Consider the following 223681-nt stretch of genomic DNA (forward strand, 5'->3'; position numbering starts at 1 on the left):
GCAAGATCAAAGAATCGACCTCGACCTCGTTCGGCTTCAACGCTCAGACCGAAGAATATGGCGACATGTTCACCTTCGGCGTGATCGACCCGGCTAAAGTCACCCGCACCGCGCTGGAAAACGCGGCTTCGGTTGCCTCGCTGCTGATCACCACCGAAGCGATGATCGCCGACAAGCCCGAGCCCAAAGGCGCACCCGCCGGCGGCGGCATGCCCGACATGGGCGGCATGGGCGGCATGATGTAAGGACGGCTCTGCCGCCTTTACGACACCACCTAGGGAAGGGGCCGGCATGCGCTGGCCCCTTTTCTTTTGGCCCTTCTGCATTCACTCGACAGTTTGCGGGCGGCATGCTTTCATAGCCGCATGAAACGGGTGATGTGCGCGTTCTTTCTTTTCTCGACAGGGGCTGCCATGGCAGAGGATCGTGTGTTTTCCCTTGCAGGGCCCGACACGGGCGAATGTGTCGTGCTGCTGCATGGTCTGGCGCGCAGCGAAATGTCGCTGGCCCCGATGGGCGAGGCGTTGAAGCTGGCGGGCTATACCGTGGTGAACAGCGGCTACCCCTCGACCGACGAGACGATCGAACAGATCGTCGCGACGCATTTGCCGCGCGACATCGCCGCCTGCGGTGCGCGCAAGGTGAACTTCGTGACCCATTCGATGGGCGGCATTTTGGTGCGGGCCTATCTGGCGCAGACGACGCCCGGAGATCTGGGCCGGATAGTTATGCTGGCGCCACCGAACCAAGGGTCCGAGCTTGTGGATATTTTCGGCGACTTCGCCCCGTTCCAGTGGATGAACGGCCCCGCAGGCTTGCAGCTGGGCACAGACGCCGACAGCCTGCCGAACCGGCTGGGGCATGCGCCCGCCGCTGAAATCGGCATTATTGCTGGCAACAGCCCGCTTAACCCGCTGATGTCACTGGCATTTTCCGGACCGAACGATGGAAAGGTGTCGGTCGAATCGACCAAGCTGGACGGGATGACAGACCATCTGACACTGCCCGTCAGCCATACGTTTTTGATGAACAATCCGCTGGTGGTTGCCCAGACCGTGACCTTCCTGCGCGAAGGGCATTTCAATCACGATCTGAAAATGGGCGACGTCCTGTCGGGCGCGGTCGAACAGGCGCTGGACGCTATTGGCGTGAGGTGACGCGGTTGATGTGACCCATCTTGCGGCCGGGGCGGGGGGCGCCCTTGCCGTAAAGGTGCAGGGCGACACCGCTGCGCGCCAGTTCGGGCACACGCAGCACATCATCACCAATCAGGTTTTCCATCACCACATCCGCGTAGCGGCTGCCATCGCCCAGCGGCCAGCCTGCCACCGCACGGATGTGCTGCTCGAATTGGTCAACAAGGCAGCCGTTCTGCGTCCAGTGCCCCGAATTATGAACGCGCGGGGCGATCTCGTTCACAATCAACCCGCCCGGCGTTACGAACAGCTCGACCCCAAGGACGCCGACATAATCCAGCGCATTCAAAATGCGTGCGGCAATCAGCACCGCGTCCGACCGCAGGCTGGGGCCGATTTTGGCTGGCACGGTGGTGGTGTGCAAAATGCCGTCGCGGTGCACGTTTTCGCCGGGGTCAAAGCAGGCAATCGCGCCGTCTATGCCGCGCGCCCCGATAATCGAAATTTCGGCTGAAAAATCGATGAATCCCTCGAGGACCGCAGGTGCGCCATTCATGCTAGCCAGCGCGGCGGCTGCGTCGTCGGGCGACTTCAGGCGGGCTTGGCCCTTGCCGTCATAGCCCATGCGGCAGGTTTTCAGGATGGCGGGGGTGCCGACTGCCGCGATCGCTGCGTTCAGGCTGGCTATGTCTGTCACGGGGGCGAAGGGCGCAGTGTGCAGCCCGATGCTGTTCAAAAAGGTCTTCTCGACCAGCCGGTCTTGCGATGTGGCCAGCGCGCGGCGGCCCGGGCGGATCGGGCAGATCGATTCGATCAGATCCAATGCCGCTGTCGGGATGTTTTCAAACTCGTAGGTCACGACGTCGACGCTTTGGGCAAAGGCGCGCAGCGCATCGGCGTCGTCATAGCTGGCATGGGTTACCCGCGCGGCGGTTTCGGCGGCGGGGGCGCTGGCGGGTTCAAAGATATGCACATGCAGCCCCAGCCGCGCGGCGGCGACGGCCAGCATGCGGCCCAGTTGCCCGCCGCCCAAAATGCCGATGGTGGCCCCCGGTTGCAGCATATCAGTCATCGCGCGGCTCCTCGGGGATGGATGCGGACAGGGCTTCGCGCCACGCGTCCAGCCGGGCGGCAATCGCGGGGTCGCTGATGGCCAAGATGCCTGCGGCCATCAGGCCTGCATTGGCCGCGCCCGCCGCGCCAATCGCCATGGTGGCGACGGGGAACCCCTTGGGCATCTGCAAAATGGAATAGAGCGAATCGACGCCGGACAGGGCTTTGGTCTGCACCGGCACCCCGATGACGGGAACGCGGGTTTTAGATGCCATCATCCCCGGCAAATGCGCTGCGCCGCCTGCGCCCGCAATAATCACATGCAGGCCGCGCCCGACGGCGGCCTTCCCATAGTCCCACAAGCGGTCGGGCGTGCGGTGGGCCGAGACGATCTTGGCCTCGTAGGGGATCTGCAGCTCGTCCAGAATGGCGGCTGCCTCGCGCATCGTGGCCCAGTCCGACTGGCTGCCCATAATGATGCCAACCCGAATACCGTCCATAGCGCGCCCCCGTTTGATGTTGCCTTGCCCTTATACGCGCAGGGCTGATCAGGCAATAATGTCGGGCAGGATCCGATCCTCGATCGCCGAAATGCGGTCTTTCAGCAGCAGCTTTTGCTTTTTCAGGCGGCGGATCATCAGCATGTCGGCAGTTCCGCGTTCGTCCAGCGCCTTGATCGCCTCGTCAAGGTCGCGGTGCTCGCTCCGCAGCATCTCCAGCTTGACGCGCAAAACCTCGGTTTCGTCCATACGCGGCGGAAAACTCATCGGATGTACCTGCTAGCGACCTTTTGCCCTTTATATCGCGCGGCCCCCAATGGTGCCAGCAGACTTTGCGCGTTGCTGCGCCCTTGCAACGCAAAAGCACAGCGCCCATATTCATTCCATGTGCAGCCGCCGCTATTGGGACTGCCTGTCACCGTCGCTTGTTGAAGGACGTGCCGATGTCAAAACTGACCCTTGGGGCTCACCCGTTTTTGTTGGGGTTCGATCAGCTGGAACGCTTGGTCGAGCGCACTGCAAAGTCGTCGAGTGAGGGCTATCCCCCCTATAATATTGAACAAACATCCGAGAGATCCTATCGGATCACGCTGGCGGTCGCCGGTTTTTCCGAGGCCGACTTGGCCATTACCGTCGAAGACCGCCAGCTGGTCGTGCGCGGTCGCCAGACCGACACCGAGGAGCGCGTCTACCTGCACCGCGGCATTGCGACGCGGCAGTTCCAGCGTAGCTTCGTGTTGGCCGAGGGGATGGAAATCGGCGAGGCCGTGATTGAAAATGGTTTGCTGCACATCGACCTCAATCGCCAAGTTCCCGAAACGGTCGTTCAAACGATCCGCATCAAGAGGAGTGGGAAATGAACGTAACTGTAGATCTGGGTAAAATCGGCATGGGCGAAGTCGTCTATGTGAAACCCGTTGACGTATCGACGCTGCCTGCCGATGTGCAAGAACGCATTGGCGAAGATATGGCCACCGTCTTTTCGATCCACGATGCAATGGGCGAGCAGCTGGCCTTGGTCGCCAACCGCGATCTGGCATTCCGTATTGCACGGCAATACGAACGCACGCCCGTTGGCGTCAACTGATGCAGAAAGGGCCGCAACCGCGGCCCTTTTCCTTTAGGCTTTCTTGGGTGCCGCTTCCTGCGGGGTAGGGATGCGCATCTTGCGGCGCGCAATCGCGATCGTTTCGCGGATTTTATCTTCTATACCCGCCAACTGCCCATCGATCGACTTCATCTCGGCCTGACATCCATTGATGACCGCCTTCAGGTCGACGGTGCCGAATTGGTCCTTCAGCCGGTCTTCCAGGGTATTGCGCAAGGTCTCGTCATTTTGGGTGCGCAGGTTAGCGACGGCCACCGTCGCGCGGTCCAGCCGCTCGTTCAGGGGGCGTAGCTTTTCTGACAAGGTGTCGAACTCGCGCAGGGCCTCGGCAGCCATGGTCTTGACGGTGTCATACAGGGCACGCAGCCCCACCGCTTGGTCGCGCGCGGCCGTTTCGGTCTTTTCCTGATCGCCTAGCAGCTTGGTGTGCTTGCGCAAGTCAAAGGCCTTGAAACGGGCAAGGCTGTCGTCGCAGTCCTTTTTCTCGGCGACAAGGCGGCTTTCCAGCTGGCGCTGGTCGCGCAGCTTGGTGCGGATCTCGTCGCGCTGCTCACGTTGGTCGCGGGCGACGGCGCGGCTTTCCTTCTTGTCTTTGTTAAACCAGTTCAGCGGGTTCAGAACGCTTCCGGCCTCGCTGCGCAGTTCGCGGTAGCGGTTTTGCTCGTGGGCTTCCTCGGTCGCGAGGCCAGCAATCGTTCCGGCCAAAACGCTGATGTCGCCAACCAGTCCATCGATATGGGTGCGTACGTGGCCTTCGTCAAAGCTTTCAAACCATGCGATCTCGTCGCGGGTGGCAGCGGCTTCAGTTTCGGCTTTTTTCAGCGCGTCTTCGGCGCCGGTGACTTCGGCCAACAGTTCGGCCAGCACATTACTCATGATCTACTCCGTAAAGGGGCGGGCGTGCCGCTGGGCAAGGTTAGCCCAGCATTTGCCGCCCGCATAACGAAATCAATCCTGTTCGTGCAGCCAGCGTTCCACATCCAGCGCGGCTTGGCATCCCATGCCGGCCGATGTGATGGCTTGGCGGTATTTGTCGTCGGTCAAATCGCCAGCCGCGAACACCCCCGGTATCGAGGTTTCGGTCGAGCCGGGCTTCACCTTCACATAGCCGCCGTTGTGCAGCTCTAGCTGGTCTTTCACCAATTCGCTGGCCGGCGCATGGCCGATAGCGACGAAAAAGCCCTTGGCGGCCACATCGCGGGTCTCACCGGTGTTCACGTCGCGCAGGCGTACGCCTTCTACCCCGCGCGGGGTGTCGGCGCCCAGCACTTCGTCGATTTCGTGGTTCCAGATCACCTCGACCTTGGGGTGCTTGAACAAGCGATCCTGAAGGATCTTTTCCGCACGCAGGCTATCGCGGCGGTGCACCAGCGTGACTTTGTTGGCAAAGTTGGTCAGGAACAGCGCTTCCTCGACCGCAGTGTTGCCGCCGCCGACCACGACGATGTCTTGCCCGCGATAGAAGAACCCGTCGCAGGTCGCGCAGGCCGACACGCCAAAGCCTTTGAAATGTTCCTCGCTGGGCAGGCCCAGCCATTTGGCGCGCGCGCCGGTGGCCAGAATAACGGCATCAGCCGTGTAGGTCGTGCCGCTATCACCCACCGCCGTGAAGGGGCGCTTTTGCAGGTCAAGCGACGTGATCAGATCCATCACGATCTCGGCGCCCATTTCGCGGGCGTGCTCCTCCATCTTGATCATCAGGTCAGGCCCTTGGATCGACTTTTCGCCCGGCCAGTTCTCAACATCGGTGGTGGTGGTCAGTTGGCCACCCGGTTCCATGCCTTGCACCAAAATCGGTTGCAGCATGGCGCGGCTAGCGTAAACGGCAGCCGTATAACCGGCCGGCCCCGAGCCGATGATCAGCACGCGCGTGTGGCGGGTGTCGGACATGAGGAAGCTCCTTCGAAAAGCGTTTAGCAGCATATAAGCATGCAACGCCCTGTGCAAAAGGCGGGAATTTCAGCGGTGCGGGCGAATTCCCGCGACGTCTTATCCTTGCGGGGTGATTGGGCTGTTGCGAAATATTGTTGCGTAATATATGCCTCGGGCAGCACTGAAATCTAAATCTACGGGGTGAAACGTGCCCGGGGCTAAACTAGACGACATTGACCGCAATATTCTTGCGCAGCTTCAAGCCGACGGCCGCATGACAAACGTCGAGCTGGCGAAACGCGTCGGGATCTCGGCCCCGCCTTGTTTGCGCCGCGTTCGGGCCTTGGAAGAACAAGGCTACATCCGTGGCTACCATGCCGACATCGACCCGCGCGAGTTGGGGTTCGAGGTGCAGGTTTTTGCCATGGTGCGCCTGATCAATCAAGCCGAGGTTGACCTGACCGCATTCGAGACCTTGGCCCGTTCTTGGCCATTGGTGCGCGAATGTCATATGCTGAACGGCGAGGTTGACTTCATTTTGAAGTGTATTTCGCCCGATTTGCGCACGTTCCAGTCGTTTTTAACGGAAAAACTGACATCTGCCCCAAACGTCGCCAGTGTCAAAACCAGCTTGGTGATCCGCTGCGCCAAAGACGAGCCGGGCGTCCCCTTCGAAGTGCTGGAGGAGCGCATCGCCCGTCGCGGCTGATGCTTACAGTCTGATAACCGAGATGAGGCGGCCGTAGTCCGCCTCTTTTTCATGCGTGGTGCGGCGATAGCTGTAGAATCGCTTGGGGTCGCAATAAGTGCAGTGCCGCGTCCATTCGGCGTGTTTGATGCCCGCGCGACGCAGGCGCGACAGGCCGAATCCCGGCAGATCGAACAGGTATTTCCCCGCATCGCCCGCCACGAAAAAGCGCGCCGATTCGGGGTCATCGGCCAGAAAATTATCCCGAAAATCGGCGCCGACCTCGTAGACCCGCTGGCTGATGGTGGGGCCGATGACTGCGGTAATGTTGCCCCGCTGCGCGCCCAGATCGACCATCGCGTCGATGGTTGCCTCCAACACACCGGCGCGGGTGCCTTTCCAGCCGGCGTGCGCAGCGCCGATCACGCCTGCGGCGGCGTCGGCGAATAACACGGGTTGGCAATCTGCCGTCAAAATGGCCAGCGCGATGCCGGGCTGGCGGGTGACCAGCGCATCGGCGGCGGGGCGTGGGGCGGTGCTGTCGGTCACGTTGACGACAATGGCCGAATGGATCTGCGACAGGCCGACCAACGCGTCGGCGGGAACGCCCATCGCCTGCGCGACGCGGCTGCGGTTCAGGGCGACAACCTCGGTTTGGTCCGAGCTGCCGAGGCCGCAATTCAGCCCCGCGAACACCCCAGACGAGGCCCCCCCCGCACGACCGAAGAACCCGTGGCGCACCGGCGCGAGTGCGTCAGACGTGATGATATCGAGCGTCATGCCTGCGGCCCTTTTGTCAACTTCATGTGACACTATGCACCTGCAGCGGCAGGCCCGCAATGGCTGGCGCTGCGGTAGGGGTGACCCCCATAACCTTGAACAGGCTGCCCATCGCCGCCGGGTCGATTAGCCGCTGCATGGCGGCTTTATGCTGCGCGGCGGCGGGCGGGGCCATGCGTGCGATCAGCGCATCGCTGCGTGCTTGCAGCCCCAGCGCCAGCAGGAATTCCCCTTGCGCAACCAGCGCCGATGGTGCCGCCCCGGCCGCTGTTGCTGCGCGCGCCAGCGGGCCGAAGGCCACATGCGCGGTCAGGTCCGCTGCCCCGGGCGACCGCAGCGGGTCGCTGTAGCTGTGGCGGATCATGGCCTGAAAGGTATCACCGCCGCTTTCTGCAGCACCATAATCGATAAAAATCGCGGCACCGCCGTGGGCCGCAATTTGGCCTGCGAGGGCGCTGACGATCCCCTCGGCCGCGGGGCGGATCTCGGCGATAGCGCCATCTGGGGCAGGCGGGTCTTGCGCGATGGGTGCGCCGAGGGCGAAAGCCAGCCCGCCATCATCGCTGGCGATCAGGCGTTCGTGCCAACCCGCCGCGCTGCGCTGGAATTGGCGGATCGGCAGAGCGTCCAGAAACTCGTTCGCCACCAGAAAGGTCGGCATCTGCGGCAAGGTGTCGATCGTGTCGTGCCACTGCGGGGGCGCGTAGCCATGCAGACGCGCCGCTTGCAGTTTGCGCAGGTGCGGGGATGCCTCAACCAAGTGCAGCTGCAGGGCGGCGTTAAAGCCGCTGACAACCCGCGTTGCGCGCAAAATATCCTCGATCAGCGCGCCGCGCCCGGGCCCGAGTTCGAGCAGCGCGAAGGGGGCGGGGCACCCCTGATCCAGCCACGCTTGCGCCAGCGCCAGCCCGATCAATTCGCCAAAGACCTGACTAATCTCGGGCGCGGTGATGAAATCACCTGCCGCGCCGATGGCATCTTGTGTGGTGTAATACCCCTCGGTCGGGTCTAGCAGGCATAGGGCCATGTAATCAGCAATGCTGATCGGCCCGCTTTGTGCAATGATCCGATGGATGCGGTCCAGCAGGCTCATCTGTGCCCCTAACGTCTGGTCCGCGCCAGCAGCCATAGCCCCACCAGAATCATAGGCAGGGTCAGCAATTGGCCCATCGTCAGCCCCCAGCCGTTCACCTGCATGGCTAGCCCCAGCGGGTTGCCAACGGTCACAAATTGCGCATCGGGTTGGCGGAAGAATTCGACAAAGAAGCGCGCGGCCCCATAGCCCAGCAGGAATATAGCGGTGATGCGCCAAGGCTTCCGCAGTGCGCCCGCGCGGAACGCCAATACCAGCAGAAGGGTGCCCAGCAGCGCCCCCTCCAGCAGCCCTTCGTACAGCTGCGAGGGGTGGCGCGCGCAAAGGCCGACCAGATTGCCGCAGTCCTGCGCGGCAGCGCCGGGGAAGATCACGCCCCACGGCATATCGGTCGGGCGGCCCCACAGTTCGGCGTTGACGAAATTGGCCAGCCGCCCCAGCAACAACCCCACGGGCGCAACCAGCGCCGCGCCGTCGGCCAGCGACGCCAGCGCCACACCATGTCGGCGCGCAAAAATCAGCGTTGCGACCACGACCCCCATGAAGCCGCCGTGAAACGACATTCCGCCCGTCCAAAGTGCCAGAATATCCCATGGGCGGGTCAGGTAATGGCCGGGTTCGTAAAACAGCACATAGCCTAACCTACCGCCGATGATGATGCCCAGCACCACCCATGTCACGTAGCTTTCCAGCTGCTGCGCCGTCAGCGGGCTTTGCCCCGCAGGCCATAGCGCAGGCCGCTTGATGGCTGCGCGCAGGATGCACCAGCCGATGACCACCCCCGCGATATAGGCCAGCGCGTACCACCGCAGCGCAAGGTGAAAGCCGAACAGATTCAGGCTGAAGACGTCGGGCGACAGCGGGGGGAAGGGGATACCGGTTTCCATATGCTTTCCTTGCGGGATTGCGGCCCAAAGTCAACGAAGCCCGCGTTCTTGTGATCGCCCCAAACTCTACCATATTGTGAGGCAGTAGCAGCAGGGGGCATCATGGCCGGCAACAACCGTATTTTCGACGACATCTCGCAGCTTTTCACCAATGCGATGGGCGTGGCCCAAGGCGCCAAAGGCGAGGCTGACAACGCCCTGAAAGGGTGGCTCGATCGCTGGCTGGCCGAGCGCGACTTTGTTACACGCGAAGAATTCGACGCCGTTCGTGCAATGGCGGCCAAAGCACGCGAGGAAAACACCGCCCTTGCCGCACGCGTCGCCGCACTCGAGGCGAAGCTGGGCGAATGAGCCCGCATTAAGCGCTTGCGCCCCGCGTTGCTATCCTTTATGTTATACTGTAACGTTTAGGACGGTGACGATGACAGGATTCGAAAACCACGATCACGCTCATTGCGTCGGCGCGATGATTTCCAACGTGGAAGACCGTTGCGCCGCCGAGGGATTGCGTCTGACCCCCGTGCGGCGACGGGTGCTCGAGATCTTGGGCGAGCAGCACCGCGCGCTTGGCGCCTATGCGGTGCTTGACCGCCTGTCGTCCGAGGGGCACGGATCGCAGCCGCCCGTTGTCTATCGCGCGCTGGATTTTTTGGTCGAGCATGGCTTTGTCCACAAGATCGAAAAGCTGAATGCCTATGTTGCCTGCAGCTATATGGGTAGCCATATGCACAGCGACCATGCGCCAGTGTTTATGGTTTGCCGTCTGTGCAGCGCCGTGGCCGAGCTGGAAGCGGGCCATGACATGGTGGGCCTGTCGGATTTGGCATCCGCGACCGGCTTTACCCCCGAACGCGCCGTCATCGAGGTGACTGGCCTGTGTCCCGCGTGCCGCCAAGGGCAGGTGGGACGCGCCTGATGGACATTCTGACGTTTGACAATGTGACGCTGGGCTATGGCAGCCACGCGGCGGTGCACCACCTGTCGGGCAGCATCGCACGCGGCGAAAAGCTGGCCGTGATCGGCGGCAACGGATCGGGCAAATCGACCCTGCTGAAAGGGATAGTCGGGCTTTTGCGTCCGATGGGCGGGCGGATCACCCGCGATGGGGCTACACGTCTGGCCTATCTGCCCCAAGCGGCAGAGGTCGACCGCAGTTTTCCCGCCCGCGTCATTGATTTGGTGGCATTGGGCCTGTGGACCAAGCGGGGCTTGTGGGGGCGCCATAGTGCCGATGACATCGCCCGTCTGCACGCCGCTTTGGCCCGCGTAGGGTTGGCAGGGTTTGCCGAACGCCCGCTGGATGCCCTGTCGGGCGGCCAGTTCCAGCGCGCCTTGTTTGCCCGTGTGATCGTGCAACAAGCCGACCTGATCTTGTTGGACGAGTCCTTTAACGGCGTTGACCAACCGACCGAGGCTGACCTACTGCGTCTTATTGCCGATTGGAGCACCGAGGGCCGCACCGTCCTAACCGTGTTGCACGACCTTGATACCGTTCGCCAGCACTTCCCGCGCAGTCTGTTGTTGGCGCGCGACCTTATTGGATGGGGCGCGACGGCGGACGTCCTGACCTCCGCCAATTTGGCCCGCGCCCGCGGTTATACCGAGGCGTGGGATGATGATGCGCCCCTGTGCGAGGCCCCTCCCCACGAGCATCTGGGCGGGCATTCACATGAACACACGACGCGGACACCAGCATGATGGCGCTTTATGATTTCGTGTTGGCCCCGTTTGTCGACTTCGGTTTCATGCGGCGGGCGCTGCTGGGCGCGTGCCTGCTGACGCTGGCCGCAAGCCCGCTGGGTGTATTCCTGATGCTGCGCCGGATGAGCCTGACCGGCGATGCCATGGCCCATGCGATTTTACCGGGGGCAGCGCTGGGCTTCATGTTTTTCGGCCTGAACCTGCTGCCGATGACGATCGGCGGCCTTGTGGCGGGATTGCTTGTTGCCTTTGGTGCGGGCGCGGTGGCGCGGCTGACGGTTCAACGCGAAGATGCCTCGCTTGCCGCTTTCTACCTGATTTCATTGGCTTTTGGCGTGGTGCTGATCTCGGTCCGCGGCTCCAGCGTTGATCTGATGCATGTGCTGTTCGGCTCGGTCTTGGCGCTTGATAGCGGCGCGATGGGGCTGATTGGCGGAGTGTCGCTGGTCACGGTGGTGGCGATGGCACTGCTGTGGAGGGCACTAGTGGCCGAATGCATGGACCCGCTGTTTTTCCGCACGGTGTCGCGTCTGGGCGGCTTTGTCCACTTCGCGTTCTTGGGGCTGGTGGTGCTGAACCTTGTGGCGGGTTTTCAGGCGCTGGGGTCGCTGATGGTGGTGGGGCTGATGATGTTGCCTGCCGCTGCCGCGCGGTTCTGGTCGGCCCGCGTGGGGGTAATCACGCTGCTGGCGCTGGGCTTTGGCCTGCTGTCGTCGGCGCTGGGGTTGCTGGCATCCTATCACTGGGCACTGCCTGCGGGGCCTTCGATTATTCTGGCGGCGGGGGTCATTTATCTTGTTTCCATGGTCGCGGGGCGACGCGGGCTGTTGTCGACACGCCCGCAGGCCCGCCATCGCACAGCGTAGCACTACGAAACAACAACGCGGAGATCTTCGGATGAAACTGCATTTTTCGCTCGCTTTGGGCGCGGTTCTCGTTGCCGGAACGGCAGCGGCTGCCCCGCTTCGGGTGGTCGTAACTTTTCCCGTTTTGGGCGACTTCGTGCAGCGAGTCGGGGGAGAGGACGTCACAGTGACCTCGCTGGTCGGCGCGGGCGGCGATGCGCATATGTACGAGCCGACGCCTGCTGACGCTGCGCTGTTGGTTGGGGCCGATCTGATCGTCGTGAACGGTTTGGGGTTCGAGGGATTCATCGACCGCCTCATCACCGCCAGTGATGCTACAGCACCTGTCGTCGTCGCCAGCACGGGGGTAGCGGTTCTGCAGGGCACCCCGCACGTGCATGGGGACGACCATGGCGATCAAGACGCGCATCATGACCACGATCATAATCACGCGGATGATGAGGAAAGCGGCGAAGCCCCCGATCCGCACGCATTTCAAGCTATCCCGAACGCGCTGATCTATATCGATAATATTGCCGAAGCACTCTGCGGACTTGATGCTGAAAACTGCGCCGCTTACCAAGCGCGTCAGGCGCAGACGCATGCCGATTGGTCGGCGCTGGATGCTGAATTGCGGGCCGATTTGCAGGCGGTTGCCGCCGATGGCCGCACGCTGATCGTGCCCCACAACGCCTTTGCCTACCTTGGCGCGGCCTATGGCCTGACCTTCGAAGGGCTGCAGGGCGTGTCGACCGAGAGCGAACCGTCGGCCGCTAGCCTCGCTGCGGTTTTGCGCGATTTGCGCGACGACGGGGCGGCCGCAGCGTTCCCCGTCAATGGGGCCGACAGCCGCCTGATCACCCAGATCGCGTCCGAGCTCTCGATCCCGCTGGGTGCGCCGCTGTTCGCCGAGAACTTCTCGGACGCTAGCGGCCCCGCTGCCGATTACGAGGCGATGCAGCGCCATAATATCGGCGCGATCGTTGGTGCGCTGGCGAATGATGCCGCAGATTAGCATTATCATGCCGGCCTTCAACGAAGGGGCCGGCATTCGCGCCGCGATCGACGAAGTGCGTAAGGCCCTGTTGAATAAAACCAGTGGGGCTGAATTGATTGTGGTCGATGACGGCTCGACCGACGATACTGCCGCGCTGGTGCGGGCCGAGGTGATGTCCGACAGTCGCATTCGCCTCATCAGCCAGCACAACCAAGGCCACGGGGCGGCGCTGAACGCAGGCGTTGCGGCATCAAGTGCTGGCGTGATCATGGTGGTGGATGCCGACCAGCCGATCGCGCTGGGCCAGATGCAGCCGTGGCTGGAGCGGGTCGTCAGCGGGGATGTGGGCGCTGTCATGGCACATCGGCAGCGCCGCAATGATGGTGCGGGGCGGGCCGTGCTATCGTTTGGACTGTCTTGTGCGCTTTTTATGCGCTTTGGCCGGTGGGTCGGGGATGCGAATGTGCCGTGCAAAATTCTGCCGCGCGGCGCGTGGGTGCCTAGCGCCGCTGTCCCGTCTGCCATCACCGCGATCAGGTTACAGGCCGTGCGCGTGCCCGTAAAGATGCGCGATACGGGGGCAGGGGCCAGCGGGCGCGTGCTGTGGCGCACCGCGCTGGGGGCGCTGCGCGCGATTTATTCGTAGAAAAGACAGATCCGGTTGCCCGCAAATTCGTGGACGGCGATCTCCATATCATAGATCTCGTGCAGCACTTCGGGGCGGATCATTTCGGGCACGGTGCCGCTGCGAACCAAGCGGCCATCGCGCATGGCCACGACCGTATCGGCGTACCACGCGGCAAAGTTGATGTCGTGCAGCACCAACACGACGGTCTTGCCCAACTCGCGCGTGGCGCGGCGTAGCAGTTGCATCATGCTGCGCGCGTGCTTCATATCAAGGTTGTTCAGCGGCTCGTCTAGCAGCACGTAATCGGTGTCTTGGCACAGCACCATCGCCACAAACGCGCGCTGGCGCTGCCCGCCCGACAGCTCGTCCAAATAGCGCCCCGCCAGTTCGTCCAACCCCAGATAGCTGATGGCGCGGTCGACATGTTCTTTATCGTCCAGCGTCGGGCGCCCCTTGGAATAGGGGTAGCGCCCGAACGTCACCAGATCACGCACAGTCAGGCGCGAGGACAGGTGGTTATCCTGCCGCAAAATCGCCAGATGCCGCGCAAGCGTGTCGGACGGCGTCGTCGTCACATCCATCCCGTCGACGGTTACCGTGCCCTTGTCGGCGGCCAGCAGGCGCGCGGCAATCGACAGAAGGGTCGATTTACCCGCCCCGTTCGGGCCGATGATGGCTGTAATCCCCTGCGCGGGGATCGTCAGCGTCACATCATCGACGACAAGCGTATCGCCATAAGCTTTGGAAACTTCGGTCGCGACGATCATCGGGTTTGGCTCCGGCGCATGACAAGGTAGATGAAGGTGATCCCGCCGAGGAATTCGACGATGATGCTTAGGGCGGTGTTGAACGCGAAGACACGTTCCAGGATCGTCTGGCCACCGACCAGCGTGATGATGCCCAGCAAGATGGCGGTGGGTAGCAGGTAGCGGTGCTTATCCATGCCCAACAGCCGGTGGGCAAGGCTGGCCACCAGCAGGCCAAAGAATGTCACAGGCCCCACCAGCGCGGTCGAGACCGAGACCATGATCGCGCAGATTATAAGGGCCTGCATCACCGTTGACCGGTAGTTCAGCCCCAAGCTAACAGCCGTTGCGCGGCCCAGCCCCACAACATCCAGACGGCGCACCAGCAGCAGGGTCCATAGCATCGCAGCGCCCAAAATAAGGGCGGAAAAGCCCAGCAGCGACCGGTCGATCATATTGAAGCTGCCGAAGAACATGTCTTGCAGCACCTGAAATTCATTCGGGTCCAGAATGCGCTGCACGAAGCCCGACAGGCTGCGGAAGAACGTGCCGAAGATAATGCCGACCAGCACCAACAGGTGGATTGATCGCTCGTGCCCGACGAACAGCCATCGGAACAGCAGTCCCGAGAAGACCAGCATCGCGAGCACCTCGACCGCGTAAAGCAGGTCTCCGTTCACTTGCGATAGCCGCACGGTGCCCAATGTGGCGACCAGCAGCGTCTGGATCAGAATGTAAAGCGCGTCGAACCCCATGATCGACGGGGTCAGGATGCGGTTGTTCGTCACCGTCTGGAACAGCACCGTCGAAGTGGCGATTGCGGTTGCGACCAGCACAAGGCCAGCCAGCTTTGTCCCGCGCAGTTTCAGCACGAACGCCCACGAGCCCCGGGCCCCCAGCGTCATGAAGCAGGCGATGGCGATGACCGCGATGATCGCCAGAACGATCAGCACGATGCGCGCGCGGCGGGTGGCGGGATCAAGCGGCACGTGTCTGTTTCCTCAGCAGCAGATAGAGGAAAATCGCAGCGCCGATGACGCCGACGACCGTTCCGATCGGAATTTCATAAGGATAGCGTACGACGCGGCCCAAAATATCGCAGGCCATGACAAAGCATGCCCCCAGCACAGCCACCCAAGGCACCGCGCGGCGCATATTGTCGCCAATCATCAGGCTGACGATATTGGGCACGATCAGCCCCAGAAACGGGATCATCCCGACAGACACCAGAACCGTGGCCGAAATCAGTGATACGATCACCAGCCCCAGTGTCACCACGCGGCGGTAGTTCAGGCCCAAATTGACGGTGAAGTCGCGGCCCATGCCCGCCACGGTAAAGCGGTCGGCGGCGATCAGTGCGATGACGCCGAAAACCATTCCCAGCCACAGCAGCTCATATCGGCCGCGCAGCACACCGGAAAAGTCGCCCGTTTGCCACGCCAGCACCGTCGGCATCAGGTTCCAGCGATAGGCGATGAAGGTGGTGATCGCCCCGATCACCCCGCTCAGCATGATGCCTACCAGCGGCACCATCAGCACATCGCGCAGCGGCACTTTGCGCAGGATTTGCAGAAACAGCGTGGTGCCCAGCAACGCTGCCAGCGCGCCCAGCAGCATTTTCACAATCATCGGCGCGCCGGGCACGAAAATCGTCGCCAGCAGCAGTCCAAGCGCGGCGGATTCTACCGTGCCCACGGTCGATGGTTCGACAAAGCGGTTGCGGATCATCATTTGCATCAGCAGCCCCGAGATCGCCATCGACGACCCCGCAAGGATCAGGGCTAGCGTGCGCGGGATGCGGCTAACGAACAAAACCTGCATCGCGCGGCCATCCATTCCCCCCTCTAGCAAAGTGCGGAGGTTGACGTGGCTGACGCCGATAAACAAGCTAGTGCAGGCCAGAACGGCCAGCAAGACCAAAGCAAGGATGAAACGCATGAGTATTAAAAGCCGCGTGCCGCCCCGAAGGGCGGCACGCTAGCAACCTTATTGAATACCGGCCATAATTTGGTCGGTCAGCGTGACAAGCGCGTTGTAACCGCCAAAGGTGATATAGGCCGAGTAGGGATCCAGATAGATCACGTGGCCGTTTTGGGCTGCAGTGGTCTGGTTGAACAGATCATTGTCGAGCAGGGCTGCGGCGGCACCGGTGTTGTCGGCATTGCCAACGCCCGCATCACGGTCGAGGACAAAAACGTAATCGGGGTTGCGCTCAAGCACGTATTCGAAGCTGATCGCGTCACCACCATGGAAGCGGTCGTCGATGTTTTCTTCCAGCGGGGTAAAGCCCAGATCGGTAAAGATCCAGCCCAGACGGCTGACCGGGCCATAGGTGCCCAGATTGCCGGCGTTGGTCACCAGCACAACGGCGGTGCCTTTTCCTTCGGCGGCGGCCTTCACAGCCTCGCGGCGGGCTTGCAGGTCGGCGACCAATTCGGCGGCGCGGTCTTCAACGCCGAACAGGTTGCCCAGCGTGGTCAGATTCTTTTCAACGTCGTCGAACAGGTTGCCGTTGTCGAACGACATGTCGATGGTCGGCACAATTTCCGACACGGCGGGGTAGGCGCGCGCCGAACGGCCGCCGACAATCATCAGATCAGCTTCGGCGGCGTTGATGGCTTCCAGATCAGGCTCGAACAGGGTGCCGACGTTGATGAATTCATCGGTGTCGAACACGGCTGCGGGGCCATGCAGGTTGCCTTTGGGCACGCCAGCGGGCGTCAGCCCCAGCGCGGCGAAGTTGTCCAGTGTATTGATATCCATCACCAGCACCTTTTCGGGCGTGGCGTCCAGCGTCAGCTCGCCTTGGGCGTGCTGGATGGTGACGGGGTCGGCGAATGCGGGCATGGCCACAAAGGCGAGGCTGGCGGCGGTCAGCGTCGAACGCAGAAGCATGGCAGGTTCCTTCCGTAGTCGGTGTGCCAGTTGGTCGCCGCGACGAGGGCGGCTTTACAAGGGCGGCTTCAAGTCTCGGCAAAGACGTAGATGTTTGATCGGCTGCGGTCAAAGGGAAATTGTCAGGAAATCGTGACAGGCGATAGTTTTTGTCAGGATTGACAGCAGAGCCCCAAGCCGTCATCCAGTACGGGCTGCCGCAACGTCGCGGCGACCAACGCGGGCAACCCATGATCGTCTGTTCTTGTTTGGGAATCACCGATAAAGACATCCACGCCGCAGTCGATTGGATGCGCGCGTCCGACGCCTTTACGCTGATTACGCCCGGAAAAGTCTATCGCGCCTTGGGAAAATCTGCCGATTGTGGCAGTTGCCTGCCACTTTTCCTTTCAACCATGCGCCAGAACGCTAATCTTCAAGTACCAATGCAACTGCGCGGCTTGCGCCGCGTCCAGACACAGGACTTGGAAGATGAAGGGCGACGCGAAAGTTATCGAATACCTTAACCGCGGCATTCGCAGCGAATTGACAGCCGTGAACCAGTATTGGCTACACTACCGCCTGCAGGAAGACTGGGGCCTTGGTGCCATGGCCGCCAAATCCCGCGCAGAAAGCATCGAGGAGATGCAGCACGCAGATAAGCTGATCCAGCGTGTGATCTTTCTGGAAGGCCACCCCAATCTGCAAAAGCTTGACCCGCTGCGTATTGGCCAGACCCCACGCGAATCCGTCGAATGCGATCTGGCGGCCGAGGTCGAGGCCCGTGCCCTTTACAAAGAAGCCCGCGAATACTGCGCCGAGGTCGGTGACCATGTATCCAAACAGCTGTTTGACGAGCTGCTAGCCGACGAGGAGGGGCATATCGACTTCCTTGAAACGCAGCTGGATCTGCTGGACCGCTTGGGCGATCAAAACTACGCGTTGCTGAACGCATCGAAGTCGAACGAGGCTGAATAGGCGCGATAGGCGCGCGGGGGTTTAGCCCCGCGCGGCCCTGCGGCGGCTGATGGCCGACAGGCTGACCGCCAGCAAGATAATGACGCCGACCATGACTTTCGACACATAGCTATCGACGCGCATTTGCGTCAGGCCGTTTTCCATCACCGCCAATGTCAGCACGCCAGCGATCGTGGCCAGAACGCGCGGCTGACCGTTTTGTGTCAGCGTCATTCCCAAAAATACGGCTGCAATCGCATTCAGCATCAGCCCGTCGCCCTGCACGGGGTTGGCCGATGCCAGGCGGCTGGCATACATCAGCCCCGCCGCCGCCGCGCCAACGCCAGTAAACGCAAAAGCGCTGGCCCGCAGCCATGCCACCCGTACACCCGCCAAGCGCGCAGCCGTCGCATTGCCGCCGATGGCATAAAGGCGGCGGCCATAGCTGGTTTGTTCCAGAACCAGCCACAGCGCGACGGCCACCAGCAACGCTACAACAGTCAGCGCAGGCAGGCGCGTTACGCGGCCCGCGTCTTCCCATAGCGGGATGCCGCCGCGTGCGAATTCGGCGAAGGCCGTCGGGATTGCGGCCCCGAAAATCGTCTTGCCGCCCGAGACCAGCATGGCGAGGCCAGAAAAGATGGTCATGGTCGCCAGCGTTGCGATGAACGGCAAAATGCCGACCCCCGCAATCAGCACGCCGTTCAGCAAGCCGCCCAGCAAGCCAATCGCCAGCGCCGCCGCGATGGTCGGCCCGATATCCCAGCCTTGGGTGAACAAAACTCCCGCCACCACACCCGCAAGCGATGCCATCGCCCCGACCGACAGGTCGAAGTCGTTCATCGCCATCACCACCGTCATCGCCACAGCGACAACCAGCAACATGCTGACTTGTTGGCTGATATTCAGCCAGTTGCGCGCGGTCATGAACGTGTCGGGCAGGTTGATCCAGAAGAACACGACAATGGCAGCCATACCGATCAGGCTGGCGAAACGGCGCAGATATGATGTCATGCGGCCTCTCCTTTGCTGGCGTAGCACCGGGTCAGCAACAGACCTTCGGTCAGCTTTTCGTTGGGAATGATCTCGCGAATCTCGCCGCCGACCAGCACTGCGATGCGGTCGGCTAGTCCGATCAGCTCCGGCAGGTCGGACGAGGCGACGATGACGCTGACGCCGCTGTCGGCCAGCTGGCGGATGATTTGGTAAATATCGAACTTCGCCGCCACATCGACGCCGCGCGTCGGCTCGTTCAGCAGCAGCAGGCGCGGATTCCCGGCCAAGGCACGGGCAAACAGCACCTTTTGCTGGTTCCCGCCCGAGAGGGACAGCACCGGATGCTGGATCGAGGCAGCTTTGAGGCGCACGGCTTGGCCCTGCGCGCTGGCTAAAGCGCGCTCGGCCCATTGGTTGCGCAGCCCCGCGCGGGACAGGGACGCCAGATGGGGCAGGACGATATTGTCGGTAATGCTTTGGTCCAGCATCAACCCTTCGGCGCGCCGTTCGGGGGGGACATGGGCGATGCCGTGCGCCCATGCTGCGGTTGGCCCGTGTGCAATCGGCGTGCCGTCCAGCGTGGCTTGCCCACTGCGCAGGGGAATCGCGCCAGCCAGGGCCGACAGGATAGAACTGCGCCCAGCGCCCGCCAGCCCGGCCAGCGCCAATATCTCGCCCTTACCGACGGTGAAACTGGCGTCTTTCACGCGGCCTGCGGTCAAGCCCTTAACGACCAAGCGCGGCGCAAATTCGGCCGTGGCGGGGCGCGGGGGGTAAAGGTCGATCATCGCGCGGCCGGTCATGGCGGTGATGATGCGCGACTGGTCGGTTTCGGCGCGCGCACGGGTTTCAACCAGCTGGCCGTCGCGCAGCACGGTGATCCGGTCGGATAGCGCCATGACCTCGCCCATACGGTGCGAGACATAGAGGATGCCGGCCCCTCGCGCGACCAACTGGCGGATGACGATAAACAGGCGCGCGGCCTCGTCACCGGTCAGGGCGGCGGTGGGCTCGTCCATCACATAAAGCCATGGCGCGTCGCCGTCGCCGATTAGCGTTGCCGCGATGCGCACCAGCATCTGATCGCCCGGGCCCAGCTGGGCCATGGGCTGGCGGGGCGAAATGTGATCCAGCCCCAGCCGCGCCAGCGCCGCGCCCGCTGCAGCGTGCAGCGCGCGCCAGTCTACCAGACCAAAGCGGCGCGGGTAGGGGTGCGCAAGGTGCATGTTTTCCGCGACGGACAGGGTCGGGACGACCTGCAGTTCCTGATGGATAAAGCGGATGCGGCGAACGGCTGCATCGGGGCGAATGGGGGTGCCATCCAGCGCGAAAGTGCCGCTATCGGGGCGCTCCAGCGCGGCCAGCACGCGGATCAGCGTGGATTTTCCCGCGCCGTTTTCACCCATCAAGGCATGAATTTCGCCTGATTGCAGGGTGAGGTCGACGCCTTGCAGCGCCTGTACCGCGCCATAGCGGCGGCTGATGTCGGAAAGGATCAGGGTCGTCATGGGAAAAGGGGCGGTCATCCCGCCCCGCCTTTGTTATTCGGCCGCATTCGCGCTGGTGATCAGCACGGTCGGGACATAGACGTTCTTGCTACGCAGCTCCTCGCCGCCCAGCAGGCGGGCGACGGTGTCGGCGGTGGTGCGGCCGATGCCGGCGAAATCCTGCGCAACGGTGGCCTCGAAGTTGCCGCCAGCGGCGACGGCGTCACGGGCCTGCGGGTTCGCGTCGATGCCGGTGATCACGATGCCTTCATCTGCGCGGCCCGCCGCCTCGATCGCCTGCAGCGCCCCAAGGGCGGGCTGGTCCCATGCCGCCCAGACGGCCGAAATCGAGCCCGGTTCGGGGTTGGCGGTCAGGATCGCCTCCATCTTGGCGCGGCTGTCGGCGATGCCGCCGTCGGACACGTCAGGGGTGATGCGGTCCAGCACCTTGATGTCGGGGAAGTTGGCGAAAACGGCATCGGCGATCACACCGCGCACCTGCACCGGCGGGAAGGGGTCAAAGGTGATCATCACGATGTTACCTGCGCCGTGCAGGCGGTCGGCGACGTAGACAGCCGTTTCGGCAGCCATCGCGTAGCCGTTCGACGTGACGTTTGCGGCCAGCTGCGGGTCGCTGCCCGCATCCATCCCGACAACCGGAATGCCGGCATCGGCCGCAGCCGCAAGACCGGCCCCGACCTGAACGGGATCGACGTTGATGACGATAGCATCGACGTTCTGGATCACGGCATCCTCGATCCGGCTGATAACGGCGGCGACATCGCCTGCGGTATCAACGACGTTCACGTCCCAGCCCAGTTCGGCGGCGCGGGCCTGAAACGCCTCGACATAAAACTGTGTGCCGGGTTGGGCGAGATAGGGGGTAATGACCGAGACCGTTTCGGCCCAAGCGGCGCTGCCGCCCAGTGCGGCGAAAACGGCGGCGGTGGCAATGGCTTGTCCCTTACGGATCATGACAGGTCTTCCTCAGCCTGAAGGATTATGATTGATCTGGCCATGAATGGCAGCGGCGCACCCCACTGTCCAGCGTCCGCGCAAGCGGCAGCCCAAAATAGCGGAGGGAAAATGTCCAAGGCAGTTCTGGTTGGCGTCGATATTGGCACAACGGCGGTCAAGGCCGTGATGTTCGACGAAAGTGGCCAGCGCCTTGCCAGCTATGGTGCGCCCTATGCGACCGCGCGCCCTGCGCCGGGGTTGGTTGAACAGGACCCTGCGGATTGGTTGCACCATGTGATGCGCGCGCTGGACGAATTTGCTGCGCACCCGCAGGCGGGGCGCGTCGCGGCGGTCGGGGTGACGTCGCAGGTGAACACCCATGTGTTTGTTGATGCCGATTTGCAGCCTTTGTTGCCTGCGATCAATTGGGCTGACGGGCGCGCGGCTGTGGCGGCCTCGCGGTTGGATGGAGCGCTGACGGTCGATCAAAAGATCGCGGCGCTGGGCACGCCGATGCAGATAGACGCCAGCCACGCGCTGTCCCGTATGGCGTGGCTGGCCGAGGCGCACCCCGACCTTTGGGCGCGCACCGCCTATGTACTGGCCCCGAAAGACTACATCATCGCGCGGCTGACGGGGCAGCTTGCCGCTGACCCGATTGCCTCGGTCGGGCTGGTGGGGACCGATATGGCCTATGCCCGCGCGGTGCTGGATTTGCTGCCCGATGCGGCGCGGCGGCTGGCGCCGCTGCGCGACCCGTTGGATGTCATCGGGCAGATGCAAGGTGTGTTCCAAGGCGTGCCGGTGGTTGCGGGCACGATGGACGCGTGGGCGTCGATGTTCGGGGTTGGCGTTGCGGCCGAGGGCGAGGGCATGAACCTGTCCGGCACGTCCGAGGTGCTGGCGCTGATTTCGGCCACACGCAACCCTGTGGCGGGTGTCATTACCTTCCCCGCATGGCGCGGCATCACGCTGCACGCAGGCCCGACGCAAGCGGGCGGCGCCTCGCTGGATTGGCTGGCGCGGCTGCTGAATGTGACGCCCGCGGCCGCCGCGCAGATGGCCGAGGGCGAGGTGATCTACCCCCGCAGTCCACTGTTTTTGCCGCATCTAGAAGGCGAGCGTGCCCCGCTGTGGGACGCCGTGGCGCGCGGTGTTTTTGCAGGATTGGATAGCTCGACCGAGGCGCCACGGATGGTCGCCGCTGTGATGGAGGGGGTCGCCTTTTCGGCGCGCCTCGCCCTCGAGGCACTTGAAAAGGCGGGGGGCATGCGCCCCGCGGTGGTGCGCGTGGGTGGCGGCGGGACGGCATCGGACGCATGGTGCCAAATCCGCGCCGATGTGATGCAGCGTCCCGTGGTGCGCATGCAGGCGCGCGACGCGGGGGCGATGGGGGCAGGTGTGATGGCGGCGGCAGGGATAGGCCTGACCGACGACCTGGCCGCCGCCGCGCAGGCGTTGGTGCCCGTCGATCGTGTGTTCACCCCCGCGCCTGCCGCTGCGGCCTTGGCCGAGCAGCGCTTTGCCATTTGGCAGCAGCTTTATGCGGGGGTGCGCGGGGTTAACGCAGCTCTGGCGGCACTGTGACGGTGATGGGGGCGGGCAGGATGACTTCCTCAAGGTTGTCGCCCGCGCCGATGTAATCGACCACTGCGAATAGGCCGGGGCTGTGCAGCGGGGTCAGCACCCCGTGCCACGTGCCCCGATGGAAGTTAATCGCTTGGCCGGGGGTGGTGACGAACGCTTCGATCTGGCCGGGCTGGCCGTTTGCATCTTGCGCCACGATCACCAGAAACGGGTGCTGGGTCATCGGCACAAAGGCCTGCGCCCCCAGCGGGTGGCGCTCCAGCAGATCCAGCGCGTAGGGCAGCGTGCGCGGGGTCGCGTTAAAGATGCTGAGGCCCGCGCGCCCGCCGTCGGCAAAGTCCAGCCGTGCGCGGTCGTGGTAGCGACCGCACATGCCGGCATTGATGATGCGGTCGGGGTCACCGCTGGCGTCCAGCACATCGCCATAGGGTGCGAAGTCCGCCGCGGTCAGGGGGCGCGCGGTGATCATTTCGCGGCCCATCCGCCCAGTGTCAGGCTGGGGTGGCGGTTCACGTCTTTATACAGCAGATAGCGAAAGGGGCCGTCGCCTGTCGCGATGCAGGCCTGCGGGCACCACGCGCGCAGCCACATGAAATCTCCGGCCTTGACCGAGACCCAATCGCGGTTCAGCAGATATTCCGCCGTACCTTCCAGCACATAAAGGCCGTGTTCCATGATATGGGTTTCGGCAAAGGGGATGCGGCCTTCTGGTTTGAAGGTCACGATGTTAACGTGCATGTCGTGGCGCAGGTCGTTGGGGTCGGCAAAGCGCGTCGTGCCCCATTTGTCAGTGCCGGGCATCCAGTTGATCGGGTTTTCCGCGTCGGATGTGACGAAGGCCGCAGGCACGGGCAGGCCCGGTGCGGGTTCATAGCGCTTGCGGACCCAGTGGAATTTCAACAGGCTATCACCCGTATTCAGCACCGTCCAAATGGTGCCGGGGGGCAGGAAGGCGTATCCGCCCGCCACCAGCGTGTGGGCAGCCCCGTCGAGGGTCAGGCGCATTTCGCCCTCAGCCACGAACAGCACGCCTTCGGCACCCGCGTCAGGTTCGGGCATGGTCGATCCGCCGCCGGGCGCGACCTCGACCGCGTATTGGGCAAAGGTTTCGGCAAAGCCGGTCAACGGGCGGGCGATGATCCATGCGCGGGTTTTGTCCCAGCCGGGCAGCAGGCTGGCGACAATGTCACGCATGACCGAGGCGGGGATAAAGGCATAGGCCTCGGTAAAAATGGCACCGGCGTCGGCGGGGTCGTCGGTCAGAGGCGGCATGCCGCCGGGGGGGAAGGCGTAGGTCATGGCAGCATCGCTTTCAGGCGCAGTAGGGCGATGCGTTCGACTTGGCGCAGCCCCTCGGTAAATTCGGTGTCGGTATCGTTTGCAAGGCGGCGCTCGAACGCGGCCATGATGCTGGCTTTGGTGTTGTCACGCACCGCGATAATGAACGGGAAGCCGAACTTTTCCACATAGGCGGTGTTCAGGCGGGTGAAGGTCGCGCGTTCCTCATCCGTCAGCGCATCCAGCCCTGCGCTGGCTTGTTCTGCGGTGGACTCGGCCGTCAGGCGCTTGGCCGCAGCCAGTTTACCAGCCAGATCAGGGTGTGCGTTCAGCACGCCCAGCTTTTCCGCGCGCGAGGCCGAGCGCAGTATGCGCACCAGCGCATTTTGCAGGCCGACGGCGCTGTCATGCGCGGGGCCTAGTTCCAGATCAAAGGCGCGTTCGGCGACCCACGGGCTGTGTTCGATAATGCCGCCGAAGCGCGCCACGAATGTGTCGCGGTCCATCTTGCTTGGGCGTTCGATCCGCTGGTGGGGGTGGTGTTCGGCCCAGTGCGCGGCGATTTGGCCGCGCGTGGCAAACCAGACGCCGTCGTGCGACAGCGCGTAATCTAGGAACCGCTTCAGCCCCGCGACCTTGCCGGGGCGACCGATCAGGCGGTTGTGCAACCCGACCGAGAACATCTTGGCCTGACCCGCCAGCCCCTCGGCATAAAGCGTGTCGAAGCTGTCTTTCAGATACTGGAAGAACTGCTCGCCCTCGATATAGCCCGGCGCGGTGGCAAAGCGCATGTCGTTTGCCTCCAGCGTGTAGGGGATGACCAGCTGGTCGCGATCGCCGACCTCTAGCCAATAGGGCAGGTCGTCGTCGTAGGTGTCCGAGATCCAGTCGAACTCACCGGTTTCGGCGGTCAGGGCGACGGTGTTGGCGGAACAGCGGCCGGTGTACCAGCCCTTGGGCGGCTCGCCCACAACCTCGGTGTGCAGGCGGATGGCCTCGGCGATCTGGGTGCGTTCGACCTCGGCGGGCATGTCTTTATGCTCGACCCACTTCCAGCCGTGGCTGGCGATTTCCCAGCCCGCATCCTTCATGGCGGCGACCTGTTCGGGGTTGCGCGCCAGCGCGGTGGCGACGCCGTAAATCGTGACAGGAACTTTCAGCCCCGTGAACAGGCGGTGCAGGCGCCAAAAGCCCGCGCGCGCGCCGTATTCATAGATCGATTCCATATTCCAGTGGCGCATCCCCGGCCACATGGCGGCACCTGCGATGTCCGACAGGAACGCCTCGGACGCGGCGTCGCCGTGCAAGACGTTGTTTTCGCCGCCTTCTTCATAGTTCAGTACCATGGATATGGCGACTTTGGCCCCGCTGGGCCACGCTGCGTCTGGGGCGTTCGGGCCGTAGCCCCTGAAATCACGCGGATAGCGGTTTGTCATTTTCTTCTCCGATCCTTCCAATCAGGCGTAGCGCGCGCGGCGGGAAAGTTGCAAGCTGGCCGCTGCAAAATTCCACCGGAGGACCAAGAAATGAGCACTGGCTACCTGACGACCCACGTTTTGGACACAGCGCGCGGCTGCCCTGCCGTAGGCCTGACGATCGAGCTGTTCCGCCTGGATGGTAGCTTGGATGGCGGCCGCCTGCTGATCGCGACCAAAGTGACCAACAGCGACGGGCGCACCGATGGCCCGATTTTGCCCGAGGCCGCTTTCGCGCTGGGCGCCTACGAATTGGTCTTCCATGCGGGGGATTATCTGGTCGCCCACGGCATGACGCGTGATTTTCTGGATATCGTCCCGATCCGGTTCGGGATGGCTGCAGATGACCATTACCACGTCCCGTTGCTGCTGTCGCCTTTCAGCTATTCGACCTATCGCGGCAGCTGAGGCGCGCTTGACCTTACCATTTGGGAAGGCCCTATCTAGGTGCGAATCAGGAAAGGGGGCCCAAATGGAACTGTCCTTTGATATTCAGGGTATGACCTGTGCCTCGTGTGCGGCGCGTGCGCAAAAAGTGCTGTCGAAGGTCGATGGCGTGGCGCAGGCCGATGTGAATTTGGCAACGCATGTGGGGCGCGTCAGCTTGGCTGCGGGCGCGACTGCTGCCGAAGTTACCCAGAACGTGGCTGCAGCGTTGGACAAGGCGGGCTACCCCGCCCAAGCGCAGCACCGCGTTTTGGAAATCGAGGGGATGACCTGTGCATCCTGCGTCGCGCGCGTAGAAAAGGCGCTGGCTGCGGTGCCGGGCGTGTCGAATGCTCACGTGAACTTGGCGACGCGCACCGCGCAGCTGGATGATCTGTCGCGCGACGCCGACCGTCTGGTCGCTGCGGTGACACGCGCTGGCTATGACGCCCGCTTGCGGCAAGACGAGGCTGCCCGCGAAGATCGCGACGCCGCCGAGGCTGCTGTTTTGCAGCGCAATCTGCTGGTCGCCGCCGCACTAACTGCGCCGGTCTTCGTGCTGGAAATGGGCAGCCACCTGATCCCCGGCCTTGGCCATGCGCTGCACGGCGCGTTTGGTGCGCTGCCGCTGACGCTATGGCTGTTCGAATTTCTGCTGATTACGGCGGTGCTGGCGTGGCCCGGGCAGGTCTTCTTTCGGCGCGGTATCCCGGCGCTGCTGCACAGCGCGCCCGATATGAACGCGCTGGTGGCGGTGGGCGCAGGGGCCGCGTGGCTGTATTCCAGCTTTGTGCTGTTCCTGCCGGGGCTTGTGCCCGACGCGGGGCGCGTCGTCTACTTCGAGGCGGCGGGCGTCATCGTGACGCTGATCCTCGCGGGGCGCTGGCTAGAGGCGCGGGCCCGCGGGCGCGCTGGTGCGGCCATTCGTCGCCTAATGGATTTGCGCCCTGCGACCGCGTGGGTGGAGCGCGAGGGCGGGCCGGTTGAAGTGCCAGTCGCCGCGCTGCAGGTTGGCGATGTGCTGCAATTGCGGCCGGGCGCGCGCATCGCCACGGACGCGCGCGTGCTGTCGGGCCAGTCTTATGTGGACGAAAGCATGATCACCGGCGAGCCGATGCCCGCGACGAAAGCCGAAGGCGATGCGCTGGTCGGCGGCACGCTGAACGGTGTCGGTATGATGCGGGCTGAAGTGACCGCCGTGGGCGGTGAAACCGTGCTAGCGCGCATTCTGACCATGGTCGAGGAAGCGCAGGGCGCGCGCCTGCCTGTGCAGGATCTGGTTAACCGCATCACCCTCTGGTTCGTGCCCGTGGTGATGGCGCTGGCCGCGCTGACGGTGGCCGTTTGGCTGGTCTTTGGGCCCGATCCGCGCCTAAGCCATGCGCTGGTGGCGGGAGTGTCGGTGCTGATCATCGCGTGCCCCTGTGCGATGGGGCTGGCGGTGCCGGTTTCGATCATTGTGGGGGCGGGGCGCGCGGCAGAACTGGGCGTGCTGTTCCGCAAGGGCGACGCGTTGCAGCGGCTGTCCGATGTCACGACTTTTGCCTTTGATAAAACCGGCACGCTGACCGAAGGCAAGCCGCGCTTGCAAACATTTGAAAGCCGCGTTGACGGCGACCTGCTGGCCGAGGTTGCGGCGGTCGAGGCGCTGTCCGAACATCCCACCGCGCAGGCGATTGTCGCGGGTGCGGCGGGGCGCGCATTGCCGCTGGCACAGGATGTTGTGGCCGTGCCCGGCATGGGCGTTACGGGGGCGGTTGGAGGGCACCGTTTGGCGATAGGCAACCAGCGTCTGATGGCGCGCGAGCAGATCGATCTGGCTCCTGTTTCCGCACAGCTGGCCGCATTGGCCGTCGACGGGCAGGCGCCGGTGCTGATTGCGCGCGACGGGCAAATCGCGGGGTGGCTGACGGTCGCGGATCAGGTCAAGCCCGACGCGAGTCAGACGGTTGCCGCGCTGCGCGCATCGGGCGCGCGCGTGGTGATGATCTCGGGCGATGCCAAGGCCAATGCGCAGCGTATTGCCGCGCAACTGGGGGTGGACGAGGTGCTGGCTGAAGTGCTGCCCGAAGGCAAGCGCGACGCGATACTGGCGCTTCAAGCCAGCGGCCCCGTGGCCTTTACGGGTGACGGCATCAACGACGCCGCCGCCTTGGCGACCGCCAACGTGGGGCTGGCCGTAGGTAATGGCACCGACATTGCGATAGAGAGCGCCGATGTGGTGTTGATGAGCGGTGATATCGCGGGCGTGCTGCGCGCGCGGCAGGTGGCGCGGGCGACAATGGTTAACATCCGCCAGAATTTGTTCTGGGCCTTCGCCTACAATGTCCTGCTGATACCCGTGGCTGCGGGGGTGCTTTACCCTGCGTTCGGTTGGATGCTTTCGCCTGCGTTGGCGGCCGGCGCGATGGCGCTGTCGTCGGTAGTCGTGGTGGGGAATGCGCTGCGCCTGCGGCGTGCGGGGGGCAGCGCTGGCGGGGGCGTCGGCAGCCTCGCAGACCGCGATGCGAAATTACCTGCAATTTGAGGCCCAAAATGTTGATTTTCGCGCCTTTAGCCCTCGACAAGCGATCGGGCGTGCCCTAGCTTTTAAGCGCCCTTGCAAGGGCCTGCGGTGCATAGGCTGCGGGCTATTGTCCTGCGGCGGGGCGTCCTTGCGATGTCTTGTCCAGATGCCGCGGCGTGACGATGATCGCCGCGTTTTTGCCCGCACCGTGCGGGCAGGCCAAACGAAGTGGGGGCTAACACGCGGGAAGGGGCCAAATGATCGAACAAAACCTGTTGCTGGTTCTGACCGCGTTACCTTTTGCCGGTGCCCTTTTGGCCCTGACCATCGGCACCCATGCCCGCAATGCCGAGGCGTGGTTGGCGGCCTTGGTGATGGCGGCAGGTCTGGGGATCACCCTTTCGCTCTATCCGATGATTGCCGATGGCGGCGCGCTGCGCAGCCAGATTGCGTGGGTGCCCAGCATTGGCCTCAACCTTGTGTTCCGGATTGATGGGTTCAGCTGGATGTTCCTGCTGCTGGTATTCGGTATCGGGCTGCTGGTGGTCATCTACGCGCGCTTCTATCTGTCGCCAAAAGACCCCTCGGCGCGGTTTTTCGGCAGCCTGCTGGCCTTTACCGGCGCGATGACGGGCGTTTTGCTGTCGGGCAACGTGATTATGCTGGTCGTGTTCTGGGAACTAACCTCAATCACCTCGTTTTTACTGATTTCGTATTGGCACCATTTGCAAGGCGCGCGTGATGGGGCGCGGATGTCGCTGATCGTGACGGGCGCGGGCGGGCTTTGCCTGCTGGTCGCCATGCTGATCATGGGCCATGTCGTGGGCAGCTACGATGTCGACCGAATTCTGGCCGCTGGCGCGCAGATCAAGGATCACGCGCTTTACCCCGTGATCATCATCCTGTTCCTGCTGGGCACATTCACCAAATCGGCGCAGTTCCCGTTCCACTTCTGGCTGCCCAACGCGATGGCCGCACCCACGCCGGTGTCGTCCTATCTGCACTCGGCTACTATGGTGAAAGCAGGGGTCTACCTGATGGTGCGCTTTGCGCCCAGTATTGGTGGCACGGATCTGTGGTTCTATATTGTTGGTGGCATCGGCATGTTCACCATGCTGTTTGGTGCCTTTGTCGCGGTCTTCCGCCACGACCTGAAGGGGCTGCTGGCCTATTCGACCATTAGCCATCTGGGGTTGATTACGGCGCTTGCTGGGTTCGGCACGCCCGCCGCGATTGTGGCGGCCATCTTCCACATCGCCAACCACGCGATTTTCAAAGCCAGCCTGTTCATGGCCGCAGGGATCATCGACCACGAGGCAGGGACACGCGATATGCGCCGTCTTTCAGGCCTGCGCCGCCTGATGCCGGTGACCTTTGCGCTAACCGCACTAGCCGCCGCGGCCATGGCCGGTGTGCCGCTGTTGTCGGGCTTCCTGTCGAAAGAGATGTTCTTGGCGGAAACGCTGGAAAGCTATACGGGCGACAGCTTCAATGCGGCGCTGCCTTGGGTTGCGACGATTGGGTCGCTGTTCTCGGCCGCCTATGCGCTGCGCCTGATCGTGACCGTGTTCTTCGGCCCCGAAGCGACCAGCCTGCCCAAGCACCCGCACGAGCCGCCGCACCTGATGCGTCTGCCGGTCGAGGTGTTGGTGGCCCTGGCCGTCGCGGTTGGCTGTTTCCCCTATTATACCATTGCGCCGATACTGAAAGTTGCGGTGCTGTCCGTTCTGGGCGATGCAACCCCGCATTATTCGCTTTCGCTGTTCCACGGGTTTAACACCCCCCTGATGATGAGCGCGATTGCCCTGATCGGCGGCGCGCTGTTTTACCTGTTGCTGCGCCGCCCGATCGAGGAAGGGCCCGATGGCCCGCCCGTCATGTACAAGCTGCGCGCGCAACGCGTTTTCGATCGCCTTTTGCTGGTTCTGTCCTGGCGCGTGCCGCGTAAGCTGCTAGCCATCTTTGCGACCGAGCGTTTGCAGTCGCAGCTGCTGATCATCATCATGGTGGCGTTCCTTGGGGCGGGCTGGTCGCTGTGGGGCGTGCCGCGCCTGATGCCGGACGCCCGTGTGGGCGTTGGGTTCGACCCAGCGTTCGCATTGCTTTGGGCTGTGGGGATTTGCTGTGCGGTCGCTGCTGCGTGGCAGGCCAAGTACCACCGCTTTGCTGCGCTGGCGCTGCTGGGCGGGGCGGGACTTTGTACGGTGATGACGTTCGCCTTGCTGTCGGCGCCTGATCTGGCGGTGACGCAGTTGCTGGTCGAAATTGTGACGACTGTTCTGTTGCTGCTGGGCCTGCGCTGGCTGCCTAAACGGCGCGAGCCCATCAAGGGCGACCAGTCGCTGCAGTCGCGCAGCCGCCGCGTCCGCGACCTGATCATTGCCGTCGCTTGCGGGGTCGGCGTTGCGCTGGTCGCGCTGTCGGTGATGACATCCAATCCGGTGAACACCATCGGCGACTGGTTCTTGGAAAACGCTTATTCGGAAGGTGGCGGCACCAACGTGGTCAACGTCATCCTTGTCGACTTCCGCGCCTTCGACACATTCGGCGAGATTACTGTGCTGGCTATCGTGGGGCTGACCGTGTTCGCGCTGCTGCGCCGCTTCCGCCCCGCACAGGAAGCTGCGGGCCGCCCCGACGAGCAGATCGGCGTCGATCCGAAGGTGTTGGACGATTACATGTACGTCCCCGCCATTATCATGCAGTGGCTGTTCGCCCCTATTATCGCGCTGTCTGCCTATCTGTTCTTCCGCGGGCATGACCTGCCGGGTGGCGGCTTTGCGGCGGGCGTGACCTTGGCGATCGGGTTCTTGCTGCAATATATCGCGTCGAACGTGCGCTGGATTGAATCGCGGCTGACGGTTCTGCCGATCCGGTGGATAGGGCTGGGGCTGCTGGTCGCCGCGGCAACGGGCATGGGGGCGTGGCTGTTCGGCTACCCCTTCCTGACCGCGTATTCGCAATACATCGACGTGCCGATGATCGGTAAAGTGCCCGCAGCGACTGCGCTGCTGTTCGACCTTGGCGTCTTCCTGCTGGTCGTCGGGGCGACTGTGCTGATGCTGATCGCTATCGCTCACCAATCGCTGCGGTCCTCGCGTGCCCGCGAGCAAGACGAAGCCCGCACCAAAGACGAGGAGACCGCCTGATGGAGCATGTTCTGGCAGCGGCCATCGGCGTTCTGGTCGCATCGGGGGTGTGGCTTGTGCTGCGGCCCCGCACATTTCAGGTGATTATCGGCCTGTGCCTGCTGTCATACGGGGTGAACCTGTTCATCTTTGCGATGGGGCGGCTGTGGGTCGACAAGGCCCCGATCATGGAAAAAAACGGTGTGATTGACCCGTCACAATTTGCCGACCCCGTGCCGCAGGCGCTGGTTCTGACGGCAATCGTCATCAGCTTTGCCACAACGGCGCTGTTTCTGGTGGTGATGATGGTCTCGCGCGGGTTGACCGGCACCGATCACGTAGACGGCAAGGAGAGCAATTGATGGCTGGCGCTTCACCTGAACATCTGATGATCGCGCCGATCGTCATCCCGATGGTCGTCGGGGCATTGATGCTGCTATATGATGACCGCCAGCGCCGTGCCAAAATGATCATGAGCCTTGGGTCGGCCGTCGCGATGTTGATTGTCGCGATCGAACTCCTCAGCCGTGCCAAGGGGTCGGAACTGACGGGCGGAAACTCGATCGGGTTCTACCTGCTGGGCGACTGGGCGTCCCCCTTCGGGATTGTGCTGGTGGTCGACCGATTGTCGGCGATGATGCTGTTGCTGACGTCGATCGTCGCGATACCTGCGCTGATCTATGCTTCGGCGGGGTGGCAGGGGCAGGGGCAGCACTTCCATTCGATCTTCCAGTTCATGATTATGGGGGTGAACGGCGCTTTCCTGACGGGCGATTTGTTCAACCTGTTCGTTTTCTTTGAGATTTTGCTCGCGGCCTCGTACGGTTTGATGCTGCATGGGTCGGGGCAACTGCGGGTGCGGGCAGGGCTGCACTACATTGCCATCAACCTGATTGGCGCGCTGCTGTTCCTGATTGGTGTGTCGCTGATTTATGGTGTGACAGGTACGCTGAACATGGCCGACCTTGCCACCCGAATCGTCAACATCAGCGAGGCTGACCGCCCGATGCTGCACGCCGCTGCGGGTGTCTTGGGGATCGCGTTCTTGATTAAGGCGGGCGCATGGCCGCTGGCCTTCTGGCTGCCGCCGACCTATCAGGCCGCGCCTGCGCCGGTGGGGGCGATGTTCGCGATCCTGACCAAGGTCGGCATTTACGTCATTTTGCGAATGACGATGCTGTTGTTTGGTGAAAGCGGTGGCCTATCCGCCGGTTTCGGGTCCGAGGTGTTGATCGCTGTCGGTTTGTTGTCGCTGATCTACGCGACCGCGGGCGTGATGACGTCGCAAAGTCTGGGGCGGATGGCAGGGTATTCGGTGCAGGTCACATCGGCCACATTGATCGCGGTGATCGGCTTTGCCATTGGCGGCGGCGGCATGGCGATGCTGGGCGGCGCGATGTACTATATGATCGCATCGACGCTGGCGACCGCCGCGCTATTCCTGCTGGACGAGGTTTTGCAGCGCCGTCAGGGCGGTATCGCGGCCATTTTGGCCCTGACCGCCGATGCCTACGGCGTTGAAACCCCCGAAGACGACACCGAGGCGGGCGAGGTCGGTATTACCATTCCGGGCGTGCTGACCGTTCTTGCGATTTCGTTCTTCGCGGTGGCAATCGTCTTGTCGGGCATGCCGCCACTGCCGGGGTTTATCGGTAAATTCGCGATGCTGTCATCGGGGCTGAACCCGTCGGGCCTTGGGCGAGGCGAGCCTGCGCCGATTATGTGGTTGTTCGTCTTCCTTGTCGTACTGTCCGGCTTTGCCACCATGATTGCGCTGGTGCGGATCGGAATGCAGACATTTTGGGGCGATGACGAACCCATGGCCAAGGTGCGCCTGCAAGAGGTGATCCCGATTGTCGGCTTGGTCGTGCTGCTGGTGCTGATGGCCGTGCGCGCCCACCCGCTGATGCGCTACACCGAAATTACCGCAAGGGCTTTGGCGCGTCCGACGATCTACATCGACGGCGTGATCACCGCCCCCCGTGTCGAGGATAAGCAGGTGCCCGCAGCGGCAGCCCCCATGCCAGAGGGAGAAAACGGTGCGTAAAATCATCCCTCACCCCATGGTCAGCGCGTCGTTGACACTTGTCTGGATGGCGCTGACGGAATTTTCGCTGGGTCACTTGCTGCTGGGCCTGATGATTGCGCTGTCGGCTGGCCGCGCGCTGGCGCTGATCCACCCCGCTGCGCGCCGCATCAAACGCTGGGACTTGCTGATCAAGCTGTTCTTTGTGATCGGCGGCGATATTATTAAATCGAACGCCGAAGTGTTCTGGATGATCGTCACCAAAGGCCATCGCGGTGCACGTCATTCGGGTTTTGTCGCGGTTGACTTGAAGCTGCGCGACCACTTTGGCCTGATGGTTATGGCGCTGGCCGTGACCGCAACGCCGGGGTCGGCCTGGATCAAGCACGACCCCGAAACTGGGCGCTTGCTGGTGCATGTCTTCGATCTGAACGACGAAGACATCTGGCGTCGTACGCTGCAAGATCGCTATGAACGCGTTTTGATGGAGATCTACGAATGAGCGGAACCATCCTTTTCTGGGCGGTAACCTATGCGCAGATCATGCTGGCCCTTGCGCTTTGTCTGGCCGGCTGGCGCGCGCTAAAGGGGCCACGCGCCCAAGACCGCGTGTTGGGGCTAGATACGATGTATATCGTGGCCATGTTGTTGCTGCTGGTCACGGGGATTCGTACTGGCGGCCACTATTATTTTGAGGCCGCGCTGATTATTGCGGTGCTTGGATTCATCACGACTGTCGCCTTTGCTAAATTCCTGTTGCGCGGCGAGGTGATCGAATGAGCGGCGATTTGTCCCTATGGGTGGCAATTCCGGTTGCGCTGCTGGTGGTGATCGGGGCCACGCTGACGTTCGTCGGCGCGCTGGGGCTGGTGCGCCTGCGTAACTTTTATGACCGCATCCACGCGCCCTCGTTGGGCACCAGCTGGGGCACGGCAGGGGTCGCGCTGGCGTCGTTGATCTTTTTCTCGGCGTCCGCTGGGGAGTTGCTGCTGCACGAGTTGATCATCGGCATCTTCATCATGATCACGACGCCCATCGGCATGATCATGTTGGCAGGGGCGGCCTATGTCCGCGACCAACGCGAAACCGCGCGCGAGGCGGATGACCCCGAGGTCGCCCCCGCGCTTGCAGCCGCCGCCGCGGCTGCGGCAACCGAGGTCGCGCCGGTCGTGGATCAGGTGCTGGAAAAACCCGAATGATCGTAGATTTGTCGGCGCTGGATGTAGCCCACGCCGCAATGCAGCGCGATCCCGCTGACGATGCGCGGCGGCTGCAATTTTACGCCGTGCTGGCGGATAGCCCCCTGTTTCTGATGCTGGAAGGCGAACCCGAGGGCGAGTCTGTTACCCCCGCAGTTTTCAACGTAGCGGGTGTCGATTACATTCTGGTCTTTGACGCCGAAGACCGTTTGGCGCAATTCGCTGGCGGCGCCGTGCCCTATGCCAGCTTGGCTGGCCGTGGTCTGGTCGAGATGATCGCGGGGCAGGGCATCGGGCTCGGCCTGAATCTGGATGTGGCGCCATCGGCGATGATGCTGGGGCCGGATGCAGTCGATTGGTTGGCGGCGACGTTGGGCGAGGCGCCAGCCGAGGCGACGGCGCGCCCCCGCGCGATCCACGCCCCGCAAGCGATTCCGCAGGCGCTGCGCGATGCGCTGGCCGCGCGCCTGTCCCATGCTGGCATGCTCGCGGCATCGGCGTCGCTAGTCGCCGTCGAATATGATGACGGCAGCCGTGGGCACATGTTGGCCTTCGTCGACGCAGACCCTGCCGCCGCGCCGCAATTGGCCGCTGCCGTGCGCGAGGCGCTGGTGTTTTCGGGGATCGAGGCCGGGGCTGTTGATGTGGCGTTCGTGCGCCAGCCCGACGACGCGGCGTTCATCGCGCATTTGGCCAAGGGGTCGGGTATTCCCTTGGGCCGGCCCGACGTCTCGCGATCTGCCCCAGCCAAAAGCAAGACGGCCGGCCCGGGTATGAACCCCGACCGGCCGCCCATCTTGCGGTAGTTCTGGTAACATTCGATCAGACTGCAACCGTTACAGTCTCTTGCCAAGTCGGCCCCCAAAGTGGGGCCCCAAGTCTGGCCTGACTGGGCTACCGCGCCGCTGAAAATAAATGGGCGGGCATCCCGATAAGGTCAGAAATGAATGTCGAACTCTTTCCCCACTTAATAGGGACGGTTCAGGCCTTGTTGCGGGCCATGGTTGATCTGAGCGGCTGCGGATACACAAAATGCAGCGCCGATCACCCCCAGAACAGCACCGAACGAGTTCAGGCTGCGCTTCAGGGCAGACATTTCACACTCTCTTCTTTCTGTCTCGAGTGACCAGCATGATATGCGCCTGTTTGGTCAAAAAAGCAAGGGGGGCGTTGTTTTATTGGAATTTTCTGGAATTCGCCTGCGCATTCAGGGACTTCCGCCTGACCAAGGGGAAACGAATCAAGTCTTTCACCTGTGGCCGATGCACGGTTAGAATGAACCCGTTCAAGGAGTTTCGAACAGTGCCCGATGCCTCCAGCTTTGCGCCCGTCACGCTGATCACCGAAACCGCCGCCATGCGCCCCGATGTTTTCGGCGGGCGTGCCAAATGCCTGCAGCGGCTGATCCGTTTGCAGATGCCGGTGCCGACGACGGTGGCTCTCAGTTTCGATGCGGTAAGGGGCATCGCGCGGGGTCAGATGCCTGATATCGGCGCGCTGATGGCGCCGTTTGGCGCAGCGCCGCTGCTGTCGGTTCGACCGTCCAGCCTCGACCCGGACTGGGGCGGGCCGGGGGCGATCTTGAATATCGGCCTGTGCGATGCCAGCCATGCGAGTCTTTCGGCATCGCTGGGGGCCGATGTCGCCACCAAGCTTTACCTGCAATTCATTCAAATCTATGCCACCCAAGTCGCCCGCCTGAACCCCGATGCGTTCCATTTCGACGTGCGCGGCGGGATTTCAGCCGTGCGCAGCGCCCTGTCGGCCTACGAGGCCGAGATGGACGAGCCGTTCCCGCAAGACCCGGCCGAACAACTGAGCGAAGTGCTGCGCTCCATGGCGCGCACGTGGGAGGGGACGTCTGCGCGCCTTTTGCGGCAAGCCAAAGGCGCGCCCAGCGATGCGGGGCTGGGGTTGGTCGTGCAGACCATGGCTTTTGGCGTCGGCCCGGGTGAATCAGGCGCGGGCGTCATTCAGTTTGCCGACAGCAACACCGGCGCGCCGCGGATCACGGGGCGCTACCTGAGCCAAAGCCAAGGGCGCGAAGCCTTGGCTGCGGCGACCGGCGCGATCTATCTGACCCACGACACGCGCGGATCGTCGCTGGAGGACGAGAACCCCGCCGTTTTCGCGCGCCTCAAGGCGTTCGGGCAAATCGCCCGCACCCGCCTGCGCGAGGAAATGCAGATCGAGTTTACCCTGTCGGACGGGGTCCTGCATATTATCGATGCGGTCCGCGTGCCGCGCACCGTGCGCGCCGCCGTGCGGATCGCCGTCGATCTGGCCGAAAGTGGCATCATCCCGCGTGACGAGGCGGTGCATCGCATTGATGTTCAAGCGATTTCCGCGATGTTGCACCGTCAGGTGAACCCCGATGCGGCGCGCGATCTGATTTTGCGCGCCATCGGCGCCAGCCCCGGCGCGGCCCACGGCAAGGTGGTCTTGACCGCCGAGGACGCACAAGCCGCCGCCGCGCGCGGCGAGGCTGCCATTTTGGTGCGCCGCGAAACAACGCCCGAAGATATCCGTGGCATGCATGCGGCGGCAGGGGTTTTGACCCAGCGCGGCGGTGTCACAAGCCACGCGGCGGTGGTGGGGCGCGGGCTCGGCGTGCCCTGTGTCGTCGGCGCGTCGGGTTTGGTCATCGACCGGCGCGGTGGCCGCGTTATCGCCCCAGATGGCCGTGTGATTCTGGCGGGCGATACGATTACAGTCGACGGCTTCAACGGCGAAGTTCTGGCCGGCGAGGCCCCCCTGCGCGAGGCGCAGTTGGACGACGCGTTCCAGACCCTGCTTGCATGGGCGGATGCCAGCCGCGACATCGGTATCCGCGCGAACGCCGACACCCCGCGCGACGCGCGCATCGCCAGCACCTTTGCCGCCGAGGGCATCGGCCTGTGCCGCACCGAACACATGTTTTTCGAAGGTGACCGCATCGGCATGATGCGCGAGATGATCTTTGCCGCCAATTCGCAAGAACGCCGCGAAGTGCTGGGCCGTTTGCTGCCGACCCAGCGACAGGATTTCATTCGCTTGTTCGAGATTATGAATGGAAAGCCGGTCTGCATCCGGCTGTTCGATCCGCCGTTGCATGAATTCCTGCCCTCCGACAGGGCCGGTATGCGTGATCTGGCCGACGGCCTGTCGCTGCCCTTGGCCGACGTGATGGCCCGTGTCGAGGCGATGAGCGAATATAACCCCATGCTGGGCCTTCGCGGTGTGCGCCTAGGCATCACAGTTCCCGAGATTTACGAAATGCAGGCCCGCGCGATTTTCGAGGCGACCGTTGCCGTCAGCCGCGATGGGCTGAGCGTCACGCCCGAGATCATGATCCCGCTGGTGTCGGCCCGGCGCGAGGTGCAGCTTGTACGCGGGCAGATCGATGCGGTTGCAAGTGCGGTACGTGCACAATCTGGGGTTGAATTCACTTATCGCCTGGGCGTCATGGTCGAAACGCCCCGCGCCGCACTGCGGGCCGGTGACATCGCGCAGGATGTCGCCTTCTTATCGTTCGGCACAAATGATCTGACGCAGATGACTTACGGCCTATCGCGCGACGACGCTGGTCGCTTCATGCCGGCCTATCTGGCCAACCAAGTCTTTCCGGACGATCCGTTCCACACCCTCGATCTGGAGGGGGTGGGCGAGTTGCTGCAGATCGGTGCGGCGCGCGCGCGGGGCAGTCATCAGGGGGTCACATTGTCGGTCTGCGGCGAGCATGGCGGCAGTGCGCAGACCATCGCTTTTTGCCGCAAACAGGGATTCGATTATGTCTCGTGCTCGCCGTTTCGTGTGCCCCTTGCGCGGCTGGCCGCCGCGCAGATCGCGATTCGTGAACGAAGTAGTTTTCCGACCGCCAGCGGGAAATATTTGTAATATACTGTAAAATATATGAAATTAAGTAATATTACAAAAATTTGTTAAACTTCGATCCAATCTGGACACCCAGAATAATCTCGCTTACCGAATCCGGGCCGGCGCGGGGCAGACCGCGTGAAACGACGGATATGGGTAGATGCAGTCTGATCGGGGAGTGCTGGGGCACGGGATTGCAGTGGGACTTTTGGCCGTATCCGTCGCCATCGGGGCAGGCGGGCTACACGCCGAGGAGCTGGGGGCAAGCCGCCTTGGGGCGCTTTTGGATCAGGGTGGATACTCTGACACGATGGACGAGGAACAGGCGCTGACCGCGCCACCTGCGGGGTCGAACCGCAACAGTACGACCACCGTGCAAGAGGCCGACAACCTGACCGCGCGCATTTCCGCCGCGACGGCGACGGGCGACGATCAGTGGGCCTGTCTGGCCGAGGCGCTGTATTTTGTAGCGCGCGGCGAGACAACCGAAGGTATTGCGGCTGTGGCCGAGGTCATCTTGAACCGTGTCGACGCCCCCGGCTTTCCCAACACCATCTGTTCCGTGGTGAACCAACGCAGCGCCAGTGGGCGCAGCTGCCAGTTTTCATACACTTGCGACGGTCGCCCCGAAGTGATCAACGAACGCGCCGCCTACCGCAATGTGGGCCGGATCGCCCGCGCGATGATGGACGGGGCCCCGCGCGATCTGACGAACGGTGCGACATTCTACCATTCGCGCGGCGTGAACCCCAGCTGGTCGCGCGCGTTTGAACGTACCGCCAGCATTGGCGCCCATCGCTTTTACCGTGACCCGATCCGCACAGCGTCTAACTGATCGCACGACAGGCCTGTAACATTATGTGAGTGGCCCTTATGCGGGGCCATCAGTCATATGGCCAAAACGACGATCAAGAGGCAGCATGTCACGCAAATACTTTGGCACGGATGGAATCCGCGGGCGATCGAACGCATGGCCGATGACGGCCGATATGGCGCTGCGCATCGGCGCGGCAGCGGGGCATTACTTCCGCGCGGCTGATCGCGGTGTCAGCCGCGTCGTGATCGGCAAAGATACGCGCCTGTCCGGTTATATGTTTGAAAACGCGCTGACCGCAGGGCTGACATCGACGGGCATGAACGTGCTGTTGCTAGGGCCTGTGCCGACGCCTGCGGTGGGGGTGCTGACCCCCTCGATGCGGGCCGATGTGGGGATCATGATCTCGGCCAGCCACAACCCGCATTATGACAACGGGATCAAATTCTTCGGCCCGGACGGCTTCAAGCTGTCGGACGAGGCCGAGCTGGAGATTGAAGCCCTGATTGATGCCGGCGTGCCCAACGCCGCATCTGAGGATATCGGCCGTGCCAAGCGCATCGATGACGGCCGTTTTCGATATGCCGAACGGCTAAAGGCCGGACTGCCCGCCGGGTTCAGCCTGCGCGGCCTGAAAGTGGTGGTCGATAGTGCCAACGGTGCAGCCTACCGCGTCGCCCCCGATGTCCTGTGGGAGCTGGGCGCCGACGTCATCCCGCTGGGCACCACCCCGAACGGGTTGAACATCAACGATGGCTGCGGATCCACCCACCCCGAGGCCGCCGCCGCCGCCGTCGTGGCCCATGGGGCCGACGTGGGCATTTGTTTGGACGGTGACGCCGACCGGATCGTTATTATTGACGAGACGGGCCGCATTGCTGATGGGGACCAACTGCTGGCTCTATTCGCCGCCCGTTTGGCCGCGCGGGGCGCGCTGACGCAGGGTACTTTGGTGGCGACGGTCATGTCGAACATGGGGCTCGAAACCTTCTTGTCCGATCGTGGCCTGTCGCTGCTGCGCACCCGCGTTGGCGACCGCTATGTGGTCGAGGAAATGCGCGCGCGCGGGCTGAATTTGGGGGGCGAGCAGTCAGGCCACATCGTGATGACCGATTATGCCACGACCGGCGACGGGCTGCTGGCGGGGTTGCAGTTTCTGGCCGCCATGGCCCAAACCGACAAGCCGGCCAGCGCGCTGGCGCATCAGTTTGATCTGGTCCCGCAGCTACTGCGCAATGTCCGCTATGGCGCCGAAAGCGCCCCGCTGGATGATGCTACTGTGAAAGCGGCCATTGCCGCAGCCGAGGCGCGCCTGCAGGGCAACGGCCGGTTGCTGATCCGCAAGTCGGGCACCGAGCCGTTGATCCGCGTGATGGCCGAAAGCGTCGATCCTGCCGTGGCCGAAGCCGTGGTCGGCGACATCGTCGCGGCGGTCGAGCAAGCGGCCTGATGCGGTTCTTGCCCGCGCGGGCCGATGATGGCCCGCGACTGGCCGACCTGCGCGCCGCAGCGATGCGGCCCAGCCTAGAGGCGGTCGGGCGGTTCGACCCCGACCGCGCGCGGCGGCGGTTGCTGGATAGTTTTGACCCCGATGCGACGCTGCTCATTTATATTGGGGCGCTTGCGGGCTTTTTGGTGCTGCGCCAGTGCGACGATCACCTGCTGCTAGATCATTTCTACCTGTCTGCCTCCTATCAGGGCCAAGGTTGGGGGCGCGCGGTGATCGAACATTTGCAAGCGCAAGGGCAGGTCATCCGCCTGACCGCGCTGGAAGGCAGTGCCGCAAGCCGGTTTTACCAGCGCTGCGGGTTTCGCATTCTGTCGTCCGACGGCATCGACAGCCAAATGGAATGGACACCGTAAAAGAAAAGGGGCGCCACTGGCGCCCCTTGCGGTTTTAGTTGCGGGCCTTGTCGACCATCTTGCCCTTGGAAATCCACGGCATCATAGCGCGCAGCTTCTCGCCGACTTGTTCGATCTGGTGTTCGTCGTTGATGCGACGTGTTGCTTTGAAGAAGGGCTGGCCAACAGCGTTTTCCTGCATGAAATCGCGCACGAACTTGCCGTTCTGAATGTCGGTCAAGACGGCCTTCATGCGGGCCTTCGTCTCGTCGTAGGGCAGGATGCGCGGGCCGCTGACGTATTCGCCATATTCCGCCGTGTTGCTGATCGAGTAGTTCATGTTGGCGATGCCGCCTTCATAGATCAGGTCGACGATCAGCTTCACCTCGTGCAGACATTCGAAATAGGCCATCTCGGGCTCGTAACCGGCCTCGACCAACGTCTCGAAGCCCATGCGGATCAGCTCGACCAGACCGCCACACAGCACGGCTTGCTCGCCGAACAGATCGGTTTCGCATTCCTGACGGAAGTTCGTCTCGATAATCCCCGAGCGGCCGCCGCCGATGGCCGAGCAATACGACAGGCCCAGCTCCATCGCTTTGCCGGTGGCGTTTTGGTGCACCGCAACAAGGCAGGGCACGCCGCCGCCTTTGGTGTATTCGCCGCGCACGGTGTGGCCGGGGCCTTTGGGGGCCATCATGATGACGTCGACGCCGGCTTTAGGCTCGATCAGGCCGAAGTGGACGTTCAGGCCGTGGGCAAATGCAATCGCCGCGCCTTCGCGCAGGTTGTCGTGGACGTATTTCTTGTACGTCTCGGCCTGCAGTTCGTCGGGCATGGTGAACATGATCAGGTCGGCCCAAGCGGCAGCTTCGGCGATACCCATAACCTTCAGGCCCTCGGCTTCGGCTTTGGCGGCCGAGGGGCTGCCCTCGCGCAGGGCGACAACGATGTTTTTGGCCCCGGAATCGCGCAGGTTCAGCGCATGGGCGTGGCCTTGGCTGCCGTAGCCAAGAATGGCGACCTTGGTGTCCTTGATCAGGTTCACATCGCAGTCACGGTCATAATAAACGCGCATTAGGATCTTCCTTGCTATCGCGGGGCATTGCGGCCCGTATGGCGACAATTTAGCCGTAAAATTACGATGATCCAGATTGATGACGGTTCATTTTGCTGACTATATGAAATAGTCATTCTCATAATTTGACAATTATGGATTAGTCATGCTTGATGATGTTGACCGTAAGATTTTACGATTATTACAAGATGATCCGTCTTTAAGTAATAATGATTTAGCAGACCGCGCGGGCAGCACCGCCCAATCGGTCTGGCGCCGCTTGGAACGGTTGCGCGAATCCGGCGTTCTGGCGGGGCAGGTGGCGGTGATCAACTGGCACGCACTGGGCTACGAGGTCGAGGTGTCGTTGCGCATCACGCTGGACAAGACCCAGCCCCGAGCCTTCGAAGAATTCACCGCTGCCGCCCGCCTTGTTCCCGAGGTGATCGAGATTCAGACCTTCCTCGGGCGGGTCGATTTGCGGCTGTCGGTCATCGCGCGGTCGCTGCGCGATTATCAGGCCATCTACCACGATCGCATCATCACGCTGCCCCACCTGCAAGAGATCGAGGCGTTGGTCACCATCGCGCAGATCAAGAATGACGAAAGCCTGCCGCTATGATTGATATCGACGCGACCGACCGTCAGATCCTGCGGATGTTGTCCCAGGACGCGACCCAGCCCGCCAGCGAAATTGGTCGGAGACTGGGCCTGTCGCAGCCCGCTGCTTGGCGCCGGATCAATCGCTTGCAGCAAGCGGGCGCTATCGCGGGCCGGCGTCTGGTGCTGGATAAAGAGGCGCTGGGCTTTGGGGTGACCGTTTTCTTGGGCATCAAACTGGCCGCACGGGGCCGTGTCGGGGTCGAGGAGTTTGAGCGGGCGGTGTCCGCCATCCGCGAAGTGCAGTTGGTCGAACACGTGCTGGGCCTGTTCGATTATCGCCTGCGCGTGGTCGCGCGCGATCTGGCCGATTTTGAACGCGTGCTGCGGCGTCGCATTTTGACCCTGCCCGGTGTCGACACGGTCGAGGCGAACGTTTTGCTGTCGGAGGAACGCCTGCCGGGCCCGCTTTAGCGCGCGCCCAGCCCCAAGCGCATAAGCCCGTGGCGAATAACGCGCGGCCCGTGGATCGCGCGCAGCCCCTGCGCCCGCAGCGCGCCGATACCGTGCAGCCCCGCGATCGAGGCGTGGTTCAGCGCGGCGACGCCTGCCATGCGCAGCGCAACCTCGGGCGCGCGGCGGCGGGCATAGGTTTGCAGCATCCTTGCGCCGCCAAGGCCTGCGGGCGCGGCAACGGCCAGATCCAGCAGCACAGCCAGATCGGCCAGCGACATGTTCAACCCCTGCGCGCCGATGGGCGGCAGCACATGGGCAGCCTCGGCCATCAGGGCCACGCGGTCAGCCGTTAGTGCAGTGGCGCGCTGCGCGATGATGGGCCATAGCTGCCTGCGCGAGGCGAGATTAAGCGTGCCCAACACATCCGCCGACCGGTCCTGCGCGGCCGCGATAAAGGCCGCATCGTCCAGCGCCATCAGCGCCTCGGCCTGCGGGCCGCGATCCATCCAGACGACAGAAGAACAAGGCTGCCCGTCCAGATCGGGCAGGGGCACCAAGGTGAAGGGGCCACCGCTGCGGTGCACCTCGATCGAGACGTTGTCATGGGGAATGCTGTGCGTGACCGCGAAGACGACGGCTTTTTGGGCAAAACTGCTGCGATGCAGACCGATGCCCGCCGCCTGTCGCACAGCCGATTGCCGCCCGTCGGCACCGATCAGCAGGCGCGCGCGGACGGATCTGTCCGACAACGTGACCTGAACCTGCGCGTCCTGCGCCAGATGGCTGCGATAGCTGGTGCCGAACAGCACGGTCACATGGGGCAGTGCTGCGATGCGGGCCAGCAGTTTGTCGCGCAGCAGGGTGTTGGGGAAGTTCCAGCCGAAGGGACGGTCGGAAATCTCGTCCGACACGAAATCGGCGCTGACGGACGGTGTGCGCGCGGCATCGACAATGCGCATCACCCGCAGCGGCGCAGCGTCGGACGCGATCAGCGGCCAGACGCCCGCGCGGTCCAGCAGGGCTTGGGCTGGTTGCAAAAAGGCGGTCGTGCGCATGTCGCGCGGCGCGTTTACATTCGACGTTGGCGCGGGGCCCGGGTCGGCCAGCAGTACTGAAAAACCCGCCGTTCCAAAGGCCGCAGCGGCGGTCAGGCCTGCAACACCGGCGCCCGCAATGACGATATCCACCTGTTCCATCACACCCCCCGGTGCAAATCGGCCAAAAAGTGGCCGACGTCACTGACCTCGTAATCGACATGCGGGCCGCTTTCGGCGCCGCCCACCAGCACGGTGCGCATGCCCAGTTGATGGGGCACGATCAGGTTGCGCGGGTCGTCCTCGAACATGGCGGCGCGGCGCGGATCGAAGCCCGTGGCGGCAATGACCGACTGATACGCCGCAGCCTCGGGCTTGGGGCGGTAGTCAGTTTCGCTGATGCCGTAGACGCCTTCGAACAGGTCGGCAAGGCCGCGTGCCGCCAGCACCTTCTGGGCATAGCCGCGTGCGGCGTTTGTGAAGACGATCTTGCGTCCGGGTAGCGCGCGAATGTCGGCAGCCAGCTGAACGTCAGCGCAAAGACACGAAAAATCAATATCATGCACCTCGTCCAGGAATGGCTCGGGGGCGATGTGGTGTTCGCTCATCAGACCGGCCAGCGTGGTGCCATAGCGGTGCCAATAGCTGTCACGCAGCAGGTCAGCCTCGTCCGCCCCGACCGAAAGCTCGCGCATCACATAGTCGCGCATGCGCAGCCTGATCTGGTCGAACAGCGTCGCTTCGGGCGGATAGAGGGTGTTGTCGAGGTCGAAGACCCAAGTATCGACGGTGTCCATCTGCATGCGCAATCGGGATAAGGGCTGAGCGGTCATGGCACCTGTGCTAGTAGCGAGGGAACACGAAGGCAAGCCAGAAAGGGCGGGTTGATTGGGGGCGGGCCGTCGCCTAATACTGCGACAAAGGGGATCAATATGACCGAAGTGAAGGCAAATCAGGGTGATGCCTATGGGCAGATCCTGGAAGCGATTGATAGCGGCATCTATCGCCCCGGTGACCGGCTGGTCGAGAACGAGTTGGCCGAGCGTTTCGGTATGTCGCGCACCCCCATCCGCGAGGCATTGCAACGCCTCGAAACGCAATCGCTTTTGACGCGTGATGGGCGGTCGTTGATTGTCGCGTCGCTGGACCACAATCAACTGTCCGAGCTGTACACCGTGCGCGGCGCGCTCGAGGGGCTTGCCGCGCGTCTGGCGTCGCGCCACGCCACCCCCGAGGAAGTGCGCGTCCTGCGCGAGATGCTGGAGGCCGATCGCGCGTTGGTGGATGACCCCAAAGCCCTGTCGCGCGCGAACCGCCGCTTTCACCGGCAGATCCATCTGGCGTCGCACAACCGGTTTCTTGTGCAGCAGCTTGACCTCGTCCACCGTTCAATGGCGCTGCTGGCCAGCACCTCGCTAGAGGTTGAGGGGCGTAGCCGCGACACGATGGACGAGCACGAACAGATCGTCGCCGCGATCGAGGCGGGCGATAGCGACACCGCCGAAGCCGCGCTGCGCGAGCATATCTCGCGCGCGTTCCGTACGCGGCTGAAAGTTGATGCGCTGAAGACCGAGAAGGCATCGATTTAAGGCGTTTAAGGCTAGGCTCGCGGCGGGGCATAGAAGCCGTGCCGCGTTTTGTCCCAGTAGTGCGGGCGTTTTACCATTTCCCACAGCGCCTTGATCAGCGCGGCGGTTGCCAGCGGGAAGTACAGGTGCATCAGCGGGGACCATGGGATCAACCCGCATTTGCCCGCCCTTTTCGCGCCGATGGTGTATGTCACCAGCTGCACCGCCTCGGCCGCGAAAAAGGCGATGGCGGTTGCCCGCAGCAGGTCGGGCGCGACGAAGCGGGTCAGCGGATGCGGCAGGCCCAGAACAATCAGCCACATCGACCAAAGCAGCGGCGCCAGCAGCGTCTGCACCAGCATGCCGATCAGCATGATTTGTAAAACGCCAAAGCGTATCGGCCCGATGTCGCGCAGCAGGGCGGCAGGGTCGCGCATCTGCGCCGCCCAAGTCATCGCAAAGCCTTTCAACCAACGCGATCGCTGCTTGACCCACGGCCAGAGGCGGCCGTTCGCCTCTTCCTGCGTGGTAATGTCGATGATCTGGGTGCGGTAGCCTGCGCGGGCGATGCGGATGCCCAGATCAGCGTCCTCGGTCACGTTATGGGCATCCCAGCCGTGCAGCGCGCGGATGGCGGTGTCGCGCAAAAACAGCGTCGTCCCGCCCAGCGGCACGACCATCCCCATGCGCCCCAGACCCGGCAGGAACAGGCGGAACCACACCGCATATTCCAAGGTGAAGCAGCGCGTCAGGAAATTCGCGCTGGCGTTGAAGTAGTCGAGCTTGCCTTGCAGACACACGACATTGGCGGGGCGGGCGGCAAATTCGGCAGCAACCCGGCGCAGGTGGTCGGGGGCGGGGTTATCTTCGGCGTCATAGATGCCGATGATGCTGCCGCGCGCCAGCGGTAAGGCATAGTTCATCGCACGTGGCTTGGTGCGGATGGTGCCTGCGGGCACCTCGATCACGCGCACCCACGGCGGCAGGGTGGTGCGCGCCAGTGCGGCGCGGGTGGTCGCGTCGTGATCCTCGGTCAGCAGGCAAAGGTCCAGTTTGTGGCGCGGGTAGTCTAGCGCGGACATGCGCGTCAGCAGGTGACTGGCGATGTCCTCCTCGAATAGCAGGGGCACGAACAGGGTGAAGACGGGCAGGGCATCGTCCGCCAATGCGGTTGCGGGGGGCGGTGTGCGGCCCGCGGCCACCGCGCAGGTGAATTTTAGCAGTGCGTTTGCGATACAAAGGACGGCAGCAACCAAACAAAGCGCGGCAAAAACGGCCGAAGGGGCCAGCGCCAGCAGCGCCACCACGGCCAGCGCCGTCATCTGCAACCCGAACGACTGTTGTATCGGCCGGCAGCTTTGATCGCGCGGTAGCAACGTTTCGGCGCGCGCGACTGTGGCTTGCTGCAAAAGGGGCAGTAGTTCTTGGTCGAACTGGTCTGGCGCGACGGGGCAAATGGCGACCTGCCCGAAGACCTGCCGAAGCCGCGCCTGCGTGGCCTTGCCTGCATTGCCGCGCGCGGCCACGACGGTCACCGCGCCCTGCTGTTGCCATGGCAGCACGCGGTGGGTCAGCGCATCCGATGCGCCCATCCGCGCCAGTAGGGTGTAATCCGGCGACGGCCCCGGCAAAAGCCCACCGATCAGCGACTGGCCGACCGGCGCGAGAGTGTGTTCTTGCATGAAAAAGGCTCGCCACGACGTTGCGGCGAGCCTTTCAGAAACTGGTTAATGAATGGTGAATAACCGTAAGAGATCAAACGGCTTTCTGACGATCCATCGCATCGGCAAAACGCTCGAACAGGTAGTAGCTGTCTTGCGGGCCGGGGCTGGCTTCGGGGTGGTATTGCACCGAGAATACAGGACGATCCAGCATGCGAATGCCGCAGTTCGAGCCGTCAAACAGGCTGACGTGCGTTTCGATCACGCCTTCGGGCAGGGTCTGGCTGTCAACGGTGAAGCCGTGGTTCATCGAGGTGATCTCGACCTTGCCGGTTTCCACGTCTTTCACGGGGTGGTTCGCGCCGTGGTGGCCGTGGTTCATTTTGACGGTCTTTGCGCCCAGCGCCAGCGCCAGCATCTGGTGCCCAAGGCAGATGCCGAACAGCGGCACGGTGCTGTTTTGCAAAACGCCTTGGATCATCGGCACGGCATAGGCGCCGGTGGCAGCCGGATCGCCCGGGCCGTTCGACAGGAAGACGCCATCGGGGTTCAGCGCCAGCACGTCTTCGGCTGTCGCGGTCGCGGGCAGCACGGTCACGTCACAACCGGCCGAGGCCAAGCAACGCAGGATGTTGCGCTTGGCACCATAGTCGATGGCGACAACCTTGTGGCGGGCGGCGGTTTGCGGGGCGTACCCCTCGGGCCAAGCCCAACGCATTTCGTTCCACGTATAGCTTTGGGCGCAGGTCACGTCCTTGGCCAGATCCAGACCGACCAGACCTTGGAAGCCGCGGGCGGCGGCGACCAGTGCTTCGACGTCGAAGTTGCCATCGGGGTCATGGGCAAGGGCGACGTGCGGCGCGCCTTGCTGGCGGATGGCGCGGGTCAGGCGGCGGGTGTCGATGCCGCCCATACCGATGCGGCCCTTTTTTTCCAGCCACACATGCAGATCACCTTGCGAGCGCCAGTTCGACGGCTCGGTCGGGTCCCATTTCACGATCATGCCGGCGGCGACAGGATCGCCTGTCTCGTCATCCTCGGCGGTGGTTCCGGTATTGCCCACGTGAGGGAAAGTGAAGGTCACAACCTGACCCGCATAGGACGGGTCGGTCATGATTTCCTGATAGCCCGTCATCGCCGTGTTGAAGCACAGCTCGGCCGTGGTTTGGCCTGTCGCCCCAAAACCGAAGCCGTAAAAGACGGTGCCATCTGCCAAAGCTAGGCAGGCCGTCGGTTTCTTGGCAGTGATCGGCATGGCGCGACTCCGTTTTCCTGAACCGTTAGATAAATCGTCGGGTACCTAGTGCTGTAGGGCGTCGGGGTCAAGCGAAAGCCGTGCGCTTTTGACCTTTCACATGCGGCACCCTATCTAGAATGCGACATTGGATGAAAGGACACAGCCATGGACCTGCGCGAGACACTGAACGCCGCCCTGAAAGAGGCGATGCGCGCGCGTGATACGGCCCGTTTGTCGACCCTGCGCCTGATCAGCGCGGCCATCAAAGACCGCGAAATCGCCGCGCGCGGCGAGGGGGCCGAGGTGACCGACGCCGACATCATCGCCTTGATGGGCAAGATGGTCCGCCAGCGGCAGGAAAGTGCAACCGTATACGACACAGGCAACCGCCCCGAGCTGGCCGCGAAAGAACGGGCCGAAGTGGCCGTGATCGAGACGTTTTTGCCGCGCCAGCTGTCGGATGACGAAACGCAAGCCGCGATTGCGGATGCCATTACGGCTGTTTCTGCGGCCAGCCTGCGCGATATGGGCAAGGTGATGGCGCATCTGCGGGCCGCGCATGCGGGGCAAATGGATTTTGGTAAAGCCGGCGCGCTGATCAAGGCGCAGCTGCAGGGGTAAGACATGCAACACTATTCCATACTGGATCTGTGTCAGGTCGCCGAGGGCTCGACCCCCGCGATTGCACTGACCAATTCGGCCAAGCTGGCGCAGCACGCCGAGGCGCAGGGCTACCACCGCTTTTGGCTGGCCGAGCATCACAACATGATCGGCATCGCGAGCGCGGCGACATCGGTCGTGATCGGGCACGTCGGGGCCGCGACCAAGACGATCCGCATCGGGTCGGGCGGGATCATGCTGCCCAACCATGCGCCTTTGGTGATTGCCGAACAGTTCGGCACGCTGGCGCAGCTGTTTCCTGGCCGGGTTGACCTTGGCCTTGGGCGCGCACCCGGCACTGATCAGGTGACGGCCCACGCGCTGCGGCGCAACTTTGGCGGTGATGATACCTTCCCGCAGGATGTGGTCGATTTGATGACCTATTTCGGCGATGATGCTGCGCAGCTACGCGTGCAGGCGGTGCCTGCCGCCGGAACCCATGTGCCGGTGTGGATTTTGGGATCCAGCCTCTATGGGGCGCAACTGGCGGCCTATCTGGGGCTGCCCTATGCGTTCGCATCGCACTTTGCCCCCGACCATCTGGCGCAGGCCGTTCAGGTCTATCGCGACGGGTTCCGCCCGTCTGCCGTACTGGACAAGCCCTATTTTATGATGGCGATGGGCCTTTACGCGGCCGAAACCGACGCCGAGGCAGAGTTTCTGGCCTCGTCGCAAAAGCAAAGCTTCGCCCGCTTGCGCACCGGTATGCCGGGCCTGCTGCAGCCGCCGCGCCATGACATTGAAAGCCTCTATCCGGCCAGCATTCTGACGGGGGCGGCGCACGCCCTATCGGTTTCGGCTGTCGGGGGGCGCGCGGCTCTGCGCGAACAGATTGGGGGCTATATCGACCGCTATGCCCCGGACGAGATCATGGTCGCGGGTGCGATCTGGGACTTCGATGCCCGTGTGCGTTCGCTGGAAATCGGGGCCGAAGTGCTGCGCGAATTCGTATGATCGGCTGCGGCCCTTGCTAAACGCAGGGGCCGCCCCAATAGGTCAGGGCTGCGGCGTCAGCAGCCTGCCGAAAATCAGCGCCAAATGGTCGGCCGCTGCGGGGTAGGGGTCGGTTTCGGGCACAATGGCCCGCACCTGCGCATCAAAGTCGGCGTAGTGCTGGGTTAGCGCCCAGATCGAGATGATCAGATGCACGGGGTGCATGCGGGCGATGCGCCCCTCATCCATCCAGCGCGACAATATGTCCGACTGATCTTGCACCAGATCGCGTAGCTGCGTCGTCAGAACCGACTGGATATGCGGCGCGCCTTGGATGACTTCGGTCGCGAACAGGCGGCTTTCACGCGGGAAGTCACGGGCCATCTCCAGCTTGCGGCGCACATATCCCATCAACTCGTCCAGCGGGACGCCATCGGGGTTCAGCGCGCGCAACGGGTTCAGCCATTCTGCCAGCAAGTCGGCCAAAATGGTGGTGTAAATCTCTTCCTTGCTGCGGAAATAATACAGCAGGTTCGGCTTCGATAGGCCCGCCGTTTGCGCGATCATATCGACCGTCGCACCGCGAAAGCCGTTCTGGGCGAAAACTTCCAAGCCCGCCTCGAGGATGAGGGCGCGATTCTTGCGTTGGATGCGGCTCATCCGCGGCTTTTCGGCGGTTGCCTCGGCGCGCGACGCGGCCGCGTCACCCGCGGCCACTAGCGTTGCCCCACGGGCGTATTGCGCATGCCGCATTTTTGCGCGATTGGGTGGGTCGATGTGCGTTTTCTCATCACTGTCTATCTTCTGCCCTGGATTTCAGCGTCGGACCTTGACCGTTTTCCAATGGCAAATGCTAGATTCACTTTACCGTTTGGTCAAATCAAAGCGGCCCGCAGCCGGAACCCTGTGAAGTCACAACGGTTTGCGGTGCGAGCGTACAGAATTCAAGGAACTATCTATGGCAAGCCCGGCAGCTAACCTCAAGGTAAATGGCGCGCGCCTTTGGGAAAGCCTCATGGAAATGGCGAAAGTTGGCCCAGGGGTAGCGGGTGGCAACAACCGCCAAGCCCTGTCCGACGCCGATGGTGAGGCAAGAAAACTGTTTAAAAGCTGGTGCGAAGAGGCCGGTGCGACAGTTGGTGTCGATAAAATGGGCAGTATGTTTGCTATGATTCCGGGCACCGACCCCGACGCGGCACCTGTCTACATGGGCAGCCACCTGGATACGCAGCCGACGGGCGGCAAATACGATGGCGTTTATGGCGTGTTGGGCGGGCTGGAAGTGCTGCGCAGCATCAAGGACATGGGCATCAAAACCCGCCATCCCATCGTCGTGACGAATTGGACGAACGAGGAGGGTTCGCGCTTTGCGCCCGCAATGCTGGCGTCGGGTGTTTTCGCGGGGCTGCACACGCTGGATTTTGCCTATGATCGCACCGATGCCGATGGCCTGCGCTTCGGCGACGAGCTGGCCCGCATCGGCTGGATCGGCGACGAGGACGTCGGCACCCGCAAAATCCACGCCATGTTCGAACTGCACATCGAACAAGGCCCCATCCTCGAGGCTGACAATCTGGACATCGGCGTCGTCACCCATTGTCAGGGCCTGTGGTGGCTGCAGGTCACGCTGACGGGCAAGGACGCGCACACCGGCTCGACCCCCATGGCGATGCGCAAAAACACCGGCCTTGGCATGGCCCGCATGATCGAGCTGGTGCAGACCATCGCGATGGATGCGCAGCCCAATGCCGTGGGCGGCGTCGGCCAAATCAACGTCTACCCCAATTCGCGTAATGTCGTGCCGGGCAAGTCGGTGTTTACGATTGATTTTCGCACTGCCGACCCCGCCAAGCTGGACGCGATGCGCGCGCGGTTTGAAACCGAGGCACCGGCCATTGCCGACGCGCTGGACATTTCGATCGAGATCGAACCCGTCGGCCATGTCGACCCCGTGACTTTCGACCCCGCCTTGGTCGAGCGGGTGCGCGGCGCCGCGGCGCGTCTGGGCTACAGCCACCGCGACATGGTCTCGGGCGCCGGCCATGATGCCTGCTGGATCAGCAAAATCGCCCCGACCACCATGGTGTTCTGCCCCTGCGTGGACGGGCTGTCGCATAACGAAGCCGAGGAAATCACCCCCGATTGGGCGACGAAGGGGGCCGATGTGTTGATGCATGCCGTTCTCGAAACCGCTATCATCACGGCCTAAGGACGCAGCATGTCCCGGCTGATAAGAAGGAAGCATCAGTGAAGAAATATCTACTATCGCTCGGGATGTTGCCCGTGCTTGCGGGTTGCGCGATGATCCAGCCGCTGATCCCGTCCACCACTCCGCCCGAGCCCGAGCCGCTGCCGGCCGCCGTCGTTGCTGTCCTGCCTGCGGGTGCGCCTGAAAGCGTCGTGATGCGCGATGCGCAGGGCTGCTACCTCTATTCGATCGAAGTGACCACGCCGCCCAGCGGCTTCCCGCTGCGCGATGCTAGCGGCCAGCCGATCTGCGCGCCGCGCTAAACTTGCTATTCCCGCGCAGGGCCAAGCCCTGCGCGGGCCGGAATAAGTGCCGGATCAACCGGCCAGTCTTCCAACAGTTCGAGGGCCATATGCCTGCCACCCAGACGACCGTTATCAAAAACGGGACGATTGTGACCCATGACCTTACCGTGCGGGCCGATGTGCTTGTTGCGGGCGGTGTTATCGCGGCGATCGGCCCCAACCTTTCCGGCGATCACGTAATCGACGCGACCGGATGCCTGATCATGCCGGGCGGGATCGACCCGCACACCCATCTTGAAATGCCCTTCATGGGCACGTTTTCTGCCGATGATTTTGAAAGCGGCACCCGCGCCGCGCTGGCGGGCGGCACGACCATGGTGGTCGATTTCGCCCTGCCAGACCCCGGCCAATCGCTGATGGATGCCTTGGCCGTCTGGTCGAACAAATCCGCCCGCGCGCATTGCGATTACAGCTTCCACATGGCGGTGACGTGGTGGGGCCAGCGGGTGTTTGACGAGATGGAGCAGGTCGCCGCGGCAGGCATCACCAGCTTCAAGCACTTCATGGCCTATAAAGGCAGCCTGATGGTGAACGACGACGAGATGTTCGCCAGCTTCCGTCGCATCGCCGACCTGGGCGGTCTGGCGATGATTCATGCTGAAAACGGCGATATCGTGGCCGAGATGGCGGCAAAACTGCTGGCCGCAGGCACCACCGGCCCCGAAGGCCACGCCTATTCCCGCCCCGCGCAGGTCGAGGGCGAGGCGACGAACCGCGCGATTATGATTGCCGATATGGCGGGTGTCCCGCTTTATATCGTGCACACCAGTTGCGAGGAAAGCCACGAGGCCATCCGCCGCGCGCGGCAGGCGGGCAAGCGCGTCTGGGGCGAGCCGCTGATCCAGCATCTGGTTTTGGACGAAACCGAATATTTCCACCCCGACTGGGACCATGCCGCCCGCCGCGTTATGTCGCCACCCTTCCGCAACAAGGCGCACCAAGACAGCCTTTGGGCTGGGCTGGCTGCGGGGTCGCTATCCTGCGTCGCCACCGACCACTGCGCGTTCACTACCGCGCAAAAGCGGTTTGGTCTGGGCGATTTCACCAAGATCCCGAACGGGACGGGGGGGCTGGAAGATCGCTTGCCGGTTCTGTGGACCTGCGGCGTCGGCACCGGCCGCCTGACGCCCAACGAATTTGTCGCCGTCACATCGACCAATATCGCCAAGATATTGAACTGCTACCCGCGTAAGGGCGCGGTGGCCGTCGGTTCTGATGCCGATCTGATCATTTGGGACCCCGAAGCCGAGAAAACCATTTCGGCCGCAGGCCATCAGTCGAACAGCGATTTCAATGTCTTTGAAGGCATGAAAGTGCGCGGGCTGCCGCGTTACACCCTGTCGCGTGGGGTGGTGGCGTTTGCCGATGGTAAGGTGACGGCGCCCGAAGGGCACGGTGCATTTGTGCCGCGCAAGGGCACAACGCCCGTAAATACCGCGCTGCAGGCGTGGAAGGAATTGACGAACCCTCGGCCGGTTGTGCGGTCGGGCCTACCTGTGACGGGGGTGTAAATGTCGGCAGTAATTTCAGCGCAAAACCTTAATCTGGTGTTTGAAACGGGCGATGGGCCGGTGCAGGCGCTGAAGGACGTGAACCTGACGATTGAGAAGGGCGATTTCGTCAGCTTTATCGGGCCGTCGGGGTGCGGAAAGACCACTTTTCTGCGGGTGATCGCCGGGCTGGAAACCCCGACATCGGGCGAGATTACGGTTAACGGCATGACGCCCGATGCCGCACGGCGCGCGCGGGCCTATGGCTATGTATTTCAGGCCGCCGGCCTTTACCCGTGGCGCACCATCGGCGCGAATGTGCGCCTGCCGCTGGAAATCATGGGCTTTCCCAAAACCGAACAAGACCTGCGCGTCCAGCGCGTGCTGGACTTGGTCGAGCTGGGCGGGTTTGAAAAGAAATACCCGTGGCAATTGTCGGGCGGCATGCAACAGCGCGCCAGCATCGCGCGGGCGCTGGCCTTTGACGCCGATATTCTGCTGATGGACGAACCCTTCGGCGCGCTGGACGAAATCGTCCGCGACCGCCTGAACGAAGAAGTGCTCAGCCTGTGGGCGCGCACCGGCAAGACGATTGGCTTCGTCACCCACTCGATCCCCGAGGCGGTGTATCTGTCCACCAAGATCGTCGTGATGTCGCCGCGTCCGGGGCGCATTACCGATGTGATTGAGAGCCCGCTGCCGCGCCACCGCCCGCTGGAAATTCGCGACAGCCCCGAATTCATCGAAATCGCCCATCGCGTGCGCGAAGGTTTGCGTGCGGGGCATGTGGAATGACGCGCAGCCAGAATATCGTGCGGAACGTCCTGTCCGTTCTGACGGTGGTGGCGGCGATGCTGCTGATCTGGACGGCAGCGGTTATCCCCATGAACATTCACGAAGCCCTCACACAGGCCGAGCGCGAAGGCATCGCCGTCACCCCCGCCACCGCGGCCGAGCGGCGGGGCAGCAGCGCCCTGTCGCTGGTGCTGGCGAACCCTGCGCTGATCCCGCTGACCTATGCGCAGCCGCGCCCCAAGCTGCCGTCGCCCGCACAGGTCGTGCTGGAATTCTACGACAGCGCCATCGCCGAGGAACTGGACGGGCGGCGCGGTTTGGTGCGTTCGGGCAGCCTGTCGCCTGCGGGCCTTGCGCTGCATACGCTGAAGACCATCGAGACCACCTTGCTGGGTTTCGCGCTGGGCGCTGTTGTCGGTGTCGCGCTGGCCGTGGGCATCGTTTATGCGCGCACCATGGATCTGGCGGTGATGCCATGGGCGATCATCAGCCAGACAATTCCGATTGTCGCGCTTGCGCCGATGATTGTGCTGATTTTGTCCTCGCTGGGGGTGACGGGCCTGGTGCCGCGCGCGATCATTGCGGCCTATCTGTCGTTTTTCCCCGTGTTGGTCGGTATGGTAAAGGGCCTGCGCGCACCCGACCACATGCAGCTTGACCTGATGCGCACCTATAGCGCGACGAAGGCCCAGTCGTTCTGGATGCTGCGGTTGCCGATGGCGATGCCCTACCTTTTCGCGTCGCTGAAAATTGCCATCGCGGGGGCCTTGGTCGGGGCTATCGTGTCGGAACTGTCGACTTCGTCCACCCAAGGTTTGGGCGCACGGATGCTGCAGGGGTCTTACTATGGCCAGACCGTGCAAATCTGGGCTGCGCTGCTGGCGGCTGCGTTGCTGGCTGCGGTCATGGTCGCGGTGGTCGGCGCGGCTGATCGCGTGGTGCGCCGGATGATGGGGGGGCTGGCATGATGCTGACTATCCTCGCTTTCGTGATCTGGGCTGCGGCTTGGGCGCTGAATGTCCGCCTTGCCCGCCTGCCGCAGCGCTGGGTGCGGCTGGCTGTGCCGCTAATCTTTGGTGCCACGCTGCTGGTCGTCTGGGAATTGCTGGTGCGCGGTGCAGGGGTTTCGGCGGTCATTCTGCCGCCCCCCAGCGCCATCGCGTCCACGTTTGTCCGCGTGTTTCCCACCCTCTGGCAGGACACCGTGCAGACGGTATTCAAGGGCGCGCTGTCGGGCTATGTCATAGGCTGCGCAGCGGCATTTTGCGTCGCGCTTTTGGCCGACCGGTTCGATGTGCTGCGCCGAGGATTGCTGCCCGTCGGCAGCTTTTTGTCGGCGCTGCCTATCGTCGGCACGGCGCCGATCTTTGTGATGTGGTTCGGCTTTGGTTGGCAATCCAAAGCGGCGGTCGTGGTGGCGATGGTGTTCTTTCCACTGCTGGTCAACACGGTCGCGGGCCTGCGCGACACGACGGTACAGCAGCGCGATTTGATGTTCACCTATGCCGCCAGCTACTGGGAAACGCTGTTCAAGTTGCGCTTGCCCGCGGCGCTGCCGTTCATCTTCAACGGTCTCAAGGTTTCAACGACGCTGGCGCTGATCGGGGCTATCGTGGCCGAGTTTTTCGGATCGCCCACGCAAGGCTTGGGCTTCCGCATCGACGCCTCGCGCGGGCGGCTGGCGCTGGATGTGGTGTGGTCGGCGATCTTGATGTCGGCGTTTGCGGGCAGCCTGTTTTATGGGGCGGTCGCATTGCTGGAACGCGCGCTGACGTTCTGGCACCCCTCGCAACGAAAATAACAAGAAAACGGCACATAGCCGTCAATAAAGCTGCGGAAAACCCGCAATAACAACCCTTAGGAGGATGACGATGATGAAGAAACTAATGCTCGCGGCAACCGCTCTGGCCGGTTTTTCTGCCCCCGCATTCGCGCAAGATGCGCTGACGCTTCAACTGAAGTGGGTCACGCAGGCCCAGTTTGCGGGCTACTACGTCGCGCTGGAAAAGGGGTATTACAGCGATGAAAATCTGGATGTGACAATCCTGCCGGGCGGCCCGGATGTTGCCCCGCCGCAAGTGCTGGCCGGTGGTGGCGCGGATGTAATGGTCGACTGGCTGGCCTCGGCGCTTGCTGTGCGCGAAGGCGGCTTGCCTGTCGTCAATATCGCGCAGCCTTTCGCATCTTCGGGCCTGCTGTTGACCTGCTGGAAAGACGCGGGATTTACCGGCCCGCAAGACTTCAAGGGCCACACGCTGGGCGTCTGGTTCGGCGGCAACGAATACCCCTTCCTCAGCTGGATGAGCCGCGAAAACATCCCCGTCGACGGCGGCGCCGATGGCGTGACCATCCTGCGTCAGGGCTTCAACGTTGACCCACTGATCCAGCGGCAAGCCGACTGTATCTCGACCATGACGTATAACGAATACGGTCAGGTGCTGGATGCAGGCGTGACCGCCGATGAACTGACCAACTTCTCGTTTGAGGCCGAGGGCGTTGCGACGCTGGAAGACGGCCTGTACGTGCTGGAAGACCGTCTGACCGACGAAGCCTTTGCCGACAAGCTGGTGCGTTTTGTCCGCGCCTCGATGAAGGGCTGGAAGTACGCCGAGGAAAACCCGACCGAGGCTGCCGAAATCGTGCTGGAATTCGACGAAACCGGCGCGCAGACCGAAGCCCACCAGATTTATATGATGGGCGAGATTGCCAAGCTGACCGCAGGCTCGAACGGCGCGCTGGACCCGGCGGCGTTCGACCGCACGGTCGAGGTGCTGATGGCCCCGGGGTCCGACCCCGTCATCACCAAAGTGCCCGAAGACGCGTGGACGCATATGATCACCGACCGCGCGTTGGACTGATCTAACGCGCCCTGATCCACAGGGCATGGCGGCTCACCCCCGCCATGCCCCCTTTACGCAAAGCCCGCCTGCGGCTATCCGAGGCGCCATGTCACAGCGCAATTCGACCCCCCGCATTCACCCTGATGGAACGCCCTGGCGGAACTTTTACGGCCGGATTCGGGGTAAGTCCCTGCGTCCCGCGCAAGAGGCGCGCCTGTCCGATTTGGACCACTTGTCCCCCGGGCCGGTGACCCATGCCGAGAACCCCGACCGCACCCCGCTGGATCTGGCGGCGCGCTTTGGCGGTAAGCCGGTTTGGCTGGAAATCGGCTTCGGCGGGGGCGAGCATCTGGTCCATATGGCCGCCCGCTACCCCGACATCGCCATCATCGGGGCCGAGCCTTATGTGAACGGCGTCGCCATGCTGCTGCGCAAGATCGAATTGGCGGGCGTCAGCAATCTTGCCGTCTTCCCCGGTGACGTGCGCGAATTGTTCGACGTGCTGCCCGATGGCAGCATCGAAAAAGCGTTCCTGAATTATCCCGACCCGTGGCACAAGGCGCGCCACCACCGCCGCCGTTTTGTCACGCCCGAATACCTTGGCCCGCTGCATCGCGTGATGGCCGATGGCGCGCACCTGCGCGTCGCCACCGACATCCCCGACTATGTGCGCCAGACGCTGGAAGAAGTGCCCCCCGCCGGCTTTGCGCAGCTTGACCAGCCGATGGATCAGCCGTGGGACGACTGGATTTCGACCCGATACGAGCAAAAAGCCCTGCGCGAGGGCCGCTTCCCCCATTACCTAACCTTCACGAAAGAGGCGCGCTGATGCATTTCACCATCGCGATTGATGGCCCCGCCGCCTCGGGCAAGGGCACGTTGGCCAAGGCGCTGGCCAAGCATTTCGGTTTTGAGCATCTGGACACTGGGCTGCTGTATCGCGCCGTCGCCGCCCGTGTTTTGGCGGGCGATACGCCCGAACACGCCGCCCAAACGCTGGACACCCATCACCTGACCCACAAAGGTATGCGCACCCCCGAGGTTGGCGCCGAGGCATCGCGCGTGGCGGCGATACCCGCGGTGCGGGCCGCGCTGGTCGACTATCAGCGCAAGGTCGCGCGCCGCAAAGGTGGCGCGGTGCTTGACGGGCGTGACATCGGCACCGTCATCGCCCCCGAGGCTGAAGTGAAGTTCTTTATCACCGCCAGCGACACATCGCGTGCGCAGCGGCGGCTGGCCGAATTCACCGCCAAGGGGATCGACACCGATCTGGAAACCGTCCTGCGCGACATGCAAGACCGCGACGCCCGCGATTCCGACCGCGCCGCCGCCCCGCTGCGCCCCGCCGATGACGCGATCACAATTGATACGTCCGATCTGACCGCCGAGGAGGTACTGGCCATCGCCATCGAGCTGGTGGACGAGGTTTTGCCTAAATAACCCCGATTTCCGCCAAGGCTGCGGCCAGTGCGGGGGGCAGGGCATCATCACGGGCGCGCCGCGGGTCTTGGTCTGCTGGCGCGTCTTTGCCATCCAGATAGCGCCACCCTTGAAAGGGGCGGCGCGGTGTGGGGGTGACCCGCACCAGTGTGGGGTCGCAGACGATGGCGCAGCGTTCGATCCCGTCGCTGCCTTTTACGCGATCGAACCGGATCAGCCGCTGGCGGCACAGAATAACGCCCTTGATCACCCAATAGATCGACCCGTCGCCCGCCAGAATCTCGTCCTCGCGCTTCGGCCACATGCGGGTGATGTGGCGGGGCAGGCCATCGGCACTTTGCGCTTGCGGCAAGGTTTGCCATGCGGCCAGATCGGTCACATCGTCTGTCCCGACCGAGAGCTTGATCATATGAAGGGGGGATGGCATGCGGGTCTCCTTGCTGGGCAGTTTAGCGCCAAGCAAGGAGGGGTGCAATTCACCCTTTGTCGGGCGAAAAGCGTAGGAGGCGCAGCGCGTTCAGCGTGACCAGAACTGTCGCGCCCGTGTCGGCCATAATGGCCACCCACAGCCCCGTCATCCCTAAGACCGAGGTGACCAGAAACACCGCCTTCAGCCCCAGCGCGATGGCGACGTTTTGGTGGATGTTGCCCATGGTCTGGCGCGCCAGTGCGATCAGGCCGGGCACATCCTGCACGCGGTTACGCAAGATGGCGGCGTCGGCCGTTTCCAGCGCGACATCGGTGCCGCCGCCCATGGCGACGCCGACGGCCGCCTGTTTCAGCGCGGGCGCGTCGTTGATACCGTCGCCGACCATCATCACCGCGCCTCCGTCGCCCAGCGTGCGAATGGCGGCCAGCTTATCCTCGGGGCGCATCTCGGCCTTGAACTGCGTGCCAAGGGCGCCTGCAATGGCGGCGGCGGTGCGGGGGTTGTCGCCGGTCAGAATGGTCGCCGACACACCCATATCGCGCAGGCGGGCGATGGCGTCGGCGGCGTCGGCGCGGGGCTCGTCGCGCATGGCGATCAGGCCCAGCGCTTGGCCGCTGCGATAGACGACGACGGCGGTTTTGCCCTCGGCCTCCAGCGCGGCGGCGGTGTCCAAGGTGCCAGTGTCGATGACACCTTCGGCATGGGCCATGCGCGGTGATGTGACGAAGGCGGCTTCGCCGTTCACATCGGCGGTGACGCCCATGCCGGTCAGGTCACGCGCGCCGGTGGCGGGCAGGGCGGGCAGGGCAGCGGCGCGGGCCAAAATGGCACCGGCCAAGGGGTGGGACGAGCCGCGTTCAACCGCAGCCGCGACGGCCAAAGCCTCGTCGACCGTCGCGCCCAAGGGGATGACGTCGGTGACTTGCGGGCGGCCCTCGGTCAGGGTGCCGGTTTTGTCAAAGGCGATGGTGCGCACGGCGGCGGCGGCCTCGATCACGGCGCCGCCTTTCATCAGCAGGCCATTGCGCGCGCCCGTGGCCATGCCAGATGCAATCGCCGCGGGAACCGAGATGACCAGCGCGCAGGGGCAGCCGATCAGCAGCAGCGCCAGCCCGCGATAGACCCACGTGCCCCAATCCTGCCCGAAGGCCAGCGGCGGCACCACAATCACCATCGCCGATACCAGCACGATCAGCGGCATATACCAGCGGCTGAACCTGTCGATGAACCGTTCGGTCGGGGCGCGGGATTCCTCGGCTTCCTCGACAAGGCGGATGATGCGCGAAATGGTATTGTCGGCGGCTGTGCGCGTCACGCGAATGCGCAGCGCTGCTTGGGTGTTGATGGCCCCCGCAAACACATCTTCGCCCGGCCCGCGCGTGCGCGGCAGGCTTTCGCCGGTGACGGGGCTTTCATCGATGCCCGACGTCCCCTCGATAATCTCGCCATCGGCGGCGATGCGGTCGCCCGGACGGGTCTGGATGATATCGCCGATGCGCAGGCTGTCGGCGGGCACCTCATGCGTGTGGCCGTTGTGTTCGCGCAGCGCGGTGCGCGGCACCAGTGCGCCCAGCGCCCGGATGCCGTCGCGCGCGCGATTCGTCGCAACGCCCTCCAACACCTCGCCCACGGCAAACAGGAATACGACCAGCGCGGCTTCCTCGGCGGCGTTAATGAACAGCGCACCGACGGCGGCCAGCGTCATCAGGCTTTCGATGGTGAAGGGCTGCCCCGTGCGCAGCGCCGCGAACGCGCGGCGGGCGACAGGCACTAGCCCGACGATGCACGCCAGGGTAAATACCACCCCCTCGACCTGCGGGGCGATGGCGCTGATGATCCAGGCCGCGACCAGCAGCATGCCTGTGCCGATAACAAGGCGGCCTTTGGCAGTTTTGTACCATGCGCGACCGGCGTCCGCTGGGTCGTCGTGCGCATGGGCATGACCGTCATGAAGGGTATGGGGGCGGTGGTCGTGATTATGGGCCGCATTATGGGTCGCGCGGGGCGCGATGTCGTACCCAAGGCGGCGAACCGTATCCTCGACCGCCTCACGGGGTGTCTGGGCCTCGTCCAGCGTCAGCTTCAGGCGCTCGCTCATCACCGTAACTTCGACGTCTTGGGTCCCGGGCAGGCGCGCGACGGCTGTCTTGATCTTGCCCGCGCAGCCCGCGCAATCCATGCCGGCGATCGCCCATTCCAGGGGGCCGGTTTCAGCCTTTTGTGTCATTCGATTCCCCCTTCAGGGTAGGGTCTTGCTTTCGTCGAATCAGGAAACTAATTGCTCTAGCACCTATAGGTTCAAGGGGTTTTTGATGCTGACGATTGGAAAATTGGGTAAATCGGCGGGGGTCAAAGTGCCAACCATCCGATATTACGAACAAATTGGACTTTTGCCTGACGTCGGACGCAGCAGCGGAAACCAGCGCCTTTATGATGAAAACGTGCTGCAACGGCTGCGGTTCATCCGCCATGCGCGCGATTTGGGGTTTCCGCTGGATGCAGTGCGTGAATTACTGAGCCTGTCTGACCAGCCCGATCATTCCTGCGCGGCGGTCGATGAAATCGCGGTGCGCCAGCTGCACGAGGTGCGCGCCCGCATCAGCCGCCTGCAAGCCCTCGAGGCGGAGCTATCGCGCATGATCGCCGCTGATCAGCCCGGAAACGTGGCGCAATGCCACGTGATCGAGGTGCTGGGTAATCACGACCTCTGCGCCCACCACGATCATGGTGACGCTGCCTGATGCCGATATCTTTGCGTTTCAACGCCGTGCACTACAGCCCGGCGGACCTGCCCCTGTTCAATGGGTTGAATGTGGCCCTGCAAGACCACCGCGTCGCGCTGATCGGCCGGAACGGGGCGGGTAAGTCGCAGTTCTTGCGCCTTGCTGCAGGGCTGATTGCCGCCGATGAAGGCGAAGTGCTGCTGGATGGCGTCGCCATTGCCAAAGACCGCCGCCGTGCACTGGAACTGGTCGGGGTGATCTTCCAGAACCCCGACCACCAAATTATCTTCCCGACGGTGGACGAGGAAATGGCTTTCGGCTTGCGGCATTTGCCAAAGCCCGCTGCCACGGCCCGCATTGATGCAGTGTTGGACCGGTTTGGACGGGGCGCATGGCGCGGCCGCGCGGTGCAAAGCCTATCGCAGGGCCAGCGCCAACTGCTGTGCCTGATGGCGGTGCTGGCGATGCAACCCAAGCTGATCGTATTGGACGAGCCGACATCGGGGTTGGATCTGGTGACGCGGCTGCGGCTGTTGCAGGTGCTGGATGCCTTGCCGCAGGATGTTCTGCACATAACACACGATCTGGACGCGATCGCGGATTATGATCGCGTGATCTGGCTCGATGATGGTCGCGTCATTGGCGACGGGCGGCCCGCAACGGTGCTGCCCCAATACCGCGCCTACATGGCCGAGGAGGCTGCCCGTGCTGAGCCTGACTGCTGAGACGCAGACACCTTTTCACGGCTGGCCCGCCGCGACAAAATTATGGCTGCTCGCCGGGTTCAGTTTGGCCGTTGTCGGGTTTTCCAGCTTGCCGCTGGTGACCTGCGCGGCGGCGATGGTAGTGGCCGCGCATTTGGTGTGCGGCTGGCGGGTGTGCCGACAGGCACTGCGGCTGATGCGCCCGATCTGGATTTTTGTCACGATCATTCTGCTGTGGCAGAGCCTGTCGGGCGATGTCTGGCGCGGGGTGGAAATTGCGCTGCGGATCGTCGTGCTGGTGGCTGCGGCCAATCTGGTCACCATGACCACGCCGCTGCAGGCAATGATGCAGGCTGTTGCGGCAGGGCTTGGCCATATCGGGGTGCCTGCGGGGCTGCGGGCGCAAATGGCGATCGCGGTGGCCTTGGTGATCAGCTTCGTTCCGCAAATTTCGGCCCGCGCACGGCACTTGCGGCTGGCCTGGCGCGCGCGCAGCACGCGCCCTGCGGGCTGGCGGCTGGCCTTGCCGTTGGCGCTTTCGGCGGTTGACGCAGCCGATCAGGTCGGCGAAGCATTGCGCGCGCGCGGCGGTGTTGATGATCCCGCCCCAGCGCCCTTATCAACGGAGCAAGACTTTGGAACGTAATATCGCGATGATCGCCCTCTTTGCGGCGCTGATTGCCGCGCTGGCTTTCGTGCCCGCGCTGACGCTGCTGAACGGTGTACCGATTTCAGCGCAGAGCATGGGCATCATGTTGGCTGGGGCCATTCTGGGCCCGAAACGGGGCGCGCTGGCCGTGCTGTTGTTCTTGGCGCTGGTTGCGCTGGGCCTGCCGATCTTGTCGGGCGGGCGCGGGGGCTTGGGCGTTTTCATGGGCCCGACGATTGGCTACCTGATCGCGTTCCCCATTGGCGCATTCGTGGTGGGCTGGATTGCAGGGCGTTTCCGCAACCCCATGAGCATCACGGCAGTGGTCACGGGCACCGTGATCTCGGGGATTTTTCTGGTTAACTTCATCGGCGCGCTGGGCATGTGGGCCAAGCTGGACACGACCTTTACCGGCGCCCTGATGATGACGACGCCGTTCCTGTTGGGCGATGCCATCAAGGCGGTGCTGACGGGCATTATCACGGCGGCTGTCGCGCAGGCGCGCCCCTCGCTGATCAAACAACGCGCTTAAGGCGCGTCGATGCGGCTGGCGATCAGCGCGATGGCGCGCTGGTAGACGCCCGCCGCATTCCATTCCTGAATGACCGCGAAATTCGGCTGGCCTTCCATATAGCCCAGCGTCGTCTGCCAGCCCTTCTGGCGCAGGAAGTTGGCCGTCGAATAGAGGGCGTCTGCGCGGTTCGTCATATCGACCACGCCGTCGCCGTTGCCATCCACCCCATAGGTAATGATGTTGCCCGGCAGAAACTGGGTATGCCCCAGTTCGCCGTGCATCGCGCCGACCGAATTGGCACTGATGGCCCCGCGGTCGACCAGTTGCAGGGCAGCCACGGCGTGGGGCGTGAAAAACGCGGGGCGGCGGCAGTCATAGGCCAGCGTCGTGATGGCGGAAATCACGTTGCTGTCGCCCATGCCGTGACCGAAGCCGGTTTCCATCCCGTGAATGGCGACAATGATGCTGGACGGCACGCCGAATCGTTGTTCAAGCGCAAGGAAGAAGTCGCGGTTGTTCGCAATCTGGCGGCGGCCCTGCGCGACGATTGTGTCACCCCCGCGAATACGCATGAATTCGTCCAGCGCATAGCGGAAGCTGCGCTGGTTACGGTCTGCGTTTATGGTACGGGTGGCGTAATTTGCGCCCTCGAGCGCGGCCAGACCGCGCGCACCGACGCCGTTTTGCGCGGCATAGCTGGCAAATTCGCGCTTCCACGCGCCAAATCCGGCGGCGTCGTTACCGCAGGTAAGTGCGGCAGCGGGGCCCGCCGCCAAAACGCCCAAAAGCACCGCCAAAGCCGTTTTCCGCATTCTCATCCCCCCAATCTGGTTGCGGCGATGATAGCGGTGGCACCGCGCCGCGCCAGAAAACTTTTGCCGATCATGCGTTTGTTTCACTTTTCCGCTGGGAGGGGACAGATTGTCGCACTAATCTCGCTGCGGGACGGCGGGAAACGTGCCAGTCCCCGAAGGAGGAACCCCATGAAAACGCTTATCTCCACCCTGTCTGTCGCCGCATTGCTGGCTGGCGCTGCCCCCGTATTGGCAGCCGAGCCGGTCGAACTGTGGCGCACGACGGGCTTTACGGCACCTGAATCGGTCTCTTACGACCCCGGCACCGACGCATTTTATGTGACGAACGTGAACGGCGACGCCGAGGGCGCGGCCGGTTTCATCACCAAGCTGAACCGTGACGGATCGATCGCCGAGGAGCGTTTCGCCGAAGGCTTCACCCGCCCGCTGGGCACCGCGATCAAGGATGGCACCTTGTGGGTCGCCACCGTCAACACCATCGCAAAGGTCGACTTGTCCAGCGGTGCTGTTGAACAGTTCTCCGCCCCTGAAGGCGTAGGGATGCTGAACGGCATCGATGTGGGCGCGGATGGCACCGTATACGCCACCGACACGCTGAACGCGGCGATTTATGCGTTGCAAGACGGCGCGGTCAGCCTGTGGCTGCAAGACCCCGCGCTGACCGGCATCAACGGTATCGAGGCTGACGGCGACCGCCTGATCGTCGTCCGCATGGGCGATCTATCGAAGGGGTTCGCCAATATCTCGCCCATCGGCGACGCCAAGCAGATCGACATCGCGACCAAGGCGATCAGCGATTATGGTCAACCCGAGATCGGCATTTTCGACGGTGTCGACATGGCCGACGGCGGTGTGTTGGCTGCGGATTACGCAGGCGGCAAGCTGGTCTTCATCCCTGAAAACGGCGCCCCCGAGGTGCTGCTGGATACCGGCATTACCAGCTTTGCCGACCATCACTACTACCCCGAGATGGACGGCCTGATCGTGTTGCCGATCACCATGGCGAACGAAGTCGTCGCCTATAGCTGGAAGCAATAAGCAAAAGGGCCGCCCGATGGGGCGGCCCTTTCTGGTTTAACGGGTGCCGGCGAAGCGGACTTGCCAATCTTCGCGCTGCTCGTCGGTGATCTTGCTGAACAGCACCTCGGGCACCTCGAACGCATGGCCTGCGGGCAGGGCCGCCAGGAAGGCGGCGATATCTTCGGGCCAGGCGGTGTCTTCGGTCTTCATCGCGGCCAGCATGCTTGCGGATGCATCGGGGATGAAGGGGGCGGACAGAACCGCGTAAAGGCGGATCAGATTCAGGCCCAGACGGGTTTGCATCGCAGCGGTTTCAGTGTCGGTCTTGATCGTCGTCCACGGGCCGGCGGCTTGCAGATATTCGTTGCCCGCCACCCAGATCGCCCGCAGCTCGCCCGAGGCCTTGCGCACTTCCATCGCGTCCATAAAGCCCTCATAGGCTTTCAGGCGCTGGGTCAGCTCGGCGATTAGGGCGTTTTCACGCTCGCCCCAGACGCCGCCTTCGGGGATGACTTCGCCGAATTTGCTGCGGCAGAATTTGGTCACGCGGCTGACAAAGTTGCCCAGCACGTCGGCCAGATCCTTGTTCACCGACATCTGGAAGTTGTCCCAAGTGAATTCGGAATCCGATGTCTCGGGGGCGTGCGACAGCAGCCACCAGCGCCAGTAATCGGACGGCAGGATCGACAGGGCTTGGTCCATAAAGATGCCGCGCCCTTGGCTGGTCGAGAATTGGCCGCCGTCGTAGTTCAGGTAGTTGAACGATTTGATGTAATCGACCAGCTTCCACGGCTCGCCCGAGCCCATGATCGTGACGGGGAAGGAAAGGGTGTGGAAGGGCACGTTGTCTTTGCCCATGAACTGGGTGTAGCGCACATCCTCGGCGCCCATGTCGTTGCGCCACCAGCGCTGCCACGCCGCATCATCCAAGCCACGCGCATCGGCCCATTCTTTGGCCGCAGCGATATATTCGATGGGCGCGTCGAACCAGACGTAGAAGACTTTGCCTTCCATGCCGGGCCAATCCTGATCGCCCTTTTTCACCGGAACGCCCCAGTCAAGGTCGCGCGTGATGCCACGGTCTTGCAGGCCGTCGCCGTCGAACAGCCATTTCTTGGCAATCGATGTGGTCAGGACAGGCCAGTCGGTTTTGCTGTCGATCCATGCGGCCAGTTGGTCGCGCATTGCGCGCTGGCGCAGATGCAGGTGCTTGGTCTCGCGCACCTCCAAGTTGGTCGAGCCCGAAATCGCGCTGCGCGGGTTGATCAGGTCGGTCGGGTCCAGCTGCTTGGTGCAGTTTTCACACTGATCGCCCCGTGCTTTGTCGTAGCCGCAGTTGGGGCAGGTGCCCTCGATATAGCGGTCGGGCAGAAAACGGCTGTCATCGACGGAATAGATCTGCCGCTCGGACACTTCCTCGATCAGGCCGTTGTCGGCCAGTTGCCCGGCGAAATGCTGCGTCAGCTTGTGGTTTTGCGGGCTGGAGGAACGCCCGAAATGGTCGAACGACAGGCGGAAGCCTTTGGCGATCTCGGCCTGCACGTCGTGCATCTCGGCGCAGTATTCGGCGACGGGTTTTCCGGCCTTGGCGGCTGCCAGTTCGGACGGGGTGCCGTGTTCGTCCGTGGCGCACAGGAACATCACCTCGTGACCGCGCCCGCGCAGGTAGCGCGCGTAAAGATCTGCGGGCAGTTGGCTGCCAACCAGATTGCCCAGATGCTTGATCCCGTTGATGTATGGGATCGCCGAGGTGATAAGATGCCGTGCCATGCGTCCGTCCAGCCGATAAATTTGCCTATTGATTACCCTTTGCCGCACCAAAGGGCCAGAGGCCAGCGCAATCGGCTTGCATCATGGGGCTTGCACCCTAGTGTGCGGCCAAACCGCGACGAAAGATGTAAGGGTGCGCTATGAATAAAATGGAACTGGGCCAAAGCGGCGTGGTTGTTTCGGACTGGTGTCTGGGTACGATGACCTACGGCAACCAGACGGACGAGGCCGACGCCTTCCGTCAGATGGATATGGCGCGTGATGCGGGCGTCACCTTTTTCGACTGCGCCGAGATGTACCCCGTCAACCCCGTCCATGCCGATACAGTTGGCCGTAGCGAGGAATTCCTGGGCCGCTGGTTGGCGGCGCGCGGCAAGGGCGACAGTGTCGTTGCGACGAAGGTGACCGGCGAGGGGAACATGCAGGTGCGCGGCGGCGAGGGCTTTAGCGGCCCGATCATCCGCCGCACCGTCGAGGACAGCCTGCGCCGTCTGCAGGTCGAGTGCATCGATATTTACCAATTGCACTGGCCGCAGCGCGGGTCTTATGCCTTCCGCCAGAACTGGCAATACGACCCCTCGGGGCAGAGCAAAGCGGCCACGACCGCCCATATGGACGAGGTGCTGGGCACGCTGAAAGATCTGCGGGGCGCTGGCAAAATCCGTGATTTCGGCCTGTCGAACGAATCCGCTTGGGGTACCACCCGCTGGATCGATCGTGCCGAGGCGCAAGGCGCGCCGCGCGTTGTCACGGTGCAGAACGAATACTCGCTGCTTTATCGTATGTACGACACCGACATGGCCGAAGTGGGCGTGAACGAAGCGGTGACGCTGCTGGCCTATTCGCCGCTAGCGACGGGGCTGCTGACGGGCAAGTACCAAAACGGCGCGATCCCCGCGCTGTCGCGCCGCACCCTGAACGACGCGCTGGGCGGGCGCGTCAGCGACCGTGTGTTCCCGGCGGTGCAGGCGTATCTGGATATTGCAGCGCAGGCAGGACTTGACCCTGTCCATATGGCGCTGGCGTGGCTGCGTCGCCGCCCGTTCCCCATCATCCCGATTTTGGGGGCGACCAATAGCGCGCAGTTGCAGCACGCGCTGGATGGTTACAGGGTAACCCTCAGCGACGATGTTTGCAGCGCAATCGACGCGGCGCACCGCGCCCATCCGCTGCCCTATTAAAGCGGGTTAGTGTTCGGGTTTGGCGTGTGGTGCGCCGAACCCGTGCATGCGCTTGGCCCATTGCAGCCCGATCATCGCGCCCTTCATGCGGGGCAACAGATACAGCGCCAGCGCAATCACTCCGACCGAAAACGTGCAAGCCATGACCACGGGCGCGGGGCGAAAGACCGACCACGTGATATGCATGGCAATCGCCATCAGGTGCCCGACGATCAAAATCGTCAGATAGGCGGGGCCGTCATCTGCGCGCTGGTGGTAAAGGGCCTCATTGCAGTGGGGACAGTGGTCGGCGACCTTCAGATACCCACTAAAGATACGCCCTTCACCGCAGGCGGGGCAGCGCCCGCGCCAGCCGCGCGCGATGGAACGGCCCGTCGGGCGCACTTGGGTGCGGACAGCGGTGGTCATGTCAGGTGTGTCTGCGACGGTATCTGTGGCGGTGTTGGCAATCATGGAAAGGCCCCCTTGCAGCCGGCGACTCTATCTAACGCCGCCGCTAAGGAAGGGAAAGGGCTGATCAGCCTGCACCTATGACGCGACCGTGAACAGCGGCCGCGCCGGAAACCTGCGCGAGCCGCGTTTGAAGGGTCAGATCAACGCTACACGACACTGCACCCGTTGATCGCCCCGCGAACACCGCGAAAGGACTTGATGATGAAAACCAGTATGATCCCCTTGGGCGTTGCGGCGCTGCTGATGGCTGGCGCTGCGGCCGCGCAACCGGCCCCTGCCGATGACCGCCCCGCGCCGCGCATGCCCGCCTTTGCAGATCTGGATGCGAATGGCGATGGCCAACTGACGCTGGAAGATTTCGCCGCTTTGCGCGCCGCCCGTTTCGCCGCCCTTGACACCAATGGCGACGGCACCATCAGCGCCGAGGAAGTTGTGGCTGCCGAGGAAGCTGCGCGCCAAGCTCGCCAGCTTGACCGCGCCCAAGCCATGCTGGACCGCCTTGATGCCAACGGCGATGGTGTCTTGCAGGTCGAGGAACTGAACGCGCCCTCGCGCGAAGGCCAGCACCTGCGTGACGACAACCGCCCGCACGAAGGCCAACGTCCGCCGATGGGCCGCAGGGGCCCGCATCAGGGTGATGACATGCGCATCTTCGGCCCGATGATCGACGAGGTGATGCTGCAGCACATGATCGCCATCGTCGATACCGATGGCGACGGGGCGATCTCGCCCGCCGAATATGCCGAGGGGCCTGCCAAGCTGCGCGAGGCGATGCGCGCCGCGCACGGCGATAGGGAACGCACGCGCGATGGCCGCCCCCATCACGAAATGCGCGGTGGGCCTGACCGCCGCCCCGCCACCGATACCGCCGATTAAGACACTGGAACGCATTGGCCCCATACCCCATAAGATGGGGCCAATGCCCGGCGGCAAATGGAAAGCGTGGTGAAACTACTGCCCTCGATCCGGATCGCAGATGATGCGGCCCCTGCCTTCGTTGACCCCGACGCGGCGCTGCTGGCGGCTTTCGCGCGGGGCGATGCGGCGGCGGCGCAGGCATTGACGGGTCGTCTTGCGCCGCGTGCCTATGCGCAGGCCTATCGCATGCTGGCGGATGCCGCCGAGGCGCAGGATGTCGGCCAAGAGGCGATGCTGCGGCTGTGGCGGGCGGCAGCCGACTGGCGTCACGGCGAGGCGCGCGTCAGCAGTTGGCTGTATCGCGTTGTGGCCAATTTGTGCACCGACCGCTTGCGCCGCCGCCGCGTCGTGTCGCCCGCCGATGCGGCGGTCGACCCGATTGATCCGGCCCCTTCGGCCGAGGCGGCGGTCTTGCAAACGGCGCGGATGCAGGCGTTGGCCAATGCGTTGGCCCTGCTGCCCGCGCGGCAGGCCGAAGCCGTGGCCCTGCGCCACTTGGAAGGGCTGTCGAACCCGCAGATCGCCGAAATCATGGCGATCACGGTTGAGGCCGTCGAGAGTTTGACAGCGCGGGCGCGCCGCAGCTTGGCGCAGATACTGGCCGGGCGTAAAGAGGAACTGGGGTATGCGGATGAATGATATGTTGCAGGACGACACCTTGGACAGGATCTTCGCGGCATCGGCGCGTGCCGATGTCACGCTGCCGCCCACGTATATGCAGGCCGTGCAGCAAGCGGCGGCTGCGGCCGCCGCCGAGGCCGCACCGCGCTGGAGAATGGCGCGCCTGCGCCGCGTGTCGGCCTTTGGCGGGCTGGCTGCGGCTGCGGTTTGTGGTTTGTGGATCGGTACGGCATTACCGCAAATGATCGGGGCTGGGCAGGCCTCGGCCGCGATTGCGGTGCCGCTGTATCAGGACTTGGACGTTTATGCCCTGCTGGAGGAATGAAAATGGCCGCTGACACCATTGCAAAAGGGCGGCGGCTGCGCTGGGTCTTGTTCGGGTCGCTGACCCTCAACGTCCTGCTGGGGGGCGTCGGGGTTGGCGCAGCGCTGGGGCTGCTGCAGCGACAGCACGCGGGCGGCCCACCCCCCATGATGCAGATGATGAGCGTCGGGCCCCTGTCGCGCGCGCTGTCGGACGAAGACCGCGCTGCGGTGATGGATCAGTTGCGCAGTAGTGCCGATGGGCATGTCAGCGGATGGCGCAATATGCGGCGCGACTCGGCGGAAATGCTGCAGGCGCTGCGCGCCCCCACCTTTGACCCCACGGTGTTCGAGGTGATTTTCGCGCGACAAAACGAATCCGACATCGTGCTGCAAGGGGCGCTGCAACATGCCCTGATCGGGCGTTTGACCGCCATGTCACAGGCCGATCGCACAGCCTTCGCCGACCGCCTGCAAGAGGCGTTTGATCGCCCCCCGCGCCCGGCCGGCCCGCCGCGCGGGCCTGACCGCCGCTAATAAGCGGGGCCGGCGGCGCGCATGACGCGATTGCGGCCGGCGTTCTTGGCTTTGTAGAGCGCCTCGTCCGCAGCGGCGCAAATCTCCTCGATGGTCAGGCGCGCGTCGCTACCCGCGATAGCCGCACGCCCCGGCGCAACCCCGATCGAGACTGTGATCGGAATGTCGACCGTGGTGGCAGGTGCACCATCGTGCAGTTGCGGCAGTTTCACCTGCACGGGTGTCACTGAAATTTTGCGCAGCAGCCGTTCGGCAACGCCGATGGCAGGCGTAATGTCAGTGTCGGGCATCGCGACCAGAAATTCCTCGCCGCCGAACCGCGCGATCATGTCAATGGCGCGCAGATTGCCGCGCAACTGCTGCGCGACCCCGACCAGAACCTGATCGCCCACCATATGGCCATATTTATCATTGATCGATTTGAAATGGTCGATGTCGATCATCATGACCGAATAGGCGCGTTGTTCGTCGCGCGCGCGCTGTGTCAGGCGCACCAGACGGGGCAGGGCGTAGACGCGGTTATGCAGGCCGGTCAACTGATCGGTAATCGCGGCCTCCAACTGCGAGCGCATGCGGTTGCGCAGCCGTTCGGCCTTGTTCTTGCTGTGGATCAGGTTGCGCGCACGGTGGGCGAATTCGTCGGCCCCGATGTCGCTGAACACCTGATCAGACGCGCCCAAATCCAGCGTCGTTGCGGCCAGTTCGACCGCGCCGCTTTCCAGCAGAACCAGTGTTGGCGTGTGGCGGGTGTTCGATTTGCCGCGCGCGGCCGCAATCTGGCGGCAAATGTCGCGGGCATCGCCGGTGGTCGCATCGATCACGAACAGATCGGGCACCGCGACATAGGGGTCGAGGGGAAGATCGTCGGGCGCCAAGTGGACGGGTTTGCCGGGCCAGCGTTGCAGCAGGTCTTGCAAGCCTTGCGGCTGTGCGGCTGGCGCGCGTGCGCTGACCACGGCAATGCGACCGGCGGTGGCGAAACTCGATGGTGCCTCGGCAAAGCCGAAGGCCGCATCGCCATCTGAAACGGCGTTCGGTTGCAGATCGCGCATCAGGTCACGCTGGCGCAAGGTGGCGCGCACTTTGGCCTGGATCACCTCGCTGGGGCAGTCGGTGCCGATCACGTCTTGCGCGCCTGCACGCAAAGCGGCCAAACGCTTTTCATTGTCCTGTGCAGGGCTGACGGCAATCAGCCACGGCGGCATAGCGCCGCCCACGCCTTGGAAAAGGGTGATCAGCGCGGGCCACTGTTCGGTGGGGCCACTGACATCCAACATAACCACATCGGGGATTTGCACCGCAGCATAGGCCGTGGCCTCGGCCAGCGAGGCGACAGTTTGAATGCTGTAATGCGCGCCTGATAGCACGTCCCGAAGCCCTTCACGCCGTGCCGAATCGGCACCAACGACAAGAATTTCGCCAGACATCCTTTCCAAACTCCTGACAGGGCGATCAATCATTCACTGATCGTACAAAATGGTTAATACAAAGTTTCAAAACGGAGAGGCGCATATGGCTTTTACAAAGGGGCTGGGCATGAACAGCGACGCGGCGGAAACGGTGGGCCTGAAGGCACTGACATGGTTGGCTACGCAAGATGATATCCTGATGACATTCCTTAGCGCAACGGGGGCCAGCCTGTCCGACCTACGCACAGGGGCACAACAGCCTGAATTTTTGGCAGCGGTGCTGGGTTTCTTAGGCAACGACGATGAATGGGTGCGGGCCTTTTGCGATGCCGAGGGGTTGCCCTATGATGCGCCGATGTGGGCGATGGCCATTCTGGCGGGCCCGTCGATGATGCATTGGACGTAAGCGCGCCCCCGAATCCCGCACGCCGAGGGCTTTCCAAACACGCCCCCAGCGCTTAGGTGTTCGGGGCCGCATTTTTAGGTGTGGGTCTTGGTTTTAAAAGAAGGTGTGCATGTCTCTTTTCGGCAAGCTTAAAGACAGGTTGTTCAAATCCTCGGCGCGGATCGATCAGGGGATCGAGGGGCTGGTGGCCGAGGCGCCTGCCGCCGCCGTTGCGGATGAGGCGCGCCGCCTTGTCGATGACGCCATGCTGGAGGAGCTGGAGGAGGTGCTGATCGCCGCCGATATGGGGGTCGAGACCGCAACGCGCGTTACGGCCAATATCGGTGACGCATTGCAGGGCCGCCGCCTCAGCACGCGCGAGTTGAAAGAGGCTCTGGCCCGCGAGGTCACCCGCATCATGGACCCCGTCGCCCGCCCGCTGCCGATTTACCCCAAAAAGCCGCAGGTCGTGCTGGTGGTGGGGGTGAACGGGTCGGGTAAAACGACGACCATCGGCAAGCTGGCCAGCCAGTTCAAGGCTGCGGGCAAGTCGGTTGTGGTGGCGGCAGGCGATACTTTTCGCGCGGCCGCGGTCGAGCAGTTGCAGGTTTGGGGCCAGCGCGCAGGCGTACCCGTGCTGACCGCCCCCGAGGGGTCAGACCCCGCCAGCCTTGCATTCGATGCGATGGTTCGGGCCGAGGCCGACGGCGCTGACCTGCTGCTGATCGACACGGCGGGCCGCCTGCAGAACCGCCAAGACCTGATGGAGGAGCTAGCCAAGATCGTTCGCGTTATTCGCAAAAAGGACGAAACCGCCCCCCATAACACCCTGCTGGTGCTGGATGCGACGACGGGCCAGAACGCGCTGCTGCAGGTCGAGATTTTCCGCAAGATCGCCGATGTGTCGGGACTTGTGATGACGAAGCTGGACGGCACCGCGCGCGGTGGCGTTCTGGTGGCGCTGGCCGACAAGTTCGGCCTGCCGATCCACGCGATTGGCCTGGGCGAGCAGATCGACGATCTGGCGCCCTTTGATCCGCAGGAATTTGCCCGTGCCTTGTGCGGGCTTGAGGAAAAGAAATGACAACCGAACGCAAACCGATCAATCCGGTGCTGAAACAGGTGCTGGATCTGGGGCCGACCGTGTTTTTCGTCGTCCTGTATTTCATGGTGAAAGACCGCAGCTTTACGATGGGCGGCACCGAATACAGCGGCTTCATCATGGCGACGATCCTGTTCATTCCGGTGTTGCTCGCCTCGATGGCTGCGCTGTGGTTTCTGACGGGCAAGCTCAGCCGTATTCAGGCGTTCACCGCGTTCATGGTCATCTTTTTTGGCGCGCTGACGGCGTGGTTCAACGATGACCGCTTTTTCAAAATGAAAACCACCATCGTCTACGGCCTGTTCGCGGTGCTGCTGGGCATCGGCTTGCTGCGCGGGCGCAGCTATCTGCAATGGGTCATGGCCGAGATGATGCCGATGGATTCGGCGGGTTGGATGATTTTGACCAAGCGCCTGTGCGGATTTTTCGCCTTTATGGCGGTGCTGAACGAATTGACATGGCGGCTTTTGTCGAACGACGCGTGGGTAATGATCGAAAGCTTCGGCTTCCCCTTGCTGATGTTCGCCTTCCTGTTTTGGCAGTTCACATCACTGGCCCCTTATCTGCACGACGACACAAACGGCGACGCCAAGAAGGGCTGAGCCCGCTTGACGCTGCGGGCGGGCGGGTCTATGCCCGCCCAACGTGGTGATTTGAACGACCCAGATTGCGGGCCACGCTAAACATTCCGCTAAAGAGGGGGCCTGGTCCCGCACCCGACCCTTTTCTGAAAGGCGTCGGTTTTTTTATGCCCCAAACAGCCGGGGTGGAGGAACAGATGAGCGACTGGAATAAACGCACGAAAGCCGTGCACAGCGGTATTCGCCGCAGCCAATACAACGAAGTATCCGAGGCGATTTTCCTGACGCAGGGCTTTGTCTACGACAGCGCCGAACAGGCTGAGGCACGCTTTCAGCACGCCACGCGCGAGGAGTTTATCTACGCGCGCTACGCCAACCCGACGACCGCGATGTTCGAAGATCGCATCGCCGCGCTTGAGGGGGCCGAGGACGCCTTTGCGACCGCATCGGGCATGGCTGCGGTCAATGGCGCGCTGATGGCGGGCATCAACGCAGGCGATCACATCGTATCGGCACGCGCGCTGTTCGGGTCGTGTATCTACATTCTCGACCAAGTGCTGGCGAAGTTCGGGGTCGAGATTACCTATGTTGATGGCACCAACATCGACGAATGGCGCGCGGCGATCCGCCCCGACACCAAGATGGTGTTCTTTGAAGGGGTGTCGAACCCCACGCTGGAAGTGATCGACATTGCCGCCGTGGCCGAGCTTGCCCATACGGTCGGCGCCCGCGTGGTGATCGACAACGTGTTCGCCACGCCGGTCTATTCACGCGCGATCGAGCTGGGCGCCGATGTGGTTGTCTATTCGGCGACCAAGCACATCGACGGGCAGGGCCGCGTTCTGGGCGGTGTCGTGCTGGGGACGAAAGACTATGTCCGGGGCGTTTTGGAACCCTATATGAAGCACACCGGCGCGGCGATGTCGCCGTTCCATGCGTGGTTGCTGTTGAAGGGCCTAGAGACGATGGACTTGCGTGTGCGCGCGCAAACCGCGTCGGCATTGGAAGTCGCCAAGGCGCTCGAGGCGAACCCGAAGGTCAAGCGCGTGATCTACCCAGGCCTGCCCAGCCACCCGCAATACGACGTGATGATGAAGCAAACCGGCGGCGCGGGCAGCACCCTGCTGGCGCTGGATCTGGGCAGCCAAGAGGCGGCCTTCCGTTTCCTGAATGCGCTGGAAATCTGCATCATCTCGAACAACTTGGGCGATGCGAAATCCATCGCGACCCACCCCTACACCACCACGCACCAAAGCCTTTCGGCCGAGAAGAAGGCCGAGGCTGGCATTACCGAAGGGATGGTGCGCGTCTCGATCGGGCTGGAAGATACGGCCGATCTGATCGCCGATTTCACGCAGGCCGCCGCCAAAGCGTGATCCGGCAGGGGACTTTGTCCGTATCAATGCTTGGAATATGACGGGGGCAGGGCCATATAGGCCCTGTCGCCCCATAAGCGGAGAACGGATCATGGATCAGCAGATCATCCCCAGCCAAGACGACGCCGAAGCGGCGCTGGATGTGCTGCGCCGCTGGGCGCGTCGGGCGACCCCGACTGAAATTGCGACGCTTGATCCCGCCATCGCGCGCCTGTTGCCGGGGCGCGAGGTCGCGAATTACCCTGATCTGTCGCGTGACTACCCCGAAGAATTTATCGCCGATGCCGCCTATCGCGCGGGCATGCCCGACCTGCAAAACGGGCCTGCCAGCTTGATCCGCGGCGCGCATGTGCCGTTGCAGCATGTGGGAATTGCGAATTTTCACCTGCCTCTGACGCATGTCTTGCGGGGCGGGGCGCATATGCTGCTGGAAACCGCTGTGACCGGCACGGTTAGTCTGGCGGCAACGCACAAGGGCATCAATATGTCCCGCATCATGCGCAGCTTTTATCGCCACGCCGACAGTGCGTTTTCGTTCGACTTGATCGATACAGTGCTGGCGGACTATCTGGATGATCTGGAAAGCATGGACGCCCGCCTGCAACTGCGGTTCCGCCTGCCGGTCATGCGCCCCTCGTTGCGGTCGAATTTGCAGGGCTGGCAGTATTACGACATGTCGTACGAGGTGATCGCCAAGGGCGAAAGCCGCGTGCGGATCATGCATCTTGACTACGTCTATGCCTCGACCTGCCCCTGTTCGCTCGAGCTGTCGGAACACGCCCGCCAAACGCGCGGCCAGTTGGCGGTGCCCCACGCGCAGCGGTCACTGGCACGGTTGTCGGTTGTCGTGCAGGGTAATCTGACCCCCGAGGATCTGATTGATCTGGCGCGCGCTGCGGTGGTGACCGAAACGCAGGTCATGGTGAAGCGCGAGGACGAGCAGGCCTTTGCCGAATTGAACGCTGCCAATCCTATCTTCGTCGAGGATGCCGCGCGCCTATTCGCTGAAGGCCTGACGGGCGATGCGCGGATCGGTGATTTCCGCGTTCTCGCCAGCCATCAGGAAAGTCTGCACAGCCATGACGCTGTGGCGGTTCTGGTCAGCGGCCCGACATTCGCCGCCGACAGTTTGGACCCACGCACCTTTTCCAGCTTGGCCGCTGTTAGCGGCTAGCTGCGCCCTGCCACACGCGGTGCCAGTACGAATGTCAGCGCGATGGGCAGCAGCAGGATGCCGAAGACGAACGGTAAACCTGCACCCTCGGCGATGAAGCCCATCAAGGGCGGCACGCCGATGTGGGCCAGCGTCAGCGTGGCTGACAGCGCCGCAATGCCGTCGCCGCCATCCAGCCCCGACCGGCCGTTCGCGATAGCCACGGCAACGGGAAAGACCATGGCCGCCGACACGCCCATCAGCAGCATGGCGATGGTCGCCACCGGCACCGACCGGCCCACCAGCAGCAGCACGACGGCCAGAAAACCCGCAACCGCAGCCCCGCGCAAAATGGCCCCGTCGCTGACGCGCGCCCGCAGGCTGTCGCCCGTCATGCGCATGATGAACATGCTGACCGACATCGCGCCGTAGACCAGCGATGCGACGGCGGGCGAAAACAGGTTGACCTCGCGCAGGAAGAACACGCCCCAGTCGTAGGCGGCGCCCTCTAGCAAGACGAGGCCCCAGATGGTCAGGCACAGCAGGAAAATTGCTTTGTTCGGCAGTGTGATGCGGCGCTTGCGGGTTTCCACGGGCGCGGCTACGGGCCAGTTGCGCGGCGCGAATAGCGGTACGATTACGCAGCACAACGCAATCGCCAGCACGCCCATCGCCCCAATGTGCAGTTGCGGCGAGATATGCGCATTCGTCATCCCCGCAGAAATCGCGCTGCCGACAATCATCCCGGCCGACCAGAACCCGTGCGAGCGGGCCAGAACCTTGCGGCCGGTGTCTTCCTCGATCCGCAGCGATACGAGGTTCTGTGCCACTTCAAGGATCGTGTTGTTCGCGCCCATGATAAAGAACAGCAGGGCCAGCACTGGCACCGACGCATAGGTCATGCTGAAGACGCAGGCCGCCATGATGATGATGCCGATGATCGACGCAACTGGCGGCGTCAACCGCGCGACAATGCGCCCCGCGACGGTGGTGCTTAGAACCCCCCCGATACCGCTGCACAGAATCACCGTTCCCAGCGCCCCCTTGTCCAGCGACAAATGGGCCGCCAAATCCGGCAGACGTGTGAAAAGCGAGACGAACAAAAGTGCGTTGCAGCCGAAGATGATGGCCGGGGCAATAATGACGGGCATGATAGTCCAATAGGGTAAATTTTGCGCCACGCCTGTCATGGAATCATGGCGGATTTGTGTCAGAATTCACGTCGCGCAGGGCATATTTGCCCCTCTATGAGGTGACGTGGCGGTAAAGTCTAGAGCGTGAAGAAAACGGATGGAGGCGCGTTGTCGCCGCCCCCCGTGTCTGATGCTACCGGCTTATGATACCAGCAAATGCTGCCCGTATTCGCTGGTCAGGTTGCGGGCGCGCAGGGCGCTGACGTCGGCGACCTCTTGCACCTTGCCGTAGCGCAACACGGCCAGACGGTCGCACAGGAAGGACACGACTGACAGATCGTGCGCGACGACAAGATAGGTCAGCCCGCGTTCGCGGCGCAGGGTCTTCAGCAGGTTCAGAATCTCGGCCTGCACCGAGACGTCGAGCGCCGATGTCGGCTCGTCCAGCAGCAGGATTTTCGGCTCCAGCATCAGCGCGCGGGCTATGGCGACGCGCTGGCGCTGCCCGCCCGAAAGCTGGTGAGGCAGGCGGAAGCGGAAGTGACCGCCCAGGCCCACAGCCTCGAGCGCGGTGTTGATGCGCGCTTCGCGGTTATCAAGGCCGTGGATCGCTAGCGGTTCCATTAACGTCGCGTGCACGGTTTTGCGCGGGTGCAACGATCCGTAGGGGTCTTGGAACACCATCTGCATCAGCCGCGGCTCGACGCGCATATTGCCGTCTTGCGCATAGTGACCCGCCACGTTCATCTCGCCCTTCCACGTGTTCACCTGACCGGCCAATGCTTTCAAAACAGTCGACTTTCCCGACCCGCTTTCGCCGACCAGCGCAAAGCTTTCGCCCGCGCCGATGTCCAGATCTAGGCCGGTCACCGCGCGCACGTCGCCGTAATAGATGTCGAGGTTCTTCAGCGTGATCATGCGGCGCCCTCCAGCTTGGCGCGGTCGAGGACGGGCAGGAATTCGCGGGTCTCGTCCAGTTGCGGCTGCGAGGCCAGCAGGCCGCGCGTATAGGGGTGCGTCGCATCGGCCAAGGCACCGGCGGCACATTCTTCGACGATTTTGCCCTGATACATCACTAGAACGCGGTCGCACCAGCGGGCGACCATGCCCAGATCGTGGCTGATCATCAGCAGGCCCATCCCGCGACGCTTGACCAGATCGTCCATAATCTCCAGCACTTGGCCACGGACCGAGACATCCAGCGCGGATGTCGGCTCGTCCGCGATCAGCAGCGCGGGTTCCATGATGACCATCATCGCGATCATCACGCGCTGGCCCATGCCGCCCGACACTTCGTGCGGGTAAAGGCCCATGACGCGCTCGGGGTCGTGGATGCGGACGGATTCCAGCACCTCAAGCACGCGCTGCTTGCGTTGGCTGCGGGGCAGGTCGCTGTGGAATTCCAGCACCTCGGCGATTTGTGCGCCGATGGTCATGACAGGGTTCAGCGAAAACTTTGGGTCTTGCATGATCATCGACATTTGCATGCCGCGCAGGTGCCGCAGCTTGCGTTCGGGCAGGCCCAAAATGTCCTGCCCTTTGAATGTCAGCTTGTCGGCGGTCACGCGCCCCGGTGCGGGGATAAGCCCCATCAGCGCGCGACCGGTCATCGACTTGCCCGAGCCGGACTCGCCCACGATGCCGACGCGCTCGTTGCCGACGGATAGGGAAATGCCCTTCACCACCTCGACCGGGCCGGTTTCGCCCGGAAAGGTGACGCGCAGGTTTTGAACTTCGATCAGGTTGCTCATCCCTTGGTCTTTCCTTTGGGGTCCAGAATGTCGCGCAGGCCGTCGCCGAAGAAACAAAAGCCAAGGCTGACGATGACGATGGCAAGGCCCGGCATGGTCGAAACCCACCACTGATCCAGAATGAACGTGCGCCCGCGCGAGATCATGGCACCCCATTCAGGCAGGGGTGGTTGCGCACCAAGGCCGATGAAGCCAAGGCCGGCTGCCGTCAGAATGATTCCTGCCATATCCAGCGAGGCACGCACGATGGTCGAGGACAGACACAGCGGCAGGATGTGGTTGAAGATCACGCGGATATGCGATGCCCCTTGCATGCGGGCGGCGGTGACGAAATCGGACCCGCGCAGGGTGATCGCCTCGGCCCGCGCGATGCGGGCGTAGACCGGCCAGCTGGTGATCGCGATGGCGATGACGGCATTCTGGATGCCCGGCCCCAGTGCGGCGACAAAGGCCAGCGCAAGGATCAGGCGCGGCAGCGACAGGAAGATGTCGGTAATCGACATCAGCACCTTGTCCCACCATCCGCCCAAATACCCCGCGGCTGCGCCGAGGATCAGGCCGATAGGCGCCGCGATGATCGCCACCATGACGACGATGGTCAGGGTGATGCGCGCCCCATAGATAATGCGGGAAAAGATGTCGCGGCCCAATTCATCGGTGCCCATCCAATGTTCTGCTGATGGGGCTTTCAGCCGGTCGGTCAGCGCGCCGTAAAGGGGGTCATGCGTAGCGATCAGCGGGGCAAGGGCCGCTGCCAGCACCAGCGCGGCGATGATGATCAGGCCCACCATCGCCAGCGGATTGCGGGCAAAGGCGCGGGCCATCCGGTAGGCTTGGCCCAGCCGGAACTGCAGCATCGTATCGGGTGCTTCGGAAAGCAGCCATTCGCGTCTTGTGGTCATGGCAACCCCCTTAGCGTGCGCGCGGGTCGAGCAAGCTATACAGCAGGTCGGACCCTTTGTTGATGGTGATGAAGACGGCCCCGATGACCAGCGTGCCGCCCAAGACGGCGTTCATGTCGGCGTTCAGCAGGGCGGTGGTCAGGTAGTTCCCGATGCCGGGCCAGCTGAACACGCTCTCGATCATGACAGACCCTTCCAGCAGGGCGGCGTAGGACAGGCCGACGACCGTCACCAGTTGAATGCGGATCGGTCGGAAAGCATGGCGCCACAAGATCACGCGGGGCGGCGCGCCTTTGACGCGCGCTGTCAGGATAAATTCCTGCCCCAGCTGTTCCAGCATAAAGCTGCGCGTCATGCGCGAAATATACGCCAGCGAAAAGAACCCCAAAATCGAGGCGGGCAGAATGATGTGCCGAAATGCGCTGACGAAGCTTTCCATATCGCCGGCCAAAAGGCTGTCGATCAGCAATAGGCCGGTGCGGGTAGGCACCATTCCGTCCAAGATCAGGTCAATTCGGCCGGGTGGGCCGACCCAACGCAATTTTGCGTAAAAAATAACCAAACCGACAAGGCCCAGCCAAAAAGCAGGAATCGCATAGCCCGCCAGCCCCACAACGCGGATCACTTGGTCGACCCAGCTGCCCTGCCGCCATGCAGCATAAACCCCCATCGGCACGCCCAAAGCCACGCCGATCATGATGCCGATCGTGGCCATTTCCAGCGTGGCGGGGAAGACCTTGGCCAGATCCTGCACCACCGGTTTACCCGTCGAGACAGACCGCCCCAGATTGCCGTTCAGCACGTCCCAGATATAGCTGATGAACTGAAAAAACAGTGGCCGATCAAGGCCCATAGCCTGCCGCGCGGCCTCGTAAGTCTCGGGCGAGGCGCGGTCGCCGACCACGGCCAGCACCGGATCGATCGGGATGACGCGGCCGATAAAGAATGTGATGGCCAAAAGGCCGATAAATGTAATCGCAACAGTCACTAACAGGCCCGCAATACTGCGGATCCGGCGCGAAAAGCGCTTTCCAAAGGCTAGGGCTGCTGCAGTCATGCGGTGATCATCCTGTTCTTCCAGCTGTAGATCCGGCGGGATAACGTATCTGTCGGTTTTTGTTTGACGATGCGATTAATTTTGATACCGTCAAACAAATTTTACCAGACCTATAAGTGGAAACGATTTGAAAGGGAATGCCGCCATTACGGACTTGGTCTCGCAAGATGCAGTAGGTGCGGTGCAGAACAAGGCTGCCGATGGGCAACCTGTTGCAGATAATGCTGCGCCTGATGAGGCCCCGCATATCGTAAATCCGCAGCAGGTGCATGACGGGCCTGTCTATGGTAGCCGCATTCGGGACCTGCGCAAGAAAAATGGCCTGACGCTGCAGCAAATGTCGGATCGGGCAGGGCTGTCGGTTGGGTTTTTGTCGCAGCTGGAACGCGACAAGGCGGTGCCCTCGCTGGGGTCGCTGGCACGGCTGGCGCAGGTGTTGCAAGTCGATGTCGACCATTTCATTTCCACCCCCCGCCCGACCGACGGCCTTAGCCGCGCCGCGGGCCGCGAGGTTTTCGGCACAGGCCCCGGCCGCGCGCGGTACGAGCGTGTGACAACCGTCATGCCGGGCAGCAACCTTTCGGGGGTGCTGATCCACATGCCGCCCGGATGTCGGCTAGAGACGACATCCCACCCCGGCGAAGAGTTCATTCTCGTCCTCGAGGGCGAGATTGAAATGACATTGGGTCATGAGGTGATGCGTCTGGTCAAAGACGATGCGCTGCATTTCATGGGCGATGTGCCCCATTCCAGCCATACGGTCGGCGGCAAAGACGCGCGCTTGCTGTGGGCGGGGACGGCCCCCAATATTTTTCCAAAAATCTCATCTGGTCCATTTGACCAATAACAGGAGAGGGTCATGAATTTCTTTCGACGCAGCCTTGCTGTCAGCATGCTGGCGCTGATTGCCCATCAGGCCGCCGCTGACACACCTGCCAACGCCCTGATCGTTGCGCAGAACATTGACGATATCGTCACCATCGACCCGGCATCGGCGTACGAGTTCACCTCGGGCGAATATGTCGCGAACACCTATGACCAACTGGTGCACTACGATGCCACCGACACGACCGAACTGGTCGGCGGTCTGGCCACCAGCTGGGATGTGGATGCCGAAGCCAAGGCGATCACCTTCACCCTGCGCGATGGAGTCACCTTCAGCTCGGGCAACCCGCTGACCGGCGCCGATGTTGTCGGCTCGTGGAAGCGCGTTCTGGTGCTGAACATGGCACCCGCCTTCATTCTGACCCAGCTGGGTTGGACGGCGGATAACATCGAGGAGATGGTGACCGCCGAAGGCAACACCGTCACCGTGCGTTACGTGGGCGATTTCGCCCCCGCCTTCGTGCTGAACGTGCTGGCGTCGCGCCCTGCATCGATCGTCGATGTGACGACGGCGATGGCGAACGAGGTTGATGGCGACTTGGGCCACGCGTGGCTGAACGAACATTCGGCTGGCACCGGCCCGTTCGTGCTGAACCAGTTCCGCCCCGGCGAAATGATCCGGCTGACCGCCAACCCCGCCTACTACGGCGGCGCACCGGCGATGGAACAGGTGCTGATCCGTCACGTCCCCGAGGCCGCGACCCAGCGCCTGATGCTGGAATCGGGCGATATCGACATGGCGAAAAACCTGACCCCCGACCAAGTCGCCGGTCTGGAAAACACCGACGGGATCGATATCGAAACCTATCCGCAGTCGGCTGTTCACTGGCTGTCGTTCAACCAAAAGGTCGAAGTTCTCTCGAACCCCGCCTTCTGGGAAGCGGCCCGCTATCTGGTCGATTACAACGGCATGGCCGATACCTTCCTGAAAGGGCAGATGATCGTCCACCAAGCCTTCTGGCCGATGGGCTATCCGGGTGCGCTGGATGACACCCCCTTCACCTACGACCCTGAAAAGGCCCGCCAAATTCTGGCCGATGCCGGTATTCAGACGCCGATCAAGGTGACGCTGGATGTCATCAACTCGAACCCGTTCACCGACATGGCGCAGGCGCTGCAAGCGACCTTTGCCCAAGCCGGCATCGAATTCGAGATCCTGCCCGGCACTGGCAGCCAAGTGATCACCCGCTACCGCGAGCGGTCGCATCAGGCGATGCTGCTGTATTGGGGCCCCGACTTCATGGACCCGCATTCGAACGCCAAGGCTTTCGCGTATAACGCCAACAACGACGACGATCACTACGCGTCGACGACCACGTGGCGCAACGCATGGATGCCGCCGGCCGAGATGAACGCGCTGACCATGGCCGCCCTCAGCGAAGTTGACCCCGAAAAGCGTCTGGAAATGTATCTGGAACTGCAACGCGAAGTGCAGCAAGAATCGCCCATCGTGGTGATGTTCCAAGCGGTGAAGCAGGTTGCGATGGCTGACGACGTGCATGGTTTCGTCAACGGTGCCTCCTCCGACTACGTTTACTACCGTTTGGTCACGAAGGACTAAAACCTTTGGGCGGGCAGCGGTGCTGCCCGCCTTTCCCTAATGCGGGAAAGGGGTTAGAACAGGCAAAACCACAGCAAGGGTAGCGCCATGGGCTTTCTCGCACTTCTTCACAGCCTGACATCTTATATCGGTTTCCTCGCCACGATTGCTTGGGCGGGCGCAGTGCTGTTCGGCGCGGGCGATGTGGCGCGCTTTGGCGGGCTCTACAAGCGCATCTATTTGGTGATGATGATTTCGACCGGCCTTTCGGGGGTCTTCGGGCTGATCGTCACGATCTTTGGCCCGTGGCTGACCTATGTTTTCCCGTGGATCGGTCTGGTCGGTTTGGGTGTGCATAACATGCTGGGCGCGCGCAGCCGCAAGATGCTGGCCGCAGACACCGGCCGCGCGCTGATCTTTGCGGCCATCCAGATTGCAGTTCTGGTCGTCGTTCTGGTGCTGATGATCTGCAAGCCGTTCTAAACACAGCGCTGCGCGGTTGACCCGCGCGTGACCAATGTGACGGGCAACATCTGCCGCGGAGGCGGCTGTTGCCCGCGCATCCTGTCATGCAGCGCGGCAAAAGCGCGTGCGCCCATTTCGGCCAGAGGCTGGCGTATCGTCGTCAGCGGCGGCGCGACCAGATCGGCGAAGGGCATATCGTCGAACCCCACCAATGATATATCGTCAGGAATGCTGACGCCCATCTGCGCGGCGCGGCGCAGCACACCCGTCGCGATAATGTCCGAAACTGCGAAAACTGCGGTGGGGCGGCGGGGCAGAAGGGCAGTCAAGGCCGCAGCGCCGTGTGTGGCGCTATAGGGGCCCCATTGGATCATCTCGGGCGGCACGGTAATGCCCGCGTCCTGCAGGCGGTCGACGCAGCCCGCCACCCGCGCGCGGCTGTTCGGCATGTGGCGCGGCCCCGCGATGATAGCCACGGCACGGTGCCCAAGTTCCAGCAGATGCCCTGCCGCCAACGCGCCGCCCACGCTGTTTTCGACCAATACGCGGGGGATGGGCGCGTCCGGCAGCAGGTCTTCGTCCAACATGATCAGCGGATGGTTTTCGCCCAGCATCCGCGCAACAGCCCCCGTGGGCGTCACGGCCGACATGAAGATCAGCCCGTCAAACCGGCCCGCGCGCAGTTGTGCCAGCGCCGCCGCCTCGCGCCGTGGGTCGGATTCGGTTGCGAGGATCAGCACCGAATACCCTGCCGCTGCCGCCGCGCGTTCGATTGCGGCAGCAAGGGCGGTGAAGAAGGGGTTGGATATTTCCGGCGTGACGATGGCGATGGTTTGGGTGCGTCCGGTCGACAGTTGCCGCGCAACCGCGTTCGGGCGCCAGTCCAATGCGGCGATGGCGCCGTCGATGCGGCTGCGCGTGGCCTCGGGCAGCTTCAGGCCGCCGTTGACATAACGTGATACCGTGGTCGGTGATACGCCCGCCGCGCGGGCGACATCGGCCAGTCGCGCCATCAGCCGGGCAGCCCGTTGCGGTGCAAAAAGGCGCTGATGATGGGCGCGGTATTTGCCGCAATGCCGGCGATGAAAGCGTGGCCTTTTTCAGCCGTCGCGGGGCGCGGGTCGCCGAAAACGCCCGTGGGGTTGAATTCGCGCAACTGCATGGGAATGCTGCCGAAAAGCGGCGGGAATGTCGGGTAGCTGGGGGCTGCAGCCTCCATCCGCACAGCGTCGGGGCGCAGGGCTAGCATCATCGATGTCTCGACCTCGTCCGCGTGGTAAAAGTGGGGCGCGGCGGGTGTGCTGTCACAATGCACTGCGGCCAGATCGCCAAGGCCGGGGTAGTCCAGATGCAGGCAAGGCAGGCCCGCGTCCGACAAGCGCCGCGCGGCCAGCAGCATGGGTTCGTGATTGCCGAAATGGCCGTTCAAAATGATCAGCCCCGCCACACCCATCTGCCGCAACCCCTCGCCAATGTCGACGATGGCCGCCTGCAGCGTGGCGGGCGACAGCGACAAGGTGCCGGGGTAGGCGGCGTTATTCCACGCGTCGCCATAGGGCATTGCAGGCAGCAATAGGGCATCCAGCGGGTCGGCGATCGCGCGCGCGACACCCAGCGCCAGATCGGCATCAACGGTCAGCGGCAGGTGCGCGCCGTGTTGTTCGACCGCGCCCAGCGGCAGCACGGCCAACGTGGGGCGGGCAAGGCGGGCTTCAACCTCGGTCCAAGGGGTCGTTGCGAAATCGAGTGCGGGCATCAGTTCAGATCCATCATCGTCAGGGGGGCGTTCGGGGCAAGGCGCCCCAGCAATTCTTGCGTTGCAAGGCTCAGGTCTACGGCTGCGCCCGCGCGGCGCGCGAACCAGCCGCGGCGAATGTCGCCGTAGGCCATGCCATGATCCAGCAGCATCACGACAGCGGCCTGCGCGGGGGTAATGGTGGGATTATAGGCACAGCTTTCAATTCCCGTGCCCCACACCAGCCCGCCGTCTGCCATTTCCAGCACGAGGCTGGCGGGGCAGTTGCTGTAGGGCACGTGCCCACGATTTGCGGCGGTGATCAGCAGCTCGGCCACGGGGGCGGGGGCTTGGCTGGGGTCTGCCAGCGCGACGCTTTGTAATTGCGCGGCTGGGTTGGCACCGGGGGTGCCAAGGTCGGCGGGCGTGAACGCGCCGGGCAGCACATCGTTCAGCGACATCCGGTGGCCGGCGGGGTCGATCAGGCGCAGGTTCGGCGCAGCCATGAATTCCGACAGGAACTGACGGCAGTGACCGCAGGGCATGGCGGCCGTCAGAGCGATATGCGACAGCGCCTCGCCGCGCAAAAAGGCGCGGGTGGTCACAAACCCCTCGCCATGGATGGCATGGCCGAAATGTGCGGTGGGAAATTCGATATTGCCGCCCAGGGTGATCGCGCCGCTGACCGCCTCGCGCCCGACGGTGCCGACGGTGAAGCCCGAAATCGGCGGCCGCGCGACCATCGCGGCATCGGGCAGCAGCAACAGCATCAATTCCTCGACCCCGCTGAGGCCGTGGCGGGCCACCACCTTAGCCGCATGATCGGCGCTGATCCGGCGGCCATGCGCGCGCAGGTGGGCGGGGTCGGCAATCGGGGCCAGCGCGTCGGCGCGGATCTGGGCTTGCAGCGGCGTAAGCGCCGCAAGGCGCGCGGGAATGGCGGGGTCGACGGGGAAAGGTTGGGCGTGCATCTGCGTCCTTGCCTGTTTTCGCGGCGAATGCCCGCGATCTTTGCTGTTGCCGCGCACCGGGCTTTCAAGCCATTTGACTTTGCTCGCACGCTGCTGCTTGTTCTCTTGTAAACCGATTTACTGACTTCGGAACCCATGACCAGATTTTTGCTGAAGAACGCGACGGTCCTGACCGTTGATGCTGCCGATACTGCCTACGAAAAGGGCTGGATTGCCGTCGAAGACGGTCGAATCGCTGCCCTCGGCCCTGCTGGGTCCGAGCCGGAGGGCTTTGATGCCGTGCAAGATCTGGCAGGCCATCTGGTCATGCCGGGGCTGGTCAACGCGCACACCCACAGCCCGATGATCCTGTTTCGCGGCGTCGCCGAGGGGCAGAGCCTGCTGACGATGGACGGCTGGTACAACGCCATTCGCGAGCCCGAGCTGTCGCTGGTCGCCGAGGACATTCCCCCCGCCGTCGCGCTATCCTGCGCCGAAATGCTGCTGTCGGGCACCACGACATTTTGCGAACAGTACTTCTTTGCCGATGAAATCGCTGGTGCCGTGCGCAAAGCGGGCATTCGGGCGGTTATCGCCTATGGTATCGTGCAACTGGGCGACCCCGAGGTTGGCGTGCGCGAACTGGCGCGGGCCGAGGCATTTTTGGCCAGCCAACGCTCGGCCGATGGTCGCGTTATTCCGTGGTTCGGCCCGCATGCGCCCTATGTCGATAATACGGCCGAGTTGCTGCAGGCCGAGGTTGAAATCGCCAATAAATACGGTTCGGGCCTGCACATGCATATGGCGGCTGGGCCTGAAGATAACGACGTCAGCTTAAAGTTGTATGGAAAAACCGCAGCGGTAGCCCTTGAAGAAACAGGCTTTTTCAACGGTCGTGTGCATGTCGCGCACTGTCTGGATTTGTCCGAAGAGGACATAGCCGTTTTCGCCCGCGCGCCTGCGGCCTCGGTCGCGTATTGCGCGACGGCGGGGCTGCGGTCGGGGCGCGAGGGGATCTGCCCTGTCATCGATCTGCGTGCGGCGGGCGTGACAGTCGGTATCGGCACCGATAATGTGGCGGCCAATAATTCCTACGACATGGTGCAGGAAATGCGCGTCGCAGGCCTTGTCGCCAGCCACCGCGAGGGGGTCGCGCAGCCGATCAGCAGCCGCGACTTGATCCGCATGGCGACGATCGAGGGGGCGCGTGCGCTGGGCCTCGACCACGAGATCGGCTCATTGGAGGTTGGCAAGTCGGCTGATATCATATCCATCGACATGCGCGGCCCCGGCTGGTCGCCGACACCCGATGTGGAAACGGCATTGGTCTATTCCGGTTCGGGCCGCGATGTGCAAAACGTCTGGGTGCAGGGCGAGGCGCTGGTTCGTGACCGCGCACTGGTCCGCACCCAATACGAAACCGTTCGCACGGAATACGAAGCCGCCCACCATGTTTTCTGGGCGCGCGTCCAAGCGGCAAAGATGAAGGCGACCTAAATTATGAATCCTGTCATTTTCGATTCCGACGGCGGTGTGGATGACGCGCAAGCCCTGCAAATGTTGCTGGCTGGCGGCGTGGTGCCTGTGGCGGTCACATCCGTTTTCGGCAACGTCAGCCTTGCGGCGGCAACGCGTAACTTGCTGACCGTGCTGGAAGTGACCGGCCACGGCGACGTGCCGGTTTACAGCGGTGCCAAGGTGCCGATGGTGCAGCCCATTATCGACGCGACCCACATTCACGGGGAAGACGGCCTTGGCGGCGCGCCGCGCCCGGCCACCATCCCCGCACCCGCGGGCGACGATGCCGTGACCTTCCTGCGCGAAACTTTCCGTAGCGCGGCCGCTGGCGGCACCAAAGTCGACATCATCATGATCGGGCCGCTGACGAACCTTGCGCTGGCCCTGCGGCTTGAGCCCGCGATCACCGCTGGTATCGGCCGCCTGACCATTATGGGCGCGACCGTTTATGGCCGTGGCAACACCACCCCAGCCGCCGAATTCAACATCTGCGCCGACCCAGAAGCCGCCGCCGTTGTCTTCCAAGCTGACATCGACACCATCGTCGTCCCGTGGGAGCCCTGCACGACCCACTACATCAGCCGCGAGGATGCCCGCGCGCTGGTGGCTGCTGCGCCTGCCAGTGCAGTGCGCGATTTTTCCTCGGCGCTGCTGGAACATGCATGCAAGACCGACGAATTCTACGGCGGGAACGGCAAGTTCAAATACGTTGACCCCTTTGCCATCGCCGTCGTGCTCGACCTTAGCATCGTCACCAAAACCGTGACAGCCAGCGTCGATGTCGCGCTGGCCCCCGGTATCACGCGCGGGATGACTTTGGTCGACCCGTCGGGACGCCTTGGAACGCCCAAGATCACGCTGGTCGAAGAAGCCAGCATCGAACGGCTGACCGCCCTCTATGCCGCGTCGATCGCGTATCACGCGTAACCCCAACAGGAGAGTGTAAAGACATGTCGACCCTTATTACCCGTCGTGGGTTGGGCCAGCTGCTGCTGGCCACGACCGCCGTGGCTGGTTTTGTCGGCGCCGCCAGTGCGCAGGCCAAGACCCGCGTGGCGTTCGTGGTGCACGGCCAGCTTGGCGACAAAAGCTTCCTTGATTCTGCCGCCGCCGGCCTGAACCGTGCAGCCGAAAGCATGCCGATTGAGGCAACGGTGATCGAGCCAGGCAACGACCGCGCCCGGTGGGAGCCTGCGCTGGCCGATGCCTGCGACCAAGGCTACGACATCATCGTCGTCGGCACGTGGGAAATGACCGGTTTTGTCGTCGCGCTGGCCCCCGAATTCCCGGACACCAAGTTCATCATCTTTGATGACGCGCCCGATTTCGCGGCGAACAACCTGCCGAACGTGATTGCCATCACTTACCGCACATCGACGGCGGCGTTCTTGGCGGGTTATGCCGCCGCCAAGGTCAGCCAGACCGGCAAAATCGGCGAGATTTTCGGCGTCGAAGGCGCGACGATCTTGGAATTCGCGGTCGGGTTCGAACAGGGCGCACGCCTTGCCAATCCGGATGTAGAATTGATCCGCGCCGTGGCTGGTAGCTTTACCGACCCCGCCAAGGGCAAGGAGTTGGCGCTGACCCAATTTGCCCAAGGCGCGGATATCGTCTTCCCGATCGCGGGCGGCACCGGCATTGGTGCGCTGCAAGCGGCGCGTGACGAAGGCAAGCTGGCCGTGGGCGTCGACAGTGACCAAGCCCTGATTTTCGAGGCCACGGACGAAGCCCAAGCCAAGGCGATCTTCACCTCGGTCGAGAAGAAGGTCGGCGATTCGATCTATCTGGTGCTGGAACAGACGCTGGCGGGGACTGCGCCCTATGGCAGCATCGTCGTGCTGGGGCTGCAAGAAGGCGCGGTCGGCATCTCGAAGAACGCCTATTACGAGGCGAGCGTGCCTGCCGAGGTTCGCGCCGAGGTCGACGCGCTAGAGGCTCAGATCATCGCGGGCGAGATCACTGTCGAAACGATGATGTAATCCAAATTGCCGCGCCCGCCCGACAAGGGCGGACGCGGTTTTTCTTTGAAGATGGAAGAACACCCGATGCAACCAGTCATCGAGGCAATCGACATCCGCAGGGTCTACCCTGGCGGCACTGTGGCGAATGACGGCGTCAACTTGCGCGTTATGCCCGGCGAGGTTCATGCCGTAGTGGGCGAGAATGGTGCTGGCAAATCGACGCTGATGAAGATCCTGTTCGGCACGGAAAAGCCCGATGGCGGCAACCTGTCGATTTTTGGCCAGCAGGTGGCGTTTGCAGGCCCGCGCGATGCGATTGATATGGGCATCGGCATGGTATTCCAGCACTTTTCGCTGGTGCCGTCTTTTACCGTTTACGAAAATGTGGTGCTTGGCTCGGAACCCAAAAATGGGATCAAATTCGACCGCGCCACCGCCATCGCCCGCGTGCGCGAGCTTTCGCAGCGTTTCCGCCTGAATGTCGACCCCGAGGCGCGCGTCGATACGCTGCCCGTGGGCCAGCAGCAGCGCGTCGAGATTCTGAAATCGCTCTACCGTGACGCCAAAATCCTGATTTTGGACGAGCCGACCGCGGTTCTGGCCCCGCAAGAGGTCGAGGAATTGTTCGCCGCCGTGCGTGCGCTGGTGGCGCAGGGGCGCACTGTTATTTTCATCGCGCATAAACTGCCCGAGGTTCTGGCGATTTCCGACAGCATCACCGTGATGCGCGCGGGCCGCACCGTGGGGCAGGTCAAGGCGGCTGATGTGACCGAAGACAGCCTTGCCACGATGATGGTCGGGCGCGAGGTGCAGCTGCGCGTGCCGCGCGCGGCGCATATTGGCGATGTGGTCTGCACCGTCGATGCGCTGGATCTGGTGTCCGAAAAAGGCACGCCGATCACGACGGGGCTGTCGCTATCCGTCCGCGCGGGCGAGATTTTGGGCCTTGTCGGTGTGGAAGGCAACGGTCAGGCCGAGGTGCTGGAAGCTATCGCCGGGCTGCGCGCCTCAGCGGGCGGGCGCATTACCTTGGCGGGGCAGGTGCTGGACGGGCAGTCGGTGCTGCAGCGGCGCGCCAGCGGTGTCGCCTCGATCCCCGAAGACCGTCTGGCCGAGGGGTTGGCCCCGCAATCGACCATCGCTGAAAACCTGATCGCGACGCGTCTGCAGGACGACCGTTTTGTCCGCCGCGGCTTGCTGGATCTAAAAGCGATGCGTGCCAATGCGGTGGCGGCGATCCAGCATTTCGCGATTCGTGCGGGCGGTCCGGATTTTACCGCAAACACCTTGTCGGGCGGCAATATGCAAAAGGTGGTCGTCGCGCGCGAGTTGGCGCGCCAACCGGCGTTGCTGCTGGTCAACCAGCCGACACGAGGCGTCGATCTGGGCGCGACGCAATTCATCTGGGAACGTCTGACCGAGGCGCGCGACGGCGGCGCTGCCGTCTTGCTGGTGTCCGCCGATTTGTCGGAACTGATGGCGCTGTCCGACCGGCTGGTCGTGTTCTATCGCGGACAGATCGTCGCGGCTTTTGTCAATTCCGATGCGCTGACCGCCGAGGAATTGGGCCGATACATGCTGGGCCTTGCCACCCAAACACCAGAACAAGTCGCTGCGGGGATGCAATGACGACCATGACCGGAAAGCCCGACCGTTTGGGTACCTTCGCGCGCGAGGCTGGCCGCGCTATCGGCGCCTTGTTGATTGCGCTGGTCGTCGCGCTGCTGATTATTATCGCCACATCGGCCGACCCGATGAATGCGTTTTCGCAACTGTTGACCGCACCGCTGACATCGAAACGCACCATCGGTTATTGGATGGACGACGTGGCCAAACTGACGCTGACGGGCCTTGCCTTCAGCCTTGTTTTTCAGGCGCGGCAGTTTTCGATGGGCGTGCAAGGGCAAGTCTATGTCGGGGGGTTGTTCGCCGCGCTGGTGGCCCTGTCGCCAGCGGGTGCAACGCCGCTGGCGATACCGCTGTGCCTGATCGCGGGCATGGTGGGCGGGGCGGCCTATGGCTTTTTGCCGGGCTATGCCAAGGCCAAGTTCGGCGCGAACGAGATCGTCTCCTCGCTAATGCTGAACTACATCGCCATCAAGGTCGTCAACTGGATCACGCGCGCCCATCTGGCCCCGCCCAACAGCGGCCAGTTGATGTCGCCGCCGTTCCCGCCTGAGGCTGTCTTCCCCGCACTTGTCGCCAACACGCGGCTGGATCTGGGAATCGTGGTCGCGCTGGTGATGACGGTTGTTGTGTGGTTCATCCTCTATCGCACGCGGTGGGGGCTCAAGCTGCGATTGGTGGGCGACAACCCGACCTTTGCCGAATATGCCGGCATTCGCGCCAATGCGGTGATGATCGCGGCGATGACGGCGGCGGGCGCTGTTGGCGGGCTGCTGGGGGCCGTGTTTGTGCAGGGCCGGGCCTACGGCAAGATCGCCGAAAACTTCGACGGCAATCTGGCGTTCGAGGGGATTTTGATCGCCATCGTCGCCAAGAATCGCCCACTTGCCGTGCCGCTTGTTGCGCTGGCCTATGGCTACCTACGCCAAGGGGCGCAGCTGATGGGGAACCGCACCGACGTTCCGAACGAGATGATCTCGGTCGTGCAGGCGTTGGTCATTTTGCTGGTTGCCTCCAGCTTTACGGTGCCGGGGCGCAAGGCGCTGGGCCGCATCTTTAAACGTCGGGGGGCCGTACAATGATGGACGTGCTGGAAGCCGTATTTTCGGTCACCTTCCTGGCGATGGTGATCCGCCAGATGACGCCGCTGTTGCTGGCCACGTTGGGCGGGTTGATATCCGACCTGTCGGGGGCGCTGAACGTCGCGCTCGAGGGGATGATGCTAATCTCGGCGCTGACGGCGGTGCTCGTTTCGGTGCACTACCCGTGGTACGTTGCGGTGCTGGCGGCGATGACGGCAGGGTCGGCGCTGGGGCTGCTGATGGCGTTTTTCCACCTGCGGATGCGCGCCGACATTATTCTGGTCGGTTTTGCGGTGAACATCGTGGCGACGGGCGGCACCGTATTCGCGCTGTCGCTGGCCACGGGTGGCGACAAGGGCACGTCGATCAACCTTGTGTCCAAGGCGGTTCCTGCAGTGAATTTGCCCTTCCTGAAAGGCGTGCCGGGGATTGGTGATTTGCTGTTCCGGCTGCTGTCGGGGCATTCGCTGCTCACTTGGTTTGCCTTTGTGGCCGTCTTTGGCCTGTGGTTCTTCCTGTATCGTATGCGCGGCGGTCTGTGGCTGCGGGCGGTGGGCGAATACCCTGCCGCGCCCGCCGCTGCGGGGATCAAAGTTGATGTCGTTCGCATGTGGGCGCTGGTGGCTTCGGGGGCGTTTACAGGGCTGGCTGGCGCGCAGCTGGCGATGTTCAACTATGTGGGCTTTACGCGCGACATGACGGCAGGGCGCGGGTTTATCGCTCTGGGCGCGGTGCTGCTGGGCGCGCGTCACCCGATTGGCGCGCTGCTGGCCGCGCTGCTGTTTGGTGTGTTCGACGCGCTATCGTTCGTGATTGCGACGCGCGCGCAGAACTTCCCGGCGGAACTGATCCAAGCGATTCCCTTTGTTGTGACGATTATCGCGCTGATCCTGTTTTCGTGGCGGGCACAGCGGGCCAAGGCGCTGCGCGGTGCCTGACGCGCTGACCATCAGCCCGCTGCCCAGCGTGCCGCAATTCGCCGATGTGGTGGCTGCGCGCGCGTGGGCGGCGTGGTGGCAAGATAGCGAGGTGACGCTTGCCGATTACCGCGCGCGGCTGGAGGAGGTGTTTACTGCCCCCAGCCTTCCCGCCGCTTGGGTCGCCCATCGCGGTGATGTGTATTGCGGGTCGGTGTTGCTGATCGACGATGACTTGGACAGCCGCCCCGATCTGACGCCATGGATTGCCGCATTATGGGTGGAACCTGCCGCGCGCGGGGCAGGCGTGGCGATGCAGCTGCAGGCGATTGCCCGCGCCGCTGCGGCGCAAATGGGGTTTGAGCGGGTCTTTCTGACAGCGGCCCCCAGCGTCGCGCCGTACTACCATCAGCGCGGCTATATCCTGCACGAGGCGGGGGTCGAGGGGCTGGATATTTTCAGCCACCCCGTACCCTAAACCTGCGCTTTACGGTATGATCCGCGTGTATTTGGTGCCCTCGATCGTGGCGCCGACGCGCAGCCCCGATTGGGCAAAGACGACGGCAATTACAGGGGCCATCGAAGTGGTCGTCTCGGCCCGCAGCATGTCGCCATTGGCGGCGATGGCGTAGTCGATATCGGCCCCCGCCGCCCAGCCATAGCTGGTACGGAACTGGCCTAGCGATTCTTGCGACATGAAGAACAGCACGTGGCTGTACTGCTGCGCGCCGATTTGGAAACCCGCGCTGGCCGAGGCCGCCGAATAGTAATCCACCGTCACTTGTTGAATGCGCAGCGCGCCGCGCCCGTATGATCCGCCAAGGCCAAGGCCGACCTCGGTCATCACGGGCATCACCAGCATACCGGCAGCGCGGTTCATCAGGTCTTGGGTGCCGGGGTAGGCTTGCAGCATATGGGCGACCGTGCTGTCGGCGCGGGCGTCAATCTCAGCAGCGCCGCCGCTGCCGATTCCGTTGTTGCAGGCGGCTGTCAGTCCCGTTGCGGTCAGGCCGAATGCGCCCAAACCAAGTGTCAATCCGCGTCGTGTCAGCTGTGTCATGCTCTGGCGCCTTTTTCGTGATGCGGCCTTATGTTGGCCGCTGGCGGGCAGAATAGGGTGCAGGCGGGTGTTTGTCACCCGCCTGTGATGTCATGGGCGGAATTCGCCGTCAGCCCTGCAGTGCTTCGGCCACTTCGGGCGCGAAATAGGTCAAAATCCCGTCACATCCCGCGCGCTTGAAGCACATCAGCGTCTCGATCACCACTTTCTGCGGGTCAAGCCAGCCGTTGGCGAAAGCGGCCTTCAGCATCGCGTATTCGCCCGACACCTGATAGGCGAATGTCGGCACGCCGAACTGGTCTTTCACGCGGCGGCAGATGTCCAAGTAGGGCATGCCGGGTTTGACCATGACCATGTCGGCCCCCTCGGACAGATCACGGGCGATGTGGCGCAGCGCCTCGTCGCTGTTTGCGGGGTCCATCTGATAGGTCTTTTTGTCGCCCTTCAGCGCGGCGCTTGCGCCGACGGCATCGCGGAACGGGCCGTAATACCCCGAGGCGTATTTCGCCGCATAGCTCATGATCGTCACATCGCGGTGGCCGGCCGATTCCAGCGCGGCGCGGATGGCGCCGATACGGCCGTCCATCATGTCACTCGGGCCCAGAATATCGGCGCCGCTTTCGGCTTGCGCCAGCGCCATCTTCACCAGCGCCTCGACCGTTTCGTCGTTCACAATGCGTCCGTCGACCACAAAACCGTCGTGGCCGTTGATGTTATAGGGGTCGAGGGCGATGTCGGTCATCACCGCCATGTTCGGCGCAGCATCCTTGATGGCGCGGATGGCGCGGTTGGCGATGTTGTCCATGCTCCAGGCCAGGGCGCAATCCTCGGTGCGGGCGGCCATGTCGGTGTAGGGGAAGATGCACATGGCGGGAATGCCGCGGGCCTCTGCCTCGACAGCGGCTTTGGCCAGCCGGTCAACCGACAGGCGCTGCACGCCCGGCATCGAGGGGATGTCGGTGGTGCAATCCTCGCCCTCCATCACGAAGACGGGCCAGATCAGATCGCTGGGGTCAAGGTGCGTCTCGCGCACCAATGCGCGAAGGGCGGGCGTCGCGCGGTTGCGGCGCAGGCGGGTGGCAGGGAATGGGGCAAGCACGGGTTGCATGACAGCGCGCCTTTCTTAACACATGTTCGTTGCAAAGGGTTTTACGCCCAAATGCGCTATGGGCAAGGGCGCATTGCCCCGCTAGGGTGCGCGCGACGCCTGCACTGCCTACGGAACGCCCGACGTGAGCATATTCGACATTATCTCGCCCCGTTCCTTCACCAGTGTGTGGTATTGGATCGGCCTCGCGCTGGTCTGGAGCATCGCCTCGGGGCGTGCCATGGGGTTGTCGTGGGATCTTGTGCGCCGCGCGCGCAAGGGCGATGCCGACGCCCGCCGCGATCTGGATGACGCCGCCCGGATCGAGATCGGTCGTATCGCGCGCCTGACCGACAAATCGGGGCTTTTCGTCACGGCGCTGATCGGGTTCTGCTCCATATCGTTGATCTTGCTGGGCTGGGTATACAACGTTGAATTCTTTCGCGCGTTGACTTGCCTCTACCTGACGTGGCTTGCGCTGGGCTTGTTGGATTTGCGCTGGGCCTTGCGGATTTTCCATGACGAGGCAACGGGCGAGCCGCTGCGCCAGCGCCTTGTGCGCCTGCACTGGGCCCGCCAAGGTGTTGCGCTGGTTGCCGTTCTTGTCACATTGCTGATCGGCGTTGCCGATATCATTCGCGGCTACATCCTGTTTTAGCCTGTTGCGTCAGGCTGCTGCGCCCCTTAGGTGAAGTGCATGTCCCACGATCCAAAGCATATTACAGTCTCTGGCGCGCCCGAGGGGTTCGACGCCCGCCTTATCCTGCAAGAAGTCGCGAAGTCCGCCGCGCCGGTGGTGCACGTCGCACGCGACGACCGCCGCTTGGCCGCGATGCAGGCCGCGCTGGCGTTTTTTGACCCTTCCATGCCGGTGTTTACATTTCCTGCGTGGGATTGCTTGCCCTATGACCGTATCTCGCCCAACCCCGAGATTTCGGCCGCGCGCATGGCGACGCTGGCGGCGCTGATACACGGCATGCCGCAGCGCTATGTGCTGCTGACCACGCTGAATGCGGCAACGCAAAAGGTGCCCGCGCGCGATTTGCTGCGCAAGTCGGCGTTTTCTGTCGATGTCGGCGCGCGCGTGGACGAGGGGGCCTTGCGCGGTTTTCTGACCCGCATGGGCTTTAGCCCCGCGGCCACCGTGACCGAGCCGGGCGATTTCGCGTGGCGCGGCGGCATCGTCGACATTTTCCCGCCCGGGCAAGATTTGCCGGTGCGGCTGGATTTCTTTGGCGACGTGCTGGATGGCGCGCGCCTGTTCGACCCCGCAAACCAGCGCACGGTTGAAAAGCTGTCGCGGGTCGAACTGTCGCCGGTGTCCGAGGTGGTGCTGGACGAGGCTTCGATCACGCGGTTCCGGCAGAATTACCGCGTGGCTTTCGGGGCGGGCGGGGCCGATGACCCGCTGTACGAAAGTGTCACCGCAGGGCGCAAGCAGGCGGGGATGGAGCACTGGCTGGGCTTCTTCCACGATAGGCTGGAAACCCTGTTCGACTTTCTACCCGATGCGACGATCACGCTGGACGACCAAAGCGATGCGATCCGCGAGGCGCGCTGGGTCTCGATTGTCGACCAATACGAGGCGCGACAGCACGCGCTGCAGCAGCGCCGCGGCAGTGACAGCGTCTACAAACCCGCGCCGCCAGACAGCCTATATCTGGATGAGAGCGCTTGGGTGACGGCCGTGGGTGGCCGCCGTATGTTGCGCCTTGCGCCGCTAAAGCAGCCTGTGGGCCTTGGCGTGATCGACGCAGGCGGGGTCATAGGCCGCAACTTTGCGCCTGAGCGTCAGCAGGAAAATATAAACCTGTTCAGTGCATTATCGGACTATATTAAACCTATATCTAAAGATCACCCCGTGATCCTTGCCAGCTACTCCGAGGGCGCGCGCGAGCGTTTAACAGGGTTGCTGGAAGACGAAGGCGTGGGCGAGGTTATTCCCGTCACCGACTTTAGCCGCGTTGGCAAGCGCGGCGTGCACATGGCCGTCTGGCCGCTGGAGGCTGGCTTTACCGCCCCCGGCCTGACCGTCATTTCCGAACAAGACGTGCTGGGCGAACGGCTGATCCGCCAGACCCGCCGTAAGCGCCGCGCCGAAAACTTCCTGACCGAGGCGAACAGCCTGTCGCCCGGCGATCTGGTCGTCCACGTCGAACACGGCGTGGGCCGCTATCTGGGGCTAGAGGTGATCACCGCCGCCGGCGCGCCCTATGAATGCCTCGCGCTGGAATATGCCGAAGGCGCGAAGCTGTACCTGCCGGTGGTCAATATAGAACTGCTCAGCCGGTATGGGCACGAACAGGGCCTGCTGGACAAACTGGGCGGCGGGGCATGGCAGTCGAAAAAGGCCAAGCTGAAAGAACGAATCCGCCAGATCGCCGACCGGCTGATCCGCGTGGCCGCCGAACGCGCGTTGCGGTCCGCCCCCGAGGTCGACCCGCCCGCCGAGATTTGGGAACAGTTCTTGGCGCGGTTCCCCTATCAGGAGACCGACGACCAGTTGCAGGCCATCACCGATGTGCTGGAGGATTTGCAGTCCGGCCGCCCGATGGACCGCCTGATCTGCGGCGACGTGGGCTTTGGCAAGACCGAGGTGGCGATCCGCGCCGCGTTCGTTGCCGCGATGTCGGGCATGCAGGTGGCCGTCGTTGCGCCCACAACACTGCTGGCGCGCCAGCATTTCAAAAGCTTCGCCGAACGCTTCCGTGGGTTCCCGCTGAATGTTCGCCCGTTGTCGCGCTTCGTCTCGGCCAAAGATGCCGAAGCGACGCGTAAGGGGTTGGCTGATGGCACGGTTGATGTCGTCATCGGCACCCATGCGGTGCTGGCCAAAGCGGTGAAATTCAAAAGCCTCGGGCTGTTGATTATCGACGAGGAACAGCATTTCGGCGTGCAGCATAAGGAGCGGCTGAAACAGTTGCGGTCCGACATCCACGTGCTGACGCTGACCGCAACGCCCATTCCGCGCACGCTGCAGCTGTCGCTTTCGGGGGTGCGCGACCTGTCGATCATCGGCACGCCGCCCATCGACCGGCTGGCGATCCGCACCTATGTCAGCGAATTCGACACGATCACCGTGCGCGAGGCACTGCTGCGCGAGCACTTCCGTGGCGGCCAAAGCTTCATCGTCGTGCCGCGCCTAAGCGATTTACCCGAGATGGAAGAATTCCTGCAGCGCGAAGTGCCCGAGGTGAAATACGTCGCCGCCCATGGCCAGATGGCTGCGGGCGAGTTGGACGACCGGATGAACGCCTTCTACGATGGCAAGTTCGACGTGCTGCTGGCGACGACGATTGTGGAATCGGGCTTGGACATTCCGACCGCCAACACGATGATCGTGCACCGCGCGGATATGTTCGGCCTGTCGCAACTCTATCAAATTCGTGGGCGGGTTGGCCGGTCGAAGGTGCGGGCCTATGCCTATCTGACGACGAAGCCGCGCCAGAAACTGACCCCTGCCGCAGAAAAACGCCTGCGCGTGCTGGGCAGTTTGGACAGCCTTGGGGCAGGGTTTCAACTGGCCTCGCAGGATTTGGATATTCGCGGCGCGGGTAATCTGCTGGGCGAGGAACAATCCGGCCAGATCCGCGAGGTCGGCTACGAGCTGTACCAGCAGATGCTGGAGGACGAGATCGCGCGCATCAAATCGGGCGAATCCGAGGCTCTGCCCGACAACGACCAATGGGCGCCGAACATCAGCATTGGCGTGTCCGTACTGATCCCCGAGGATTACGTGCCCGATCTGGACGTGCGCCTTGGCCTGTACCGCCGGCTATCCGACCTGACCACCAAAGTCGAGCTGGAAGGCTTCGCCGCCGAGCTGATCGACCGTTTCGGCAAGCTGCCGCGCGAGGTGAACACCCTGCTGACGGTCGTGCGGATCAAGGCCATGTGTAAACGGGCCGGAATCTCCAGCCTCGAGGCGGGGCCGAAGGGCGTCACGATCCGCTTCCACAACGACAAATTCGCGTCGCCTGCGGGGCTGGTCGCGTTCTTGCACGACCAAAACGGCGCGGCCAAGGTGAAAGACAATCGCATTGTCATTCTGGCCGACTGGAAAACCGAAGCTGACCGGATCAGGGGCTCTTTCGCAATTGCCCGAGATCTGGCAGAAAAGCTGGCCGCCGAGAAAAAGGCTGCCAAAACCGCTTAGAGGCTGAAATGACACAGATCACATTGCACAACAGCAAGACCCGCACGCGAGAGGTCTTCGTTCCGCTTAATCCGGCAGATGTGCGTTTGTACCTGTGTGGCCCCACGGTTTACGACCGCGCGCATCTGGGCAACGCGCGCCCCGTGCTGGTGTTTGATGTGCTGGTTAGCCTGCTGCGCCATGTTTATGGTGACGGGGCGGTGACCTATGCGCGTAATTTCACCGACGTTGATGATAAGATCAATGATCGCGCCGCCGCCACTGGCCGTTCCATTCGCGATGTGACCGACGAGACGATCGCTTGGTATCATGCCGATATGGACGCGCTGGGCGCCGCTCGGCCGGATTTTGAGCCCCGTGCGACCGACTGGATCCCTGCGATGGTCGAGATGATTGCTGCGTTGATCGAACGCGGTAACGCCTATGAAGCCGAGGGCCACGTGCTGTTCGCGGTTGACAGCTATGACGATTACGGCGCGCTGTCGGGGCGTTCGGTCGAGGATATGATCGCAGGTGCCCGCGTGGAAATAGCGCCGTTCAAGCGCAATCCGATGGATTTCGTGCTGTGGAAGCCGTCGGTTTTGGGGCAACCTGGGTGGGAGAGCCCGTGGGGTTTTGGTCGGCCGGGGTGGCACATCGAATGCTCGGCTATGAGCTATGGCCTGCTTGGCGCGTCGTTTGACATTCATGGTGGCGGGATTGACCTGCAGTTCCCGCACCACGAAAACGAGATCGCCCAATCCTGCTGCGCCCACCCCGAAGGCAGCTTCGCGCGTTATTGGTTGCACAACGAGATGCTGCTGGTCGATGGCCGCAAGATGTCGAAATCGTTGGGGAATTTCTTTACGGTGCGTGACCTGTTGGATCAGGGCGTGCCGGGCGAAGTGATCCGCCTGGTGATGTTGGGCACGCATTACAGCCGCACGATGGACTGGACTGATGACAAGCGGATCGAGGCCGAGGGCGCTTTGCGCCGTTGGCACGCACTGACCGATGGCGTTGAAGCAGGCGCGATCGACCCCGACGTCGTCACCGCCTTGGCCGATAATCTGAACACCGCAGGTGCGATTGCGGTGCTGCACCGCTTGGCCGCTGCGGGCGAGGCGGCAACCCTGCGCGCTTCGGCGCAGTTACTGGGGTTCTTGCAGCCCGAGATGGGCGTGTGGGTAGATGCGGCGGACGACGTTGCGCAGCGCGTCGAATCGTTGCTGGCCCAACGCCTTGACGCTAAAGCGGCCCGCGATTTCGCCGCAGCTGATGCAATCCGTGACCGTCTGGTCGCTGCGGGCATCGTGCTGAAAGATAAACCCGGTGGCGGCACCGATTGGGAAATCGGTGCCGGCGCGGCCCTTGATATGTTGAAAGGGTAAGAATGCAGATCAACATCGCCCTTGCTGAACAGGTTCGTCAGGGCGACGTTGATCGCTTTACCGCCACGATGGCCGCGCCCGTCGCCGCGCGCGGCGTGCTGTTTACGCTGGCCGCGCTGAATTTGGAATGGGCGCGGCTGTCGGTCGTGTCCGAAAACTCGATCATTGTCGCAATGCGTTTGCAGTGGTGGCGCGATATCGTCGATGGGCGCACCCCGCCCAACGGCGATGCCGCTGTGGCTATGGTGCAGATGTTGGACGCGGGGCAAGCTGACCCGGCGGTTTTCCACCAGATGATCGACGCGCGCGGGCAGGATCTGGATTTCGCGGGCGCTGCCGATCTCTGGGCCTATCTGGATACAACTGCAGGCGCGTTGTCCGAGGCCGCCGCCATTGCCACCGGCGCAGGCGATGCACGGGCGGCGATGCGCGCTGTGGGCGCCGCGACGGGGTTGGCTAATTGGTTCTTGGCCGCGCCGGTGTTTGCGGCGCAGGGCGCGCCATGGTTGCCCCCAGGTTCCGATGTGCCGAGCCTGTCCACGCGTGGATTGACCGACCTGAAATTGCGTCAGGACTTGCCTGCCGCAGCCTTTCCCGCGAGCCTTTGGTCTATCTATGCAAGACCGGTTTTGCGCCGCGCCGCGCAAGCGCCCGAGCGTGTTCTAGCGAGTGATTTGCGCCCCGCAGAAGTGCAAAAGCGCGCCGCATTGCTATGGCGCGCCGTGCGGGGGCGCTGGTAGCGCCCTAGATGTAGAAAAGGGCCTTAGCGGCCCCATTGGCGCACTGCGCCGCAATCCATATGCACGAAGTTCGAGGACGAGTAGCGCCCGACACCGCCCGCGCTGCACCGCTCGGCTGCCGATGCAAGCTGGTTGACCGAACGGCCTTCCAGTCGCACGTCAACAGCTTGGCCACGCATATGCAGTGAATTGCTGGCAACGCCCGACGTCGTTTCGCGCAACATCGCGTTGGTCTGCGGCGAGCGGTAGCCCGACAGCAGCATGTAGGGGCGGCTGACATCGACCAAGCGGTGCGTCGCGGTCAGAATGTCGATGGTGCGCGTGTCGATGCCAATCATCTGGTTGTTGCGCCAGTCGCGCATGAAATGCGTCACTTCGCGGACAGCCTCGGGGATGTACTGGCCGTCGATCCAGTAGATCGTATCCAGCTGTTCGCCCGTGCGCCCCGAATACATGCGGATGCGGCGAATGTCGCCAGCGCCGCCGCGCAAAAAACCAGCCGCCTTGCTAAACGTGGGGGCTGCCGTCACCATCGTGGCCGCGAAGATCCCCAAAAGCGCGCGTCTGCCGAAGTGCGCATGTTTGCGATCGTTGGATTCATCCAACTGATCGGTGGATTCGTATTGTGTCATGCGAATGCCTGTCCCGCCGTTTTCCTTCGCCCGCCTGCGGCCATGCGATCTGTTGGATCGCTTATCGTCGGCCGGTGCCGGTTTTGCGCCTCTTTGCCGTGCGCAGGGTGTTTATTGCACGTGGCTCAAGATCGACCAACCATTGTTTTGAAGGGAAATGTTATACATCACCTTAATCGGCGAAAATTTGCGCGAATGGGCCGTTTGGTCGGCTATTAAAGGCGCACCGGTGGGTGCGTCGCCTTGTCGCCATTGGCCAGAATTACGTGGCAAGTCTGCTGCAAGACAAGAAAAAATGGCCTTGCATACAGATTGGGCGTTACGGCGGGCGTTCGCCGTGGCATTTTGGTTGGAAAACGCATCGGAAGGATCGGGCAGTGGCAAACAGTGATTTTTCGCGTCGCGCGGTGCTGCGGGCTTTATCAGCGGGCGCGCTGGCGGGCGTTTTGCCTGCAGGCGGCGCGCTGGCCTTGGGACTGGATCAGGCCGGTTTTCGGCAAGGGCTGATCGAGGCCGTTGCGGGCGATCAGGTGCTTCAGGCGTTTTACGGCGCACGCGATTACGCTGCCATGTGGGCGGGGCCGGACGGCGTCGCACTGGCACGGCGTAACGTGCTGCTGGCTGCGATGGCCGATGCGCCGCACCACGGCTTGCCCGATGCAGCCTTTGATGCGCCAGCCCTGTTGGCCCGCGTGCAAGCCGCCAGCACCCCTTACGCGCAAGGCGTGGCCGAGGCGGCCCTCAGCCGGGCTGCGCTGGATTTGGGGCAGGCGTTGCACGGCGGCTTTGTCACCCCCTCGCGCGTGATCGGGCTGATCAAGCGGCAGCCGCCGCAACTGGACGGGGCGGGGTTTTTAAATGCGTTGGCGGGGCCCGCACCCGCGCAGGCCCTGCGTGATGTGCTGCCCGCCGCTGCGGATTATGCGGGCCTGATGCGCGGGCGCGCGCAATTGGCGCAGGCGCAAGCCGCTGGTGGGTGGGGCGGCGACGTGACCGTCGGCCCCGCCGGCAAGTTGCAGCGCGGCGATACAGGCGCGGCGGTCATTTCGCTTCGCGACCGCTTGATCCGGCAGGGCTTTATGTCGCCCAGCCTGACCGATACATTCGATGCCGATGTTCTGGCCGGGGTGCAGGCCTTTCAGGCCGCGCATGGGCTGGCCACCGATGGCGTTGTGGGCGCGGGCACGCTGGCCGAGCTGAACACCGACATCCCGACGCGTCTGCAGCAAGTCCTTGTCGCGATGGAGCGTGCCCGCTGGGCCAATGTGCCGCTGGGCGCGCGGCACATCTGGGTGAACTTGACCGATTACCACACCGTGATCCGCAACAACGGTGCCGAGGAATTCCGCACCCGCTCGGTCATCGGGGCGGTGGGACGCGATCGCGAAACGCCCGAGTTTTCCGATGTCATGCGGTTCATGGTCGTGAACCCTAGCTGGAACGTGCCGCGTTCGATTGTGGTCGGGGAATACCTGCCGCAGATGCAGCGCAACCCCTATGCGGTGAACCATATCGACCTGCTGGACGGGGCGGGGCGTGTTGTCGACCGCGGCGCGGTGAACTTCAACGCCTACTCCGCCAGCACATTCCCCTTCGCGATGCGCGAGCCGCCATCACGCGGGAACGCTTTGGGGTTGGTGAAATTCATGTTCCCGAACCAGTGGAACATCTATCTGCACGACACCCCGTCGAAGTCGCTGTTCGACCGCGAAACGCGGGCGTTCAGCCACGGCTGCATCCGCTTGGCCGATCCGTTCGATTTCGCCTATCAACTGCTGGCCCCGCAAACCAGCGACCCGCGCGGGCTGTTCCGCCGCTATCTGGACACGGGCCGCGAAACGCGCGTCGATCTGGCCGAGCCGCTGCCCGTGCACCTGGATTACCGCACTGCCATCGTCACCGATGCAGGCGCGCTGCAGTTCCGCCGCGACATCTATGGCCGCGACGCGGCAATCTGGCGCGCAATGGCTCAAGGGGGGGTAGCGGCGCGGCTTGTCTGACACTAGATCAGAGGAAACTTTGTAAAAGAAAGGAACCCGCGATGCCCTATCGTATTGATGAACTGGCCGAAAAGCTGGGTGCCACGTTTGAAGGCGACGGCAGTATCACCATCGCGGGTGCCGCCGAACCGCAGGCTGCGGGTGCCGATGATCTGGCCTTGGCGATGTCGCCAACTTATGCCGCCCATCTGGCCGAGGGGCAGGCGAAAGCCGCCGTCGTTTGGCCCGGTGCAGATTGGCAGGCGTTGGGGCTGAAGGCCGCTGTTTTCGCCCCGCGCGGGCGGCTGGCGATGGCGGGCCTGACCGCATTGCTGGACCCGGGCCCCGGGATGGAGGCGGGTATCCACCCCAGCGCGATCATCGACCCTACGGCCGAGGTCGCCGACGGCGTCGCCATCGGGCCGTTCTCGATTATCGGGGCGCGCGTGCGGGTGGCTGCGGGCGTGCAAATCGGCGCCCAGGTCTCGGTCGGGCCGGACAGCGTTTTGGGGGCCGACACCACCGTGCATGACGGCGTGCGGATTGGGCGGCGGGTGCGCATCGGCGCGCGGGTAATTATTCAGCCAAACGCGGTACTCGGCGCGGACGGGCTGTCGTTCGTGACCGCATCGCCCGCCTATGTCGAGGTGTCGCGCCAGACCTTGGGCTTGGGTGAAGTGACCGTGCCCGAGGATGCCACATGGCACCGCATCCATTCGCTGGGCGGGGTTGAGATCGCAGATGATGTCGAAATCGGCGCTTGCACCACTATCGATTCCGGCACTATTCGCGCAACGCGCATCGGGCGGGGAACGAAGTTGGATAACCTGATCCACATCGCCCATAACGTGGTCGTGGGCGAGGATTGCTTGTTTGCCGCGCAGGTGGGCATTGCCGGATCGTCGGTCGTTGGAGACCGCGTGGTTGCTGGCGGAAAAGTCGGGATCAGCGACAATATCACCATTGGCAACGATGTGGTTCTGGGCGGGGCCAGCGTGATCCTGTCGTCGGTTCCGACTGGGCGCGTGATGCTGGGGTATCCGGCGACCAAGATGGATGTGCAGCTGGAAAGCTATAAAGCGCTGCGCCGCTTACCGCGCGTGCTGAAAAAGCTTGCAGGCGGTAAGGCCGCCGACTGATACGATCCCTCCGGCCCCGATGAAGGGCCGGAGGGATGCAATCGCTTAGTTGCCGGTCGCGGGCATTTCGGCTTCGGCCGCGCGGAAGGCGGCGGTGAAACCGGCCAGCGGGATCTGCAGATGCACCGAGGGGTCCTCGGCGGTCGACAGGGCGGGCACGATGGTCAAGGTCGCGGCGGTGCCACGGCGGAACTGGTCCAGTTCCTCGGCTGTCAGCGCCACGCGCGATACGCAGCCAGCCGCGCCGCAGAACGCGAACGGGTAACGCCGCGCGCCTTGGCTGTCGACATCGATGACGACGCCCGCTTGCAGCAGCGTTTCCAGCGGAGTGATGATCGTCGCACCTGCGGCGGCTTCTTGGCCGGCGGGCAGGGGGAAAATGCTGATTTCAGCGACGGGATTGTCGGTATCATCCGACAACAGTTGATATAGGTGGCACGGGTCGGTTTCCCCTTCGCCAGCCTCGATGCATCGCAGCGCCCAGTCACCGAACGTTTCTTTCACGTAGGGTTGGCCAACTTGCGGCGCGGCGGGTGCGACAGCTTCGCCAGTGCTCAGGCCGTTGGCCGCGGGCGGGGTGGTGGGTGCCGTATCTTGCGCGAAGGCTGGGGCGGATATCAGCACAGCGAGTGCGGCTGACACGATCTTCAGGGTATTTCGTTGCATGACATCTCCGGTCTACGCATGAGGCTATAGATTATCATGTCGCGTGGCAGACAAACAGGGGCGGAAAAGCTTCGGGCGGAATTTTGCGCCAAAACGCCTATTTCTAACGGTGCCATAGGAAAAGGGGCCGCTATGGCCCCTTTTCCTTTTTATCTCCCTGGCGGACTTAGCCGACCTATTACAAAAAATTTACGTAACAGGTGGCGGGGCGTCAACATGATTGTGCAGCCACACGTGGCAGGCGCGATCACGACAGGTTTCGTGCCTTGTTTTTAGGCGCGCAACTGCGTTCAATGGCGCAGGACTTTGACAGATAGGCGCGTGATGACGACAGGCATATTTATCGGTGGCGGCGGCGAAGGGTACACAACCGCACAGGCGCTTTTGCTGGGGCAGGGCAACCGTCACGGTTTGATCGCAGGGGCAACCGGCACCGGCAAGACCGTCACGCTGCAGATCATGACCGAGGCGTTTTCCGCTGCGGGCGTTCCGGTCTTTCTGACCGACATCAAGGGCGACCTTGCAGGTCTGTCGCAAGCGGGTGCACCTGATGCAAAGACCCACGAAGCGTTTTCCAGCCGCGCGTCCCAGATCGGATTCGATCTGCAATATCAGTCATTTCCCGTTACATTCTGGGATGTGTTCGGCCAGCAGGGCCACCCCGTTCGCACCACGATTGCCGAAATGGGCCCACTGCTTTTGTCGCGCCTGCTCGACCTGAGTGACGTGCAAGAAGGGGTGATGAACATCCTGTTTCGCGTCGCGGATGAGCAGGGTTTGCCGCTGCTGGACCTGACCGATCTGCAGGCTATGCTGGTGTGGTGCGGCCAAAATGCGCGCGATCTGTCGCTGAAATACGGCAATGTCAGTACGGCCTCGGTCGGGGCTATTCAGCGCGCGCTGCTTGTCCTCGAGAATCAGGGCGCGCTGCAGTTCTTTGGCGAGCCTGCCTTGGCCTTGGATGACCTGATGCGCGTAGATGACCAAGGGCGCGGCGAGGTTAATATTTTGGCGTCTGACCGATTGATGCAATCGCCGCGCCTTTATACGACCTTCCTGCTTTGGCTGTTGTCCGAGCTGTTCGAGACTTTGCCCGAGGTCGGAAATCCCGAAAAGCCGAAGCTGGTTTTGTTCTTTGACGAGGCGCATTTGCTGTTCGACGGTGCGCCGAAAGTGCTGATTGATAAAATTGAACAGGTCGCGCGTTTGATTCGATCCAAGGGGGTCGGCGTGTTCTTTGTGACGCAGAATCCCGATGATGTGCCCGAATCGGTTTTGGGTCAGTTGGGCAATCGTGTGCAGCACGCGCTGCGCGCCTTTACCGCGAAAGATCGCAAGGCCCTGCAAAAGGCGGCCGAGACTTACCGCGACAACCCGCGTTTTAACACCGCCGACGCCATTTCTGAAGTTGGCACAGGCGAAGCCGTGACATCCATGTTGGATCGCAAGGGCATCCCGACGATGGTTGAGCGCACATTGATTCGCCCGCCCCAGTCGCGCAACGGTACGATCACGGCCGAGGAACGCACCGCCGTCATGGCCGTATCGCCCGTGGCGGGTAAATACGACACTGCCGTCGACCGCGATTCAGCGCGCGAGATGTTGGAGCGGCGCGCCGCCGCTGATGTGCCCCAAGACGCCGCGCCCGAGGCAGAGGGCGACCCCGCCGACACGTTCAGCCGTGCCAAACGCTATGGCGGGCCAGTAACGTCCGCGCCGCAACCCAAGGCGCAGCCGCGCGCGAAGGCGGCCGAGAAGGGAATCGCTGATGCACTCGCCTCGGCATTGGTCAAGGAATTGGGCGGCACGACCGGGCGCAGGTTGGTGCGCGGCGTATTCGGCACGTTTCTGAAACGGCGCTAGTCCTGCGCCAGCGGGTGGTGCGTCAGCACCAAATCCTTTAGGTGCGCGTCCAGCACGTGGGTATAAATCTCGGTCGTGGCGATATCGGCATGACCGAGCAGCGTCTGGATGGCGCGCAGGTCGGCGCCATTCGCCAGTAGGTGCGTGGCAAAAGCGTGGCGCAGTTTGTGCGGGCTGACGCGCGCGGGTGATATGCCCGCTGCGACGGCCAAATCTTTCAAAATGACCAGAAAATGCTGGCGCGTCAGATGCCCCGCAACCCCGTGCGAGGGGAACAGGAACTTCGATACACTGCCGCCGGCAAGGCGGATTTCCTCTTGCCCGGCGTCGCGCTGTGCCAGCCAATCGGCCAGCGCGGTGCGGGCGGGGGGGGATAGCGGCACAAGACGCTCTTTCCCGCCCTTGCCGCGAATCAGCAGCATACGCGGGTCGCCACGCGTCGCGGCTGCGGGCAGGCTGACCAATTCGGTCACGCGCATGCCTGTCGCATACAGCAATTCCAGCAGGCACGTGGTGCGCACGGCATCATGCGGGCGGGTACGCGCGGCTTGCAGCAGCCGGTCGACCTCGTCGATTTGTAGCGTTTCGGGCAGTTTGCGGGCTTGGGTCTTGCCCTTTAGTCGCAGCGCGGGGTTGTCGGTGCGCCAGCCTTCGTCAAAGGCAAACCGGAACAGTTGCCGGATGGCGGACAGCCGCCGCGCGCGGGTGGCAGCTGACAAGCCGGTGGCCGCGCAATGGGCCATATAGGCTTCGATCCGCGCCTCGGGCACAGTGACGAAGGCGGTTTCGCCGTCGGGGTGAGCCTGTAGCCAGCCGTCGAAGTCAACCAGATCGCGTCCGTAGGCCAGCAGCGTGTTGCGCGCCGCGCCCAGTTCGGCGGCCTGCGCATCCAGAAAGGTCGATATCCAGCGCGCGTTTGACAGGCTCATCCTGCGCGATCCAGCAACAGCACTTGCAGCGCGATGCGGCGGGCGACATCCTCTAGCCCCACGCTGCGCAGGGCCGACAGGGCGGGGCCGAGCGTCGCGGGATCGCCCGTCAGCGAGTCCTCGGCCGCGCTGATCGCGCTGAGGAGGCCTTCGCCTAAGCGCCCTGCCGCGATCAAATCCCGCGCGGGGCTGGTCATTTCGCCCTGCGTGAACGCGGCTTGGATGGGGGCGACGAAGTTGTTGTCGGCCCAGCCGTCGGTCGGGGTCGCCTCGGTCAACTGGCCGCGCGCGATGGCAACCAGCAGGGCGTCGTGACTGTCAGGATTGCCCGCAGCCGCCGCCACCGCCTCGTACGCGGGCGAGAGGAGGCCCATCGCGAAAGCGGCCGCATTTCCGGCGCGCAGCACATCGGCCTGCGTCAGCACATCTTGGTAAAACCGCGCCAGCGGCACTTCGACTTTGGCGCTGCGCGCAGCCTCCATCAGCGCGGGCAGCGCGTTCAGGGCCGCATCTGTGCCGCCCGATTTCAGCGCAAAGTCAAAATCTTGCACGGCGGCTGCCCTGTCCCAGACACCGCCCGATGCGGCGGGAACGTGCAGGGTATAAAACCCGACCAGCGCATTTTCCGACACGGCCCCCGCGCGGGACAAACGCTCGGCGGCCTCTAGCTGGTAGCGCCACGCGATCATGCTGCGCAGGTCGGCGTTGGCGAAGGCACGCGGCAAAGTGGCGGTTGGGATTGCCTCGCCGATAGCCTCGCGCATGCGAAAATCCAGCGGGGTCATGGTGGCGGGGGGCGGCAGCAGCAGCTCCTCCTCTTCGGCCAGCTCGGGGTCGAGGAACAGCGTCAGTAACTGTTCTTCCGCGGGCGTTACAGCCCCGAGGCTGAGCGCCCCGTTCAGGATCAGCGCCGCAGCGGGCCAGTCGCCTGCGCGGGCTAGACAGAAGACGCGCGTTGCCAGCGTGGGGGCGATGGCCGGCATCGCGTTCAGGCGGGTGCAGGCGAAATCCTCGGTTCCGGTCAGCAGCGACGTGTCGAACCAGCGGCGGAACACCTCGGGGCGCGCCACGTCCGAGGCTTCGATCAGCGACTGCGCGGGGTCGAGTGCGCCCATCTGCAACAGCTTGTCGACGCGGGCCAGAAACAGGTTGCCAGCGGGCGCGGCACCTGCGGGCGGCGCAGCCTCGGCCAGCATCAATTGGATCAGCATTTCCTGCAGCGCGGGCAGCGAGGGCACGGGCGTTGCGCGCAAGGCGGCGACGACGTCGGGCTCGGGGCTGCTGGACCACAGGGTTGTCGGCAGGCCGGTCACGTCGCTGGGTAGCAGGCCCACCACATCGGGCGAGGGTCCATCCAGCGGCTGGACGGTGATTTCCGGTGTGGTGACACCGGTGACGGGCGGCGCGGGCGGGCGCGCGGCACGCGGGGCGGGGGTCACGCTTTCCGACAGCCAGTCAATCGCCGACAGCGGCGCCCCATTGGCGCGCGTTCCCTCGGCCACGGCGGCGCTAGCGGCCAGCCAGAGGCCCAGTGCGAGTATATACCGCCCCCGATACGCGCCCATTTGGGTCAGGGCAGTGTCACGGGCGTGCGGATTTCACGCGCAGGCGGTTGGAAGTCTGCGGGTGTAACCAGCGGCCCCAAATAGGCATAAGCGATCAGCGCTATCACGGCCAGCACGGCAAGAAAGATGATGACCTTGATGAATTTCCACAGCATGTATCTGTTCCGCCTCGTCCCGTTTCTTGCCTTGTACGACCCTTGTGCGGCTGCCGTTTATGCAGCGCAAGCCTAGCTGCCATGTTTATAGCTGGAAATTTTCCCAAGATCACGCCATTCAGTCGAAACAATTACGTCAAGATCGGGGTAAAGCGCATGCGGCGCATGTCGGAACGGAAAAAGCGCTACCGATTGCACAAGGCGGTGGCCCTTGTGGGGATGATGGGGTCGGGGAAAACCGCCGTCGGGCGGGCGCTGGCGCAGCGCCTGGGTGTGGCGTTTCGTGATTCCGATATCGCGATCGAGGAAGCCGCGCAGCTGAGCATCGCCGAGATTTTCGCCCGCGACGGCGAGCCGTTCTTTCGCGACCGCGAGGCCGAAGTGATCGTGCGTTTGTTGAACCAAGGCCCTGCGATTCTATCGACCGGCGGCGGCGCGTTTTTGGCGCAGCGCAACCGCGATTCCATCGCGCGGGCCGGTGTGTCGCTGTGGCTGGATGCGCCGGTCGAGATTTTGTGGGACCGTGTCCGCCACCGCGACACGCGCCCGTTGCTGCGCACCAACGACCCGCGCGGGACGTTGGCGCAGTTGCTGGATGCGCGGGTGCCCCACTATCAGCAAGCCCAGCTGCGTTTGCCTGCGATGGCGGGACAGTCGGTCGACCAAACCGCCGATCGCGCCATCGCGCTACTGCTGCAATACCCCGATTTGTTGGAGGAAATCTGATGTCAGTCGTGCACGTCGAACTGCCCGGTCGGGCATATGACATTCACATCGGCGGGGGTTTGATGCAGCGGGTTCCTCACCTGCTGCGGCCCCTGTTGCGGCGGTCGCGGGTGGTAATCATCACCGACAGCACCGTCGCCGAGATCCATTTGCCCGTGCTGGAAGCCGCCCTGCAAACCGCCGGGATCGAGAGTGAGAGCCTGAGCTTGCCCGCTGGCGAGGCCACGAAATCGTGGCAGGGGCTGACGGCGGCGGTTGAGTGGATCCTCGACCAAAAGGTCGAGCGGGGCGATCTGGTGTTGGCGCTGGGGGGCGGGGTGATGGGCGATCTGGTCGGCTTTGCCACCGCCATCGCGCGGCGCGGTATCCGATTCGTGCAGGTGCCCACGACCTTGCTGGCGCAGGTGGACAGCAGTGTCGGCGGCAAAACCGGCATCAACACGCGCCACGGCAAGAACCTAGTCGGGGCTTTTCACCAACCTGCGCTGGTTGTTGCCGATACCGACGCCCTGCGCACATTGCCCGACCGTGACTTTTTGGCGGGCTATGGCGAGGTCGTGAAATACGGCCTGCTGGGCGATGTGACGTTCTTTGAGTGGCTGGAGGCCAACGGCCCGCGCCTGCGCAGTGATGACGCCGCGCTGGCCCATGCCGTCGCGCGCGCCTGCCAGATGAAGGCCGACATCGTCATGCGCGACGAGACCGAGCAGGGTGATCGCGCGCTGCTGAACTTGGGGCATACTTTCGGCCATGCCCTCGAATCGGCGACGGGGTATTCCGACAGGCTGCTGCATGGCGAGGGGGTGGCGATCGGCTGCGCGCTGGCCTTTACGCTGTCGACCCGCTTGGGCCTATGTTCGGGGCAAGATGCAGGCCGCGTGCGCGCGCATTTGCAGCGGATGGGCACCAAGGGCAGCTTGGCCGATATCGCGGGCGATCTGCCCGATGCCGACGGGCTATTGGCGCTGATGGCGCAAGATAAAAAGGTGCAGGACGGCAAGCTGCGGTTTGTTCTAGTGCGCGGGATCGGGCAGGCGTTCATTACCGCCGATGTGCCCCGCGACGCAGTGCGCGCCGTTTTGCAAGACGCGCTGGATGAAAGGGGCTGACATGAAAGTCGTAGCTATATCAGGGTTTTCGGTGATTTCGCAGGACGGGGCGGCCAGCCAGTCGCTGTATATCGATACGCTGGGTTTGCCGATGACGCGGGACGGTGACTATGCCTTCGTTGATGGCTTCCCCGGCGCGCACCATTTCGGCGTCTGGCCGCTGAAAAACGCGGCCGAAGCTTGCTTTGGCACGCCCGAATGGCCCGATGACATCGCCATTCCCACCGCCTCGGTCGAGTTTGAGTTGGAAAGCCCGGAAGCTGTGGCCGAGGCCGTGACCGAAATGGAAGCGCGCGGGCAGATTTTCATCCACCCCGCCCGCACCGAGCCGTGGGGTCAAACGGTCGCGCGCTTCATCAGCCCCGAGGGGGTTCTGACCGGCCTCAGCTATGCGCCGTGGCTGCACCAGAACTGAAAAGGGCGGCCATTGCGGCCGCCCTTTGTTTTAGAATGGGATCTCGTCGTCACCGAGGTCGCTGACGCGGTTTTGCGCACCGCCCGACCGGCCACCACCGCCCGAGGGCTGGCTGGAATAACCGCTATCGTAGCCGCCGTCATACCCGCCTTGGTTGCCGCCTTGGTAATCACCGCCGCCGCCTTGGCCGCCGCTGTCACGACCGTCCAGCAGGGTCATTTGGCCGGTGAACGGGCGCAGGACGACTTCGGTGCTGTAACGGTCAGCGCCCGACTGGTCTTGCCACTTGCGGGTCTCCAGCTGGCCTTCCAGATAGACCTTGCTACCCTTACGCAGGTATTTTTCGGCAATATTGCCCAGCGGTTCCGAGAAAATCGCGACCGAATGCCATTCGGTGCGTTCCTTGCGCTCGCCGCTGGATTTGTCGCGCCATGTCTCGCTGGTGGCGATGCGCAGGTTCACGACCTTGCCGCCATTGGGGAAATTGCGGACCTCGGGGTCGCGGCCCAAGTTGCCAATCAAAATGACCTTGTTCACCGATCCAGCCATGCTTCAGCCCCTTTGTGATGTGTCGTTCAGCGATTTGGCGCATTGGTCGCACGATTGCGCGCGCGCTGCAATGGCGCTGCACCGCCGCCGTTACGCAATGGGGCTTTTCAAATGTAAACGAAACGTTAATCTCGCGGCGCTGCCGCTGGATGCAGCACCCTTGGGTAAAGGTATCCCATGCGCGCTTTTGTGGTTGCACTGGTGTTGGCTTGCGCGGGCGGCGTTCTGCCTGCGGCGGCGCAGACGCTCTCGACATCAAACAGGGTGGGGTTGCTGCGCAGCCAGACCGATCTGCTGGACGGGCGCGCGGCCGAACAGTATCGCTTCTCCGACCGCCTGGCGCCCACGCGTGTGCAGCCGCCGATACCCCTTTATACCGGCAGCTACAGCGGGCCGTATCTGACGCTGGCCCGCGCGGCTGCGCGGCGCCACAACATTCCCGAAGATCTGTTCTTGCGGCTGGTTCAGCGCGAAAGCGGTTGGAACCCGACGGCGGTTTCGGTCAAGGGGGCGCTGGGCTTGGCGCAGCTGATGCCTGATACCGCGCGTTTGCTGGGTGTCGACCCGATGGACCCGCAGCAAAATCTGGATGGCGGCGCCCGCTATCTGCGCCGCCAGTTCGAGGCCTTCGGGAATTGGCGTCTGGCGCTGGCGGCCTATAACGCCGGCCCCGGCGCGGTGCAAAGCTATGGCGACATCCCGCCATTCGCCGAAACGCAAACTTACGTGCAGGTGATTTTGGGCCTTTAGGGTAGGGCGACTGTCACCCAATCGCGCATCCGCGCGCGAAACCACGTCCGCTGGCGCTTGGCGTATTGGCGCGAGGCGGTGATCGTCCCTTCGCGCGCGTCGGCCAGTGTCGTCATGCCTTGCAGGTGGCCGATCAGTTCCGGCGCGCCGATGGCTTTGGATGATAGGCGGGCAGGGTCCCAGTCGGGCAACATGGCGCGGGCTTCGTCCAGCGCGCCTTGGGCCAGCATCTGGTCAAAGCGGCGGGTGATGCGGGCGTTCAGCCAGTCGACATCGGGCATCATCACGATGGGGAAGGTGTTTTGCAGCGGCAGCAGCGGCGCGGGGGTGCGCGCTTGCCAGACGGAAATCCCTTCGCCGGTGGCGTGCAGCACTTCCCATGCGCGCTGGACGCGGGCGCGGTTGTTCAGGTCGATCCCGCTGGCACTGGCCGGGTCGAGGTCGCGGATCAGCTCGGGCAGATCCAGCGCATCGGCCTGCACGCGCAGCGCGGGGGGCGTCGCGGGAATGTCGGCCAAGCCGCGCGTCAGGGCGGTGAAATTCAACCCCGTGCCACCCACGATGATCGGGCGCGCGCCGCCCAGCAGCGGGGCCAAATCGCGTAGCCAGTGCCCGACCGAGTAGCTTTCGCTATAAGGGACGTGGCCATAAAGCGCATGCGGCGCGGCGGCCAGATCGGCATCGTCAGGGCGCGCGGTCAGCAGCCGCCAGCCGCTGAACACCTGCAGGGCGTCGGCGTTAATCACCACGCCGCCGGTGGCCTGCGCGATCTGCAGCGCCAGCGCCGATTTGCCCGAGGCGGTCGGCCCCGCGATCAGCACAGGCAGGCCCGAATCCGCAGCGGCCTGCACAATTTCCCTTCCGTCGCTGCCCTTCATGTCACCCTCGGCCATTTTCCGCCCTGCTTGCCATTGCCAGACGGCGCCTTTTGCGACATTTCTGGGCCCAATGAAAGCCAGCGGAGCCCGAACATGACTGACGACCAACACCAGACCCGTTTCAAGCGCGTATTGCTGAAGATCTCGGGCGAGGCGTTGATGGGCGATCAGGGGTTCGGGTTGCACCCGCCGACCGTCCAGCGCATCGCCGAGGAAGTGAAATCGGTGCGTGATCTGGGGGTCGAGATCTGCATGGTGATCGGCGGCGGCAACATCTTCCGCGGTCTGCAGGGGTCGGCCCAAGGGATGGAGCGCACGACTGCCGATTACATGGGCATGCTGGCGACCGTGATGAATGCGCTGGCCATGCAATCCGCGCTAGAGGAACTGGACGTTCATTCCCGCGTGATTTCGGCGATCCCGATGGATCAGGTGTGCGAGCCCTACATCCGCCGGCGCGCCGTGCGTCATCTGGAAAAGAAAAGGGTCTGCATTTTTGCCGCAGGCACGGGTAACCCCTATTTCACGACCGACACTGCCGCCACGCTACGCGCCAGCGAAATGGCCTGCGAAGCGATCTTCAAGGGTACCAAGGTGGATGGCGTTTACGACAAAGACCCGAAAAAGTTCCCCGATGCCAAGCGTTACGGCGATGTGACCTATGACGAAGTGCTGCAAAAGCACCTGGGCGTCATGGATGCGTCGGCGATTGCGCTGGCGCGCGACAACCACCTGCCGATCATCGTGTTCAGCCTGGACGAGCCGGGCGGCTTCCGCGGTATTCTGGCCGGGAAGGGAACCTTTACGCGGGTGCATGGCTAAAGGGTTGCCCCCCCGTCGCCCTTGGCATAAGAGGCGCGCAAGCAAAGGCCGCCGACCTTCGGCGCGGAACCAGTAGGAGCCGTCATGGCACGTCGCAAGAAGATTTACGAAGGCAAAGCCAAGATCCTGTACGAAGGCCCCGAGCCGGGCACGATCGTGCAGTATTTCAAGGATGACGCGACCGCCTTCAACGCGCAGAAAAAGGCCGTGATCGAAGGTAAGGGCGTGTTGAACAACCGCCTGTCGGAATATTTCATGCTGGGCCTGCAGGGCGTCGGCATCCCGACCCACTTCATCAAGCGCTTGAACATGCGCGAGCAGCTGGTCCGTCAGGTCGAGATCGTGCCGCTGGAAATCATCGTGCGCAATTTCGCCGCAGGCTCGATGGCCAAGCGCCTTGGGCTAGAGGAGGGGATGCCCCTGCCGCGCCCGATCGTCGAATTCAGCTTCAAGAACGACGCGCTGGGCGACCCGCTGGTGCCCGAGGAATACATCATCGCATTCGGTTGGGCCCAGCAGCAAGAGCTGGACGATATCGTGGCGCTGGCACTGCGCGTGAACGATTTCTTGTCGGGCGTGTTCCATGGCGTCGGTATTCGTCTGATCGATTTCAAGATCGAGATGGGCCGGATTTGGGAAAACGACTTCCCCCGTCTGGTGATTGCAGACGAGATCAGCCCCGATAGCTGCCGTTTGTGGGATATCGAAACCGGCCGCAAGCTGGACAAAGACGTGTTCCGGCAAGACCTGGGGTCGCTGTCGGATGCGTATACCGAAGTTGCCCGCCGTCTTGGGGTGCTGCCGTCCAACGTGACGCACAGCCCCAACGGTACGTTGATCAACTAAGACTATCTGAGGAGAGAGCGGATGAAGGCGCGCGTCGAAGTCATGTTGAAGGCGGGCGTCCTCGACCCGCAAGGCGAGGCCGTGCGCGCCGCGCTGACGACCCTTGGGTTTGATGGCGTGAACGGCGTGCGTCAGGGCAAGGTGATCGAGCTGGATCTGGCCGAGACCGACCCCGTCGCCGCCGAAGCCGCCGTGCGTCAGATGTGCGACAAGCTGCTGGCCAACACCGTCATCGAAAGCTACCGCATCAGCTTCGCCTAAAAGGGGGATCGCCATGAAGGCCGCCGTTATCGTCTTTCCTGGATCGAACTGCGACCGCGACATGGCTGATGCCCTGCGCAAAGCAGGGGCCGATGTGCAGATGGTCTGGCACAAAGATGCCGCGCTGCCCAGCGGTGTCGATCTGGTCGCCGTCCCGGGCGGTTTTTCGTTCGGTGACTACCTGCGCTGCGGCGCAATCGCTGCGAATTCCCCCGTTTGTCAGGCGCTTGTGCGCCACGTTGAACGTGGTGGCTATGCTTTGGGGGTCTGCAACGGCTTTCAAGTGCTGACCGAAACCGGCCTGCTGCCGGGGGCGCTGATGCGCAACGCGGGGCTGAAATTCCTCTGCAAACCGGTGGGGTTGCGCGTCGCGACAGCCGACAGCGCCTTTACCAACACCTACCACGCAGGCCAGACCCTGACGGTGCCGATCGCGCACCACGACGGGAATTACTACGTCGACGACGCGACGCTGGACACCCTGCAGGGCGAGGATCGGGTTGCGTTCACCTACACCGACAACCCCAACGGGTCGCGGGCCGACATCGCGGGTGTCCTGTCGGCCAATCGCCGCGTGCTGGGCATGATGCCCCACCCCGAGCGTGCGATTGAAACGCTGCAAGGTGGCACCGACGGGCAGGGACTTTTCGCTGGGTTGATCGGGCGGTTTGTTGCCGCCTGACCAACTTGGTGGCACGCACGTTATTGCTGCCCGGCAAGGCGTGAAATAAGCTGATACCATGACATCTGGTGTCGATACCCCCGCCGCGCCCCGCCGCGCGGCTGCCAAAAGCCCAACATGGTGGGCCCGCATTTTTGTGGGCGTGCTGGTGCTGGTCGCGGTTGGCGCGATTTGGCTGACGAATGTCTTGCTGACAGAACGGTTTACCACCACCACCCGCACGCGGGCCGAGGTGCGTATGTCTATCTACGTCGGCAACCTTGTCTCGGAATTGCAGCGCAATTCGGTAGTGCCGCAATTGTTGTCGCGCGACCCCGAACTGATCAGCGCCCTCGAGACCGCCAATTTTACCGCATCGAACGAGCGCCTTGCCTCGTTCGGCGAAGAAATCGGCATGGCGTCGATCTTACTGTATGACCGCGACGGTGCGGTTGTGGCTGCGACCGACCAATCTATTTTGGGGCGCAATGATTCGGCTATGCCGTTCTTTGCCGATGCCGAGCGGGTCTCGACTACCGTGTTCACCGCGCTGCCGCGTGAAAACGGTAGCTACGGGTTCTTCTACTCGCGCCGGATCGATATTGGCGGGGCGATGCTGGGCGTCATCGCGGTCGAGGTGGACCTCAGCCGGTTGGAACGCAGCTGGGCCGGCACGCAGGACGCGGTGCTGGTGACGGATTCCGCCGGAACCATCTTGCTGGCGACTGAGCCGCGCTGGCGCGGGTTGACCGAAGATGCAGCACTGGCCAATACCTCGGCCCCTTCCGCCATCGCGCGCGCGCTGCGTTTTGATGAGTGGAGCTCGCCCTACGACACCTACCTGCGCGGCGAGGCAGTGCTGCGGCGCGAATTGCGTGTGCCGTTCCAAGGCTGGAAGATGGTCGGCTTTACGACCTACGCCTCGATCCGCGAACAGGTGAACGCAATCATCGCGCTGGAGATCATGGCATTCGCCATTCTGGCCGCTTTGGCCTTCTGGGTCAGCTCGCGCAAAAGCGCCTCGCGCGTCGTGCTGTTCCAACGCGAATCAGCCGAACTGCGCGCCCTGAACATGCGCCTGCAACGCGAGATCGCCGAGCGCGAGAAGGCCGAGCGGACGCTGGAAGTGGCGGAACAAACGCTGGTGCAGTCCTCGAAACTGGCCGCATTGGGCGAGATGTCCGCCGCCGTTAGTCACGAGTTGAACCAACCGCTGGCTGCGATGAAAACCTATCTGGCGGGAGCGCGCCTGTTGTTGCAGCGCAAGCGCCCCGATGAAGCCCTGTCGGCCTTCCAACGCATCGACGACTTGATCGACAGGATGGGGTCGATTACGCGGCAGTTGAAATCCTTTGCCCGCAAGGGGTCGGAAGCTTTCGCGCCGTTTGATATGCGCCTGGCGATTTCCAGTGCGCTGGCGATGATGGAACCGCAGCTAAAAGCGCGCCGGATTGCCATCGTGCGTACGCTGCCCTCTGACCCTGTTATGGTGATGGGCGACCGCCTGCGGATGGAGCAGGTGATCATCAATCTTTTGCGAAACGCCTTTGATGCGACGAACGGCACCCCAAATCCCGAAGTGACCATCACTTTGGCCGAGGGCGAGACCGTAACACTGACCGTGCGTGACAATGGGCCGGGGATCGACGACCTCGATGCCCTGTTTGAACCTTTTTACACAACCAAGGCACCGGGTGACGGGGTCGGGCTGGGGCTGGCGATCTCCTCGGGGATTGTCGCTGATTTGGGTGGGCGGCTGACCGCGCATAACGCCACTTCGGGTGGCGCTGCGTTTGAAGTCCAATTGCCGCGCCTAGCGCCTGACGCACCCGCCGCTGTCATTAATTGAGAGGACACCACATGAGCCCGACAATGAGCCACAGCCTCAGCAAGGCCATGAAAATCGCGATCGTCGACGACGAAAAAGATATGCGGCAGTCGATCAGTCAATGGCTTGCGCTGTCGGGGTTCGATACCGAAACCTACGCCAGCGCAGAAGAAGCGCTGAAAGCCATTGGGCCGGATTTTCCGGGTATCGTGGTCAGCGATGTGCGCATGCCCGGCATGGACGGGATGCAGTTTTTGAAAAAACTGCGCGGGGTGGATTCGGCGCTGCCGGTCATCATGATCACCGGGCACGGCGATGTGCCGATGGCGGTCGAGGCAATGCGGATTGGCGCCTTCGACTTTCTGGAAAAGCCGTTCAACCCCGACCGGATGACCGAGCTGGCCAAGAAGGCCACGCAGAACCGCCGCCTGACGCTGGACGCCCGCGCCCTGCGCCGCGAGTTGTCCGACCCGACCGCGCTGATGAATAAGCTGATCGGCTCGAGCCCCGCCATGCAGCGGCTGAAGGAAGACATTCTTGACTTGGGGCAGGCCGATGGCCATGTGCTGATCGACGGTGAAACCGGCACAGGCAAAACCTTGGTCGCACACGCGCTGCATGCGGTTTCGGCGCGCGCCAGCCGTAAGTTCGTGCTGCTGTCCTGTGCGGCGTTTGATGAAGAAACGCTCAGCCGCCGTCTGTTTGGCCCCGCCGCCGAGGACGAGCCGATCCCCGCGCTGGAGGAAGCCCGTGGCGGCACGTTGGTGCTGGAGGATGTCGAGGCACTGTCGCAGCCCCTGCAAGCGCGCTTGCTGACCGCAATTAATGAACAGGGCATACCGGGCGAGACGCGGATCGTCGCGATCTGTAACCTGCAAGAGCAGGGCAAGACCTGCGAGGATGTGCTGCGGCCCGATCTGTTCTACCGCTTGGCCGCGCTGCGCATTACCGTGCCGCCGCTGCGCGCGCGCGGGGAAGACATTTTGACGCTGTTCTCGCGCTTGTCCGAACAGTTCGCGGACGAATATGGCTGCGAAGCGCCGACCGTCACCGCGCAAGAGGCCGCGCAGATATTGCAAGCGCCGTGGCCGGGCAACGTGCGCCAACTGATTAACGTGGCCGAACGCGCTGTGCTGCAATCGCGCCGCGGGGCGGGGACAATTTCGTCGCTGCTGATGAGCGATACCGCCGAAGATGGCCGGCCCGCAATTACGACCGAAGGCAAGCCGCTGAAGGAGTTCGTCGACGCTTTCGAGCGGATGCTGATCGACAATACCATGCGCCGCCATCGCGGCTCGATCGCGGCGGTCATGGACGAGCTGTGCCTACCGCGCCGCACGCTGAACGAAAAAATGGCCAAATACGGCCTGCAGCGCAGCGATTACCTTTAAGATGAATTCTGCGGCGTTTGGCAACCTTGGGTTGATTTGCCGCAGAATATGATTGTGCTGTGACAAGTATTGTCATTAAGGTGAGTAAGAGGATTGGAAGCGCCACGCATGTTGGGTGCTTTGATCCCGCCGATGGAATTTCTGCCCCGATGTGGCCCCGTTGTAGGGCCCCGGGTGCAGGTGTAATGTCCCGCAAGGGATGCGATTTACTCTGTCTGGTGCCACAGGCGTCGGGCAGGGATGTTAATGGCAGGCGCCGTAGCGCGCCGCGCCAAGGTAGTAACGCAATGGGCTATGTGCCGCGGGAAAGCGATCGGATGCGGGGGGCTTTGGGCCTGTCTCGCGCCTTGAATCGCGCGACGCGGGGCCCGCTTGCCCCAGAAAGATGCGCAAGGCCTGCCGGTGTCGTGGGGCTAAGCCCCGCCGCGGCGGTAATGTCGGCGCACGAACGGAAACAATGTCAAAGAAAATGCTTATCGATGCCACCCACGCGGAGGAAACCCGCGTCGTGGTGGTCGACGGAAACAAGGTCGAGGATTTCGACTTTGAGCGCGCCGCAAAGCGCCAACTTTCGGGAAATATCTATCTCGCCAAAGTAACGCGGGTCGAACCGTCGCTGCAGGCCGCGTTTGTGGATTACGGTGGCAACCGCCACGGGTTCTTGGCCTTCTCGGAAATCCACCCCAGCTATTACCAGATTCCGGTTGCCGACCGCGAGGCGCTGCTGGCCGAAGAAATGGCCGACGCGCGCGAGGATGACGACGACGCCGCATCCGGCGACGACAATGCTGCGCCCGCCGCCGAAGAAAAGTCGGGCCGTGGCCGCCGCGTGCGCCGTAGTCGCACCGGCAACCGCGCCGCGGCCGCACTCACCGATGCTGTCGCAACGCAAGACGTTGCACCTGACGTCGTTGCCGACGATGCCGCCGTGCCGGGTATGGAAGTTATTGATCTGGAAGCGCCAACTGACGACCCCGACGAGGGGCTGTCGCCGATGGTCACCGTGGTGGAAACACCCGTTGAGACCCCTGCTTCCGACGAGGATGCTGGCGACGAGAGTGCTGCGGCTGACCCGGCCCACGAGGTCGAAACGCTGACTTCGGACGATAGCGACGAAGTGCGCCCGGCACGTAAGGTGCGGATGCGTCGCTATAAAATCCAAGAAGTGATCAAAGTGCGCCAAGTGATGTTGGTGCAGATTGTCAAGGAAGAGCGCGGCAACAAAGGCGCAGCGCTGACGACTTATCTGTCGCTGGCCGGCCGTTATTGCGTCTTGATGCCCAACACAGCGCGCGGCGGTGGCATCAGCCGCAAGATCACCAACGTCGCCGACCGCAAGAAGCTGAAAGAAATCGCGCACGAGCTGGAAGTCCCGCAAGGCGCGGGTCTGATCATCCGCACCGCCGGATCGCAGCGCACCAAGGCCGAGATCAAACGCGACTACGAATACCTGATGCGCGTTTGGGAGCAGATCCGCGAATTGACGCTGGGCTCGCACGCGCCGGCCAAGATTTATGAAGAAGGCGACCTGATCAAACGCTCGATCCGCGATTTGTATTCGGCGGAAATCGACGAGGTTATCGTCGAGGGCGACGAAGGCTTCCGCGTGGCCTACGATTTCATGAAAATGATGATGCCGGGGCAAGAGCGTTCGGTCATCCATTACCGCGAAGCGATGCCGCTGTTCGCGCGCTATCAGGTCGAAGGCTACCTTGGCGGGATGTTCAACCCCGTCGTGCAGCTGCCGTCGGGCGGGTATATCGTGATCGGCGTGACCGAAGCGCTGGTGGCGATTGACGTCAACTCGGGGCGGGCGACCAAGGAAGGCTCGATCGAACAGACGGCGACCAAGACCAACTTGGAGGCCGCAGACGAGATCGCGCGCCAGCTGCGCCTGCGTGACTTGGCAGGTCTGATCGTGATCGACTTCATCGACATGGACGAGCGTAAGAACAACGCTGCCGTCGAAAAACGCTTCCGCGACAAGCTGAAGAATGACCGCGCGCGCATCCAAGTCGGCCGCATCTCTGGCTTCGGTCTGCTGGAGATGAGCCGTCAGCGTCTGCGTCCGGGTATGATCGAGGCGACGACCCAGCCGTGCAGCCATTGCCACGGCACGGGCCTGCTGCGGTCGGATGACAACTTGGGCCTGACGATCATTCGCCAGCTTGAGGAAGAGGGCGTCCGTGGGCGCTGTAAGGAAGTGGTCGTTCATGCGCCGATTGGTATCGTGAACTTCTTGATGAACCAGAAACGCGAGCATATCGCCGGCATCGAGCAGCGTTACGGCATGGCTGTGCGCGTCGAGGCTGACATCACGTTGGTATCGCCCGACTATTCGATCGAAAAACTGAAAGCTGCGACGCGCGTAGTTCCGGTTGCAACCGCGCCGGTCGTTTTGGCCGGAACCGCTGATCTGATGGAAGAGGCGACGGTCGTCGACGACACCCCTGAGGAAGAAGTGATCGCCGCGCCCGAAGTTGTCGCTGACGTAACCCCTGAGGCCGAGGATGATCGCCCGCGCAAGAAGCGCCGTCGTCGTCGTCGTCGTCGCGGGAATGGCGAGGGCTTGGCCACGACCGATGCCGCCGAGGGCGATGATGATGGTGACGACGATAGCGATGACGAGGTTGTCGTCGCTGCTGAAACGGTCGCCGATGTAGAGCCCGCAGCTGTGGAGGAGGCTGCCACGGTGGACTCCGTAGTTGAGGCTGAAGCGCCCGCCGAGATCGTGGCGGAAAAGCCGAAGCGTCGCACGCGAAAGAAGGCTGTGACAGAAGCCGCACCGGAAGCCGTTACCGAGGCACCTGCTGAGGCAACACCCGAAGCGCCTGTAGAGGCAGAAAAGCCGAAGCGTCGTTCGCGCAAGAAGGCCGTAGCTGAAGAAGCCGCGACCGTGACCGAGGCGGATGCGCCTGTTGCAGAGGCTGAAGCTACGCCAAAGCCGCGCCGCACACGCAAAAAGCCCGTTGTGGTTGAAGCGGTGACCGAAGCCGCGCCCGAGACACCGGTGGTCGAAACGGCACCTGTGGTGGCCGAGGTCACCTTCGAGCCAGTGGCTTCCGCTGCACCAGAGGCGGAACCCGCAGAAAAAGCGGTCGCTGCTGACGAGCCAAGCGCCCCGAAGCGCTCCGGCTGGTGGAGCAAGAAATAAGAGAAGGGGCCGAAAGGCCCCTTTTTTCTTGTCCGTGTATAGCGCTGGCATCGGTTTGAGAGGGTGAATGAAGCCGGTCTTACATACTTTGCAGCTTAGAGAAGGCTGGTTTTACAGCACGGTTAACCGCAAAACGCAGAAGCTGCGCTGAACCGTATCGGTGCGCTCACCTGCGATTTATGAGCCATTCCGGGGAGGTGCGAGGCGGGCATGTTATCGCACTTACGGCCTGAGCGGCTGACTTTAGCGATGTTTTCGAGGCTGTCATACTGAGTTGGTTAGATGCTTGTTAGGCGCGTTCCACGCTATGGCCATGCGTGAACTTGATTACACGCTAGATGTGACCGTCTCGGGCTGCCCTGTATGACGGCGGCAGACGACAAGACTTTTTAAACGGTCATCTGTGTGAGCGTGACGCACAGCGTGCGCGGTAAAGATCGCTGCGACGCTTGCAACGGATCGCTGCGCCAAAAGCAACGCACTGCATGAGCGATCCACTCGCTTGCCGACCACCACAAACGCACCCCCACAGCCGTAGATTCTAGCTGTTCTTTGAAACGCATGTATCAATAGATGCGCGGTAGATGCTCTCTGGCGGTGAACTTCCGTTAGTAGTTACGAATAAGCCCCACCAAACGCCCCTGAACGCGTACGCGTGATTCCGGCAGCATGCGGGTCTCATAAGCGGGGTTCGCCGCTTCCAGCGCGATCATGCCGTTTTGGCGGCGAAAACGCTTCAGTGTCGCTTCGCTTTCGTCCACAAGTGCGACGACGACGTCGCCGTTGGTTGCAACATCAGCGTGCCGAATAACGACAATATCGCCGTCGTTGATGCCGATGCCGATCATGGAATCGCCCTGCACCTCTAGCGCATAGTGGTTGCCGTTGCCGATCATGCCATGGGGCACAGCGACTTGGTGCGAGACTTCGGAAATGGCGGCAATGGGGACGCCGGCGGCAATGCGGCCCATCACATCGACCTCGATCGCGCCGATATGCGCGGGAACATCAATGGGGGCTGCAGGGCGGCGCACCGCAGCATTGGCCTTGGCTGTCAGATTTTCCGGCATACGCACGACTTCCAGCGCGCGGGCGCGGTGGGCAAGGCGACGGATGAAGCCCCGTTCCTCCAATGCGGTAATCAAGCGGTGGATGCCCGATTTCGACTTGAGGTCGAGCGCCTCTTTCATCTCTTCGAACGAGGGGGGGACGCCTGTCGTTTTTACGCGCTGATCGATGAATTCCAGTAGCTCAAGCTGCTTACGCGTCAGCATATTGTTCCCCCGCGAACAGATGTTTGACATTTGTTCTGACGGTGTTCGTGCTTTGTGTCAATCCAGCAGAAAGCTAAAAGGCAATGAAATCTACGAGATCACCCACCTTTGCCGGCGGCGCGGCGATGGGGCGGACAATCACGCCATCGGCTGCCGCCAGCAGGCTTTGCAGGTTGCTTTCTTGGCTGCGCACAGGCGTGACGCCATCGGGACCGGTGAACACACGCATATAGTGCTGCCGGTTTCCGTTTGCGGGCAGGTCGGCGGCAAGGCGGACCTTTTGGGTCGGCAGCGGGGCAGCATCAAGGCCGCTCATCACCGATAGCAGCGGCAGGATGAATACCATCGTGCAAATCTGGGCGGATACGGGGTTGCCGGGCAGGCCGATGAACACAGCATCCCCCATCTTGCCTGCCATCAGCGGTTTGCCCGGCTGCAACGCAATCCGGTGGAAGTCGATCTCGGCCCCCATTGCGCGCGCTGTGGGCGCAATCAGGTCGTGATCGCCCACCGATGCGCCGCCGATGGTGATAATCAGATCGGCGCCCGCGGCGGCGTCAAATGCGGCGCGAATGGACGGCGCGTTGTCGCGCGCTATGGGCAGCCGCTGCGCGATGGCACCGGCTTGTTCGACCATTGCGGCCACCGCCAAATCGCCCGAAGCGACGATCTGGTCGGGCCCCGCATGCGCGCCGATCTGCACCAGCTCGTCCCCGCCGGGAATGATGGCGACGCGCGGGCGGCGGTGGCAGCGCACCGTCGCGGCGTTCATGGATGCCAGTAAGCCCAGGTCGGCAGGGCGCAGCGGGCGGCGCGGGAAGTAAGTTGAACCCGCCTGAAAATCGTCGCCCTGCGCGCGGACGAAGCGGCTGCTTTGATCGTCGGTAATGGTAATCGTGTCGCCCGCGCGGCTGACATCCTCTTGCGGGATGACGCGGTGCGCGCCGTCGGGCAGGGGCGCGCCGGTGAAAATGCGCACCGCCGTGCCCGCATGGACAGAACCCGCAAAGCGCTGCCCCGCAGCGGATTCGCCGATCACCAGCAGGCTGTCACCGCGCGCGGCGCCGTCTGCCACGGCATAGCCATCCATGCTGGAGGTGGAAAACGGGGGCTGGTCGCGGTCGGCCACCGCCGCGCTGGCCATAACGCGGCCAAGGGCGTCGGGCAGGGCGACATCTTCGGGGGGCAGTGCGGCACCAAGGCGCAAGATGCGCGCCAGCGCCTCGTCCACGGGCAGCAGTGCGGGTTTCATTCTAGTTCGATCCGCCCCGATTTGCCGCCTTCTTTCAGGCGCAGGCGGACTTGCCCGATCACCATACCACGATCGACAGCTTTCAGCATGTCGTAGATGGTCAGCCCCGCGACCGATACGGCGGTCAAGGCCTCCATCTCGACGCCGGTGCGGGCGTTGGTGCGGACGGTCACGGTGATGCGCACGCCGGGCAAGGCGACGTCTATGTCCAGATCCACGGCAACCTTGGCCAGCGGCAGGGGGTGGCATAGCGGGATCAGGTCGGCGGTGCGTTTCGCGCCCATGATGGCGGCAAGGCGCGCTGTGCCCAGCACGTCGCCCTTTGCCGCTGTTCCGGCTTGCACCAGTGCCAGCGTTTCGGGCAGCATGGTCACGGTGCCCTCGGCCACGGCGGTGCGGGTGGTGATGTCTTTGCCTGACACATCCACCATATGCGCGCGGCCGCTTTCGTCAAAGTGGTTCAGCATCACGCATTCTCGCCCAGATAGGGGTTTGCCAGCAGCGCGCGCGTAGCGGCTGCGACATCGTCCTGCCGCATCAGGCTTTCGCCGACCAGAAAACTGCGCGCGCCAAAGCGGGCGATGTCGGCCATGTCGGCGGGGGTGAAGATACCCGATTCTGCGACGATGATACGGTCGGGGGGCACCATGCGGGCAAGGCAGCGGGTGGTGTCCAGCGTCACCTCGAATGTCTGTAGGTTACGGTTGTTGATGCCCATCAGCGACGATTTCAAGTGGGTCGCGCGTTCCAGCTCGGCCTCGTCATGCACCTCGATCAGCACATCCATGCCCCAATCCAGCGCGGCGGCCTCCAACTCGGCGGCTTGGCTGTCGCTGACCGATGCCATAATGATCAGGATGCAGTCGGCCCCCAGCGCGCGCGATTCCGCGACCTGATAGGTGTCATAGAGGAAGTCTTTACGCAGCGCTGGCAAGGCCACAGCATCGCGGGCTGCCGTCAGAAACCCATCTTCACCCTGAAAGCTGGGCATGTCGGTCAGCACCGAAAGACAAGCGGCTCCGCCGTCCTCATAAGCTTTGGCCAGCGCAGGCGGATCGAAGTCTGGCCGGATCAAGCCTTTGGATGGGCTCGCTTTTTTGATCTCGGCAATCAGCCCGTATCCCTCAATCGAGGCGCGCCTCAGCGCATCGGCAAAGCCGCGCGGGGCGCTGGCGGCGCGGGCGCGGGCCTCGATCTCGGCCAGGGGGGTGGCGGCTTTGCGGGCGGCTACATCCTCAAGCTTATAGGCTTTGATCTTGTCCAGAATGTTCATGGCACCCCCCCTTCGTGGTCAGCTTTCCCAAGTGATGGCCTGTTCGCCGCGCGCGCGCAACCAATCATTCACCGCCGAAAACGGTCGCGAGCCGAAGAAGCCCCGCCGTGCCGAAAGGGGCGATGGATGCGCGCTGCGTAAAATAAGATGGTCGCCCGCCGCAATATGCGGGGCGAAACCCTGCGCATGATTGCCCCACAACACGAAAGCCGTCGGGCGTTGGCTGGCGCGGGCCAGCACGTCGGCGGTCAACCTGTCCCAGCCAAGGCGGGCATGCGCGCCAGCCTCGCCCGCAGGGACGGTGAGTGCGGTGTTGAGCAGCAGCACGCCTTGGCGGGCCAGATGGGTCAAGTCGCCATCGACCGGCGCATGGCCGATGTCGGCCTGCATCTCGGCATAGATATTGCGCAGCGATCGCGGCAGGGCTTGGCCCTTGGCGACCGAAAACGCCAAGCCCATGCCGTCGCCGGGGGTCGGGTAGGGGTCTTGCCCCAAAATCACCACGCGGACGGCACTGGGGGGCGTCAGCTCCAGCGCGGCAAAGCGCATGTCTGCGGGCGGCAGGATCTGGCGGGGATCGGCGGCAACGGCAGCGCTGATGCGCGGCCAGTCAGCGGTGAAGAACGGCAGATCTTGCCAGCCGTTTTGCGGGATGGGCGTTGTCATGCCTTGGGGCTGATCCGTGCCATCGTGTCGATTGCGGCGCTGGCGCGGCCGCTGTCGATGCTGTCCGCCGCCATCTCGGCCCCTTGGCTCAGGTCAGTGGCAGCGCCTGCGACGACCAAGGCCGAAGCCGCATTCAGCAGCACGGCGTCGCGGTAGGCTCCGCGTTCACCGGCCATCAGCGCGCGCATCGATTGGGCGTTTTCGGCAGGGTTGCCACCGATGATCGCCTCGAACGGATGGGCGGGAAGGCCGGCGTCTTCGGGGTGAACCTCGAAATCGCGCAGGGCGCCGTCGGCCAGTTCGGTCACCCAGCTGACGCCAGAAATGCTTAGTTCGTCCGTGCCGTCGCTGCCGTGCAGCAGCCACGCGCGCTGGCTGCCCATTTGGCGCAGAACCTCGGCCATCGGGCGGTTCAAGGCACGGTCATAGGTGCCGGTCACTTGGAACAGTGCCCCTGCGGGATTAGATAGCGGCCCGAGGATATTAAAGATCGTCCGCGTGCCAAGGTCATTGCGCACAGGGCCGACGTGGCGCATCGCGGGGTGGTGCATCGGGGCCATCATGAAGCCGACGTTCGCCTCGCGCAGGCTGCGTTCCACCACATCCGCGCCGACCATGGTCTCGATCCCGAGGAAGGAGATCACATCGGCCGAGCCGGATTTAGACGAGACATTGCGGTTGCCATGCTTGGCCACCGGCACGCCGGCGCCCGCGACGACAAAGGCCGATGCGGTCGAGATATTCAGCGTGCCCTTGCCGTCGCCGCCGGTGCCCACGATATCAACTGCGCCGATAGGGGCGGTGACAGGCACCATGTGGCTACGCATGGCGCCTACTGCTGCGGCGATTTCATCAATCGTCTCGCCGCGCGCGCGTAGGGCCATCAACAGACCGCCGACTTGGGCGGGTGTCGCCTCGCCGCGCAGCAAGATGTTAAAGGCGTCGCTGGCCTCGGCGCTGGTCAGGGGGCGGCTGGCGGCGGCGGCGATCAGTGGCTTTAGCGCGGCGCTCATACTGCGGCCTCGGTCGGGGTGGCAAGGTTCAGGAAGTTTTGCAGCATGGCATGGCCGTGTTCCGACGCGATGCTTTCCGGGTGGAATTGCACACCGAAGATCGGCAGGTCGCGGTGGCGCAGGCCCATGATGGTGCCATCGGCCAACCACGCTGTCACCTCCAGTTCCGGCGGCAGGCTGTCGCGGTCGACGACCAGCGAATGGTATCGCGTCGCCTTGAAGGGCGAGGGCAGCGCCGCGAAAATTCCGTCGCCATTGTGATAAATGTCGGCGATTTTGCCGTGGACGATTTCGTGACAGCGCACGACGTTGCCCCCAAAAGCCTGCCCGATGGTCTGATGCCCCAAGCAGACACCCAGCAGCGGGGTGCGCGTTTCGGCGGCGGCGGCGGCCAGCGCCAGACAAATACCAGCGTGATCGGGGTCGGACGGGCCGGGCGACAGGGTGATCGCGTCGGGCTTCAGCGCCATAGCTTGCTGCACATCCAGCGCGTCGTTGCGGTAGACGCGGACATCTGCCTGAAGCTCGCCGAAATAGTGGACAAGGTTGTAAGTGAAGCTGTCGTAGTTATCGATAAGCAAAAGCATCGGCGGGCCTCGAACGTTTCGATGCAAGTTATTGCGCATCGGGGCAGCAGCCGCAACAGCGGAAGCGGGCGTTATGGGGCTATCGCCCGCCGCTTGGGGGCGGTATCTTGCGGCAAAGCAGGCAGACGAAGGGGGCCGGAATGGGCGGTCGGGTGATGGGTTTCATGGCGGGTGCTGTGACGGGAACAGTGGCTGCCGTGGCCGTTGTCGGGGCCGGTGCGCTGGTATCGCCGCTGCGCCTGCCGCCTTTGCAAATGGCTCAGGGCGTGGAAGGGCCGGCGGTGCCCGCCGCCGCCGCCGCACCGCAGGCCCCGACCTTCGCCGTCGGGCCTGTGGAAAGTGCCGCCCCGCAACTGGACTTGCCCGATAGCATCGCCGCAACCCCCGTACAGGCCGAAGCCTTGCCACAGCCCGACCTGCCGCCCACGCAAAATGTGGCGGTACCGGCCCCCTTGCCGGTCGGCAACCCCGTGGCGGGCCTGCCCGCGCTGGCCCCTAGTACCCGCCCGATTGAGGCCTACGCTGTGCCGTTTGTCCCCGTGGTCGGGCGCGCGCTGTCGATTGTGATGATTGACGACGGCATGATGGCGGGCGGGCCGCAGGCCGTCGCCGCGCTGCCCGTGCCGGTTACCATTGCGATCGATCCCTCGCGCAGTGACGCAGCGGCCAAAATGGCGGCCTATCGCGCGGCGGGTGTCGAGGTGGTGGCGCTGTTGCGGTTGCAAGGCGCCGGCCCGACCAGTGTTTTTGCAGTGCAGCACGCGTTGCCGCAGGCGGTCGCTGTCATGGATTTGGCGCAAGCCGGTGCGGCATCGCTGTGGCCGGTCGACGGCGCAGTCAATGCGCTGGCCGAGGCTGGGTTGGGCCTGATTACATCGCAGGCGATTGAGGGGGCTGATGTGCCGCGTGCCGTTATCTCGGGCGAGATCGCTACCGATGCGACCAGCCCTGTCACGCTGGCGCGCGAAATTGCCGCGCTGAGCGAGAGCGAAACCGACACCGTCATCCTGACGCGCCTGCGCCCCGTGGTGATCGCGGCGCTGCGCACCGGCACTTTGCCGGGGCCGTTCGTGCCGGTGTCGGCGGTTCTGCGCTAGTTGCCCTTGATGCCGCGGAACATCGCGGCATCGGCGGCGGCGCGGCGGATCGCGCTGCTTTTGTGGACGGTTTCCATATATTCACTTTCGGGATCGCTGTCGTAGACGACACCGCCGCCCGCTTGAATGTATAGCTTGGTGTCCTTCAGCACTGCGGTGCGCAGCGCGATACACATATCCATGTCGCCGTTCGCGCTGAAATAGCCCAAGCCGCCGCCGTAGATACCGCGCTTCTCGGGCTCCAGCTCGTCGATGATTTCCATCGCGCGGACTTTGGGGGCACCTGATACGGTTCCGGCGGGCATCCCGGCGAAAAAGGCCGACAGCGCGTCCTGATCATCGCGCAATTCGCCCACCACGTTTGATACGATGTGCATCACATGGCTATAGCGTTCGATCGTGAACTTTTCGGTCGGGCGCACGGTGCCGGGTTTGGCAACGCGGCCAACGTCATTGCGGCCCAGATCCAGCAGCATCAGATGCTCGGCCAGTTCCTTGGGGTCGGCCAACAGGCTAGCTTCGTTCGCCGCATCTTGTTCGGGGGTCGCGCCGCGCGGGCGGGTGCCGGCGATGGGGCGGATCGTCACTTCCTTGCCGAAGACGCGCACCAGAATCTCGGGGCTGGCACCGACGACCTGATAATCGCCGAAGTTGAAGAAGAACATGAACGGCGACGGATTCGTCCGCCGCAAACTGCGATAGAGCGAGAAGGGGGCTTCGTAGAAATCTTGCGTCCAACGCTGCGCGGGGACGACCTGAAAGATATCGCCCGCGCGGATATAGTCCTTGGCCTTTTCGACGGCGGCCTTGTAACCGTCGCGCGTGAAGTTCGACACCGGTTCGCCCACGGGGGCGGGGGTGCCAAGTTCGCGGTTGGACAAAGCGACGGGGCGATCGAGCGCCGACTGCGCATCGCGCACACGCTCGGCAGCTTGGGCATAGGCGGCGCGGGCTGATTGGCCGCTGCCTGCCCATGCAGGGGCGACCAGAATAACCTCGCCCTTCACCCCGTCCAACACCGCAACGACCGAGGGGCGAAGCAGCACCGCATCGGGCACGCCGATGGGGTCGGGATTCACGTTGGGCAGATGTTCGACCAGACGGATCATGTCGTAGCCAAGGTATCCGAACAGACCTGCGCTGGCGGCAGGCAGATCATCGGGCAGGTCGATCCGCGATTCGTCCAGCAGCGTCCGGATGGCGGCCAGCGGGTCGCCCATATCCTCGAACGCCTCGTCGTCGTAACGGGCAGCGCGGTTCACGCGGCTGCTGGTGCCGCGGCATTCCCAGACCAGATCGGGGTTCATGCCGATAATCGAATAGCGGCCCCGCACCTCGCCGCCTGTCACGCTTTCCAACATGAACGCGTGTTTGCCCGCGCCCGACAGCCGCATCATCAGCGATACGGGTGTGTCGAGGTCGGCGGCTAGGCGCGTATAGACCACTTGGTTGTGGCCACCCTCGTAAGCGGTGCGAAAATCTTCGAAAGCAGGGAGGATGGCCATGATGTCGTTCCGTTAGAAGCCTGTATTCACGGCAGAAATCGCCGTTTCGTTCAAGCGGACAGGAGTGTTTTCGCGCACCGTGCCGCCATAGCTTTGCATGACGTCGCCCATCAGCGTGTTGTTCAGCGTCTGCACCAGATTATCGCGGTCGGCGACATAGGCGGGGTCAGCTTCGTCTGCCGCCGCAATCGCATCGAGGCGCAGGATCACGAATGTACCCTCGTTATCCAATGTGGTGATATCGCCGCGCCCCAGTGTGAAGGCGGTCGTCATCGTGGTGGGCGGCGTGCCGGGCACCACGTCGGTGCGGGTCAAGGGCGGCTCGGTCACGGGATCAAGACCGAGGTCGGCGAAGTCGCTACCCGCGCGCAATGCATCGGCCAGACGGGTCGCCTCGGCTGCGACGGCATCTTTGGTCTGCTGGAAGCGCCACATCACCTCGGCGTAGGCGCGCATATCGTCCACGCTTTGAACGTGCGGGGGGATGATTTCGTCCAGGCGCAGCACGAAGATGCCGCCATCGGGCAGCGCGGTCACGGTGGGGAAATCACCCACTTGCGCGGCGGCGACTGCGGCACGGAAGGGCTCGTAAGAGGCGAAACCCTCGGTGCTGCCTTCTTGCCAGTCCATGGTCTGCAATTGCAGTTGCGATAGGTTCGCGATGTCTTCGATGGTGGCACCGCCTGCGATCAGGTCGGTCAGGCCGTTGCGTTCCTGCGCGATGATGCGGCCTGCCTGTGCGCTTGCCAGCTCGCCGCGCAGCTCGTCGCGCACGTCTTCGAACGGGGTGGTCTCGGCAGGGAAGTCGACGTTCACGCGGAACAGCGCGGCCCCAAAACGCGTCGGCAGCGGGCCGACGACATCGCCGACGTTTGCCGCGAATACCGCAGCGCCCGCATCACCCAGCGCGTCTTGGGTCATCTCGCCCTGGTCAATCTCGGCCAGCGTGAAGCCCATTTCGGTCACGATGTCCTCGAACGTGGCAGCACCGCTTTGAATGCGTTCCAGCGCGGCCTGCGCATCGGCGTCAGAGTTGAACATCAGCCGGTCGACAATCCGCCGCTCGGGCAGGACATAGGTCGACTCGCGTTGCTGATAGAGGGCCTGCAGATCCGCGTGCGAAATGTCCACGGATTCGGCGGCCATTTCAGGCGTCAGCGCGGCAAATGTCACGCGGCGCACTTCGGGCTGGGTAAACACCTCGGGGTGGGCGTCGTGATAGGCTTGCAGCTGCTCCTCGGTCGGGGCGCCGAAGGTTTCGGTGATGTTCGCGGCTGAAACCGTGGCCCAGGTCACCGTGCGGCGTTCGGCGCGGTGGCGCGCCAGCGTTTCGGCGTACAGCGCCGGCATTTGAACGCCCGCGCTGACCGCGCTGCCCAACACGTTTGAGGAGAGCGCATCGCGTTGGCTGGTTTCAAACATGCCTTCGGTCAGGCCGGCGTTGCGCAGCGCGGCGCGGTAGTTCACCACGCTGAACTGGCCCGCCAAGTCTTGGAACACAGGGAACTGCGCGATTTGGCGCGCGACATTTGCATCGCCAACCGACAGGCCGATACGGCTTGCCTCGTTTTCCAGTGCACGGTCTTGGACCAATTGTTCCAGCGCCATGTTTTGGCCGCCGAATTGCTGGAATTGGGCGAAGGTCATGGTGTTACCCAGCATGCCGCGCCACTGCTGCATCGCTTGACTGATCGCGCCTTGATATTCCTGCGCGGTAATCACCTTGTCACCGACGGTGCCGATATTGCGCACGTTGCCTGTTAGGCCAACGCCGCCGACCCCAACGAGACCGACCGCAATCAGAATGAATCCACCCCATACGAAGGGATTCGTGCGCTTTTCCTTGGCCATGCTTTGGTCCCGTGCCGTGTCATTTCGTCCGTCACTGCATATGCGGGCCAGCCGCGCCATGCAAGGCGGGCGCGATCACGGTTGGTAGGATAAAAGCCGTTTAAACAGCGCGGCGATGCCGTCGGTGTCGACATTAGCGAATGCAATGCGCAGTTGCCGCTGGCCGCTGGCGTCGCCGGGCGGGGTGAACATGGTGCCGGGCAGCATCAGAACGCCCGCTTCCTGCACCAGTCGCTGGGCGAGGGTGTCGGACGGCATGGCGAAGGGATGTTCGACATAAGCAAAGTAAGCCCCGCAGCCCAACAGCTTCCACCCCTGTGCGGCCAGCGGGGCAAATCCCGCTATAACGGCGGCGCGGCGGCTCAAAATCTCGGCCCGTTCGTCCGCTAGCCAGCCGTCCAGATTCGTTAGCCCCCACAGCGCCGCGCGCTGGCCCAATTGACTGGGGCAGATGGTAACGGAATCGATGAACTTCTCGACCTCGTCCAAGCGCGCGGGGCTGCTGGCTAGCGCACCAATGCGGTGGCCCGGAATGTGGTAAGCCTTTGAGAAGGAATAGATATGGATCAGAGTCTGGTCCCAGTCTTCCTCGACAAACAGACCATGGGCGGGGGCATTGCGACTGTCGAAATCGCGGTAGGTCTCATCCAAAATCAGCGCGATGCCGCGCGCCTTGGCGAGGGCGTAAAAGGCGTGCACCACCGCGCGCGGATATTCGACCCCGCCCGGATTGTTGGGGGTCACCAATACGATCGCGCGGGTGCGCGGGGTGATTAGCGCGGCAGCGGCGGCGACATCGGGGATCAGGTCATCCCCTGTGTGCAGGGCGATGGTGTCGATGCCAGCAATGTCGTTCCACATCCGGTGGTTGAAATACCACGGGCTGGGCAGGATCACTGCATCGCCCTCGGCGCAGAGCATGGCGGTCGCGGAGCAGTAGGCCTGATTGGCCCCCGAAGTGATTGCAACCTGCGCGGCGGTCACCGTGCCGCCATGGATCTGCTGCCAGCGTGCGGCAAGCGCGGCGCGCAGGGCGGGTAAGCCCAAATCGGGGCCATAGCGGTGGGCATCGGGATCTTCGCGGACGATTCGGGCCATCTCGTCCAGCATCGCTGCGGGTGGCGGCGCAACGGGGGCGGCTTGGCTGACGTTGATCAGCGGGCGCTCGGGCGGGAAGGTCACCCCCGTCAGCCATTGGCGCGAGAGGGTGATCGGCGATGCAAACGTCGCGCCCGTGCGGCCCTTCATGGCTTAGTCGCGGCCGCGGTAGGGCTCGACATATTGCAGGGCCATGTCCCACGGGAAGAAAATCCACGTGTCTTGGCTGACTTCGGTGACGAATGTGTCAACCTGCGCGCGGCCCTTGGGTTTGGCATAGACGGTGGCGAAATGCGCCTTGGGGTACATCTGACGCACCAGTTCCAGCGTCTTGCCGCTATCGACCAGATCGTCGACGACCAGAATGCCTTCGCCGTCTTGCATAAAGTCGGGGTCGGGTTTGTTCAGAACCGACAGCCCGCCCTGGTGGTTGTAGTCGTAGCTTTTCACGCCAATGGTATCGATGGTGCGAATGTCCAACTCGCGTGCGAGGATGGACGCCGGCACCATGCCACCGCGGGTGATGGCGCAGATCCCGCGCCACGACCCGTTCTCGCCCGGCCCGTGCCCGTCCAGACGCCACGCCAGCGCACGGCTATCGCGGTGGATCTGGTCCCAGCTGATGTGGAAGCCCTTTTCATGGGGCAGACGGTCGGGGCGGGGAGTCGACATGGGGGTACCTGGCTACGAATGTTGAGATTAGTCTTTGGCGGGCTCGCGGGTCATGTCGGGCGCATCAATCGCCTTCATGCCGACCACGTTATAGCCCGCGTCGACGTGCATGATCTCGCCAGTGACGCCCGAACCCAGTTCCGACAGCAGGAACAGCGCGGCGCGGCCGACGTCTTGCGTCGTCACGTTGCGGCGCAGGGGCGAGTTCACTTCGTTCCACTTCAGAATGTAGCGGAAGTCGCCGATGCCGCTGGCAGCCAGCGTCTTGATCGGGCCGGCCGAGATCGCGTTGACGCGGATGCCGTCTTTGCCCAGATCCTCGGCCAGATATCGGACCGAAGCGTCGAGTGCGGCTTTGGCCACGCCCATGACGTTGTAGTGGGGCAAGACTTTCTCGCCACCGTAATAGGTCAGCGTCAGGGCCGAGCCACCGTCCGTCATCAGCTTTTCAGCGCGTTGCATGATGGCAGTGAACGAATAGACCGAAATGTCCATCGCCAGCAGGAAGCCGTTGCGCGATGTGTCGACATAGCGGCCACGCAGGTCGTTCTTGTCCGAGAAGGCGATGGCGTGGACGATGAAGTCCAGCTTGCCCCATTTTTCTTCCAATGCGGTGAACAGCGCATCGATCGAGTCCATATCCGTCACATCGCACGGCAGAACGATGTCCGACCCCAGTTCTGCGGCCAGCGGCGTCACGCGCTTCAGCAGCGCATCACCTTGGTACGAGAAAGCCAACTCGGCACCTGCATCGGCGCAGGCTTGTGCGATGCCCCAGGCAATAGACTTGTCATTGGCCAGGCCCATGATCAGTCCACGCTTTCCCTTCATCAGTTCGTTCGCCATTCTATTCCTCTTGCCAAACGGGGCGGTTCTGACCTTTCTCTAGGCCATTGCCCAGCAAGCGGCAAGAACGATCACAAATTGTTCGCGACGTAGCGTCATAACCGCTTTGGGGGGTATAAACCCGCGCTGGTGCCATCATCTATGGCGTTCGCGCACATGAAATTGGGGACAAGGCTATGACTGGACGCGACGGTATTTTTGCGGGCGAAGACCCGTTTCAACTGGCCCAAAGCTGGCTGGACGAGGCCGCGAAAACCGAAGTGAACGACGCCAATGCCATCGCGTTGGCTACTGTAGATGCAGATGGTTTGCCCGACGTGCGCACCGTTCTGCTGAAGGCCATCGAGGCGGATGCATTCGTTTTTTATACGAATTATGAAAGCGCCAAGGGGCGCCAGCTGACAGCGCATCCGCAGGCCGCCTTCGTTATGCATTGGAAGTCGCTGCGCCGCCAGATCAGGGTGCGCGGCCATGTCGCACCCGAAAGCGCGGCGGCCTCGGACGCCTATTTCGCGACCCGGGCCCTGCAAAGCCGCATCGGCGCGTGGGCCTCGCAGCAGTCGCGCCCGCTGGAATCACGCGAGGTTCTGATGGAACGTGTTGCCACGTTTGGGGCTGAATTTGGCGAAAATCCCCCGCGCCCTGAGTATTGGGGCGGGTTCCGCATCACGCCGCTGCAAATTGAATTCTGGGCAGATGGCGCATTCCGGTTGCATGATCGTTTTCAGTGGGCGCGCGAATCGCTGGGGGCGCCGTGGAATGTGAAGCGTCTTTACCCTTGAAGGGGGGGGCGTCAAAGTTTATCGATCGGGGGTGCTATTCCGTTTTGCGGGTAGTTATCTTACTATAAAGATAGTTTTGATGTTGCAGCCGGGGATCGACCCCGTGGAATACGTGCTGAATGAATACTGATGATCAACAGACCGCCAGCGTGCTGGCGGGGCATGTGAAGTGGTACGATGCCACGAAGGGGTTCGGCTTCATCGTCGACCCAAGCGGTCAGGAAGATGTGCTGTTGCACGCGAATGTGCTGCGCAGGTTCGGTCTGAATAGTGTGCCTGAAGGTGTTGATATATCTGTATTATTTGCCCGTACCCCCAAGGGTGCACAAGCGCTGGAGGTGTTGTCGCTGGGCGATGGTGAGCTGGCTGGCGACCGCACCGGCGCAGGTTTGTCCGACCTTGAGGATCTGAGCCAAGCCCAGATCCGCGCGCTGCCCGTACTGCCCGCACGGATCAAACGCTTTGACCGCACACGCGGTTTTGGCTTTGCCAATGCCTTCGGTTGCCCCGATGATGTCTTCATCCATATCGAGGTGATGCGCGAGGGCGGTTTTACCGACCTGCGCCAAGGAGAAGCAATATGTTTGCGCGTAATCGATGGCAAACGGGGCCCGATGGCCGTCGCGGTCATGCCGTGGGAATCCGCGCTGCCGGCCTGATCGCTAGTGCCGCCTTTGCGGCCTGTATGGCAAGCGGCGCGGCGGCGCAGGGCGAGGTCGCGCCGCAATGCGATCCCAACGTCGTCTATATTCAAAAGCACGACTCGTCCGATGTGCCGCTGCGGTTTTTGGTCTCGGTCGCCGATACCAACGAAACGCGCGCCCAAGGTTTGATGTTCGTGCCGCAAATGCCCGATATGGCAGGGATGCTGTTCGTGTACGACCAGCCCGAAACGCCTTATTTCTGGATGCGTAACACGCTGATTCCCCTTGATATGGTGTTCGCATCGCCAGAAGGGGTCGTCACCCACATCCACCCAAACGCCATCCCGCGCGACGAAACCGCCATTCCCGGTGGGCCGAACGTTCAATTCGTCCTTGAAATCAACGGCGGGCAGGCTGCAGCGCTGGGTCTGAGCGAGGGTGACCGGATGATCCATCCTTCCATAGGGGAAAGCTGCAATTAGCGGGGTTTCCCTTTGCGCGATAAGCAGCTATCACAACCGCGGTTCGGGGCGTAGCGCAGCCTGGTAGCGCATCTGTTTTGGGAACAGAGGGTCGGGAGTTCGAATCTCTCCGCCCCGACCATATACGATAATCACGGCATTGGACCTCGCCTGACAGGGCGGGGTTGTTTTGTTTGATGGCCTCTGGCCGGCGGCGCTCGGGGCCGTTCACAATAAATTAACCAAAACGCAACCTTTGAGTGTGCCAATGGCGACAAGCGTCGCAAGGGGCGACGCGGGTTTGGCGGTGGTAAATATGGCGGCGCAGCCTCGGGTGACACCGGTGATACTGGCGGGCGGGTCGGGGACGCGCCTTTGGCCGGTGTCGCGCCGCAATTTTCCAAAGCAATTCGTGCCGTTTTCGGGGGAACACACCCTATTCCAGCAAGCCGCGCTGCGGTTCGCCCCCAGTGATTCGCAGCTGTTCGCGCCCCCCGTGGTAGTAACAGCCGATGCCTTTCGGTTCGTTGTGGGCGAGCAGCTGGCAGGGGTGGGCCTTTCGCCAACAGCTATTTTGGTCGAACCGATGCCCCGCAACACCGCGCCTGCGGTTGTCGCCGCCGCGCTGCATTTATGCGCTGAAGACCCCGATACTTTGATGCTGATCGCCCCCAGCGACCACGCGATTGCCGACGCTGCTGCCTTTCATGCCGCTATACTGCGCGGCATGTCCGCTGCCGAATCGGGGCAAATTGTTACCTTTGGCATTTGCCCCGATCGACCCGAAACCGGCTATGGTTACCTTCAGCTGGCGCATTCGCCCGGCGCTGGTGGCGGCCCTGTTCCCTTGGCTGGTTTTATCGAAAAGCCCGATGCGGCCACAGCTGCGGCGCTGCTGGCCGGCGGTCGCCATTTGTGGAACGCAGGGCTGTTCATGGCGCGCGCGGACACATTTGTCGCCGCCTTTGCCGCCCACGCGCCCGAATGTTTGAATGCCGTGCGCGCGGCCCTGCTGCGGGGGCGGGCCGATTTGGGGTTTCTGCGGCTGGATGCGGACAGTTTTGCTGCCGCGCCCGCGATCTCGGTCGATTATGCAGTGATGGAACATGCGCGCAATCTGGTCGCCGTCCCGTTCGACGGCGGTTGGTCGGATCTAGGCGATTGGGATGCGGTCTGGCGTGCGGCTGGCAGGGGCAGCACGGACGGCGTCGTAAAACGCGGCCCCGTGACGCAAATCGACTGCCAAAATTCGCTGCTACATGCCAGCGATGCGGGGCAGGTTCTGGTCGGGATCGGGCTGCAAGACATGATCGCGGTGGCCACGCCCGACGCTATTTTGGTTGCGCCCAAGGCGCGCGCGCAAGATGTCCGCCGCGCTGTTGAAGTGTTAAAATTCACCGAGGCCCCGCAGGCCGAAACCCCGCGCCGTATGGCCCGCCCATGGGGCGCGGCCGAGGTGTTGACCGCGGGCCCCGGCTTTCGCGTGAACCGCTTACACATCAACCCCCGTTCCGCGCTTAGCCTGCAAAGTCACCAGCACAGGGCCGAACATTGGGTCGTCGTGGCGGGCAGCGCGCGCGTGACGCTGGATGGCGAGCAGCGTAGTTTGATTCCGAACCAGTCTGCCTATGTGCCGCCGCACATGTTGCATCGCATCGAAAACATAACGACAGAGCCGCTCGAAGTGATCGAGGTGCAGTCGGGCAGCCTGATCGACGACGCCGATGTAATGCGGTTTGAAGATCCTTATGCGCGGCATGTAGGCTAATCGGCTGTTTACCATTTTTGCATAGCCTCTGCACATCAAGACGCGCGGGGCCGATATGAAACAAGCATTCATCACCGGAATTACAGGGCAAGACGGGTCGTACCTGGCCGAATTTCTAATCGGCGCGGGGTATCGGGTTCACGGGCTGGTACGGCGCGCATCGCAGGCGAATACCGGGCGCATAGCGGGGTTGCTGTCTTCGCCGCAGTTGCACTTACATTATGGCGATCTTGGTGACGCGGCGGGGTTGGTGGCGCTTTTGGCGCAAATCCGGCCTGATGAAGTATATAATCTTGCCGCGCAAAGCGATGTCGCCGTCAGCTTCCAGACTCCGCTTTATACCGCTGATGTGAACGGCATGGGCACGCTGCGGTTGCTGGATGCACTGCGCACCTTGGGCCTTAGCGCGACGCGCTTTTATCAGGCCTCGACATCGGAATTGTTCGGCCTGACCGATGGCTTGCCCCAGCACGAAGGTACGGCGTTTCACCCAAGATCACCCTACGCCATTGCCAAGCTGTTCAGCTACTGGTCCGTGATAAACTACCGTGAGTCCTACGGATTTCACGCCAGCAACGGCATATTGTTCAACCACGAAAGCCCCCGCCGCGGCGAGGAGTTCGTAGCGCGCAAGATCACGCGCGGCCTTGCGCGCATGGCGCAGGGGCTGCAAGGCCCATTGCGCATGGGTAATATCGAAGCGCGCCGCGACTGGGGCCATGCGCGCGACTATGTACGGATGCAGTGGCTGATGCTGCAGCAAGAGTCCCCCGGCGACTACGTGATCGCGACGGGGCAGCAGTACTCCGTGCGCGATTTTTTGGTTTGGGCTGGGCAGGAACTGGGAGTCGATCTTGACTTCAAAGGCAGCGGCTTGGCCGAGGAGGCGATCGTCAACCACGTCCACGGTGACGCTGCGCCCGCACTGCGGGTGGGCGACGTGGTTATGCAGGTCGACCCGCGCTATTTCCGCCCGTCCGAAGTGCCAAGCCTGCTGGGCGATGCCGCCCGCGCGCGCCGCCGCCTTGGCTGGCACCCCGAGGTCTCGGCCCGCCAGCTTTGCGCAGAAATGGTTGCCAGCGATCTGGCCGCGGCGCGGTGCGATGCAATGACGCGAGTTCAGGGTTAGCCCGATGCAGCGGATTTTTCTGGCCGGTGCTGGTGGGCTGGTGGGGGCGGCTATCTTGCGGGCACTGCAGGCTGCGGACAAGGCGTTTACGGTTTTCGCCCCAACGCGTGCCGATCTCGATCTGACGCGGCAGGCGGATGTCGCGGCTTATTTTGCCGCAACGCGCCCCGATACCGTCATTATTGCGGCTGGGCGTGTCGGCGGAATTGCCGCGAACCTGACCCAGCCTGCGTGTTTCATCTACGATAACATGATGATCGCGGCGAACATCATTCATGCCGCGTACGGCAGCGGGGTCGGTCGACTGATCAATTTGGGCTCGTCCTGCATCTATCCGCGCGACGCGCCACAACCATTGCGCGAAGAAATGCTGCTTGCAGGCCCGTTGGATGCCAGTAACGCGCCCTATGCCGTGGCCAAAATCGCGGCAATCACGCTTTGTGCGGCTTATCACCGCCAGTATGGGGCCGACTTCCGCAGTCTCATGCCCGCTAGCCTTTATGGCGCGGGCGATAATTTCCACCTGACCGAGAGCCATGTCATTCCCGCGCTGATCCGGCGTCTGCATTCAGCGCGGGCGCAGGGGGAAAGCGAGGTGGATATTTGGGGCGACGGATCGGCGCTTCGCGAATTCATGCACGCTGACGATCTGGCCGCGGCTGTCCTTTTTACGCTGGGATTGGATGCCGAATCTTATTGGAATGCCACCGGCCCCACGCTGGCGCACTTGAACGCCGGCACTGGTAAAGAGGTGAGTATTCGGGCGCTTGCGCGAATTATTGCCGATAAGGTTGGCTATATGGGTACCCTGCGATTTGATGAAGCGCAGCCATCAGGCGTTTGCCGTAGGGTCATGGATTCTAGCCGCCTGCGGTCGCTTGGATGGGCACCAAGAATAGAATTGGCAGAAGGACTTGAAAAAACGGTGGATTGGTTTGGTAAACGGGCCAATCTTGCGGATTTTCGCGGTGCGGCACCCCGCGCCGGCTAATGCCCAGCCATTTGTAACATATTTAAAATCATTCTGGTGGTGATTTCGCCACAGGCTAATCGAAACGTGACTAAAAGCGTGGCTTGCCAAGCTTTAAAACTTTCCCTACGAATCTAAATCTCATTTGCTGTAGCAAATAATCGGGCTTCGACCTTGGTTTCGGTCTCCCGCAAAGTAGGTTGAAAACATGGATCTCAATTCTCTCGATCGTAAAGATCTTCTGAAACTGCGCGCCGATGTCGAGCGCGCCATCGCAACGCTGGACGAACGTACAAAGCATGCCGCGCTGGAAGCTGCGCAACGCGCCGTTTCGCAGTTCGGTCTGTCGTTGTCGCAGCTGACCGACGATATTTCCTCGCTGGGCAGCCGCCGCACCGCAGGTGTGGTGCGCTTTCGTAATCCGGAAAACGCTGAACAGACGTGGTCTGGGCGTGGCCGCAAGCCGCAATGGGTCCATGATCTGGAAGCCAGTGGCAAGGCATTGAGCGATTATGAGGTGTAGCCATTCGCATTAGGCTATAAGCCTAATCGGGTCGCTTTCAATCTGGGGTTGCTGCGTATTCCGTAGCAGCCCCGATTTCATTTTGTGACAGAACTATACGACTCAATTTTACCGTTTGTTCGAATATTTGAATAATAGATATGGCTGCGGAATGGCTGCGGAAAAGTGCCGGTTTCTAAATCGCATGCCACGTTTAATTCGGCGCCAGCGAAATGTTAGACACAACCACAGGGCGTCTTAGCCAATGTAAAACGCCCACAACAGCGTTGCGGGCGTTTTGGTATTTGAAGATGTCAGGCTGATCAGTGCGACCACGGCACCCGGCGGTTGGTCATGAAATTTTCGCCATATCCGAAGGCGCGGATATTGGGGGCGCGCCCGTGTTCGGGCAGTAAAACCACGTCCAAGCCATGGGTTGCAGCGTAAGCCATCGCATCATCTCTGCGCGCGAAATGCAGCTTTAGTTGCGATTCAGTGTCGTTGCCGCCCGACCATCCCATCAGCGGGTCGGTTTTCGGGGTTTCGGTCGTTTCCCATTCCAGCACCCAATCTTGGGCAGTTGCTGTGCCCGACGACATTGCAGTGCGGGCGGGGCGGTAGAGTCTGGCGGTCATGCGAAGCCTCTTTATCTGGTTGAGTGCAGTTTTGCGGATTCCGCCTTGTCTGGCAACCCGCTTGTCGGGGGTTGCACTGGAACAAAAAGTGACCACATTAAGGCCCTATTGATTGCCGCGCAGGGTGCCATGCACAACAACAATCCCGAACAGATGCCGATGATGTATTCCACCCCGCAGCGCCGCGAAAAGCTGGAGGGTGGCAAGCGTTTCAAGCTGCACACCAACTTTGACCCCGCAGGTGATCAGCCGACGGCCATTGCCGAATTGGTCGAGGGCGTCAACGCAGGCGAGCATGATCAGGTTTTGTTGGGTGCGACCGGCACGGGTAAAACGTTTACCATGGCGCAAGTCATCGAACGCACGCAGCGCCCTGCGATCATTCTAGCCCATAACAAGACGCTGGCCGCGCAGCTTTATGGCGAGTTTAAGAACTTCTTCCCCGAAAACGCCGTCGAATATTTTGTCAGCTATTACGACTACTACCAACCCGAGGCTTACGTCCCGCGCACCGATACCTTTATCGAGAAGGAATCACAGATCAACGAACAGATCGACCGGATGCGCCACTCGGCCACGCGCGCGCTGCTCGAGCGGGATGACGTGATCATCGTCGCCTCGGTCTCGTGTATCTACGGTATCGGATCGGTCGAGACCTATTCTGCGATGACGCAAGACCTGTTCGTCGGCCAGAATTACGATATGCGGCAGGTGATCAACGATCTGGTAGCGCAACAATACAAGCGCAACGATCAGGCGTTTTTCCGCGGCAGCTTCCGCGTGCGGGGCGACCTGCTGGAAGTCTGGCCCGCCCACTTGGAAGATCGCGCGTGGCGGATGTCGTTTTTCGGCGAGGAACTGGAATCGATCATCGAATTCGACCCCCTGACAGGCCAGAAAACCGATGCGTTCACGCAGATCCGCATTTACGCGAACAGCCACTATGTCACGCCGCGCCCGACGATGAACCAAGCCGTCATCGGTATCAAAAACGAACTGCGCCAGCGTCTTGACCAATTGACCGACCAAGGCAAGCTGCTCGAGGCCCAGCGGCTGGAGCAACGCACCCGCTTTGATCTGGAGATGCTCGAGGCCACCGGCGTTTGCAACGGGATCGAGAACTACAGCCGCTACCTGACCGGCCGCGCCCCCGGCGAACCGCCGCCCACGCTGTTTGAATTTATTCCCGACAATGCCATCGTATTTGCCGATGAAAGCCACGTCACCGTGCCGCAAATCGGGGCGATGTATCGGGGGGACTTCCGCCGTAAGACGACGCTGGCCGAACACGGATTCCGCCTTCCTAGTTGCATGGATAACCGCCCCCTGAAGTTCGAGGAATGGGACGCGATGCGGCCGCAGACCGTTTTCGTCTCGGCGACGCCAGGCCCGTGGGAGATGGGGCAGACGGGCGGAGTATTCGCCGAACAGGTGATCCGCCCGACGGGACTGCTCGATCCGGTCATCGACATCCGGCCCATCGAAATGCAGGTCGACGATCTGCTGTCCGAAATCCGCAAGGTTTCGGCTGCGGGCATGCGCACCTTGGCGACAGTGCTGACCAAGCGCATGGCCGAAGACCTGACCGAATACCTGCACGAGCAGGGCATCCGCGTGCGTTACATGCACAGCGACATCGATACCATTGAGCGTATTGAGATTTTGCGCGACCTGCGTCTAGGGGCGTTCGATGTTTTGGTCGGCATCAACCTGCTACGCGAGGGGCTGGATATCCCCGAATGTGGTTTGGTCGCCATTCTGGATGCCGATAAAGAAGGGTTCCTGCGCAGCGAAACATCGCTGGTGCAAACAATCGGCCGCGCCGCACGTAACGCCGAAGGCCGCGTGATCATGTATGCCGATCGCATCACTGGCAGCATGCAGCGCGCCTTGGCCGAAACTGATCGCCGCCGCCAAAAGCAGATCGCCTATAACGAAGAACACGGCATCACGCCGCAAACGGTGAAGAAAAACGTCGAGGACGTTTTGTTCGGCACCTTCGCAGGCGACACCGACATGGCGCGCGTTACAGCGACGATCAAACCCGGTAAAGGCGGTAACTTGCAGGCGGTTCTGGATGGTCTGCGGGCCGATATGCGCAAAGCCGCCGAGAACCTTGAGTTCGAGGAAGCGGCGCGGATGCGGGATGAGATCAAGCGCCTTGAAACCGTCGCGCTGACCATTGCCGACGACCCCCTGGCGCGTCAGACCGACGTGGATGAGGCTGTCGAAGACGCCAAGAAGGCGGGCGGTCGGTCGACTGCTGGGCGGGCTGGCCAGCGGGGCGGCAACAAGCGCAGCAAGCGTAAGTAGTTAATCGGATATTAACCCTCATGCGGCTTGATAGCCGCATGAGATCGTGCTGGCCCTTTCTTTTGTTGGGATTTCTGCTGCCGACGCAGGTGGCCGCCGGCGCATGGCCGCGCGACGAGGGCGAGGTTTTTATCAGCCTCGGCGGTAATGTCGCGCTCTTCTCCTCGGTGCGGCCCGTCCACTACGACCCAACTTATTATGTCGAATATGGGGTTACGCCGTGGCTTACGGTCGGGCTGGATGGCTTTCATGCCGACCGCGGCGCCGCGCGCAATGCCTTTGGTTTCGCGCGAATACCGTTGCTGCAAAACGTTGCGGGCCATCAGTTAGCGGTGTCGGTGGCCGTCGGGCAACTGCGTTACAAAGGGCTGGATCGCGATGCCGAAACCCTTCCCATGGCCCGTTTGGCGCTGCATTGGGGGTATGGGTTAAATGATGGCTGGCTGGCTGCAGATGTGCAGACGCAGTTTCATCTTCCGCGCGATGGGGCGGATGACGGCCCCGATCTGTCGCAAAGCAAGGCCGACCTCACATGGGGCTACCGTTTCGGCGGCCACTGGATGATGACGTGGACCTTGCAGTTGGGCTACGGCCTTGATCATGACTTTTATGCCAAAATAACACCCGCCGCAGGGTTCGAGCTGCGAGAGGGGCTGTCGCTGCGTGGCAGCTATACCCAAGCCCTCTCGGGCGACCGCGGCGCTGCCCTTGGCTTAGAAGCATGGTTCACGTTTTAGCGGTTTTCCGTGTCGTTCCGGCGACTTGACACGGCGTCAGAACAGGCGCACATAATCCAGCAGTGGGGCCGTAGCTCAGTTGGGAGAGCGCGTCGTTCGCAATGACGAGGTCAGGGGTTCGATCCCCCTCGGCTCCACCACTACTCTTTTTAATCTGATTTATTGCCATAAAAACAATGGGTTGAACGTACTTTGCCCAACCCAGTGTCGATCATTCTGACTAGCCATTCTGACCAGTCCGTAGCTAGGTGACTAGGCGAACTAGCATCCACCGTAGTTGCGATTTCCGCTGGACGTAATTGTGTATCTTCCGCCTCTAGGACCAGTGTAGCATGTGCGGCTCGCTGTAACTCGCGGTCGTGAAATCGCAGCCATCTCACGCGCAACGCGTGTTCGACCAGCATTTGCCCATTGGCTCACACTGCGCCCCCACTCACATGCGAAGCCATCGCCATCGCGATCAAGCCCATGCGGATCAGAAACGGGTCCACCACTTCTTAGGAAAAACTGTTGGGCGGCGGCTGCACTAGGGAAATCACTGCAGTTCCGATCATACACGGGGGATGCCGACCGCGTGTATAGGCTTTGGCGATATGCGCTCGCAGTTCGTCTTCCGATGTAATCGGAACGGTTGCTCGTCTCCCCCCGCATACCAAGCTCGGCCTCAACGAAAGCAAGCGCTAGAGGCTCAGTCAGTGTGCTGCCGTGCTCAATCCAGAGCGATGCAGTGCTCATGGTGTCGTATCTGCTCTGCAACGCTTTAGGCGTGTTACACGCCGATAGAGCAAGCGCACCAACCAAGCTCACCAGTGCAATCCGAAGTTTACTCATTTCTCATCCCATTAATTAGTTACCCGGTAATAGTTCTTAAATTTGCGAAATGTCGAATATTAGTTCGCTTCATAAGCGCGGTAGCTAAAAAATTTCAGAAAAATCTGAGGCCCTGACCTTAACCAGAGTTGCTCCCGCGCACCCCCCGTGGGTCACCCGCGCGCCCACAGAATAGCTCCCTCGCAGCGCCGGTCCGCCCACAGAAATGCTCCTGCGCGTGAGCGAATGGGGTTGGCAGGGCGCGGCATGACTGGCCTCTAGGGCATACCGATGTGGCCACTTAGAAACTCCTCTACGGATGTGGCTTCTGACTGTTGACAAATCAAAAGCCACATACTTATCTGGCCATGACCCTAGAAAACACACAGGCAAGTCATGGCAACCATCCTCTACGCCCGCGTCTCGACCATCGACCAGAACATCAGCCACCAGCGCACCCAAGCCGAACAAGCGGGCTTCGTGCTGGATGAAGTTATCGCTGATGAAGGCGTCTCCGGCGTCACCGTTCCCCTCGCAGAGCGCCCACAGGGCAAGCGGCTGTTCGACAAGCTGCGGGCGGGGGATACGCTTGTGGTCCGCTGGGTGGATCGGCTTGGGCGCAACTATCAAGACGTGACGGACACGATCCGCCAGTTCATGGGGCAGGGGGTCGTGATCCGCACCGTCATCAACGGCATGACCTTCGACGGCTCCACGAAAGACCCCGTTCAGCAAGCCGTGAGAGACGCGCTGATAGCCTTCATGGCCGCGACAGCACAATCCCAAGCCGAAGTCACGAAGGACGCCCAGCGCGCGGGCATAGCCGCTGCGAGGGAGAAGGTGGGCCGCTATCGCGGGCGTAAGCCCAGCTACGACGAAGACACGTTAGAGACTGTGCTTGACCTCCACCGCGCTGGTGGCAAGCTGCTGACGATAGCGAAGGACTTGGGGCTGTCTCGGAGCACTGTCCGACATATCGTGGGCGATCCGCAGCGGGCACGGGAAGTGTTGGCGCGCTGGGATAAGGGCGAGGAGTAAGAGGGATGGGCGAGGTCATTCACAGCGTTGCCGTCTGGGGGATTAGCGGGGCGCTGGCTATCGCCGCGCTATGGTCGATCTGGCATAACTTTTAGAGCAACCCGACCCGCATCCTGACTTTCTGTTGAACTATCTGTCTTTTGTAGTCTTTAGCCACGCCAACAACATCTTGAGGTCAAATCCGTTAGGCGGGCTAGGTTGAACACGCTCGCAGAGACGGCAGAGCAGCCGCAGGATAGCCAAGTGTCGCGGCCGCAGGACTCCGGTTCAGCGTTGGCATAGCTCTCTAGCCCACCGCACAGCAGCGCTCCGCTCGTGCAACATTACCCCTCCGTTTTGGGGAGCGCACTGAACCAGCAGAGCATCCGAAACCACGGACCTAAACACGCACAACATATTGTAGCCCCGCCACACAGGCCACCCATCCCCTCAGTCGCCGCTCCGGTTCATCCCGTGGGCGGCTTTTTCTTTTTCAATCCAAGGATCGATCATGACCAACATCACCACCCGCGATGACCAGCCCGTCCAGAGCCAGACTCGCATAGAGATTTACACGGACGGCTCCTGCATCGGTAATCCCAGCAGGTTTGCCGGATATGGTGCGGTGCTGCTACGGCTCGACGCGGCCGACAATATCATCAACAGGCGCGAGATCAGCGGTCGAGCGGATGGAGAGACAACGAACATCCGCATGGAAATGACGGCGGTCTGCGTTGCGCTGGAAGCAATCAATCCGAACTCTGCAGAACCGATCACCGTTCTGTCTGACGCCGACATCATCAGCAAAGCTATGAACGGATGGCTGGCCAAGTGGAAACTGGCGGGCTGGCGCAAAGCCAACGGAAAGCCAGTCGAAAATCGTGACCTTTGGGAGCGCCTCGACAAGGCTGTGTCGGGGCGCAGTGTCACGTTCAAATGGGTGCGTGGCCACAATGGAACCGAGCATAACGAACGTGCCGACGCCCTTGCCCACCGCCAAGCCCGCAAAGCCGAACGGTTGGCCGCGTAATGCTGCACATCCAGAAACCGGAAGGGGCGCTCGTCGCCCCAATCTGCCAGCGATGCGCCCAGCCAGTCACCGCCAAGCGCAAGGATGCCCTCTATTGCTGCCGTCAATGCCAGAGAGCCGCAACCCGCCATACATCCAGAGGATCGCGCGTGGTTGAAAATAGCAACCGCACACATCGTCACTATGAGCGCGCCGCGTGGTTGTCTTACGATCTGAACCGGATGCAGTCACCCGATCGAAGAGAGATGCTGCTTGCTCTGCTCGAGGCGGCCTCCGGCTACGATGCGCCCCTGAGGAACATTCTACTCGACCCCAAGCTGCTCGGGGCAGAGCGTTCATCGCCAATCGGCAAGCTCGGGCCAGACAAGAAATGCAGTGATGCGTTGAACATCGCAAAGATGGCCAATGCGTTTTGCTTGTCCGAATGGGGCTGCGGGATACGTCATGCGACTTTGGACAACGGCAAGCCAGCGGGCAGGATTTTTAGAGAGGTAGACCAACGACAGGACTATGATCCGCCCCCGCACTATAGATAAGTTAGAGGATGGATGCCGTGACGGAGATGTAAACGAGCCCTCTCGGGCGTAAGACCACGCACGTTGACTATACCCGACGCAGGACCGCTAAACTCAGCAGTGATAAGGGGGAGCAGGAGGCGGAATGCCCGTATCATGCCCCCGTAGCTCCCCTCTAGTGAACTGCTAAACCAACACCTCCACATGCCCCCGAGGGCCGCTATGGAGTTACTCGAGCCGCACCACGTCTCAGGCATCACCTCATTCACCCCGGCGAGGAAGGCCTAGCTGCGGATGTCGAACTACCTGCACACTCCCACCGAGCTGCCGCTTGATCTCAGGTGAAGTTGTCCGCTAGCCTTAATTGAATCAACCGGCGGCTTAGGGCTCAACGCCTTGACCTTGGCGCTAAACCCGCCAACAGGTCAGCCCGAAACAGTTATACCCACTTTGAGAGACAAAGTTACCGGTGAGGAGGCTTCCATGGCGACCTGCCGCCCAATGATTGCCGCTTAGGCGCTAGAGAAGGTTTGCAATTCCAATGTACGTTAATACTCCCTACAATGGCAGGATACTTGACATCTATTCCGAGCACTTTTCGCGCGTTTGGGTGGTTTTGTCGCCATTCCTGAGGCCACAGACGATCCCTTTTGAACGGTTCGTTCCGGGAACATACCCGACGAGAAATGAAATTCTTGCTGACTGCGAACCGGTGAGATGGGAGGAAGTACTACGCATAGGAGGTTTCGACACACTAAGCGATCTTGATATCGCCTTAAGGTCTTACATTCATGGCCTGACGCAACCGAACCAGCGCCTAGCAGATCAGCTCGATAATATGATCGAAGGGCAAAATCTTATCCCACCGACGGAAGGCGATCTTGCCCCGCACAATGAACGCAAATTTCTTTTGCGTCTGAAAAGCTTGGGTCACTCCCATGTTCTTGTATATAGCGAGTTCGGGGATTTCGTTGACCGGATGGCCATAGACGAGATGATTGTCAAAGACTGCATTCCACCGCACGGCGTGATTTCGACTGACGACGGGTCTTTCCTAGTCGCATCGCATTGGGACAGTTGCTGCTCATTTCTATGCGCCAAAGGCTGTGACGACGAGTTCAATGACCTTGAAAAGTTCCTCTGCACAGACATAACACACGTATACTGGGGTCTCTTTCCAATCTGAATACTGTCGTTTCTTAACGGTTATCGACGCCATCCAAACGCAGCACTTGTCCGATGGTCTTACGAGCCGTGTTATCGCGACGGCTGGCGCTCGACGCAGAAATATCCGCTTCAAGATCGAAAATGCAGCGACACTGATTGCTCAGATTTGCGTCAATGACCCTAAACGCAAGGGGGCAAAGAAGTGGGTGGAGGTTAAGTTTAGCGTCTATCTGAACATCCTAAACGCGGCAGTATTGGGACTTGGAGCTTTCGGCACAAAGGCAAAGTTCGCTCGGACGGGCAGGTGGCGATCAGACGTCCAATGACCCGCTCCGGCGAAATTAGCCACACCGCAATTGTTCGGTTGATTTGCGGAACCAAGCGGGGCCAACAGGCGCGCACCTTAGACGGCAATCCGTTGAACCTTCGGAGCGCCAACTGCGCCCTCAAAGGCAATCAAACAACCGCCGAGGGGCGCGTAGGGGCGGCCAAGTATGACTCCCTTGCGCTGTTGCGCCAACGGGCAGCTCTGCGCGATGCGGCGGCGGGCAAGGGGTATGATCTGCCTCTAGCTCAATAGGCAGCGTCAGTGATCCTCACCATTACAACCGCAGGGACGACTTCGGTCGCCTCCGCGTGTGACCTCCTATGCCCTCGCTGCGTCCAATGGTTGAGCCCGCGTCACCATTGATTGGGAGAAAGCAGGAGAGCGGCACTTGGGATTCATCGATTCCATATCTATGCTAATCACACGGCAGCGCAGATTGTCGCAAGTTATGAGAATTTTGCGAAAGCTGAATCGTGATTTTGAACTCTTTTGATGACCTAAATGCGCTGCTTAACGGCCTATTCCCAGCGTTCGGTGCGACCCTCGCCGAATCTCTCCATAAGCAAGATGATGGTAACTTCACGGCGCACGGGCTTCGCATGGATTTCCGTGTCTTCTATTGCGACCATATTGCCGATTTTGGGTTGGCCGAGAGTGTCGAGCTTTTTCGTGTTATTGAAGAAACAGTTGCAGCCGACGCGGATGACAACAATCCAGTAGCAAATGCGCTCCGCACCTGTTTTCTCGAGGATATTTCCAGCAGCGAGGTTGGCGAGGCCAGCAAATCGCTTATGGGCCCATCGAGTCGCGCGTATTTCGACTTTTGGCACGTGTGGCCTTCTGGCCCTGCTATCGGCTACATTGACGGCAGTGGTAGTCCAAGCGAGCGCTGACCCTCAATGGAGTTCTGGCGCGTGTGAAACGGCACCACGGGGTGAAAGCCCCGCGCTTGGACAAGGGCCGCCCAACGACTGAGAGCCACCTTATCAGGCCTTTTTAGGGTGTTGGGTCTGCTATGGTCAGGCGACTTCCGGTAAAGCGACAGCCTCAACACAGGCGCGCATTTGCGCTGCTGAAGAGCGGGCGATGTAAGACGCGCGGGTGACGTTCTTGCGGTCAGGAACGTGGCCGATCACATCCTTGATAACGGCCTCTTGTTGCCCTGCGCGGTCTGCTGCCGTGGCGAACCATCGGCGCGCAGAATGGAAATTCACTAGACTGCGGCGCTTCCCTTCTCGGACTTCATCGACCCCAAGCGCCTTGCGGTATCGTGCAAAGCGTTTGCTAAACGTGTCTCCAGCGTCACGCTCGGACTGCAACTCCTCAAATAGCCAAGCCTTGCCGTCTTTGCCCGCTGTCCTACGCCGCACAATGTCCAATAGGGTCGAATGCACGGGAACAGGGCGGGCGGCGGCTTCGGTCTTCCCTTGTTGGATGTCGAAGGTTAGCCCGTCTTTGTCCTCTCTGACCTCCTCGACCCACAGGGTCAGTATCTCTGCCATCCGCATACCGGACAACAGCGATATACGCAGGGCATCTTGAATGGCGGGTAGGTGGTCGGGGCTCATTCCTTTAGGCGGTTGGCTGTTCAGCAGCAGTGCAATCTCTTGGCCGGTGAATGCGCGTTCCTCGTCACGACCGCCGCGCTCAGCGCGCTTGCCACGGCGCAACACCTGCTGACCATCCCAAGGCCACCCAGACGTCATAAGCTCGCCCGTGGGCAGCTTTACATGCCCCCGCGCAGCTAACCAGCGCCAATACCCGCGTAGGGCCGAAAGGTGCTTTTTTTGGGTCGCTGGGTGCATCTCGTCGATGACCTTGGACACATACGTGCCCGCCTGTTTCCGTCCGATCCTGTCAATGGTCAGGGCAGGACGTTGATCTGCGGCCCAGCGAGCAAACTGGGCAAGGCTTCCACGCCGGTCGTTCCGTGTCTTTGCTGCGAAGTCTGCTGTCTTCAGGTAGGATTCTAGGTGCGCGTCAACGGTCTCGCGTCCGTGGAGAGCCCCCAAGAAGGCGTCGCGGTCATCTTGATCCTTGAATGCATCGACGGTTGCGTCCAGCGACCATAGGGCAGCGTCATAGGCGCTAATGGGGCTGTCTGGGTCGCCGTGATCGTCATCTTCAAGTTCAGCCAGTGTCTCGCGGTAGAGCAACCCTTGGGCGCGAGCGGTGAGCTGTGCGGTGTCTGCGGGCTTCCCTGCTAGGATGTCCTCAAAGAGCGCCGAGGTCGTTCTCTCCAGTTCGTTGCGACGGCGCTGGGCGGTCGTGAGGTCCGACGTTTCGAGGTTGATGGAGTAAGTTACTCCAAGCCCGAGAGAGGCCTGACAGCGCGCGGGAATCGCACGGCGGAACCACCAGCGATTATGCCGCAGAACGAGATAGCGCTGCCCTGCTTTTTTCGTTATTCCTGCCACTGTTGCACCATTCTAACCAGCCATTCTGACCAGTTTTATCTATGCAACTTACTGATACTAAGCAATAACATATAGTTAGATGCCGTTGGTGTAGATCCTCCTCGGCTCCACCAAGTAATATCACATAAAGCATTGAAATTAAACACATTTATGTGTCGTATGGTTTGATCTATACCACAATTTATCCCACATCTTGCAGCGGATGCCCTAAGCTCAGAACTCGTTCTTGATCATAGCCAGAACAGGACGGTTGCGGCGAGGATGATGGCGGAGAAGAAGGTCTCTGGACACCGGCCGTGTCGGGTCGCCACGCGCCGCCAGTCCTTGAGGTGGCCGAACATGATCTCGATGCGCTTGCGCCTCTTGTCATATTTGACGGCCTTTTTGCGGGACTTCCGGCTTGGGATGTAGGCCTTTATCCCCTTGTCTTTCAATGCATTTCTGAACCAATTGACATCTTAACCTCGATCGCCGAGCAGCCATCCTGCCTTCGTCCGGCTGCCGATCAGTGGCGCCGCGCCAGTATAGTCGCTGACCTGTCCAGCCGACATGAGGAACCCGATCGGGCGCCCCTTGGCATCAGCAACCGCGAACAGTTTTGTGTTCATGCCGCCTTTAGTGCGCCCGATCTGGTGCCCGCGCCCCCTTTTTCACCCCAAGGCTTGATGCCGTGCGGTGCGCCTTCAAATACGTCGTGTCGATCATGATCGTCTCGTGCTCGGCGCGCTCAGTGGCAAGCCCACCAGGATCCGGGCGAAGACCCCGTTGTCACTCCATCGCTTCCACCGGTTGTAAAGGGTCTTCGCCGGCCACATTCTTTCGGCGCATCGCACCAACGCAACCTACTGCAATTGATGAAGATTATGCCACTGAGGACGCGACGATCCTCCACGCGGGGCTTGCTATGGCTCTTGGGTAAGAACGGCGCAAGGCGCGCCATCTGAGTATCGCTCAGCCAGTAAAGATTGCTCATCGATCAGGTCTCCGCGCGGAGCCTGAATCAAGCCAAAATCCCGAAATCAATGGGTCCTGAGCCTAAAAATCGTAAACAGTTCTTCATTTATTTGAAATATGGAAGCAAAGACGCTGCAGTGTGGTGTTAACATGCGGCCTGTTTGCTGTGTTCGTGAGTCGTGGATGATTAGCGCAGCAGCGCCAGCTCGATCTGGATCAGATTGGCCCGATAGCTGACAGTCACCGTCACAAGCGTGACGAAGGCGATCAACGCGATACATCGGCCTATGGGGGCGGATTTCATCCAGATCGGCTGGCCGCGCCACAACCACAGGTGGCCCATTAGGAACGGCGGGATGGGCAGCAGGTTGAAGGCGACATACCAAAAAACAGTGCGGCGGAATGCGTCGATTAACGCCATGGTGACATAGGCGGGCATCGCGCCGGGGAACGTGTGCGCGATGAGGGGGCGCAGGTGCATCAGCGACTGCGCAAACAGCGCCAGCAGCGCCAAGCTGATGAGTAATAGCGGCAGCAGCGATACTGCGCCGCCCCGCAATGCGCGGGGGGTGATCTGCATGGGCCGTATCCAGCCGATCTGGGTAAAGGTGATGGAAAGCAGGCTGATCGGGCTGGCGGCGCGTGTTGGTGAAAGTGTCAGTCGGCCATCTTGGCGGGGTCCGCGATCGCCGGCCAACCATGTCAGCGCCGCAAGGATCCAGCTGTGCAGGGTCACAGTGACGACACCGACCAGCACCGCATATGCGATGGTCTGCGGGCTTTGGCTGTAGAAGGTAAAGGGGTTGATCATGTGGCGTCCTCGGGCAGGGGCGCGTAGCCGTAGCGCTCGGCGATTGCATCAATCTCGCCGCTGTCCTGCATGTCGCGAAGGGCGGCGCTGATCGCGCGTTTCAGGGTCAGATCGCCTTTCCAGAACCCCATCGCGATGGAATCGCGGCGCACATTGGGGACAAGCGAGACTGTCAGGTCGGGCTGATCGCCAAGGCCCGCGGCCAGAATCGCGTCGGTCACCACCATGTCCAGCTGGCCCTGTCGCAGCGCGGCGATAGCGCCTGCCAGTTGGGGCTGCCCGACGATGGTCGCCGCGCCATTTTCGCGCAGCGCGCGGCTGAGCTCTAGCCGGTCGCGCCCCAGCGAACCGACGAAGACGCCCACACGGGCACCTTCCACTGTTTGCGCGGGGTCGCGCACAAGGCTGACCCAGCCGCTTTGCAGATAGGGGGCGCTCATATCCAAAAAGGTGCGCATGGTCGTGCTGTCGACCAGCCCGCCGATGATGATGCTGCAACTGGCGCGGTTCAACTTCCACGCGGCGGGGTTCATGTCGCGGCCGATGGCGGCGTTGGTGTTGAACGCGGCGCGCACGCCCAACCGCGCGGCGACGGATTGCAACAATTCGATCTCGATCCCCGGCGCGGCGGCTGTGCCGGTCACGAAGGGTGGGTAGCTTTGCGGCGTGCAGACGCGCAGCACGCCCTGTTTCTGAACCTGCTGCAGCGCGGTGTCGGGCGGCAGCAGGTTGACCGCCGAAAACAGCCCCAGAACCAATGCGATCATGCCCATGTCGCGTGCGTGGCGGCGAAGAAAGCCCATGCTACACCTTTTGAATGCGCAAAAAGCGCAGCAGCGCCAAGCCAAAGAATATCGCCGCACAAATCGCGATCATCACCGCGCTGCCTTTCAGGCTGAAGCTGTGAAAGCCGATGAAGATGCCGCGCAGCAGGTCGTTCACGTAGGTGATCGGATTCATCGACACCAGAATGACCATCCATTCGGGGTAGAGGGCCTTGGCCTGCGCCGCCCCCAGCGCTGGGTCGATGGGAAACATGGCGTTCGATGTGAAATACAGCGGTAGTAGCACGGCATTCGAAAACAGGCCGAAGCCTTCAAAGCTGCTCGTACGCGTGGCAAGAAAAATGGCAAAGCAGCTCATCGCGAAGGCGAAGGCCGCCATTGCGCCAAGGCCCGTCAGCACCTGCGTTGCCGTCAGCGATACATCGACAATCGGCGCCAGCAGCAGCACGATTGCGCCTTGCAATGTGGCGATTGTCGTGCTGCCCAATGCTTTGGCGAACATGATGGTGCCGCGCGCGCGCGGGCTGGTAGCCAGATGCTGGGCAAAGCCGTATTCGCGGTCGGCAATTACCGTCATCGCGGCTTGCATGGCGCCGAACATAATATTCAGCGAGATAACCGCGGGAAAGATGAACTGCAGGTAGGTATAAGGCACGGCAAAGCGGATCTGCCCAAAGCTTTCGGCGCGAAAGTAGGGCCCAAGGCCGATGCCCATGATGACGACCCACAGCAAGGGCCGGCTGATGCACCCCACCAGCAGCGCGCGGTCACGCAGGAATTTCTGGACGTCGCGCTTCCAGATGGCGTGGATGGCCTGCAAGGTGTCGATCATGCCGATACCCCCGGGTTTACGCCTTCGGTCGCGCTGATGATCGCCCGCTCCAGCGGGGCGCGGCCAGCGGCGACCTTGGCGCCATAGCGCGCGATTGCGGCAAGGTCGGCAGGGGCGGCGCTGGTCGTGGTTAGCAGCACGTCGCCTGTGGCGGCGTCCAACGTGGCATCGTGCAGGGCGACCAGAAGTGCGGCGCGCGCGGCCGAATCTGTCGGTGTGATGCGGTAGTGCTGCCCACCAAATTTGTCCAACAGCGCATCGGTCTGCCAAATGCCGTGCAACTTGCCCCCGTGCATGATGCAGGCGCGTTCGCTTTGGGCGACTTCCTCGATGAAGTGGGATGTCATAATGACGCTTACGTTCTGGGCATTACGCCGCGCCGCGATTTGATCCCAGATCTGTTGACGCGAATGTGCATCAATCCCTGCGGTCGCCTCGTCAAGGATCAGCACTGCCGGCTCGTGCAGCAGGGCGCGGGCGACTTCGACGCGCCGCTTTTGCCCTGTGGATAGGGTGCCGACGATGCGGTCGGCCAGCGGTTCAAACTGCGTCAGCGCCGCATCAATTGCGGCTTTGCGGCGCGGCCCGCGCAGCCCTTGCAGTGCTGCGGCGAACAGCAGGTTCTCCAAAACGCTCAGGCGGGCATCAAGGCTGCCCGATTGCGGTACGAATCCCAGATGCTGCCGCGCGCGGCCCACGGGGCGCATTTTGCCCTGAAAATGGAAGAACGCTTTGCCGAAGTCTGGCCGCAGTAAACTGGCCAGCACCTTGATCAATGTGCTTTTGCCCGCCCCGTTGCGCCCCAAAATGCTGAACCATTCGCCCTGCGCGATCTGCAAAGACACCCGATCAAGTGCGACGTTCCGGCCAAACTCTACCGTGACCGCATCCAGCGTGAACAATTGGCTGCGACCCGTCATAGCCGCGCACCGCGCAACCGGCAAAATGCATGGGCGGGCACCCGTCGGCGGGGTTTTGATACTTGGTATTTCTCAATGAATTTCATATGATGCGTCGGAAAGAAGCGGTGCTACTTTCCCTTACGTTCCTGTGGGCCGATCGGGTTAAACTGCGGGAACAAGCAAAAATTCCTGATTGCTTTATCTGGGCTTCGTGATAGCGACAAAAGGCGCCATTGACGAATCTTAATATCACGACGGGTACGTTCAATGCGCATGAGTCGCAACCTGTCGTCCTCCCCCGGCAGGTTGATTTGTTCCAGCAACACTCCGTCACGCTACGCGCGGCGGGGTATACGTTAGATAGAGGACGGAACGCCGTGAAATCTTCATTCCTTTTGCGTGCCAGCGCTGCCATCGTGCCGATGGTTGTTGCCGCCGGCGCTGCGCAAGCGGCAGATGGTTTCTTTACCGCCGAGCAGGTTGCAAACGGTAAAGAACTGTATGACGCACGCTGCAGCGTCTGCCACGCCCAAAGCATTCGTGACAGCTACGCGAACTCCAGCGCGACTGCTGCCCTTATTGTTGAATCGATCGTCTCGAACGGTATGCCGCTGGATAACCCCGGTGGTCTGCCCGCGCAGGACTATGTCGATATTGCCGGCTACATTCTGAACCACAACGGCATGGCCCTGGGCGATGAAGTTCTGGCCGGTTCGGCAGCGGTGCAAGTTGCCGCCATTGGTGCCGACCCCGCAGACATCGCCAATGTCGTTCTGGAAGAAGTCGTCGACGACACGCCCCAGCGCGAATACTCGCCCGTCACGTCGGAAATGATCCTGGATCCGAACCCGGCTGAATGGCTGCAATGGCGCCGCACGGTCGACAACCAAGGTCACAGCCCGCTGGACCTGATCAACCGTGACACGGTTGGCGATCTGGAACTGGCTTGGGCCTACCCGATGGGCGTCCCCGGCCTGCAGGAAGTGGCCCCGATCGTTCACGACGGCATCATGTTCCTTGCGACGAACCAGAACAACGTGATGGCTGTCGATGCCGTCACCGGTGACACCATTTGGATGTACACCCACCAGCGCCCCGAATTCGAAGGCGCCTACCACAGCCGCCAAGCCGAACGTCAAAAGAACTCGGTCGCCCTTTGGGACGACAGCGTCATTCTGACGACGGTTGACGGCAAGCTGATCTCGCTGAACGCCCTGACCGGTCAAAAGGAATGGGAATTCCAGGTCATGGATTGGGAAAAAGGCTACAGCTACACGGCTGGCCCTCTGATCGCTGACGGCAAGATCTTCACTGGCACCTCGGGCTGCTCGATCGCGGGCACCAACGGCGGCTGCTACATCACCGCCCACAACGCCGACACCGGCGAAGAAATCTGGCGCTTCAACACCATCGACGATCCGAACAACCCGCTGGTTGACGAATCGTGGGGTGGCGTTCCGGCTGAAAACCGTTGGGGTGCGACGCCGTGGGCGACCGCGTCCTACGATGCCGAGCTGAACATGGTCTACTACGGTACCGGCATGCCGATCCCGTATTCGGAACATACCCGTGGTACCGGCGAGGGTTCGGCCCTCTACACCAACTCGACCCTGGCGCTGGACGCCGACACGGGCGAGCTGAAGTGGTACTACCAGCACATGCCGCGCGACAACTACGATCTCGACTCGCCGTTTGAGCGGATCATCATCGAAGAAGAAATCGATGGCGAAATGCGCAAGCTGGTCGTCTCGACCCCCGGCAAGAACGGCATCACCTTCGCGCTGGACGCGGCAACGGGTGAATTCGTTTGGTCGAAGGAAACGATCTACCAGAACGTCATCGACAGCATCGACCAAGAAACCGGCGAGATCACGCTGAACCTCGACACCATTCCGAGCGAAATCGGTGAAGAAAAGCTGTTCTGCCCGACCTTCAACGGTGGCCGTCTGTGGCAGGCAACTGCTTACAGCCCCGACACCGGCATGTTCTACCTGCCGGCTGCGAACCTGTGCCAAACCATCACCCCGCTGGCCTTTGAAATGGCCGCGTCGGGCGAGACCATGGGCATGGCCAACACCGGCCCGCAACAGCTGGCCCCCGGCCACGACAACGTCGGTTCGCTGTTCGCCCTGAACGTGGTTGACGGTTCGGACGCCTTCGAAGTCGAGCAGCCCGCTCGCTTCTCGTCGTCGGTTCTGGCAACTGGTGGCGGCCTGATCTTCGTTGGCGATGCCAACCGTTGGGTCTACGCGATGAACGACGAAACCGGTGAAGTCCTCTGGAGCCAGCGTCTGCATGCTCCGATCGGTGGCTACCCGATGACCTACGAAATCGACGGCGTGCAATACGTCGCCATTCCGGCAGGCCAATCGGCAACCACCCAAGTGGCCCTGACCCCGGGTATGAGCCTGCCGCCGATCACCGGCGCCAACATGCTCTACATTTTCCGTCTGCCGTCGTAAAAGAAACCGTCTGCACCGGCCATCTGGTCGGTGCAGACCCTTATTCGAAAGTGCCTGCCATGCGTGCCTTGCTTGCCGCCGCCCTGACTATCGCCCCTGCCATTTTTCCGGTCGCCGCATCTGCGCAGCTGATGGAACAGGTGGCAAATCCCCAGCTGATGAACCCCAACATTTTGCCGTCGGGCAGCCAGCTGCGTATTTGCCATCAGAACGGGCTCGTCACCGCCGACCTCGACATAGCCATCGCGCGCGAAATCGCTGCGCGGCTGTTTCTGGAAATTGAAGTGAACGTCCTGCCGTCGGGCTATGGCGTCGGAGGCGAATTTGCCGCTGCCGATCTGCTGGTAAACCTCAGCGCGCAGTGTGACGCGATCTTCGGCATGGGGATTGGGGCGAATATTTATCCGGCCGAATTCACAGTGACGCAGCCCTACGTGGCCCACAGCTTCACCTATCTTGCGACCAACCCCGATTATCAGCGCCTGACCGACATTCCCGCAGGGCTGCGTGTCGGGGTCGAGATGGCGTCCTATGGCTCGTTCGTCTTCCGCCAATTCAACAGCCTGCGCCCCGAATCCGAACGACTGGGCTTTCTGCCTTACGCCGACCACACGTTGATGCTGACGCGCCTGCAAGACGAGACGCTGGCCGCAGTCAGCATTTACGCGCCGTTCTGGCGGGCAGGGGCCGATACGCCCGTCTACCAAGGCGTGCACGAGCTGCAGCGCATGCCCGAACTTGCCGCGCGGGTGAATACCGGCGCGCTGCTCCTCAGCCAGAACACCTTCATGCGCGGTGAACTGGATGCTGCGATCGCCGATCTTCTGGCCGACGGGACTGTCGCCCGGCTGATCGAAGAACTGGGCTACGACGCCTACGGCACCACGGTTGCGCAGTAAGCGCGTAAATTCTGGGCGTTTGCCTTGCTGCTGTGCCTTGTCGCAGGCACAGCAGCGCGTCACGGCAATTGTGATCGGCTGCGGTGCGCGAAAATGGTGAAAACGTTAGGCCCGCCATCATCATCCCGCTACCCTTTGACCATACGTTAACCGCCATTGCAGGAGGTGACCGATGGCACAGGGGTATAAAACAGGCGCGTTGGCCGCGTTGAAATCCACCATCCAGACCGCGCGGGCATGGGTCGAGGCACGCAGCCTGCCCACCTTGCACGCAATCGACCCGATGATCGGGTGGGGCGGCTGCGTCGACACGCTGGCCTTGGCCCACACCCGTTACGTGGCGATCCCCGTCGTCGTCACCAAACGCTAGACCTGCAGGTCTAGCGTCGTCGCGGTGTTGGTGATCATCAATGTGCGTCCGATGGCTGTGGTCGCCGTGGGCACCAACAGGAACTGAACCTGCGCGGGTTCAATCGGCTCGCGCGGAGACAACCCCGTAGCGCAGGCCCAAAGGTTGGCGTTGAAGCGCACTTCGCGCCCCGTCGCGCGCACGGCCCACCCGCCGCCTGTGCGAGGCGTAAAGCTGACTTCGCCGCCATAGGGCAGGCTGCTATCGCAGCACAGCGCCAGCAAAGCCAAAACCTTTGCCTCGTTACGCGGCAGGGGCTTCGTGCCGGCGTGCGTGTATTTGCTGCGCCCGCCTGCTGCCAGCCCTGCCAGAATGCCCGTCCAATCGCGTACGGAAATCTCGCCACTTCCCGCAGGGCCGAATGCGATGCGCAGCATCTGCAGCCGCGCGGTTGCGCTTTTCACGCTATCGCTGATCAGGTCCAACTCGGGCGAGGGGGATACGAGGCCCAGCAACTCGACCCCGTTGCTGATGGCGCCCAAGGGGTTGAACAGGTCGTGGCTGATGCGCGATGTAATAAGCGCTGTCAGATCGGCTTGCATGGCAATGCACCTTTCGGGCTGGAACTGGGTTAGGGGCGCCGCGTGGCGCCGGAAAGGCGGACTATGGCCGATTTGAACGCAATGCTGGCACCCGGAATGATCGTGCGCCACCCCGACCACCCTGAATGGGGCGATGGCCAAGTGCAATCGAACATTGGCGGCAAAATCACCGTGAATTTCCGCGAAACGGGCAAACAGGTCATCGACGGCGCGCGGATCTTTCTGGTGCTGGTGTCATTCTGATACGGCCTGCACCGGCGGGAGCCGATCAAGCTTGCGGTGATTGTGGCATTTACTGCCTAACAAGTTCTTAACGGGGGGCAAGCGGGCGCACAAACACGATTGTCTGCTTGCCTTGAGCGGTGAAATTCTTTATCCGCCGCAGGGAATATGGCCAGCCGGGCTCTCTGGCACTGGCCGGCTATGGATCGAAAGCTGAAGGACGGAAAAATGCAGGTCACCGAGACCCTCAACGAAGGACTGAAGCGCGGCTACGCCATCACGGTGACCGCTGCAGAACTGGACGCGAAGGTCCGCGAGAAGCTGGAAGAAGCCGCCCCCGAGATCGAGATGAAGGGCTTCCGTAAGGGTAAGGTGCCCTTCGCGCTGCTGAAAAAGCAGTTCGGCCCGCGCCTGCTGGGCGAAGCCATGCAAGAGGCCGTCGATGGCGCGATCAACAGCCATCTGGAAGCCTCGGGCGACCGCCCCGCGATGCAACCCGAAGTGAAAATGACCAATGAAAATTGGGAAGAAGGTCAAGACGTCGAAGTGTCGATGACCTATGAAAAGCTGCCGCAAGTGCCGGAAGTCGACCTGTCGGGCGTTGAAATCACCCGTCTGACCGTCAAAGCCGACGAGGCGTCGATCGAAGAAGCGCTGACCAACCTGGCCGAGACGTCGAAGCAATTCGAAGACCGCCGCAAGGGGTCGAAGGCCAAAGACGGCGACCAAGTCGTGATCGACTTCGTCGGCAAGGTCGATGGCGAAGCTTTTGAAGGCGGTTCGGCTGAAGACTACCCGCTGGTTCTGGGCTCGAACTCGTTCATCCCCGGCTTCGAAGAAGGTCTGGTCGGCGTGAAGGTTGACGACGTCAAAGACGTCGAAGTGACCTTCCCCGAAAACTACGGCGCGGCCCATCTGGCTGGCAAAGCCGCTGTTTTCACCTGCACCGTCAAAGCCGTGAAAGAGCCGAAAGCCGCCGAGCTGAACGACGAGCTGGCCAAGCAATTCGGTGCCGAAGATCTGGCCGGTCTGAAGACGCAAATCGCGACTTCGCTGGAAGGTGAGTTCGCTGGTGCCGCCCGTGCAGTTGCCAAGCGCGCCCTGCTGGACAAGCTGGACACGCTGGTCTCGTTCGAGCTGCCCGAGTCGCTGGTCGAAGCTGAAGCTGGCCAAATCGCGCACCAGCTGTACCACGAAGAGCACCCCGACGATCACAACCACAGCCACGGCGCCATCGAGACCACCGACGAGCACCGCAAGCTGGCTGTGCGCCGCGTGAAGCTGGGCCTGCTGCTGGCCGAGCTGGGGCAGAAGAACGAGATCAAGGTCACTGATTCCGAGCTGACCCAAGCGATCCTGAACCAAGCCCGTCAATACCGCGGTCAAGAGCGTCAGTTCTTTGAATTCGTGCAACAGAACGCTGCTGCCCGTCAGCAGATCCAAGCACCGATCTTCGAAGACAAAGTCGTCGACTTCATCTTCAGCCAAGTCAAGGTTGACGAAAAAGACGCGACCAAGGACGAGCTGCAAGCCGCTGTCGAGGCACTGGACGTCGAATAATCGACCCCAACGCTTGAATTAAATTGGGCCACCCGGGAGGGTGGCCCTTTTTGTTACAGCGCGTCTTTTAAGCCGCGTCTTTTACAGTGCGATGCGGAACAGCGCGAAGCCGTTTTCACCGTCGCCGACATGTTCTATGGCAATCGTCTGCACCTGATCGACATAGTCGACGGCTTTGGGGCCGGTCTCGAATGTCACGGTCGTATCGGGCAGGGGGGCGAAGCTCCAATTCCCGTCAGCGGTCGGGTTGATGGTGCCTTCCTCGACAATATAGCGCACCAGCGCATCGCGGTTGGTATCGGGCGCAATCAACACCCGCGTGCTGCCATCGGCACCGGGGAAGCTGCCGCCGCCGCCCGCGCGGTAGTTGTTGGTCGCGATGACGAACTTTTGGTCAGCCGTCACGGGGGCGCCGTTATATTGCAGGTTGATGATGCGGTTGGCATCGGGGTTTGCAACTGTCCCGTCGGTTTCGAACATCGCGGGCTGTGTCAGGTCGATCTGATAGGTTACCCCGTCGATCACGTCGAAGTTGTAGCTGGGGAAGGTGGGGTTCAGCAGCGGCGCGTCCTGCGCACCTGCTTCGATCTGGTTGAACATGCCTGCCGAACGTTCCAGCCAGTTTTTCAACTGTGTCCCATCCACCAGAACGGCCTGCACCGTGTTCGGGTAGAGGTAGAGGTCGGCGACGTTCTTGATCGCGATATCGCCTGCGGGCACGTCGGTATAATAGTCCGGCCCGCTGCGCCCGCCGGCCTTGAAGGGCGCGGCGGCGGACAAAAGCGGCAGCGACTCGTACTCGGTACCCTGCAGCAGTTGCGCGACATACCAAAGCTGCGCCTGTGATACGATCTGCACCGAGGGGTCATCCGCGACCAAGGCGAAGTAGCTGTAAAGCGGTGCGCTGGTCTGCCCGACGGCGCGGCGCACATAGGCGAGCGTGGCGTCGTGTTCAGTTTGCGCTGCGGCCTGGACGACGGCGACGTCGCCGACGGTCGGAACAACCTTATTGTCGGCATCGCGGATCCAGATCGGGCGGGCCTCGACGCTGGCACCGGCGATTTTCCATGCGGTGCCGTCGTGTTCCAGCATCAGATCGACCAGCCCCATATGGCTGCCCCAGAACCCCGGCATCACGGCGGGCTTGCCGCTGACAGTCCCTGCGACGGTATCAACGCCCTCGGTCCCCTCGTAATCGGTGCCGGGGAAAACGCGGTGGGCGTGGCCCATCAACACCACATCAATGCCCGGCGTGGCTGCCAGCGGGATTGCAGCGTTTTCTTGGTCTGCGACGGCCTCGGCCTCGCCAATGCCCGAATGGCACAGGGCGATGATGACATCCGCACCTTCGGCCTTCATTTGCGGCACATAGGCCGCGGCGGCTTCGACAATTTCGCGCACGACGACTTTGCCTTCCAGATGCGCACGGTCCCATGCGGCGATCTGCGGCGGGACAAAGCCGATGACACCCAGCTTGATCGGCTTCACCGACCCATCACCCAACGTAATCTCGCGATCGAGTATCACGTAGGGGGCGATCAGGGTCTCGTCTTGCAGCGGGGTTGCGCCCAGCTTGACGGCGACGTTCGCGCAGACCAGCGGGAAGGCCGCGCCTTCCAGCGCATTGGCCAAGAAGGGCAGGCCGTAGTTGAATTCATGGTTGCCCAGCGTTCCGCAGGCATAGTCCAACGTGTTCATAGCGTTGATGACGGGGTGGGTCTGGCCGGGCTCCATCCCGCGTTCATAGGCGATGTAGTCGCCCATCGGGTTGCCCTGCAGCAAATCGCCATTGTCGAACAGGATGCTGTTGGTTGCCTCGGAACGAATCCCTTCGATCAGGCTGGCCGTGCGCGACAGGCCCAGCGTGTCGACGGGGCGGTCGGCGTAATAGTCATAGGGGAAGACGTGGACATGCAGGTCGGTCGTCTCCATGATGCGCAAGTGGGCCTGATTACTGGCCGCCCGCAGCGAATAGGGGTGCAAAGTCGCCATAGCGGCGCCTGACGCGGCCAGAAAATGGCGACGGGAAAGATGAATGGGCATCGAAGCCTCCGAAGTGGTGGGATGTGTCCTAGCTTGGCGCCGGGTGTCACAATCTGATGACAGGATGCGCCGGATCGCAACTTTACCTTGCGGTAAAAATTCAGCCGGCGGAATTTTTCCCATCAACTGCACAGACTTTGGCCGAAAGGCGCCGCTTTTATGCTGCTTTTATTAACAATTTGGCGGCGCACAGGAAGTTGAACTACCTTTTCCGTGTTCACTAGAGGAGTAGAAACAGTGTTCAACATTCGTACTGCTGTTGTTGCTGCCGTTGCCTGCATGGGCGCCACCGCAGCTTTCGCCCAAGCCCCCGCCATGCCGACGCAAGATGACATGATCGCCGCGTCGAAGAACCAGCTTGGCATTCTGGAATACTGCCAAGGCAAGGGCTTTGTCGAACAGGATGTGGTTGATATTCAAAACCGCCTGATGGCTGCGCTGCCCCCGTCGGAAACCCCCGACGTTGCCGAGGCTGCCTACCAACAAGGCCTGGAAGGCAAGGTTTCGGCCATGGGCACCGAGGTGAGCATCGCCGATGCTGCGACCGCGCAGGGCACCACCGAAGAGGCTTTCTGTGGTCAGATCAGCGATCTGGTCAAGCAACTGGGCGCTTCGCTGCCGGCCCAATAAGGCTGCATCCAGCTTTAAGAGATTTAAAAAAGCCGGGCCCCGCGAGGGGCCCGGCCTTTTTGTGCCGCAAGCGGCGATCTTATTCTTCGTCTTCGTCCACAGCGCCGCCGAGGTCGTCGAACAGCTCGGCGATCTCGAATTCGGCCGCAGCTTCGGCTTCAGCAGCCAATTCGCGGATCGACTTGCCCGAGGCTTGCAGTTCAGCTTCTTCAGCCGAACGTGCGACGTTCACCGAAACGGTGACTTCAACTTCGGGGTGCAGACGCACGGTCACATCGTGAACGCCCAAGTCCTTGATCGGTGCGATCAGGGCAACTTGGTGACGGTCAACGGTGAAGCCGGCAGCAGTTGCAGCTTCCGCGATGTCGCGGCCAGCGACCGAACCGTAAAGAACGCCACCGTCCGAAGCCGAACGGATGACGACAAAGCTTTGGCCGGCCAGCGTTTCGCCAACGGCTTCGGCTTCTTTGCGGGTCTCGAGGTTACGCGCCTCGAGTTGAGCTTTTTGCGATTCGAACTTGGCGATGTTCGCCTCGGTCGCGCGCAGTGCCTTGCCTTGCGGCAGCAGGTAGTTACGGCCGTAACCGTCCTTGACCTTTACCACTTGGCCCATCTGGCCAAGCTTGGCAACGCGTTCCAGCAGGATGACTTCCATCGGGAATGCTCCTTATTTCACTGCGTAGGGCAGCAGCGCCAGGAAGCGCGCGCGCTTGATGGCTTGGGCCAGCTTGCGCTGGTTTTTCGCCGAAACGGCGGTGATGCGGGCGGGAACGATCTTGCCGCGCTCGGAAATGTAGCGCTGCAGAAGACGGGTGTCTTTGTAATCGATAACCGGTGCGCCTTCACCCTCGAACGGGTCGGACTTGCGGCGGCGGAAGAAAGGCTTGGTTGCCATGTGCGTTATTCCTTATGACCTGAGATCAACGACGCTCGCGGCGTTCGCCGCGCTCGGGACGGTCGCCACGCTCGCCGCGGTCACGCTCGTCACGCTTTTGCATCTGAACCGAGGGGCCTTCCTCGTGGGCGTCGACCTTGATGGTCAGAACGCGCATGACGTCGTCATGCAGGCGGGCCAGACGTTCCATTTCCAGCACGGCAGCCGCGGGGGCGTTGGTGCGCAGGAAGGCGTAGTGGCCTTTGCGGTTCTTGTTGATCTTGTAGGCCATCGTCTTGACGCCCCAGTATTCCGACATGACCACGGCGCCGCCGTTGTCAGCCAGAACGGCCGAGAAGTGTTCGATGAGGCCTTCGGCCTGCGCGTTGGACAGATCCTGACGCGCGATCAATACATGCTCATACAGGGGCATGTTTTCTCCATGTGTCATGCGCATTTCAACGGGGCGGCTTACTTTCCGCACCAACCCCACGAGAGACTGCGCCGTTCATATCTATGGCGGAAAGATGGTGCCTTATACAGTTTGCGCCCCGTTAGGCAAGGGGCACAGGCTGTTATTTGGTCGCCAGCTTCATCAGAATCAGGCCCGACAGCAGCAGCAGGGCAGCAACAACGCGCAATGGCGTAAGCGCCTCGCCCAGAAAGGTCACGCCGATGACGAAAGCACCCAACGCGCCGATGCCCGTCCAGATCATGTAGGCGGTACCTAACGGCAGCGTCTTCATGGCGATCGACAGCAGCGCAAAGCTGCAAACCATCGTGACAAGGGTGATGCTGGTATAAAGCGGCTTGGTGAAGCCATCCGACAGCTTCATCGTGTAGGCCCAGATGATTTCGAACCCGCCGGCCAAGATCAGATAAACCCAAGGCATTTCAAATACTCTCGCTAAACCGGGTCGTCCTGGCGGGATCATTAAAATGCGGGTCGTCCCACATAGCTTATATTGGCACGCCACTTTGCGTTTGCAAGGCAGTAGTTGAGAAATCCCGCCGCTTTGACTAGGTAGACCCAAACATAACGAGGAGAGAGCCATGCGCGCATTCGTATTTCCCGGGCAGGGGTCGCAAGCCATAGGCATGGGCAAGGCCTTGGCCGACGCCTATCCCGCCGCGCGGGCCGTGTTCGAAGAAGTCGACGCGGCGCTGGGTGAAAACCTGTCGGGTCTGATCTGGGACGGCGACATCGACACGCTGACCCTGACGCGCAACGCGCAGCCTGCGCTGATGGCAACCTCGATCGCGGCGCTGCGCGCGCTAGAGGCCGAAGGCGTCACATTGCAGGCCGCCGGTTTTGTCGCAGGGCACAGCTTGGGTGAATATTCGGCGCTTTGTGCTGCTGGTGCGCTGGGGCTGGCCGACACCGCGCGCCTTCTGCGCACGCGCGGCGACGCGATGCAGGCCGCCGTGCCCGTGGGCGTAGGCGCCATGGCGGCCATTCTGGGGCTGGACTTTGCCACCGTCGCCGCCATCGCCGCCGAGGCGGGGCAGGGCGAAGTCGTGCAAGCGGCCAATGATAACGACCCGTCGCAGGTTGTGGTCTCGGGCCACAAAGCCGCGGTCGAGCGCGCCTGCGAGCTGGCTAAAGAAAAAGGCGCCAAGCGCGCGCTGATGCTGCCCGTCTCGGCGCCGTTCCACTCGGCCCTGATGCAACCCGCCGCCGATGTAATGCGCGACGCGCTGGCTGCCGTGACGATCAACACCCCCGTCGTGCCGGTGGTGGCAAACGTGATGGCCGAAGCCGTCAGCGACCCGGCGACGATTCGCGATCTGCTGGTGCAGCAGGTGACGGGCTCGGTCCGGTGGCGCGAATCCGTACAGTGGATGGCCGCGCAGGGCGTCACCGAGGCCTGGGAAATCGGCGCAGGCAAGGCGCTGTCCGGCATGATCCGCCGCATTGAAAAAACTATCGAGTGCCGCACCATCGGCACCCCTGAAGAAGCGGCCGCCGCTGCCGCAACGCTGTCCTGAGGAGAGAGACATGTTTGACCTAACCGGAAAGACCGCGCTGATCACCGGCGCATCGGGCGGCATCGGGGCTGCAATCGCGCGCACGCTGCACGGCGCGGGCGCAACCGTTGCCCTGTCCGGCACGCGCGAGGCGCCCCTGCAGGCGCTGGCCGAGGAGCTGGGCGAGCGGGCCTTCGTCGTCCCGTGCAACCTGTCCGACATGGAAGCTGTCGAAGCCCTGCCCAAAGCCGCCGCCGCCGCCATGGGCAGCGTCGATATTCTGGTGAACAACGCCGGCATCACGCGCGATAACCTGTTCATGCGCATGTCGGATTCCGAATGGGACGACGTGATCGCTGTCAACCTGACCTCGACCATGCGCCTCAGCCGCGGAGTGATCCGCGGGATGATGAAGGCGCGCTGGGGCCGCATCGTCAATATCTCGTCCATCGTGGGTGCGACGGGGAACCCTGGGCAGGCCAACTACGCCGCGTCCAAGGCCGGTATGGTCGGCATGTCCAAGGCGATCGCGCTGGAAGTCGCAAGCCGTGGCATCACCGTCAACTGCATCGCGCCCGGTTTTATCGCCACCGCGATGACCGACGCCTTGAACGAGGGGCAACAAACCGCCATCTTGGGGCAAGTTCCTGCTGGCCGCATGGGCAACCCCGATGAAATCGCCGCCGCGGTGCTGTATTTGGCCAGTAACGAGGCCGCCTATGTCACAGGCACCACGCTGCACGTGAACGGCGGAATGGCGATGATTTAAGGCCGAATTTGGCTTTTTGCGATGTGCTGGCCCATTGCGGAATTGTGAAAGCGTTTGCCTTCGGATAAATTCCTGCTATGAGCCAGCCGTGTTCTGGGCTGTTTGCGTTAGCAGCGGTTCCGGAAAGAAGGGCCCGGTGCCGGGCAGTTGAACCGCCCCTGTTCCGGGGGTATCGTCAAAGCGGGCACAAGCCCATAAAGACATGAGGACATATAGATGAGCGATGTCGCAGAGCGCGTGCGCAAGATCGTTGTAGAGCACTTGGGTGTGGAAGAAGACAAAGTAGTGGAAGCTGCTTCGTTCATCGACGATCTGGGCGCCGACAGCCTTGACACCGTTGAACTGGTGATGGCTTTCGAAGAAGAATTCGGCATCGAGATTCCCGATGACGCCGCTGAAACGATCCAAACGTTTGGCGATGCGGTGAAATTCATCTCCGAAGCTCAATAATCACGGATCATTCCGGATTTTGCGGCGCCTCCCGTTTACGGGTGGCGCCGTTTTCGTTTGCGGTTCCCCGCCGGTGGCGCGGGCCGCGCGCTTGACTTTCAGTCCCCCATCCAGAACGCTGCATCCCATGGAAACCGCACCGAGGAGGGCGCGCGCTGCCACAGATGGGGGAGTTTTCGTGCTAAATGGCGCCCCCATATCGTGAAAACCCGCCGGTATCACGGCACTAGGGTGTTGGCCTTGGCGCCATCGTGCAGTATCAGGGGCGCCAAATCTTCCGAGGAAGGGTAGAATATGCGTCGTGTCGTCGTAACCGGTCTTGGCCTTGTCACCCCGCTTGCCGATGGGGTCGAAGAAACGTGGTCGCGTTTGCTGGATGGCCAATCCGGGGCCGGAACCATCAAGCAGTTTGACGCCAGCCATCTGGCCACCACCTATGCCTGCGAGGTTCCGCTGGGCGACGGCACCGACGGCACCTTTAATGCCGACCGCTATATGGAGCCGAAAGACCAGCGCAAGGTCGATGATTTCATCATCTTCGGTGTTGCCGCCGCCCAACAGGCTGTCGAGGATTCGGGCTGGGTGCCCCAGACCGAGGAAGACCGTTTCCGCACCGGCGTGATGATCGGTTCTGGTATCGGCGGGTTGAAGTCGATTGCTGAAACCGCCGTCCTGATCAAAGAAAAAGGCCCGCGCCGCGTGTCGCCCTTCTTTATTCCGGGCGCGCTGATCAACCTGATCTCGGGTCAGGTCGCGATCAAACACGGATTTAAAGGCCCGAACCACGCCGTTGTCACCGCTTGCGCCACCGGCGCGCATGCCATCGGCGATGCGGCCCGCCTGATCAAATACGGCGATGCCGATGTGATGATCGCGGGCGGGGCCGAGGCCTCGATCTGCGAAATCGGCATTGCAGGCTTCAACGCGTGCAAGGCGCTGTCGACCAAAGCGGGCGATAATCCCAAGGCGGCATCGCGCCCCTATGACGCCGACCGCGACGGTTTCGTGATGGGCGAGGGCGCAGGCGTCGTCGTGCTGGAGGAGCTGGAACACGCCCTTGCGCGCGGCGCGAAAATCTATGCCGAAGTGCTGGGTTACGGCCTGTCGGGCGATGCCTACCACATCACCGCCCCGTCCGAAGACGGCGAAGGCGGCGCGCGCGCGATGGCCATGGCCATGCGCGATGCAGGCGTCACGGCTGCCGACATCGACTATGTGAACGCGCACGGCACATCGACCATGGCCGACACCATCGAACTGGGCGCGGTCGAGCGTCTGCTGGGCGATGCCGCGGCGAACGTGACGATGTCCTCGACCAAATCGGCCACCGGCCACCTGCTGGGCGCGGCTGGCGCGATCGAGGCGGTGTTCTCGATCCTCGCGATCCGCGACCAAGTGGCGCCGCCGACGATCAACCTCGACAACCCTGCCGTCGAGACCAAGATCGATCTGGCGCCGAACAAAAAGGTCGCGCGTAAAATCGACGTGGCGCTGTCGAACTCGTTCGGGTTCGGGGGCACGAACGCTAGCCTGATCGTGGGAAAATATAAGTAATGTGGAAGCATCTGGCGTCGAATTTCCTGACCTTTCTGGTCGTTGCGCTGTTTCTGGTGGCTGGTGTCATCACATGGGGCGTTCGGGAATATTCGGCGCCGGGCCCACTGTCCCAAGCGATCTGCCTGCGTGTCCCCGCCGGTGGCACGTTCGGGCGCACGGCGGATGATCTGCGGGCACAAGGCGCGATTTCCTCGCGCGAGGTGTTCTTGATCATGGCCGACTACCGGCAAAAGCGCACCCAACTGAAACAAGGCGCGTTCCTGATCGAGCCGGGCGCGACGATGGAAAGCATCACCGACACCATCACCCGCGGCGGCGCATCCACCTGCGGCGCACAGGTCGTCTATGTCGTCGGCGTCAACGATTTCAGTGCGCGCATCCGTCAGCTTGACCCCGACACCGGCCGCTATGGCGAAGTCGCACGTTTCGACCCCACCGCCGAGGGCGAGGCACCGCCCGAATACGCGACCGCGCTGGCCGAGTCGGACGTGCAGCTGGCCGTCCAAGTGGTCGAGGGTACGACCGTCTGGCAAGTCATCACCAGCCTGAACGCCATCGACACGCTGAACGGCGATGCCGCCATGCCGCCCGAAGGCATGCTGGCCCCCGATTCCTACGAATTCCGCCGTGGTACCGATACGCAGGCTTTGGTTCAGCAGATGCAGGACCGCCAGCAAAGCATCCTCGATGCCGCTTGGGCCGCGCGCGACGACAACCTTCCCGTCTCGACACCGGAACAGGCGCTGATCCTCGCCTCGATCATCGAGAAAGAAACCGGCGTCCCCGAAGAACGCCGCCAAGTCGCCAGCGTTTTCGTGAACCGCCTGCGGCAGGGGATGCGCCTGCAAACCGACCCGACCGTGATCTACGGCGTGACCGACGGGCGCGGCAATCTGGGGCGCGGCCTGCGCCGCAGCGAACTGGACGGGCCGACACCGTGGAACACTTACGTCATCACCGGCCTGCCGCCGACGCCGATCGCCAACCCCGGGCGCGCCAGCATCGAAGCCGCGCTGAACCCCGACGATACGCCCTACATCTTCTTCGTGGCGGACGGGTCGGGCGGGCATGCCTTTGCCGTCACGCTGGATGATCACAACCGCAACGTGGCGCGGTGGCGCGCGCTGGGGAACTGATCTGTAAATCATTGATAATTTGCTCTTAATGCGCCGCACGCGAACCCCGCTTGCGGCGCATTTCGTTGCCACCGCACGGTGCAACGGCTAGGTTTGGCACACTGGCAGAACTGTCGAAAGGCTCGTGGGGCGAAGGCCCCTGCGGGCCTTTTTGCGTTCTGCCCGCCCAACTGAACCCGAGGAGGAACACATGTCGCAGGTTTTAACCCAAACAGGCGATGACGAGGCCGCACGCCTGCAACGCGATCTGCGCGACGCGATGGTGCTGGTGCGGTCCGTGCGCACGTCGCTGGCCGACATGCTGGCCGAGCTCAGCGCCGGAAACCCGGGGCCATTGCGCGAAATCGCCCCCAAGCACAGCGAGTTGGAAAGCGCCCTGCGCCGCGCCTTTGAGACCGAGCAGAAGTTCAACGACTGGACCGCAAAATTCACCGGAGGCCAAGATGGCGAAACCCTCGATTACGACGCAATCCGTGATGAAATCAGCTGCCGGTTGGCTCGCCTCGGCCCCTGCTGCGACGCGGGCTGATTTCGTCGCAGCCTTATCCGAGGCCGAGGTCGCCGCGCTGCCGTGGTTGTTCGACTTTTGGGCGCTGCCGCACCAACTGCCGCCTGCGGGCGACTGGCGCACATGGGTGGTTATGGGCGGGCGCGGCGCGGGCAAGACGCGGGCAGGGGCCGAATGGGTGCGCGCCATGGTCGAGGGGGCGCGCCCCGCGTCCCCCGGCCGCGCGCGGCGCGTGGCGCTGGTGGCGCAAACCATCGATCAGGCGCGCGAGGTGATGGTCTTTGGCGACAGCGGCATCATGGCCTGCTGCCCCCCCGACCGGCGCCCGTCGTGGCTGGCGGGGCGCGGCGTGTTGCGCTGGCCGAACGGCGCCGAGGCAACCATCTTTTCCGCCCACGACCCCGAGGCCCTGCGAGGCCCGCAATTCGACGCGATCTGGGCGGACGAGGTCGCCAAATGGCGGCTGGCGCAAGAGGCATGGGACATGCTGATGATGGGCCTGCGGCTGGGCGACAGCCCGCGCGCCTGCGTGACGACCACACCGCGCGGTGGGGCGTTCCTGCGCGGGTTGCTGGCACAGGATAGCACCGTGATGACCCACGCCCCCACACGCGCGAACCGCGCCAACCTCGCCCCCGGTTTCGTCGAGGCCGTCGAGGAGCGCTACGCCGGCACGCATCTGGGCCGGCAAGAGATCGAGGGCCTGCTGGTCGAGGAAGCCGAAGGCTCGCTTTGGCCAGACCGGTTGATCCAGCTGGCCCGCACGCAAATCGCCCCTGCGCTGGACCGGATCGTAGTAGCAGTTGACCCGCCAGTGACCGGCCACGCGGGGTCGGACGCCTGCGGGATTATCGTTGCGGGCGTGCAGCGCCGCGCCGACGGGCCGCCGCACTTTTGGGTCATCGAGGACGCAACCGTTCAAGGCGCGTCGCCGAACACATGGGCCAAAGCCGCAATAGCCGCCTTTCACCGCCACGGCGCCGACCGGCTGGTCGCCGAGGTAAACCAAGGCGGCGCGCTGGTGGAAAGCGTGCTGCGGCAGGTTGACCCGAACATCCCGTATCGCGCTGTGCGGGCCACCACGGGCAAGGCGGCCCGCGCCGAACCTGTCTCGGCGCTGTACGAACAGGGCCGCGCCAGCCACGTCGCGGGCCTTGATCTGCTGGAAGCGCAAATGGCGCTGATGACGCTGCAGGGCTTCAAGGGGCGCGGATCACCCGACCGCGTCGACGCGCTGGTCTGGGCCGCGCACGAGCTAATTTTGGGACCGGTGGCGCAGCCCAAAATCCGCTCCCTGTTCTGATGCAACAGGCAACGCGCGGTGCTGCTGCCGCGCGTTAATCATTTGTTGGGAAAACGGCCTCGTTCGCAAAGACAGCAGCGGGGAAGCAGATGTTCGGGTTTGGCGAAAAGAAACAGCCGGTGTCGGTGCCCGAGGTGAAAGCCTCGGCCGCGGGCAGGGTGATTGCGTTCGGGGCGGCGGGCCGCACGGCCTTTGCCCCGCGCGAAGGGTCTGGTCTGGTGCGGGCGGGCTTTGGGGCGAACCCCATTGGCTTTCGCGCCGTCCGCCTGATCGCCGAGGCCGCCGCCGCGCTGCCCTTGATCTTGCAAGATCAGACCCGCCGCTACGACACGCACCCCGTGCTGGATCTGCTGGCCCGCCCCAACAGCGCGCAGGGCCAGCTCGAGTTGCTCGAGGCTGCCTATGCCCAGATCCTGCTGACCGGAAACGCTTATTTCGAGGCTGTCGCCCCCGAGGGCCTGCCGGTTGAGCTGCACGTGCTGCGATCCGACCGCATGTCGGTGGTGCCTGGCACTGATGGCTGGCCGGTCGCCTACGACTATGCCGTGGGCGGGCGCAAGCACCGCTTTGCCGTGGGCGAGGGCGCATCGCCCATCTGCCACATCCGCAGCTTTCACCCGCACGATGACCACTACGGCCTGTCGCCCCTGTCGCCCGCCGCTGCCGCGATCGAGGTGCACAATTCCGCCTCGCGCTGGTCGCGGGGCTTGCTGGAAAACGCTGCGCGGCCCTCGGGCGCGATCGTCTATCGCGGGGCCGACGGCAATGCCACGCTGTCGCCCGACCAGTTCGACCGGCTGGTGGCTGAAATGGAAAGCCAGCATCAGGGCGCGCGCAACGCGGGCCGACCCATGTTGCTGGAAGGCGGCCTCGACTGGAAACCGATGGGTTTTTCGCCCTCCGACATGGAATTTCTGCAAACGAAAGAGGCCGCCGCCCGCGAAATTGCCATCGCCTTTGGCGTGCCGCCCATGCTGCTGGGTATTCCGGGCGACGCCACCTACGCCAATTACCAAGAGGCAAACCGTGCCTTCTACCGCCTGACCGTACTGCCGCTGGCCGCGCGTGTCACCGGTGCGCTGGCCAATTGGCTCGAGGATTTCACCGGCGACTGGCTGGACCTGCGCCCCGACCCCGACCAGATCGCGGCCCTTTCGGTCGAGCGCGACGCCCTGTGGGCGCGTGTTGGCGGGGCGTCGTTCCTATCGGATGCCGAAAAGCGCGTTCTGTTGGGCCTGCCTGCGCTGGATGGCAGCGATGGCACCGCCTGAGCGCCCGTTCCTATGCGCCCCCGGCCTACGGATCGAGGCGCAAGAGCGGCTAGTCGCGCTGCAATTTCAACAACTTCAGCAACAGCTGGAACGCTTGGAAGCCCTGATCGAGCGGCTGGAAAAGCGGCTGTGGCTGACCGTCTACGGCGTTCTGGGCGCGATTTTGGCGCAGGCGTTCCAATCGTTCCTGCAAGTCGCGCCATAAAAGGGGGAAAAGGTGGATCTTGAATTCAAATATGCCGCGCTGACACCGCACAACACCGGTGACGGGTTGAAGGTGTCGGGCTACGCCTCGCTGTTCGGCGTGCGCGATCAGGGCGGCGATGTGCTGCAGCCGGGGGCTTTCGCCGCCTCGCTGGCGGCGCTGAAGACCCAAGGTAACAAGGTGCGTATGCTGTGGCAGCACGACCCGAACACGCCCATCGGCGTCTGGGACGACGTGTCTGAGGATGCCACCGGCCTGCACGTTTCAGGCCGCCTGCTGCCCGACGTGGCCAAAGCGCGCGAGGTTGCCGCGCTGCTGGCCGCCGGTGCCATCGACGGGCTGTCGATTGGCTACCGCACGCTGCGCGCCACCAAGGCGGCGGACGGCAGCCGCCTGCTGCACGAGGTCGCCCTGTGGGAAGTCTCGTTGGTCACATTCCCCATGCTGCAGCAGGCCCGCGTGACGCAAAAGGCCGACGACAGTCTGCTGTCCGCCCTGCGCCAAGCCCGCGCCACCCTTGCCAATTTCAACTGAGAGGAGCCCCGGATGGATCCGGTCCAATTATCGCAGATCACCAGTGAAATGGAAAACTTCCTTGGTGAATTCAGTGGCTTTGCAGCCGAAGTGAAACAACGACTTGAACAACAGGAAACCCGCATGACCCGTCTTGACCGCAAAGCCGCCGCCCACCGTCCCGTGCTGTCCCGCGCCGCCGATCTGGACGCCCCGCACCAAAAGGCGTTCGACGCCTACCTGCGCTCGGGCGACGACGATGGCCTGCGCAATCTGGAACTGGAAGGCAAGGCGATGAACACCGCCGTCGCGGCGGATGGCGGCTACCTCGTCTCACCCGAAACGGCGCTGACCATCCAGAATGTGCTGGGCGCTACCGCCTCCATCCGCGCCATCTCCAGCGTGGTGAATGTCGATGCCGCCAGCTACGACGTGCTGGTCGACCGCACCGAACCGGGCGCGGGCTGGGCGTCTGAAACTGGCACGGTCGCTGAATCCGGCACCCCCGTCATCGAGCGCGTCTCGATCCCGCTGCACGAATTGGCCGCGTTGCCCAAGGTCTCGCAGCGCTTGCTGGATGATAGCGCATTCGATCTGGAAGACTGGCTGGCCAACCGCATCGCGCAGAAATTCGCGCGGGCCGAAGCCGCCGCCTTCATCAACGGCGATGGCGTCGACAAGCCCAAGGGCTTCCTGACCGGCACCAAAGTCGCGAACACCGCGTGGGCATGGGGCAACCTCGGCTACATTGCAACCGGCGCGACCGATACGCTGCCTGCGGATTCCATCGTCGATCTGGTCTATGCCTTGGGCGCCGAATACCGCGCGGGCGCCAGCTTCGTGATGAATTCGAAAACCACCGGCGTGCTGCGCAAACTGAAGGATGCGGACGGCCGCTTCCTGTGGTCGGACGGCCTTGCAGCGGGTGAACCCGCGCGCCTGATGGGCTACCCCGTCCTGATCGCCGAAGACATGCCCGACATCGCCGCCAATGCCTATGCGGTCGCCTTTGGTAACTTCCAGTCCGGCTACACCATCGCCGAACGCGCCGACCTGCGCGTCTTGCGCGACCCGTTCTCGGCCAAGCCGCACGTGTTGTTCTACGCGACCAAACGCGTCGGCGGCGCGGTCACCGATTTCGCCGCGATCAAGCTGCTGAAATTCGCCGCGTCCTAAGGCGCGATGCGATCCGGCGGGGCGTGTCCCCCGCCACTTTCCCAGATTTTGACAAAAGGGCAGCGCCGCGATGATGCTGGTTGAGGAAACGACGGTGGCAGATGCCGCCCTGCCGGTAGCGGCGCTGGGCGACTTTCTGCGCCTGGGTACGGGTTTTGACACCGATAACATGCAAGAGGGCCTGCTGCGTGCCTTCCTGCGCGCGGCCCTGGCCGCAGTCGAAGGGCGCATCGGCAAAATCCTGATCGCCCGCACCTTCCGCGAGGATCTGGCCCCGCCTGCCGCGCTGTCGGCCCTGCCGCTGCGCGAGGTCATCGCGGTCACCGCCAATGGCGCACCCGTCGATTGGCAGGTGCAGCAGGGCCTGCGCCCGCGCGTCACACTGCGCGGCTGGCAGACGGACCAGCAGCTGAGCGTGCGCTATATCGCAGGCATGGCCGCCGATTGGGAAACCTTGCCCGCCGACATCCAACAAGCCGTGCTGATGCTGGCCGCGCATTACTACGAATACCGCGAAGACCCCGACCTCGACGGCGCGTGCATGCCCTTCGGCGTCTCGGCCCTGACCGAGCGCTACCGTACGGTGCGCCTTGGCTTTGGGGGCGCACAATGACCCGCTTGCGCCTGAACCGCGCCCTCATCCTGCAACGCCCCGAGCGCGACAGCGACGGGGCAGGCGGCTACACCGAAGGGTGGCAGACGCTGGGCACCTTGTGGGCCGCGATCACCCCCGCAACAGGGCGCGAGGCTGCCGCCTTCGGTGCCGCCTTGGCCCGCGTGCCCGTGCGCATCACCCTGCGCGCCGCCTCCATAGGCGACCCGCGCCGCCCGGTCGCAGGCCACCGCTTCCGCGAAGGGGCGCGCAGCTACCTGATCTTGGCGGTGCAAGACAGCCCCCAGCGCCGCCTGACCTGCATCGCCGAAGAGGAACTGGTCCGATGAGCTATACCCTCAGCCTTGCGCTGCAACAGGCCCTTTTCACCCGCCTGACCACCACCGACGGCCTGTCGCTGCCCGTGCACGACGCGCTGCCCAGCGGCACCGTGCCCCCCCTTTACATCGCCATCGGCCCCGAGGACGTCGAAAGCCTCGCCACCCCCGATGGGCCGATCACCCTGCATCAGGTCAAAATCAGCGTCATCGCCACCGGCGGCGGCTTCGGCACCGCCAAGGGCATCGCCGCGCAAATCATCACCGCCCTGACCGCGCCGTTGGAATTGCCCGCAGGCCACGCCAGCGCCCCGCTGTTTCAAGCCGCCACCGCCAAATCCACCACCGGTGCCGACCGCCGCATCGACCTGACCTTCCGCATCCGCCTCGAACCTTGAAAGGGACTGAAATGACCGCACAAAACGGCAAGGATCTGTTGATCAAAATCGACATGACGGGCGATGGCCTGTTTGAAACCGTGGCCGGCCTGCGCGCCTCGCGCATCAGCTTCAACGCCGAAACGGTCGATGTCACCAGCCTCGAAAGCCAAGGCGGCTGGCGCGAGCTGCTGGCTGGCGCGGGCGTCCGCTCGGCTGCCGTCTCGGGCTCGGGCGTGTTCCGCGACGCTGACACCGACGAACGCATGCGCGCGCTGTTCTTCGCGGGCGATGTGCCGACCTTCCGCATCATTATCCCGCACTTCGGTGCCATCAGCGGCCGCTTCCAGATCACCGCGCTGGAATACGCGGGCAGCTACAACGGCGAGGCCACCTACGAAGTCTCGCTCGCCTCGGCAGGGTCCCTCAGCTTCGAGGCCGAAGTATGAACCCCGCAAACCCCCACGCGGGCGAGGTGATCATCCCCATCGACGGCGTGCCCCATGTGGGCCGCCTGACGCTGGGCGCGCTGGCCATGCTGGAAGCCGAGCTGAACACAGGCACCCTGACCGACCTTGTCGCGCGGTTCGAAGGCGGGGCCGTCAAATCCGCCGATGTCATGGCGCTGGTCGTCGCAGGCCTGCGCGGCGGCGGCTGGACGGGCACCGCCGCAACCTTGCTGGCCGCCGACATCGCGGGCGGCCCGCTAGGCGCGGCGCGTATCGCAGGCCAACTGCTGGCGCGCGCGTTTTCCACATCCGACGGGGCACAGTGATGGACTGGCCGGGCCTTCTGCGGCTGGGCTTGCAGCGCCTGCACCTGCGCCCGGCCGAATTCTGGGCGCTGACCCCGATCGAACTGATGCTGATGCTCGGCCTTGCGGGCGCAGCCGCACCCATGGCGCGCGCCCGCCTGGCCGAACTCGCCCGCGCCTATCCCGACACCCGCCCCCCACACGAGGCCCCCGATGAGTGACCTGACACCCACCACCGCCGAGCTGCAGCAACTGCACAGCATGACCCAGGCCCTGAACGCGGGCCTGCGCGACATGCGCGGCACCATGGCAAACACCAACCGCGAGGTCGCAGGCCTAGAACGCGGCCTGTCCAGCGGGCTGCGCAAGGCGTTCGACGGGCTGATCTTCGATGGTGACCGGCTGGGCTCGGTGCTGGGCACCATCAGCACCAGCATCCAAAACGCCGTCTACAGCGCAGCGGTCAAACCCGTGACCAACCACCTGACCGATTACCTGATCAACGGCCTGCATGGCGCAACCCCCTTCGCCAACGGTGGCGCTTTCACTCAAGGGCGCGTCATGCCGTTCGCCAAAGGCGGCGTCGTCACCGCGCCCACAACCTTCCCCATGCGCGGCGGCACCGGCCTGATGGGCGAGGCTGGCCCCGAAGCCATCATGCCCCTGACACGCGGTGCCGACGGCCGCCTTGGCGTCGCCACACAGGGCGGGGCAGGCGTCAACCTGACGATGAACATCCAAACCCCCGACGCAACCGCGTTCCAGCGCTCGCAAAGCCAGATCGGCGCGCAGATCTCGCGCCTCGTCGCGCGCGGCCAACGCAACCGATAGGACACTCCATGGCCTTCCACGACATCCGCTTCCCCGCCGCCATCAGCTTTGAATCGCTGGGCGGCCCCGTGCGCCGCACCGAAATCGTCACGCTCGCGAATGGGTACGAGGAACGCAACACCGCCTGGGCCCACTCGCGCCGCCGCTATGACGCGGGCGTCGGGCTGCGCTCGCTCGACGACGTCGCCGCCCTGATGGCCTTCTTCGAGGCGCGCGGCGGCCAACTGCACGCCTTCCGCTGGAAAGACTGGTCGGATTTCAAATCCTGCCTTCCCTCCGAAACAACCGGCCCGACCGATCAAACCCTTGGCTACGGCGATGGCACCACAACCACGTGGCCGCTGATCAAACGCTATGTCTCAGGCGATTTCGCATACGCGCGGCCCATCACCAAACCCGTGGCCCATACCGTCACGGTCGCGGTGGCCGCCCAACCGCTGGACGCAGGGCACGACTACACCCTGAACCCCGATACCGGCACCATCACCTTCACCGCCGCCCCCGCCATCGGGGCCGAAATCACCGCAGGCTACGAATTCGACGTGCCCGTCCGATTTGAGAGCGACGCGATCCAAATGTCGGTCTCGTCCTTCCGCGCGGGCCAAATCCCCTCCGTCCCGCTGATCGAGGTGCGCCTATGACTGACCTGTCCACCACCCGCTGCACCGCGTGGGCCATCACCCGCGCCGATGGAACCACGCTGGGCTTCACCGACCACGACGCCGACCTGACCTTCGCGGGGCTCACCTTCCGCGCCGCCAGCGGCATGACGGCCAGCACGCTGGCGCAGGGCAGCGGCCTCTCGGTCGATAACGCCGAAGGCTTCGGCACCCTGACCGCCGACGCCATGCGCGAGGCCGACATTCGCGCAGGCCATTTCGACGGGGCCGACGTGAAAATCTGGCAGGTCAACTGGCAGGCCCCCGCCGTCCGCCAGCAAATCTTCCACGGCACCTTGGGCGAAATCACGCTGGAAGGCGGCGCATGGCGTGCTGAACTGCGCGGCGCGGCCGAGGCTCTCTCGCGGCCGCTCGGCCGCAGCTATCAACGCGGCTGCGCGGCGGTGCTGGGCGATGCGGCCTGCGGGTTTGACCTCTCAACCCCCGGCTTCACCGCCGATACAACCCTGCGCAGCGCCACCGAAACGCGCCTCACCCTCCCCGCGATCGACGCCGCCCCGCGCTGGTTCGAACGGGGGCAGGTGCAAATCCTCTCGGGCGCCGCCGCAGGGCTGACGGCCACCATCAAAACCGACGAGGCCGCAGGCGACACCCGCATCCTCACCCTCTGGTCGCCGCTGGCCATCACCCCCGAGCCGGACGCCCAAATCCGCCTGCTGCCGGGGTGCGACAAACGCATGGCCACCTGCCGCGCTAAATTCGGCAACCTGCCAAACTACCGCGGCTTCCCCCACATCCCCGGCGAGGATTGGCTGCGTGCCATCCCCAAATCCGGCGCATCCGGTGAAAGCCTGTTCCAATGACAAACCCGATCCCCGCTGCCCGCCGCTGGCTCGGCACCCCCTTCGTCCCGCGCGCCAGCTGCCGCGGGGCGGGGGCCGATTGCTTGGGGCTGATCCGCGGCCTCTGGCGCGACCTACACGGGGCTGAGCCATGGCCCATCCCCGCCTATGGCCCCGATTGGCCTCGCGCGCTGGGCGATAATGCGCTGCAAATAGCCCTGCAAAAACACCTGCCTAGCCTCGCCGCGCCGCGCACGGGGGCGGTGCTGCTGTTTCGGCTGCGGGCAGGGCAGACGCCTGCCCACCTCGGCCTGTGCACCGGTACGCATTTCATCCACGCCCACCACACCAGCGGCACTATCGAAAGCCCGCTGTCGACCCCGTGGCGGCACCGTATCGCCGGTGCCTTCGCCCTGATCCCAAAACCCCAGCAGGAGGCCTGACCATGGCAACTCTCGTTCTTTCGGCCGTCGGGGCCGCCGCAGGCAGCACAATCGGCGGCGGCGCGCTGGGCCTGTCGTCCATGGTCATCGGTCGCGCCGTCGGTGCCGTCGCAGGCCGCATGATCGATCAACGCCTGCTGGGCGGCAGCGCCGATCCCGTCGAAACCGGCCGCGTCGACCGCCTGCGCATTACCGGCGCATCCGAAGGCGCGGCCATGGCCCGCATCTACGGCCGCATGCGCGTCGCGGGGCAGGTGATCTGGGCCACCAATTTCATGGAAACCAGCCAAACCACCCGCGCAGGCAAAGGCCAACCGGGCACCACTGCCTACAGCTACACCATCAGCCTCGCCATCGCGCTGTGCGAAGGCCCGATCAACGGCATCGGCCGCATCTGGGCCGACGGGACCGAGATCGCCCCCTCCAGCATGACCCTGCGCCTCTACCACGGCGACGCGACCCAACAGCCCGACCCCCGCATCAGCGCGGTTGAGGGGCCAGACAACGCGCCCGCCTATCGTGGCACCGCCTATGTGTTGATCGAGGACCTCGACCTCGCCCCCTTCGGCAACCGCGTCCCCCAATTCAACTTCGAGGTGATCCGCAACGACACCACCCGCGACGATAGCTGGGCCGGCGTCGTCCAATCCGTCGCGCTTATCCCCGGCACGGGCGAATACGCGCTGGCCACCGAACCGGTCGCGCTGCACTATTCCTATGCACATCAGGAAACCGTCAACGAAAACAGCCCCAGCGGCAAAAGCGACCTGATGACGTCGCTCGACCAAATGAACACCGAACTGCCGCGCGTCAAATCCGTCTCGCTGGTGGTGTCGTGGTTCGGCGACGACCTGCGGGCAGGGCACTGCACCGTGCAGCCCAAAGTCGAACAAACCCCCTTTGACGCCCCGACCCAGCCGTGGCGGGCAGGCGGCATCACACGCGCGCAGGCCGCCACGGTGCCGCGCCTGAACGACGCGCCGGTCTATGGCGGCACGCCGGGTGATACATCGGTGATCCAATCCATCCGCGCCATCCGCGCCCGCGGGCAAGAGGTGATGTTCTACCCCTTCATCCTGATGGACCAACAGGCCGACAACACCCTGCCGAACCCGTGGACGGGGACGGAAGGCCAGCCCGCCATGCCGTGGCGCGGGCGCATTACCACAGCGCTCGCCCCCGGCCTGCCCAACAGCCCCCACGGCACCGCCGCCGCCGATGCGCAGGTCGCAGCCTTTTTCGGAACCGCCGCCCCCAGCGACTTCCGCTGGGATGGCACGCGCCTGCACTATACCGGCCCCGCCGAATGGTCGCTGCGCCGCTTCATCCTGCACTACGCCCACCTGTGCACCGCTGCGGGCGGCGTCGATAGCTTCTGCATCGGATCGGAAATGGTCGCGCTGACCCAAATCCGCGGCGCCACCGGCTTTCCGGCGGTCGATGCCCTGTGCCAACTGGCCACCGACGTCCGCGCCATCCTCGGCCCCGACACCAAAATCAGCTATGCCGCGGATTGGAGCGAGTACCACGGCACCCAACCCGCAGGCACCAGCGACAAATACTTCCACCTCGACCCCCTCTGGGCGCACGAGGCGATCGACTTCATCGGCATCGACAACTACATGCCGCTGTCTGACTGGCGCGACGGCACGGCCCATGCCGACGCCGCCGCAGGCGCGATCTACAACCTCGACTACCTGCGCAGCAACGTCGCCGGCGGCGAGATGTACGACTGGTTCTATGCCAGTGATGAATCGCGCGATGCACAAATTCGCACGCCTATAACAGATGGTTACGGGCAGGAATGGATGTGGCGCATGAAGGATATCCTCGGCTGGTGGTCAAACGCCCACTTCAACCGCGTTGACGGCGATGTCGGCGCGGCCAGCCCGTGGCAGCCAAGATCAAAACCCATCCGCTTCACCGAAATCGGCTGCGCGGCTATCGACAAAGGCACCAACCAACCCAACAAATTCCTCGATCCGAAATCATCGGAATCCGCGCTGCCTTACTATTCCAACGGCCTGCGGGATGACTTCATCCAGCTGCAATACCTGCGCGCGCTGACCCAACACTATGCTGACCCCGCCAACAACCCACCATCCGACCTTTATGACGGTCCGATGATCGAGATGGACTACGCCCACGTCTGGGCCTGGGACGCGCGCCCGTTCCCGTGGTTCCCCGCACGCCAAAACCTGTGGTCTGACGGCACAAATTACGACCGTGGCCACTGGCTGAACGGCCGTGCGGGCGGGCGCGCGTTGCAGTCGCTGGTGGGCGAAATCTGCACAGGCGCGCAAATGGGCCCCGTCGACACCAGCGCCCTGTGGGGAACAGTCCACGGCTACGCGCTGGATCAGGTCACTACGGGCCGCGCCGCGCTGCAACCGCTCATGCTCTCGCACGGGTTCGATGCAGTGTCGAAAGACGGCACCTTCACCTTCCAAACCCGCCACGGCCGCCCCGTGCTGACCGTGTCGCCAGATGAGCTGGTGCAGACCGATCCCGACACTGCGGCCTTGATCCTGACCCGCCAACCCGAGGCCGAAATGGCGGGCCAAGTCCGCGTGTCCTTCATCGCCGCCGAGGGTGACTTCGCCACCGGCGCCGCCGACGCCGTCTTGCCCGACGCCCGCGCCGATACCGTGGCGCAAAGCGAGCTGCCCCTGCTGATGACCCGCGCCGACGCCAAAGCCGCGGCCGAGCGCTGGCTAGCGGAATCGCGCCTTGCCCGCGAAACGGCAACCCTCGCGCTGCCCCCGTCACGCGGCTGGCTGCAGGTCGGCGACGTGCTGCGCGTGGCCGATATGGATCTGCGCATCGACCAAATGGAACGCGGCCACCATCTGGCCGTCACCGCCACCCGCGTTTCGGACACGCTTTATCAGCGGCACGACGTGCTGGCCGACATCGAACAACCCGCCGCCTACGCGCCGCCCATGCCCGTCGCAGCGACATTCCTCGACCTGCCATCCGAGGACGGCGTGGCCGCCCATATCGCGCTGACATCCGCGACCTGGCCCGGCGAGGTCGTCGTCCAAAGCGCCGCCGCTGGCGCAACCCCCGCCACGGTCGCCCGCGTCGGCAGCCCCAGCGTCGTTGGCGAAACGCTGACCCCGCTGCCCGCCGCCCGTGCAGGGGTGCTCGACCGTGGCCCTGCGCTGCGCGTCAAACTCATCTCGGGCGACCTTGGCGGGGCCAGCCTTGCCGCGCTGCTGGATGGCGCGAACCTTGCCGCGCTGGGCGATGGCGAAAGCGATGTGTGGGAAGTGTTCCAGTTCGCCGGGGCCGAGCTGGTCGGCCCGCAGGAATACGCCCTGACTCTGCGCCTGCGCGGCCAAGGCGGCACCGATGGCATCATGCCCCCCGTCTGGCCGGTAGGCACGCGGTTCATCTTGCTGGATCAACACGTTGCATCGCTGCCCGCGCCCCCGCGCGGTGTCGCGCGCGACTGGCTGTGGGGCCCCGCACAGCGCCCGACGACCGACCGCACATGGCGCAGCGCAACACGCGCCTTTGCGGGCATCGCCTTGCGCCCCTATGCGCCGTGCCACCTGCGCAGCACGCGCAGCGGCGGTGATGTGACGCTGGGCTGGCAGCGCCGTACGCGCAGCGGCGGCGACAGTTGGGACGGCCTCGACGTGCCGCTGGCCGAGGATGCCGAAGCCTACCGCCTGCGTCTGTTGCAAGGCGGCAGCGTGCTGCGCGATGTGGTCGTGGGCAGCCCGGCCTTCACCTATACCGCCGCGATGCGGACCGCCGATGCCGCATCCGGCCCCATTACGGTCGAGGTTGCGCAACTGTCGCAGGCCTATGGTGCCGGCCCCGCGCTGGTCGTGGATCTGGCGCTGTGACCCCGCATTTGGGCGATATCGATTTGGCGGCGCGCTGGTTACTGGCGCGCCCCCAAGCCGACTGGGGCCGCGCACTGGGCGAGATGGACTTTCGCCTGGCCGCCGCGCGCGCCCATGTGGCCGCCACGCAACGCATCCACCCTGATTGGGGCGACGGGTCGGTTATGGCGCTGGTTCTGTCGCAACGCTTGGGCCATTTCGTGCCCGCGGGGGCGCAGGGTAGGCTGTATTTATCGGCACTGGCCACTGCGGCCTTTCATTTTTCCCAAAAACTGCCTAGCTGAGGGAAGAAACCACCCCCGAAGGACGCCATGGCCCAGCCTCGCCCCCAAATCGCCCAATGCGACCCACTTTGGCAGCAACTGCGCGCCGAGGCCGAAAAGGCTGTGGCGGGCGAGCCGATTCTGGGCAGCATCATTCACGCGGGTATTTTGTATCAGCAAAGCTTCGAGCGGGCGCTGGCGTATCGCATTTCGATGAAGCTGGGCAATGCCGAGATCTCCGCCCAAGCCCTGCGCGAGATCGCCGACGAGGCGATTACCGCCGACCCCAGCATCGCGCAGGCCGCGCGGGCCGATATGCAGGCGGTTTTCGACCGCGACCCCGCCTGCCACAGCCTGTTACAGCCGCTGCTGTTTTTTAAAGGCTATCTGGCGATTCAAAGCTATCGTATCGCGCATTGGCTGTGGGATCAGGGCCGCCACGAGCTGGCCTATCTGATCCAGCTGCGCATGAGCGAGGTCTTCACCGTCGATATCCACCCCGCCGCGCGGATAGGGCGCGGCTTGATGATTGACCACGGTCACAGCATCGTCATTGGCGAGACGGCGGTTGTGGGCGATGACGTGTCGATGCTGCATGACGTGACGCTGGGCGGTACTGGCAAGCACGACGGCGACCGCCACCCAAAGATCGGCAACGGGGTTCTGATCGGGGCGGGCGCGCGGGTTTTGGGGAATATCCACGTCGGTGATTACTCACGGATCGCAGCAGGCTCGATGGTGCTTAAAGATGTGCCCGATTGTGTGACCGTGGCGGGGGTCCCGGCCAAAGTCGTGGGCACAGGGGGCTGTTCAAAGCCTGCCTCGCAGATGGATCAGGGGTTCGAGGCGGTCGGGGAATGAATTCTCTTGTCGGCCGCGCGAAAAAAAAGCCCGTTGCGAATTTTATACGCGCGGGTAAGTATTACGTTGCAGCGACACAGTGTGTTTGAAATAAATTCAACTTTGCAGAAAGAGTTCTGAGTCTATTCTGCAGGGTTTCTGAAAATTGAAATATCTTAAAATAGCTAATCTGTCGTTGTTGGTGCTATTCCCGATTTCGTGGTTTGTACCGCTGCTCTACACAGGGTTATTCAAGCCGATTACCTTCCGATGGCCTAATCGAACCTTGTTCGAGCTAAGTGAAGTGACCATCGTTTCCGGATTGTCTTCGCTGTGGTCATCCTCGCCGGGATTGGCTTTGATTGTGACAGCCGCTGCAATTTTCTTCCCCATACTAAAGATTTTGGGGATCGCCATGGTGCAGTTTGGTCTGATGGACGCAAAGCTGGCGCCCTTAATGTCTTGGATCGGCAAGTTCGCAATGGCCGATATTTTTCTGCTATCGCTCTATGTGCTGATTTTTAAGGGTATGGGTGTGGGTGAAGTGCGCGTCGGGTGGGGAATGTATCTATTTACGTTCTGCGTTGTAGCGTCGATTGTTATTTCCGCACTGACGGAAAAGCTTTTAAAGGCGAAAGCGGCTTGATCTGTCGCTGAAATTGAAAAGGCCGGGGAAGCTCCCCGGCCTTTTGCTTATGCCAACATCGTCAGCGGATTTTCGAGGTTTTCGACAATCGCGGTCAGCAGGTGGGCCCCCAGCGCACCATCGATCACGCGGTGGTCGACCGAGAGTGTCAGCGACATCAGCGTGGCGGTGGTGATTTCGCCATCTTCACCCACGATGGGCTTTTTGATGCCCGCGCCGACAGCCAGAATTGCGCCCTGCGGGGGGTTGATCACGGCGTCGAAATTCTCGACGCCGAACATGCCGAGGTTCGAGATCGAGAAGCTGCCGCCCTGATAGTCTTGGGGTTGCAGTTTCTTGTCGCGTGCGCGTTTGGCCAGATCTTTCATCTCGTGCGAGAGGGCCGAGATGCTTTTGCTGTCCGCGTCGCGGATGACGGGGGTGAAGAGGCCACCCTCGACCGCGACGGCGATGGCCACGTCCGACGCCTTCATCTGCACGATGCGGTCGCCGGCAAAGATCGCATTCGCTTTCGGCACTTGTTGCAGCGCGGTGGCGCAGGCCTTGATGACGAAATCGTTCACCGAGATCTTGATGCCGCGCGGGCCCAGTTTTGCGTTCAGGTCGGCGCGGAAGGCCATCAACGCATCCAAGTTGACCGAGCGGCGCAGGTAGAAGTGCGGCACGGTCTGCTTGGCCTCGGTCAGGCGGGCGGCGATGGTCTTGCGCATGCCGTCCAGCTTGATCTCGGTGTAGTCGCGGCCCTGATACATCTTCAGGATCTGTTCGGCGGCGGTGCTGGATGCTGCCGGTGTGGCGGCAACTGGTGCAGGCGCGGCGGCTGCAGCGGCTTTCGGCGCGGCAGTTGCGTTTTCGACGTCTGCGCGGACGATGCGGCCATGGGGGCCGCTGCCCGCGATGGCGTTCAGGTCAAGGCCCTTGTCGGCGGCGATGCGGCGGGCAAGGGGCGATGCGAAGACGCGCTCGCCCTTTTCAACCGGTGCTGCGACGGGCGCGGCCGCCGTAACGGGGGCCGGTGTCGGCGCAGCTTCGGCTTTGGGGGCCGCGGCCTTGGGGGCGGCAACCTCAGTCTCGCCATCTTCTAGCAGAATGGCGATCAGGCTGTTGACTTTCACCCCTTCGCTGCCTGCTGGCAGGACGATCTTGCCGATGACGCCTTCGTCGACGGCCTCGAATTCCATCGTGGCCTTATCGGTTTCGATTTCGGCCAGAATGTCGCCGGATTTGACGGTGTCGCCCTCGGACACCAGCCATTTCGCAATGGTGCCTTCCTCCATCGTGGGGGACAGGGCAGGCATCAGGATTTCAATCGACATTGCGCGTTTCCCTTAGCGATAGGTGACTTTGCGGGCGGCCTCGACGACGTCGTCGACGGTCACCAGCGCCAGCTTTTCAAGGTTGGCTGCGTAGGGCATGGGGACATCCTTGCCGGTCACGTTGATGACAGGCGCGTCGAGGTAGTCGAACGCTTCCATCATGATGACGGACGAAATGAAGTTCCCCACCGACGATTGCGGCCAGCCTTCTTCGACCGTGACACAGCGGTTCGTTTTGCGGACCGAGGCGAGGATCGTTTCAGTGTCCATCGGGCGGATGGTACGCAGGTCGATCACCTCGGCGTCGATGCCCTGTTCGGCCAGCTTTTCGGCGGCGGCGAGGGTGTGGGTCATGCCGATGCCAAAGGACACCAGCGTCACATCCTTGCCCTCGCGGGCGATGCGGGCCTTGCCGATCGGCACGGTCCAGTCATCGACCTGCGGCACGTCGAAGCTGCGGCCGTAGAGGATTTCGTTTTCGAGGAAAATCACAGGGTTATTGTCGCGGATGGCCGATTTCAGCAGGCCTTTGGCGTCGGCTGCGGTGTAAGGCATCACGACTTTCAGGCCGGGGATCTGGCTGTACCATGCGGCGTAATCTTGGCTGTGTTGCGCGCCCACGCGGGCGGCCGCGCCGTTCGGGCCACGGAACACCATCGGCGCGCCCATTTGGCCGCCCGACATATACAGCGTTTTCGCGGCCGAGTTGATGATCTGGTCAATCGCCTGCATGGCGAAGTTGAAGGTCATGAATTCGACAATCGGGCGCAGTGTGCCGAACGCCGCGCCGACGGCGATGCCGGTAAAGCCGTGTTCGGTGATCGGGGTGTCGATGATGCGCTTGGCGTCGAATTCGTCCAGCAGGCCTTGGCTGACCTTATAGGCGCCTTGGTATTCGGCGACTTCTTCGCCCATCAGGAAGACGGTGTCGTCGGCGCGCATTTCCTCGGCCATCGCTTCGCGCAGGGCTTCGCGGACGGTCATGGTTTTGGTGGGCGTGCCTTCGGGCCATTCGGGGGCGAAGGTGGCGGGGGCGGCTTTGGGGGTGGCTGCAATAGGGGTTGCTGCGGGGGCTGCTGTTGCGACCGGTGCTGCTGCTGGCGCTGCGGCAGGTGCAGGGGCTGCGCTCGCGTCTTCGCCTTCGGCCAGCAAGGTGGCGATGGCGGTGTTGACGGCGATGGCCTCGGTGCCCTCGGCGACCAGCAGTTCGCCGATCACGCCTTCGTCGACGGCCTCGAATTCCATCGTGGCTTTGTCGGTTTCGATCTCGGCCAGAATGTCGCCGGACTTGACGGTATCACCCGCCTTCACCAGCCATTTGGCCAACGTGCCTTCTTCCATTGTGGGGGAAAGGGCGGGCATCAGGATTTGGATTGCCATTTTCGGTTTCCCCTTAGGCGTAAATATCGGTCCAGAGCTCGGACAGCGCGGGCTCGGGGCTTTCTTTGGCGAATTCAGCCGAATCGTTCACGATGGCTTTGATGTCGGCGTCGATCTTTTTCAGATCATCTTCCGTGGCATGGCCGCCGGTCAGCAGAATTTGGCGCACCTGTTCGATCGGGTCGCGCTCGTCCTTCATCTTTTGGACTTCATCGCGCGAGCGGTATTTCGCCGGATCGGACATCGAGTGGCCGCGGTAGCGATAGGTGTTCATTTCCAGAATATAGGGGCCTTTGCCCGCGCGGCAGTGGGCGACGGCGCGGTCGGCGGCCTCGCGCACGGCCAGAACGTCCATGCCGTCCACTTCTTCGCCAGTGATGCCGTAAGCTTCACCGCGCTTCCACAGCGATGGCGATTTGGTCGAGCGTTGAACCGAGGTGCCCATGGCGTAGTGGTTGTTTTCGATGACGAAAATCACCGGCAAATCCCACAGCTGGGCCATGTTGTACGTCTCGTACACCTGACCTTGGTTCGCGGCGCCGTCACCGAAATAGGCGAAGGTTACGCGGTCGTTGCCAAGGTATTTGTCGGCAAAGGCCAGACCCGCGCCGATTGGCACCTGCGCGCCGACGATGCCGTGGCCGCCGTAGAAGTGACGCTCTTTGCTGAACATGTGCATCGAGCCGCCTTTCCCCTTGGAATAGCCGCCTTCGCGGCCGGTCAGCTCGGCCATCACGCCGCGGGGATCCATGCCGCTGGCCAGCATCTGGCCGTGGTCGCGGTAGGATGTGACGCGCTTGTCACCTTCGCCGGCCGCAGCTTCCAGCCCGACGACGACGGCTTCTTGGCCGATGTACAGGTGGCAGAACCCGCCGATCAGCCCCATGCCATACAGCTGGCCTGCCTTTTCCTCGAACCGGCGGATCAGCAGCATGTCGCGGTAGTATTTCAACAGGTCTTCGACAGCGACGTTCGACTTCGGTTTGACGTCGCTTGCCGAAGTGGCAGCTTTGCGTGTGGCCATTGCGGGTCTTCTCCCCTTGCGATCAGGTTCCCGTGAAATGCGGGATAGTTCAACGTTGAACGATCTTTATAGTATCCGCGCGGAAATTGCGAGAGGCAAGAGGCGATCAGCGCGGAACCACCTCGTCCGCGCGGACATAGCCCAGTACGTTGCGGGCCCGTTCGTCCAGCAGATCAAGGTCGAGGTAGGCGTCAGACAGGCGGCGCGTCAGGTTTTCAAGTTGCGATTGTTCGGCCCGCAGCTGGCCCAGTTCGGCGCGCAGGGCGTCTGCCTCGGCATTGAGTTCAACCCTGCGGAAGACGCCGTAATCGCCCTGAATGGCTGCAAACATGAAATACAGCCCAGCCGTAAAGGCCGCGCCGAAAAAGATGATGCTAAAGGCCGGGCGGGATTTTTTCATGGCGGTGTCACAGCGGTTTCTGCGCGCACTGTGCCACGACTGCGCTGGAAAAGGAATTCCAGAAACGAAAAAGGCGGGCATTGCGCCCGCCTTTGCCGAAGGGTGCGGGTTATGCCTTACCCTTATAGATGTCGACCAGCGTGTTCAGCATGGCCAGCGCATCTTCGCGCGAGCGTTGGAAGCTGTTGCGCCCGATGATCGAGCCGTTGCCGCCGCCGTCGCGGATGGCGCGGGCGTCGTCGTAGACCGAATCCGCGCCCTTGGCCGCGCCGCCCGAGAAGACGATGATGCGGCGACCGTTGAACGAGGATTGCACGCAGTGCTGCACCCGCTCGGTCATGGTGGCGACGGGGATCTGTTCTTTCTCGTAGACCTTCTTGGCTTCGGGCAGCATCAGGTGGTCGGTCGAGAGTTTGATTTTGATGATATGCGCGCCCAACAGCGCGGCGATATGCGCGGCATAGGCGGCAACGTCGATGGCGGTTTCGCCGTCTTTGGTCACAGCCTCGCCACGGGGGTACGACCAGATGACGGTTGCGACGCCTTTGGCGGCGGCCTCTTTCCGCATCTCGACGATTTCTTCGAACATATCGAGGGCCATGTCCGAGCCGGGATAGATGGTGAACCCGATGGCCGCGCAGCCAAGGCGCAGCGCATCATCGACCGATGCGGTGATCGCTTGGTTCTTGCCAGCGGTGTCCGACATCAGCGAGTTGGCCGAGTTCACCTTTAGGATCGTCGGGATTTGGCCGGCGAAGGTGTCGGCGCCAGCCTCTAGCGGGCCGAGGGGGGCGGCATAGGCGGACAGGCCTGCGTCGATCGCCAGTTGGTAGTGGTAGTGGGGGTCGTAGCCTGCGGGGTTCGGGGCGAAGCTGCGGGCGGGGCCGTGCTCGAACCCTTGGTCGACGGGCAGGATGATCAGCTTGCCGGTGCCGCCCAGCTTGCCTTCCATCAGGATGCGGGCAAGGTTGCCCTTCACACCGGCGTTTTCGCCTTCGTAGTTTTTCAGGATATTCTGAACGATGCGCGTGGTCTTCATGGTGGCATGGCCCCTTTAGGAACGGTTCGGCCCAGCCATAGAAAAGCAAACGGGCTGGCGCAATTGTGTTAGCGCCAACCCATTGTCAGTTTTATGACTTTAGCCCAAAGCCGCGACGCCCGGCAGCGTTTTGCCTTCCATCCATTCAAGGAAAGCACCGCCGGCGGTCGAGATATAGGTGAAGTCATCGGCGACGCCCGCGTGGTTCAGCGCGCCGACGGTATCGCCGCCGCCTGCCACGCTGACCAGCAGCCCGTCGCGCGTCAGGGCGGCAGCGGCCTGTGCGGCGGCGGTGGTGGCGGCATCGAACGGGGTCAGTTCGAACGCGCCCAGCGGGCCGTTCCAGACCAGCGTTTTGCACTTGGCAAAAATTTGCGCCAGCGCGGCGACGGTGGCGGGGCCTGCGTCCAGAATCATCGCATCGGGGGGGCAGGCATCGGCGGCGACGGTCTCGTGGGCCGCGTTCGCCTTGAATTCGTGGGCGACGACGACGTCGGTCGGCAGCACGATGGTGCAGCCTGCGCCTGCCGCCTTGGCCGTGATGTCGCGTGCGGTTTGCGCCAGGTCATGTTCGCACAGCGATTTGCCGACATCGGCGCCGTTGGCGGCCAAGAACGTGTTGGCCATGCCGCCGCCGATGACCAGATAGTCGACCTTGGTGATCAGGTTCGACAGCAAGTCCAGTTTGGTCGACACTTTGGCCCCGCCCACGATGGCCACAACGGGGCGTTCGGGTTTGGTCAGCGCCGATTCCAGGGCAGACAGTTCCTCTGCCATCAGCAGGCCCGCGCAGCTGGGCAGCAGGTGGGCGACCCCTTCGGTCGAGGCGTGGGCGCGGTGGGCGGCGCTGAAGGCATCGTTGCAATACACATCGCCCAAGCTGGCCAGCGCGGCGGCAAAGGCGGGGTCGTTCGTTTCCTCGCCCGCGTGGAAGCGGGTGTTTTCCAGCAGCAGCACGCCATCGGCGGGCAGGGCGGCGACGGCGGCCTCGGCCTGCGGGCCGACGCAGTCGGGGGCGAACGCGACTTGTTGCCCCAGCGCGGTCGACAGTGCGGGCAGCACGCGCGCCAGCGACATTTCGGGGACGACCTTGCCCTTGGGCCGGTCAAAGTGGGCCAGCAGGATCGTGCGCCCACCCATGGCCTGAATCGTCTTGATCGTCGGCACGATGCGGTCGATCCGCGTCGTATCCAGCACGCGGTCCCCCTCCATCGGGACGTTGATGTCCACGCGCAGCAGCACTTTTTTGCCGTTCAGGTCCATCTGAGAAAGCGATTTCCAGCCCATTTTTTACCCCCCTTGGGTTATTCCTGCGCGAACAAGTGCATGAACCGCGATACTAGGTCAACGCAGCATGGTTGCCTTGGCGCGCGTCAAGCGCCATATCTGCGTCAGTCGACCGTAAAAGGAGCCAGCCATGGCCGAGATCAAAGATCCCGAAAACACCATCATCATCACGCTGAAAGACGGCCCTGTCGTTATCGAGCTGCTGCCCGATGTTGCGCCCAAGCACAGCGAGCGCATGAAAGAGCTGGCCCGTGCCGGCAAATACGACAACGTGGCCTTCCACCGCGTGATCGAAGGGTTCATGGCGCAGACCGGCGATGTCGAACATGCGAACATGGAAAGCCCCAGCTACGACGCCCGCCGCGCTGGCACGGGCGGTTCGGATCTGCCCGATCTGCCGTCGGAATTCTCGGCCCTGCCGCATGACCGTGGTACGCTGGGTGCGGCGCGTTCGATGAACCCGCACAGCGCGAACAGCCAGTTCTTCATCAACTTCAGCGACAACCACTTCCTGAACCGCCAGTACACTGTGTACGGCCGCGTGATTTCGGGCATGGAATTCGTCGACAAAATCGCGCGCGGCGAGCCGCCTGCGAACCCCGATCGTATGATCTCGGTCAAGGTTGCGGCTGATGTTGCGTAAGCTGCTGGCAGGCGTAGCCCTGTCGCTGGTCGCCTCGGCTGCCGGCGCAGTCGGCTTGCAGATTGATGTCGCGGGCGAGGCCAACGGCACCATCACCATCGAGCTGCTGCCCGATGTCGCCCCCAAGCACGTCGCGCAGATCACTGCGCTGGCCGCCGAGGGCAAGTATGATGGCGTGGTGTTCCACCGCGTGATCGACGGGTTCATGGCGCAGACGGGTGATGTGCAATACGGGCGTCTGGACGGTGATATACGCCGCGCCGGCACTGGCGGTTCCGATCTGCCGAACATCCCCGCCGAGTTTTCAGACGTTCCGTTCGAGCGCGGCGTTGTCGGCATGGCCCGCGCGCAAGATCCGAACAGTGCGAACAGCCAGTTCTTCATCATGTTCGCGCCCGGCGATTTCCTGAACGGGCAGTATACCGTTGTGGGTCGCGTGACCGAGGGTATGGATGTGGTCGATGCGATCAAGAAGGGCTCGCAAGCGTCCAACGGGTCGGTCGATGGAACGCCTGATGTGATGACATCGGTGCGCGTCACCGAATAAGGAAAAAGCCCCGCGTTTGCGGGGCTTTTTTTATGTGCCGCAGAAGGTGCGGGTGATGCGTTCGTCCTCGGTTGGGGGGGCGGCGTAGGTGGGGTTCGGGGTGAAGGGCTGCGTGACGGCGGCCAGCAGGGTGTGGAACGGCGCCTCGTCACCCGCCAGCGCGGCGTAGATGGCCTGTTCGATCTGGTGGTTGCGCGGGATGACTTGCGGGTTGCGCAGGGCAGTCAGGTCGGGGTTCAGGGCCAGCCAGTCGCGCTGCCACGCATCAAAACCAGCGCGGTTGACGAATTGGTCGCGGGCCTCGGGCAGGGTGGCGAAGGTGTTGGTGAAATCGGCGCCGTCTTCTGCCATCAGGTCTAGCAGGCGGGTGGCGATGGGGCGGGTGTCCTCGGTCAGGGTCAGGCCCAGCTTTGCGCCAAAGACTTCCAGCCACGCGGCCTCGTAGAGCGCGGGGAAGGCGTTGATCGCCTCTTGCATTTCGGCGCGGGCGGTTTCGGGGTTGGGCATCAGTGGCAGCAGGCAGGTGGCTAGCTGCGCAAGGTTCCAATGCGCGATGTTGGGCTGGTTGCCATAGGCATAGCGGCCGTAGGTGTCGATGGATGAAAACACCGCGTTCGGATTGTAGCCATCGATAAAGGCGCAGGGGCCGAAGTCGATCGTCTCGCCCGAGACGGCCATGTTGTCGGTGTTCATCACGCCATGGACAAAGCCGATCCCCATCCATTGCGCGACCAGATGCGCTTGCCGCGCCATGACGCCGTGCAGGAAGTCGAGGGCGTTTTGCGCATCGGGGTAGTGTAGGTCGCAGGCGTGTTCCAGCAGGGCGCCCACGGCATCAACATCTTGATGCGCGGCGAAGAACTGGAAGGTGCCGATGCGGATGTGGCTGCTGGCGACGCGTACCAGAATGGCGCCGGGCAGCGGCATTTCGCGCTGCACGCGGGCGCCGGTTTCCAGTGCCGCCAGCGCACGGGTGGTGGGGATGCCGAGGGCGTGCATCGCCTCGGACACGATATATTCGCGCAGCACGGGGCCGAGGGCGGCACGCCCGTCGCCCTGACGGCTGAACGGGGTTGGCCCCGCGCCCTTCAGCACGATGTCTTTGCCGCCCGCGCTGCCCAGCAGCACCGCGCGGCCATCGCCGAGGTAGGGGTTCCAGTTGCCGAATTGGTGCCCCGCATAGGCCTGTGCGATGGGGGTGGTGCCTGCAGGGATCGCGTTGCCCGCCATTTCGTCCACGCTGATCGTCAACCCAAGTTCATCGGCCAGCGGCTGATTAAAGGCAATCAGCCGCGGGGCTGGCACGGGTGTGGGGCGCTGGGGCGCATACATCCGATCAGGTAGGGCGGTATAGGCGGGCGGTTGCATTTACAGGGTTCCGATCCGTTCGGTCAGCAGGGCGTAGAAGCCATCGGCATCCACATCGCCGAGGAACAGCGCATTGGGCGCGCGCCCCGAGACGCGCCACCAGTCGGCTACCGTCATACCACGGGTCAGTTCGGACTGCACTTCGATCTCGACATTGATGTCGCGGCCGGTGAACAGGTCGGGCTGGATCAGCCATGCGATCACGCAAGGGTCATGCAGCGGGCCGCCGTCCGAGCCGTATTTGGCGGTATCGAAGCGTTCAAAGAAATCCAGCCAGCCTGCCACCGCATCGCCAAGGCGCGTGCCCATGTCGCGGAAACGCTGCACGCGGGGGCGGGTGGTCAGGGCTTTGTGGGTCACATCCAGCGGCAACACGGTCAGCGGCACGCCGCTGTCGAAGACGACCTTGGCGGCCTCGGGGTCGACCCAGATGTTGAATTCGGCGGCGGGGGTGATGTTGCCGACCTCGAAATACGCGCCGCCCATCAGGACGACGCGCTTGACGCGGGCGATAATGTCGGGTGCGCGGCGGAAGGCTTGGGCGACGTCGGTCATCGGCCCGAGGGTGCACAGCGTGACCGTGCCCGCAGGTTCGCGGCGCAGAGTTTCGATGATGAAATCGACGCCGTGCTGCGCTTGCACCGGCATGGTGGGTTCGGGCAGGTCGGCCCCGTCAAGGCCGGTGGCGCCGTGGACATGTTCGGCCGTGGCCAGAGTGCGCACCATGGGGCCGGAATGTCCCTCGAACACCGGAATATCGGTGCGGCCTGCCAGTTCCAGCACGACGCGCACGTTGCGGCTGGTCGCGGCAAGGGGGACGTTGCCGCCGACGGCGACGATGCCCAGCACTTCGATCTCGGCGGGCGACCCCAGCGCCAGCAGAATGGCCAGCGCGTCGTCTTGGCCAGGGTCGGTGTCGATGATGATTTTTTGCGGTGCCATGGCGTTCTCCCAGATGATGCTTGGTATCCAAGCATGGCGGCTGGGGAAGCGCTAGGGCCGTTAGCGGCGGCGCAGCTGGTGAAGCAGGAAAAACGCGGCGATGGCGATGATCGTGGCAATGACCGCGTTCACGGTGTTTGACAGCGCGATGGAGAGGTGTAGCCCGGCAAGAATCCGAAGCTGGCCCCCCACAGGCCCAGCGCCACAGCAAAGGGGGCCAGCTTGGGCCAGCGCCGCGCCAGCAGTCCCATCACAAAGACCCAAGGCGCCGGCAGCCACCACAGCCAGCCATGGATGTTGCCCAGCGCCAGAACGGCGGCGATCAGTGTTGTAATGGCGATCAGACCCCAGACAACCGTGTCCGAGAAAATCTCCATCCCTTTGCCGCTGAGGGCGCTGATAATGGTGAACAAGGTGCCAAGCAGGAAGCATATGGCAAGGGCGACAAACAGCCACCCAAAGACAACGGCGGTGCCGCTGCCACGATAGGCCATGATCAGCCCGATAATCAGGGCGATGCCGGCAATGGCTGATGTTATGGAAATGTTGCGCCACGGCAGCAGCGCGCGCGTGGTGGATGTGTTTGTCATGGGCAACCTGTTTTACAGGGGGTTGCCCATGACGATAGTGGGAATTCTTCCGTTGGGGAAGGTTTACTTTGCCCCGCGTTTCAGGCCGGCGACGCCGGTGCGGGCCATCTCGACCAGGCCCAGGGGGCGCATCAGGTCGGCGAAAGCGTCGAGTTTGGTCGGGGCGCCGCTGATTTCAAAGACGAAGCTGTCCAGCGTGCTATCGACCACATTGGCACGAAAGATCTCGGCCAGACGCAGGGCCTCGATGCGGGCCTCGCCTTTGCCGGCGACCTTGAACAGCCCCAATTCGCGCGAGACGGCGTTGCCCTCGACCGTCAGGTCATTGACCGCGTGGACCGAGACGATGCGGCCCAGCTGCGCCTTGATCTGTTCGATCACCTGCGGCGTGCCCGATGTGACCACCGTAATACGCGAGCGTTTGTCGAGGTGGTCGACCTCGGCTACGGTGAGGCTTTCGATGTTGTAGCCGCGCCCCGAGAACATGCCCACCACGCGCGCCAGCACGCCCGGTTCGTTTTCGACCAACACGCTGAGGGTATGGCGTTCGGCGGCGCTTTCGGTGCCCGACAGGTTGTAGACCGAATGGCTGACGGAATCGCTGCTGAGTTTCATTGCGGACATTCCTTGTTCCCCCTTATACCAGCATCGCGCCTGCGCCGGTGATCGCACCGACGGTCGAGGCATCGCCCAACAGCATTTCGTTATGCGGCTTGCCCGACGGGATCATCGGGAAGCAGTTTTCGTGTTTTGCCACCAAGCAATCGAAGATGACGGGGCCGGGGGTGGTGATCATTTCCATGATCGCGTCATCCAGCGTGTCGGGGTCGTCGCAGATGATGCCCTTGGCGCCGAAGGCCTCGGCCAGTTTAACGAAATCGGGCAGGCTTTCCGACCAGCTTTGGGAATACCGCTCGCCGTGCAGCAGTTGCTGCCACTGGCGCACCATGCCAAGGCGTTCGTTGTTCAGGATGAACTGCTTGACCGGCAGGCCGAATTGCATCGCCGTGCCCATTTCTTGCATGTTCATCAGCCAGCTAGCCTCGCCCGCGACGTTGATGACCAGCGCCTCGGGGTGGGCGATCTGCACGCCGATGCTGGCGGGGAAGCCGTAGCCCATGGTGCCAAGGCCGCCCGAGGTCATCCAGCGGTGAGGTTCGTCAAAGTGCAGGAACTGTGCGGCCCACATCTGGTGCTGGCCGACCTCGGTCGTGATGTAGCGGTCGTACTTCTTTGTCAGCTCTTGCAAGCGCTGCAGGGCGTATTGCGGTTTGATGACCTTGCCCGATTGTTCGTAGTGCAGGCAGTCGACCTGTTTCCACGCGGCGATTTCGGGCCACCATTTGGTTTGCACGGCGGCATCGGTCTTGCTGCCGCGGGCGCGCCATTGGGCCAGCACTTGTTCCAGTACGTCGGCCACATCGCCCACGATGCCGACATCAACGCGGATGACCTTGTTGATCGACGAGGGGTCGATGTCGATATGCACTTTGCGCGAGTTGGGGCTGAACGCCGACACGAGGCCGGTGATGCGGTCATCGAACCGCGCGCCGATGTTGATCATCAGGTCGCAGTCATGCATCGCCATGTTGGCTTCATACAGGCCGTGCATGCCCAGCATCCCTAGCCACGCCTTGCCCGAGGCAGGATAGGCGCCCAGACCCATCAGGGTCGAGGTGATCGGGAAGCCGGTTTCGCCCACCAACTCGCGCAGCAGTTGGCTGGCGCGCGGGCCCGAATTGATGACGCCGCCGCCGGTGTAGAACACGGGGCGCTTGGCGCGCTCGATCATGGTCACCAGTTCGGCGATGGCGGCCTCGCTCGGGCTGCGGCGCGGGTTGTAGCGCTGCTGCACCGTATCGCGCGGGGTGTAGGTGGCCGTGGCGAATTGCACGTCTTTGGGGATGTCGATCAGCACGGGGCCGGGGCGGCCGGTGGTGGCGACGTGGAAGGCTTGGTGCAGGGTACGCGACAGGTCGGACGTGTCTTTCACCAGCCAGTTGTGCTTGGTGCAGGGGCGGGTGATGCCGACTGTGTCAGCCTCTTGAAAGCCGTCGGTGCCGATCATGAAGGTGGCGACCTGACCCGACATGACAACTAGCGGGATCGAATCAAGCAGCGCGTCGGTCAGGCCGGTGACGGCGTTCGTCGCGCCCGGGCCCGATGTCACCAGCACCACACCGGGCTTGCCGGTCGATCGGGCGTACCCCTCGGCTGCGTGGACGGCGGCTTGTTCGTGGCGCACCAGAATGTGCCGGATTTCGTTTTGTTGGAACAATGCGTCATAGATGGGTAGGACGGCTCCACCCGGATAGCCGAATACGGTATCTACACCCTGTTCGCGCAGGGCCTGGATCACCATCTGTGCGCCAGTCATTTCCAGTTCACTGGGCATTTCGCGCGTCATTGTCGTCTCCACCTGTGTTGCGACGTGCTGTCGCCAGAAAAACAAAAGCCCCCGGGGGTTAACCGGGGGCGCATGGTTCCATCGCTGGAGTGCCGTTACCGGCCCATGCGCCTGAATCCACCTACGAGGGTAATGAGGGTCGGGGTCATTCCAAGCCTTCGTTGCTTTGTTCGATGGCGCGCTTATGCACGGCGGCGGTTGGCGCGTCAACAGATTTTGTAAATTATATGTCTTTTTTGTTATTGTAAGGGACATAATATTTCAACATTACCTTCGCCGGCGGGGGTGTGGGAAAGCTGCCTTGCGGGGTGATTCTGGCTGATCGGCTCCATTTTAGCCGCTACTCGCCCTATGTTCGTCATAGGTGTCGGAAGGAATGATCCCAATTTTTCTATGAATTGAAATAAAATTACGCTATCATGGCGTACAGTGAATTTGCAGGCCTTTCGCGGCTTTTTCTATTTCGTGCGAAATCGGGGCAAATTACGCTGAGTTTAGCGCATTCGGCGGGGGCGCCATAAAACCCCGTCACCGAGGGAGAGAGAAAACCAATGGATCGTCGTTCATTTCTGACGAAATCCGCAGTCGTGGGCGCTGCCGCCAGCACGCTAGCCGCGCCCGCACTTGCACAAAGCAATCCGCGCATCACGTGGCGCTTGGCGTCGTCGTTCCCCAAATCGCTGGATACGATTTACGGGGCTGCGGATGATCTTTACAACTTCGTGTCCGAAGCCACGGACGGTAACTTCACCATTCAGCCGTTCGCCGCGGGGGAGATTGTGGGCGCGCTGCAGGTGCATGATGCTGTCACCGACGGCACGGTCGAGGCCGCGCACACCGCTGGGTATTATTTCTGGGGCAAAGACCCGACCTTCGCGCTGGGCTGTGCGGTGCCTTTCTCGCTCAGCTCGCGCGCGATGAACGCCTTTATGTATGATGGCGGCGGTAACGAGATCTATAACGAGTTTTTGGCGCAATATAATATCATTGCCTTTCCGGGCGGGAACTCGGGCACGCAGATGGGCGGCTGGTTCCGTAAGGAAATCAACACCGTCGACGACCTGCGCGGGCTAAAAATGCGCATCGGTGGTTTCGCCGGTAAAGTGCTGGAACAGCTGGGTCTGGTGCCGCAACAGATTGCGGGCGGAGACATCTATCAGGCGCTGGAGCGTGGCACGATTGACGCGGCCGAGTGGATCGGCCCCTATGACGACGAAAAGCTGGGCTTTGTGAAGGTCGCCCCCTATTACTACGCGCCCGGCGTGTGGGAAGGCGGCCCGATGTGGCACTTCTATTTCAACACCACCGCCTACAATAACCTGCCCGAGAATTACAAAGCCGTGCTGCGGTCGGCCTGTGATGCGGCAAACGTGCGGATGCTGTCGAAGTACGATTACAAGAACCCGACCGCGATCAAGCAATTGGTCGGGCAGGGCGCGCAGCTGCGTTGGTTCAGCAAAGAGGTGATGGACGCGATGTTCGACGCCGCGAACCGCACCTATGCCGAATACGAGGCGACCAACCCGCATTTCGCCAAAATGTGGGGCGCGATCAAGGATTTCCGCTCGGAATATTATACTTGGGCGCAGATCGCCGATTACAACTACGACACCTATATGATGATCAAGCAGAACGAAGGCGCGCTGTAAGGCGTCGTTTTGCCGTGACTACAGGGCCCCGCAGTCAAGCTGCGGGGCTTTTGGGTTATGTCAGGGAAGTTTACCTATATATTTCCGCAATAAAATGATGATTTGTAGAAATATTCATCGGTTTTATTATTCCATCCGTCGGGGAACTTGACTAGTTTGCGCGAACCTCCGGGGACGATTCCCGGGGTTTGGGAGGACTACCAGATGGATAGACGTTCGTTTCTGGCCAAAGCCTCGGTCGGGGGTGTTGCGGCTGCGGCTGTCAGCACGCTGGCCGCACCGGCACTGGCGCAGAGCAACCCGCGCATTACGTGGCGCTTGGCTTCATCCTTTCCCAAGTCGCTTGACGTGCTTTATGGCGGCGCCGAGAGCCTGAACCGGTATCTGTCCGAGGCGACAGATGGCAACTTCACCATCCAGCCGTTTGCGGCGGGGGAATTGGTGGGCCCATTGCAGGTGCAGGATGCGGTCAGCGAAGGCACGGTCGAGGCGGCTCATACCGTCGGCTATTATTTCTGGGGTAAGGACCCGACGTTCGCGTTGGCGACCTCGATCCCGTTTTCGCTGTCGGCGCGGGGGATGAATGCGTTCCTGTATTACGGTGGCGGCAACGAACTCTATAACAAGTTTTTGGCGACGCATAACATTGTCGCCTATCCCGGCGGCAATTCGGGCGCGCAGATGGGCGGTTGGTTCCGCAAGGAAATCAACACGACCGAGGATCTGCGCGGGCTGAAGTTCCGCGTCGGCGGTTTCGCTGGCAAGGTGCTGGAGCAGCTGGGCGTCGTGCCGCAGCAGATCGCGGCGGGCGACATCTATCAGGCGCTGGAGCGCGGCACGATTGATGCGGCCGAATGGGTCGGCCCCTATGATGATGAAAAACTGGGTTTCGTGAAGGTTGCGCCCTATTACTACGCGCCCGGCGTGTGGGAAGGCGGCCCGACGCTGCACTTCTATTTCAACAAACCCGCCTATGACGACCTGCCGCCGCAGTACAAGACCCTGTTGCAGATGGCGACGCGCGCGGTGAATAACGACGTTCTGGCCGAATACGACTGGCGCAACCCGCCCGCGCTGAAGGTACTGGCTGCCCAAGGCGCGAACCTGCGCTGGTTCCCCAAAGAGGTGATGGACGACATGTTCGATGCCGCCAACGGCGTTTACGCCGAAATGGAGGCGACAAATCCCGCGTTTGCCGAGATGTGGGGGGCGATCAAACAGTTCCGCGCGGATCATTACACGTGGTCGCAGGTGACCGAATACACCTACGACACCTATATGATGATCAAGCAAAACGAGGGTGCGCTGTAAGCCACCGCTGCGTTTTACAGTCAAGGCCCCGCAGTTCTACTGCGGGGCTTTTGCGTTATGTCAGCAAAGATTACCTATTTTTATAGCAATAAAATATCGCGCAGCGTCAAAAATATTCGGTTTTGTTATTCCATCTTTGTGACAACCTTATTAGGTTGCCGAAAGTTTCCCCGGGCGATTCCGGGATTTGAGAGGATTACTTTCATGGATAGACGTTCGTTTATGGCGAAGGCCTCGGTTGGCGGTGCTGCTGCGGCAGCCGCAACCACGCTGGCCGCGCCGGCCCTTGCACAAAGCATGCCCCGCATCACCTGGCGTCTGGCGTCTTCGTTCCCGAAGTCGACCCCTTCGCTGTGGAACGCGGGCGAGACGCTGTGCAACTTCGTGTCCGAGGCGACCGATGGCCAGTTCACCATTCAGCCCTTCGCCCCGGGCGAGCTGGTTGGCGGCCTGCAAGTGCACGATGCCGTCAGCGAAGGCACCGTCGAGATTGCCCACACCGTTGGCTATTATTTCTGGGGCAAGGATCCGACCTTTGCGCTGGGCTCGGCTGTTCCGTTCGCGCTGAACGCCCGTGGCATGAACGCGTTCATGTACTACGGCGGCGGCAACGAAATGTATAACGAGTTCCTGAGCCAGTTTAACCTGTATGGTCTGCCTGGCGGTAACACCGGTGCGCAGATGGGTGGCTGGTTCCGCAAGGAAATCAACACCGTCGATGACCTGAAGGGCCTGAAGTTCCGCGTAGGTGGCTTCGCCGGGCGCGTGCTGGAAGAGCTGGGCGTTGTACCCCAGCAGCTGGCGGGCGGCGACGTTTACGCCGCGCTGGAGCGTGGCACGATTGACGCGACCGAATTCACCAACCCCTACGACGACGAAAAGCTGGGCTTTGTGAAGGTTGCGCCGTACTACTACGCCCCCGGCGTGTGGGAAGGCGGCCCGATGGTGCACTTCTTCCTGAACAAGCAAAAGCACGAAGAACTGCCGCCGGTGTATCAGGCAGTGCTGCGCGGCGCGTCGGCTATGGCCAACGGCTCGATGCTGGCCGACTATGACTGGCGCAACCCGCCGGCGTTGCTGGAACTGGTCGCCCAAGGTGCGCAGCTGCGTTACTTCTCGAAAGAGGTGATGGACGCGATGTTCGATGCCGCCAACAAGGTTTACGCAGAAATCGGTGCGACCAACCCGGCATTTGCGAATATGTGGGGCGCGATCAAGGACTTCCGCACCAAGCACTACACGTGGTCGCAGGTGACGGAATACAACTACGACACCTATATGATGATCAAGCAAAACGAAGGCGCGCTGTAAGCAGCCGCCCGCGTTTAGCGAAAAGCCCCGAGGCGTTGCCTCGGGGCTTTTTTTTGTTGGCCTTTTGTTGGAATGTAATGCGCCGCTTTAAAAAGAAACGGCGCCCCGTAGGGCGCCGCTTTGATTAGTTGCCGACGTTCAGGCTGCCGGGGCTACCAAGGCCCGGCGCACCGAGGCCGGGGGCACCCGCGCCACCAAGGCTGGGTCCGCCAAGGCTAGGCCCGCCAAGGCTGGGCCCACCCAATCCGCCACCGACACCCGGCAGGCTGATGGTGACCGAGGATGTGTCGATCGCTGGCCCCTTGTAGTGCATCACCAGCTGCGGGAAGATGATGACGATGACCATCATCAGCAGTTGCAGCGCCATGAACGGGATTGCCCCCAGATAGATTTGCCCCGATGTCACTGGTGCGATCTTTTGTCCGGTGATCTTGTCGATATAGGGCACGCGGGGCGCGACCGATCGCAAGAAGTGTAGGGCAAAGCCGAATGGCGGGTGCATGAACGATGTCTGCATGTTGATTGCAAGGATCACGCCCAGCCAGACAAGGTCGATGTTCAGGGCAACCGCAGGGGCGACCAGCAGCGGCACGATAATAAAGGCCAGCTCGAAATAATCGAGGAAGAAGGCCAGGAAGAACACAAGGATCGACACCACGATGATGAAGCCTGTGGCACCACCGGGCAGGGATGTCAGCAGGTGTTCAACCCAGATGTGGCCGTTCACGCCATAGAACGTCAGCGAGAAGACGCGGGCGCCCAGCAGGATGAACATCACGAAGGTCGACAGGCGCGTGGTCGAGATCAGGGCCTGTTTGATGACATCGAGGTTCAGGCGGCGCTTGGCTGCAGCCAGGATCAGTGATCCGGCAGCACCCATCGCGCCAGCCTCGGTGGGGGTGGCAACGCCAAGGAAGATCGTGCCCAGCACCAGGAAGATCAGCGCAACCGGCGGCACCATGACGATGACGACCTGTTGGGCCAGATGCGACATCCGGTTCCACTTCAGTTTACGATCCAGCAGCGTGTAACTGTAGACGATCAGCACCGCGACGAAGCCGCCGATGATGTCGGCGTTGCTGGGGGTCATCACGTTGGTGAACAGACGGATGCAGATGATCGCCAGAATGATCAGCGCGCCCAAGGCGACGCCAAGCGACCCCATGCCCTTGCCCAGTGTGCGCGCCTCGGGCGGCAGGGCAGGGACTTTGTGGGGGCGGAAGATGGCCATATATGCAACGTAAAGCAGATAAATGCCTGCCAGCGCCAGCGCGGGGTACATCGCGCCTTTGAACATATCGCCTGCCGAGCGGCCCAGCTGGTCGGCCAGAACGATCAGCACCAGCGAAGGCGGGACGACCTGGGCCAGCGTGCCCGATGCGGCAATCACGCCCGCCGAGAACGAGCGGTCGTAGCCGTAGCGCAGCATGATCGGCAGCGAGATGAGGCCCATGGCGATAACCGACGCGGCCACAACGCCGGTGGTTGCCGCCAGCATGGTGCCCACGATGACCACGGCAAAAGCCAGACCGCCGCGGATCGAACCGAAGAGTTGGCCGATCGTGTCCAGCAGGTCCTCGGCCATCCCCGATTTTTCAAGGATGACCCCCATAAAGGTAAAGAATGGGATCGCCAGCATCGTATCGTTTGACATCGTGCCAAAGAAACGGTCGGGCAGCGCATTCAGCAGCGGCCAGCTTAGCGTGATGACACCGTTGGAATGGGGTGCCAGTTCGACGCCGATGACGAAGAACAGCAGGCCGTTTGCGGCCAGCGCGAAGGCGACAGGGTAGCCGATCAGCAAGAAGATGATCAGCGATGCGAACATGATCGGCGCCATGTTCGTGGCGATGAACTCCATCATTTTGCTTGCTCCGCTTGCTGCGCCTTCAGGATTTCCGCGGCGAGTTGCTGGGCCTCTTGCTCGGCCAGGTCACGGGCGGTCACATAAGGGTTCGGGTCGATGTAGGTACCTGTCATCACGCCGACACGCTTGATGATTTCCGACAGGCCCTGAAAGAACATTTGCAAAAAGCCGATTAGCAGCATCAGCTTGGCGGGCCACAGGATCAGGCCGCCTGCGTTGGCCGACATTTCGCCCGAATTGTACGAGCGGATCACGTAGGGCCACAGAAAGTAGATCATGACCAGAACGAAGGGCATCAGAAAGAAGATGTGCCCCAGCAGTTCGATCCAGTTGCGCGCGTTGCGCGACAGGCGGCCATAGATCAGGTCGATCCTAACGTGGTCGTTCGTTTTGATCACCCAAGATGCGGCCAGCATGAAGGCGGCACCGTAAAGGTACCATTGCAGTTCAAGGTAGCCGTTCGACGAATAGTTGAACACTTTGCGCACGATGGCGTTCAGCGCTGAGACGAGAATTGCGACAAAGATGAGCCAGCCGACCTGTTTACCGATCCACTCGTTCACCCGGTCGACAAGCCTCGAGAAGGCCAGAAGTCCGTTCATATAATATTTCCCCCCCGCGTAAAAAGATCACGCTACGACGATAGGCCACGAAATAAAATTTCGCGGCCGCTGTGGGGCCAAACTAGGTCGAAACACCCTAAATCGTCAACTAAATGCGAGGGGCGGGCGCTATTTTATTGGGCGCGCCCGCAAGGAACCTAGCGTCATTCTGGCCGTTTCGGGTAACCTTGTTAATCGGAAGGGTGTTTTTGCGGAATAAGATTTCGTTGGCCGCTTTGTGCGATTCCCGCACAGATTAGGCGGGCGGCTCGTCGGGTAGGACGATATTGGCGACCTGTTCTGCCACCGGTGCGGTGTCGAGGGGGTGGACTTCGGTCAGGGGCGGGTTATCGGGATCGAGGCCGATCCATGTGCCGCTGCGGTAAATCTCCAGCGGGTGGTAGCGCGCCTTGTAGGCCATTTTGGGGCTGCCGGGCACCCAATAGCCCAAGTACACGTAAGGCAGCCCCATTTCCTGCGCGATCTGGATGTGCTGCAAGATGATGTAGCTGCCTAGCGAGTCATGCGCCCGCGCGGGGTCGTAGAACGAATAGACCAGCGACAGGCCGTCATCCAGAATATCGATCAGGCAGCAGCCGACAAGGCCGTCGCTGTCGCGCGCGATCTGCGCGGCGGCGGGGTCGACAAATTCGACGACGCGGCTGCGCACGGGGGTTTGTTCGATCATGGCGGCGAATTCGAACACGTCCATATCGGCCATGCCGCCGTCGGCATGGCGGGCATCCAGATAGCGGCGGAACAGGTCGTATTGCTCGTCACTGGCCCATGTGGGGCGCAGACGACGCTGTAGGGTGCTGTTGCGCGCCAGCACGCGGCGCTGCCATTTGTTGGGTTTGAAATCGGCCACGCGGATGCGCGCCGACATGCAGGCGCTGCAATTGGCGCAGGTGGGCCGGTAGATCACGTTCTGCGACCGCCGGAACCCCTGTTGCGACAGGGCGTCATTCATGGTTGCCGCGCTGTCGCCTTGCAGCGCGGTGAACAGCTTCCGCTCGAGCCGCCCGGCCAGGTAGGGGCACGGGGCGGGCGCGGTGACATAGAACTGCGGTGCCAGTGGCAGGCTATGGCGCATCATTCAACAGGGGGTGAGGGGCTTTGAATTTTGCGCAAGCTTAGCACGTGCGTTTCGTTTGTCTACGCCCGTCACCGGCAGGAAGCCGCGCGTTACAGCGCGCTTGCCGGACGGTTGATCATGGCGGTGCGCAGCACCATGTCGGTCAGCCCCTGACCCGCGCCGCGGAAGATCATCAGCAGCACCGATATGATTTGCAGCGGCGTGATGGCAACGCTGATGGCGTAGCCCAGCGTGTGCAGCAGGGCGGTTCGGTTATCCAACCGCTCGCCTTGCTCGGTGCGCAGTTCGATCGACATCAGCCGCATGCCGGGCGTGGCCGACCACAGCGTCAGCGCGCCCCAGCGGTAAAGGAAGCCCAGCACGAACCAGATCGCGCCCAGAAAGAACAGCCCGACGAACACCGTCAGCAACACAATCGCGCCGCTGAGGGCGAACAGCACGAACCCGTCGATGATCCACGCGACGAGGCGTTTGAACGTCACCAGACGGTAGAAATCGGGTTCGGTTTTGGGGTCGGGCAGGCTGAGGATGGTTTGCGGCATGGGGCCTCCGATCGTGTTACGGGGTTAAGGTGGGGGCAGCGGGGCGGTTTTACAACGCTGGACTGCGCGGGGCTTTGTCATTACTCAGCCACTTGAGGGAGCACTTACCATGGATACAGCGCAAAAGCAGCGTTTTACGTCTGAAATCTGGGGCATGCTGGCACTGGGGGTGCCGCTGATCGCATCGAATTTGGCGCAGATGATCGTCAATTTGACCGACACCGTTTTGCTAGGTTGGTATGATGTAAAGGCGCTGGCGGCGGTTACTTTGGCGCATGCGCTGTATACACTGCTGTATCTGTTCGGGGCGGGCTTTGCCTGGGCGGTGATGCCGCTGGTGGCCGAGGCTGGCGTGCAGGGCGACGAAACTCGCGTGCGCCGCGTGACGCGGATGGGCATTTGGCTGACGCTGGGCTTTGGCGCGCTGGCGCTGGTGCCGATGATGGCCTCGGGGTATTTGCTGCGCGCCATCGGGCAGGATCCGGCGATGGCGGATATGGCGCATTCGTACCTGCGGATCGTGGCGTTCGGGCTGATTTTCAGCCTGCTGGTTGCGTGCCTGCGCAGCTTTCTGGCGGCGCTGTCGCATACCGCCATCGTGTTCTGGACGACGGTGATCGTCGCCTCGGTCAATGCGGTGCTGGTATATGGGCTGATCTTTGGAAACTTCGGGCTGCCCGCGCTGGGAATGGTGGGCGCGGCGGTGGGCACCACCATTGCGCAGGCCGTGGGGCTGCTGGTGCTGTCGGTCTATGCCGCGCGCAAATTGCCGCGCTATCATCTGTTCCAGCGGTTCTGGCGCCCTGATTTCGGCGCGATCCGCGAAGTGCTGCGCATCGGGCTGCCCATCGGCCTGACCAATTTGGCCGAGGGCGGCTTGTTCAGCGCCACCGCCGTGCTGGTGGGCTGGATCGGCACCGGCCAGTTGGCGGCACACGGGATCGCGATGCAGATCTCGGGGATGGTGTTCATGCTGTATATGGGCCTGTCGCAGGCCGCGACGATTTTGGCGGGCCGCGCGTATGGCCAGCGTGATGCAGCGGCGCTGCGGCGCGTGTCGCAGGCGGCGGGCATTGTCACCATGGGCGTTCTGGTCATTGGCGTGGCGGTGTTTGTGCTGTTTCGCGGGCCGATGGTCGGGGCGTTCATATCGATGGACGACCCCAATCGTGCCGAGGTTTTGCGCATCGGCATGGCGTTGCTGCTGATGTCGGCGCTGTTTCAGGCGCTGGATGCCATGCAGGTCATGGCGCTGGGGTTGCTGCGCGCGGTACAAGATACCACTGTGCCGATGTTGATGGCGATCTTTGGCTATTGGTGCGTGGGCTTCCCGACCAGCCTTGTCATCGGCATCTGGCTGGGCGGCGGCGAGGTCGGCGTTTGGGTCGGGTTGGTGGCGGGGCTGTTCGTCGCCTCGGTTCTGATGCTGTCGCGGTATCTGCGCGGGCTTGCGCGCCATACGTATATTCCTGCCTGAAGGGGGCCTTATGTTTGATGCACTGCTGGGGCTGATGAACGCGGGCGGCGCGTTCGGGCTGGCGCTGATCATGTTTTTGGAAAACGTGTTCCCGCCTGTTCCGTCCGAGGTGATCATCCCGCTGGCAGGGTTCTTGGCGGCCAGCGGGCGCATGGCGCTGTGGGAAGTGATCGTCGCGGGCGTGGCGGGGTCGGTGCTGGGGGCGCTATTCTGGTATTGGATCGGGCTGGCCGTGGGCAAAGACCGCGTCATGGCCTTTGTCGCGCGCTGGGGTTTCATCCTGACCATCAGCGAGGACGAGGCCGAGCGCGCCTTTGCGTGGTTCCAGCGCTATGGGGCATGGGCGGTGTTTTTCGCGCGTGTCTTGCCGGGGGTGCGGACGCTGATTTCGATCCCTGCGGGGATGGCCCGCATGTCGATGCCGCTATTTTTGGTCACGACGACGCTGGGCAGTGCCATTTGGGTCAGTATTCTGGCCGGTGCCGGGCTGCTGCTGCGCGAGAATTACGACCACATTTCGCGCTATATCGACCCGCTGTCGTATGTGGTGATCGGGGCGATTGTCGGTATTTACGTGTGGCGCCTGCTGCGGCAATTGCGCAGCAGGCCCAAGGGTTAACGCAAACCTTCGCAGAAGGTCTTGATGCGGGCGCAAGCCTCGGTCAGCTCTGCCTCGGATGTGGCGTAGCTGATGCGGAAGTTCGGCGAGAGGCCGAAGGCCGCGCCGAAGACAACCGCGACGCCGGTTTCATCCAGCAAGGCGCTGACGAAGGCTTCGTCATTGTCGATCAGCACACCGCTTTTGCTGGTTTTGCCGATGCAGCCTGAAATGTCGGGATATACGTAGAAGGCGCCCTCGGGCACGGGGCAGTTCAGGCCGGGGCAGGCGTTCAGCGCGGCGACAACCAGATCGCGGCGGCCTTGGAACAGGGCCTTGTTATCCTCGATATAATCCTGCGGGCCGTTCAGCGCCTCGAGCGCGGCGTATTGGCTGATCGAGCAGGGGTTCGAGGTCGATTGCGACTGGATCTTGGCGATAGCCTTGATCAGCGCGGTGGGGCCTGCGGCGTAGCCGATGCGCCAGCCGGTCATCGCATAGGCTTTCGACACGCCGTTCACTGTCAGCGTGCGGTCGTAGAGGGCGGGTTCCACCTGCGCAGGTGTGCAGAAGGTGAACCCGTCGAACGCGAGGTGTTCGTACATATCGTCCGATAGCACCCAGACATGCGGGTGGCGCAGCAGCACATCGGTCAGGGCCTTCAGCTCGGCCCACGAATAACCGGCGCCGGTGGGGTTCGAGGGGCTGTTGAACAAGAACCACTTTGTCTTGGGCGTAATCGCCGCTTCCAGCTGCGCGGGCGTGATCTTGAAGTTGGTCTCGAGGCCGCCGGTGATCACCACGGGCGTGCCGCCGGCCAGCAGCACCATATCGGGGTAGCTGACCCAGTAGGGCGCGGGGATCAGCACTTCATCGCCGGGGTTCAGCGTGGCCATCAGGGCATTATACAGTACCTGCTTGCCGCCCGTGCCGACGGTCACTTGCGCGGGCGTATAGGTCAGGTTGTTTTCGCGCGCGAATTTGGCGCAGATCGCCTGTTTCAGCGCGGGGATGCCGTCAACGGGGGTGTATTTCGTCTTGCCTTCGTTGATCGCGCGGATCGCCGCGTCTTTGATGTTCTGGGGCGTATCGAAATCGGGCTCGCCCGCGCCGAGGCTGATGATGTCGCGTCCCTCGGCCTTGAGTTCGGCGGCACGGGTGGTCACGGCGATGGTGGGCGAGGGTTTGACCCGCGCAAGGGTCTGGGAAAGGAAGCTCATGTGCTTGTCCTGCTGGCTGGCTGCCCTCTGGCGGGGCACCCCCGTTTCGTGGCATAGCGGGCGCACCATGGCAAGCGGGGGAAGTGGACGATGCACGACGAAATGCGGTTGCGCCGCCTGCACATGCGGGCGATCCGGCGGGGGATCAAGGAAATGGACCTGCTGCTGGGGCATTTCGCGGCCGCGCGCCTTTCCAGCCTGTCGCCCGCCGAGCTGGACGGGTTCGAGACGCTGCTGGCCGAGAATGACCATGATATTCATGCTTGGGCGACCGGCGCGCAGGCGGTGCCTGACGCTTACGCGGAGCTGATGGCGCAGTTGCTGGCCCATGCCGATGGGGTGAAGGGCAGTTGGGTCTAGCGCATTTTGTCTAAAAAGCCGCCTAAAATGCGGTGCGGTTAACGACGTTTTGGGATTTTGCGGCGAATCTTCCCCAAAAGGGAGAGCTGGATGAATCATCAACGCGCTAACGACATGACACCCGCCGTGCCGGCCCAGATGGTCAGCTATTTCGATGCGTTGGGTTTGGTGGAACGGCTGCACCGCCTGCTGCTGGATCTGGTCAAGGACGAGTTCGAGCGGCTAGGCCTGCTAGAGATCAACCCCGTGCAGGCGCTGCTGTTGTTCAATATTGCCGAGCAGGAGCTGACTGCAGGCGAGCTGAAGTCGCGCGGGTTTTATCAGGGCAGCAATGTCAGCTATAATCTGAAAAAGCTGGTTGATCTGAACTACTTGCATCACGAACGCAGCACGGTTGACCGGCGCGCGGTGCGCATCCGCCTAAGCGAGAAGGGCCGCCGTGTGCGCGAAACGCTGCAACGTTTGTTCGCGGGCCATGCTGACGGGCTGGTCGCACGCGGTGTGCTGCCGCGCGAGGGGATGGACGATCTGACGCTGATGTTGCGCCGTGTCGAGCGGTATTGGAGTGAGCAGATCCGGTACATCTACTGACGGGCCGGATCTGCGCTGTATTTACCAGTGACCGGTGTTCGGCATCGAGGCCCACGGCTCGGCGGGGGGCAGGTTGTCGCCCTCTTGCAGCAGCTCGATCGAGATGTTGTCGGGCGAGCGGACGAAGGCCATGTGGCCGTCGCGCGGCGGGCGGTTAATGGTGATGCCCGCATCCATCAGGCGCTGGCAGAGGTCGTAGATATTGTCGACGCGGTAGGCCAGATGGCCGAAATGGCGGCTGTCGGCGGGCAGGCCCTCGTCGCCGTCCCAGTTGAAGGTCAGCTCGACCGAGACTTCCTCTTGCCCGGGGGCGACCATGAAGACCAGCGTGTAGCGGCCCTTTTCACTTTCCGTGCGGCGCTTTTCAACCAGCCCCAGCGCCTTGTAGAACGCGATGCTTTTGTCGAGGTCGAGGACGCGCACCATCGTGTGCAGATAACGCAAAGCCATTGTTTTTCCTTTCAGATCTTCATGTGCTTTAAGGCAGCATGGTCGATGGGTCGACGGATTCCAACCCGCGACGTACCTCGAAGTGGAGGTAGGACGGATCGCCCGCCGCGACCTTGCCGATGGTCTGGCCGCGCGTGACGCTGGCCCCGCGCGAGACAGTCAGGTTATCGAGGTGGGTGTAGACGGTCATCAGGTTGTTGTCGTGGCGGATGACAACGATCTGCACGCCCTCGGTATTGGTGGTGATGGCGGCAACCGTGCCCGCTGCAGCGGCGCTGACGTTGGTGCCAGCGGCGGCGCCGATGTCGATCCCCTCGTTCCGGCCCTTGGCATAGGCGCGGATGATGTTGCCCGCGACGGGGCGTTGCAGCGCACTGGACTGGCTGGCGCTGGTTTGCTGCGACCCGAGGTTCGGGGCCGCGGTTGCAGCGGCGGCCGTCGTCGTGGCGGCAGCAGCGGTGGTGCTGGTCGTCGCCTCGCGCGGGAGGGGTTGGGTCGAGCTGGGCGGGATCGGCGTGGGCGAGCCTTGGCCGGGTTCGGATGTGGTGCTGCCGGCGGGCGGATTGCCGTTCGCGGTGGGGATCATCAGATACTGCCCCTCGCGGATGGTCATGTTGGAGTCGAGGCCGTTCCATTCGGCCAACGACCGCACCGGCACGTTGTAGCGGCGCGCGATAATATAGGCGGTTTCGCCGCGCGCGACTTGGTGGCGGATCGGCTCGGAAATGGCGAATGGTGTGCTGGCGGCGGGGGCCGTTGTGGTGGCGGCAGGCGCAGCCGCGCCCCCTGCGGCGGGGGGCAGCGCCGATGTGGTCACGGTGCCTGCACGGTCGATCGCGGCACCCGCGATGCTGGTGATGTCGCTGCCGCCGTCGCTAACGCGGCTGGGCAGGGCCAGAATTTCACCCGCGCGCAGCGATGTGCCGCCTTGCAGGCCGTTATACGCCGCCAGTTGGTTCGGGTCGAGGCCGAGGCGCGTTGCGATGCTGGCCACCGTATCGCCGCTGCGGGCGACGGCGACTTGGTACGTCGGGTAGGAAATCACGCCGCGCGCATCGGGGGCGGGGCGGTTGTTCGTTTGCACCGCGCCTTCGGTGGTGAAGCCCGGGCCCATGCCGCGCAGGTCGTAATCGGTGACGGTGCCGCAGGCGGCCAGTGCAAGCAGCGCGGCGCCACCCAGCAGCGTTACGCTGCGCTGGCGGGCAGGGGTCGAAATCTGCATCAGTTTGGGCATGTTATCCTCATTCCTGCTGCGCGTGCCGTGGCGGGGTGGTCATGCCAGCCCCTCGACCAACGGGACAAAGCGCACGGGGTGCAACTCTTCATAATCAAAGCCGTTTTCCAGCCGAACGACGCGGATCAGGCTTTGCACATGGTCGGACTGCCCAACCGGCAGCACCATGATACCCCCGATCTTCAGCTGCGCCAAGAGCGGCGAGGGCGGATCCTCGGCGGCAGCGGTGACCAGAATGCGGTCGAACGGGGCCTGTTCTGGCAGCCCAAAGCTGCCATCGGCGGTGAAGGCGGTGATATTGGTAATGCCAAGGCTGTCGAACACGGCCCGCGCCTCGGCCACAAGGCCGCGGTGGCGGTCGACGGTGTAGACGCGGCGGGCCAATTGCGACAGGATCGCCGCCTGATAGCCCGAGCCCGTGCCGACCTCGAGCACCTTGTCGCGCTCGCCCACCTCGAGCGCTTGGGTCATAATGCCGACGACCGAGGGTTGCGAGATGGTTTGGCCCGCGCCGATGGGAAGGGGTACGTCGTCATAGGCGCGATCGGCAAAGGTCTGGCGGACGAACAGGGCGCGGTCGATCCGTTCCATGGCGCGTAGGGTGCGTAGGTCGGTGACCCCGCTGGCGCGCAGGGTGTAGATGAACTGCATCAGTTGATCCGTCGGGCCGCTCACCCTTGCCCTGCCGGATCGATGTCGCGGTTCAGGCGGGATTGCAATTCGGATAGCGTGTCGTGGGCGGTCAGGTCGGCGTGCAGCGGCGTCACCGAAATATAGCCCTGCAGGTTCGCCTCGCCATCGGTGCCAGGGCCCGAGGTCAGGTCTTGCCGTCCGCCTTTGACCCACAGGAATTTGCGCCCCGAGGGTGAGATCTGCGCCTCGATCCCGAAGCCAGCGCCATGGCGGAAGCCTTGCGGGGCGACCTTGACGCCCTTGACTTCGCTTGCGGCGATGGCGGGGAAATTCACGTTGTAGAACAGCCGATACGCCGCATCGTCCCAGATTGCATTGTCCAACAGGCTGCGCACGACGGCGGCGCCGTGGGTGGCTGCGGCCTCGAACGGGTTATCCAGCTTCATGTTCAGCGGGCCCATGAATTGTGACAGGGCAATCGCGGGCAGGCCTTGCAAGGCAGCCTCCATCGCGCCGCCGACGGTGCCGGAATAGACGATGTTTTCCGCCGAATTGTTGCCACGGTTGACGCCCGACAGCACCAGATCGGGGCGGGCGTTTTCCATCACGTCATGCAGGCCGGCCAGCACGCAATCGGCGGGCGAGCCTTCGGCGGCATAACGGCGAGGGCCCATTTTGGCGATCATCGTGGGGTGGGTGTAGGAGATCATGTGCCCGACGCCCGACTGTTCGAACGCGGGAGCGACGGTCCAAACCTCGCCCTTGGGGCCAGCGATTTCAGCCGCGATGGCGTGCAGAACCGCAAGCCCTGCTGCGTTGATCCCATCGTCGTTGGTAATCAGAATGCGCATCGCCGCCCCGTCTTGAATCGTATCCTTGACAGGTCATAGGACAGGGCGGCGTAGCAAGCAAGGTGCCCGCCGCCCGAAGGCAGGATCAGGCGGCTTCGGACTTCATCTTGAAGCCCTGTTCCAGCATATCGGCCGGTGCGACCGGATAATCGCCCGAGAAGCAGGCATCGCAGTAGCGCGGTTTCGCCGGATCGCGGCCGTTCAACTGCCCCACTGCGCGGTAGAGGCCGTCGAGCGAGATGAACTTCAGGCTGTCGACGCCGATCCATTCGCGCATTTCGTCTTCGTTCATCGTGGCGGCCAGCAGCTTGCCGCGTTCAGGCGTATCGACGCCGTAGAAGCAGGGCCATGCGGTGGGCGGGGATGCGATGCGGAAGTGGACTTCCTTGGCGCCCGCCTCGAGGATCATTTCTTTGATCTTGCGCGACGTGGTGCCCCGCACGACCGAGTCGTCGACCAGAATGACGCGCTTGCCGCGCACCAGTGCGCGGTTGACGTTCAGCTTTAGGCGCACACCCATGTTACGGATCTGCTCGGACGGCTCGATAAAGGTGCGGCCCATGTATTGGTTGCGGATGATCCCCATGGCGTAGGGGATGCCCGATTCAAGCGAATAGCCGATGGCGGCAGGGGTGCCGCTGTCGGGGACGGGGCAGACGATGTCGGCGTCGACCGGTGCTTCCTTGGCCAGCTCGCGCCCGATGGCTTCGCGCGTTTCATAGACCGAACGACCGCCGATGATGCTGTCGGGGCGCGAGAAATAGACGTGTTCGAAGATGCAGAACCGCGAGGCGCGGGCGCGGAAGGGGAAGAAGCTTTCGACGCCCTTGTCTTCGGAAATCACTACCATTTCGCCGGGTTCAATCTCGCGCACGAAATCGGCGCCGATGATGTCCAGCGCGCAGGTTTCGGACGCCAGCGCCCAACCATCGCCAACCTTGCCCAGCACCAGCGGGCGCATGCCCAGCGGGTCGCGACAGCCCAGCAGCTTGGTGCGCGTCATGGCGACGACCGAAAACGCGCCTTCGCATTTGCGCAGCGCGTCTTCCATACGGTCGGGGATGGTGCGGCCCATGGAACGGGCCATCAGGTGGATGATACATTCCGAATCCGACGAGGATTGGAAGATCGAGCCGCGTTCCACCAGTTCGCGGCGCAGGGCCGCGGCATTGGTCAGGTTGCCATTGTGCGCGATGGCCGCGCCGCCCAGCGAAAATTCACCAAAGAACGGCTGCACGTCGCGGATGGCGGTTTGGCCTTTGTTGCCGGCGGTAGAATAGCGCACGTGGCCGATGCCGATGGTGCCGGGCAATTTTTCCATCACCTCGCGCGAGGTGAAGTTGTCGCGCACGTAGCCCATGCGGCGGTCGGACTGGAACCCGTTTTCGGGGCAGTAGGTGACAATCCCGCCTGCCTCTTGCCCGCGGTGTTGCAGCGCGTGCAGCCCGAGGGCTACAAAGTTTGCAGCGTTCGATACACCAATCACCCCAAAGACGCCGCATTCTTCATGCAGCTTGTCATCATCAAAGGGGTGGGCGGGCGGCAGGCGACGGTCGGTCACTGGGTCGGTCATGGGGCGACTCCGAAATGCGGCTGGCATGCGCCCCCCATAACCCCCGGGGGGCGACTTGTCACGTAGCGTTCACACAACTTTCGCGGAAACGCCCGCCTAAATTTGTCGCAGCCGCTTATTGCGGCAGGCTGACGGGCGCGGTTTGCGCAGGGCCTGTGCAGGTGCTGATCAAGCTGGCGTATTGGTTGTTGATCCAATCCAGCGCGGCCGATGAATCGGTGCCGGTGAAGCGGTCGGTCACGCCCGCGAAGATCGAGGCGGCGCGGCTGTTGTCGACCATGGGGATGCCCTGCGCCGACAAGAACGTCTGGTAGACAAAGTAGGCGACGGCGACCAGCAAGATGCCCCGCAGCACGCCGAACAGGAACCCGAGGCCTTGGTCGATCCCGCCCAGAACCGAGCGGTGGATCAGGCTGGAGAAAAGGGGCGAGAAGATTGCCGCGATCATCAGCACAATGGCAAAGATCAGTCCTGCGCCCGCGATGATCGACAATTCGCAGCTATCGGCGATAAAATCGCCCACAACCGGCACCGACCGCATGATGGGCGCGGCTTGGCCTGCGAACATGAAGGCCAGAATGGCCGCGACCACCCAGCCGCCGATCGCCATGGCTTCGCGGACAAGCCCGCGCGAATACGCCAGCAGTGCAGACAGAAGAATGACTGCTGCCACCACAGCGTCAATGATGGTAAAGCCTTCCATACCGTGCCGTCTCCGGTTGGGCCGTTAGCTGCGCTTGGGCGCGGGCTGGCCGAAATTGCTGTTCACGAAACCGGCCAGATCCTCGATCTGTTCCAGCGCGATCCCCTGCGCGCCGCTGCGTTTGGACAGCGGCGGCATGATTGCGGTGGTGAAACCAAGTTTTTGCGCCTCTTTCAACCTATTTTCGGCCTGCGTGACGGGGCGCACCCCGCCAGAGAGGCTGATTTCGCCGAAAAAAACGGTTTGTTGACCCAGCGGGTGGCTTTCGCGCGCCGACATCAGCGCGGCAACAACGGCCAGATCGGCGGCAGGTTCGGTGATACGCATGCCGCCCGCGACGTTCAGGTAGACGTCCAATCCGGCAAAGCTGACGCCTGCGCGGGATTCCAGCACGGCCAGTAGCATCGACAGGCGGGCGCTGTCCCAGCCGACGACCGCGCGGCGCGACTGCCCTTGCGGCGCGGG

235 protein-coding genes, 2 tRNA genes, 1 pseudogene and 1 riboswitch (2 of these 239 running past the window's edge) are annotated in these 223681 nt (G+C 62.8%); of the genes and pseudogenes, 141 read left to right on the forward strand and 97 right to left on the reverse strand.

Annotated elements, in window-relative coordinates:
* Positions 1-245: the final stretch of a chaperonin GroEL gene (gene groL / locus BVG79_RS03625; protein ID WP_085785688.1), read on the forward strand. Its footprint begins 1399 nt before the window's first position; the window shows 245 of its 1644 coding nt (coding positions 1400-1644); its start codon lies off the left edge, out of view; its stop codon occupies positions 243-245.
* A 168-nt stretch (positions 246-413) separates the two neighbouring features.
* Entirely contained in the window at positions 414-1157 is a 744-nt protein-coding gene (locus BVG79_RS03630; protein ID WP_236951406.1) for an esterase/lipase family protein, read from the forward strand.
* Here the strand turns inward: BVG79_RS03630 and BVG79_RS03635 are convergent.
* The 3 genes from BVG79_RS03635 to BVG79_RS03645 are packed head-to-tail and all read right to left on the reverse strand — an operon-like array spanning position 1141 to position 2956.
* On the reverse strand, positions 1141-2208 hold the full coding sequence (locus BVG79_RS03635; RefSeq protein ID WP_085785690.1) for a 5-(carboxyamino)imidazole ribonucleotide synthase: 1068 nt from the start codon (positions 2206-2208) through the stop codon (positions 1141-1143). The two genes, BVG79_RS03630 and BVG79_RS03635, sit on opposite strands and share 17 nt — an antisense overlap.
* Positions 2201-2689 (reverse strand): 5-(carboxyamino)imidazole ribonucleotide mutase, encoded by a 489-nt coding sequence (purE, locus tag BVG79_RS03640; RefSeq protein ID WP_085785691.1) that lies wholly within the window; start codon positions 2687-2689, stop codon positions 2201-2203. Before purE ends, BVG79_RS03635 begins: the two co-directional genes overlap by 8 nt.
* Before the next feature lie 48 nt (positions 2690-2737).
* Positions 2738-2956, reverse strand: coding sequence for a YdcH family protein (locus tag BVG79_RS03645; RefSeq protein ID WP_085785692.1), 219 nt, complete (start codon positions 2954-2956; stop codon positions 2738-2740).
* 176 nt (positions 2957-3132) lie between these two features.
* On the opposite strand from BVG79_RS03645, the gene BVG79_RS03650 reads away from it, so the two are divergent.
* Together BVG79_RS03650 and BVG79_RS03655 are read left to right on the forward strand one after the other, a co-directional pair.
* The gene (locus BVG79_RS03650; RefSeq protein ID WP_085785693.1) at positions 3133-3549 is read left to right on the forward strand and encodes an Hsp20 family protein; all 417 of its coding nucleotides are present in this window, start codon (positions 3133-3135) and stop codon (positions 3547-3549) included.
* Positions 3546-3776, forward strand: coding sequence for a DUF1150 family protein (locus tag BVG79_RS03655; RefSeq protein ID WP_085785694.1), 231 nt, complete (start codon positions 3546-3548; stop codon positions 3774-3776). The genes BVG79_RS03650 and BVG79_RS03655 overlap by 4 nt, the downstream gene beginning before the upstream one ends.
* 33 nt (positions 3777-3809) lie before the next feature.
* Here the strand turns inward: BVG79_RS03655 and BVG79_RS03660 are convergent, their stop codons facing one another.
* Together BVG79_RS03660 and trxB are read right to left on the reverse strand one after the other, a co-directional pair.
* The gene (locus BVG79_RS03660; protein ID WP_085785695.1) at positions 3810-4673 is read right to left on the reverse strand and encodes a hypothetical protein; all 864 of its coding nucleotides are present in this window, start codon (positions 4671-4673) and stop codon (positions 3810-3812) included.
* 72 nt (positions 4674-4745) lie between these two features.
* On the reverse strand, positions 4746-5687 hold the full coding sequence (trxB, locus tag BVG79_RS03665; RefSeq protein ID WP_085785696.1) for a thioredoxin-disulfide reductase: 942 nt from the start codon (positions 5685-5687) through the stop codon (positions 4746-4748).
* Positions 5688-5877: 190 nt separating this feature from the next.
* Between trxB and BVG79_RS03670 the strand changes: the two genes are divergently transcribed.
* Positions 5878-6378 (forward strand): Lrp/AsnC family transcriptional regulator, encoded by a 501-nt coding sequence (locus BVG79_RS03670; protein ID WP_085785697.1) that lies wholly within the window; start codon positions 5878-5880, stop codon positions 6376-6378.
* A 3-nt stretch (positions 6379-6381) separates the two neighbouring features.
* Here BVG79_RS03670 and pgeF read toward each other — a convergent pair whose 3' ends face one another.
* The 3 genes from pgeF to lgt are packed head-to-tail and all read right to left on the reverse strand — an operon-like array spanning position 6382 to position 9117.
* Positions 6382-7137, reverse strand: a complete 756-nt coding sequence (pgeF, locus tag BVG79_RS03675; protein ID WP_085785698.1) for a peptidoglycan editing factor PgeF — start codon at positions 7135-7137, stop codon at positions 6382-6384.
* A 22-nt stretch (positions 7138-7159) separates the two neighbouring features.
* Positions 7160-8230, reverse strand: coding sequence for a class I SAM-dependent methyltransferase (locus BVG79_RS03680; RefSeq protein WP_085785699.1), 1071 nt, complete (start codon positions 8228-8230; stop codon positions 7160-7162).
* 8 nt (positions 8231-8238) lie between these two features.
* Positions 8239-9117 (reverse strand): prolipoprotein diacylglyceryl transferase, encoded by an 879-nt coding sequence (gene lgt / locus BVG79_RS03685; protein ID WP_085785700.1) that lies wholly within the window; start codon positions 9115-9117, stop codon positions 8239-8241.
* 102 nt (positions 9118-9219) lie between these two features.
* Here lgt and BVG79_RS03690 point away from each other — a divergent pair, with 102 nt between their 5' ends.
* From BVG79_RS03690 to BVG79_RS03715, 6 genes are all read left to right on the forward strand, one after another.
* Positions 9220-9468: an accessory factor UbiK family protein gene (locus BVG79_RS03690; RefSeq protein ID WP_085785701.1), complete on the forward strand. Its 249-nt coding sequence runs from the start codon at positions 9220-9222 to the stop codon at positions 9466-9468.
* A 70-nt stretch (positions 9469-9538) separates the two neighbouring features.
* Positions 9539-10033: a Fur family transcriptional regulator gene (locus BVG79_RS03695; RefSeq protein ID WP_085785702.1), complete on the forward strand. Its 495-nt coding sequence runs from the start codon at positions 9539-9541 to the stop codon at positions 10031-10033.
* A complete protein-coding gene (gene aztA, locus BVG79_RS03700) occupies positions 10033-10815 on the forward strand; it encodes a zinc ABC transporter ATP-binding protein AztA (RefSeq protein ID WP_085785703.1) in 783 nt (260 codons plus the stop codon). The genes BVG79_RS03695 and aztA overlap by 1 nt, the downstream gene beginning before the upstream one ends.
* Entirely contained in the window at positions 10812-11684 is an 873-nt protein-coding gene (locus BVG79_RS03705; protein WP_085785704.1) for a metal ABC transporter permease, read from the forward strand. Before aztA ends, BVG79_RS03705 begins: the two co-directional genes overlap by 4 nt.
* A 31-nt stretch (positions 11685-11715) precedes the next feature.
* A complete protein-coding gene (locus tag BVG79_RS03710; RefSeq protein WP_085785705.1) occupies positions 11716-12678 on the forward strand; it encodes a metal ABC transporter solute-binding protein, Zn/Mn family in 963 nt (320 codons plus the stop codon).
* Positions 12662-13306 (forward strand): glycosyltransferase family 2 protein, encoded by a 645-nt coding sequence (locus BVG79_RS03715; RefSeq protein ID WP_236951407.1) that lies wholly within the window; start codon positions 12662-12664, stop codon positions 13304-13306. Before BVG79_RS03710 ends, BVG79_RS03715 begins: the two co-directional genes overlap by 17 nt.
* Here the strand turns inward: BVG79_RS03715 and BVG79_RS03720 are convergent.
* Genes BVG79_RS03720 through BVG79_RS03735 form a run of 4 tightly spaced genes read right to left on the reverse strand, consistent with a single transcriptional unit; the run spans position 13297 to position 16929 of the window.
* Positions 13297-14055: an iron ABC transporter ATP-binding protein gene (locus BVG79_RS03720; protein WP_085785706.1), complete on the reverse strand. Its 759-nt coding sequence runs from the start codon at positions 14053-14055 to the stop codon at positions 13297-13299. The genes BVG79_RS03715 and BVG79_RS03720 overlap by 10 nt on opposite strands.
* A complete protein-coding gene (locus BVG79_RS03725; RefSeq protein ID WP_085785707.1) occupies positions 14052-15023 on the reverse strand; it encodes an iron chelate uptake ABC transporter family permease subunit in 972 nt (323 codons plus the stop codon). Before BVG79_RS03725 ends, BVG79_RS03720 begins: the two co-directional genes overlap by 4 nt.
* Entirely contained in the window at positions 15013-15972 is a 960-nt protein-coding gene (locus tag BVG79_RS03730; protein ID WP_085785708.1) for an ABC transporter permease, read from the reverse strand. Before BVG79_RS03730 ends, BVG79_RS03725 begins: the two co-directional genes overlap by 11 nt.
* A 48-nt stretch (positions 15973-16020) precedes the next feature.
* Complete coding sequence (locus BVG79_RS03735) at positions 16021-16929, reverse strand: siderophore ABC transporter substrate-binding protein (RefSeq protein WP_085785709.1); 909 nt, start codon at positions 16927-16929, stop codon at positions 16021-16023.
* A gap of 230 nt (positions 16930-17159) precedes the next feature.
* Here BVG79_RS03735 and BVG79_RS03740 point away from each other — a divergent pair, with 230 nt between their 5' ends.
* The gene (locus tag BVG79_RS03740) at positions 17160-17435 is read left to right on the forward strand and encodes a (2Fe-2S)-binding protein (protein ID WP_085787224.1); all 276 of its coding nucleotides are present in this window, start codon (positions 17160-17162) and stop codon (positions 17433-17435) included.
* Positions 17401-17886 carry a bacterioferritin gene (gene bfr, locus BVG79_RS03745; protein WP_085785710.1) on the forward strand — a complete coding sequence of 162 codons (486 nt, stop codon included), beginning with the start codon at positions 17401-17403 and terminating at the stop codon, positions 17884-17886. The genes BVG79_RS03740 and bfr overlap by 35 nt, the downstream gene beginning before the upstream one ends.
* 21 nt (positions 17887-17907) lie before the next feature.
* On the opposite strand, the gene BVG79_RS03750 is transcribed toward bfr, so the two are convergent.
* The 3 genes from BVG79_RS03750 to BVG79_RS03760 are packed head-to-tail and all read right to left on the reverse strand — an operon-like array spanning position 17908 to position 21323.
* Positions 17908-18879: an ABC transporter permease gene (locus BVG79_RS03750; protein ID WP_085785711.1), complete on the reverse strand. Its 972-nt coding sequence runs from the start codon at positions 18877-18879 to the stop codon at positions 17908-17910.
* On the reverse strand, positions 18876-20387 hold the full coding sequence (locus BVG79_RS03755) for a sugar ABC transporter ATP-binding protein (protein ID WP_236951408.1): 1512 nt from the start codon (positions 20385-20387) through the stop codon (positions 18876-18878). The genes BVG79_RS03750 and BVG79_RS03755 overlap by 4 nt, the downstream gene beginning before the upstream one ends.
* 15 nt (positions 20388-20402) lie before the next feature.
* Positions 20403-21323, reverse strand: a complete 921-nt coding sequence (locus tag BVG79_RS03760) for a substrate-binding domain-containing protein (protein ID WP_085785713.1) — start codon at positions 21321-21323, stop codon at positions 20403-20405.
* Positions 21324-21434: 111 nt separating this feature from the next.
* Here BVG79_RS03760 and BVG79_RS03765 point away from each other — a divergent pair, with 111 nt between their 5' ends.
* Entirely contained in the window at positions 21435-22892 is a 1458-nt protein-coding gene (locus BVG79_RS03765) for a xylulokinase (RefSeq protein ID WP_085787227.1), read from the forward strand.
* Here BVG79_RS03765 and BVG79_RS03770 read toward each other — a convergent pair.
* The 3 genes from BVG79_RS03770 to puuE are packed head-to-tail and all read right to left on the reverse strand — an operon-like array spanning position 22867 to position 25606.
* Positions 22867-23361: an ureidoglycolate lyase gene (locus tag BVG79_RS03770; RefSeq protein ID WP_085787225.1), complete on the reverse strand. Its 495-nt coding sequence runs from the start codon at positions 23359-23361 to the stop codon at positions 22867-22869. The two genes, BVG79_RS03765 and BVG79_RS03770, sit on opposite strands and share 26 nt — an antisense overlap.
* On the reverse strand, positions 23358-24191 hold the full coding sequence (locus tag BVG79_RS03775; RefSeq protein ID WP_085785714.1) for a bifunctional allantoicase/(S)-ureidoglycine aminohydrolase: 834 nt from the start codon (positions 24189-24191) through the stop codon (positions 23358-23360). Before BVG79_RS03775 ends, BVG79_RS03770 begins: the two co-directional genes overlap by 4 nt.
* Positions 24188-25606, reverse strand: coding sequence for an allantoinase PuuE (gene puuE / locus BVG79_RS03780; protein ID WP_085787226.1), 1419 nt, complete (start codon positions 25604-25606; stop codon positions 24188-24190). Before puuE ends, BVG79_RS03775 begins: the two co-directional genes overlap by 4 nt.
* A gap of 90 nt (positions 25607-25696) precedes the next feature.
* Between puuE and uraH the strand changes: the two genes are divergently transcribed.
* The 9 genes from uraH (at position 25697) to BVG79_RS03825 (ending at position 35736) form a co-directional block, all read left to right on the forward strand.
* On the forward strand, positions 25697-26053 hold the full coding sequence (uraH, locus tag BVG79_RS03785) for a hydroxyisourate hydrolase (protein ID WP_085785715.1): 357 nt from the start codon (positions 25697-25699) through the stop codon (positions 26051-26053).
* A 64-nt stretch (positions 26054-26117) separates the two neighbouring features.
* Positions 26118-28598, forward strand: a complete 2481-nt coding sequence (locus BVG79_RS03790; RefSeq protein ID WP_085785716.1) for a heavy metal translocating P-type ATPase — start codon at positions 26118-26120, stop codon at positions 28596-28598.
* Between the two features lie 236 nt (positions 28599-28834).
* Positions 28835-31726 (forward strand): monovalent cation/H+ antiporter subunit A, encoded by a 2892-nt coding sequence (locus BVG79_RS03795; protein ID WP_085785717.1) that lies wholly within the window; start codon positions 28835-28837, stop codon positions 31724-31726.
* Positions 31726-32067, forward strand: coding sequence for a Na+/H+ antiporter subunit C (locus BVG79_RS03800; protein ID WP_085785718.1), 342 nt, complete (start codon positions 31726-31728; stop codon positions 32065-32067). The genes BVG79_RS03795 and BVG79_RS03800 overlap by 1 nt, the downstream gene beginning before the upstream one ends.
* Entirely contained in the window at positions 32067-33752 is a 1686-nt protein-coding gene (locus BVG79_RS03805; RefSeq protein ID WP_085785719.1) for a monovalent cation/H+ antiporter subunit D, read from the forward strand. The genes BVG79_RS03800 and BVG79_RS03805 overlap by 1 nt, the downstream gene beginning before the upstream one ends.
* Positions 33745-34233 (forward strand): Na+/H+ antiporter subunit E, encoded by a 489-nt coding sequence (locus BVG79_RS03810; RefSeq protein ID WP_236951409.1) that lies wholly within the window; start codon positions 33745-33747, stop codon positions 34231-34233. Before BVG79_RS03805 ends, BVG79_RS03810 begins: the two co-directional genes overlap by 8 nt.
* Positions 34230-34511, forward strand: coding sequence for a K+/H+ antiporter subunit F (locus BVG79_RS03815; RefSeq protein ID WP_085785721.1), 282 nt, complete (start codon positions 34230-34232; stop codon positions 34509-34511). The genes BVG79_RS03810 and BVG79_RS03815 overlap by 4 nt, the downstream gene beginning before the upstream one ends.
* Complete coding sequence (gene mnhG / locus BVG79_RS03820) at positions 34508-34930, forward strand: monovalent cation/H(+) antiporter subunit G (RefSeq protein ID WP_085785722.1); 423 nt, start codon at positions 34508-34510, stop codon at positions 34928-34930. Before BVG79_RS03815 ends, mnhG begins: the two co-directional genes overlap by 4 nt.
* Positions 34927-35736, forward strand: a complete 810-nt coding sequence (locus tag BVG79_RS03825; protein WP_236951410.1) for an SseB family protein — start codon at positions 34927-34929, stop codon at positions 35734-35736. Before mnhG ends, BVG79_RS03825 begins: the two co-directional genes overlap by 4 nt.
* 161 nt (positions 35737-35897) lie before the next feature.
* Here the strand turns inward: BVG79_RS03825 and BVG79_RS13825 are convergent, their stop codons facing one another.
* Positions 35898-36026, reverse strand: coding sequence for a hypothetical protein (locus BVG79_RS13825; protein WP_257789409.1), 129 nt, complete (start codon positions 36024-36026; stop codon positions 35898-35900).
* A gap of 179 nt (positions 36027-36205) precedes the next feature.
* Between BVG79_RS13825 and BVG79_RS03830 the strand changes: the two genes are divergently transcribed.
* The 4 genes from BVG79_RS03830 (at position 36206) to BVG79_RS03845 (ending at position 41462) form a co-directional block, all read left to right on the forward strand.
* The gene (locus BVG79_RS03830) at positions 36206-38806 is read left to right on the forward strand and encodes a putative PEP-binding protein (protein WP_418268942.1); all 2601 of its coding nucleotides are present in this window, start codon (positions 36206-36208) and stop codon (positions 38804-38806) included.
* Between the two features lie 139 nt (positions 38807-38945).
* Positions 38946-39620 carry a cell wall hydrolase gene (locus tag BVG79_RS03835; protein ID WP_198167886.1) on the forward strand — a complete coding sequence of 225 codons (675 nt, stop codon included), beginning with the start codon at positions 38946-38948 and terminating at the stop codon, positions 39618-39620.
* Positions 39621-39705: 85 nt separating this feature from the next.
* Positions 39706-41049: a phosphoglucosamine mutase gene (gene glmM, locus BVG79_RS03840; protein WP_085785723.1), complete on the forward strand. Its 1344-nt coding sequence runs from the start codon at positions 39706-39708 to the stop codon at positions 41047-41049.
* Positions 41049-41462, forward strand: a complete 414-nt coding sequence (locus BVG79_RS03845; protein WP_085785724.1) for a GNAT family N-acetyltransferase — start codon at positions 41049-41051, stop codon at positions 41460-41462. The genes glmM and BVG79_RS03845 overlap by 1 nt, the downstream gene beginning before the upstream one ends.
* A 34-nt stretch (positions 41463-41496) precedes the next feature.
* Here the strand turns inward: BVG79_RS03845 and ilvC are convergent, their stop codons facing one another.
* Complete coding sequence (gene ilvC, locus BVG79_RS03850) at positions 41497-42519, reverse strand: ketol-acid reductoisomerase (protein WP_085785725.1); 1023 nt, start codon at positions 42517-42519, stop codon at positions 41497-41499.
* Positions 42520-42664: 145 nt separating this feature from the next.
* On the opposite strand from ilvC, the gene BVG79_RS03855 reads away from it, so the two are divergent.
* Both BVG79_RS03855 and BVG79_RS03860 read left to right on the forward strand, forming a co-directional pair.
* Positions 42665-43120, forward strand: coding sequence for an Lrp/AsnC family transcriptional regulator (locus BVG79_RS03855; protein WP_085785726.1), 456 nt, complete (start codon positions 42665-42667; stop codon positions 43118-43120).
* Positions 43117-43572 carry an Lrp/AsnC family transcriptional regulator gene (locus BVG79_RS03860; protein ID WP_085785727.1) on the forward strand — a complete coding sequence of 152 codons (456 nt, stop codon included), beginning with the start codon at positions 43117-43119 and terminating at the stop codon, positions 43570-43572. The genes BVG79_RS03855 and BVG79_RS03860 overlap by 4 nt, the downstream gene beginning before the upstream one ends.
* Here the strand turns inward: BVG79_RS03860 and BVG79_RS03865 are convergent.
* Both BVG79_RS03865 and BVG79_RS03870 read right to left on the reverse strand, forming a co-directional pair.
* On the reverse strand, positions 43569-44750 hold the full coding sequence (locus BVG79_RS03865; protein ID WP_085785728.1) for an FAD-dependent monooxygenase: 1182 nt from the start codon (positions 44748-44750) through the stop codon (positions 43569-43571). The genes BVG79_RS03860 and BVG79_RS03865 overlap by 4 nt on opposite strands.
* Positions 44750-45421: a pyrimidine 5'-nucleotidase gene (locus tag BVG79_RS03870; protein WP_157115612.1), complete on the reverse strand. Its 672-nt coding sequence runs from the start codon at positions 45419-45421 to the stop codon at positions 44750-44752. The genes BVG79_RS03865 and BVG79_RS03870 overlap by 1 nt, the downstream gene beginning before the upstream one ends.
* 99 nt (positions 45422-45520) lie before the next feature.
* Here BVG79_RS03870 and BVG79_RS03875 point away from each other — a divergent pair, with 99 nt between their 5' ends.
* A complete protein-coding gene (locus tag BVG79_RS03875; protein ID WP_085785730.1) occupies positions 45521-46177 on the forward strand; it encodes a GntR family transcriptional regulator in 657 nt (218 codons plus the stop codon).
* An 11-nt stretch (positions 46178-46188) separates the two neighbouring features.
* On the opposite strand, the gene BVG79_RS03880 is transcribed toward BVG79_RS03875, so the two are convergent.
* Both BVG79_RS03880 and carA read right to left on the reverse strand, forming a co-directional pair.
* Entirely contained in the window at positions 46189-47838 is a 1650-nt protein-coding gene (locus BVG79_RS03880) for a glycosyltransferase family 2 protein (RefSeq protein WP_085785731.1), read from the reverse strand.
* Between the two features lie 73 nt (positions 47839-47911).
* On the reverse strand, positions 47912-49072 hold the full coding sequence (gene carA, locus BVG79_RS03885; RefSeq protein WP_085785732.1) for a glutamine-hydrolyzing carbamoyl-phosphate synthase small subunit: 1161 nt from the start codon (positions 49070-49072) through the stop codon (positions 47912-47914).
* A gap of 147 nt (positions 49073-49219) precedes the next feature.
* On the opposite strand from carA, the gene BVG79_RS03890 reads away from it, so the two are divergent.
* Complete coding sequence (locus BVG79_RS03890; protein ID WP_085785733.1) at positions 49220-49675, forward strand: GatB/YqeY domain-containing protein; 456 nt, start codon at positions 49220-49222, stop codon at positions 49673-49675.
* Positions 49676-49678: 3 nt separating this feature from the next.
* Positions 49679-50668 (forward strand): LLM class flavin-dependent oxidoreductase, encoded by a 990-nt coding sequence (locus BVG79_RS03895; RefSeq protein ID WP_085785734.1) that lies wholly within the window; start codon positions 49679-49681, stop codon positions 50666-50668.
* A 42-nt stretch (positions 50669-50710) separates the two neighbouring features.
* On the opposite strand, the gene BVG79_RS03900 is transcribed toward BVG79_RS03895, so the two are convergent.
* Entirely contained in the window at positions 50711-51307 is a 597-nt protein-coding gene (locus BVG79_RS03900) for a TetR family transcriptional regulator C-terminal domain-containing protein (protein WP_085787231.1), read from the reverse strand.
* A 298-nt stretch (positions 51308-51605) separates the two neighbouring features.
* On the opposite strand from BVG79_RS03900, the gene BVG79_RS03905 reads away from it, so the two are divergent.
* The 9 genes from BVG79_RS03905 (at position 51606) to BVG79_RS03945 (ending at position 59765) form a co-directional block, all read left to right on the forward strand.
* Positions 51606-52856: a Zn-dependent hydrolase gene (locus BVG79_RS03905; RefSeq protein WP_085785735.1), complete on the forward strand. Its 1251-nt coding sequence runs from the start codon at positions 51606-51608 to the stop codon at positions 52854-52856.
* 38 nt (positions 52857-52894) lie between these two features.
* Positions 52895-53158, forward strand: a complete 264-nt coding sequence (locus BVG79_RS03910; RefSeq protein WP_085785736.1) for a hypothetical protein — start codon at positions 52895-52897, stop codon at positions 53156-53158.
* A gap of 89 nt (positions 53159-53247) precedes the next feature.
* The gene (gene hydA / locus BVG79_RS03915; protein WP_085785737.1) at positions 53248-54711 is read left to right on the forward strand and encodes a dihydropyrimidinase; all 1464 of its coding nucleotides are present in this window, start codon (positions 53248-53250) and stop codon (positions 54709-54711) included.
* A complete protein-coding gene (locus BVG79_RS03920; RefSeq protein ID WP_085785738.1) occupies positions 54712-55485 on the forward strand; it encodes an ABC transporter ATP-binding protein in 774 nt (257 codons plus the stop codon).
* Between the two features lie 17 nt (positions 55486-55502).
* A complete protein-coding gene (locus BVG79_RS03925) occupies positions 55503-56453 on the forward strand; it encodes an ABC transporter permease (protein ID WP_085787232.1) in 951 nt (316 codons plus the stop codon).
* Entirely contained in the window at positions 56450-57286 is an 837-nt protein-coding gene (locus BVG79_RS03930) for an ABC transporter permease (protein WP_085785739.1), read from the forward strand. The genes BVG79_RS03925 and BVG79_RS03930 overlap by 4 nt, the downstream gene beginning before the upstream one ends.
* A gap of 73 nt (positions 57287-57359) precedes the next feature.
* Positions 57360-58343 (forward strand): ABC transporter substrate-binding protein, encoded by a 984-nt coding sequence (locus tag BVG79_RS03935; RefSeq protein WP_198167914.1) that lies wholly within the window; start codon positions 57360-57362, stop codon positions 58341-58343.
* 88 nt (positions 58344-58431) lie between these two features.
* Positions 58432-59154 (forward strand): tRNA (guanine(46)-N(7))-methyltransferase TrmB, encoded by a 723-nt coding sequence (gene trmB / locus BVG79_RS03940; RefSeq protein ID WP_085785740.1) that lies wholly within the window; start codon positions 58432-58434, stop codon positions 59152-59154.
* Positions 59154-59765: a (d)CMP kinase gene (locus BVG79_RS03945; RefSeq protein WP_085785741.1), complete on the forward strand. Its 612-nt coding sequence runs from the start codon at positions 59154-59156 to the stop codon at positions 59763-59765. Before trmB ends, BVG79_RS03945 begins: the two co-directional genes overlap by 1 nt.
* On the opposite strand, the gene BVG79_RS03950 is transcribed toward BVG79_RS03945, so the two are convergent.
* Together BVG79_RS03950 and BVG79_RS03955 are read right to left on the reverse strand one after the other, a co-directional pair.
* Positions 59758-60192 (reverse strand): DUF1489 family protein, encoded by a 435-nt coding sequence (locus BVG79_RS03950; RefSeq protein WP_085787234.1) that lies wholly within the window; start codon positions 60190-60192, stop codon positions 59758-59760. The two genes, BVG79_RS03945 and BVG79_RS03950, sit on opposite strands and share 8 nt — an antisense overlap.
* A gap of 49 nt (positions 60193-60241) precedes the next feature.
* Positions 60242-62422, reverse strand: a complete 2181-nt coding sequence (locus BVG79_RS03955; protein ID WP_085785742.1) for a heavy metal translocating P-type ATPase — start codon at positions 62420-62422, stop codon at positions 60242-60244.
* 85 nt (positions 62423-62507) lie between these two features.
* Between BVG79_RS03955 and BVG79_RS03960 the strand changes: the two genes are divergently transcribed.
* From BVG79_RS03960 to BVG79_RS03975, 4 genes are read left to right on the forward strand one after another with little or no spacing between them, the layout of a single operon-like run.
* Positions 62508-62936 carry a MerR family transcriptional regulator gene (locus BVG79_RS03960; RefSeq protein ID WP_085785743.1) on the forward strand — a complete coding sequence of 143 codons (429 nt, stop codon included), beginning with the start codon at positions 62508-62510 and terminating at the stop codon, positions 62934-62936.
* A complete protein-coding gene (locus BVG79_RS03965) occupies positions 62936-63643 on the forward strand; it encodes an energy-coupling factor ABC transporter ATP-binding protein (RefSeq protein WP_236951411.1) in 708 nt (235 codons plus the stop codon). Before BVG79_RS03960 ends, BVG79_RS03965 begins: the two co-directional genes overlap by 1 nt.
* The gene (locus BVG79_RS03970; RefSeq protein WP_085785745.1) at positions 63624-64268 is read left to right on the forward strand and encodes an energy-coupling factor transporter transmembrane component T family protein; all 645 of its coding nucleotides are present in this window, start codon (positions 63624-63626) and stop codon (positions 64266-64268) included. The genes BVG79_RS03965 and BVG79_RS03970 overlap by 20 nt, the downstream gene beginning before the upstream one ends.
* The gene (locus tag BVG79_RS03975) at positions 64258-64803 is read left to right on the forward strand and encodes a biotin transporter BioY (protein ID WP_085785746.1); all 546 of its coding nucleotides are present in this window, start codon (positions 64258-64260) and stop codon (positions 64801-64803) included. The genes BVG79_RS03970 and BVG79_RS03975 overlap by 11 nt, the downstream gene beginning before the upstream one ends.
* Here the strand turns inward: BVG79_RS03975 and BVG79_RS03980 are convergent.
* A complete protein-coding gene (locus BVG79_RS03980; RefSeq protein ID WP_157115615.1) occupies positions 64800-65597 on the reverse strand; it encodes a lytic murein transglycosylase in 798 nt (265 codons plus the stop codon). The genes BVG79_RS03975 and BVG79_RS03980 overlap by 4 nt on opposite strands.
* Before the next feature lie 171 nt (positions 65598-65768).
* Here BVG79_RS03980 and BVG79_RS03985 point away from each other — a divergent pair, with 171 nt between their 5' ends.
* Positions 65769-66638 carry an SMP-30/gluconolactonase/LRE family protein gene (locus tag BVG79_RS03985; protein WP_085785748.1) on the forward strand — a complete coding sequence of 290 codons (870 nt, stop codon included), beginning with the start codon at positions 65769-65771 and terminating at the stop codon, positions 66636-66638.
* 36 nt (positions 66639-66674) lie between these two features.
* Here the strand turns inward: BVG79_RS03985 and metG are convergent, their stop codons facing one another.
* Entirely contained in the window at positions 66675-68390 is a 1716-nt protein-coding gene (gene metG, locus BVG79_RS03990; protein WP_085785749.1) for a methionine--tRNA ligase, read from the reverse strand.
* Positions 68391-68530: 140 nt separating this feature from the next.
* Here metG and BVG79_RS03995 point away from each other — a divergent pair, with 140 nt between their 5' ends.
* Positions 68531-69571: an aldo/keto reductase gene (locus BVG79_RS03995; RefSeq protein ID WP_085785750.1), complete on the forward strand. Its 1041-nt coding sequence runs from the start codon at positions 68531-68533 to the stop codon at positions 69569-69571.
* A gap of 6 nt (positions 69572-69577) precedes the next feature.
* Here BVG79_RS03995 and BVG79_RS04000 read toward each other — a convergent pair whose 3' ends face one another.
* Positions 69578-70024 (reverse strand): DUF983 domain-containing protein, encoded by a 447-nt coding sequence (locus tag BVG79_RS04000; protein ID WP_418268945.1) that lies wholly within the window; start codon positions 70022-70024, stop codon positions 69578-69580.
* Between the two features lie 198 nt (positions 70025-70222).
* Here BVG79_RS04000 and BVG79_RS04005 point away from each other — a divergent pair, with 198 nt between their 5' ends.
* The 4 genes from BVG79_RS04005 (at position 70223) to BVG79_RS04020 (ending at position 72403) form a co-directional block, all read left to right on the forward strand.
* Positions 70223-70900, forward strand: coding sequence for an EF-hand domain-containing protein (locus BVG79_RS04005; RefSeq protein WP_085785751.1), 678 nt, complete (start codon positions 70223-70225; stop codon positions 70898-70900).
* A gap of 69 nt (positions 70901-70969) precedes the next feature.
* A complete protein-coding gene (locus tag BVG79_RS04010) occupies positions 70970-71581 on the forward strand; it encodes an RNA polymerase sigma factor (protein WP_418268946.1) in 612 nt (203 codons plus the stop codon).
* Positions 71568-71888: a hypothetical protein gene (locus tag BVG79_RS13725; RefSeq protein WP_236951412.1), complete on the forward strand. Its 321-nt coding sequence runs from the start codon at positions 71568-71570 to the stop codon at positions 71886-71888. The genes BVG79_RS04010 and BVG79_RS13725 overlap by 14 nt, the downstream gene beginning before the upstream one ends.
* A 2-nt stretch (positions 71889-71890) precedes the next feature.
* Positions 71891-72403 (forward strand): periplasmic heavy metal sensor, encoded by a 513-nt coding sequence (locus BVG79_RS04020; protein ID WP_085787236.1) that lies wholly within the window; start codon positions 71891-71893, stop codon positions 72401-72403.
* Here the strand turns inward: BVG79_RS04020 and BVG79_RS04025 are convergent.
* Positions 72400-73830 carry a diguanylate cyclase gene (locus tag BVG79_RS04025; protein WP_085785754.1) on the reverse strand — a complete coding sequence of 477 codons (1431 nt, stop codon included), beginning with the start codon at positions 73828-73830 and terminating at the stop codon, positions 72400-72402. The two genes, BVG79_RS04020 and BVG79_RS04025, sit on opposite strands and share 4 nt — an antisense overlap.
* Positions 73831-73915: 85 nt before the next feature.
* Here BVG79_RS04025 and BVG79_RS04030 point away from each other — a divergent pair, with 85 nt between their 5' ends.
* From BVG79_RS04030 to folE2, 5 genes are all read left to right on the forward strand, one after another.
* Positions 73916-74218: a DUF3572 domain-containing protein gene (locus tag BVG79_RS04030; protein ID WP_236951413.1), complete on the forward strand. Its 303-nt coding sequence runs from the start codon at positions 73916-73918 to the stop codon at positions 74216-74218.
* A 109-nt stretch (positions 74219-74327) separates the two neighbouring features.
* On the forward strand, positions 74328-75281 hold the full coding sequence (gene ftsY / locus BVG79_RS04035; protein ID WP_085785755.1) for a signal recognition particle-docking protein FtsY: 954 nt from the start codon (positions 74328-74330) through the stop codon (positions 75279-75281).
* Complete coding sequence (locus BVG79_RS04040; protein WP_085785756.1) at positions 75278-75901, forward strand: inner membrane-spanning protein YciB; 624 nt, start codon at positions 75278-75280, stop codon at positions 75899-75901. The genes ftsY and BVG79_RS04040 overlap by 4 nt, the downstream gene beginning before the upstream one ends.
* Positions 75902-75934: 33 nt before the next feature.
* A riboswitch (SAM riboswitch) is annotated at positions 75935-76012 on the forward strand.
* Between the two features lie 65 nt (positions 76013-76077).
* Positions 76078-77256 carry an O-succinylhomoserine sulfhydrylase gene (metZ, locus tag BVG79_RS04045; RefSeq protein WP_085785757.1) on the forward strand — a complete coding sequence of 393 codons (1179 nt, stop codon included), beginning with the start codon at positions 76078-76080 and terminating at the stop codon, positions 77254-77256.
* 91 nt (positions 77257-77347) lie between these two features.
* Positions 77348-78430 carry a GTP cyclohydrolase FolE2 gene (folE2, locus tag BVG79_RS04050; protein WP_085785758.1) on the forward strand — a complete coding sequence of 361 codons (1083 nt, stop codon included), beginning with the start codon at positions 77348-77350 and terminating at the stop codon, positions 78428-78430.
* Here the strand turns inward: folE2 and BVG79_RS04055 are convergent.
* The 5 genes from BVG79_RS04055 to BVG79_RS04075 form a co-directional block, all read right to left on the reverse strand.
* A complete protein-coding gene (locus BVG79_RS04055) occupies positions 78427-79560 on the reverse strand; it encodes an MFS transporter (RefSeq protein ID WP_085787238.1) in 1134 nt (377 codons plus the stop codon). The genes folE2 and BVG79_RS04055 overlap by 4 nt on opposite strands.
* Before the next feature lie 183 nt (positions 79561-79743).
* Positions 79744-80460 (reverse strand): ABC transporter ATP-binding protein, encoded by a 717-nt coding sequence (locus BVG79_RS04060; protein ID WP_085785759.1) that lies wholly within the window; start codon positions 80458-80460, stop codon positions 79744-79746.
* The gene (locus BVG79_RS04065; RefSeq protein WP_085785760.1) at positions 80457-81293 is read right to left on the reverse strand and encodes an ABC transporter ATP-binding protein; all 837 of its coding nucleotides are present in this window, start codon (positions 81291-81293) and stop codon (positions 80457-80459) included. The genes BVG79_RS04060 and BVG79_RS04065 overlap by 4 nt, the downstream gene beginning before the upstream one ends.
* On the reverse strand, positions 81290-82195 hold the full coding sequence (locus tag BVG79_RS04070) for an ABC transporter permease (RefSeq protein WP_085785761.1): 906 nt from the start codon (positions 82193-82195) through the stop codon (positions 81290-81292). Before BVG79_RS04070 ends, BVG79_RS04065 begins: the two co-directional genes overlap by 4 nt.
* A 10-nt stretch (positions 82196-82205) precedes the next feature.
* Positions 82206-83252: an ABC transporter permease gene (locus BVG79_RS04075; protein WP_085785762.1), complete on the reverse strand. Its 1047-nt coding sequence runs from the start codon at positions 83250-83252 to the stop codon at positions 82206-82208.
* Between the two features lie 127 nt (positions 83253-83379).
* On the opposite strand from BVG79_RS04075, the gene BVG79_RS04080 reads away from it, so the two are divergent.
* The 3 genes from BVG79_RS04080 (at position 83380) to BVG79_RS04090 (ending at position 86160) form a co-directional block, all read left to right on the forward strand.
* Positions 83380-84099 (forward strand): helix-turn-helix domain-containing protein, encoded by a 720-nt coding sequence (locus tag BVG79_RS04080; protein WP_236951414.1) that lies wholly within the window; start codon positions 83380-83382, stop codon positions 84097-84099.
* Positions 84100-84111: 12 nt separating this feature from the next.
* On the forward strand, positions 84112-85698 hold the full coding sequence (locus BVG79_RS04085) for an ABC transporter substrate-binding protein (protein WP_085785763.1): 1587 nt from the start codon (positions 84112-84114) through the stop codon (positions 85696-85698).
* Positions 85699-85785: 87 nt separating this feature from the next.
* Positions 85786-86160, forward strand: coding sequence for a hypothetical protein (locus BVG79_RS04090; RefSeq protein WP_085785764.1), 375 nt, complete (start codon positions 85786-85788; stop codon positions 86158-86160).
* On the opposite strand, the gene BVG79_RS04095 is transcribed toward BVG79_RS04090, so the two are convergent.
* The 3 genes from BVG79_RS04095 to cdd are packed head-to-tail and all read right to left on the reverse strand — an operon-like array spanning position 86157 to position 88848.
* Positions 86157-87155: a LacI family DNA-binding transcriptional regulator gene (locus BVG79_RS04095; RefSeq protein WP_085785765.1), complete on the reverse strand. Its 999-nt coding sequence runs from the start codon at positions 87153-87155 to the stop codon at positions 86157-86159. The genes BVG79_RS04090 and BVG79_RS04095 overlap by 4 nt on opposite strands.
* Positions 87155-87898 carry a creatininase family protein gene (locus tag BVG79_RS04100; protein WP_085785766.1) on the reverse strand — a complete coding sequence of 248 codons (744 nt, stop codon included), beginning with the start codon at positions 87896-87898 and terminating at the stop codon, positions 87155-87157. The genes BVG79_RS04095 and BVG79_RS04100 overlap by 1 nt, the downstream gene beginning before the upstream one ends.
* Positions 87898-88848: a cytidine deaminase gene (gene cdd / locus BVG79_RS04105; RefSeq protein WP_085785767.1), complete on the reverse strand. Its 951-nt coding sequence runs from the start codon at positions 88846-88848 to the stop codon at positions 87898-87900. The genes BVG79_RS04100 and cdd overlap by 1 nt, the downstream gene beginning before the upstream one ends.
* Positions 88849-88983: 135 nt before the next feature.
* On the opposite strand from cdd, the gene BVG79_RS04110 reads away from it, so the two are divergent.
* The 7 genes from BVG79_RS04110 to BVG79_RS04140 all read left to right on the forward strand — a co-directional run bounded on the left by BVG79_RS04110 (position 88984) and on the right by BVG79_RS04140 (position 96409).
* Positions 88984-90324, forward strand: coding sequence for an amidohydrolase family protein (locus tag BVG79_RS04110; protein WP_085785768.1), 1341 nt, complete (start codon positions 88984-88986; stop codon positions 90322-90324).
* A gap of 3 nt (positions 90325-90327) precedes the next feature.
* Entirely contained in the window at positions 90328-91272 is a 945-nt protein-coding gene (locus tag BVG79_RS04115; protein WP_236951415.1) for a nucleoside hydrolase, read from the forward strand.
* Positions 91273-91295: 23 nt separating this feature from the next.
* Complete coding sequence (locus BVG79_RS04120; RefSeq protein ID WP_085785770.1) at positions 91296-92324, forward strand: BMP family lipoprotein; 1029 nt, start codon at positions 91296-91298, stop codon at positions 92322-92324.
* A gap of 66 nt (positions 92325-92390) precedes the next feature.
* The gene (locus tag BVG79_RS04125) at positions 92391-93935 is read left to right on the forward strand and encodes an ABC transporter ATP-binding protein (protein ID WP_085787240.1); all 1545 of its coding nucleotides are present in this window, start codon (positions 92391-92393) and stop codon (positions 93933-93935) included.
* Positions 93932-95014, forward strand: a complete 1083-nt coding sequence (locus tag BVG79_RS04130; protein WP_236951416.1) for an ABC transporter permease — start codon at positions 93932-93934, stop codon at positions 95012-95014. Before BVG79_RS04125 ends, BVG79_RS04130 begins: the two co-directional genes overlap by 4 nt.
* Positions 95011-95952: an ABC transporter permease gene (locus BVG79_RS04135; RefSeq protein ID WP_085785771.1), complete on the forward strand. Its 942-nt coding sequence runs from the start codon at positions 95011-95013 to the stop codon at positions 95950-95952. Before BVG79_RS04130 ends, BVG79_RS04135 begins: the two co-directional genes overlap by 4 nt.
* On the forward strand, positions 95945-96409 hold the full coding sequence (locus tag BVG79_RS04140; protein ID WP_236951417.1) for a GNAT family N-acetyltransferase: 465 nt from the start codon (positions 95945-95947) through the stop codon (positions 96407-96409). The genes BVG79_RS04135 and BVG79_RS04140 overlap by 8 nt, the downstream gene beginning before the upstream one ends.
* A 9-nt stretch (positions 96410-96418) precedes the next feature.
* On the opposite strand, the gene BVG79_RS04145 is transcribed toward BVG79_RS04140, so the two are convergent.
* Complete coding sequence (locus BVG79_RS04145) at positions 96419-96991, reverse strand: lipid-binding SYLF domain-containing protein (protein ID WP_085785772.1); 573 nt, start codon at positions 96989-96991, stop codon at positions 96419-96421.
* A gap of 109 nt (positions 96992-97100) precedes the next feature.
* Entirely contained in the window at positions 97101-98099 is a 999-nt protein-coding gene (hemB, locus tag BVG79_RS04150; RefSeq protein ID WP_085785773.1) for a porphobilinogen synthase, read from the reverse strand.
* 124 nt (positions 98100-98223) lie between these two features.
* Here hemB and BVG79_RS04155 point away from each other — a divergent pair, with 124 nt between their 5' ends.
* From BVG79_RS04155 to BVG79_RS04170, 4 genes are read left to right on the forward strand one after another with little or no spacing between them, the layout of a single operon-like run.
* Positions 98224-98736 (forward strand): hypothetical protein, encoded by a 513-nt coding sequence (locus BVG79_RS04155; RefSeq protein WP_236951418.1) that lies wholly within the window; start codon positions 98224-98226, stop codon positions 98734-98736.
* Positions 98737-98775: 39 nt separating this feature from the next.
* On the forward strand, positions 98776-102234 hold the full coding sequence (mfd, locus tag BVG79_RS04160; protein WP_085785774.1) for a transcription-repair coupling factor: 3459 nt from the start codon (positions 98776-98778) through the stop codon (positions 102232-102234).
* Between the two features lie 8 nt (positions 102235-102242).
* Positions 102243-103604 (forward strand): cysteine--tRNA ligase, encoded by a 1362-nt coding sequence (gene cysS / locus BVG79_RS04165; RefSeq protein ID WP_085785775.1) that lies wholly within the window; start codon positions 102243-102245, stop codon positions 103602-103604.
* 2 nt (positions 103605-103606) lie between these two features.
* Positions 103607-104344 (forward strand): squalene/phytoene synthase family protein, encoded by a 738-nt coding sequence (locus BVG79_RS04170; RefSeq protein ID WP_085785776.1) that lies wholly within the window; start codon positions 103607-103609, stop codon positions 104342-104344.
* A gap of 23 nt (positions 104345-104367) precedes the next feature.
* Here BVG79_RS04170 and mepK read toward each other — a convergent pair whose 3' ends face one another.
* Positions 104368-104976, reverse strand: a complete 609-nt coding sequence (mepK, locus tag BVG79_RS04175; RefSeq protein ID WP_085785777.1) for a peptidoglycan L,D-endopeptidase MepK — start codon at positions 104974-104976, stop codon at positions 104368-104370.
* 377 nt (positions 104977-105353) lie between these two features.
* On the opposite strand from mepK, the gene BVG79_RS04180 reads away from it, so the two are divergent.
* Positions 105354-106976, forward strand: coding sequence for a L,D-transpeptidase family protein (locus BVG79_RS04180; RefSeq protein WP_085785778.1), 1623 nt, complete (start codon positions 105354-105356; stop codon positions 106974-106976).
* Between the two features lie 41 nt (positions 106977-107017).
* Positions 107018-108094: a UDP-3-O-(3-hydroxymyristoyl)glucosamine N-acyltransferase gene (gene lpxD / locus BVG79_RS04185; RefSeq protein ID WP_085785779.1), complete on the forward strand. Its 1077-nt coding sequence runs from the start codon at positions 107018-107020 to the stop codon at positions 108092-108094.
* A 45-nt stretch (positions 108095-108139) separates the two neighbouring features.
* Here lpxD and BVG79_RS04190 read toward each other — a convergent pair whose 3' ends face one another.
* On the reverse strand, positions 108140-108760 hold the full coding sequence (locus BVG79_RS04190; RefSeq protein WP_085785780.1) for an invasion associated locus B family protein: 621 nt from the start codon (positions 108758-108760) through the stop codon (positions 108140-108142).
* Positions 108761-109084: 324 nt separating this feature from the next.
* Between BVG79_RS04190 and BVG79_RS04195 the strand changes: the two genes are divergently transcribed.
* Complete coding sequence (locus tag BVG79_RS04195) at positions 109085-110623, forward strand: helicase HerA-like domain-containing protein (protein ID WP_085785781.1); 1539 nt, start codon at positions 109085-109087, stop codon at positions 110621-110623.
* On the opposite strand, the gene BVG79_RS04200 is transcribed toward BVG79_RS04195, so the two are convergent.
* Genes BVG79_RS04200 through BVG79_RS13440 form a run of 3 tightly spaced genes read right to left on the reverse strand, consistent with a single transcriptional unit; the run spans position 110620 to position 113272 of the window.
* On the reverse strand, positions 110620-111552 hold the full coding sequence (locus BVG79_RS04200; protein ID WP_085785782.1) for a site-specific tyrosine recombinase XerD: 933 nt from the start codon (positions 111550-111552) through the stop codon (positions 110620-110622). The genes BVG79_RS04195 and BVG79_RS04200 overlap by 4 nt on opposite strands.
* Entirely contained in the window at positions 111549-113117 is a 1569-nt protein-coding gene (locus BVG79_RS04205; RefSeq protein ID WP_085785783.1) for a hypothetical protein, read from the reverse strand. Before BVG79_RS04205 ends, BVG79_RS04200 begins: the two co-directional genes overlap by 4 nt.
* A 5-nt stretch (positions 113118-113122) precedes the next feature.
* Positions 113123-113272: a hypothetical protein gene (locus BVG79_RS13440; protein ID WP_157115617.1), complete on the reverse strand. Its 150-nt coding sequence runs from the start codon at positions 113270-113272 to the stop codon at positions 113123-113125.
* Positions 113273-113428: 156 nt separating this feature from the next.
* Here BVG79_RS13440 and BVG79_RS04210 point away from each other — a divergent pair, with 156 nt between their 5' ends.
* Genes BVG79_RS04210 through BVG79_RS04220 form a run of 3 tightly spaced genes read left to right on the forward strand, consistent with a single transcriptional unit; the run spans position 113429 to position 115522 of the window.
* Positions 113429-113998 (forward strand): shikimate kinase, encoded by a 570-nt coding sequence (locus BVG79_RS04210; RefSeq protein WP_418268947.1) that lies wholly within the window; start codon positions 113429-113431, stop codon positions 113996-113998.
* Entirely contained in the window at positions 113998-115107 is a 1110-nt protein-coding gene (gene aroB / locus BVG79_RS04215) for a 3-dehydroquinate synthase (protein ID WP_085785784.1), read from the forward strand. The genes BVG79_RS04210 and aroB overlap by 1 nt, the downstream gene beginning before the upstream one ends.
* Position 115108: 1 nt before the next feature.
* Entirely contained in the window at positions 115109-115522 is a 414-nt protein-coding gene (locus BVG79_RS04220) for a VOC family protein (protein ID WP_085785785.1), read from the forward strand.
* Between the two features lie 30 nt (positions 115523-115552).
* Here the strand turns inward: BVG79_RS04220 and ssb are convergent, their stop codons facing one another.
* Positions 115553-116071, reverse strand: a complete 519-nt coding sequence (gene ssb, locus BVG79_RS04225) for a single-stranded DNA-binding protein (RefSeq protein WP_085785786.1) — start codon at positions 116069-116071, stop codon at positions 115553-115555.
* Between the two features lie 177 nt (positions 116072-116248).
* On the opposite strand from ssb, the gene BVG79_RS04230 reads away from it, so the two are divergent.
* Positions 116249-116821 carry a lytic transglycosylase domain-containing protein gene (locus BVG79_RS04230; protein ID WP_085785787.1) on the forward strand — a complete coding sequence of 191 codons (573 nt, stop codon included), beginning with the start codon at positions 116249-116251 and terminating at the stop codon, positions 116819-116821.
* Here BVG79_RS04230 and miaA read toward each other — a convergent pair.
* The gene (gene miaA, locus BVG79_RS04235; RefSeq protein WP_085785788.1) at positions 116818-117714 is read right to left on the reverse strand and encodes a tRNA (adenosine(37)-N6)-dimethylallyltransferase MiaA; all 897 of its coding nucleotides are present in this window, start codon (positions 117712-117714) and stop codon (positions 116818-116820) included. The genes BVG79_RS04230 and miaA overlap by 4 nt on opposite strands.
* Positions 117715-117792: 78 nt before the next feature.
* Here miaA and pyrH point away from each other — a divergent pair, with 78 nt between their 5' ends.
* The 7 genes from pyrH (at position 117793) to BVG79_RS04270 (ending at position 126662) form a co-directional block, all read left to right on the forward strand.
* Positions 117793-118521, forward strand: coding sequence for a UMP kinase (gene pyrH, locus BVG79_RS04240; protein WP_085785789.1), 729 nt, complete (start codon positions 117793-117795; stop codon positions 118519-118521).
* Between the two features lie 84 nt (positions 118522-118605).
* Positions 118606-119367, forward strand: coding sequence for a phosphoribosylaminoimidazolesuccinocarboxamide synthase (purC, locus tag BVG79_RS04245; protein ID WP_085785790.1), 762 nt, complete (start codon positions 118606-118608; stop codon positions 119365-119367).
* Positions 119368-119388: 21 nt separating this feature from the next.
* Positions 119389-119628: a phosphoribosylformylglycinamidine synthase subunit PurS gene (purS, locus tag BVG79_RS04250; RefSeq protein WP_085785791.1), complete on the forward strand. Its 240-nt coding sequence runs from the start codon at positions 119389-119391 to the stop codon at positions 119626-119628.
* A gap of 13 nt (positions 119629-119641) precedes the next feature.
* Positions 119642-120310 carry a phosphoribosylformylglycinamidine synthase subunit PurQ gene (gene purQ / locus BVG79_RS04255; RefSeq protein ID WP_085785792.1) on the forward strand — a complete coding sequence of 223 codons (669 nt, stop codon included), beginning with the start codon at positions 119642-119644 and terminating at the stop codon, positions 120308-120310.
* Positions 120311-120368: 58 nt separating this feature from the next.
* A complete protein-coding gene (locus BVG79_RS04260; RefSeq protein ID WP_085785793.1) occupies positions 120369-122138 on the forward strand; it encodes a sensor histidine kinase in 1770 nt (589 codons plus the stop codon).
* A gap of 11 nt (positions 122139-122149) precedes the next feature.
* Complete coding sequence (locus BVG79_RS04265) at positions 122150-123508, forward strand: sigma-54-dependent transcriptional regulator (RefSeq protein ID WP_085785794.1); 1359 nt, start codon at positions 122150-122152, stop codon at positions 123506-123508.
* A gap of 457 nt (positions 123509-123965) precedes the next feature.
* A complete protein-coding gene (locus BVG79_RS04270) occupies positions 123966-126662 on the forward strand; it encodes an Rne/Rng family ribonuclease (protein WP_085785795.1) in 2697 nt (898 codons plus the stop codon).
* Positions 126663-127270: 608 nt separating this feature from the next.
* Here the strand turns inward: BVG79_RS04270 and lexA are convergent.
* The 7 genes from lexA to BVG79_RS04305 all read right to left on the reverse strand — a co-directional run bounded on the left by lexA (position 127271) and on the right by BVG79_RS04305 (position 132727).
* Entirely contained in the window at positions 127271-127936 is a 666-nt protein-coding gene (gene lexA, locus BVG79_RS04275; protein WP_085785796.1) for a transcriptional repressor LexA, read from the reverse strand.
* A gap of 73 nt (positions 127937-128009) precedes the next feature.
* Positions 128010-129188 carry a molybdopterin molybdotransferase MoeA gene (locus tag BVG79_RS04280; protein ID WP_335617560.1) on the reverse strand — a complete coding sequence of 393 codons (1179 nt, stop codon included), beginning with the start codon at positions 129186-129188 and terminating at the stop codon, positions 128010-128012.
* Positions 129185-129655 (reverse strand): cyclic pyranopterin monophosphate synthase MoaC, encoded by a 471-nt coding sequence (gene moaC, locus BVG79_RS04285; protein ID WP_085785797.1) that lies wholly within the window; start codon positions 129653-129655, stop codon positions 129185-129187. The genes BVG79_RS04280 and moaC overlap by 4 nt, the downstream gene beginning before the upstream one ends.
* Positions 129655-130461, reverse strand: coding sequence for an indole-3-glycerol phosphate synthase TrpC (trpC, locus tag BVG79_RS04290; RefSeq protein WP_085785798.1), 807 nt, complete (start codon positions 130459-130461; stop codon positions 129655-129657). The genes moaC and trpC overlap by 1 nt, the downstream gene beginning before the upstream one ends.
* A gap of 18 nt (positions 130462-130479) precedes the next feature.
* Positions 130480-131127, reverse strand: a complete 648-nt coding sequence (locus tag BVG79_RS04295; protein ID WP_085785799.1) for a uracil-DNA glycosylase — start codon at positions 131125-131127, stop codon at positions 130480-130482.
* Positions 131124-132140: an anthranilate phosphoribosyltransferase gene (gene trpD, locus BVG79_RS04300; protein WP_085785800.1), complete on the reverse strand. Its 1017-nt coding sequence runs from the start codon at positions 132138-132140 to the stop codon at positions 131124-131126. The genes BVG79_RS04295 and trpD overlap by 4 nt, the downstream gene beginning before the upstream one ends.
* Positions 132137-132727 (reverse strand): anthranilate synthase component II, encoded by a 591-nt coding sequence (locus BVG79_RS04305; protein WP_085785801.1) that lies wholly within the window; start codon positions 132725-132727, stop codon positions 132137-132139. The genes trpD and BVG79_RS04305 overlap by 4 nt, the downstream gene beginning before the upstream one ends.
* Positions 132728-132867: 140 nt before the next feature.
* On the opposite strand from BVG79_RS04305, the gene BVG79_RS13630 reads away from it, so the two are divergent.
* Complete coding sequence (locus BVG79_RS13630; RefSeq protein WP_085785802.1) at positions 132868-133824, forward strand: polysaccharide deacetylase family protein; 957 nt, start codon at positions 132868-132870, stop codon at positions 133822-133824.
* Here the strand turns inward: BVG79_RS13630 and trpE are convergent.
* From trpE to fabI, 5 genes are all read right to left on the reverse strand, one after another.
* On the reverse strand, positions 133821-135329 hold the full coding sequence (gene trpE, locus BVG79_RS04315) for an anthranilate synthase component I (RefSeq protein WP_085785803.1): 1509 nt from the start codon (positions 135327-135329) through the stop codon (positions 133821-133823). The two genes, BVG79_RS13630 and trpE, sit on opposite strands and share 4 nt — an antisense overlap.
* A gap of 12 nt (positions 135330-135341) precedes the next feature.
* Positions 135342-137180 carry a peptidylprolyl isomerase gene (locus BVG79_RS04320; RefSeq protein ID WP_085785804.1) on the reverse strand — a complete coding sequence of 613 codons (1839 nt, stop codon included), beginning with the start codon at positions 137178-137180 and terminating at the stop codon, positions 135342-135344.
* 75 nt (positions 137181-137255) lie between these two features.
* Positions 137256-138428 carry an aminotransferase gene (locus tag BVG79_RS04325; protein ID WP_085785805.1) on the reverse strand — a complete coding sequence of 391 codons (1173 nt, stop codon included), beginning with the start codon at positions 138426-138428 and terminating at the stop codon, positions 137256-137258.
* 3 nt (positions 138429-138431) lie between these two features.
* Positions 138432-138950 (reverse strand): xanthine phosphoribosyltransferase, encoded by a 519-nt coding sequence (gene gpt / locus BVG79_RS04330; protein ID WP_085785806.1) that lies wholly within the window; start codon positions 138948-138950, stop codon positions 138432-138434.
* Between the two features lie 27 nt (positions 138951-138977).
* Positions 138978-139796 carry an enoyl-ACP reductase FabI gene (gene fabI, locus BVG79_RS04335; protein WP_085785807.1) on the reverse strand — a complete coding sequence of 273 codons (819 nt, stop codon included), beginning with the start codon at positions 139794-139796 and terminating at the stop codon, positions 138978-138980.
* A gap of 176 nt (positions 139797-139972) precedes the next feature.
* On the opposite strand from fabI, the gene pdxH reads away from it, so the two are divergent.
* From pdxH to BVG79_RS04375, 8 genes are all read left to right on the forward strand, one after another.
* The gene (gene pdxH, locus BVG79_RS04340) at positions 139973-140578 is read left to right on the forward strand and encodes a pyridoxamine 5'-phosphate oxidase (RefSeq protein ID WP_085785808.1); all 606 of its coding nucleotides are present in this window, start codon (positions 139973-139975) and stop codon (positions 140576-140578) included.
* Between the two features lie 119 nt (positions 140579-140697).
* Entirely contained in the window at positions 140698-141237 is a 540-nt protein-coding gene (locus tag BVG79_RS04345) for a cold-shock protein (RefSeq protein WP_085785809.1), read from the forward strand.
* Positions 141159-141704: a DUF192 domain-containing protein gene (locus tag BVG79_RS04350; RefSeq protein WP_335617561.1), complete on the forward strand. Its 546-nt coding sequence runs from the start codon at positions 141159-141161 to the stop codon at positions 141702-141704. Before BVG79_RS04345 ends, BVG79_RS04350 begins: the two co-directional genes overlap by 79 nt.
* Before the next feature lie 44 nt (positions 141705-141748).
* A tRNA-Pro gene (locus BVG79_RS04355) sits at positions 141749-141825 on the forward strand.
* A 192-nt stretch (positions 141826-142017) separates the two neighbouring features.
* Positions 142018-143451 (forward strand): mannose-1-phosphate guanylyltransferase/mannose-6-phosphate isomerase, encoded by a 1434-nt coding sequence (locus BVG79_RS04360; RefSeq protein WP_335617562.1) that lies wholly within the window; start codon positions 142018-142020, stop codon positions 143449-143451.
* A 55-nt stretch (positions 143452-143506) separates the two neighbouring features.
* Positions 143507-144580, forward strand: a complete 1074-nt coding sequence (gene gmd / locus BVG79_RS04365) for a GDP-mannose 4,6-dehydratase (protein WP_085785810.1) — start codon at positions 143507-143509, stop codon at positions 144578-144580.
* A gap of 4 nt (positions 144581-144584) precedes the next feature.
* Positions 144585-145571: a GDP-L-fucose synthase family protein gene (locus BVG79_RS04370; protein ID WP_085785811.1), complete on the forward strand. Its 987-nt coding sequence runs from the start codon at positions 144585-144587 to the stop codon at positions 145569-145571.
* A 187-nt stretch (positions 145572-145758) separates the two neighbouring features.
* Positions 145759-146073: an H-NS histone family protein gene (locus BVG79_RS04375; protein ID WP_085785812.1), complete on the forward strand. Its 315-nt coding sequence runs from the start codon at positions 145759-145761 to the stop codon at positions 146071-146073.
* A 302-nt stretch (positions 146074-146375) separates the two neighbouring features.
* Here BVG79_RS04375 and BVG79_RS04380 read toward each other — a convergent pair whose 3' ends face one another.
* A complete protein-coding gene (locus BVG79_RS04380) occupies positions 146376-146687 on the reverse strand; it encodes an NADH dehydrogenase ubiquinone Fe-S protein 4 (protein WP_085785813.1) in 312 nt (103 codons plus the stop codon).
* A gap of 129 nt (positions 146688-146816) precedes the next feature.
* On the opposite strand from BVG79_RS04380, the gene uvrB reads away from it, so the two are divergent.
* The 3 genes from uvrB (at position 146817) to BVG79_RS04395 (ending at position 149877) form a co-directional block, all read left to right on the forward strand.
* Positions 146817-149000 carry an excinuclease ABC subunit UvrB gene (uvrB, locus tag BVG79_RS04385; protein ID WP_085787247.1) on the forward strand — a complete coding sequence of 728 codons (2184 nt, stop codon included), beginning with the start codon at positions 146817-146819 and terminating at the stop codon, positions 148998-149000.
* 62 nt (positions 149001-149062) lie between these two features.
* On the forward strand, positions 149063-149737 hold the full coding sequence (locus BVG79_RS04390; protein ID WP_236951419.1) for a hypothetical protein: 675 nt from the start codon (positions 149063-149065) through the stop codon (positions 149735-149737).
* 64 nt (positions 149738-149801) lie between these two features.
* Positions 149802-149877: transfer RNA gene (locus tag BVG79_RS04395), tRNA-Ala, on the forward strand.
* 121 nt (positions 149878-149998) lie between these two features.
* Here the strand turns inward: BVG79_RS04395 and BVG79_RS04400 are convergent.
* Positions 149999-150568, reverse strand: a complete 570-nt coding sequence (locus BVG79_RS04400) for an excalibur calcium-binding domain-containing protein (RefSeq protein ID WP_085787248.1) — start codon at positions 150566-150568, stop codon at positions 149999-150001.
* Between the two features lie 375 nt (positions 150569-150943).
* Between BVG79_RS04400 and BVG79_RS04405 the strand changes: the two genes are divergently transcribed.
* From BVG79_RS04405 to BVG79_RS04430, 5 genes are all read left to right on the forward strand, one after another.
* Positions 150944-151585 (forward strand): recombinase family protein, encoded by a 642-nt coding sequence (locus BVG79_RS04405; protein WP_085785815.1) that lies wholly within the window; start codon positions 150944-150946, stop codon positions 151583-151585.
* Between the two features lie 490 nt (positions 151586-152075).
* Positions 152076-152594 (forward strand): ribonuclease H family protein, encoded by a 519-nt coding sequence (locus BVG79_RS04410; protein ID WP_085785816.1) that lies wholly within the window; start codon positions 152076-152078, stop codon positions 152592-152594.
* Positions 152594-153130 carry a hypothetical protein gene (locus BVG79_RS13450; RefSeq protein WP_157115618.1) on the forward strand — a complete coding sequence of 179 codons (537 nt, stop codon included), beginning with the start codon at positions 152594-152596 and terminating at the stop codon, positions 153128-153130. The genes BVG79_RS04410 and BVG79_RS13450 overlap by 1 nt, the downstream gene beginning before the upstream one ends.
* A 520-nt stretch (positions 153131-153650) precedes the next feature.
* Positions 153651-154295 carry a DUF2711 family protein gene (locus tag BVG79_RS13885; RefSeq protein WP_085785818.1) on the forward strand — a complete coding sequence of 215 codons (645 nt, stop codon included), beginning with the start codon at positions 153651-153653 and terminating at the stop codon, positions 154293-154295.
* 782 nt (positions 154296-155077) lie between these two features.
* A complete protein-coding gene (locus tag BVG79_RS04430; RefSeq protein ID WP_085785820.1) occupies positions 155078-155497 on the forward strand; it encodes a hypothetical protein in 420 nt (139 codons plus the stop codon).
* A 126-nt stretch (positions 155498-155623) separates the two neighbouring features.
* Here BVG79_RS04430 and BVG79_RS04435 read toward each other — a convergent pair whose 3' ends face one another.
* The 6 genes and pseudogenes from BVG79_RS04435 to BVG79_RS04460 form a co-directional block, all read right to left on the reverse strand.
* Complete coding sequence (locus tag BVG79_RS04435; protein ID WP_085785821.1) at positions 155624-157021, reverse strand: site-specific integrase; 1398 nt, start codon at positions 157019-157021, stop codon at positions 155624-155626.
* 230 nt (positions 157022-157251) lie between these two features.
* Positions 157252-157994 (reverse strand): annotated as a pseudogene (locus BVG79_RS04440) (IS5 family transposase).
* Positions 157995-158162: 168 nt separating this feature from the next.
* Complete coding sequence (locus BVG79_RS04445; RefSeq protein ID WP_085785822.1) at positions 158163-158786, reverse strand: zinc metalloprotease; 624 nt, start codon at positions 158784-158786, stop codon at positions 158163-158165.
* On the reverse strand, positions 158783-159589 hold the full coding sequence (locus BVG79_RS04450) for a substrate-binding periplasmic protein (protein ID WP_085785823.1): 807 nt from the start codon (positions 159587-159589) through the stop codon (positions 158783-158785). The genes BVG79_RS04445 and BVG79_RS04450 overlap by 4 nt, the downstream gene beginning before the upstream one ends.
* 1 nt (position 159590) lies before the next feature.
* Positions 159591-160403 carry an ABC transporter permease gene (locus BVG79_RS04455; RefSeq protein WP_085785824.1) on the reverse strand — a complete coding sequence of 271 codons (813 nt, stop codon included), beginning with the start codon at positions 160401-160403 and terminating at the stop codon, positions 159591-159593.
* Complete coding sequence (locus tag BVG79_RS04460) at positions 160400-161323, reverse strand: ABC transporter ATP-binding protein (protein ID WP_085785825.1); 924 nt, start codon at positions 161321-161323, stop codon at positions 160400-160402. The genes BVG79_RS04455 and BVG79_RS04460 overlap by 4 nt, the downstream gene beginning before the upstream one ends.
* A 359-nt stretch (positions 161324-161682) precedes the next feature.
* On the opposite strand from BVG79_RS04460, the gene BVG79_RS04465 reads away from it, so the two are divergent.
* The 3 genes from BVG79_RS04465 to BVG79_RS04475 all read left to right on the forward strand — a co-directional run bounded on the left by BVG79_RS04465 (position 161683) and on the right by BVG79_RS04475 (position 165036).
* On the forward strand, positions 161683-163767 hold the full coding sequence (locus BVG79_RS04465) for an outer membrane protein assembly factor BamB family protein (protein ID WP_085785826.1): 2085 nt from the start codon (positions 161683-161685) through the stop codon (positions 163765-163767).
* A gap of 59 nt (positions 163768-163826) precedes the next feature.
* Positions 163827-164666, forward strand: a complete 840-nt coding sequence (locus BVG79_RS04470) for a type 2 periplasmic-binding domain-containing protein (RefSeq protein ID WP_085785827.1) — start codon at positions 163827-163829, stop codon at positions 164664-164666.
* Between the two features lie 172 nt (positions 164667-164838).
* The gene (locus BVG79_RS04475) at positions 164839-165036 is read left to right on the forward strand and encodes a hypothetical protein (protein ID WP_085785828.1); all 198 of its coding nucleotides are present in this window, start codon (positions 164839-164841) and stop codon (positions 165034-165036) included.
* Here the strand turns inward: BVG79_RS04475 and BVG79_RS04480 are convergent.
* Positions 165033-165617, reverse strand: a complete 585-nt coding sequence (locus BVG79_RS04480) for a histidine phosphotransferase family protein (RefSeq protein ID WP_085785829.1) — start codon at positions 165615-165617, stop codon at positions 165033-165035. The two genes, BVG79_RS04475 and BVG79_RS04480, sit on opposite strands and share 4 nt — an antisense overlap.
* A 63-nt stretch (positions 165618-165680) precedes the next feature.
* Here BVG79_RS04480 and BVG79_RS04485 point away from each other — a divergent pair, with 63 nt between their 5' ends.
* Positions 165681-165860 (forward strand): DUF3553 domain-containing protein, encoded by a 180-nt coding sequence (locus tag BVG79_RS04485; protein WP_085785830.1) that lies wholly within the window; start codon positions 165681-165683, stop codon positions 165858-165860.
* A gap of 207 nt (positions 165861-166067) precedes the next feature.
* On the forward strand, positions 166068-167399 hold the full coding sequence (tig, locus tag BVG79_RS04490; protein ID WP_085787249.1) for a trigger factor: 1332 nt from the start codon (positions 166068-166070) through the stop codon (positions 167397-167399).
* 81 nt (positions 167400-167480) lie between these two features.
* Here tig and BVG79_RS04495 read toward each other — a convergent pair whose 3' ends face one another.
* Entirely contained in the window at positions 167481-169442 is a 1962-nt protein-coding gene (locus BVG79_RS04495; protein WP_085785831.1) for a bifunctional 2',3'-cyclic-nucleotide 2'-phosphodiesterase/3'-nucleotidase, read from the reverse strand.
* A 237-nt stretch (positions 169443-169679) separates the two neighbouring features.
* Between BVG79_RS04495 and BVG79_RS04500 the strand changes: the two genes are divergently transcribed.
* Complete coding sequence (locus BVG79_RS04500) at positions 169680-170072, forward strand: pore-forming ESAT-6 family protein (protein WP_236951420.1); 393 nt, start codon at positions 169680-169682, stop codon at positions 170070-170072.
* A gap of 79 nt (positions 170073-170151) precedes the next feature.
* Here BVG79_RS04500 and rplI read toward each other — a convergent pair whose 3' ends face one another.
* The 4 genes from rplI to BVG79_RS04520 form a co-directional block, all read right to left on the reverse strand.
* Positions 170152-170727, reverse strand: coding sequence for a 50S ribosomal protein L9 (rplI, locus tag BVG79_RS04505; protein WP_085785833.1), 576 nt, complete (start codon positions 170725-170727; stop codon positions 170152-170154).
* A gap of 12 nt (positions 170728-170739) precedes the next feature.
* Positions 170740-170967 (reverse strand): 30S ribosomal protein S18, encoded by a 228-nt coding sequence (gene rpsR, locus BVG79_RS04510; RefSeq protein WP_014537607.1) that lies wholly within the window; start codon positions 170965-170967, stop codon positions 170740-170742.
* Between the two features lie 25 nt (positions 170968-170992).
* Positions 170993-171379, reverse strand: a complete 387-nt coding sequence (gene rpsF, locus BVG79_RS04515; protein WP_085785834.1) for a 30S ribosomal protein S6 — start codon at positions 171377-171379, stop codon at positions 170993-170995.
* Positions 171380-171521: 142 nt separating this feature from the next.
* The gene (locus BVG79_RS04520; protein ID WP_085785835.1) at positions 171522-171839 is read right to left on the reverse strand and encodes a DMT family transporter; all 318 of its coding nucleotides are present in this window, start codon (positions 171837-171839) and stop codon (positions 171522-171524) included.
* Between the two features lie 160 nt (positions 171840-171999).
* On the opposite strand from BVG79_RS04520, the gene fabD reads away from it, so the two are divergent.
* The 25 genes from fabD (at position 172000) to BVG79_RS04645 (ending at position 192205) form a co-directional block, all read left to right on the forward strand.
* On the forward strand, positions 172000-172935 hold the full coding sequence (fabD, locus tag BVG79_RS04525; protein ID WP_085785836.1) for an ACP S-malonyltransferase: 936 nt from the start codon (positions 172000-172002) through the stop codon (positions 172933-172935).
* A 10-nt stretch (positions 172936-172945) separates the two neighbouring features.
* Entirely contained in the window at positions 172946-173683 is a 738-nt protein-coding gene (fabG, locus tag BVG79_RS04530; protein WP_085785837.1) for a 3-oxoacyl-[acyl-carrier-protein] reductase, read from the forward strand.
* 216 nt (positions 173684-173899) lie between these two features.
* Entirely contained in the window at positions 173900-174133 is a 234-nt protein-coding gene (locus tag BVG79_RS04535; protein ID WP_013383938.1) for an acyl carrier protein, read from the forward strand.
* 294 nt (positions 174134-174427) lie between these two features.
* Positions 174428-175687 (forward strand): beta-ketoacyl-ACP synthase II, encoded by a 1260-nt coding sequence (gene fabF / locus BVG79_RS04540; RefSeq protein WP_085785838.1) that lies wholly within the window; start codon positions 174428-174430, stop codon positions 175685-175687.
* Complete coding sequence (gene mltG, locus BVG79_RS04545; protein WP_085785839.1) at positions 175687-176826, forward strand: endolytic transglycosylase MltG; 1140 nt, start codon at positions 175687-175689, stop codon at positions 176824-176826. The genes fabF and mltG overlap by 1 nt, the downstream gene beginning before the upstream one ends.
* A 190-nt stretch (positions 176827-177016) precedes the next feature.
* Complete coding sequence (locus BVG79_RS04550; RefSeq protein WP_085785840.1) at positions 177017-177355, forward strand: hypothetical protein; 339 nt, start codon at positions 177017-177019, stop codon at positions 177353-177355.
* On the forward strand, positions 177303-178637 hold the full coding sequence (locus tag BVG79_RS04555; RefSeq protein ID WP_085785841.1) for a DNA-packaging protein: 1335 nt from the start codon (positions 177303-177305) through the stop codon (positions 178635-178637). The genes BVG79_RS04550 and BVG79_RS04555 overlap by 53 nt, the downstream gene beginning before the upstream one ends.
* Positions 178638-178726: 89 nt before the next feature.
* On the forward strand, positions 178727-179908 hold the full coding sequence (locus tag BVG79_RS04560; RefSeq protein WP_085785842.1) for a phage portal protein: 1182 nt from the start codon (positions 178727-178729) through the stop codon (positions 179906-179908).
* Positions 179895-180113: a GTA head formation protein, RCAP_rcc01685 family gene (locus BVG79_RS04565; protein ID WP_085787250.1), complete on the forward strand. Its 219-nt coding sequence runs from the start codon at positions 179895-179897 to the stop codon at positions 180111-180113. The genes BVG79_RS04560 and BVG79_RS04565 overlap by 14 nt, the downstream gene beginning before the upstream one ends.
* Before the next feature lie 12 nt (positions 180114-180125).
* Positions 180126-180647 carry an HK97 family phage prohead protease gene (locus BVG79_RS04570; RefSeq protein WP_085785843.1) on the forward strand — a complete coding sequence of 174 codons (522 nt, stop codon included), beginning with the start codon at positions 180126-180128 and terminating at the stop codon, positions 180645-180647.
* Positions 180648-180659: 12 nt separating this feature from the next.
* The gene (locus BVG79_RS04575) at positions 180660-181802 is read left to right on the forward strand and encodes a phage major capsid protein (protein WP_085785844.1); all 1143 of its coding nucleotides are present in this window, start codon (positions 180660-180662) and stop codon (positions 181800-181802) included.
* A gap of 70 nt (positions 181803-181872) precedes the next feature.
* Positions 181873-182415 (forward strand): head-tail connector protein, encoded by a 543-nt coding sequence (locus tag BVG79_RS04580; protein ID WP_085785845.1) that lies wholly within the window; start codon positions 181873-181875, stop codon positions 182413-182415.
* Entirely contained in the window at positions 182412-182744 is a 333-nt protein-coding gene (locus tag BVG79_RS04585) for a head-tail adaptor protein (protein ID WP_085785846.1), read from the forward strand. The genes BVG79_RS04580 and BVG79_RS04585 overlap by 4 nt, the downstream gene beginning before the upstream one ends.
* On the forward strand, positions 182741-183130 hold the full coding sequence (locus BVG79_RS04590; protein ID WP_085785847.1) for a DUF3168 domain-containing protein: 390 nt from the start codon (positions 182741-182743) through the stop codon (positions 183128-183130). Before BVG79_RS04585 ends, BVG79_RS04590 begins: the two co-directional genes overlap by 4 nt.
* An 11-nt stretch (positions 183131-183141) precedes the next feature.
* Positions 183142-183558 (forward strand): phage major tail protein, TP901-1 family, encoded by a 417-nt coding sequence (locus BVG79_RS04595; protein WP_085785848.1) that lies wholly within the window; start codon positions 183142-183144, stop codon positions 183556-183558.
* On the forward strand, positions 183555-183884 hold the full coding sequence (locus BVG79_RS04600) for a gene transfer agent family protein (RefSeq protein ID WP_085785849.1): 330 nt from the start codon (positions 183555-183557) through the stop codon (positions 183882-183884). Before BVG79_RS04595 ends, BVG79_RS04600 begins: the two co-directional genes overlap by 4 nt.
* Positions 183884-184084, forward strand: coding sequence for a rcc01693 family protein (locus tag BVG79_RS04605; RefSeq protein ID WP_085785850.1), 201 nt, complete (start codon positions 183884-183886; stop codon positions 184082-184084). Before BVG79_RS04600 ends, BVG79_RS04605 begins: the two co-directional genes overlap by 1 nt.
* Complete coding sequence (locus BVG79_RS04610) at positions 184077-184694, forward strand: phage tail tape measure protein (protein ID WP_085785851.1); 618 nt, start codon at positions 184077-184079, stop codon at positions 184692-184694. Before BVG79_RS04605 ends, BVG79_RS04610 begins: the two co-directional genes overlap by 8 nt.
* Before the next feature lie 8 nt (positions 184695-184702).
* A complete protein-coding gene (locus BVG79_RS04615) occupies positions 184703-185335 on the forward strand; it encodes a DUF2460 domain-containing protein (protein ID WP_085785852.1) in 633 nt (210 codons plus the stop codon).
* Positions 185332-186177 (forward strand): DUF2163 domain-containing protein, encoded by an 846-nt coding sequence (locus BVG79_RS04620; protein ID WP_085785853.1) that lies wholly within the window; start codon positions 185332-185334, stop codon positions 186175-186177. The genes BVG79_RS04615 and BVG79_RS04620 overlap by 4 nt, the downstream gene beginning before the upstream one ends.
* Positions 186174-186599 carry a C40 family peptidase gene (locus BVG79_RS04625; protein ID WP_085785854.1) on the forward strand — a complete coding sequence of 142 codons (426 nt, stop codon included), beginning with the start codon at positions 186174-186176 and terminating at the stop codon, positions 186597-186599. The genes BVG79_RS04620 and BVG79_RS04625 overlap by 4 nt, the downstream gene beginning before the upstream one ends.
* Positions 186600-186601: 2 nt before the next feature.
* Entirely contained in the window at positions 186602-190456 is a 3855-nt protein-coding gene (locus BVG79_RS04630) for a baseplate multidomain protein megatron (protein ID WP_085785855.1), read from the forward strand.
* Positions 190453-190740 (forward strand): DUF7742 family protein, encoded by a 288-nt coding sequence (locus BVG79_RS04635; RefSeq protein ID WP_085785856.1) that lies wholly within the window; start codon positions 190453-190455, stop codon positions 190738-190740. The genes BVG79_RS04630 and BVG79_RS04635 overlap by 4 nt, the downstream gene beginning before the upstream one ends.
* A 27-nt stretch (positions 190741-190767) precedes the next feature.
* Complete coding sequence (cysE, locus tag BVG79_RS04640; RefSeq protein WP_085785857.1) at positions 190768-191580, forward strand: serine O-acetyltransferase; 813 nt, start codon at positions 190768-190770, stop codon at positions 191578-191580.
* A gap of 145 nt (positions 191581-191725) precedes the next feature.
* The gene (locus BVG79_RS04645) at positions 191726-192205 is read left to right on the forward strand and encodes a paraquat-inducible protein A (RefSeq protein WP_085785858.1); all 480 of its coding nucleotides are present in this window, start codon (positions 191726-191728) and stop codon (positions 192203-192205) included.
* A gap of 47 nt (positions 192206-192252) precedes the next feature.
* Here the strand turns inward: BVG79_RS04645 and BVG79_RS04650 are convergent, their stop codons facing one another.
* The 6 genes from BVG79_RS04650 to BVG79_RS04675 form a co-directional block, all read right to left on the reverse strand.
* A complete protein-coding gene (locus BVG79_RS04650) occupies positions 192253-193521 on the reverse strand; it encodes a pyruvate dehydrogenase complex dihydrolipoamide acetyltransferase (RefSeq protein WP_085785859.1) in 1269 nt (422 codons plus the stop codon).
* 12 nt (positions 193522-193533) lie between these two features.
* Positions 193534-194901 carry a pyruvate dehydrogenase complex E1 component subunit beta gene (locus BVG79_RS04655; protein WP_085785860.1) on the reverse strand — a complete coding sequence of 456 codons (1368 nt, stop codon included), beginning with the start codon at positions 194899-194901 and terminating at the stop codon, positions 193534-193536.
* 13 nt (positions 194902-194914) lie between these two features.
* Positions 194915-195925 (reverse strand): pyruvate dehydrogenase (acetyl-transferring) E1 component subunit alpha, encoded by a 1011-nt coding sequence (gene pdhA / locus BVG79_RS04660; protein WP_085785861.1) that lies wholly within the window; start codon positions 195923-195925, stop codon positions 194915-194917.
* 106 nt (positions 195926-196031) lie between these two features.
* Positions 196032-196325: an FtsB family cell division protein gene (locus BVG79_RS04665; RefSeq protein WP_085785862.1), complete on the reverse strand. Its 294-nt coding sequence runs from the start codon at positions 196323-196325 to the stop codon at positions 196032-196034.
* Between the two features lie 109 nt (positions 196326-196434).
* The gene (locus tag BVG79_RS04670; protein WP_085785863.1) at positions 196435-197364 is read right to left on the reverse strand and encodes a class I fructose-bisphosphate aldolase; all 930 of its coding nucleotides are present in this window, start codon (positions 197362-197364) and stop codon (positions 196435-196437) included.
* A gap of 99 nt (positions 197365-197463) precedes the next feature.
* Complete coding sequence (locus tag BVG79_RS04675) at positions 197464-198651, reverse strand: phosphoglycerate kinase (RefSeq protein WP_085785864.1); 1188 nt, start codon at positions 198649-198651, stop codon at positions 197464-197466.
* Between the two features lie 130 nt (positions 198652-198781).
* Between BVG79_RS04675 and BVG79_RS04680 the strand changes: the two genes are divergently transcribed.
* Together BVG79_RS04680 and BVG79_RS04685 are read left to right on the forward strand one after the other, a co-directional pair.
* Complete coding sequence (locus tag BVG79_RS04680; protein ID WP_085785865.1) at positions 198782-199294, forward strand: peptidylprolyl isomerase; 513 nt, start codon at positions 198782-198784, stop codon at positions 199292-199294.
* Positions 199284-199841, forward strand: a complete 558-nt coding sequence (locus BVG79_RS04685) for a peptidylprolyl isomerase (protein WP_085785866.1) — start codon at positions 199284-199286, stop codon at positions 199839-199841. Before BVG79_RS04680 ends, BVG79_RS04685 begins: the two co-directional genes overlap by 11 nt.
* A 30-nt stretch (positions 199842-199871) precedes the next feature.
* On the opposite strand, the gene BVG79_RS04690 is transcribed toward BVG79_RS04685, so the two are convergent.
* The 5 genes from BVG79_RS04690 to BVG79_RS04710 form a co-directional block, all read right to left on the reverse strand.
* Complete coding sequence (locus BVG79_RS04690; RefSeq protein WP_085785867.1) at positions 199872-201209, reverse strand: protein adenylyltransferase SelO; 1338 nt, start codon at positions 201207-201209, stop codon at positions 199872-199874.
* A complete protein-coding gene (locus BVG79_RS04695) occupies positions 201210-202151 on the reverse strand; it encodes a nucleoside hydrolase (protein WP_085785868.1) in 942 nt (313 codons plus the stop codon). It abuts the gene before it with no gap.
* Positions 202152-202279: 128 nt separating this feature from the next.
* Positions 202280-202741: a hypothetical protein gene (locus BVG79_RS04700; protein ID WP_085785869.1), complete on the reverse strand. Its 462-nt coding sequence runs from the start codon at positions 202739-202741 to the stop codon at positions 202280-202282.
* Between the two features lie 63 nt (positions 202742-202804).
* Complete coding sequence (ilvN, locus tag BVG79_RS04705; protein WP_085785870.1) at positions 202805-203365, reverse strand: acetolactate synthase small subunit; 561 nt, start codon at positions 203363-203365, stop codon at positions 202805-202807.
* A gap of 13 nt (positions 203366-203378) precedes the next feature.
* Entirely contained in the window at positions 203379-205148 is a 1770-nt protein-coding gene (locus BVG79_RS04710; protein ID WP_085785871.1) for an acetolactate synthase 3 large subunit, read from the reverse strand.
* A 551-nt stretch (positions 205149-205699) separates the two neighbouring features.
* Between BVG79_RS04710 and BVG79_RS04715 the strand changes: the two genes are divergently transcribed.
* The 3 genes from BVG79_RS04715 (at position 205700) to BVG79_RS04725 (ending at position 209419) form a co-directional block, all read left to right on the forward strand.
* Positions 205700-206797 (forward strand): TRAP transporter substrate-binding protein, encoded by a 1098-nt coding sequence (locus tag BVG79_RS04715; RefSeq protein ID WP_085785872.1) that lies wholly within the window; start codon positions 205700-205702, stop codon positions 206795-206797.
* A gap of 204 nt (positions 206798-207001) precedes the next feature.
* Entirely contained in the window at positions 207002-208108 is a 1107-nt protein-coding gene (locus BVG79_RS04720; RefSeq protein WP_085785873.1) for a TRAP transporter substrate-binding protein, read from the forward strand.
* Positions 208109-208312: 204 nt separating this feature from the next.
* Entirely contained in the window at positions 208313-209419 is a 1107-nt protein-coding gene (locus BVG79_RS04725; RefSeq protein ID WP_085785874.1) for a TRAP transporter substrate-binding protein, read from the forward strand.
* A 124-nt stretch (positions 209420-209543) separates the two neighbouring features.
* Here the strand turns inward: BVG79_RS04725 and BVG79_RS04730 are convergent, their stop codons facing one another.
* The 4 genes from BVG79_RS04730 to BVG79_RS04745 form a co-directional block, all read right to left on the reverse strand.
* A complete protein-coding gene (locus tag BVG79_RS04730; RefSeq protein ID WP_085785875.1) occupies positions 209544-211283 on the reverse strand; it encodes a TRAP transporter large permease in 1740 nt (579 codons plus the stop codon).
* On the reverse strand, positions 211280-211888 hold the full coding sequence (locus BVG79_RS04735) for a TRAP transporter small permease subunit (RefSeq protein WP_085785876.1): 609 nt from the start codon (positions 211886-211888) through the stop codon (positions 211280-211282). Before BVG79_RS04735 ends, BVG79_RS04730 begins: the two co-directional genes overlap by 4 nt.
* A 256-nt stretch (positions 211889-212144) precedes the next feature.
* Positions 212145-212981, reverse strand: coding sequence for an arginyltransferase (locus tag BVG79_RS04740; RefSeq protein ID WP_085787251.1), 837 nt, complete (start codon positions 212979-212981; stop codon positions 212145-212147).
* A 92-nt stretch (positions 212982-213073) separates the two neighbouring features.
* Complete coding sequence (locus tag BVG79_RS04745) at positions 213074-213526, reverse strand: RDD family protein (RefSeq protein ID WP_085785877.1); 453 nt, start codon at positions 213524-213526, stop codon at positions 213074-213076.
* Between the two features lie 109 nt (positions 213527-213635).
* Between BVG79_RS04745 and BVG79_RS04750 the strand changes: the two genes are divergently transcribed.
* Together BVG79_RS04750 and BVG79_RS04755 are read left to right on the forward strand one after the other, a co-directional pair.
* Positions 213636-215003: an MATE family efflux transporter gene (locus BVG79_RS04750; protein ID WP_085785878.1), complete on the forward strand. Its 1368-nt coding sequence runs from the start codon at positions 213636-213638 to the stop codon at positions 215001-215003.
* A 10-nt stretch (positions 215004-215013) separates the two neighbouring features.
* Positions 215014-215622 (forward strand): DedA family protein, encoded by a 609-nt coding sequence (locus BVG79_RS04755; protein ID WP_085785879.1) that lies wholly within the window; start codon positions 215014-215016, stop codon positions 215620-215622.
* On the opposite strand, the gene BVG79_RS04760 is transcribed toward BVG79_RS04755, so the two are convergent.
* Positions 215619-216821 (reverse strand): pyridoxal phosphate-dependent aminotransferase, encoded by a 1203-nt coding sequence (locus BVG79_RS04760; RefSeq protein ID WP_085785880.1) that lies wholly within the window; start codon positions 216819-216821, stop codon positions 215619-215621. The two genes, BVG79_RS04755 and BVG79_RS04760, sit on opposite strands and share 4 nt — an antisense overlap.
* A gap of 90 nt (positions 216822-216911) precedes the next feature.
* On the opposite strand from BVG79_RS04760, the gene BVG79_RS04765 reads away from it, so the two are divergent.
* Positions 216912-217181, forward strand: a complete 270-nt coding sequence (locus BVG79_RS04765) for an FAD assembly factor SdhE (RefSeq protein WP_085785881.1) — start codon at positions 216912-216914, stop codon at positions 217179-217181.
* A 90-nt stretch (positions 217182-217271) separates the two neighbouring features.
* Positions 217272-217772 carry a MarR family winged helix-turn-helix transcriptional regulator gene (locus tag BVG79_RS04770; protein WP_085785882.1) on the forward strand — a complete coding sequence of 167 codons (501 nt, stop codon included), beginning with the start codon at positions 217272-217274 and terminating at the stop codon, positions 217770-217772.
* A gap of 21 nt (positions 217773-217793) precedes the next feature.
* Here the strand turns inward: BVG79_RS04770 and BVG79_RS04775 are convergent, their stop codons facing one another.
* The 7 genes from BVG79_RS04775 to radA form a co-directional block, all read right to left on the reverse strand.
* The gene (locus tag BVG79_RS04775; RefSeq protein ID WP_085785883.1) at positions 217794-218222 is read right to left on the reverse strand and encodes a VOC family protein; all 429 of its coding nucleotides are present in this window, start codon (positions 218220-218222) and stop codon (positions 217794-217796) included.
* A gap of 28 nt (positions 218223-218250) precedes the next feature.
* Complete coding sequence (locus tag BVG79_RS04780) at positions 218251-219456, reverse strand: peptidoglycan DD-metalloendopeptidase family protein (RefSeq protein ID WP_236951421.1); 1206 nt, start codon at positions 219454-219456, stop codon at positions 218251-218253.
* Positions 219457-219495: 39 nt separating this feature from the next.
* Complete coding sequence (locus BVG79_RS04785; protein ID WP_198167887.1) at positions 219496-220107, reverse strand: protein-L-isoaspartate(D-aspartate) O-methyltransferase; 612 nt, start codon at positions 220105-220107, stop codon at positions 219496-219498.
* A 20-nt stretch (positions 220108-220127) separates the two neighbouring features.
* Complete coding sequence (gene surE / locus BVG79_RS04790) at positions 220128-220940, reverse strand: 5'/3'-nucleotidase SurE (protein WP_085785885.1); 813 nt, start codon at positions 220938-220940, stop codon at positions 220128-220130.
* A gap of 85 nt (positions 220941-221025) precedes the next feature.
* Positions 221026-222513 (reverse strand): amidophosphoribosyltransferase, encoded by a 1488-nt coding sequence (gene purF / locus BVG79_RS04795; protein WP_198167888.1) that lies wholly within the window; start codon positions 222511-222513, stop codon positions 221026-221028.
* Positions 222514-222628: 115 nt separating this feature from the next.
* Entirely contained in the window at positions 222629-223216 is a 588-nt protein-coding gene (locus BVG79_RS04800; RefSeq protein WP_085785886.1) for a CvpA family protein, read from the reverse strand.
* A gap of 24 nt (positions 223217-223240) precedes the next feature.
* A protein-coding gene (gene radA, locus BVG79_RS04805; protein ID WP_085785887.1) for a DNA repair protein RadA crosses the window boundary here: on the reverse strand, positions 223241-223681 show its end. The gene runs 945 nt beyond the window's last position; the window shows 441 of its 1386 coding nt (coding positions 946-1386); its start codon lies beyond the right edge, outside the window; its stop codon occupies positions 223241-223243.

Origin of the sequence: Ketogulonicigenium robustum (assembly GCF_002117445.1) — a bacterium.
In the GTDB taxonomy this organism is placed as follows: domain Bacteria; phylum Pseudomonadota; class Alphaproteobacteria; order Rhodobacterales; family Rhodobacteraceae; genus Ketogulonicigenium; species Ketogulonicigenium robustum.

Bases quoted from the DNA above. Each gene is read 5' to 3' on its own strand.
- BVG79_RS03705 (WP_085785704.1), top strand. From the start codon at position 10,812: ATGATGGCGCTTTATGATTTCGTGTTGGCCCCGTTTGTCGACTTCGGT.
- purS (WP_085785791.1), top strand. From the start codon at position 119,389: ATGAAGGCGCGCGTCGAAGTCATGTTGAAGGCGGGCGTCCTCGACCCG.
- BVG79_RS04370 (WP_085785811.1), top strand. From the start codon at position 144,585: ATGCAGCGGATTTTTCTGGCCGGTGCTGGTGGGCTGGTGGGGGCGGCT.
- BVG79_RS04220 (WP_085785785.1), top strand. From the start codon at position 115,109: ATGAAAGTCGTAGCTATATCAGGGTTTTCGGTGATTTCGCAGGACGGG.
- BVG79_RS04190 (WP_085785780.1), bottom strand. From the start codon at position 108,760: ATGCAACGAAATACCCTGAAGATCGTGTCAGCCGCACTCGCTGTGCTG.
- BVG79_RS04195 (WP_085785781.1), top strand. From the start codon at position 109,085: ATGACGACAGGCATATTTATCGGTGGCGGCGGCGAAGGGTACACAACC.
- BVG79_RS04715 (WP_085785872.1), top strand. From the start codon at position 205,700: ATGGATCGTCGTTCATTTCTGACGAAATCCGCAGTCGTGGGCGCTGCC.
- lpxD (WP_085785779.1), top strand. From the start codon at position 107,018: ATGCCCTATCGTATTGATGAACTGGCCGAAAAGCTGGGTGCCACGTTT.
- surE (WP_085785885.1), bottom strand. From the start codon at position 220,940: ATGCGCATTCTGATTACCAACGACGATGGGATCAACGCAGCAGGGCTT.
- BVG79_RS03965 (WP_236951411.1), top strand. From the start codon at position 62,936: ATGCCGATATCTTTGCGTTTCAACGCCGTGCACTACAGCCCGGCGGAC.
- trpE (WP_085785803.1), bottom strand. From the start codon at position 135,329: ATGGCCATCCTCCCTGCTTTCGAAGATTTTCGCACCGCTTACGAGGGT.
- rpsR (WP_014537607.1), bottom strand. From the start codon at position 170,967: ATGGCAACCAAGCCTTTCTTCCGCCGCCGCAAGTCCGACCCGTTCGAG.
- ssb (WP_085785786.1), bottom strand. From the start codon at position 116,071: ATGGCTGGATCGGTGAACAAGGTCATTTTGATTGGCAACTTGGGCCGC.
- BVG79_RS04400 (WP_085787248.1), bottom strand. From the start codon at position 150,568: ATGAGTAAACTTCGGATTGCACTGGTGAGCTTGGTTGGTGCGCTTGCT.
- BVG79_RS03635 (WP_085785690.1), bottom strand. From the start codon at position 2,208: ATGACTGATATGCTGCAACCGGGGGCCACCATCGGCATTTTGGGCGGC.
- gmd (WP_085785810.1), top strand. From the start codon at position 143,507: ATGAAACAAGCATTCATCACCGGAATTACAGGGCAAGACGGGTCGTAC.
- BVG79_RS04720 (WP_085785873.1), top strand. From the start codon at position 207,002: ATGGATAGACGTTCGTTTCTGGCCAAAGCCTCGGTCGGGGGTGTTGCG.
- pyrH (WP_085785789.1), top strand. From the start codon at position 117,793: ATGACTGACGACCAACACCAGACCCGTTTCAAGCGCGTATTGCTGAAG.
- BVG79_RS04655 (WP_085785860.1), bottom strand. From the start codon at position 194,901: ATGGCAATCCAAATCCTGATGCCCGCCCTTTCCCCCACAATGGAAGAA.
- BVG79_RS03920 (WP_085785738.1), top strand. From the start codon at position 54,712: ATGTCGGCAGTAATTTCAGCGCAAAACCTTAATCTGGTGTTTGAAACG.
- BVG79_RS03790 (WP_085785716.1), top strand. From the start codon at position 26,118: ATGGAACTGTCCTTTGATATTCAGGGTATGACCTGTGCCTCGTGTGCG.
- pdhA (WP_085785861.1), bottom strand. From the start codon at position 195,925: ATGGCCACACGCAAAGCTGCCACTTCGGCAAGCGACGTCAAACCGAAG.
- BVG79_RS04555 (WP_085785841.1), top strand. From the start codon at position 177,303: ATGAAATCAGCTGCCGGTTGGCTCGCCTCGGCCCCTGCTGCGACGCGG.
- fabF (WP_085785838.1), top strand. From the start codon at position 174,428: ATGCGTCGTGTCGTCGTAACCGGTCTTGGCCTTGTCACCCCGCTTGCC.
- BVG79_RS04550 (WP_085785840.1), top strand. From the start codon at position 177,017: ATGTCGCAGGTTTTAACCCAAACAGGCGATGACGAGGCCGCACGCCTG.
- ftsY (WP_085785755.1), top strand. From the start codon at position 74,328: ATGTCTCTTTTCGGCAAGCTTAAAGACAGGTTGTTCAAATCCTCGGCG.
- BVG79_RS03890 (WP_085785733.1), top strand. From the start codon at position 49,220: ATGGACCTGCGCGAGACACTGAACGCCGCCCTGAAAGAGGCGATGCGC.
- BVG79_RS04345 (WP_085785809.1), top strand. From the start codon at position 140,698: ATGAATACTGATGATCAACAGACCGCCAGCGTGCTGGCGGGGCATGTG.
- BVG79_RS04690 (WP_085785867.1), bottom strand. From the start codon at position 201,209: ATGCAACCGCCCGCCTATACCGCCCTACCTGATCGGATGTATGCGCCC.
- BVG79_RS04680 (WP_085785865.1), top strand. From the start codon at position 198,782: ATGGCCGAGATCAAAGATCCCGAAAACACCATCATCATCACGCTGAAA.
- BVG79_RS03715 (WP_236951407.1), top strand. From the start codon at position 12,662: ATGATGCCGCAGATTAGCATTATCATGCCGGCCTTCAACGAAGGGGCC.
- BVG79_RS04670 (WP_085785863.1), bottom strand. From the start codon at position 197,364: ATGAAGACCACGCGCATCGTTCAGAATATCCTGAAAAACTACGAAGGC.
- BVG79_RS03760 (WP_085785713.1), bottom strand. From the start codon at position 21,323: ATGATCCGTAAGGGACAAGCCATTGCCACCGCCGCCGTTTTCGCCGCA.
- BVG79_RS04460 (WP_085785825.1), bottom strand. From the start codon at position 161,323: ATGACGGGTCGCAGCCAATTGTTCACGCTGGATGCGGTCACGGTAGAG.
- BVG79_RS04770 (WP_085785882.1), top strand. From the start codon at position 217,272: ATGAATCATCAACGCGCTAACGACATGACACCCGCCGTGCCGGCCCAG.
- purQ (WP_085785792.1), top strand. From the start codon at position 119,642: ATGAAGGCCGCCGTTATCGTCTTTCCTGGATCGAACTGCGACCGCGAC.
- fabI (WP_085785807.1), bottom strand. From the start codon at position 139,796: ATGGCGAACGAACTGATGAAGGGAAAGCGTGGACTGATCATGGGCCTG.
- miaA (WP_085785788.1), bottom strand. From the start codon at position 117,714: ATGGCCGAGGGTGACATGAAGGGCAGCGACGGAAGGGAAATTGTGCAG.
- BVG79_RS04590 (WP_085785847.1), top strand. From the start codon at position 182,741: ATGAGCTATACCCTCAGCCTTGCGCTGCAACAGGCCCTTTTCACCCGC.
- BVG79_RS03960 (WP_085785743.1), top strand. From the start codon at position 62,508: ATGCTGACGATTGGAAAATTGGGTAAATCGGCGGGGGTCAAAGTGCCA.
- BVG79_RS04020 (WP_085787236.1), top strand. From the start codon at position 71,891: ATGGCCGCTGACACCATTGCAAAAGGGCGGCGGCTGCGCTGGGTCTTG.
- BVG79_RS04650 (WP_085785859.1), bottom strand. From the start codon at position 193,521: ATGTCGATTGAAATCCTGATGCCTGCCCTGTCCCCCACGATGGAGGAA.
- BVG79_RS04410 (WP_085785816.1), top strand. From the start codon at position 152,076: ATGACCAACATCACCACCCGCGATGACCAGCCCGTCCAGAGCCAGACT.
- BVG79_RS04560 (WP_085785842.1), top strand. From the start codon at position 178,727: ATGTTCGGGTTTGGCGAAAAGAAACAGCCGGTGTCGGTGCCCGAGGTG.
- metZ (WP_085785757.1), top strand. From the start codon at position 76,078: ATGAGCGACTGGAATAAACGCACGAAAGCCGTGCACAGCGGTATTCGC.
- BVG79_RS03735 (WP_085785709.1), bottom strand. From the start codon at position 16,929: ATGCTTCTGCGTTCGACGCTGACCGCCGCCAGCCTCGCCTTTGTGGCC.
- trpD (WP_085785800.1), bottom strand. From the start codon at position 132,140: ATGAGCGCCGCGCTAAAGCCACTGATCGCCGCCGCCGCCAGCCGCCCC.
- BVG79_RS04445 (WP_085785822.1), bottom strand. From the start codon at position 158,786: ATGATCAACCCCTTTACCTTCTACAGCCAAAGCCCGCAGACCATCGCA.
- BVG79_RS03710 (WP_085785705.1), top strand. From the start codon at position 11,716: ATGAAACTGCATTTTTCGCTCGCTTTGGGCGCGGTTCTCGTTGCCGGA.
- BVG79_RS03860 (WP_085785727.1), top strand. From the start codon at position 43,117: ATGATTGATATCGACGCGACCGACCGTCAGATCCTGCGGATGTTGTCC.
- BVG79_RS04480 (WP_085785829.1), bottom strand. From the start codon at position 165,617: ATGCAAGCCGATCTGACAGCGCTTATTACATCGCGCATCAGCCACGAC.
- BVG79_RS04730 (WP_085785875.1), bottom strand. From the start codon at position 211,283: ATGATGGAGTTCATCGCCACGAACATGGCGCCGATCATGTTCGCATCG.
- BVG79_RS04775 (WP_085785883.1), bottom strand. From the start codon at position 218,222: ATGGCTTTGCGTTATCTGCACACGATGGTGCGCGTCCTCGACCTCGAC.
- BVG79_RS03770 (WP_085787225.1), bottom strand. From the start codon at position 23,361: ATGATCACCGCGCGCCCCCTGACCGCGGCGGACTTCGCACCCTATGGC.
- BVG79_RS04575 (WP_085785844.1), top strand. From the start codon at position 180,660: ATGGATCCGGTCCAATTATCGCAGATCACCAGTGAAATGGAAAACTTC.
- BVG79_RS04230 (WP_085785787.1), top strand. From the start codon at position 116,249: ATGCGCGCTTTTGTGGTTGCACTGGTGTTGGCTTGCGCGGGCGGCGTT.
- cdd (WP_085785767.1), bottom strand. From the start codon at position 88,848: ATGCACGCCCAACCTTTCCCCGTCGACCCCGCCATTCCCGCGCGCCTT.
- BVG79_RS04470 (WP_085785827.1), top strand. From the start codon at position 163,827: ATGCGTGCCTTGCTTGCCGCCGCCCTGACTATCGCCCCTGCCATTTTT.
- uraH (WP_085785715.1), top strand. From the start codon at position 25,697: ATGAGCACTGGCTACCTGACGACCCACGTTTTGGACACAGCGCGCGGC.
- BVG79_RS04675 (WP_085785864.1), bottom strand. From the start codon at position 198,651: ATGGGCTGGAAATCGCTTTCTCAGATGGACCTGAACGGCAAAAAAGTG.
- BVG79_RS03765 (WP_085787227.1), top strand. From the start codon at position 21,435: ATGTCCAAGGCAGTTCTGGTTGGCGTCGATATTGGCACAACGGCGGTC.
- lexA (WP_085785796.1), bottom strand. From the start codon at position 127,936: ATGCTGACGCGTAAGCAGCTTGAGCTACTGGAATTCATCGATCAGCGC.
- BVG79_RS04085 (WP_085785763.1), top strand. From the start codon at position 84,112: ATGAATTTCTTTCGACGCAGCCTTGCTGTCAGCATGCTGGCGCTGATT.
- trpC (WP_085785798.1), bottom strand. From the start codon at position 130,461: ATGAACATTCTGGACAAGATCAAAGCCTATAAGCTTGAGGATGTAGCC.
- BVG79_RS04070 (WP_085785761.1), bottom strand. From the start codon at position 82,195: ATGACCACAAGACGCGAATGGCTGCTTTCCGAAGCACCCGATACGATG.
- BVG79_RS04710 (WP_085785871.1), bottom strand. From the start codon at position 205,148: ATGACGCGCGAAATGCCCAGTGAACTGGAAATGACTGGCGCACAGATG.
- moaC (WP_085785797.1), bottom strand. From the start codon at position 129,655: ATGCTGAACCACTTTGACGAAAGCGGCCGCGCGCATATGGTGGATGTG.
- BVG79_RS04735 (WP_085785876.1), bottom strand. From the start codon at position 211,888: ATGAACGGACTTCTGGCCTTCTCGAGGCTTGTCGACCGGGTGAACGAG.
- BVG79_RS04685 (WP_085785866.1), top strand. From the start codon at position 199,284: ATGTTGCGTAAGCTGCTGGCAGGCGTAGCCCTGTCGCTGGTCGCCTCG.
- BVG79_RS03775 (WP_085785714.1), bottom strand. From the start codon at position 24,191: ATGACCTACGCCTTCCCCCCCGGCGGCATGCCGCCTCTGACCGACGAC.
- mnhG (WP_085785722.1), top strand. From the start codon at position 34,508: ATGAGCGGCGATTTGTCCCTATGGGTGGCAATTCCGGTTGCGCTGCTG.
- BVG79_RS13885 (WP_085785818.1), top strand. From the start codon at position 153,651: ATGTACGTTAATACTCCCTACAATGGCAGGATACTTGACATCTATTCC.
- folE2 (WP_085785758.1), top strand. From the start codon at position 77,348: ATGGATCAGCAGATCATCCCCAGCCAAGACGACGCCGAAGCGGCGCTG.
- BVG79_RS04170 (WP_085785776.1), top strand. From the start codon at position 103,607: ATGCAGATCAACATCGCCCTTGCTGAACAGGTTCGTCAGGGCGACGTT.
- tig (WP_085787249.1), top strand. From the start codon at position 166,068: ATGCAGGTCACCGAGACCCTCAACGAAGGACTGAAGCGCGGCTACGCC.
- rpsF (WP_085785834.1), bottom strand. From the start codon at position 171,379: ATGCCCCTGTATGAGCATGTATTGATCGCGCGTCAGGATCTGTCCAAC.
- ilvC (WP_085785725.1), bottom strand. From the start codon at position 42,519: ATGCGCGTTTATTATGACCGTGACTGCGATGTGAACCTGATCAAGGAC.
- BVG79_RS04495 (WP_085785831.1), bottom strand. From the start codon at position 169,442: ATGCCCATTCATCTTTCCCGTCGCCATTTTCTGGCCGCGTCAGGCGCC.
- BVG79_RS04125 (WP_085787240.1), top strand. From the start codon at position 92,391: ATGCAACCAGTCATCGAGGCAATCGACATCCGCAGGGTCTACCCTGGC.
- BVG79_RS03695 (WP_085785702.1), top strand. From the start codon at position 9,539: ATGACAGGATTCGAAAACCACGATCACGCTCATTGCGTCGGCGCGATG.
- BVG79_RS03805 (WP_085785719.1), top strand. From the start codon at position 32,067: ATGGCTGGCGCTTCACCTGAACATCTGATGATCGCGCCGATCGTCATC.
- BVG79_RS03645 (WP_085785692.1), bottom strand. From the start codon at position 2,956: ATGAGTTTTCCGCCGCGTATGGACGAAACCGAGGTTTTGCGCGTCAAG.
- BVG79_RS03660 (WP_085785695.1), bottom strand. From the start codon at position 4,673: ATGAGTAATGTGCTGGCCGAACTGTTGGCCGAAGTCACCGGCGCCGAA.
- BVG79_RS04535 (WP_013383938.1), top strand. From the start codon at position 173,900: ATGAGCGATGTCGCAGAGCGCGTGCGCAAGATCGTTGTAGAGCACTTG.
- BVG79_RS04620 (WP_085785853.1), top strand. From the start codon at position 185,332: ATGACTGACCTGTCCACCACCCGCTGCACCGCGTGGGCCATCACCCGC.
- BVG79_RS04780 (WP_236951421.1), bottom strand. From the start codon at position 219,456: ATGCCCAAACTGATGCAGATTTCGACCCCTGCCCGCCAGCGCAGCGTA.
- BVG79_RS03730 (WP_085785708.1), bottom strand. From the start codon at position 15,972: ATGCGTTTCATCCTTGCTTTGGTCTTGCTGGCCGTTCTGGCCTGCACT.
- BVG79_RS03845 (WP_085785724.1), top strand. From the start codon at position 41,049: ATGCGGTTCTTGCCCGCGCGGGCCGATGATGGCCCGCGACTGGCCGAC.
- BVG79_RS13725 (WP_236951412.1), top strand. From the start codon at position 71,568: ATGCGGATGAATGATATGTTGCAGGACGACACCTTGGACAGGATCTTC.
- BVG79_RS04455 (WP_085785824.1), bottom strand. From the start codon at position 160,403: ATGATCGACACCTTGCAGGCCATCCACGCCATCTGGAAGCGCGACGTC.
- purF (WP_198167888.1), bottom strand. From the start codon at position 222,513: ATGACCGACCCAGTGACCGACCGTCGCCTGCCGCCCGCCCACCCCTTT.
- BVG79_RS04350 (WP_335617561.1), top strand. From the start codon at position 141,159: ATGTTTGCGCGTAATCGATGGCAAACGGGGCCCGATGGCCGTCGCGGT.
- bfr (WP_085785710.1), top strand. From the start codon at position 17,401: ATGAAGGGCGACGCGAAAGTTATCGAATACCTTAACCGCGGCATTCGC.
- BVG79_RS04295 (WP_085785799.1), bottom strand. From the start codon at position 131,127: ATGACAACGCCCATCCCGCAAAACGGCTGGCAAGATCTGCCGTTCTTC.
- BVG79_RS03680 (WP_085785699.1), bottom strand. From the start codon at position 8,230: ATGAGCCTGCTGGACCGCATCCATCGGATCATTGCACAAAGCGGGCCG.
- gpt (WP_085785806.1), bottom strand. From the start codon at position 138,950: ATGTCGACTCCCCGCCCCGACCGTCTGCCCCATGAAAAGGGCTTCCAC.
- BVG79_RS03795 (WP_085785717.1), top strand. From the start codon at position 28,835: ATGATCGAACAAAACCTGTTGCTGGTTCTGACCGCGTTACCTTTTGCC.
- BVG79_RS03690 (WP_085785701.1), top strand. From the start codon at position 9,220: ATGGCCGGCAACAACCGTATTTTCGACGACATCTCGCAGCTTTTCACC.
- BVG79_RS04265 (WP_085785794.1), top strand. From the start codon at position 122,150: ATGAGCCCGACAATGAGCCACAGCCTCAGCAAGGCCATGAAAATCGCG.
- BVG79_RS04305 (WP_085785801.1), bottom strand. From the start codon at position 132,727: ATGCTTTTGCTTATCGATAACTACGACAGCTTCACTTACAACCTTGTC.
- BVG79_RS03950 (WP_085787234.1), bottom strand. From the start codon at position 60,192: ATGCCATCCCCCCTTCATATGATCAAGCTCTCGGTCGGGACAGACGAT.
- BVG79_RS04595 (WP_085785848.1), top strand. From the start codon at position 183,142: ATGACCGCACAAAACGGCAAGGATCTGTTGATCAAAATCGACATGACG.
- uvrB (WP_085787247.1), top strand. From the start codon at position 146,817: ATGCACAACAACAATCCCGAACAGATGCCGATGATGTATTCCACCCCG.
- BVG79_RS04030 (WP_236951413.1), top strand. From the start codon at position 73,916: ATGGCTTTTACAAAGGGGCTGGGCATGAACAGCGACGCGGCGGAAACG.
- BVG79_RS04580 (WP_085785845.1), top strand. From the start codon at position 181,873: ATGATGCTGGTTGAGGAAACGACGGTGGCAGATGCCGCCCTGCCGGTA.
- BVG79_RS03900 (WP_085787231.1), bottom strand. From the start codon at position 51,307: ATGAGCCGCATCCAACGCAAGAATCGCGCCCTCATCCTCGAGGCGGGC.
- BVG79_RS04725 (WP_085785874.1), top strand. From the start codon at position 208,313: ATGGATAGACGTTCGTTTATGGCGAAGGCCTCGGTTGGCGGTGCTGCT.
- BVG79_RS04210 (WP_418268947.1), top strand. From the start codon at position 113,429: ATGCGGCGCATGTCGGAACGGAAAAAGCGCTACCGATTGCACAAGGCG.
- BVG79_RS04110 (WP_085785768.1), top strand. From the start codon at position 88,984: ATGACCAGATTTTTGCTGAAGAACGCGACGGTCCTGACCGTTGATGCT.
- hemB (WP_085785773.1), bottom strand. From the start codon at position 98,099: ATGCAACCCGTGCTTGCCCCATTCCCTGCCACCCGCCTGCGCCGCAAC.
- BVG79_RS04665 (WP_085785862.1), bottom strand. From the start codon at position 196,325: ATGAAAAAATCCCGCCCGGCCTTTAGCATCATCTTTTTCGGCGCGGCC.
- BVG79_RS03815 (WP_085785721.1), top strand. From the start codon at position 34,230: ATGAGCGGAACCATCCTTTTCTGGGCGGTAACCTATGCGCAGATCATG.
- fabG (WP_085785837.1), top strand. From the start codon at position 172,946: ATGTTTGACCTAACCGGAAAGACCGCGCTGATCACCGGCGCATCGGGC.
- BVG79_RS04120 (WP_085785770.1), top strand. From the start codon at position 91,296: ATGTCGACCCTTATTACCCGTCGTGGGTTGGGCCAGCTGCTGCTGGCC.
- puuE (WP_085787226.1), bottom strand. From the start codon at position 25,606: ATGACAAACCGCTATCCGCGTGATTTCAGGGGCTACGGCCCGAACGCC.
- BVG79_RS03930 (WP_085785739.1), top strand. From the start codon at position 56,450: ATGATGCTGACTATCCTCGCTTTCGTGATCTGGGCTGCGGCTTGGGCG.
- BVG79_RS04485 (WP_085785830.1), top strand. From the start codon at position 165,681: ATGGCCGATTTGAACGCAATGCTGGCACCCGGAATGATCGTGCGCCAC.
- BVG79_RS04630 (WP_085785855.1), top strand. From the start codon at position 186,602: ATGGCAACTCTCGTTCTTTCGGCCGTCGGGGCCGCCGCAGGCAGCACA.
- BVG79_RS03935 (WP_198167914.1), top strand. From the start codon at position 57,360: ATGAAGAAACTAATGCTCGCGGCAACCGCTCTGGCCGGTTTTTCTGCC.
- BVG79_RS03945 (WP_085785741.1), top strand. From the start codon at position 59,154: ATGCATTTCACCATCGCGATTGATGGCCCCGCCGCCTCGGGCAAGGGC.
- BVG79_RS04005 (WP_085785751.1), top strand. From the start codon at position 70,223: ATGATGAAAACCAGTATGATCCCCTTGGGCGTTGCGGCGCTGCTGATG.
- aztA (WP_085785703.1), top strand. From the start codon at position 10,033: ATGGACATTCTGACGTTTGACAATGTGACGCTGGGCTATGGCAGCCAC.
- pgeF (WP_085785698.1), bottom strand. From the start codon at position 7,137: ATGACGCTCGATATCATCACGTCTGACGCACTCGCGCCGGTGCGCCAC.
- BVG79_RS04055 (WP_085787238.1), bottom strand. From the start codon at position 79,560: ATGCCCGTCATTATTGCCCCGGCCATCATCTTCGGCTGCAACGCACTT.
- BVG79_RS04740 (WP_085787251.1), bottom strand. From the start codon at position 212,981: ATGCGCCATAGCCTGCCACTGGCACCGCAGTTCTATGTCACCGCGCCC.
- BVG79_RS04450 (WP_085785823.1), bottom strand. From the start codon at position 159,589: ATGGGCTTTCTTCGCCGCCACGCACGCGACATGGGCATGATCGCATTG.
- BVG79_RS04025 (WP_085785754.1), bottom strand. From the start codon at position 73,830: ATGTCTGGCGAAATTCTTGTCGTTGGTGCCGATTCGGCACGGCGTGAA.
- trmB (WP_085785740.1), top strand. From the start codon at position 58,432: ATGTCACAGCGCAATTCGACCCCCCGCATTCACCCTGATGGAACGCCC.
- BVG79_RS04755 (WP_085785879.1), top strand. From the start codon at position 215,014: ATGTTTGATGCACTGCTGGGGCTGATGAACGCGGGCGGCGCGTTCGGG.
- fabD (WP_085785836.1), top strand. From the start codon at position 172,000: ATGCGCGCATTCGTATTTCCCGGGCAGGGGTCGCAAGCCATAGGCATG.
- BVG79_RS03880 (WP_085785731.1), bottom strand. From the start codon at position 47,838: ATGCAAGAACACACTCTCGCGCCGGTCGGCCAGTCGCTGATCGGTGGG.
- BVG79_RS04565 (WP_085787250.1), top strand. From the start codon at position 179,895: ATGGCACCGCCTGAGCGCCCGTTCCTATGCGCCCCCGGCCTACGGATC.
- BVG79_RS04785 (WP_198167887.1), bottom strand. From the start codon at position 220,107: ATGCAGTTCATCTACACCCTGCGCGCCAGCGGGGTCACCGACCTACGC.
- BVG79_RS13450 (WP_157115618.1), top strand. From the start codon at position 152,594: ATGCTGCACATCCAGAAACCGGAAGGGGCGCTCGTCGCCCCAATCTGC.
- BVG79_RS04090 (WP_085785764.1), top strand. From the start codon at position 85,786: ATGGGCTTTCTCGCACTTCTTCACAGCCTGACATCTTATATCGGTTTC.
- BVG79_RS04145 (WP_085785772.1), bottom strand. From the start codon at position 96,991: ATGACACAGCTGACACGACGCGGATTGACACTTGGTTTGGGCGCATTC.
- BVG79_RS04115 (WP_236951415.1), top strand. From the start codon at position 90,328: ATGAATCCTGTCATTTTCGATTCCGACGGCGGTGTGGATGACGCGCAA.
- BVG79_RS04380 (WP_085785813.1), bottom strand. From the start codon at position 146,687: ATGACCGCCAGACTCTACCGCCCCGCCCGCACTGCAATGTCGTCGGGC.
- purC (WP_085785790.1), top strand. From the start codon at position 118,606: ATGGCACGTCGCAAGAAGATTTACGAAGGCAAAGCCAAGATCCTGTAC.
- BVG79_RS03650 (WP_085785693.1), top strand. From the start codon at position 3,133: ATGTCAAAACTGACCCTTGGGGCTCACCCGTTTTTGTTGGGGTTCGAT.
- BVG79_RS04280 (WP_335617560.1), bottom strand. From the start codon at position 129,188: ATGAAACCCGCACTGCTGCCCGTGGACGAGGCGCTGGCGCGCATCTTG.
- BVG79_RS04075 (WP_085785762.1), bottom strand. From the start codon at position 83,252: ATGACTGCAGCAGCCCTAGCCTTTGGAAAGCGCTTTTCGCGCCGGATC.
- BVG79_RS04585 (WP_085785846.1), top strand. From the start codon at position 182,412: ATGACCCGCTTGCGCCTGAACCGCGCCCTCATCCTGCAACGCCCCGAG.
- BVG79_RS03995 (WP_085785750.1), top strand. From the start codon at position 68,531: ATGAATAAAATGGAACTGGGCCAAAGCGGCGTGGTTGTTTCGGACTGG.
- BVG79_RS04375 (WP_085785812.1), top strand. From the start codon at position 145,759: ATGGATCTCAATTCTCTCGATCGTAAAGATCTTCTGAAACTGCGCGCC.
- BVG79_RS03740 (WP_085787224.1), top strand. From the start codon at position 17,160: ATGATCGTCTGTTCTTGTTTGGGAATCACCGATAAAGACATCCACGCC.
- BVG79_RS03800 (WP_085785718.1), top strand. From the start codon at position 31,726: ATGGAGCATGTTCTGGCAGCGGCCATCGGCGTTCTGGTCGCATCGGGG.
- BVG79_RS04135 (WP_085785771.1), top strand. From the start codon at position 95,011: ATGATGGACGTGCTGGAAGCCGTATTTTCGGTCACCTTCCTGGCGATG.
- BVG79_RS04060 (WP_085785759.1), bottom strand. From the start codon at position 80,460: ATGATCACGCTGAAGAACCTCGACATCTATTACGGCGACGTGCGCGCG.
- BVG79_RS04065 (WP_085785760.1), bottom strand. From the start codon at position 81,293: ATGAGCAACCTGATCGAAGTTCAAAACCTGCGCGTCACCTTTCCGGGC.
- BVG79_RS04745 (WP_085785877.1), bottom strand. From the start codon at position 213,526: ATGCCGCAAACCATCCTCAGCCTGCCCGACCCCAAAACCGAACCCGAT.
- carA (WP_085785732.1), bottom strand. From the start codon at position 49,072: ATGCCGATCACTGCCAAGAAACCGACGGCCTGCCTAGCTTTGGCAGAT.
- BVG79_RS03835 (WP_198167886.1), top strand. From the start codon at position 38,946: ATGCAGTCTGATCGGGGAGTGCTGGGGCACGGGATTGCAGTGGGACTT.
- BVG79_RS04800 (WP_085785886.1), bottom strand. From the start codon at position 223,216: ATGGAAGGCTTTACCATCATTGACGCTGTGGTGGCAGCAGTCATTCTT.
- BVG79_RS03830 (WP_418268942.1), top strand. From the start codon at position 36,206: ATGAACCCGTTCAAGGAGTTTCGAACAGTGCCCGATGCCTCCAGCTTT.
- metG (WP_085785749.1), bottom strand. From the start codon at position 68,390: ATGGCACGGCATCTTATCACCTCGGCGATCCCATACATCAACGGGATC.
- rplI (WP_085785833.1), bottom strand. From the start codon at position 170,727: ATGGAAGTCATCCTGCTGGAACGCGTTGCCAAGCTTGGCCAGATGGGC.
- BVG79_RS03985 (WP_085785748.1), top strand. From the start codon at position 65,769: ATGAAAACGCTTATCTCCACCCTGTCTGTCGCCGCATTGCTGGCTGGC.
- BVG79_RS04100 (WP_085785766.1), bottom strand. From the start codon at position 87,898: ATGCCCGCACTCGATTTCGCAACGACCCCTTGGACCGAGGTTGAAGCC.
- BVG79_RS04760 (WP_085785880.1), bottom strand. From the start codon at position 216,821: ATGAGCTTCCTTTCCCAGACCCTTGCGCGGGTCAAACCCTCGCCCACC.
- mepK (WP_085785777.1), bottom strand. From the start codon at position 104,976: ATGACACAATACGAATCCACCGATCAGTTGGATGAATCCAACGATCGC.
- BVG79_RS03980 (WP_157115615.1), bottom strand. From the start codon at position 65,597: ATGCGGAAAACGGCTTTGGCGGTGCTTTTGGGCGTTTTGGCGGCGGGC.
- BVG79_RS03825 (WP_236951410.1), top strand. From the start codon at position 34,927: ATGATCGTAGATTTGTCGGCGCTGGATGTAGCCCACGCCGCAATGCAG.
- BVG79_RS04130 (WP_236951416.1), top strand. From the start codon at position 93,932: ATGACGACCATGACCGGAAAGCCCGACCGTTTGGGTACCTTCGCGCGC.
- mfd (WP_085785774.1), top strand. From the start codon at position 98,776: ATGTCCCACGATCCAAAGCATATTACAGTCTCTGGCGCGCCCGAGGGG.
- cysE (WP_085785857.1), top strand. From the start codon at position 190,768: ATGGCCCAGCCTCGCCCCCAAATCGCCCAATGCGACCCACTTTGGCAG.
- BVG79_RS04205 (WP_085785783.1), bottom strand. From the start codon at position 113,117: ATGGGCGCGTATCGGGGGCGGTATATACTCGCACTGGGCCTCTGGCTG.
- aroB (WP_085785784.1), top strand. From the start codon at position 113,998: ATGTCAGTCGTGCACGTCGAACTGCCCGGTCGGGCATATGACATTCAC.
- BVG79_RS04610 (WP_085785851.1), top strand. From the start codon at position 184,077: ATGAGTGACCTGACACCCACCACCGCCGAGCTGCAGCAACTGCACAGC.
- BVG79_RS03750 (WP_085785711.1), bottom strand. From the start codon at position 18,879: ATGACATCATATCTGCGCCGTTTCGCCAGCCTGATCGGTATGGCTGCC.
- pdxH (WP_085785808.1), top strand. From the start codon at position 139,973: ATGACTGGACGCGACGGTATTTTTGCGGGCGAAGACCCGTTTCAACTG.
- BVG79_RS13630 (WP_085785802.1), top strand. From the start codon at position 132,868: ATGGGCGGTCGGGTGATGGGTTTCATGGCGGGTGCTGTGACGGGAACA.
- BVG79_RS04475 (WP_085785828.1), top strand. From the start codon at position 164,839: ATGGCACAGGGGTATAAAACAGGCGCGTTGGCCGCGTTGAAATCCACC.
- glmM (WP_085785723.1), top strand. From the start codon at position 39,706: ATGTCACGCAAATACTTTGGCACGGATGGAATCCGCGGGCGATCGAAC.
- BVG79_RS03720 (WP_085785706.1), bottom strand. From the start codon at position 14,055: ATGATCGTCGCGACCGAAGTTTCCAAAGCTTATGGCGATACGCTTGTC.
- BVG79_RS04615 (WP_085785852.1), top strand. From the start codon at position 184,703: ATGGCCTTCCACGACATCCGCTTCCCCGCCGCCATCAGCTTTGAATCG.
- BVG79_RS04625 (WP_085785854.1), top strand. From the start codon at position 186,174: ATGACAAACCCGATCCCCGCTGCCCGCCGCTGGCTCGGCACCCCCTTC.
- BVG79_RS04765 (WP_085785881.1), top strand. From the start codon at position 216,912: ATGCACGACGAAATGCGGTTGCGCCGCCTGCACATGCGGGCGATCCGG.
- BVG79_RS13440 (WP_157115617.1), bottom strand. From the start codon at position 113,272: ATGCTGTGGAAATTCATCAAGGTCATCATCTTTCTTGCCGTGCTGGCC.
- BVG79_RS03630 (WP_236951406.1), top strand. From the start codon at position 414: ATGGCAGAGGATCGTGTGTTTTCCCTTGCAGGGCCCGACACGGGCGAA.
- BVG79_RS03865 (WP_085785728.1), bottom strand. From the start codon at position 44,750: ATGGAACAGGTGGATATCGTCATTGCGGGCGCCGGTGTTGCAGGCCTG.
- BVG79_RS04260 (WP_085785793.1), top strand. From the start codon at position 120,369: ATGACATCTGGTGTCGATACCCCCGCCGCGCCCCGCCGCGCGGCTGCC.
- trxB (WP_085785696.1), bottom strand. From the start codon at position 5,687: ATGTCCGACACCCGCCACACGCGCGTGCTGATCATCGGCTCGGGGCCG.
- BVG79_RS03955 (WP_085785742.1), bottom strand. From the start codon at position 62,422: ATGACACAAAAGGCTGAAACCGGCCCCCTGGAATGGGCGATCGCCGGC.
- mltG (WP_085785839.1), top strand. From the start codon at position 175,687: ATGTGGAAGCATCTGGCGTCGAATTTCCTGACCTTTCTGGTCGTTGCG.
- cysS (WP_085785775.1), top strand. From the start codon at position 102,243: ATGACACAGATCACATTGCACAACAGCAAGACCCGCACGCGAGAGGTC.
- lgt (WP_085785700.1), bottom strand. From the start codon at position 9,117: ATGGAAACCGGTATCCCCTTCCCCCCGCTGTCGCCCGACGTCTTCAGC.
- ilvN (WP_085785870.1), bottom strand. From the start codon at position 203,365: ATGTCCGCAATGAAACTCAGCAGCGATTCCGTCAGCCATTCGGTCTAC.
- BVG79_RS04700 (WP_085785869.1), bottom strand. From the start codon at position 202,741: ATGACAAACACATCCACCACGCGCGCGCTGCTGCCGTGGCGCAACATT.
- BVG79_RS03655 (WP_085785694.1), top strand. From the start codon at position 3,546: ATGAACGTAACTGTAGATCTGGGTAAAATCGGCATGGGCGAAGTCGTC.
- BVG79_RS04695 (WP_085785868.1), bottom strand. From the start codon at position 202,151: ATGGCACCGCAAAAAATCATCATCGACACCGACCCTGGCCAAGACGAC.
- BVG79_RS04325 (WP_085785805.1), bottom strand. From the start codon at position 138,428: ATGAAGGGCCGCACGGGCGCGACGTTTGCATCGCCGATCACCCTCTCG.
- BVG79_RS03855 (WP_085785726.1), top strand. From the start codon at position 42,665: ATGCTTGATGATGTTGACCGTAAGATTTTACGATTATTACAAGATGAT.
- BVG79_RS04600 (WP_085785849.1), top strand. From the start codon at position 183,555: ATGAACCCCGCAAACCCCCACGCGGGCGAGGTGATCATCCCCATCGAC.
- BVG79_RS04750 (WP_085785878.1), top strand. From the start codon at position 213,636: ATGGATACAGCGCAAAAGCAGCGTTTTACGTCTGAAATCTGGGGCATG.
- BVG79_RS04095 (WP_085785765.1), bottom strand. From the start codon at position 87,155: ATGGCGCGACTGGCCGATGTCGCCCGCGCGGCGGGCGTATCACCGACC.
- BVG79_RS03905 (WP_085785735.1), top strand. From the start codon at position 51,606: ATGGCAAGCCCGGCAGCTAACCTCAAGGTAAATGGCGCGCGCCTTTGG.
- BVG79_RS04200 (WP_085785782.1), bottom strand. From the start codon at position 111,552: ATGAGCCTGTCAAACGCGCGCTGGATATCGACCTTTCTGGATGCGCAG.
- BVG79_RS04040 (WP_085785756.1), top strand. From the start codon at position 75,278: ATGACAACCGAACGCAAACCGATCAATCCGGTGCTGAAACAGGTGCTG.
- BVG79_RS03755 (WP_236951408.1), bottom strand. From the start codon at position 20,387: ATGACCGCCCCTTTTCCCATGACGACCCTGATCCTTTCCGACATCAGC.
- BVG79_RS03875 (WP_085785730.1), top strand. From the start codon at position 45,521: ATGACCGAAGTGAAGGCAAATCAGGGTGATGCCTATGGGCAGATCCTG.
- hydA (WP_085785737.1), top strand. From the start codon at position 53,248: ATGCCTGCCACCCAGACGACCGTTATCAAAAACGGGACGATTGTGACC.
- purE (WP_085785691.1), bottom strand. From the start codon at position 2,689: ATGGACGGTATTCGGGTTGGCATCATTATGGGCAGCCAGTCGGACTGG.
- BVG79_RS04405 (WP_085785815.1), top strand. From the start codon at position 150,944: ATGGCAACCATCCTCTACGCCCGCGTCTCGACCATCGACCAGAACATC.
- BVG79_RS03895 (WP_085785734.1), top strand. From the start codon at position 49,679: ATGCAACACTATTCCATACTGGATCTGTGTCAGGTCGCCGAGGGCTCG.
- BVG79_RS04000 (WP_418268945.1), bottom strand. From the start codon at position 70,024: ATGATTGCCAACACCGCCACAGATACCGTCGCAGACACACCTGACATG.
- BVG79_RS04270 (WP_085785795.1), top strand. From the start codon at position 123,966: ATGTCAAAGAAAATGCTTATCGATGCCACCCACGCGGAGGAAACCCGC.
- BVG79_RS03870 (WP_157115612.1), bottom strand. From the start codon at position 45,421: ATGACCGCTCAGCCCTTATCCCGATTGCGCATGCAGATGGACACCGTC.
- BVG79_RS04320 (WP_085785804.1), bottom strand. From the start codon at position 137,180: ATGGCCAAGGAAAAGCGCACGAATCCCTTCGTATGGGGTGGATTCATT.
- BVG79_RS04605 (WP_085785850.1), top strand. From the start codon at position 183,884: ATGGACTGGCCGGGCCTTCTGCGGCTGGGCTTGCAGCGCCTGCACCTG.
- BVG79_RS13825 (WP_257789409.1), bottom strand. From the start codon at position 36,026: ATGTCTGCCCTGAAGCGCAGCCTGAACTCGTTCGGTGCTGTTCTGGGG.
- BVG79_RS04520 (WP_085785835.1), bottom strand. From the start codon at position 171,839: ATGCCTTGGGTTTATCTGATCTTGGCCGGCGGGTTCGAAATCATCTGG.